This is a genomic window from Mesorhizobium sp. W016 (assembly GCF_054719485.1).
The window spans coordinates 2,026,530-2,255,568 of sequence record NZ_JBTTIF010000002.1 but is presented as its reverse complement, the minus strand read 5'-3'; the positions used below and the strand labels follow the sequence as shown (position 1 = coordinate 2,255,568).

The following is a 229,039-nucleotide window of genomic DNA, read 5'->3' as shown; positions in this document are numbered from 1 at the left end:
GGAAATTTCCTAAGTATCTGCCTGCACCGCGTCGACAGACCTCAGGATCGCCCATGCCAAGCCTCCTCGCCCCAACTACAAGTCTCCCGCCGATCGACGGCATCTTCCGCGCGCTGGCTGACCCGACGCGGCGGCGCGTGGTCGAGCGGTTGAACCGCAGTCCGGCCTCGGTCAGCGAGTTGGCGCAGCCTTTCGAGATGGCGCTGCCTTCCTTCATCGAGCATCTGAAAGTGCTGGAAGGCTGCGGTCTGGTGCGATCGGAAAAAATCGGCCGCACCAGGACCTATCAGCTGGCGCCCGAACCGCTGCAGCTCGCCGAAAACTGGCTGGCCGAACAGCGCACGCTGTGGGAGCGCCGACTCGATCAATTCGACGCCTATGTGATGAGCCTCAAGGAGCAAGAAAAGTGAGCTATCCCTTCAAGCCCGACCCCAGACTGGACCTTGTGCTGGAGCGCAAGCTCGACGCGCCGCGCGAACTCTTGTGGAGCGCGATGACGGTGCCGGAGCATGTCAAGCAATGGTTCACGCCCAAGCCCTGGCTGATCACCGATTGCGAGATCGACCTTCGTCCGGGCGGACTGTTCCGGACGCGCATGCAATCGCCCGACGGCAAGGAGGTCAACGACCGCCATTGCTGCTATCTCGAGATCGTGCCGAACGAGCGGCTGGTGTGGACCGATGCGCTGCTGCCGGGCTATCGGCCCTCGGGCGAGCCCTTCATCACCGCAGTCATTTCGCTTCAGTCGGATGACAAGGGCACGCGCTACACGGCAACGGCCATCCATCGCGACGAGGCTACCCGCAACAATCATGAAGAGATGGGGTTCTTCGACGGCTGGGGCACGGTGGCCGATCAGCTGGCGCAGTATGTGAAGACCATTTGAGCTTTTCCCACTGCGGCCAGGACTTTGTCCCGGCCGCCTGGTTTTTGGGTCGTGCAGCGAAGCGCGCGCCGGAACCCGACGGCACCCGGGCTCAGTAGTAGAAGCGCTCTTCGGTGATCTTGCCGTTCTTGACCGTGTACAGGCCAACCTCGTCCATGGTGACCCGTTCGCCGGTGGCCTGGGGCGTTATGTCGAACTTGAAGCGCACCGCGAACTGGTCGCCGTTGACATAGGGGCCTTCGACAGAGCCGCCATGGACTTCGTGGTTCGCTTGCCACCATTCGCCCTTTTGCCTGAGAGCCTCCTTGCCACGGGCGATGGCCATCGGCCCCTCCATGGCTTCGAGGCTGACGATATCATCGGCATTGTACTTTTCACCAGCACCCAGGTGATCCCCCTGCTGGAGCATTTCGGTGAAATCCTTGGCAACATCCGCGATGGTCATGTGTGTTCCTCCTGTTCAGACTGGTTTGAAGTAGGGAAGCGCTTGCCGGCCCGCCACCTTTACCCGCACGACAGCTGACACGGTGTGTCAGGACGATGGATATAGCGCGGCTGTGTGACGACGATTGCGGCGGCGTCGGACAGCGACTTCGGTTGCAGACAAAAGCCAATTCCGCAATGCTGGGTGCATGTGCAACCTCTACAACATCACGACGACGCAAGAGGCGGTCCGCCAATGGACCCGCACATTGCACGATATCAGCGGCAACCTCGAACCTTCGCTTGATGTCTATCCCAATCAACCTGGGCTTGTCGTTCGCAACAGGGCGGATGGGGAGCGTGAACTGGCGAAACTGCTTTGGGGTTTGCCAACGCCGCCCGAGCGCATGAAAGGTAAGGCCGACTACGGCACCACCAACGTTCGCAATCCGCAATATTCGCACTGGCAGCAATATGTGGGGGTCGAGCACAGATGTGTCGTGCCGGTGACCAGCTTTGCCGAGCCCAGCCCTGCGGCGAACGATAAAGACCCGGAAACAGGAATCCAGCGAAATTACTGGTTTGCCCGTGGCGAGAGCCGGCCGTTGTTCTTCTTCGCTGGTTTCTGGACGTCTTGGCAGGGCGTGCGAAAGGTCAAGGACGGTCCCGGCGACTTCGAGCTATACGCCTTCATGACCACCAAGCCTAATGCTCTCATTGCGCCGATCCATGAGAAGGCTATGCCCGTGATCCTCACCACGCCGGAGGAAACCGAGGCTTGGCTGACGGCGCCATGGTCGAAAGCACGGCATTTGCAGCGGACGGCGCCCAACGACGCGTTGGTGATCGTTGAGAAGCCAGCCACACAGATCAAGTTCCCACCACAGGCCCCGGCCCAAGGGTCTCTGTTTTAGCCCGAAATCGGCTCTCCTCAATCGTCGTCTCGCCAGATTACCCGGCGAACCATGCGGATTTCGACAAGACGTCTGACGCGAATTTTAAGGCGTTCAGCAGCGCTTGGCAGAATGATGCCTGCATCGAGCTCACGACCTTTGCAGCGCTCGCACCGCATGTGCCGCTCCACATCCCAAAAGGGGATATCACCAACCAGCTTTGCGAGATCGCCAGGCAGATAGTGTCGAGTGATGTTGCAGTTCCGACATCGAACACGAATTAGCTGCCCGACTTCATGCGCCAAGCAGAGGGTTTGCACATTTCGGCGCGGTCGGGTGCTTAGTTCGGGCATCCCGCAAAGTAGGAATATGTTCCTTTGCGAGTCAATTCACACTTAATTCCACCTTGGCGATCTTCACAGCAGGTTAAATCCAACCGTCGATGAAGGGATTGGGTTGGATCAGCTTGGCAGCATAGGGCAGTTGGCACCACGGCGCAGGCTGATATGCGCCACGTCGCCGACGCTGAATTGAAAGCCCTCGGCCTGGCGCGGCGCATCGATCACCACCGGCAATCCCTGCCCCAGCTCAGCATGCAGCCGCAGCGTGCGGCCGTGGAAGACGATGGAGTTGACGCGCGCCGGCGCGGTGCCGGCGGCGGCATCGGTGGTGGCCAGCAAGTCCTCGGGGCGAACGCCGATGGTGCGCTCAGTGCCTTCGCCGGGTGTGTCGCCGGTTTCAGATGTTGCTTCCAGCGAAAGCCCGCCAGCGGCGAAGCGCAGGCGGTCGCCGTCGCGGCCGATGAAGCGCGATTGCAAGAGGTTCATGGTGCCGATGAAGCTTGCGACGAATTTCGTCGCCGGCCGGTCGTAAAGCGTAGCCGGCGGCGCGATCTGCTCGATGCGGCCCTTGTTCATGACGACGATGCGGTCGGAGATCGACAGCGCTTCGGTCTGGTCGTGGGTGACCATGACGAAGGTGGTGCCGAGCCGCGACTGCAGCCGCTTCAGTTCGACCTGCATCTGTTCGCGCAGATGCGCATCGAGCGCCGACAGCGGTTCATCGAGCAACAGAACGCGCGGCTCGCAGACTATGGCGCGGGCGAGCGCGACGCGCTGGCGCTGGCCACCCGACAGTTCGGAAACGCGGGCGCCGAGCTTGTCGGCGAGGCCGACCATGTCGAGGGCTTCGCGGACGCGCTTTGCCTGCTCGGCGCCGGACAGTTTGCGCAGCGACAGGCCGAAGCCGACATTCTCGGCGACCTTCATATGCGGGAACAGCGCATAATCCTGGAACACGGTGTTGACGGGACGGTCGAACGGCCTGAGCGCGGTGATGTCGCGACCATCGAGCAGCACCTTGCCGCTCGACGGGCTCTCGAAACCGGCAATGACGCGCAGGCTGGTGGTCTTGCCGCAGCCCGAGGGCCCGAGCAGGGTGATGAACTCGCCGCTGATAATGTCGAGATCGACGGCGTCGAGCCCGACAATGCCGCCGGGGAAAACCTTCGAGACCGTGTCCAGGCGTACCAGCGCATCAGGCGCCATCGCGAACCTCGGACGGCTTGGTGGTGTTGACCCAGAGGATCTGGCAAGGCTCGGTGCCGGGATTGCGGAAGGCGTGCAGAAGCGTGCTCTTGAAGGCAAAGGAGTCGCCGCTCTTCAGCACGTATTTTGTCGAGTCCACCACCAGTTCGACCTCGCCCGACAGGACATAGCCGAACTCGTGACCGATATGCGCATAGGCTTCCGCCGTGCCGCCATCGGCTTCCACCGTCACCAAGAGGCCGGTCAGCGCCGCGCCCGGCGGCGACAGCAGCGCCTTGGCGATGCCTTCCGACTTGACCGGGAGCTGCCGCCTTTTGTCGGCGCGCACGCAATAGAGATCGTTGGCGGCTTCGTTGCCGTCGGTGATCAGCGCCGAAGGCTCGATGTCGAGCGCGGCCGCAAGCGGCCAGATCACCTTGACGCGCAGCGAAGACAGGCCGCGCTCGATCTGGCTCAGCGCACCGATGGAGACGCCGGCTTTTGCTGCCAGCTCGGCCAACGACAAATTGCGCTCCAGCCGCAGCGCCCGCACGCGCCGGCCGACGCGAATGTCGGCGTCGGCCTTTGGTTTCTCGGTTGCGTCGTCAAGCATGTCCATGCGTGGGTCCTTGTAACTGTCCTATTGGCGCGGCGCAGCGCCGAAGAGCTCCCCCTTCTCCCCTTGTGGGAGAAGGTGTCGCCGAAGGCGACGGATGAGGGGTTTTCCAGCGGAGTGAGACGTTGGCGTTCCCTGGACCACCCCTCATCCGTCTCGGCGCTGCGCGCCGATCCACCTTCTCCCACAAGGGGAGAAGGTGAGGTCTGCGCTGCTCACCCGCCCGCCTTCACTTTCTCGAACATCTTCGCCACATCGTCGTTCTGCTTCATCGGGCCGGTGAAGATGGTGGTCTTCAGCATCACCTCCGGGTCCGCCGGCAATTGCAGCTTGTCCAGTTCGTCCTTCGCCACGCCGGCGAAGGCGGTGCTGAGCGAGCTGCCATAGCCGTAGGCCTGGATCAGGTACTTACCCGAGTCGGCGTCGAGCCGGCTGTTGATGAAGTCATAGGCGAGGTCGACGTTTTTGGCGTCCTTGAGCATGACGAAGCCGCAGGCCCAGGTCAGCATGCCCTCCTTCGGCTTCATGAACTCGACCGGCACGCCCTGCTTCTTCAGCGAGGTTGCCGACGCGTTCCAGGTCATGGCGGCGACCAGCTGGCCGCTGGCCAGCGCCTGTTCGACCGAGGTCATGTCGGTGGTGTAGTTGGAGAGGAGGGGACGCTGCTCGCGCAACTTTTCCGCCACCTTGTCCATCTGCTCGGGCGTCATGTCGAAGGGGTTTACGCCGGCCAGAAGTGCTGCAACGATCGGCGTGTCATGCACGGCATCGATGGTCGCCATGCGGCCGGCATATTGCTTGTCCCACAGAAGGTTCCAGCTCGCTTCCGGGTTCTTCACCAGATCGGTGCGGTAGAGGATCGAGGTGTTGCCCCAATCCCACGGCACCATCCAGACCTTGCCGTCGCCGGCCTGGATGTCGGGCAGGTTCTTGAACACCGGGAAGATCGAATCCCAGTTCTTGATGCGCTTGGTATCGATCGGCTGCAGCAGGCCTTCCTTGTTCCAGCGCGCCACCTTGTCGTAGCAGGGATGGGCGATATCGGGGCGGAAGCCGGCCTTGACCTTGGTGAAGGCATCGTCGTCGTCGCCGAAGATCGAGGCCTCGACGCCATCGGGATGGGCCGTCAGGAAGCTTTTGTTGAAGTCTGGCAGTTCATAGCCGGACCAAGTGAAATATTGCAGCTTGTCGGCGGCGAAGGCGACAGTCGACGACAGGACGATTGCAAGCGCGGCAAGCCCGGTGCGGGCTGTCTTTGCAGTGATCGATTTCGGGCCAGTGATCGATTTCAGCCCAGTAATTGATTTCGGGTCGAATGCCATTTCGGTTCTCCTCTTTTGTTATGGTTCAGGCTGGACTGGTGGGCGCCGTCCGACGGGCTGTGCTCAGCCCGCGATGGCGCAGGATTTCGGCGATGCCGGCGATGATGACGGACACAGCAAGGATAGCTGTCCCCAGCGCCATCACGGTCGGCAGCGAGCGAGGAAAACGCAGTTGGCTCCAGATGTAGAGCGGCAGCGTCGGCTCGGTGCCGGCGAGGAAGAAGACGACGATGAACTCGTCGAAGGAAATCAGAAAGGCCAGCATGAAGGCCGAGACGATGGCCGGCAGCGAGAGCGGCAACATCACCCGCCGGAAGGTCGTCCAGTCGGAAGCGCCGAGATCGAGTGCGGCCTCGCGAACGGTTTTCGGAATTGCGGCAAACCGGCTGCGCATGATCACCACGGTGGTCGGCAGCGCCACCAGTATGTGGCCGAGAACGATGGCGATGCGCGACGGGCCGAGGCCGATGAGATTGACGAGGATCAGCAACGATATGCCGACGATGACGCCGGGGATCAGGATCGGCAGCCTGGAGATGGCGCTGATGGTGGCGGCGAGCGGCGAACGACCGTAGAGGTCCATATAGGAGACGGTGATGCCGCAGAGCGTGGCGCCGGCGGCGGCCACGACGCCAATGACGAGACTGTTCAAAAGCGCGCCGGACAGCGCCGGATTGCCATAGAGCGTGGCATACCATTCGAGCGTGAAGCCCTGCAGCGGAAACGCGGCCTGGATGGAGTTGTTGAAGGAAAACAGCGGGATCAACAGCACCGGCAGATAGAGGAAGACGAGATAGGCAAGCACATAGACGCCGAGCCAGCCGCGGCCATCATCTCTCCGCGCCGCGCTCATGTGCGGCTGCCGAATTTGCGGTCGGCGCCGCGTGCGACCAGCACCACGCAGAGGATGACCAGCATCACGCAGACTGAAAGTGCCGCCCCGAACGGCCAGTCATTGGCCTTGCCGAACTGCGACTGGATCAATGTGCCGATCATGGTGCTGGCGGGACCGCCGACCATGGCCGGGGTGACATAGTCGCCGACCGTCGGCACAAAGACGACGAGGGCGGCCGCCAGAACGCCCGGCATCGAATTGGGCAAGACGACGCGGCGAAACGCCGTGAACGGTCTGGCGCCGAGATCGGAGGCGGCTTCGAGCAGTGATTTCGGGATGGTGTCCAGCGCCACATAGATCGGCAGGATGGCGAAGGGCGCATAGGCATGCGCCAGCGTGACGACCACCGCCGCCGGCGTGTTGAGGAAGGCCAGCGTCGGCTCCGACCAGATGCCGCTTTCGATCAGCGCCGAGTTCAAGACGCCGTTGTAGGCGAGCACGATCTTCCAGGCGAAGACGCGCAGGAGATAGCTGGTCCAGAACGGCAGGGTCACCAGAAACAAAAGCAGGCTGCGGCGGCGGCCGGCATAGAAGGCGAGATAGTAGGCGACGGGATAGGCGGTGACGACGGTCGCCAGCGTCACCAGGCCGGCGATCACCAGCGAGCGCAGCGTCACCGTCCAGTAGAGCGGATCGGAGACCACGGTGATGAAGTTGCCTGCCGTAAAGCCGGCGCCGAGCAGCGAACCGTCATTGCCGCGCAAGGCGAGGAACAGCACGAGGCCGAGCGCAAACAGGATCAGGAAGAAGGTGACCAGCCCGCCCGGCAGCAACATGGCGAAGCGGAAGCCCCGGGCGGAGCCTGCTGGCGCTTCAGACGCAACGACGGTCGACATCAGGCTGCTCAATGGAAATATGAAATCGACTTAGCTTTTTTCATATTCATGAAACTGTCAAGCTGAATCCACGAGGCCTAAACGGCCGGCGCGCAATCAGCGCTCGAAGGCGTCGAGCATGCGGTACCAGGCGATCGTCGCGGCGACGCCGATCTGGCGAAAGGCGTGGAACGGAATCGGCCGGATCGGCGACAGCGGGAACGGCAATTGCGCTGCCTCACCGTTTGCCAAATAGCCCGCCATGCGTTTTCCCAGCGCGGTCATCAGGCCGACGCCCCTGCCCTGGCAACCGACCACGGCGAGCAGGCCCTTTTCAGGTTCGTGGATGTGCGGCAGATGATCCGGCGTCATCGCCACGCGACCGAACCAGCGTTTCTCGATGGCGACATTGGAGAGCGCGGGATAAAGCCGCACCAGCGCGCGCTGCAGATGCGCCCAGTCGGCCTCGCTCCTGGGAAGCGCCATGCGGCCACGGCCGCCAAGCACCAGATGGCCGTCGGCTGTTTTGCGGTAGTAGACGAGAATGCGCCTGGAGTCGGACACCGCCTGCCCTTCCGGCAGGATCGTCGCCGCAAGGTTGGATGACAGCGGCGCGGTCGCGACCTGGAAGGAATGCAGCGGCACGATCGTTTCCGCGAGGCCCGGAAGCAGTCCATCGGTATAGGCGTTCGTCGCCAGGACAACCGCTTTCGCCCGCACCTCGGCGCCGCTTTCGGTTGAGACACGCCAAAGGCCGGCCTCCTTGCGGAGTTTCACCACCTTCTGCCGCTCGGCAATGCTGGCGCCGGCGGCGGCGGCGATGCGCGCCAGTTCCACTGTATAGGCGAGCGGATCGATGATGCCGGCGCGGCGGTCGAGCCAGCCGCCGAGATAGCCTTGCGCGCCGGTCATAGCGGCGATCTCGCTTTCATTCAGAAGCCGGACATCGGCGCCACGCGCCCGCCATTGACGATCCCTGTTCGCCGCCGCTTTCAATGCGGTTTCGGTATGCGCGGCCTGGATCCAGCCATTGCGCGTGAACGGCACCGCCAGCTTTTCGTCTTTGATGAGATCGAACACCGTATCCGCCGTCGAGGCGGCGAAATCGACCAGCGCTTGGCCACGCTCGGGGCCGAAATGCTCGAGCAGCCATTCGGGATCATATTTCAGGCCGGGAATGACCTGGCCGCCATTGAGGCCCGAGGCGCCCTGGCCGATCTCGCCAGCCTCCAGCACCTGTACACCGAGACCGAGCCGGGCTGCGTGCAAGGCGGTCGACAGGCCCATGAAGCCGCCGCCGACGATGGCAACGTCGACCGGCGCAGTGACGAGCAACTGGAAGGCGGATGCGGTCTGCGGCTTCTGCCAGATCGGAACGGAAAACGGTGCGGGCAAGGCTTCACCTGGAGTATGCGCAAAATGAAAATTCTAGTGCCAGTTTCATTTTTTTGAAAGAGCGGGCCTCATGTCAGAACCGACAATTGCCTACGCCACAGGATAGACCTTTGACGTGAATCCGGTGAAAGTGCAGCGGCCCAGCTGCCATCTCGATCATCAAAGGACCGTAAGCCATGACGAACCCAACGCAGCTTCCCGCCGACGGGCTCTTCATCGGCCGAGCCAGGGCAAGCGATGCCTCGCATCCGCTGGTGGTCACCGTGCGCGACGGCATCGTTTTCGACGTCACCTCGACCACCGCACCCACAGTGCGCGACATTTGCGAGATGGCCGATCCGGCCGGACACGTGCGCTCTGCCAAGGGCGAACCGATCGGCTCGCTCGACGCGATCGCCGCCAACAGTTTTCAGGCCACCCGCGATCCGGCAAAACCCTATCTGCTCTCGCCTATCGACCTGCAGGCGGTGAAGGCGTCGGGCGTGACCTTCGTGGTCAGCCTGCTCGAACGCGTCATCGAGGAGCAGGCGCGCGGCTCGGCGGAAAAGGCCGACGCCATCCGCGCCGACATTGCCGGGCTGATCGGCCACGATCTGTCGAAGCTGAAGCCCGGCTCACCCGAAGCGATGGAGATCAAGGCCAAGCTCATCCAGCGCGGCGCCTGGTCGCAATATCTGGAAGTCGGCATCGGCCCCGACGCCGAGATCTTTACCAAATGCCAGCCGATGGCGTCCGTCGGCTTCGGTGCCGATGTCGGGCTGCATCCTGTCTCCACCTGGAACAACCCCGAGCCGGAGATCGCCATGATCGCCGCCAGCACCGGCAGGATCGTCGGCGCCACCATCGGCAACGACGTCAATCTGCGCGACGTCGAGGGACGCTCGGCGCTGCTGCTCGGCAAGGCCAAGGACAACAATGCCTCGGCCTCGCTTGGGCCCTTCATCCGGTTGTTCGACGCAACATTTTCGATCGACGACGTGAAGCGCGCCACGGTGCGGCTGCAGGTCGAGGGCGAGGACGGGTTTTCGCTGGAGGGCGCGAGCTCGATGGCCGAGATCAGCCGTTCGCCCGAAGAGCTGGTCGCGGCCGCCATGGGGCCGCACCACCAGTATCCCGACGGCTTGGCGCTTTATCTCGGCACCATGTTCGTGCCGTCGAAGGATCGCGGCGAGAAGGGCAAGGGATTCACCCACAAGATCGGCGACATCGTCACCATCTCGTCGGAGAAATTCGGCGCGCTGGTGAACCGCGTGCTTCTGTCGCCCGATTGCCCGCACTGGACCTACGGCGCCAGCCATCTCATGCGGGACCTCGCCAAGGCCGACCTGATCTGATTTCGGAGCAGCCAGGACGAACGGATAGCCGATAAACGTTCCTATCCGGTCCCTGTAAGCCGTTTGTTAGCGGAATCCGGGTGACTGTATCGGAAATTCGCTCCAGGATCGGGGCGCGGTCTGTGGGGGCCGAATTGCATGCTCGGTTTGCCGATGATATCGGTGCGCAATCTCGCCATGCGTTATGGCGGCGTTGTCGCGCTCAGGGATATGAACCTGTCTGTCGGACAGGGGACCATCCATGCTGTCGTCGGTGAAAGCGGCGCCGGAAAGTCGACGCTGGTGAAGGTGCTTGCCGGCGTGCTCCGGCCCAACAGCGGCACCATCCGCGTCGGCGACCAGATCGTCACCGTCGACAGCCCGATCGCTGCACGCAAGCACAGCTTCGGCGTCGTCCACCAGGGGCTCGGCCTGTTTGCCGACCGCTCGGTGCTGGCCAATCTGTTCGTCAATCGCGAGCCGTTGCGCAATGGCTTCGTCTCCAGGCGCGAGATGGAGGCACGCAGCCGCACCTTGCTTCGGCAACTCAAGCTCGACGTCGATGTCCACGCTCCTGTGGGACAACTCGGCATGGGCGAACGGCAATATGTCGAACTCGGCCGCGCAATTCTGGAAGGCCCGAGGCTGCTGATCCTCGATGAACCGAATTCTGCGCTCGACCGGCGCCAGACCGAGCACCTGTTCACCGTACTAAGTGACCTCAAGGCCAAGGGCACGAGCGTGCTCTATGTCTCGCACCGGCTGGAGGACGTGTTTGCGATCGCAGACCAGGTCACCGTGATGCGCAACGGCCGTGACGTGCTGACAAGTGAGCGCTCGGCGTTGAGCGAAGCCGATGTGATCGACGCCATGATCGGCCAGCAGCGCGGCAGCCTGTTCCCGCCTGCACTGCCGGCCAATGCCAGCACGATAAGGCCGCGGATCACGGTGGAGGGTCTGAGCGGCGGCCGGATTTCCGGCGTCAGCTTCACCGCCCGCTCCGGCGAGATCCTCGGCTTGGCCGGGCTTGAGGGGTCGGGCGTTGAAGACCTGTTCGAGATGCTGTTTGGCCTGCGCAAGGCGCAAAGCGGCAGGGTGCGGCTCCCCGACGGCTACGGCTTGCCTGGAAATCCGACCGAAGCGGCGCGGCGCGGCATCGGCCTGGTGCCGGCCAACCGCCTGTGCAACGGCCTGATGCCCGACCGGTCGCTGGCCTTCAACATAGGCAACATCGCTACCGGCGCCCGCAACTGGGGGTCGCGCCGCTACTCGCCCAAGGCCGCGATCGCCGCCGCCGCAAGGCAGATCGATGCGCTGGGCATCAAGGGCCTGCCGGACGCGCCGGTGAATTCGCTGCTGGCCGGCGATCAGCAGAAGATCGTAATCGCCAAATGGCTGGAGACGGCGCCGCAAGTGCTGCTCCTAGACAATCCGGCTGGCGGTATCGAGGCGGCTGCCAAGCGCAAGATCTATGCGCTGATCCGGCAGATGGCAGCCAATGGCTGTATCGTTTTGCTGCGTTCGGTCGAGCCGTCCGAACTGACCAACCTCAGCAACCGCGTCCTTGTCTTCCACCGCGGCCGGGTCGCCGGCGAGCTGTCCGGCGCCGAGATGAAGCGAAGGACAGTGCTGCAACTGACCACCACCGGCGAGATGCCGGAGGCGGAGCGGCCGAAAAAGAAACTCGTGGGAGCCATGGCATGACACGATTGGATCCCATGCTACAGCTTGCCGGTTCGGCTGCCCACCCGAAGCGCAGCCTTCGCCTGCCCGTCGAACTCAGGCCGCTCATCGGGCTCGTTGTCCTTGTGGCGATTACAGGCTTTGCCCGGCCGGATTTCCTCGACGAGGCCAATGTGCTGTCGTTGCTGGAAACCGCTGCGTATCCCGGCATGCTGGCGATCGGCATGGTGTTCGTGCTCGCACTCCGCGAGATCGACCTTTCCGTCGGCTGGATATTCCATCTCGCGGCCCTTCTCACCGCATTCCTTCTGGCCGCCGGCATCGACCCGTGGCTTGCCGCCCTTGCCGGCGTGCTGCTCGGCGCCGGGCTCGGCCTCGTCAACGGCCTGCTGGTGGTGGCGCTGCGACTGCCGGCCATCGTCGTTACGCTGGGCACCTTTGCAATGTTACGGGGCCTGGCGGCGGTGGCCGTCAAGATGCAAGCGACAGCTCCGGCCAGCCCAGGCGGCGACTTCTTTGAGATCGTTCACGGCAAGCTGTTCGGCCTTGTGCCGACGGCTGTCTTTGTCTTCGTCGCAATGGCGGTGGTGATGCACCTCGTGCTTCACCGCAGCCGCTTCGGCTACCGGATCCAGGCCGTCGGCAGCAATCCGCAGGCGGCGCTCTATGCCGGCATCCCGACAGGTGCTGTGCGGCTGCAGACGCTGGTGCTGATGGGCATCGTCTCGGGGCTGGCGGGCGCGCTGTGGCTTGGCTCTCCCGTTACCGACGTCGACCAAGGCGGCGGTTTCGTGCTGATGGCGATTGCCGCGGCGATCATCGGCGGCACCTCGCTTTCCGGCGGGCGCGGCACCGTCTTCGGTGCGGTGATCGGCATGCTGATCGTCCAGGTCATCTTGAGCGGCGTTACCCTGTTCGGCATCGACGCCGCATGGAGCCCGTTCGTGATCGGCGCGGTGATGGTGCTGGCGCTCGCGCTCGACCGGCTGGCCAAAGTGCTGCGCAACCGCCAGGCCGAGCGCTTTCAGGAAAATCCGCGCGCCTGAGTTTAAGCCCCGCCTGCTTGCCGGGAATATCTCTATCTCTTGGTTTGATGCAATTCCGGGCGGAAAACCGTTTCACACTTTTCCTGGAATTGCTCTCTAACTGATGCGATCTGATGGGATCGCTGATGGCGCGTTGCATCGCGCCACCATCCATTGAGCGGATGGAGGCTTGCCATCGGCCGCAAAAGAAGATGCTCTGCGCATCCGGGTCGGCGCTGGCAGGAGGAGAGGATCAAGCATCGCCCGGATCATCGCCGGACGTGGAGGTCGTTTTTCAACATGGGAGGAAAGCAAATGCTGACGAGGCTACGATTACTCGTGCTTGGCTTGATTGTGGCGCTGGCCATTCCGGCGGCGGCACAGGCCAAGACGTTCTACTGGATTTCGCATGGCGGCCCGGCCGACCCGGTCTGGACCTACTTCCTGGCCGGTGCCAAGCAATGGGCGAAGGACACCGGCAACACCGTCAACACCTCGTTCCACAATGGCGACGTTGCCTCGCAGCAAGAGGCCGTGCGTGCCGCGATCTCGGCAAAGGCCGACGGCATCGTCACCACCAGCCCCGATCCGGGCAGCCTGATCGAAATCGCCAAGGAAGCCAACACCGCCAAGATCCCGATCATCAACTTCAACACGCCCGATCCCAAGGCAAGCTTCGACGCCTATGTCGGCGGCGACAACGTCACCTTCGGCAAGCACTGGGCGCAATATCTGGTCGACAAGGGCCTGGTGAAGAAGGGCGACTTCGTCTGGATGCCGGTCGAAATCCCCGGCGCCACCTACGGCGTCCAGGAAGAGGAAGGCATCAAGAGCGTCTTCGAACCGCTGGGGATCACCTATGAGATCACCGAAGCGACCCTCGACCAGGCCGAGGCCATCAACCGCATGGTCGACTATCTCACCGCCAACAAGGCCAAGGTCAAGGCAATCATCGGCCTCGGCGATCTGGTCACCGGCTCGATCAAGCGGGTGTTCGACCAGGCCGGCATCAAGCCGGGCGAAATCCCGGTCGTCGGCTGGGGCAACTCGCTCGACACCACCCAGGAAGTGCTGACCGGCTACGTCAATGCCGGCCAGTGGCAGGACCCGCAGGCGACCAGCTATGTCGCTCTGTCGCTGGCCAACATGGCGGCGTCAGGCATTCCCCCGGGCTTCAACGTCATCACCGGCGCGCTCTATGAAAAGGACACCGCGCAGGTCTACGACGACATCCTGTCCGGTAAATAACCCAGACGTTCAACAGTCGCGGCCGCAGCCGCGGTCGCGACTGTCTTTTAGCCGAGCCCTTCGCGTTGCGCGCTGGGCTCAGCCTTCCCCTTCCTGTCGCAGGTTATCAGTGGAAAACCGTTCGCTCATCCAACGCCTGATCGCGAGGCCGGAATTCGGGCCCTTCGTTCTGCTCATCGTCGAAATCGCGGTGTTCTGGAGCATCAACCACGATTTCCTGTCGCCGCAGAACATCTCCAACACGCTGGCCTTCACCGTCGAGCTCGGGCTGATCGCGCTGGCGATGACGCTGTTGATGACGTCGGGTGAATTCGATCTGTCGGTCGGCTCGCTGTTCGGCTTTTCGCCGGTGCTGATGTGGACGCTGTTCAACAGCGGCCTGACCTCGCTGGAGGTCGGCTTCCTCGCCGCGCTGCTGATCGCGGCCTTCATCGGCCTGGTCAATGGCTGGTTCGTCACGCAGCTGAAAATCCCATCCTTCCTGGTGACGCTCGGCATGCTGCTGGTGGTGCGCGGCACCGCGCTGTTCGTCACTGACGGCTTTCCGCAGCGGACGTGGAGCGCCGAGGGCAGCTGGCTGGCCGAAGCGCTGGTCGGTGATTTCTTCATCGGCCCGTTCCGCATCTACATGTCGCTCTTCTGGTTCATCGCGGCGGCCATCGCACTGGGCTACGTGCTGACGCAAAGCCGGACCGGCAACTGGATCCAGGCAGCCGGCGGCAATCCAGGCGCCGCAAGGGCGCGCGGCGTCAACGTCAGCGGCGTCAAGATCGGCCTGTTCGTGCTGTCGTCGGTGATGGCTTCGCTTGCCGGCGTCATCTCGTCGCTGCGCACGTCGGCCGCCAACCCCAACAGCGGCACCGGCTACGAGCTCGAAGTCATCGCCATGGTGGTGATCGGCGGCACGGCGCTGACCGGTGGGCGCGGCACCATCATCGGCACCGTGCTCGGCATCCTCATCCTGCGCGTCATGCGCAACGGCATCGTTCTGATCGGCGTGCCCGGGCTGGCCTACAACATCTTCATCGGCGCCATCATCCTCGGCATGATGGCGCTGCACTCATGGCTGGAACGCCGGCATCAGGCAGGGACCTAGAACCATGGCTGAACCGCTCATCCGCATGTCCAACATCAAAAAGTCCTACGGGCGCGTGCAGGCGCTCGAAGACGCCAATTTTCATGTCAACGAAAGGGAGATCGTCGGCCTGCTCGGCGACAATGGCGCCGGCAAATCGACGCTGATCAAGGTGTTGTCGGGGGCGGTGCCGCTGACCAGCGGCGACATTTTCATCCGCGGCAAGAAGGTCAATCTGCGCAGCACCAGCGACGCCATCGCGCACGGCATCGAGACGATCTACCAGGATTCGGCACTGGTGACGCAGCTGTCGATCGCGCGCAACCTGTTCCTCGGCCGCGAGCCGATCAAGCCGCCGCGTTTTTTGAACCGCATGGACCAGGAGGCGATGAACAATGTCGCCCGCGACCTGTTGAAACAGGTCGGCATCTCCAAGAACATCCCGCCAACGACGCCGATCGGCTCCCTGTCCGGCGGCGAGCGGCAGGCCGTCGCCATCGCGCGCGCCATGCACTTCGACAGCGACCTGATCATCCTCGACGAGCCGACCAACAATCTCGGCGTCGCCGAGACGCAAGGCGTGCTGAGCTTCGTGCGCAACGCGCGCGATTCCGGGCATTCCTGCATCTTCATCGCCCACAACATCCACCATGTCTTCCAGGTGGTTGACCGCATCGTCGTCATGCGCCGGGGCAAGGTGGTGGCCGACGACATCGACCCGAAGAAGACCAGCGTGGCCGAGGTCGAACGCATCATCACCGGGATGTCGGACAAGGAGATCCGCGACGCCGTCATCGAAGGCGGGCCATCGCACGGCTGAACCGTCTTCGCGCCGTCTGGCACGGAAACGCATCCGCTCTAACTCGTTGTAGAGCATGACCTTTTGACAAAACGGTTCCCGTTTGTCCGAGAAAACCGGTTCCCACTTTTCGGGATCATGCTCTATGACTACAGCCATGAAAGCCACCGTTGCCGACATAGCCAGGAGCTGCGGCCTGTCGACCGCGACCGTCGACCGGGTTCTGAACAACCGGGCCGGCGCGAGCGCCGCCAACCGCCAACGGGTGATGGAGGCGGCCAAGCAGCTCGGCTATTTGCCGGTGGTCGATCAGGTGACGCTGCCGTCGCGGCCGGCGCATCTTGAATTCTTCCTGCCGATCGGCGCCAACGGTTTCATGATCGACCTCGCCGGGCACATCGAGGACTATGCGGGGCGCCTGCCGCTGGTCGCCTCGTGCCGGATCCACAATCTCGGCGGCATCTCGCCGGCAGCGCTGCAGGCGGCGGTTGAAAATCTGTCGCTGAAGGCCAATGGCGTCGGCGTCATTGCCGTCGATCATCCGCGAACGCGCAACATATTGCGCGATGTGGTCGAGGCAGGCATCCGCCTTGTCACGCTGGTCTCCGACGTTCCAGCCGCCCCGCGTTCGGCCTATGTCGGCATCGACAACCGGGTTGCCGGACGCACGGCGGCGCTGTTGATGGGGCGCTTCCTCAATGGCCGCCAGGGTCATCTGGCGATGGTCGTCGGCTCGCGTTCCTATCGCGGGCACGAGGAGCGAGAAATGGGCTTTCGGTCGGTGCTGACAGAGGAATTCCCCAATCTCACGGTCTCGAGTGCGGTCGAGATCAATGACGAACCGGAGGGCAGCTACACCGCAACGATGCAGGCGCTGCACAACGAGCCGGAACTGCTCGGCATCTATTGCGTCGGCGCCGGGCGCTCAGGTGTGGCGAGAGCGCTGCTCGAGGCCAAGCCAAAGAAGAAGCCGGTCTTCATCTGCCACGACCTGACCAAGGAAACGCGCGGCTATCTCGTCGACGACCTCGCCGATGTCGTCATCGACCAGAATGCGCGGCTGATCGCGGAGCAATCTGTGATCCGCCTGCTTGGCTCGATCGCATCCGCCGCGCCATACCTGACGAAGAAGTTCATCGAGCCACGGCTGATCTTCAAGGAAAACGTGCCGGTGCAGTGAAGTCGCGCCGTGGCGGTTTCTCCGATTTGTACGACAAGTCGGGGTAGATGCCGCAAATCTGCACAGCAGCCATGCAACTTTCATTGTTGCCGAATCATTGGGCAACCCGTACTCATCTGGGTGTCGGCCATCTACTCCTCCCAGATGCGATGCCGACGCTGAGCGCGGTGCACCTCCTCCCGCATCTCGTTCGAAATCGAGCCCGCTGCCACCTCCTCCCGGCAGCGGGCTTTTTTCATTCTCAAATGAATCTAAATTAGAGTTGACGGGCAAGTTCGGAGAATAGCCAAAAGCCCCGCCGGATGATGGGGACTCCTCAACTCCGAAAGCTGGAATTCAGCGCGCCCTGAAAGAGCTGATCAGGCCTTCAGCCATGCGCACGAACTGCGTGCTGGGGCCCTGGCAGCCCATGGTCTGCACGCTGACGCGCGCCCCTTCGAACAGCAGCGACAGCGTATCGGCCAGAAGCTCGGCCTGACCGATGCCCGCATCCCGGCACAGCGCAACGAGGCGATCGCGCTGAGCGCTCTTGAGCTCCTTGATCACGCTCCTGGCGGGATGGTCCGGCTCGGTCAATTCGGCGGCGGCATTGGCCATGTCGCAGCCGCGACCGTCAGCCGCCAGGCAAGCAGCGGCCATGCGAATCCAGGCATGCAACTGGGCGAGCTTGTCGCCGGGATGCTCAGCCTCGAATTGGTCCCACATCGCGGCGCCTTTAGCCGCCGACGCGCGCAGGCACTGGACGATCAGTTCGTCCTTCGACTCAAAATGACGGTAGAGCGTCATCTTGTTGGTGCCGGCGGCTTCCGTGATGGCGTCTACGCCGACGCCCTTGATGCCATGTTTGTGAAACATGTCCTGCGCCGTCTCCAGGATTCGATCCCGGGGACGCACGCGATCCGTAATGCCGTCTGCCATCGCAGTCTCCTTGTCTCCCTAAAAATTCGGTTCACCTCTTGACTAGGGTGTTACCGGTCTGTAACTATCCGAATGTTACTTACTGGTAACACCTATGTAGCCTTCCGTCAATAACAAGGCCGTGAACTGGTCCTGCCAGATCACAAAGGGTGAAAATTGCAGGTCATGCGGCTCCGGCCGGTGAAGAGATGAAAACCGGTTCGCGATCATCCGATGCGGGCCGCTGGAATGGAGACGCTCCAATGTCGCAGCGCAAGGATTTGACCATCGATGAAGCCATCCGGGATCCGATGATCCGGCTGGTGATGAAAGCGGACCGCGTCAACCCGCGCGCCTTCGAAGCGATGCTGAGGACCGTGGCCGATGAGCAGGGCCTCAGCGGCGCGGCGCCGTCTTCGTATTTTTTGCAGGACCCGGGTTCGGTGCGCGGCAGGCGGCTGTCCCGGTCTGTCCGTTCTTTTTAAAGAGGCCGGTTCTTCTAAAGAGGTTTGCGTGTCGTGGTAAATTTTTTCATTCATCGTCCGATCTTCGCCTCGGCGATCGCCATCATCATGGTGCTCGCCGGGACGATTTGTTATTTCCTTTTGCCGGTTTCGCAGTTTCCCGACATCACGCCGCCGCAGGTCGTGGTCAGCGCGCATTATCCGGGCGCCAGCGCGCAAGTGGTCGCCGATACGGTGACGACGCCGCTGGAGCAGCAGATCAACGGCGTCGAAGGCATGACCTACATGTCGTCGTCGAGCTCCAATGACGGCTCCTCGACCATCACCATCACCTTCGATGTCGGCTATTCCTTGAGCACCGCGGCCGTCGACGTCCAGAACCGCGTCTCGCAAGCGGCCTCCTCGCTGCCGGCGATCGTCAACCAGGGCGGCGTGACGATCAAGAAGCAGAACCCAAATTTCGTCCTCATCGTCAACCTGACCTCGCCCGACAGTTCGGTCGATCCGGTGGCGCTAAGTAACCTCGCCTATCTGCAGGTCGTCGATCCGCTGAAGCGGCTGCCTGGCGTCGGCGACGTCCAGATATTCGGCGAGCGCCGCTACTCGATGCGCGTCTGGCTCGACCCGGACAAGCTCGCCAATCTTGGCATCACCGCCGTCGACGTCCAGAATGCCATCTCGGAACAGAACGTCCAGGTGGCCGCCGGCAAGATCGGCCAGTCGCCGGCGCCCGCCGGCACCGCCTTCGAGATGCAGGTCAACGCCGTCGGCCGCCTGAGCGACCCCAAGGAGTTCGGCGACATCGTCGTGCGCGCCAACACCGGCACCGGCTCGCTGGTGCGGCTCCGCGACGTCGCCCGCATCGAGCTCGGCGCGCTGCAATATTCGTCGTCGGCCTTCTTCGGCAAGGACCCGACGGTGGTGCTCGCCGTCTACCAGATGCCGGGTTCCAACGCGCTCGATCTGCAGCAGCACGTCAAGGACAAGATGCAGGAACTGTCGGCCCGTTTTCCCAAGGGCGTCAGCTACGCCATGCACTACGACACCACGCGCTTCGTGTCGGCATCGATGCATGACGTGCTGATCACGCTTGGCGAAGCGCTGGTGCTGGTCGTGGCCGTGGTGTTCATCTTCCTGCAGAGCTGGCGCACGACGATCATCCCGACCATCGCCATTCCGGTGTCGCTGGTGGCGACGATGGTGGTCATGGAAATGATGGGCTTCTCGCTCAACATGCTCTCCCTGCTCGGCATGGTGCTGGCCATCGGCCTCGTCGTCGACGACGCCATCGTGGTGGTCGAGAATGTCGAGCGACAATTGGAGGCGGGCCTCAAACCGCTGGCGGCGACCAAGGCCGCGATGGCCGAGGTCACCGGACCGATCATCGCCACCACCGCGGTGCTGATGGCCGTCTTCGTGCCCGTCGCCTTCATTCCTGGCGTCTCCGGCAAGCTCTACAATCAGTTCGCGCTGACGGTGGCGATTTCGGTCGGCATATCCGCCTTCAACTCGCTGACGCTCAGCCCGGCGCTGAGTGCCGCCTTCCTGCGCCATCGCGGGGAGACGCAGTTCGCCCCGTTCCGCTGGTTCAACACGGGTTTCGATAGGCTGTCGCATGCCTATGCCCATGGCGTACGCATCCTCATCCGGCTGCGCTGGATCATGCTCGGTCTGTTCGCGGCCGGCCTGGTCGCCACCTACTTCGTCTGGCAGAAGCTGCCCTCGACCTTCCTTCCGGTCGAGGACCAGGGTTACTTCTTCGTCGTCATCCAGCTGCCTGACGGCGCCTCGCTGGAACGCACTGACGCGGTGGCCCAGAAGGCGCGCGACATCCTCCAAGCTACGCCCGGCGTCGAGATTGTCGGCTCGATCAGCGGCCTGAACTTCCTGACCAGTGCCGCGCAGTCGAACTCGGCTGTCGAGTTCGCCATCCTGAAGCCGTGGGAAGAGCGCGGCCCCGACCAGAGCGCGTCGAAGCTCGTCGCCGACGTGCGCGGCAAGCTGATGCAGATTCCGGAAGCCTTCGCGCTGTCCTTCGATCCGCCTTCGATCCCGGGTATCGGCACCACGGGCGGCTTCGAATTCGTCGTCGAGGATCTCACCGGGCGCGGCAGTTCAGCCCTCAACGACGCGACGCAAGCCGTGATCGCCGAGGCGCGCAAGCAGCCGGAAATCAATCCGCAGCAGCTGTTCTCGCCGTTCTCGACCTCGACGCCGCAGTTCAACTACGACCTCGACCGCAGCAAGGCCAAACTGCTCGGCCTCAACCTGCCCGACGTCTTCAACACGCTGCAGATCTATCTCGGCTCGCTCTACGTCAACGACTTCAACCTGTTCGGCCGCACCTTCCGGGTGACCATCCAGGCCGACAAGGATGCACGTGCCGACGCAGGCGACCTTTCGCGGCTCTATGTGCGCAACGCCTCCGGCGGCATGGTGCCGCTGAGCACACTGGGCAAACTGGTGCCGTTCGTCGGCCCGGAAACCGTGCCGCACTACAACAACAACGCCTCGGCCACGATCAATGGCGGCGCAGCCCCCGGCTTCTCGTCGGGCCAGGCGGTTGCCGCGATGGAACGGGCCGCCGCCACCGCTTTGCCCAGGGATTTCGGTTTCGAATGGACCGGCATCACCTTCCAGGAGCTCAAGGCAGGATCGATAGCGTCGGTCGTCTTCGGCCTCGCCATCGTCTTCGTCTTCCTGATCCTGGCGATGCAGTATGAGAGCTGGGCGATGCCGTTCATGGTGCTGCTGGCGGTGCCACTGGCCCTGTTCGGCGCCTTCGCAGCCCTGTTCTTGCGCGGCATGCAGATCGACGTCTACTCGCAGATCGGCTTCGTCATGCTGATCGGCCTCGCCGCCAAGAACGCGATCCTGATCGTCGAGTTTGCAAGGCGGCGGCGCGAGGAGGGACTGAGCATTGTCGACGCGGCAATGGAAGCCGCGCGGCTGAGGCTGCGGCCGATCCTGATGACGGCCTTCGCCTTCATCCTCGGCGTGCTGCCGCTGATGTTTGCGACGGGTGCGGGTGCGGCAAGCCGGCAGTCGATCGGCACCACCGTGTTTGGCGGCATGGTCGCGGCGACCATCCTGTCGCTGGTGTTCGTGCCAGTCTTCTACGCGGTCATCGAACAGCTGCGCGAAGGCCGCGTGCGCAGCGAACCGAACGCTGCTCATGACCAGGACAATAATGAACCGACTGCCGAACCAGCGCCGATGCGCCTGGCCGAAGCAGCCGAATAGAATTGGAGACCAAAATGCGTAAATGGAAAATAGCTTTGGGAACGGCCGTCGCCCTGGGAGCGATCTCGGTGGCAAGCGTCCACTTCCTCGACATGGGCAATCTCAGCCTCAATGCCGGCACGGCGGCAGCGACGGCAGCACCTGCGGCATTCGTTATGCCGGTGCCGGTGACGAGCGTGGTCAAGAAGACGATCCCGATCTATCTCGACTACGCCGCCCGAATCGAGGCGATCCGCAGCGTCACCTTGCAGGCCCGCGTGCCCGGTTATCTGCAGGAGCAGACGGCTGAGGACGGCGCGGATGTGCGCCAGGGTGATCTGCTCTACAAGATCTCGCCCGACGACTTCAAGGCGGCTCTCGACCAGGCCAAGGCCGAAGTGCAGCGCGACCAGGCGAGCCTCGACTATGCACGCTCCAATCTCGGCCGCGGCTCCGAACTCGCCAAGAGCGGTTATCTGGCCAAGGATGGGTTCGACCAGCGCACGAGCACCTTGCGTCAGGCCGAAGCGTCGCTTGCCGTCAACCAGGCGGCGGTGCGGACGGCCGAGCTCAATTTGAGCTACGCCGAAATCCACGCTCCGTTTGCCGGCCGCGTCGGCCGCAACCAGGCTTCGGTCGGCACGCTGGTCAGCGTCGCCGGGACGGTGCTGAACACGCTGGTGCAGCTCGACCCGATCTACGTCACCTTCAATCCGAGCGAGACGGACCTGGCCGAAATCGAACGGGCCCGGGCCGCCGGCCCGATCGAGGTCGAGGTGCTGCTGCCCGGCGAGACCGAAGCCAGCCAGAAGGGCGAACTCACCTTCATCGACAACACGGTCGACCACTCGACCGGCACGATTACGGCGCGCGCCACCATCGGCAATGCGAAGTTCTCGCTGCTGCCGGGCCAGTATGTCCGCGTGCGGCTGCACATCAAGCAGCTGCCCGACGCGCTGATGGTGCCGCAGGTGGCGCTGGGTTCGAGCCAGCTCGGCAAATATGTCTATGTCGTCGGCAAGGGCAACACGGTCGACCAGCGCATCGTCTCGCTTGGCGCGACCAGCGGCGACCTTGTGGCGGTCCTCAGCGGCGTTGCCGAAGGCGACCAGGTGATAACGGGCAATCTGCAGAAGATCGGACCAGGAATGCCGATCTCGCCGTTGCCCCAGGAGAAACCGGCCAGCTGATAACCCCCATCAGCCCCGGTCCTGCGGCGCCTTCGGCTTCCACGCCGAGGGCGCCGTTTTTTTATGGAGCGCCGCACGCCGTTTTTGGAGTAACCGCAAGGCACAAGAATCCGGAACAGACATATTGTAGGATTGTCGACAATCTGCTTGTCTGTTTCCGGCTCTCACTGGAGTGACGGAATGGCCAAGCTGGACTTCAATCCGATCGCGGATACGACACGCCGAGCCGAGATCGTTGCGCTGTTGCGGCGGGCGATCCTGATCGGCCAGCTGGAACCCGGCCAAAAGCTGAGCGAGCTGAGGATCGCCGAGCAGATGCGGGTCAGCCGCGCGCCTTTGCGCGAAGCTATGCGCGAGCTGGTGCAGGAAGGCATCCTGACCAGCATTCCCTATGCCGGCACCTTCGTCATCGATGTCACCGCCAAGGACATTGACGACGCCTACTCGCTGAACAAGGTGCTCGATGAATTCGCCATCGAGCGGACATGGAAGCTGCGCGACCAGCGCTTCTTCGATGAACTCGACCGCCGCCACGAAGCGGTGAAGCAGGCAACGCGCGCGCGCGACACCACCCGCCAGATCGAGACCGCACTGCAATTGCACGGGCTGATCTATGAATGGGCCGACAATTCGGTGCTGCTGGAAACCTGGCAGCGGCTGACCAGCCGGCTGCAGATGTACTTTGCCCTGCACCAGCAGGCCCGCAACGAGCCGGTGCCGGCCGAAGATCTCCACGAAACCTATGTGCGGCTCTTGAAGGGCGCCGACATGCGCGCTGCCCAGCGCCATGCGCGCGAGCATATCGACCTCGATTTCGAAGAGCTGCTTGCCTATGCGCGTGGCCTCGATCAGCGGAACATCGAAGGACTGACCCTCCTCAACGCCTAGAGACAACGGACAGACAAGTGCAGATCAAAACCATCAAGGCCTATCGCGTCGTGCAGCCCTTCGTGGACGGGCCCTACCGCATGTCCAAGGGGCGGGTTGCAGACTGCTTCGATGCGGTGATCGTCGCAATCACCTCCGACAGCGGCGTAACCGGCTGGGGCGAGATGGCGCCGCTCGGCAATTTCTATTCGGCCGCCTTTCCGGCGGGAACGCGCGCGGGCGTGGTCGAGATCGCGCCGCACCTGATCGGCCAGGACCCGCGTGGCCTCGCCGGCATCGGCCGATTGATGGATACGGTGTTCAAGGGCCATCCCTACATCAAGTCGGCGCTCGACATGGCCTGCTGGGATCTGGCGGCCCGGGCCGCCGACGTGCCGCTGGTGACCATGCTTGGCGGCCGCGAGAGCGACATGGCGGAGACCTACCGCGTCGTCACCCACGGCACGCTCGACCAGATGGCGGCACTGGCCAAAAGGATCATCGCGGAAGGCTGCCGGCGGCTGCAGGTCAAGGTGGGCGGCAATGTGCATGACGACATCGACCGGGTGAGCGCAGTCGCTTCGGCCGTGCCGAAAGGCACGGTGATTTTCTGCGACGCCAATGCCGGCTGGACACCCTACCAGGCGCGGCAGTTCGCCGATGCCACGCGCGGCATCGACTACACGTTCGAGCAGCCCTGCACGACGATCGAGGAGAACATGTCGGTGCGCCGCATGCTCGACAAGCCGATGGTGCTGGACGAGAGCGTCATCTCGCTCGAGGCGATGCTGGAAATCCATCGCCTGGGCGCCGCCGACGGGCTGACGCTGAAGATTTCGCGGCTTGGCGGCGTAACCAGGACAAGGCAAATCCGCGACGTCGCCGTCGATCTCGGTTTCATGATCACCGTCGAGGATACGGGCGGCGCCGAGATCGACACGGCGGCGATGGCGCATCTGTCGCTGTCGACGCCGGAAGAACGCCGGCTGCACGCCATCGCCTTCCATGAGTGGGTGACGGTGCGCACGGCCTCCAACGCCCCACCGGTCACCGGCAGCCACATGGGCATTCCCGACGGGCCCGGCCTCGGCATCGATGTCGTGCCCGACCTGCTCGGCAAGCCTTTCCTAGAGATCGGCTGAGATCAAGCGCAGCATGAAGCTGTCACCCCACGAATCCTCCGTGGGAGATTTGGTCCTGCAGCCATTCTCCGATTTGCGGGTTGAAATATTTTTCAAATGGAAATAGGAATGTTCAAAATGATGATTTGACGCTGCGGCGCGTCGTGACTGGAGGAAGCGATATGGCCCATCCGCAATTTGCAGCGGAACTTCTGCAGCGCGCTGAAGCCCAAGGGCCTATCACCATCGGTCTCGCCGGCGCCGGGCAGATGGGCACCGACATCGTCGTCCAGGTGGCGCTGATGCCGGGCATGCGGATCGGTGCCATTTCCGAGGTGCGGCCGCAAGCGGCGATCGATGCCGCACTGCTCGCCGGCCATGACCGCTCCGACATCGTCCAGGCTGCGAACGCCTCTGCCATCGACCGCGCCATCGAGGCCGGCAAGATCGCTGTCACCGAAGATCTGCATGCGCTGGCCGCGGCCGGCCGCATTGATGTCATCATCGACGCGACAGGCAATCCCAACATCGGCACGCTGTTTGCGCTCGAAGTGATGAAGAACGGCAAGCACATCGTCATGCTCAATGTCGAGGCGGACATTACGATCGGCCGCTTCCTCAAGGAGGAAGCGCGCAAGGCCGGCGTGGTCTACACCGGTGCGGCCGGCGACGAACCCGCCTGCACGCTGGAGATCATCGGCTTCGCCAAGAGCCTCGGCTTCAACATCATCGCCGCCGGCAAGGGCAAAAACAACCCGCTCAAGATCGACGCCATGCCCGCCGACTACGAGAAGGAAGCGGCCGAGCGCAACATGAATGCGCGCATGCTGGTCGAGTTCGTCGACGGTTCCAAGACGGCGATCGAGATGGTGGCTATCGCCAACGCCACCGGGCTGGTGCCCGACGTGCCGGGCATGCACGGCCCGACGGCGACGCTGGAGGAACTGGCCAGCGTGCTTTGCCCGCGCGAGGATGGCGGCGTGCTGCACCGCAAGGGCGTGGTCGACTATTCCATCGGCAAGGGCGTGGCGCCCGGCGTGTTCTGCATCATCGAAACGAGGCATCCGCGCGTGCTGGAGCGCATGGTCGACCTCAAGGTCGGCAAGGGCCCCTATTTCACGATCTACCGTCCCTATCACCTGACAAGCCTTGAAGTGCCACTGTCGGCGGCGCGCGCCGTTGTCTACAAACGTGCCGACATGGAGCCGCTCGACCATCCGGTCGCCGAAGCGGTGGCGGTGGCCAAAAGCGATCTCGGCGCAGGGCAGTCGCTGGGCATGATCGGCGAGAACGACTATCGCGGCTTCGCCATGACCTGGGAGGACGCCCGCGCCAAGGGCGCGCTGCCGCTCGGGATTGCCGAACGCGCCAAGGTGGTCAAGCCGGTCAAGACCGGCGACTTCCTCACCTATGAAAATTGTGTACCCGACGATTCGATGGTGATAACGCAGATCCGCCGCCGTCTCGACCAGTCGGATGGACAGTTTGTGACCAACGCCGCCTGAACCTTCGGGATCTCCCTGTGATGGACGATGTCGTTATCGGGATCGATGCCTCGACGACGGCGGTGAAGGCAATCGCCTTCACCCGCGACGGCGCGGACCTGTTCCAGGCGCGCGAGGCCTATCCACTGGCCAATCCTAAGCCCGGCCATTTCGAGCAGGATGCCGAACATTGGTGGGCAGCCCTTATCAGTGCGCTGAAGCAGGTTGCCGACAAGGTCGGCGCCGCGCGCGTGGCGGCAATTGCCATAGCCCATCAGCGCGAGACCTTCACCCTGATCGATCAGGCCGGCACGCCGCTCATCCCGGCGATCCTGTGGCTTGACGAGCGCGCCCGGCCTCAAGTCGCCAGGCTGTCGGCCGAGCTTGGCCGCGAGACGATCCGCGACTGGAGCGGCAAGCCGCCGGATCCGACGCCGGCGCTCTATGCCATCGCCTGGCTGGCCGAACACCAGCCGCAGGTGCTGGCCAACGCCGCCGCCCTGGTCGATGTTCATGGCTTCTTCGTTCACCGGCTGACCGCACGGCTGGTTACCAGCACGGCAAGTGCCGACCCGCTCGGCTTGCTCGATGTCGCGACAGGCGAATGGCACCCTGAGCTTGTCGCGGCTGCAGGGCTGCAGCCACGGCAGTTGCCGGCGCTGATCGGCCCAGGCGAAATCTGCGGCGGCCTTGCCGAAAGCATTGCCCAGCTGACTGGCCTCAAAGCGGGCACGCCAATTGTCGCCGGCGCCGGCGATGGCCAGGCTATGGGTCTCGGCATGGGCGTCTATGGTGCCGGCAGGAGCTATCTCTCGCTCGGCTCCGGCGTCGTCAGCGGCTGCTATTCCGGCACGGTCACCACATCGGACGCGTTTCGCACGCTGGTCTCGCCGACCGGCTCCGGCTTCATGCTGGAAACCGTGCTGCGCTCGGGCATGCAACTGGTCGACTGGATCGTGCGCACCACCGGCGCGTCTTCCGCGGCAGAACTGGAGAAGGGTGCGGTCGATGTTGCGGCCGGCGGCGACGGTCTTTTGGTCATGCCCTATTGGGCCGGCGTCATGAGCCCCTATTGGGATGGCGCGGCGCGCGGCGCCGTTGTTGGCCTGTCGCTCGACCATGAGCCCAGGCATCTCTTCCGCGCCACGCTGGAAGGCATCGCTTTGGAGCAGGCCATCGCCAGCGAGGCGATGGAGGCCGAAAGCGGCGGCAAGCCGGGAGAGATGATTGCCGCCGGCGGCGGCACCAATTCGGCGCTGCTGATGAAGATCATGGCCAGCGTGCTGGAGCGGCCGCTGTTCGTGTCGCCGGTCAACGAGGCGGCGGCCCTTGGCGCGGCCATGCTGGCGGCTTCGGCGATCGGCTGGTTCGCCTCGGCGGAAGACGCCGCCAAGGCAATGGCGGCGGCGCCGGCCAGGCGTGTCGATCCGGATATGACGCTGGTGCCGGCTTACCGGGCGCGCAAGGCGATCTACCGCGACCTCTATCACGCGACACGCGACATCCACGCGCGGCTCGGTGCGATCTGAGTTCAAGCGCAGCTTGCCTGCGTGAGGCTCCCATGCCCAACCTGCCCAGCTTGCCGATTTTGCGTCCTGCCCGGCCAATGCTAGACTCATCGGGCTCATGAAAGCAGTATTTCACCTTGCCGCCCTGCCCTGGATTGTCGCGCTTGCGGCAGCTCCGATGACGGCGCGTGCGCAGGACGAGCCGCCCTTCGAGGTCACGCTCGACATGGACAATGACGGCAGGATGGATCGGGCCGCGATCGCGGCGGATTCCGACAGCGGGCTGGCGGATCTCTCGATCTATCTGGCTGCCGGCGAAGGAAAGCTCGATCCTTCGCGCAAGCCTGACTTTGTCAAAAAGGCGCTGACGCAGGACCGTATTCTCGGGCTCGAAAGCAAGGGCAAGGGATCGCTTGTCGTCACCTCGTGCTTCGGCTGCGGCGCCAACAAATCATGGGATACAACGCTGACCATCGTCTGGCGCGGCGGTAAATTCCTTGTCGCCGGCTACAGTCGCGACTGGGACTGGAATGTGCAGAAAGCCGACGGCTCGGTCGAGACGACGCTGGGCGATTGCGACATCAATTTTCTCACCGGCAGAGGCGTTGCCTCAAAGGACCTGGACGACGGCAAACCGGTCGCGGGAAAATTCGTGCCGATCGCACTGGCCGACTGGTCGGACGACAGTCGTCCGGAGCCCTGCGAATTCTGACCGACGCCGGACAGCGCTCAACGGTTGAGCAGGCCTTTGGCCGCATCTTCATCGGTAATGAGCACCGTAATCCTGGTGTTGGCGAGCGCCGCGCGCATGACGGCGACCTTCTCCTGACCGCCTGACACCAGGATGATGCTCGGAATATCGGACAGATCCTGCAGCGGATAGGCGCAGACGCGGCGGTTGACCTCATGGTCGACAGGGTGGCCCTCGGCGTCGATGAAATGGCACAAGAGGTCGCCGACCGCGCCGGCCGCCTGCAATTCCTCGAGTTCGCTCGGTTTGATGAAGCCGTAATTGGCGATCGGGCTGTCCTTGGAAAACGAGCCGACGCTGAGCACGGCGATGTTGGCGCGGCGCGCGCGGAAGACCACATCCTGAACGCTGCGCTGGCTCATGAAGGCATCGCGCTGTTCCGGCTTGTCGGCATAGACCGGCACCGGCAGCAAGAAACATTCAGCGCCGATCTTTTCGGCGAACTCCCAGGCGCTTTCGGTCGGGTTGAGCGGCTGCGCGTGGGTGAGGCCGCCGAGCATCGAGACGACCGTCGTCCTGGCAATCGGCCGCCTCGGCAATTCGTTGATGGCGAATTTCAGCGTCCGGCCCCAGCCCAGCGCAATGACGTCGCCGGCATTGACGTTGTCGGCGAGATAGGCGGCAGCCGCGTGGCCGATCATCAGCGGCGCGTTGCTGCGATCAGCGGCTGATGGCACCACGACCGCCTGGCTGAGCCCGAAACGCTGCTTCAGGCTCTCCTCGAGCTGCACGCATTCGACGACACTGTCGCGAATGCGGAACTGGACAATGCCTTCCTCGCGGGCAGCCGACAGAATCCGGTGCACCTTGATGCGGCCGACGCCAAGAATCTCGGAGATGCGCTCCTGCGTCAGCCCTTCGACATAGTAATGCCAGGCGGCGCGGGCCTTCAGCTCGGCATCGGGGAAGCGCGAGGCCTTCTCATTTTCGACGGTCGCCATGCTCGTGCTCTCCCGCGGCAGATTTCGGAAATCTTTTCCGCAAAGCGCCGCCCCCTGGCCTTCCCTAGGACAAACCGCCCGGTGGCGCAAACCTTCGCCGAATGGCGCAACGGCTCTTGACAATTTTCTAATGAACAGTTTAGCTGAACAAAATTGCATATCAAAGATAAATTGTTCACAGGGAGGTGCCTGGTGAACAAGAGCGGACGGCAGGCCATCGTCGTTTCGCTGACGGAGGAGACGAAGTGGCCGTGAGTAATGATGCAAGCGAGTCGAAGGCTGGCGAGTTGAAAGCCGCGCCCGGCGCTCAAGGTGCGACGGCCGCGAAGCTTTCGGCGCTGTTTGCCGGAACCATGGGGCCGCTGATCGGGCTGCTGCTGCTTTGCCTGGCGCTGACGCTGACCACCGACACGTTCCTCACCGTGCGCAACATCCTCAACGTACTTGACCAGATCACGGTGCTCGGCATCATGGCAATCGGGATGACGCTGGTGATCCTGATCGGCGGCATCGATCTCTCGGTCGGCTCGGTGCTGGCGCTGGCCGCCATGGTGATGGGCTTTGTCTCCCACCCCGACTATCTCAATCTCGGCCTTGCGGCCGGCGTCGTCGCAGCACTGGTCGTCGCCGGCCTTTGCGGACTGGTGTCCGGCCTGCTGGTGACCGTCACCCGGCTGCCGCCGTTCATTGCGACGCTGGCGATGATGTCGGTGGCGCGCGGTCTTGCCAACATGATCACCGACGGTTCGCAGATCGTCGGCTTTCCCGACTGGTTCACCAGCCTGTCGATCATCCGCCATTTCGGCTTCCTGTCGGTCACAGTCGGGGTGATGATGGTGCTGGCGATCGTCTTTGCCATCTTCCTCAACTACCGCGCCACCGGCCGCAGCCTTTACGCCATCGGCGGCAGCGCCGAGGTGGCGCGGCTCTCCGGCATTCCGGTGAAGTCGCTGACCAACTGGGTCTATGCCATCTGCGCCGTGCTTGCGGGTCTTGCCGGCATCGTGCTCGCCGCGCGGCTGGATTCGGTGCAGCCGAGTTCCGGCCTGGGCTATGAGCTCGACACCATCGCGGCGGTGGTGATCGGCGGCGCCAGCCTGTCGGGCGGCATCGGCTCGATCGGCGGCACCGCGGTCGGCGTGCTCATCATCGGCGTGCTGCGCAACGGGCTCAATCTGCTCGGCGTCTCGCCCTTCATCCAGCAGGTGGTGATCGGCGTGGTGATCGCGCTGGCGGTCGCCAGCGATACCTGGCGGCGCAGGGCGCGATAGAGAACGGGGCACAATTGAGAATTCGCCCGGAGCGTCCGGGCGATAGACGGATCGGTCGATCCGAAACTGGGATGTTCCAAGGGGCGCGATGCGCTGGCGGGACAGTTTGACTATCAACGGAGGAAACACATGCTGACCAAACGTTCATTGCTGCTTGCCGCTGCCGCCATCATTCCTATGCTCGGGCTGACCGACATGGCCTCGGCCAAGGAGGCCAAGAAACTCGGCCTCGCGGTGGCCAATTTGCAGGCCGACTTCTTCAACCAGATCAAGCAGTCGGTCGAAGCCTACGGCAAGGAGAAGGGCATCGAGATCGTCACCGTCGACGCCAAGGGCGATTCAGCGACCCAGGTCAGCCAGGTCCAGGATCTGATCACGCAGAACATCGACGCGCTGATCTACATTCCGGCCGGCGCCACAGCCGCCACCGTGCCGACCAAGACCGCCAAGGCTGCCGGCATTCCGGTCGTCAATGTCGACCGCAACGCCGACGGCGCGCCCGGCGACACCTTCATCGCCACCAACAGCGTCGCCTCGGCGCAGGCGGTGTGCGACTACATCGCCAAGCAGGCCGGCGGCAAAGGCGAACTGATCATCATCCACGGCCAGAAGGGCACGACGCCGGAAGTGGATCGCTCGAAGGGCTGCGGCGAAGCGCTCAAGGCCTATCCCGATATCAAGGTGGTCGGCGAATTGTGGAGCGAAGGCTGGCACCAGGACGAAGGCTTCAAGCTGACGCAGGACCTGCTGCAGTCGCATCCCGATGTCTCCATCGTCATCGGCCAGGCCGATGCGCTGGCGCTGGGTGCGGCACAGGCGGTCAAGGTCGCCAATCCCGGCCACAAGGTCTGGGTTGCCGGCTTCGATGGCGACGTGGCCGCACTCAAGGCGCTGAAGGACGGCGTGTTCGACGTCACCGCGACGCAGCAGACGCAAGGCATGGGCCGGCTCGCCGTCGATGCGGCGATCAAGCTGGTGGCCGGCGAAAGCGTTCCGGCCGAGCAGCTGCAGGATGCGACGCTGACCACCAAGGACAATGTCGAGCAGTTCATCGCCAAGCATCCGTAACGAACGGCACCGCTTAAGAGAGCACCACGATGTCTCCTGATCCTCGCCACAGCGAAAGCCCGCACAACGGGCTCTTCGTCAACGGCCTCTGCAAGAGCTACGGACCGGTCCAGGTCCTGGCCGATGCGAGCTTCGAGGTGCGGCCGGGCGAGGTCGTGGCGCTGCTCGGCGAAAACGGCGCCGGCAAGTCGACGGTGTCCAACATCATCGCCGGCTCGACCCGGCCCGACGCGGGCACCATCATCTGGCGGGGGAAGCCCTATTCCCCCGCCTCGCCCGCCGCCGCCATCGATGCCGGCGTCGGCATGATCCATCAGGAACTGAAGCTGCTGCCGGACCTGTCGGTGGCGGAAAATGTCTATGTCGGGCGCCTGCCGATGCGCGGCGGCCGCATCGACCGCGCGGAGATGAACGCCAAGGCCTCGGCGCAGTTGAAGCGGCTTGGCCTCGACGTCTCGCCCGAGCGCAAGGTGGGCACGCTGCGCATCGCGGCGCAGCAGCAGGTCGAGATCGCCAAGGCGCTGACGCTGAACGCCGAATTGCTGATCTTCGATGAGCCGACCGCAGCGCTCGGCGGCGAGGAAACGGAGCTTTTGTTCCAGCAGATCCGCAAGCTCAAGGCGGAGGGCATGTCCTTCATCTACATCAGCCATCGTCTCGACGAGATCGCGCAGATTGCCGACCGCGTGGTTGTGATGCGCGACGGACGCATCGTCGCCCGCCACGAGCGCGCCGATATTCCCGTGCGCACAGTGGTGGAGCAGATGGTCGGCCGCTCGGTCGAGCGGATGTTCCCGCATCTGTCGCCGCCGCGCGAGGAGACGCTGCTTAAGGTCGACAACCTGTCCTCGCCGGAGAAGAGCTTCAACAACGTTTCCTTCTCGGTCAAAGCAGGCGAGATCCTCGGCATTGCCGGGTTGATCGGCGCCGGCCGCACCGAACTGGTGCGGGCGATCGCCGGCGCCGATCCGATCTCGTCGGGCTCGGTGCGAGTCGCCGGCAAACCGGTGCATCTCAGCGGGCCGGCGGCGGCGATCAAGGCCGGCGTCGTGCTGGTGCCGGAAGACCGCAAGGCGCAAGGCGTCGTGCTGGACCAGACCATCGGCGAGAATCTGGCGTTCGGCAATTTCGACCATGTCGCGCCGAAGGGCTGGGTGTTTCCGAAAGCGGTGCAGAAATTCGCCGAAGCCGGCATCGCAAGGCTCGGGGTCAAGGGCAAACCTGGCCAGGCGGTCAGCAAGCTTTCCGGCGGCAACCAGCAGAAGGTGATCATTGCCAAATGGGTGTCGCGACCGCCAAAAGTGTTCATTCTCGATGAACCGACGCGCGGCATCGATGTCGGCGCGCGTGCGGCTATCTACGACGTGATCGCCGACCTCGCCCGCTCCGGCATGGCGGTGGTGGTGGTCAGCTCCGACCTCGAGGAGGTGCTGGGGCTGTCGCACCGGGTGCTGGTGCTGAGCCGCGGCCGCCAGCGCGGCATTCTCGACCGCAGCGAGGCGAGCAATGTCGCGGTGATGGAACTCGCCACGAGCTGAGGACAGGAGTCGGAACAAAGCACAGCAGGTGGTATCCTCCCAAGGACCGGACCGCGCGGGGCGCCAGCAAAGACTGGCGCCCCTTCATTTCAGGAGGGGGAACAACGTGAAACTATTCGATCTCAGCGGCGACGTAGCGCTGGTAACAGGCGCCGGCAGCGGCATTGGCCAGGCCATTGCCATCGGGCTCGCCGAAGCCGGCGCCGACATAGCCTGTTTCGGCCACTCCTCCAAGGGCGGGCTGGACGAGACGGCGCACAAGATTTCGGCACTTGGCCGCAAGGCGCTGGTGCTGACCGGAACGGTGACGTCGGAGGCCGATCTCGCGTCAGCGATCGAGCGCGCCGAGAACGAACTCGGCGCGTTGACCATCGCCGTCAACAATGCCGGCATCGCCGGGGCCGAGCCGGCCGAGACGCTGCCGCTGGAAAAATGGCAGAATATCTACGACGTGAATGTCAGCGGCGTGTTCCTGTCCTGCCAGGCCGAGGCGCGCGCCATGCTGACGCGGCGCAAGGGCTCGATCATCAACATCGCCTCGATGTCGGGCTCGATCGTCAATCGCGGCCTGACCCAGGCGCATTACAATTCGTCGAAGGCGGCCGTCATCCACATGTCGAAGAGCCTCGCCATGGAATGGGCCGATCGCGGCCTGCGCGTCAATGTGGTGAGCCCCGGCTACACGCTGACGCCGATGAACAAACGGCCTGAGGTCGCGGAACAGATCAAGATATTCGAGCGCGACACACCAATGGGCCGCATGGCGACGCCGGAAGAGATGGTCGGCCCGACCGTGTTCCTGGCCAGCCGCGCCGCGAGTTACGTCACCGGCATCGACCTGATCGTCGATGGCGGCTTTGTCTGCTGGTAGGAGAAGAAAAGTGCAGAAGCGTTTTGAAGGCAAGACTGCGGTCATCACCGGCGCGAGCGGCGGCATCGGCGCGGCGATGGCGAAGCGCTTTGCCGAAGAAGGTGCCGCGGTCGTGGTCAGCGCCATCGATACCCGCGTCGAGGACGTCGCCGCCAGCCTGAAAGCCGCGGGCGCCAAGGTCGCGTCGATGCGCATGGACGTTACCAGGAAGGATGAGGTCACCGCGCTTTACGACCTCGCCGAGAAGGAATTCGGCCGTGTCGACATTTCGGTGCAGAATGCCGGCGTCATCACCATCGCCCGGATCGAGGCGATGACCGAGGCCGAGTGGGACAAGGTGATGGCCGTCAACACCAAGGGCGTGTTTCTGTGCTGCCAGGAAGCGATCGCGCGCATTCGCAAGCATGGCGACGGCGGCCGGCTGATCAACACGGCATCGGGCCAGGCGCGGCAGGGTTTCATCTACACGCCGCACTATGCGGCGTCGAAGTTCGGCGTCGTCGGCATTACCCAGAGCCTGGCCAAGGAAGTGGCCAAGGAAAAGATCACCGTCAACGCCATCTGCCCCGGCATCATCGACACCGACATGTGGGCCTATAATGACGCAGCGTGGGGCAAGCTGATGGGTGACTACAAGCCCGGCGAGCTGATGGCCGAATGGGTGAAGAACATCCCGATGGGCCGCGCCGGCAGCGGCGAGGACGTGTCCGGCCTGGTCAGCTTTCTCGCCAGCGACGACGCCACCTACATCACCGGCCAAACCATCAATGTCGATGGCGGCCTGATCATGTCGTGAACGTCAGCTCTGGCGGTTGGCAATCGACCAGTCTGAAATTCCGCAGTGCACAGGGCATCAGCCGTTGCGCCGCATGAACGTTGGTATATATAATTTCATCTCATGAAACGGCCTTGGCGGGGATGGGGCTCGCCGGCCGAGACCATGGGACCTTGATGGCTCGCACGTCTGAGAGCGCCGCTGGAGCGGCGATCGATCTGTTGACGATTGCTCACGCAGCAATCCATCCGATGCCATGACGCGGGCCCGCCCGGCATCACATAAACACCAAGTCGAGCAACCATTTCGCCTGCGCAAGTTGCGGCTGCGGCACTGGCTTGGTGCGAACGAGCTTGCGTAACGACCCGCCTTTCCAACACAATCAAGAAAAGACGCAAGAAGGGAACGATCAAGAAATTTCCACATGGTTTGACAGGAGAACAAGCATGTCATTTCGCAGTGTGATTTCGAACCTATCAACGGGAGCCTTGGCGCTTGCCACCGCAAGTGCGCTTACATCACCGGTCCACGCAGCAGCACCTGAATCCAACGACCCGATCAAGATCGCGCTGTTCGACTGGACCAGCGTCAATCTCAACGCCAAGATCCTTGGCGGTATCCTCGAAAAGCTCGGCTATACCGTCGAATATCCGACAGCCGACTACCTCTCCAGCCTGACCACCGGTCTCACCAATGGCGACCTCGATGTCGGCCTGGAGTTCTGGGACACGACGGCCGGCGAGGCGATGAAGGCCTCCGACGCCACCGGCCAGACCGAGCGGCTGGGCAAGCTCGGGCCGAAGGCCAAGGAAGAGTGGTGGTTTCCCGAATATATGAAGGAGAAATGCCCGGGCCTGCCCAATTGGGAGGCGCTGAAGGACCCGAAATGCGCCGAGGCGTTCTCGACGGCGGAGACGGCGCCGAAGGGCCGCTATCTCGGCGGCCCGGTAACCTGGGAAGGCTTTGACGACGAGCGCGTCGAGGCGCTGAAGCTGCCCTTCACCGTCATCCATGCCGGCACCGACGCGGCGATGTTCGCCGAGTTGGACTCGGCCTATCAGCGCAAGGCGCCGATCATGCTGTGGATCTATTCGCCGCATTGGGCGCCGGCCAAGTACAAGGGCGAGTGGGTCGAATTCCCGGAGTATACGCCCGAGTGCTACACCGACCCGAAATGGGGCACCAACCCGGATGCCAAATATGATTGCGGCAAACCGCATGGCGAAATCTGGAAATACTCCTGGTCCGGCATGAAGGACAAATGGCCGGTCGCCTACAAGGTGGCCAAGGCGTACACGATCGATACCGATGAGCTCAACAAGATGAGCGGCGAGATCGACCTCGGCGGCAAGACGCCCGAAGATGTCGCCGCCGCCTGGATCGCCGCCCACGAAGCCGACTGGAAAGCCTGGGCGCAGTGATCGCCTGACTGGAAGCCAGACCCGGCCCTAGCGGCCGGGTCTTATCTCCATTTTCCAGAAGGACCATTGGATGACGGAAGCGACTGAACCGCAGGCAACTGGCACGCCCAAGGATGTGCGGCCGATAAAGCTTGCCTGCCGCAATGTCTGGAAATTGTTCGGGTCGAACGCGGCCAGCTTCATCCGCGAGCGTGACGGCAAGGCCAGCATGGCCGACATCGCCGCGGCCGGACTGGTCGGCGCGGTGCGCGCCGTCGATCTCGAAATCCGCCAGGGCGAGATTTTCATCATTATGGGGCTGTCCGGCTCCGGCAAGTCGACGCTGGTGCGCTGCATGTCGCGGCTGGTCGAGCCGACCCACGGCAAGGTCGAATTCGAAGGCAACGATCTGCTCAAGATTTCCGATTCGGCGCTGATCGAACTGCGGCGCCATCGCATGGGCATGGTGTTCCAGAATTTCGCGCTGCTGCCGCATCTGAACGTGCTGGAGAACATTGCCTTCCCGCTGAGTATCCAGGGCCAGGACCGGCCGACGCGCGAAGCGAGAGCGCGGGAGGTGATCGATCTCGTGGGCTTACGCGGCCGCGAGCATTTCTATCCGCGCGAACTCTCCGGCGGCCAGCAGCAGCGCGTCGGCATCGCCCGCAGCCTCGCGACCAAGCCGGAGATCTGGTTCCTCGACGAGCCGTTCTCGGCGCTTGACCCATTGATCCGCCGCGAGATGCAGGACGAGCTGATGCGGCTGCAGACCATGCTGCACAAGACCATCGTTTTCATCACCCATGATTTCGACGAGGCGATCAGGCTGGCCGACCGCATCGCCATCATGAAGGACGGCGAGGTCATCCAGATCGGCACACCGGAGCAACTGGTGGTCAATCCGGCGACCGACTATGTCGCCGAATTCACCCGGGATGTCGACCGCGCCAAGGTGATTTCGGCGCGCAGCCTGATGCGTGCCCTGGATGGCTCCGAGCATGGCGGCACGGTTTCGCCCGACGCCAGGATCGCCAGCTTCTCGGCCAGCATCGTCGCTTCGGGAAAACCGTTCGCGGTGGTCAACGGCAGCGGCAAGTCGATCGGCGAGGTGACGCCGCAAGCCGTGATCGGACTGCTGGCCGGCATCGACAAGCAAAGAGCCGGCGCATGACGGTGACTGCAAGCGCCAGCCAAACGAGGCCACCGGTTCAGCGCTGGCTGCTGATCTGGGCGCTGGCGCTGGCCGCCCTGCTGGTGGTGTTTCTGCTGCAGGACAGACTGCCCTGGGCCGTCAACTATCCGGCCGAGGCGGTTATCCCGGTCGCCGACTGGGTCAGTGCGCTGATGCGCTGGATCAAGTCGAACTTGTCCTGGCTGACCCGCTCGATCACCGCGGTGCTCGGCGTTCCCCTCGATTTCGCGCTCGACCTGCTGGCCAAGAATTTCAAGATTGGTCATGGTGCCGATGCCTATGTCCTGCCGCGCCTGTCCTGGATCGGCGTCTGCGCCGCCGCCTTCATCGCCGGGCATGCCGTGGGCGGTAGAAAACTCGGCATGCTCGTCGGCGGCTGCTTCCTCTACACCGCGCTGTTCGGCCAATGGACCAGCGCCATGCTGACACTGGCACTGATTTCCATCGCGGTGCCGTTCTGCATCGTCACCGGCCTGTTCGCCGGCATCTGGGCGTGGCGCAAGCCATGGGCCGAGCGGCTGATCATCTCACCTGCCCTCGATTTGATGCAGACCATCCCGACCTTCGCCTATCTCATCCCGATGCTGCTCCTGTTCGGCAACAGCCCGGTCTCGGCGATGATCGCCACCGCCATCTTCGCCACGCCGCCGATGGTGCGGGCGACGATGCTCGGCCTGTCGCGGGTGCCGTCAGAGATCGACGATTTCTCAGAGATGGCCGGCTGCACGGCGCGGCAGAAATTGTGGCGCGTGCTGCTGCCGTCGGCGCGGCCGACACTGATGATCGGCGTCAACCAGGTGATCATGCTGGCGCTGAACATGGTGATCATCGCCTCGATGATCGGCGCCGGCGGCCTCGGCTATGATGTGCTGCTGGCGTTGCGTGCGCTGAAGGTCGGCGAAGCGATGGAAGCCGGGCTCGCCATTGTGGCACTCGCAATCGGGCTCGACCGGTTGAGCCAAGCCATCGCCCACAAACAGGCGAAGGGCCATGTTCAACAGCAGGCGAACCAGAGCTTTTGGCGGCGCTATCCCAATCTGTCGCTGGCCATCGCCATCCTGGTCGTGACGACGCTGCTCGGCCCGTTCGTACCGGCGTTCGCAGCGGTGCCCAAGGAGATCACCTTCACCACCGCGCCACTGTGGAAGGCGGCGGTGAGCTGGGTGACGATCAACTTCTTCGACGTGATCGAAGCGTTTCGCGTGGCGCTCATCCTCAATGTACTGAACCCGCTGCGCGCCTTCTGCGAAGGCTTTCCGTGGCTCGGCGCGGTGGCCCTGCTCGGCCTCGCCGGCTACCAGTTCGGTGGCCTGCGTCTCGCCGCCCTCGTCGCCGCGCTGACCGCCTTCTGCGCCGTCACCGGCCTGTGGGAAAAGACCATGGCGACGGTTTATCTCTGCGGCATCTCGGCCTTCATCGCTTGCCTGATCGGCATCCCGATTGGCCTGATGGCCGCGCGCAGCGACCGCTTCGAAAAGATCGTCACGCCCATCATCGACACGCTGCAGGTGCTGCCGTCCTTCTGCTTCATCATTCCCGTGGTGATGCTGTTCCGGGTCGGCGACGTCACCGCCATGATCGCCACGGTCGCCTTCGCCGTGGTGCCGGCGATCCGCTACACCAATCACGGCATCCGGCAAGTGCCGCCGGCATTGATCGAGGCGGCGAAGGTTTCCGGCTGCACGCCGCGCCAGACCTTCTTTCGGGTACAATTGCCACTGGCGCTTCCCGAAATCATGCTGGGCGTCAACCAGACGATCCTGATGGCGCTGGCGATGATCATAATCTGCGCCATGGTCGGCACACGCGACCTCGGCCAGGAAGTCTTCATCGCGCTGTCCAAGGCCGATTCCGGACGCGGCATTGTCGCGGGTCTCGCCATCGCTTTCATCGGCATCGTCGCAGACCGGCTGTTCAATGCCTGGACGGCGAAGGCGCGGGCAAGACTAGGATAATTGTTGAATGTCCAATCCCGGCGAACCGCCTTTTGCCGTACTCGTCTTCGACATGGCCAAGACCGGCGAGCCGGACGGGGAGCACGTAGTTTCGGGGTTTGAGACGCTGGAGGCGGCGACGTCCTACGCCATTGCGCGGGTTCGCGCCTCGGTGGAGGACTTGCGCAAGCCCGGCATCGCCACTGCTGAGCTTCGCCAGCTCTGGCACCTCTATGGCGAAGACTGTTCGGTGCTGAACGCCGGAGTGCGCGGCAGCGATCTACTCGACGATTTCATTGCGACGCCGTCGATGCCGGCCGAATGCAACTGGCAAGTTCTCGCGCCAAGGCTGCGCCGCTTCCGCGCCTCGCTGCTGATCTCCAACGGCAACAACGAATCCGTCTGGGCGGGCGGCTTCTTTCGCTCGACCTACAGGCTGACGCGAGACGGCCTCCTCGAGCGCTTTGGCGACGACGCCATTGCCGCCTTCAAGGCCAAGGGGATCGAGCCGGCGGAGCCGACGAAGCTCATGGTCGCCAATTACTTCGAGCTGCCCGACCCGCCCTACCCGCCGCCAGGCGTGACGCTGCGATCCTGGAAGGTCGAGGTCGGTTTCGTCTGCCATGACGTGAAGTTCGGCGGCGGCGCCGCCGGCATCTTCGCCTGGCCGCAAGAGCCCACCGACTGGGCGCTCAGAACCATGCAGCTCCTGCTGATGGCCGACATGATGGCCATGCGCGGCGATGGCCCCGACTGGGCCAACGACTGCGAGATACTAACCGCCAAAGTGACCGAGACGGAGGCGCCTCCCGACTATCCGCTGGATTGAAGTGATGATCATCACCTGCCCCGTGGCCGGCACACGCGATCTCGGCCAGGAAGTGTTCATCGCACGGTCCAGGGTCGCGGCATTGTCGCGGGCTGGCAACAACCTGCCATCGACATCATCGCGGTCGGTCGTCGACCCCTGAGCCGCGAAAGCTCAAGCACGGCTCGGATAGAACGGTTTCGCCTCTTCTGGAGTTCGCCTCTTCTGGAAATGGCAGGCCGCGCTCCAGCTCTTGACTTTGACGCATTTTCGCGCGGAAAGCTGCTTCATCCTCGACCAGCCTGAGCTTGCTGCCGAATGCCCGATCAGCGCGAACCGCCTTTTACTGTCGTCGTCTTCGACATGGCCAAGACCGGCGAGCATGTGGTTTCGGGGTTTGAGACGTTGGATGCGGCTACGTCCTACGCGATTGCTCGGGTTCGCGCCTCGGTGGAAGAGCTGCGCAAGCCTGGCATCGCAGCAGCCGAGCTCCGGCGGCACTGGCATATCCATGGTGAGGATTGCACGGTGCTGAACGCCAATGTGCGCGGCAGCGATCTGCTTGACGATTTCATCGCGACGCCGGGGACACCGGCCGAATGCGACTGGCGGGCGCTGGCGCCACGACTGCGCCGTTTCTACGCCGCTGTGAACGTCTTCAACAACGATGGCAAATCTATCCGGGTCAGCGGCTTTTTCCGCGCGACCTACCGGTTATGGCACGCTGGCCTGCTCGCACGATTTGGCGACGACGCCATCGCCTCCTTCAAAGCCAAAGGCATCACGCCGGCAGTGCCGACGAGAGTCTCGGTCGACCATCACTTCGAGCAGCCCGATCCGCCGCGCCCGCCGCTCAGCGATATCAGGCCGTTGCTGTCGTGGAAGGTCGAGATCGATTTCGGATGCACCGATGTGAGGTTCGGCGCCAAAACCGACGGCGTCTTCGCCTGGCCCGAGGAGCCGACCGGCCGGGCACTCAACGACATGACACATCTGCTGATGGCTGACAGACTGTCCATGTACGGCACCGGCCCGGAGGGCGCCTATTATAGCGAATTGGTGTGGGTCAAGGTGACGGAGACCGATGCGGCTCCCGACTACCCTCTGAATTGAAACTGGGCCGGTGCCGGCGCATTGTTTTGCATCACGCCGACCTATTCCGCCGCCACGCCCTTCACCTGGAGATAGCTTTCCATCGAGTCGTCCAGCGCCTGCAGCCAGGGCGTATGGTGCAATGGCGCCATGGTGCCGGTCATCAGCGAGCGGTAGGCGTGGTCGCGGAAGCTCATAATGTCTTCCGCCTTGTGGTGCTCCCACTCCATGAAGGTCTGGTTGACCGCCTCGACGTCGAAGCCGGGATAGTCGGTCTGGTCCATCAATTCCTTGGTGTAGTCGCCCTGGAACCAGATCATCTGCTCGGCGTCTTCCAGCGTCTCTTCGCGTGCCCGCCACTTGGCGCCGTGCTCGGCCATCGCCTGTACCGACGGCAGCTTGATACGGCCCATGATGACGTCGCGGGCGAACCAGGCCTGGGCGTCGAACATGTTGAAAGTGTAGAACTGGTCCTGCATGCCGATATAGGACAGTTTCGGGTTCTTCTCCCACACGACGCCCTCATAGAGCCCGTCCGGCCACATGCGATTGGCGGTCTTCAGTTTCAGCTCTTCCGTGAGGAACGGGAAGGAATGCAGGTAGCCGGTGCACAGGATGATGGCGTCGACGTCCTTGGTGGTGCCATCCTTGAAGTGCGCCGTCTTGCCGACGACCTTCTGCAGCAGCGGTACTTCCTTCCAGTTCTCCGGCCATTTGAACCCCATCGGTTTGGAGCGGTAGCTGGAAGTGATCGATCTGGCGCCGTATTTGTAGCACTGCGAGCCGATGTCCTCGGCAGAATAGGAGCGGCCGATGATCAGTATGTCCTTGCCCTTGAACTCCATGGCATCGCGGAAATCATGGCTGTGCAGGATACGGCCGTTGAACGTCGAAAAGCCTTCGAAATAGGGAACGTTGGGAACCGAGAAATGCCCTGAGGCAACGACGACATTGTCGAACTCCTCGGAGTAGGTGACGTCGTTCGTGCGGTCATGCGCGGTGACGGTGAATTTTCTCGTCTCGTCCGAGAAGGTGACCATGCGCACCGGGCTGTTGAAGCGCACCCATTTGCGCAGGCCTGATTTCTCGACGCGACCCTTGATGTAATCCCACAAAACGGCGCGCGGCGGGTAGGATCCGATCGGGCGGCCGAAATGCTCCTCGAACGTATAGTCGGCGAATTCCAGGCATTCCTTCGGTCCGTTCGACCAGAGGTAGCGGTACATCGAGCCGTGGACGGGGTCGCCATGCTCGTCGAGGCCGGTGCGCCAGGTGTAGTTCCACAGGCCGCCCCAGTCCGACTGCTTTTCGAAGCAGACGATTTCGGGGATCTCGGCGCCCTTGTCGGCAGCCGACTTGAAGGCCCTGAGCTGGGCCAGACCGGATGGCCCCGCTCCAATGACGGCAACGCGCGTTTTCATGGCAGGCCTCCCGGTGTCATTCGATTTTTGGAATTGCTCTTACGAAACAAATTTCACTCACAGGACAGTAATTGCCTCTTGGATGCTGTCAACAGGCCTTGTGGAGAAACCGCGTTTCGCCCCAGCGGATTTCCGGAAAAACGGATGACGGCGTAAATCCTGTTCGGACACCATTCGACTTAAGGGGCTTGCTGCGCGGTTGCGTTTCTGTATCGGCACCGAATATGTTCACCTGGAGTGAAATAATCATGGGGATTCGGAGGCGAGATGGCGAAGACAAGTTCCGATTCCAAGACTGCTTCGACAAGGGCAAAGCCACCGGCAAAGGCCTCCGTGGACGGAAAAACCATCCGCGCGCCGCTGACGCAGAATCCGCACGCCATTCGCGACACGCGCGAAAAAGTGCTGGAGGTGGCGATCGGGCGCGAGGTGCGCGCCTTCCGCAAGAAGCTCGGCATCACCGTCGCCGATCTCGCCGTCGCCACCGATATTTCGCTGGGCATGCTGTCGAAGATCGAGAACGGCATCACCTCGCCGTCGCTGACCACACTGCAGGCGCTGTCGAGGGCGCTCGGCGTTCCCGTCACCGCCTTCTTCCGCCGATTCGAGGAAGAGCGCAGCGCCGTCTTCGTCAAGGCCGGCGAAGGGCTAGATGTCGAACGCCGCGGCACCCGCGCCGGCCATCAATACAATCTGCTCGGCCATATCGGCTCCAACACCAGCGGCGTCGTCGTCGAGCCCTATCTGATTACGCTGACCGAGGATTCGGATGTGTTCCCGACCTTCCAGCATGAGGGCATGGAATTCCTCTATATGCTGGAGGGCGAGGTGGTGTACCGGCACGGCAGCAACCTCTATCCGATGAAGCCGGGCGACAGCCTGTTCTTCGACGCCGACGCGCCGCACGGGCCGGAGCAACTGACGAAACTTCCGATGCGGTATCTGTCGATTATTTGCTATCCGCAGAGCGCGGGGTAGTCGGACCGCCGCAGCCCGCTCACCCGGATTGCCCCGAGGGGAGAGGAGTCTGGCGTCAGCGCTGGCGATCTCTTCTCCGCTCGGGGAGAAGGTGGCCGCGCAGCGGCCGGATGAGGGGGCCTTTAGTCCGGCCCGAACCCCGGTGACGTCGCACTGCCATCATCCAGCTTCGACAGCCATTCCACCAATGTCGGCCGATACCGCGTCAGGCCCTTGTAGGTGGCCAGCTCTTCCGGCAAATCCCGGATCACCCGGTGCAGTCGCCTTGCCCATTTCGGCTGTGTCACCAGTTCGTCCATCTTGATCAGATAGCAGCGGATCGGGAAGACGATGCCGTTCGAGCGCGGCAGGCGCCAGAAGCTTTGCAGTTCGACGCGCAGATGCACCTTGTCGCCGACATTTTCGGGCGTCACCGTCGCGCGGTCCGGGCCCCATTTGTGGTAATTCTCCGGACTGGTGTCGAGGCGCGGGTTGATGGTCATCGTCCAGTTGAGACGCCGCGCCGGCTTGCCCTGCTGGATGTTGGTGAGGAACTTCAGCGCCCTGACGAAAATCCCCTTCTCATGCGCCAGCGGCACCGGCGCGTGCCATTCGAAGAAATTCATGCCGATGTCGAAATCGAGCGACCAGTCGGCCTGAGTGGTGACCATGCCGGCGTCCATCCAAAGATTGCCGTCGCGCTGATCGAGAATGCAGAAATCACCCTGGCTCTGGCGGGTGATGTACTCCATCGGCCCGTAAGGCAGTGTCGAGGTGTCGCCGAAGGTGAAGGTGTCGTCGATGCCGAGCGGCCGGTTGATCCAGCGCCAGCGGTCGCCGTCGCGGGTCAGGGTGAAATGCTCGGGATAGCCAAGTGCCTGTTGCTCCATCAAAAGTTCGAGCAGGTCCCAGCCGGCCAGCGTCATATGCGGCAGCGACTGGCAGCGCAGCGGATCGTCGGCCAGCACCAGTGCACGGTCCTGCATCTCGGCGACATAGTGCTCGTCGACGTCGATCAGGTTTTCCAGAACGCTGCCCTTGGGGCCAACCACATGCGGCTCGATGTTGACCGCATACATGTAGGCGTCTTCGTGGAACGGGAACGGAAACCGCCTGATGTGTTCCGGGCTGTTCCTGAAGGTGAAATCGTCGCGAAACGTTTCCTTGCGAAAGGTGATGCCCAAGCTGGCCTCCTATCTTTCCAGGACCAGCGACTTGCCTTCGAAGCGCGACACGCACGGCATGATCTTGCAGCCGGAACGATGGTCTTCCTCGCTGAGCCAGTGGTCGTTGTGGATGAACTTGCCGTCATACGAGACGACGTTGGTCTCGCACTGGCCGCAGACACCGCCGCGGCAGAGATAGGGCGGATCGACGCCGGCGGCCTCGATCGCTTCGAGCAGGCTCTGCTGCTCGCCGACGCGGATGGTCTTGCCGCTAACGGCAAGTGTGACGTCGAACGGCAGGCCGGGCTGGGGTGCCGCGAAATGCTCGTAGTGCACGGTCTCCGCCGGCCAGCCGAGAGCCGCAGCGCGCTCGCGCACCCAGTTGATCATGCCGGCCGGGCCGCAGACATAGAGATGGGTGCCGAGCGGCTGCGAGGACAAGAGACGGTCGAGTTCGATGCGCTCGTCGCGGTCGTCGTGATAGAGCCGGACGCGACGGCCATAGCGCTCCTGCAGCACATCGGCATAGGTGCCGAGCGAGGCGGTGCGGCAGGTGTAGTGCAGCTCGAAATTGCCGCCGGACCCGGCGAGCTGCGCGGTCTGCGCCATGAACGGCGTGATCCCGATGCCGCCGGCAAGCATCAGATGCTTCTTTGCCCTGAGGTCGAGCGAGAACAGATTGACGGGGTAGCTGACCACCATCTCCAGGCCAGGCTTGACGCTCCGGTGCATGAACAACGAGCCGCCGCGGCCGACATCGTCGCGGCGCACCGAGATGGTGTATTCGCGGGTGTCGAGCGGCGATCCCATCAGCGAATAGGGATTGAGCCTTGTGCGGTCGCCATCGCGCATCTCGACCACGACATGGGCGCCGCCGGAAAAGGTCGGCAAAAGCTCACCGTCACGGCGGCGGAAATGGAAGCGCGTCACCAGTTCGTTGACCGGGACGACGTCGCTGACGACGACATCGAGCTTGGTGGTGCCGGTGCTCATGGGAAGACCTCCTCTATGGGAGGGATCTCCGAGCGATCCTCGGCATTTATGCAGACGCCCTGGAATGCTGCCAGCCGTCGCGAATAATGATCGCGCACCAGAAGCAGCAGGCTGCAATGCGCGCAGGTGGCCGGCTGCGTCGTCACATTTTCGGTGATGCCTTTGCAATGCACGCACTGCATGCGCCGCGCCAATGAGCCGCGATGCTCGGTCTGCATGGAGGTATGATCGATGCCGGCTTCGAGCGCCACCTGCATGGCCTGGCCGATCAGCCCTTCGGTGCCGGCGAGATAGAGGCGCAGGCCCATATGCGCGTTGGCAAGCGTCTGCTTCAGCCGGGGCAGCAGGCTGGCGAAGGTTGGCGCGACATGAAATTGCGCGGACTTCAGTGCCTCAAGAGCGGCAACGTGCTTGCCGTCGGCCCCGGGAATGAAGACGATTTCGGCGCCGTCGAAGAAGCCGGGGGGCGCCGTCCTTGCCATATCGACGATCGCCAGCGCGCCTTCCGCATCCGCCACGAAAAGATGATGCTTGCCGGGCTGCGGGGACAGGGTTCCGTAAATGGGCCGGCTGATGATCGTTTTGGCTGCCATTCTCTACTTCGTACCTCGAAACCCCTCGCTGTCGATTGTGCCTCAGCCTTTCGCCGTGCGCTTGGTCTTTTTGGGATCGTCGAAGGGCAGAGGCTGCGCCGTCGCCCTGATCGAACCGCTCTTGTTGCGGATCTCGAGCTTGGTGTCCTTGACCGCGCAGTCGACGTCGAGGCGGGCGATGCCCATCGATTTCTCGACCAGCGGCGAATACATGGCGCAGGTGACCACGCCCACCTTTTTGCCGTCGCGATAGACCGGCGCGCCCTCATCCGCGGGTTGCTTGCCGTCGAGCAGCACGCCGTAGATCTTGAAGCGCTCCTTGCCCTTGAGGCGGTAATGCTCTTCGGCGCCGCGAAAGCCGGTCTTGCCGGGGCTGACGGTGAAGTCGAGGCCGAGCTCCCACAGCGTGTCGCCGGGGCCTTCGTTCTCGAACGGATATTTCTGCGAGTTGTCATAGGGATAAAACAGCAAATAACTTTCGACGCGCAGCATATCGAGCGTGGTGAAGCGGCACGGAATGATGCCGGCGCTCTTGCCCTCGTCGAGGATCCTGTCCCAGATCGTGCCGGCGTCCTGGCCGCGGCAGAATATCTCGTAGCCGCGCTCGCCGGTATAGCCGGTGCGCGAGATCATGACGGGAAAGCCGAACAGCTGCGTCTGCATATGATGGAAATAGTTGAGGTCGCGAATGCCCGGCACATGCTTTGAGAGATAGTCGACCGCGGTCGGTCCCTGCAGCGACAGGTCGTGCAGATTGTCGTCGAAGCGCAGCGATACGTCGCGGCCGACGGAAGCGCGCTGCAATTCCTCATGGCCGGTGCCGGAGCCGTGCACCACCATCCAGGCGTTCGGCCCGGTGCGGTAGAGGATGCAGTCGTCGGTGAATTTTCCGGCCTCGTTCAGCATGCAGGCATAGGCCGACTTGCCGGGATAGATCTTCTCCACGTCGCGCGTCGTTGCCAGGTCGATGAGGTGTGAGGCGTGCGGCCCGGTGATGTGAACCTTCTTCAGGCCCGACACATCCATCAGCCCGGCCCTTGTGCGGATGGCGGTGTATTCCTCGTCGGCGTCCTTGTCGTAGGTCCAGGCGGTGCCCATGCCGCTCCAGTCTTCGAGCTTCGAGCCTAACGCGCGATGGCGATCCGCCAGGGTCGAAAATCTCCAGGATGCCGTCATCCGCAAATCCTCCGTTCGAAAATTCTATTGTGTTCCCGGCTCCCTGCGCGAGGCGGGAGCATTTGGTCGAATATTGATCGCAAACGTCCTGATGCCGCAATACCCGGAAGCAAATAATTTCATTGTCAGGCAAAATTCGCGGCTGGGGACAAACGGTTAACCCAACGTAAAATCGGCTTGACAATTGCTGGATTCGGCCCGAATTTATGAAAAAAATTTCACTCTGTTGAAAGAGGGCAGCGGGCGGCCAATTCGGGGTCGGGCGCTGGAAAAGGGGAAACCGATGTCAGACCTGCAGCAGCGCATCGAAGCGCTGTACCGTTCCGACCTGCGCGGATCCGCGCTCCTGATCATCTGCCTTTGGGCGACGATCCTCTTCGTGCTTGTCATGACATGGCCCTACATCCCGGACACCGGGATCAAGATCGTCGTCGCTATCGCTGCCGCCGCCGTGCTGATCTTCAATACGGCCGCCATCCTGGCGATGGTCAATCACTACAAGGAAGACAAGGACTTCATCTACGGTCTCGACATCAAGAACGCCGACGCGGCCCGCAACCGCAAGTCCTGAAAACAGAACGTCCTGAGGGGTAGAAGTCATGTCGCGCTACACGCCGCCGGAACAAGGCAAGGCCGGGCAGATTTTCGATATCGTGGTCGTCGTGGTCGCCATTTTCGTGGCGCTGTGGCTGCCATTGAAACTCGGCCTGGCGGGTGCGGCGAAATCCATCGACGCGCTCGATGCCAAAACCTGGGAAGCGTTGGGACAGAACCCGACCATGGCCTCGATCTGGGAAAAGCTCGGCTATACGCCGGAGACCGCGCACGACATCATCCAGAACCGCTTCCACTACATCATCGACTGGCCGACGCTGATCATCATGGCGGCGGTGCTGATCGGCTATTTCGTCTTCCTGTTCCGCGCCTCCGACCGCGAATATCGCGACGTCATCAACGAAAAGTTCGACGACAAGTAACGCCAGAGATTTTGGGGAAGCACGCTCATGTGGGTCGCACTCTCTTACGCATCGTGGGGCATCTCGGTCGTGCTTGCGCTGTGGATGCTCTACGACTGGTTCAAGATCGACACGACCTATTCCGAGGAGGTGCTGACTTCCTCGCGCGAAGGCGAGCTTGAAGCCGCTTCCGAAAAACACCGGATCTGAGTGGGGATTGAACAATGACGATCACGCTTGAACCGGCAATACACGGCGACAGGGTTTCACTGCTACGCGTGCTCGGCCCGGCCCATGTCTGGGCGCTTGGCGTCGGCATCGTGCTGGTCGGCGAATTCACCGGCTGGAATTTCTCGGCCGACAAGGGCGGCGCACTGGCGGCGCTGATCGTCTGCTGGGTGGTCGGGCTCTTGTACACTTCGGTCGCCATGATCGACTCCGAGGTGACATCGACGGTTGCCGCCGCCGGCGGCCAATACGCGCAGGCCAAGCACATTGTCGGGCCGCTGATGGCCTTCAACGTCGCGCTGTTCCTGGTCTTTGCCTACACCATGCTGGAGGTTTCGGACGCCATCCTGCTCGGCGACACCATCGTCGCCAAGGCCGGCGTCGAAGGGCTCACCCACAACTCCTTCATTGCCGCCACCATCGTCGTGCTGGCATGGCTGAACTATCGCGGCGTGCTGATGACGCTCAACGTCAACTTCGTCATCACGGCGATAGCCTATGTCTCGATCGTTATCCTGTTCTTCTCGGTCAGCCCCTGGACGCAGGGTGCTGTGCTGAAGCTCAACGAACTGGTCACCCCCGGCAATGCGCTGCCCTATGGCTGGATCGGCGTCATCGCGGCCTTCCAGTTCGGCATCTGGTACTATCTCGGCATCGAAGGCACCACGCAGGCCGCCGAGGAAGTGCGCTCGCCGGCGCGTTCGCTGCCTTACGGCACCATGGCCGGCATGATCACGCTTTTGATCGCCGCCGCCATGACCTGGTATGTCTGCGCCTCGCTGATGCCCTGGGAGTACCTCGGTATCACCTATTATCCCTTGTGGGACGCCGGCAAGCTGACCGGCAGCCCGCTGCTGGAAAACCTGTTGTTCGTCGCCACGCTGCTCGCGGCACTGGCGTCGGCCAATGGCTGTATCAACGATGCGGCCCGCGCGTGGTTCTCGCTTGGACGCGACCGCTATCTGCCGACATGGTTCTCGGCCGTGCACCCGAAATACCGCACGCCCTATCGCTCGATCCTGTTCCTGTTGCCGATCGCGCTCGCCTTCGCCTTCATCGCCGACCTCAACCAGGCGATCACCTTCTCAATCCTGTCGGGCGTGCTGCAATACACCTTCATGAGCATAAACATCATGATGTTCCGCAAAAAGTGGCCGCTGGGCACGATCCGCCGCGGCTATACGCACCCGTTCCACCCGATCCCGGCGATCGTGCTGTTTTGCCTCTGCGTGGTGACCTTCTTTGCGATCTTCCTCGGCTACGGCACGCAGCTGATCGCCATGGTCGCCTTCTACTTCCTGATCTCGCTGTGGTTCCACTTCTACCGTTACCGCTATGTGCGCCGCGGCGACCAGTTCACCATGCCGTGGCCGAAGCCGCAGGGCTATTGACAGGAGAGGGCCTGCCGGTCTGGGCGGGCATGGCGTGACGAGGTGTCTGACGTGACGACAGCATTGCTGGCCGGGGCGGTCGCCGTGGCTCTCGTCCTGCACCTCGCCTGGCATACGCGCGCCAGCCGCAAAAAGGCCAAGGCTGATCTTGCAGCCGAGGCAGCCAGCATCCGGACCGTCATCACAGATGCCGTTGATGTCTCCGATGGCACAGCCGGCGTTGTCACCTGGGCCGGCACATGGAACGGACAGCGCGTGCAGCTGCGCACCATCGTCGACACGCTGGCAACGCGAAAGCTGCCGGCGCGATGGTTGAGTGTCACGATCACAGAGCCGGTTGCGGTGCCGGCGACCTTCGACATGATGATGCGGCCGGGCTCGCCGACGACCTTCTCCAATTTCGATCATCTTCAGCATACGCTGCCGAAGGCTCCGGGATTTCCGGCTGAAGCCGTGCTGCGAACCGACCTCAGGGCGGCGCGCTTTCCGCAGAACCTGATCGCCAGCCATCTCGACATCTTTGCCGAAGGCCGCGCCAAGGAACTCTTGATCACCCCGAACGGCGTGCGCATCGTCTGGCTGCTGGCCGAGGCCGAGCGGGCGCGCTACGGCGTGTTCCGGCAGGCCGCATTCGGCGGCGCAAGGCTGGATCCAACGCTGGTCGAGAGACTGCTGACCTCGGCCTCAGTGCTGCGCGATGCCATCAACCGACAGGAAAGGCAGGTCGCATGAGCGCACCCGCACCGACAAACCCGTATCTGGTGCTCGGCGCTGCCATCGTCTTACCGGCCAGCGGCCACGTCATTCTGGGCGTGCCCGTGCGCGGCCTGCAGTTCCTGTTCTTCATGGTGATCCTCGCCTGGGTGACGGCCAAGATCGCGCCGGCCGATGCCAGCTTCGTCGGCCGCCACGCCGGCGGCTTCCTGATCTATGCGCTGTCGATCCTCGATGCCTACAGAATAGCCCGCATCCGCACCGCCACATGGATTCACAGCGCCCGCGACGGCGGCGATAGTTCACAAGGCCGCATCGAGCCGGATACGTAACTACAGGAATATTTTTTTCATACGATTGAATTCGCACGACGCATTCGATACATCATCGTCTAGTGGTAACGTCGGGAGGCTGACATGTGTGGAATCGTCGGACTTTTTCTGAAAGACAAGTCGCTTGAGCCGCAGCTCGGCTCGATGCTGTCGCAGATGCTGATATCGCTCAGCGATCGCGGCCCCGACAGCGCCGGCATCGCCATCTATGGCGCGCCTTCCAGGAATGAAGCCAAGATCACCATCCAGTCCGCGAAGCCCGAGCGCGATTTCCGCGGCCTCGACGCCGAACTCGCGAAGGCCATCGGCGCGCCGGTGAGCATAGCGGTGAAGTCCACCCATGCAGTGTTGAGAACCGCGCCCGACAAGGTCGATGCCGCGCGCGAAGCGCTGCAGTCAATCCGCCCCGACGTGCGCATCATGGGCGCCGGCGAAGCGGTGGAAATCTACAAGGAAGTCGGTCTGCCGGAAGCGGTCGTCGACCGCTTCGACGTCCGCTCGATGACCGGCACGCATGGCATCGGCCATACCCGCATGGCGACGGAATCGGCCGTCACCACTATGGGCGCGCATCCGTTCTCGACCGGCGCCGACCAGTGCCTGGTGCACAATGGCTCGCTGTCCAACCACAACAATGTGCGGCGTGAGCTGGTGCGGGAGGGCATGAAATTCGAGACCGAGAACGACACCGAGGTCGCCGCCGCCTATCTCTCCTCGCAGATGGCGCATGGCAAGAACCTCGGCGAGGCGCTGGAAGGCACGCTGTCCGACCTCGACGGCTTCTTCACCTTCGTCGTCGGCACCAAGAACGGTTTCGGCGTGGTGCGCGATCCGATCGCCTGCAAACCCGCCGTCATGGCCGAGACCGACCAGTATGTCGCCTTCGGCTCGGAATATCGGGCGCTGACCAAGCTGCCCGGCATAGACAATGCGAGGGTCTGGGAGCCGGAACCCGCAACCGTCTATTTCTGGGAGCATTGAGCCCATGCCGGCAACCAAACTTTCGAAGGCGGCGCAAGACCAGGCGTCCCGGGTCTTCGATCTTGATGTGTCGTCGCTGCGCGAGCTCAACCAGGCGCTTCACAATCTGACGCCCGGCTCCAACGAAACGGCGTGGGAAGTGCTGCACCCGAAGGGCAGCCATTCGGTTGCGGTCGGCGTCGACCAGCCTGTCAGCATCGATGTGCGCGGCAGCGTCGGCTACTACTGCGCCGGGATGAATGACGGCGCTGCCATCACCGTGCACGGCTCGGCCGGACCTGGCGTCGGCGAAAACATGATGTCGGGCTCGATCGTCATCAAGGGCGACGCCAGCCAGTATGCCGGCGCCACCGGCAAGGGCGGGCTGCTCGTCATCGAGGGCAACGCCTCGTCGCGCTGCGGCATCTCGATGAAGGGCATCGACATCGTCGTGCACGGCAATATCGGCCACATGTCGGCCTTCATGGCGCAGTCCGGCAATCTGGTGGTGCTGGGCGATGCCGGCGACGCACTTGGCGATTCCATCTACGAAGCGCGGCTGTTCGTGCGCGGCAAGGTCGAAAGCCTGGGCGCCGACTGCATCGCCAAGGAGATGCGGCCCGAGCATATCGAACTGCTGCAGGGACTGCTCGACCGCGCCGGCGTCACCGGCGTCAAGCCGTCGGAATTCAAGCGCTACGGCTCGGCGCGCACGCTCTACAATTTCAATATCGACAACGCCGACGCGTATTGAGGCAGCATGACCTACAAGAACCCGCCGACGACGCCGCGCAAATCCGCGACCTTCGACGACTACACGCTTTCCGAAATCCGCCGCGCCGCGGCGACCGGCATCTATGACATCAGGGGCGCCGGGGCCAAGCGCAAGCTGCCGCATTTCGACGACCTTTTGTTCCTCGGCGCCTCGATCTCGCGCTATCCGCTGGAAGGCTATCGCGAGCGGTGCGACACGTCGGTCGTGCTGGGCTCGCGCTATGCCAAGAAGCCGATCGAGCTGAAAATCCCGATCACCGTTGCCGGCATGAGCTTCGGGTCGCTGTCCGGCCCGGCCAAGGAAGCGCTCGGCCGTGGCGCTACGCTCTCAGGCACGTCGACCACCACGGGCGACGGCGGCATGACCGAGGAAGAGCGCGGCCATTCCAAGCAACTGGTCTACCAGTACCTGCCGTCACGCTACGGCATGAACCCCAGGGATTTGCGCCGTGCCGACGCCATCGAAGTCGTTGTCGGCCAGGGCGCCAAGCCCGGCGGCGGCGGCATGCTGTTGGGACAAAAGATTTCCGACCGCGTCGCCGAAATGCGCACGCTGCCGAAGGGCATCGACCAGCGCTCGGCCTCACGCCATCCCGACTGGACCGGGCCGGACGATCTCGAGATCAAGATCCTCGAGCTGCGCGAGATCACCGACTGGGAAAAGCCGATCTACGTCAAGGTCGGCGGCGCCCGCCCCTATTACGACACAGCACTTGCGGTGAAGGCCGGCGCCGATGTCGTCGTCGTCGACGGCATGCAGGGCGGCACGGCGGCCACCCAGGAAGTATTCATCGAAAATGTCGGCCAGCCGACGCTTGCCTGCATCAGGCCGGCGGTGCAGGCGCTGCAGGATCTCGGCATGCACCGCAAGGTGCAGCTGATCGTGTCGGGCGGCATCCGCAATGGCGCCGACGTCGCCAAGGCGCTGGCGCTCGGCGTCGACGCGGTGTCGATCGGCACGGCAGCGCTCGTCGCGCTCGGCGACAACGACCCGCGCTGGGAGGCCGAATACAATGCGCTCGGCACCACCGCCGGCGCCTATGACGACTGGCACGAGGGTCGCGACCCCGCGGGCATCACCACGCAGGACCCCGAACTGATGAAGCGGGTCGATCCGATCGCCGCCGGACGGCGGCTGGCGAACTACCTCAAGGTGATAACGCTGGAGGCGCAGACCATTGCGCGTGCCTGCGGCAAGAACAGCCTGCACAATCTCGAGCCCGAGGATCTCGTAGCCCTCACCATCGAAGCCGCCGCCATGGCTGGCGTGCCGCTGGCCGGCACCAACTGGATACCGGGGAAAAACGGCTTCTAAAAAACACATCAAAATAAGCGAGGAACTATAATGGGGAACGATCTCGCCGCATTCGCCAAAGAGAACGGCGTCAAATATTTCATGATTTCCTACACCGACCTGTTCGGCGGCCAGCGCGCCAAGCTGGTGCCGGCGCAGGCGATCGCCGACATGCAGAAGGACGGCGCCGGCTTCGCCGGTTTCGCCACCTGGCTCGACCTCACGCCGGCGCATCCTGATATGCTGGCGGTGCCGGATCCGGATTCGGTGATCCAGCTGCCGTGGAAGCCCGATGTCGCCTGGGTCGCCGCCAACTGCATCATGGACGACAAGGAAGTCGAGCAGGCGCCGCGCAACACGCTGCGCCGGCTGATCGCGGAAGCCGCCACTGACGGCATGCATGTCAAGACTGGCGTCGAGGCAGAGTTCTTCCTGATCTCGCCGGACGGCAGCGTCATCTCCGACAAATACGACACGGCTTCAAAACCCTGCTACGACCAGCAAGCGGTGATGCGCCGCTACGATGTCATCGCCGAGATTTGCGACCACATGTTGGCGCTGGGCTGGAGCCCCTACCAGAACGACCATGAGGACGCCAACGGCCAGTTCGAGATGAACTGGGCTTTCGACGATGTGCTCGCCACCGCCGACAAGCACTCCTTCTTCAAGTTCATGGTCAAGTCGGTGGCCGAGAAACACGGCCTGCGCGCGACCTTCATGCCAAAGCCTTTCCAGGGCCTGACCGGCAATGGCTGCCACGCCCATATTTCGGTCTGGGACAAGGCCGGCAAGGTCAACGTCTTTGCCGATAACGCGATGGAACTCGGCCTGTCGGCCAAGGGCAAGAATTTCCTCGGCGGCATCATGAAACATGCCTCGGCGCTGGCCGCCATCACCAACCCGACGGTGAACTCCTACAAACGCATCAACGCGCCGCGCACCATTTCGGGCGCCACCTGGGCGCCGAACACGGTGACCTGGACCGGAAACAACCGCACTCACATGGTGCGCGTGCCCGGCCCCGGCCGCTTCGAGCTGCGGTTGCCGGACGGCGCCGCAAACCCTTATCTGCTGCAGGCCGTCATCATTGCCGCCGGTCTCGACGGCATCCGCTCCAAGGCCGATCCCGGCAAGCGCTACGACATCGACATGTACCAGAACGGTCACACTGTGAAGGGCGCGCCGAAGCTGCCGCTCAACCTGCTCGACGCGCTTCGCGAATACGACAAGGACAAATCGCTCAAGGCGGCGCTGGGTGAGGAATTCTCGTCGGCTTACCTAAAGCTGAAGCACCAGGAATGGAATTCCTATGCTTCGCACTTCACGCAATGGGAGCGCGACCACACGTTGGACATATAATCGTCCCAGCTGTGCGAGCGACCTCGGAATGACCTGATGAAATATTCGATCTTCTCGCTCGCCCGTGCTGCCCTTTCCGGCCACAAGAACTGGCAGCGCACCTGGCGCGATGCGGCGCCCAAGGACCACTACGATGTTGTGATCATCGGCGGCGGCGGCCATGGGCTCGCCACCGCCTGGTTCCTCGCCAGCGAGTTCGGCATCAGAAACGTCGCCGTGCTGGAAAAGGGCTGGATCGGCTCCGGCAATGCCGGCCGCAACACCACCATCATCCGTTCCAATTACGGCCTGCCCGGCAATACCGGCTTCTACGAGCTTTCGATGAAGCTTTGGGAGCGGATGGAGCAGGACCTCAACTATAACGCCATGGTCAGCCAGCGCGGCGTCCTCAACCTCTATCATTCCGATGCGCAGCGCGACGCTTATGCGCGGCGCGGCAACACCATGCGCATCAATGGCATCGATGCCGAACTGCTCGACCAGGCGGCGCTGAAGAAGATGCTGCCGTTCCTGAATTTCGACCATGCGCGCTTTCCCGTGCAGGGCGGCCTCCTGCAGCGCCGCGGCGGCACCGCGCGGCATGACGCGGTGGTCTGGGGCTATGCCCATGCGGCGAGCGAACTCGGCGTCGACATCATCCAGAACTGCGAGGTCACCGGCTTTGTCCGGGACGGCAACGGCAAGGTGACTGGCGTCGAGACGTCGCGCGGCAAGATCGGCGCCGGCAAGGTCGGCATGGCAGTCGCCGGGTCATCGTCGCGTGTCGCAGCGATGGCGGGCATGCGCCTGCCGATCGAAAGCCATGTGCTGCAAGCTTTCGTCTCGGAGGCGATCAAGCCGCTCATCCCCGGCGTCATGACCTTCGGCGCCGGGCATTTCTATGTCAGCCAGTCGGACAAGGGCGGGCTGGTCTTCGGCGGCGACATCGATGGCTACAATTCCTACGCCCAGCGCGGCAATTTGCCTGTCATGGAAGATGTCTGCGAAGGCGGCATGGCGCTGATCCCGATGATCGGCCGCGTGCGGCTTCTGCGCCAGTGGGGCGGTATCATGGACATGTCGATGGATGGCTCGCCGATCATCGACAAGACACCGGTCGACGGGCTCTACCTCAACGCCGGCTGGTGTTATGGCGGCTTCAAGGCGACGCCCGGTTCCGGCTTCGTCTTTGCCCATCTTCTGGCGCGTGACGAAACGCACAAGGAGGCGGCGCTGTTTCGGCTCGACCGCTTCCAGCGCGGCGCCATGATCGACGAAAAGGGCCAAGGCGCCCAACCGAACCTGCATTGAGGCGGCCGGAACAAGATGCGTATCACCTGTCCTTTCTGCGGCGAACGCGAACTCGGCGAGTTCAGCTATCTCGGCGATGCCAAGCCTGTACGGCCGGCGGCGGATGCCGGCGAAGATGCCGTCTACGACTATGTCTATCTGCGCGACAACATCGCCGGCGTGATGGCAGAGAACTGGTATCACGGCGGTGGCTGCCGGGCCTGGCTGAAGGTCACCCGCAACACGCTGACGCACGAGATCTCGGCGGTGGAACCGGCGGCGGGGGCTGGTGCGAGCCAGGTGGAGACATGAGCTATTCTGTCGAGACCACAGCCGTCGCGAAAAGCGCCAGCCCCCTACCTCCCCCTTGTGGGGAGGTCGGACCGCAGGTCCGGGTGGGGGTCGGTGCCGCACCCCCACCCCGCTGCTGCGCAGCGACCCCCCCCCACAAGGGGGAGGGTGAAGAGCGCGACGGTCCCGCCTGGCATTGGATCGATGAGAGGCCGGCCATCGTGAGTTCCAGCCAATCCCATCGTCTCACATCCGGCGGTCTCATCGACCGCTCGGCGCCGCTCAACTTCCGCTTCGATGGCAAGAGCCTCTCCGGCTTCCAGGGCGACACGCTGGCGTCGGCGCTGGTCGCCAATGGCGTCAAGCTGGTCGGCCGCTCGTTCAAATACCATCGTCCGCGCGGCATTCTGACTGCGGGCTCGGAAGAACCCAACGCGCTGGTCGAACTGCGCACCGGCGCACGGCGCGAGGCCAACACCAAGGCCACGACGGCCGAACTCTATGAAGGCCTCGAAGCGGCCAGCCAGAACCGCTGGCCGTCGCTGCGCCACGATGTGATGTCGGTGAACCAGCTGTTCGCACCGATCTTCGTCGCCGGCTTCTACTACAAAACCTTCATGTGGCCGGCAAAATTCTGGGAAATGGTCTACGAGCCGGCGATCCGACGCGCCGCGGGTCTGGGTCGCGCGGCGGTCACCCCCGATCCGGATCACTACGACAAGGCCTGGGCGCATTGCGATGTGGTGATCGCCGGCTCTGGTCCGGCCGGTCTCGCCGCCGCACTCGCTGCAGGCCGCAGCGGTGCGCGCGTCATCCTGTGCGAAGAAGATTTTGCGCCCGGCGGCCGTCTGTTGTCGGATGGCGGCACGATCGACGGTCTGCCGGCCGCGGAGTGGCTGTCGCGCACACTGGCCGAGCTCAGCTCGATGCCGGATGTCCGCATCATGACCCGCACGACCCTGTTCGGCGTCTATGACGGCGGTACCTATGGCGCGATCGAGCGGGTCAACGATCATCTGCCGGTGCCGCCCGAGCATCAGGTGCGCCAGCGCCTGTGGCGCATCGTGGCCAAGCGCTGCGTCGTCGCCGCCGGCGCGATTGAGCGTCCCATCGTCTTTGCCGGCAATGACACGCCCGGCGTGATGATGGCGTCCGCCATCCGCACCTACGTCACACGTTATGCGGCGACGCCGGCAAAGCGGATCGCGCTGTTCACCAACAATGAGGATGGCTGGCGCACGGTCGAGACGGCACTCGGCGCCGGGCTGCAGATCGCGGCGGTGATCGACGCGCGGCCTGACGTCTCGCCTGCCCATCGTTCTCTCGCTTCCATGAACGGCTTCACCGTGCTGCATGGTTCGGTCAGCGGCGTCGACGGCGGCAAGGACGGCGTAAGAAAAATAGCGGTGTCGCTGACCGGCGGCGCGCGCGCCGAGGTCGAGGCCGACGGGCTTGCCGTTTCCGGCGGCTGGAATCCGGCGGTCGGGCTCACCTCTTACCATCGCGGCCGGCCGAAATGGCGAGACGACATCGCCGCCTTCGTGCCGGACGGCGCGCCGCCCGGTATGGTCGCCGCAGGTGCGGCTAACGGCGACTTCGGGCTAGGCGCCTGCCTGCGCGCAGGTTTCGAGGCCGGCGCCGCAGCGGCGCGGGACGCGGGACGCAATGGCAATCCGGGCTCTGCAGCTGTTGCCGGCGACGAGTCCTTCTCACTGACCCCGCTCTGGCACGTCGCCGGCAAAGGCAAGGCCTTTGTAGACCAGCAGCATGACGTCACCGCGTCCGACATCGAGCTGGCGCAGCGCGAGGGTTTTGAATCGGTCGAGCATCTGAAGCGCTACACCACGCTCGGCATGGCGACCGACCAGGGCAAGACGTCCAATGTCGCCGGCCTCGCCATCATGGCGGCGGTGTCGGGCAAATCCATTCCCGAGACCGGCACGACCATCTATCGCCCGCCGTACGTGCCGGTCGCCATCGGCGCCTTTGCCGGCCACCATCGCGACGAAAATTTCCATGCGACGCGGCTGACGCCGTCGCATCACTGGGCGGCCGAACAAGGCGCGATCTTTGTCGACACCGGCCTGTGGAAGCGCGCGCAATGGTATCCGCGCGCGGGCGAGAAGGACTGGCTGGAATCGGTCACCCGCGAGGTCAAGGCGGTGCGCTCGGGCGTCGGCTTCTGCGATGTCTCGACGCTGGGCAAGATCGATGTGCACGGCCCCGATGCCGGCGCCTTCCTCGACCGCGTCTACATCAACACCTTCTCAAACCTTGCCGTGGGAAAAGCCCGCTACGGGCTGATGCTGCGCGAGGACGGCCTCGTCTATGATGACGGCACGACCTCGCGGCTGGCCGAGGACCATTATTTCCTCACCACGACCACGGCGAAGGCCGGGCTGGTGATGCAGCATCTCGAATTCTGCCGGCAGGTGCTATTCCCCGAACTCGACGTGCAACTGACCTCGGTCTCCGACCAGTGGGCGCAGTTCTCGATTGCCGGGCCAAGGACGCGAGACCTGTTGAAGGAAATCGTCGACCCTGCCGAGGACCTTTCGAACGAAGGTTTTCCCTTCATGGGCGTGCGCGAAGTCGCTTTGCGCGGCGGCATCAAGGCGCGGCTGTTCCGCATCTCCTTCTCCGGCGAGATGGCGTTCGAGATTTCGGTGCCGGCGCGTTACGGTGAAGCGATGGCACGCAATTTGATGCTGGCGGGAAAACCGTTCGGCGTGACGCCGTATGGCACAGAAGCCCTCGGCGTCATGCGCGTTGAAAAGGGCCATGTCGCCGGACCGGAACTGAGCGGCATGACGACCGCCGCCGATCTCGGCCTCGGCAAGATGATGTCGACCAAGAAGGATTTCATCGGTCGCGTCATGGCCGGCCGCGAGGCGCTGGTGGCGCCGGACCGGCAGGTCGTGGTCGGCATCAAGCCGATCGACAAGGCGCGCCGCCTGCGCTCCGGCGCGCACATCATCCCGAAGGGCCAGACGCCCGGGCCTGATAACGACCAAGGCTACGTCACCTCGGTCTGCTTCTCGCCGACGCTCGACCAGTGGATCGGTCTCGGCCTTGTCGAGCGCGGCCGCGAACGCATCGGCGAGATCGTCCACGCGCATGATCCGCTGCGCGGTGAAGACTATGATGTCGAGCTCTGCAATCCCGTCTTCTACGATCCCGATGGAGGGCGCCAGCGTGGCTGATTTTTCCTGGGATGTTCGTAGCCCGCTCGAGCGGGCACTTGTTGTCGGGCCTTACGGCGCGAACGGCAATGTCGGCGTGTTGCTGACCGAAATCCGCAATTTCGACCTGATCCAGGTGATGGCGCGGCGCGGCAAGGCGGGAGATTTGGCCAACGCTGCGAAGGCAAGCTTCGGTGTTGCGGCTCCTGAGACACCCAAGGCGGTGCAGACTTCGGATGCGACGCTGATCTGGTCGGGACCGGACCAGTTCTTCGTGCTGTTGAAGGGCGGCAAGCATGGGACTGAAGCACTCGCCCAGACGTTCGCGTCTTCCGCTTCGCTATCGGACCAGTCGCATGCGCGAGTGCTGATCAGTATCTCCGGTACCAAGGCGCGGGCGATGCTGGGCAAGCTGTCGTCGATCGATCTGCATCCCGATGCATTTCTGGTTGGGGCGGCTGCCGCGACCTCGATGGATCACACCAGCGTCACGCTCTGGCGCGGGAATGACCGGCCGGATGGGCAGGCGGTGTTCAACGTGCTGATGTTTGCGACATTTGCTGAAAGTCCGTGGCACACGATGCTGGATTCGGCGGCGGAGTATGGTGTCGAGATCGGGCATTCCGAGGATTTGGCGTAGCGCTTGTGCGCTTCTTCCTTCTCCCCTTGTGGGAGAAGGAAGATCGGCGCGTTAGTGCCGAGACGGATGAGGGGTGTTCCAGGGTACGCCAACGTCTCACCGCTGGAACACCCCTCATCCGTCGCCTGCGGCGACACCTTCTCCCACAGAGGGAGAAGGGGGAGCCAGCCTTGCCAAACGCAACTGCGCTGCTATTCTTGCAGCTAAAGTAATTTTACACACAGGCAAACTTGTTTCTCGAACCGCAAGGCTGAGATGAGCCAGTCGCCCTACCCTTCAGTGACAGCCGGGCCGCCCCGGCCAAGCCTCATCCTGAGGCCCGGCCAGATCGCGCTGCCGCCGGGCATGGAGCGCCATACTATCCTGGGGAATGGCGCGGTGCTGATCGAGGTCGAGGCCGGCGATACGTTCACCGTGCGCAATGTCGAGGGCGGGCAGGCTTGCGAGTTGCTGGCCTGGGACAGGACCGGCGCCACCGATCCTTCCATCCTCGGCGAAAAGTCCAACAGCAATGCCGCCGGGATCAAGGCGCTTCTGGCCGGAGGCGATGACAGCCTGGCTTCCGTCCGTCGTGGCCTTGAGCGCCGCCAGGTGCAGCTCGACGAGCCCAAGGCGGTGCGTGTGTTCGGCGGCGCAACGCCTGCCGGCACCGAGCAGGCATTCACGGTCACGCGCGACGGCGCGATGCTGATTGCCGCACCCGGCGGGCCGATGCTCGTCGACGGCCATGATACGGCAACGCCGCTCACCGTTCTCGTGCGGCGCAACACCATCCGGCTGAAAACGAAGTCGCAGCTTGCCGATCCGCTCGCCGATCCGGTGCTAGACCTGCGCGTCCATTCGGCGACGGCCGAATCCTATTTCGTCAAGGCGGGCGACTACCTGCAGATCATCGATGTCGACGGCCGCCAGTGCACCGATTTCCAGTGCTTCTCGGCGCGCAAGCTGGACAAGGGGCTGGACCATCCGCTCGACGTAACGACGACGCGCACGCTGATGGGGTCGAGCTACCCGATGCCCGGCCTTCACTCGAAATATTACGACCAGGACATGGAGCCGTTGGTCGAGGTTATCCAGGACACATGCGGCCGGCATGACGCGTTCGCGCTGGCGTGTGCCGCCAAATATTACGACGACATCGGCTATCCCGGCCACACCAACTGCTCGGAGAATTTCAACCGCGCGCTGGCCGACAAGGGTGTCACCCCACGTGCCGGCTGGATGGCGATCAACTTCTTCTTCAACACGGCGATCGACGCCCATGGCGTCATGGTGTCGGATGAGCCGTGGTCGCGCGCCGGCGACTATGTCCTGCTCAGGGCGCTCACCGACATCGTCTGCGTCTCCTCCGCCTGTCCCGACGACACGACACCGGCCAATGGCTGGAACCCGACCGACATCCATGTGCGAACCTATTCCGGCCAACACAAATTCTCGCGAGCGATCGCCAGACGCATGACGCCCGATTCGGAACCGAAAATGACCCGCGAGACCGCCTTCCATTCAAGCTTCGCCAAGCACACCCGCAACTTCGTGGAATACCGGGGTTATTGGCTGGCCAATTCTTTCGCCAAAGAGGGGCCGATCGCCGAGTACTGGGCCTGCCGGCAGGACGCGGTGATCATGGACCTGTCGCCGCTGCGCAAGTTCGAGGTCACCGGTCCCGATTCCGAAGCGCTGCTGCAATACACGCTGACCCGCGACGTCAAGAAGCTCGGCGTCGGCCAGGTCGTCTATTCCGCCATGTGCTACGAGCATGGCGGCATGATCGACGACGGCACGCTGCTGCGGCTCGGCAAGGACAATTTCCGCTGGGTCGGCGGCGATGACCTGTCCGGCGAATGGCTGCGCGAGACGGCAAAGAAGCTTGGCCTCAACGTGCTGGTGCGCTCGTCCACCGACCAGATGCACAATGTCGCTGTCCAAGGGCCGAAGAGCCGTGACATTTTGCGAGAGGTGGTCTGGACCTCGCCGCTGCAACCGTCGATCGACGAACTCGAATGGTTCCGCTTCGCTGTCGCGCGCATCGGCGGCGGCAATGGCATTCCGGTCGTGGTGTCGCGCACCGGTTATACCGGCGAGCTCGGCTACGAAATCTGGTGCCACCCACGCGACGCCGAAAAAGTGTTCGATGCCATCTGGGAGGCCGGCCAGCCGCACGGGCTGAAGCCGATGGGCCTGCAGGCACTCGACATGGTGCGCATCGAAGCCGGGCTGATCTTCGCCGGTTACGAATTCTCCGACCAGACCGACCCGTTCGAGGCGGGCATTGGCTTCACCGTACCGTTGAAGGCCAAGACCGACGATTTCATCGGCCGCGAGGCTCTGATAAGGCGCAAGGAACATCCGCAGCACAAGCTCGTTGGCCTCGACATCGACAGCAATGTCGCCGTCGGCCATGGGGATTGCGTCCATATCGGCCGCGCCCAGATCGGTGTCGTCACCTCGGGCATGCGCTCGCCGGTGCTGAACAAAAACATCGCTCTGGCGAGGCTTGACGTCACCCACGCGGCAATCGGCACAGAGGTGGAGATCGGCAAGCTCGACGGTCATGCCAAGCGGCTGCCGGCGCGGGTGGTGGCCTTCGCTCACTACGATCCGCAAAAGACCAGGCCGCGATCCTGAGGGTTGCACCCCCGGCCCTTCGCAGGCTCAGGGCGTTCGAAGCTCGAAAGCAATTGGCTTTCCGTCCGCTACCGCGGACCGCTTCTCACCCCACAAGGGGAGAAGGACAAAGCGAGCGTTTCGCAACCGTGATGTGCACGACGCCACAAATCACTTGACGTGAAAGCGCGCCGGATCAATCTTCACTGTTAAGAAAAAAATACGACTGAGTGGAAACACTGGAGTCGTGCGGTCATGTACCGGGGAACAAGCTTCGCGAAGCCGAGGCATCACCGGCCGGGAACACAAAATGGGGAATTCAGACAGATGAGCACGATTACCACTGCCCTGGAGCAGCCCGCTGAAGGCAAGCTGCTCCGCAACATCGACTGGCGCGGCGCCTTCTGGGTGGCGAGCGGCGTTCCTGCCCTTGTCCTGTTTTCGATCGGCGGCATTGCCGGAACGACGGGAACGCTGGCCTTCGGGATCTGGATCGCTTCCATGATCATGGGCTTCCTGCAATCCTTCACCTATGCCGAGATCGCCGGCCTGTTCCCGAACAAGTCGGGCGGCGCCTCGATCTACGGCGCCACCGCCTGGCTGCGTTATTCCAAGTTCATCGCGCCGCTGTCGGTATGGTGCAACTGGTTCGCCTGGTCGCCGGTGCTGTCGCTGGGCTGCTCGATCGCCGCCGCCTATATTCTCAACGCGCTGGCGCCGGTGCCGCTGTTCACCGAGGCGTCGCCGGACGTCGTCGCCTATATCGCGGCGCATGCCGGAACGGTGCCTGCCGACGCCATCGCCGCGGTGACCGCGGCGGCCACGCCGGCGATCCGCAACTGGACGCTGTTCAGCCACACGCTAGGTCCTGTCTCCTTCACCCTCAATGCCACTTTCTTCATCGGCGCGGTGCTGATGCTGATCATCTTCTCGATCCAGCATCGCGGCATTCTCGGCACCGCCAATGTGCAGAAGTATATCGGCCTCCTGGTCATCATCCCGATGCTGATCGTCGGTGTCGTGCCGATCGTCACCGGCCAGATCAACTGGGCGAACTTTTCGCCGCTGGTGCCGCTGGCGGCGGCTTACGCGCCGGAGCCCGGCTCGTGGAACATTGCCGGCTGGACGCTGGTGCTGGGCGGCATGTTCATCGCCGCATGGTCGACCTATGGTTTTGAGACCGCCGTCTGCTACACATCGGAGTTCAAGAACCCGGGCACCGACACGTTCAAGGCGATTTTCTATTCCGGCCTGCTCTGCATGCTTCTGTTCATCCTGGTGCCCTTCACCTTCCAGGGCGTGCTGGGCCTCAACGGCATGCTGGCGACGCCGATCGTCGACGGCTCGGGTGTCGCCGATGCACTGGCCGGCATGGTCGGGGGTGGCGCATTGATCCACAGCCTCTTGGTGATGCTGATGATCCTGGCGCTGGTGCTGTGCATCATGACGGCAATGGCCGGCTCGTCGCGCACGCTCTACCAGGGCTCGGTCGATGGCTGGCTGCCGCGCTATCTCAGCCACGTCAACGAGCATGGCGCGCCGACGCGCGCCATGTGGACCGATCTCGTCTTCAACCTGATCGTGCTGGCCATCGCCTCGGCCGACGCGACGAGCTTCTTCTTCATCCTCGCCGTGTCGAACTGCGGCTACATCATCTTCAACTTCCTCAACCTCAATGCCGGCTGGATCCACCGCATCGACAACGGCCACATCAACCGGCCTTGGAAGGCGCCGAGCTGGCTGCTCGGCCTCGGCGCCATCTTCGCCTATGTAAACGCCATCTTCATGGGCGCCGGCGCCAAGGTGTGGAACCCGATGGCGCTCTGGGCCGGCCTGATCACAGCCGCCTTGATCATCCCGGTGTTCTGCTACCGGCACTACGTCCAGGACAAGGGCAAGTTCCCCGACCACATGCTGGCCGACCTCGGCATGGCGGGCGCAGACCTCTCGGTCAAAAAGGCAGGCATGCTGCCCTACCTGACGCTGGTCGCCGGCGTGGTGGTGATGCTGCTCGCCAACTGGTACTTCGTCATCTGAAAGTGATGGCTTGAAAAGAATGGGCGCGCTTCGGCGCGCCTGTTTCTTTTTATGGCAGGACGTCAGCCGGCCTTGCGAATGGCCCCTTCGGAGCCTTTGAAGAACCGGTTCGGCGGACGCTTCAGGCCGAGATTCTCGCGCAAGGTGGTGCCCTCATACTCGCGCCGGAAGAGCTTTCGCCGCTGCAGCTCGGGCACCACCTTCTCGGCGAAGTCGTCGAGCCCGGCTGGCAGATAGGGGAACATGACGTTGAAGCCGTCTGACCCTTCGGCATACAGCCATTCCTCCATCGAATCGGCGATGGTTTTCGGCGTGCCGACGAAAGCAAGGCCGGAATAGCCGCCGAGTCGCTGCGCCAGCTGGCGGACGGTCAAAGTCTCCCGGCGCGCCAGCTCGATGACGCGCTCACGGCCGCTCTTCGAGGCATTGGTCTCGGGGATTTCGGGCAGGGGCGCGTCGGGATCGAAGCCGGATGCGTCGTGCCCCAGCGCGATCGACAGCGAGGCAATGCCGCTCTCGTAATAGACCAGGCTGTCGAGCTTGGCGCGTTTGGCCTGTGCTTCCTCGACACTGTCGCCGACGATGACGAAGGTGCCGGGCAGGATCTTGATGTCGTCGCGCGAACGGCCGAGCTTCTCGGCCCGCCTTTTGACATCGGCAAAGAAGCGCTGCCCAGCCGCCAGATCGGAATGGGCGGCGAAGATCACCTCCGCCGTTTCGGCTGCCAGCTGCCGCCCGGCCTCAGATGCGCCGGCCTGGACGATGACCGGCCAGCCCTGCACCGGCCGCGCAATGTTGAGCGGGCCGCGCACCGAGAGATGCTCACCCTTATGGTCGAGCACATGCAGCTTCGCGGGATCGAAATAGAGCCCGCTCTCGGCGTCGCGGATGAAGGCGTCGTCGGCAAAGCTGTCCCAGAGGCCGGTCACCACATCGTAGAATTCCCGCGCATTGTGATAGCGCTCGTCGTGCTCGACATGCTCGTCGAGGCCGAAGTTCAACGCGGCATCGGGATTGGATGTGGTGACGATGTTCCAGCCGGCGCGGCCGCCGCTGATATGGTCGAGCGAGGCGAAGCGGCGGGCAATGTGATAGGGCGCGTCGAAGGTCGTCGATGCGGTGGCGACAAGGCCGATATGGTCGGTGACGGCGGCAAGCGCCGACAGCAGCGTGAACGGCTCGAACGAGGTCACCGTGTGGCTGCGCCGTAGCGCCTCGATCGGCATGTTGAGAACGGCCAGATGGTCGGCCATGAAGAAGGCGTCGAACTTCGCCGCCTCAAGCGTCTGCGCGAAGCGCTTCAGATGGGCGAAGTTGAAGTTGGCATCGGGATATGAGCCGGGATAGCGCCAGGCCCCGGTGTGAAGACTGACCGGACGCATGAAGGCGCCGAGCCGCAATTGCTTATTGTCTACCATGGGATGATCACCTGATGCGAATGAGCGTTGCCGCTCCGATATGTAAGCAGGATCGGACGGCTTTGTTGTCCTGGAAAGGAATTCTGTTTTGCAAAACCGGCGCCGCGAAGCATTTTCATACAGGTGGCCGTTCAACCTATTTTGATGAACCCGCCCGGTGTTGAGATACTTGCCTGGGTGCTCGGTGCCACCGGCAAGGAGAAAGCCAGAACCGCACGTCAAGCGTACGGCGTTCCAGCATTTTCCAAGGAAGATCCTGTGCCCCAGCAGCGCCTACTCGGCGGCCAGCGCCAGTGGCGGCCTGTCATTGTCCTGCACCGCCTCATCAGCCGGCTTCCTGCCTTTCTTCAGCTCGCGGCCGAAGAACAGCGCGTAGCCTGCCGGCAGCACCAGGATGGTGAGTACGGTGGCGACGAGGATGCCGCCCATCATGGCGTAGGCGAGCGGTCCCCAGAACACCGCACGCGAGATCGGGATCAACGCCAGCACCGCCGTCATCGCCGTCAGCACGATTGGCCGGAAACGGCGCACGGCCGAGCCGATGATGGCCTCCGATCGGTCCATCCCCCTGGCGATGTCCTGATCGATCTGGTCGACCAGGATGATCGAGTTGCGCATGATGATTCCGAGCAGCGCGATGACACCGAGGATGGCGACGAAGCCGAACGGCGCGCCGCTGATCAACAGAGCCGCCGCCGCACCGATGATGCCGAGCGGACCGGTGGCCAGCACGAGCATCGCCTTGCCGAAATGCTGCAGCTGGATCATCAGGAGCACGACGATGACGGCCAGCATGATCGGCGCCTTGGCGGCAATCGAGGCCTGGCTTTCGGCGGAATCTTCCGCACCGCCCTGGATCTCGATCTTGTAGCCGGGCGCCAGGCCGGCGCGCATGCCCTGCATGTCATTGTAGAGCTTGGTGACGACGTCGTTCGACTGCACGCCATCCGGCAGCGTGGCGCGCACCGAGATGGTCGGCAGGCGGTCGCGCCGCCATTCGACGCCCTGCTCGAGCACCGGCACCACCTTGGCCACCTGCGACAGCGGCACGAAGCCGCCGAAATCGGTCGGGATATAGACCGAGTCGACCGAGGACAGCAGGCTGCGGCTGGCGTCCGGTTCGCGGGCGACGATGGAAACCGTCTCCTCGCCATCACGGAAGTCATCGAGCGGCGCGCCGGACATCGCTGCCTGCAGCATCTGGCGGATGCGTTGCGAGGTGACGCCAAGAGCACGGGCGCGGTCCTGGTCGATGATCAGCTTCATCGCCGGTACCGGCTCCAGCCAGTCGTCATGGACGGCGCCGAGCAGCGGATTTTCGGCGAATTTCGCCTTCACCTGGTCGGCGATGCGGCGCACCTCCTGGCGGTCCGGACCCATGATGCGCATCTGCACCGGCCAGCCGGTCGGCGGGCCGAGGAACAGACGGTCGACCTTGGAACGGATCGAGGGGAAATCCTGCGCCAGGATTGAGCGCAGCTTGAGGATCAGCCGCTCGCGTGCCGGCTCGTCATTGGCCATCACCAGAAGCTGCGCATAGTTCGGATTGCGCAATTGCTGGTCGAGCGGCAGGAAGAAGCGCGGCGCGCCTTCGCCGATATAGGTGGCGATGAAGCGCTTGTCCTTGTCGTCCATCATCCGGGCTTCCAGCGCCTTGGCCTGCGTCTCGACTTCCTTGATCGAGGTTCCCTCAGGCAACCAGAGATCGACGAGGATTTCCGGCCGCGAGGATTGCGGGAAGAAGTTTTGTGGGATGAACTGGAACGCCCACAGGCTGGTGGCGAAGGTGACCAGCGTCATCACCAGAACGATGATGCGGTGGCGCACCGCCCAGCCGACCGTGGCGCGCAGCCGCCGGTAGAAGCCGGTGTCGAAGGCGTCATGATGGTTGCCGGCATGCTTGCGCTGCTTGAGGATCATGTAGCCCAGCCACGGCGTGAAATAGACGGCGACGAACCACGACACGACGAGCGCGATGCCGACGACATAGAACAGCGTGCGCACATATTCGCCTGCGGTCGAGGCGGCGAAGCCAACCGGGATGAAGCCGGCGATAGTGATCAGCGTGCCGCTCAGCATCGGGAAGGCGGTCGAGGAATAGGCGAAGCTCGCCGCCTCGATCTTGACCAGCCCCTCCTCCAGCTTGCGCTCCATCATCTCGACGACGATCATGGCGTCGTCGACCAACAGCCCGAGCGCGATGATCAGGGCGCCGAGCGAAATGCGCTGCAGATCGATGCCGAGCTCGTACATGATGGCGAAGGTGGCGGCCAGCACCAGCGGAATGGCAATGGCGATGACCAGGCCGGAACGCCAGCCGATCGACAGCAGCGAGACAGCAAGCACGATCAGCAGCGCCTCGCCGAGCGCCTCCATGAACTCGTTGACGGCGTCCTTGACAACCTCGGGCTGGTTGGAGATCTGGTCAACCGCAACGCCGTAGGGCAGCGCTTCCTCAAAGCGCTTGTAGGTCGCCTCGACATCCGTGCCGACGTCCCTGACGTTAAAACCCTTGGCCATGACGACGCCGACCTGGACGCTTTCGTGGCCGTTGAAGCGGTACTTGCGCTGATAGGGATCTTCGAGACCGGAACTCACGGTGGCGATGTCGCCAAGACGTGTCACCTGACCACCGGCGCGCAGGCGCAATTCCCTGATGTCGGCAGCCCTGGTGACATCGCCCTCGACCGAGATGCGCACCGAGCGCAGGCCGGTGTCGACGGAGCCCGCCGGATCGACATTGTTCTGGCCCTTGATGGCGTTCTGCAGGTCGGTCAGCGTCAGGCCGCGTTCGGCCAGGGCCTTGGACGAGACGTCGATATAAAGCTTCTCCGGCTGGTCGCCGATGATGACGGCCTTCTCGACTCCCGGCGTCGTCAGCAGCATGTCGCGAGCCTGGGTGGCGAATTTCTTCAGCTCCGGATAGCTGTAGCCGTCGCCGCCGATCGAGTGCAGGGTGATGAAGGTGTCGCCGAACTCGTCGTTGAAATAGGGCCCGAGCAGGCCTTGCGGCAGGTCGCCGGAGATGTCGCCAACCTTCTTGCGCACCTGGTAGAAGGCGTCCTTCACCTCCTCTGCATTGGTGTCGCCCTTGATCTGGACGGTGATGATGGCGCTGCCGGCGCGGGTGTAGGAACGGACGAAGTCGAGGTGCGGCGTTTCTTGCAGCTTGCGCTCGATCTTGTTGACGACCTGGTCTTCCATCTCCTGGATCGAGGAGCCCGGCCAGATCGCCTGGACGACCATGACGCGGAAGGTGAAATCGGGGTCTTCCTTCTGGCCCATGCGCATCAGGCCGAGCGCGCCGGCAATGATGATCAGACCGAACAGGAAGCGCGCGATCGAGGGATGGCCGATGGCCCAGCGCGAAAGATTGAAAGGCTGCTTTTCAGTGCTGTCGGTGGCGGTCATCGGCGTCAGTCCAATTCGTTGATCGTGCGCGCATACGCTTTGCATGCAGCTAGGATATTCCGATGCTGGCTTCCGGGCGGCGAGGCTTTCCGAGCGGAGAGACACTCATCGCGGTGGGACGCGCGGATCGATGCGGGGGAACTCGATCTTGGCGTCTCGACCATCGGGCGCTCGCCGCCCGGAAACCTGAATTCGCTTGCCCAGCCCTTTCGCCGAAGCGACGATCAAGCCGGCTTCATGCCTGCGGTCAGCGCAGGGCCTTTGCGGCATCGCCTTCCGCAGAGGCGGCCTGGACCGCATCGCCGGTCAGCTTGACCTTGAGATTCTCGGTCATGAACTGGGTGCCGGCGGCAACGACGACATCCCCCGGCTTGAGCCCGTCGGCGACGCTGACGCCGTCGGCGGTGAACTCCGCAACCTTGACCAGGCGCTCGTGCACCGTCTCGCCGGCGCGGTCGACGGTCCAGACAATCTTGCGACCATCCTTTTCCGCAAGCGCGCTGAGCGGGATCGACACCATCTCCTGCTTCTTGGCCACCGAGGCCTCGATGTTGGCGGTCATGCCGAGCAGCACGCGCGGGTCGTCGGGCAGCGAGACGCGGACGGCAAAGGTGCGCGACTGCTGGTCGGCGCTGCCGGCGACTTCACGCACTTTGCCGGAGAGCGCCAGCGCGTCATCGGACCAGAAGCTGGCCTTGACGTCCTTTCCCGGCTTGAAGGCGGCGATGTCCATTTCGGGAACCGCGATCAGCACTTCCTTTTCGCCGTCGACGGCAACGGTCATCACAGGCGTTCCGGCGCCGACCACCTGGCCGACATCGGCCGAGACCGCCGTGACGATGCCGTTCTCGCTCGCCTTGAGATCGGTGTAGACGACCTGGTTCTGCGCCTGGGCAAGGGTAGAGCGGGCGGCATCGCGCGTCGCTACCGCCTGGTTGTAGCTCAGCGTCGCCTGTTCGAGCTGCGACTTGGAGGTGAAGTTCTTGGCAAAAAGCTGTTCGGCGCGCTTGCGGGACAGATCGACCGTCTCGACCTGCCGCTCGGCGGCGTCGAGGCTGGCCTTGGCGCTCTTGACCGACAACTCATAGTCCGTGGGATCGATACGGGCTAGCACATCGCCTGTCGTCACATGCTGGCCGATGTCGACCAGACGCTCAGTGACCTTGCCCGAGATGCGAAAGCCGAGGTTCATTTCGGTACGGGCTCGCACCGAGCCGGAATAGGTGAGTTCGCGACTCTTTTCGGCCTGGCCGATCTCGACCACCTTGACCGGACGGATGATGTCCTGGACCTCGGTCTTCTCCTGGCTGCAGGCGGCGAGCCCGAGCGTGGCGACGATCAGGCCGGTGACCGGCAGCTTGCGGATGATGGAACTGGACAAAGACACTTTCGTACTCCCGACTGGAGATGAACGGTCGACACCGGCGCCCGGCGGGCGGCGGCTATTACTTCAGAGCCTTGATCGCGTAATCGATGAGATCGTCGGGCATCGCCCGATTGGTCTTGGCAAGGCACTGCGCCACCATTTGCGGGTGGCACAGAATGACGGTGGCGGCGCCGAAGCAGCGCGATGCGATGACCGGATCCTGGTCGGCAAACTCGCCGGCCTCGATGCCCTCGCGGATGACCTCGGCAAACAGGTCGTGAATGCTGTCGATATGCTTGTCGATGACGCCCCAGTCGCGCTCGAGCGCGACGATGACCATTTCGTGGACCTTCTGGTCGTCGAGCATGACTTCCAGCGTCATCTTGTACTGCGCATGCACGTAGCGGCGCAGCCGCTCCTCGGCGCTGATCGGCAACCGGGAAATCTCGTAGGCCATGTTGTAGCTGGCGAGGAGCATGCGGCCGCAGACGGCCTGGTGGATTTCGACCTTGGAGGCGAAGAAACGGTAGATATTGGCCGGCGACATGCCGAGTTCGCGGGCGATGTCGGCGACATTGGTCTTGCCGTAACCATAGTGCCGGAACAGGCGTTCGGCACAGTCGAGAATGCGGGTGACATTCTCCTGGCGGGTGGAGTCGGCCATTATGCTGGCGGCTTCGGACATGGCTCTCTGTCGATTTATGAGTGACGAATTTCAACTTTCGTCACTCGTAAATCGAAAAGAGGGAAGTGTCAATGCGAATTCGACGTACGCGTATAATTTGGTGACAGAGGGTGTGCGCGAACTCGACCTTGCGCGTGCCGTTGCGCTCTGGAACTAAGATCCCTTCGCCATTTCCCGCAGCTGAAACTTCTGGATCTTCCCCGTCGATGTCTTCGGGATCTCGGCAAAAATCACCGCCTTCGGCACCTTGAAGCGGGCGAGCAGCGCGCGGCAGTGTTCGATGATCTCGGCCTCGCTTGCCACCTTGCCGGGCTTCAGCTCGACATAGGCGACCGGCACCTCGCCCCATTTGTCGTCTGCCTTGGCGACGACGCCGCAGGACGCCACGGACGGGTGTTTGTAGAGGGCTTCCTCGACCTCGATCGATGAAATGTTCTCGCCGCCGGAGATGATGATGTCCTTGGAGCGGTCCTTGAGCTGGATGTAGCCGTCGGGATGCATGACGCCGAGGTCGCCGGAGTGGAACCAGCCGCCGGCGAAAGCCTCGTCGGTCGCCTTCCTGTTCTTCAGATAGCCCTTCATGACGATGTTGCCGCGGAACATGACCTCGCCGATGGTCTCGCCGTCGGCCGGCGTCTTCTGCATCGTCTCCGCGTCCATCACCGTCAGGCCTTCGAGTGCGGCATAGCGCACGCCCTGCCTGGCCTTTCTGGCGCTGCGTTCGCCCTTGTCGAGACCGTCCCAGGCGGTGTGCCATTCGTTGACGACCGCCGGGCCATAGGTCTCGGTCAGGCCGTAGAGATGGGTGACGGCAAAGCCGGCATCGGCCATGCCTGACAGCACGGCTTCCGGCGGCGGCGCGGCAGCGGTGTTGAAGGTAACGGTCTGCGGGAAGTGGCGCTTGTCCTCATCGCTGGCGTTGATGAGCACCGACATGACGACCGGCGCACCGCAAAGATGTGTGACGCCGTGGTCGGCGATGGCATCGTAGATCGGCTTCGGCCGCACCCAGCGCAGGCAGACATGGGTGCCGGCCTGGACGGCCATTGTCCATGGGAAGCACCAACCATTGCAGTGGAACATCGGCAGCGTCCACAGATAGACGGCGTGCTTGGCCATGCCGGCATGGATGGTGTTGGTGTAAGCCATCAGGGCAGCGCCGCGATGGTGGTAGACGACGCCCTTCGGATTGCCTGTCGTGCCGGAGGTGTAGTTGAGCGAGATGGCGTCCCATTCGTCGTCGGGCATCGACCAGGCGTAGCCCTGGTCACCGCCGGCGACGAACGCCTCATAGTCGATCGCGCCGATGCGCTCGCCCTTGGGATAGGGTGCATCGGCGGCATAGTCGGGATCGTCATAGTCGATGACCAGCGGCTTCACCTTGGCCAGTGCCAGTGCCTGTTTGACGACAGCAGCGAATTCGCGGTCGACGATGAGCACCTTGGTCTCGGCATGGTCGAGCTGGAACGCGATGACGGCGGCATCGAGCCTTGTGTTGAGCGAATGCAGCACCGCTTTGGCCATCGGCACGCCGAAATGCGCCTCCAGCATGGGGGGCGTGTTGGACAGCATGACGGTCACCGTATCACCCTTGCCGATGCCGCGCTTCGACAGCGCCGAGGCGAGCTTCAGCGAGCGCTGCCAGAAGGTGCGATAGGTGATGCGCTGGCTGCCATGGATGATGGCGACATGATCGGGATAGGTGCTTGCCGCCCGCTCCAGATAGGTGAGCGGCGTCAGCGGCTGATGGTTGGCGGCGTTCTTGCCGAGATCCTGCTCGTAGGGACTGCCCATCCCGTGCTCCCCGAATTTTCATTGTTGAGAACTTCTAACCACAGCTTCCCGCCACGTCACCATCGGCGATTCCCGACCGGGCACATTTGGCGCAATGATCGTCCAGATTCGATGGGCAAAGAGGTATCGTGTACCCACGCCAGTTTGACTTTTGTCGAGAGCCGTGAATAATGTCAGCCGAGGAGACGGCATGGCGATCCGACCGGCAGAACAGCTTATCCACAAGGCCGCATGGCTCTATTATGCCCATGGCCTGCGCCAGGACCAGGTCGCCAGCCAGCTTAACATCTCCCGCGCCTCGGTCGCCATGTATTTGCGCAAGGCGCGCGAGACCGGCATCGTCAACATCTCGACCTCGACGCAGCTGTTCACCGACGACGTGCTTGCGCGCCAGCTCGAGGACGCGCTCAAGCTTGATGCGGTGTGGATCGCGCCGGAGAATGCCTATGTCGTCGACCCTTCGACGGACGTTGCGGTGCTGGCGGCGGGCGTCTTTCTCGAACTGGTCAAGAAGGGCGACCGGATCGGCGTCGCCTGGGGCCGCACCGTCTACACCATCGCCGACGTCATGTCCTATGCCGACCTGCAGGACGTCACCGTTGTGCAGCTCTGCGGCAATCTCGGCGCGCCCTACTCCTACCGTCCCGACCAGTGCACGATGGAGATCGCCCGGCGGCTCAACGCCAAGGGCCTCAATTTCTACGCGCCGCTGGTGCTGACGACGGAATTGCTGGCGCATGGGCTGCGCGCCGAACCGGTGATCCGCGAACAACTGGCCGATATTGCCAACTGCGATCTGGCGCTCTATTCGGTCGGCACCGTCGATGGCGACAGCCATGTCGTCAAATGCGGCGCGCTCAGCCCCGGCGAGATGGGGCTGTTGCGCGAAGCGGGCGCCGCCGGCGTCGTTGCCGGCCAGATCATCGATGCCACCGGCAAGGCGCTCGACTGCAGCTACAACCGCCGCGTCATCTCGGCCTCGCTGTCGTCACTGCGCCAGATCGAAAAGCGGCTGATGGTGGTGCAGGAAGACAGCAAGTTCGAACCGCTGCTCGCCGCGCTCGCCGGCGGACTCTGCACGCATCTCGTCGTCGGCGCCAGCATGGCGCGGCGGCTGCTCGACCATGCCGGAGCCAGTGCGGGGGCAAAAAAGGCTTCCTGACCAACGAAATCCCAGCAGCAGGCGCATTGTCATCAAGGCGTCGCGGCACTCCTGTTCACAGCAACATCAAAGACAGCAAAGCGGACATAGCGACATGAAGAACCTTTGGAATGACGGCGACGCGGAAAGACTGGTTGCCGACTATGCGAAAAAGGGCGTTGCCCGCGACCTCGCGCTGCGCGTCTACACGACCCGGCTGCTCGGCGGCGAGCCGCGGCTGGTGCTGCATGGCGGCGGCAACACCTCCTGCAAGACCAAGGCCACCGATCTCGTCGGCGACGAATGGGATGTGCTGTGCGTCAAGGGCAGCGGCTGGGACATGGGTGTGATCGAGCCGCAAGGCCTGCCGGCGGTCAAGCTCGGCGCGCTGCTGAAGGCGCGTGCGCTGGCCAGCCTCGCCGACGAGGACATGGTGGCGCTGCAGCGGGCGAACCTCATCGACCCCGCCTCCCCCAATCCATCGGTCGAGACGCTGCTGCACGCCTTCCTGCCGCATAAATTCGTCGACCACACGCATTCGACCGCGATCCTCGCCATCGTCGACCAGGCGGACAGCAAGCCGCTGATCAAGACCGTGTTCGGCGACAAGATGGGGTACGTGCCCTACATCAAGCCGGGCTTCGACCTCGCCAAGGTGGCCGCCGATGTCTACGACGCCGACCCCAGCGTCGAAGGCCTGATCCTCGACAAGCATGGCATCTTCACCTTCGGCGACGCTGCGAAGCAGGCCTATGACCGCATGATCCATTATGTGAACGTGGCCGAAGACTATGTGGCGAAGAACGGCAAGCCGAAGGCAGCGAAAGCCGCACTGCCGGCCAAGCTCGCAACGCCGGCAGCGATCGCGCCGATGCTGCGTGGCGCGGTGGCGGTGGCGCGTGGCGAAGGCCGCTTCGACCGCATGATCAGCGATTTCCGCACTTCGGACGCCATCGTCGATTTCATTAACTCAGCCGGCATTGCAGCCTATGCCGGACGCGGCGTGTCGACGCCCGACCTGTCGATCCGCATCAAGACCGGACCGATGGCGGTTCCGGCGCCAGACGCCGACAAGATTGGCGACTACAAGGCCGTCATCAAGAGCCATGTCGACGCCTTCGCCAACGACTATCGCGCCTATTTCGAAACCAACGATGCGCTGGACGACGTCCAGCGCACCATGCTCGACCCGATGCCGCGGCTGACGCTGGTGCCGGGCCTCGGCATGTTCGGCCATGGCCGCACGCTGAAGGATGCGAAGATCGCATCTGATGTCGGCGAGATGTGGATCGAGGCGGTGCGCGGCGCCGAGGCCGTCGGCAGCTTCCATCCTCTATCGAAGGCCGACCTCTTCCCGCTGGAGTACTGGTCGCTTGAGCAGGCCAAGCTCGCCTCCAACAAGCCGAAGCCGCTGACCGGCCAGGTGGTGCTGATCACTGGCGGCGCCGGCGCGATCGGTGCTGCGACGGCAAAACTGTTCGCCGCCAATGGCGCGCATGCCGTCGTCGTCGATCTCGATGCGGCCAGGGCGGCCGAGGCGGCAAAGGCAGCCGGCAACAATTCGATCGGCGTCGGCGCCGACATCACCAACCCGGCCGAGCTGCGCGCCGCCTTCGACAAAGCTGTCGCTGTCTATGGCGGCGTCGACATTCTGGTCTCCAACGCCGGTGCCGCCTGGGAAGGCCGCATCGGCGAGCTCGACGATGCCCTGCTGCGCAAGAGTTTCGAGCTCAACTTCTTCGCCCACCAGTCGGCGGCGCAGAACGCGGTGCGCATCATGCTGGAACAGGGCACCGGCGGTGTGTTGTTGTTCAACACCTCCAAGCAGGCGGTCAACCCGGGTCCGAAATTCGGCGCCTATGGTGTGCCGAAGGCGGCGACGCTATTCCTGTCCCGGCAATATGCGCTCGACTACGGCGCGCACGGCATCCGCTCCAATGCGGTCAACGCCGACCGCATCCGCTCCGGCCTGTTGACCGACGCCATGATCGCCAGCCGTTCCGGCGCGCGCGGCGTGTCGGAGAAGGAATACATGTCGGGCAATCTGCTCGGACAGGAGGTGACGGCAGAAGACGTGGCGCAGGCCTTCCTGCACCAAGCATTGGCCGAACGCACCACCGCCGATGTGACGACGGTCGACGGTGGCAACATCGCCGCAGCGCTGCGCTAGACATAGACCTGGAGCGGTTCATCGTTCACCAAAACGACGAACCGCTCTCCCACCTGAAGGACTCCAGGCGGAGAACTGCTTTTGCAGGTCGTGCTGAAAAACTGCTCGAACTGGTCAAAATCCACTCCAATCCTTGGCCTATTGCTCGACCACTTTAGGGCGCGCCTTGTGTTTCGCATGCGAGCTCCGACCCTGATCCTTGGTGGAGTTGTCGATGGCTGCGAAGAGACTTCGTGTCGGCGTGCTGTTCGGCGGGCGCTCCGCCGAGCATGAGGTTTCGCTGCTTTCGGCAACCATGTCATGCGTACTCTGGATCGGCGAAATACGACTCCGTTCCCACCTTCGTCACCCGCGAAGGCCAATGGCTGCTGAGCGATTTCAAGGACGGCGCGCTGGCGACACCGTCTGATGGGACGCAGCTTTGCCTGCCGCCGGGCGGGCATGGCGGATGCTGGCGATCCCGCCAAGGGCGCCGCATGACCTGCCTGCCATCGAATATGGTGTTCCGGTGCTGCACGCCTGCATGGCGAGGACGGCGCGGTGGCTGGTGCGCGTCGGGCGGTCATGATGCAGGGGCAGATTCCTAACAGATATTGTTAGATCTTGTTGGCTGCATTATAATGTGGGTATGAAAAACGAACCTATGCGCACCCTCACCATATCCCTTACCGCGCAGCAGATAGCTCGCCTGCAAAGCGCTATCGAAGGTGGCGGTTATGCTTCCAACAGCGAGATTGTCCGCGACGCCCTGCGCTTATGGGAGCAGCGCGAGGAATTGCGCACGCTCGAACTCCAGCACTTGAAGCGGGCCTATGCCGACGGGATGGGCAGCGGCAAGCCAGTGGCTGTCGACCCCACCGAGTTCATCGGCAGCCTGAAGGCAGAACGCCGCGCCCGTGGCTAGCTATAGGCTCACACCGCGCGCTTCGCAGGATTTGCGAGACATCTGGCACACCATCGCCGCCGACAATGAAAAGGCAGCAGACAGACTGTTGATGCGCATTTTCGAAAGACTGGAGCTGGCGGCGCAGCACCCCAAGATGGGCAGCGCACGGCCCGAGTTAAGCGCAACGGCCCGCGTGCTCGTCGAAGGCCGCTATATCATCATCTACGAGCCGCAGCCCGATGGTGTTATCGCTGTGGCGATTGTCCACGGGATGCGCGATCCAGACCATTGGTTGTAGGCCGGCAGGCTTACGATCAATATGAAAAGAGCGGCCCATGCCGCCCTTCGCATCTATCAGATGTCCGATCCTACTTCGCGTTCGGGTTCGGCATCCAGGCCGGCATGGCGACATCGGCATGGGCGAATTGCGGCAGCTTGGCCGACAGGTCCTCCATGTTCTTGATGTCCTTGTCGATCAGGTCCTTCTGGGTGATCAGCGTCGGCGGCACGATGACGTTGTGGCCGGGATCTTCACCGGCGAGCAGCTGCGCCAGCGCGCGCACCGAGACCTGGCCGACGACGGCAGGGTTGGTGGCGGCGGTGGCGGCCCAGGCGCTGTCGGTCTCGCGCATGGCCGCGATGTCCGAGGTAGAGATGTCGGCGGAGTAGATCTTGATCTTCTTGTTCAGCCCCGCCTCGTCGACGGCGATCTTCACACCCTTGGCGAACTCGTCATAGGGCGCGAACATCACATTGATGTCGGGATGCGCCTGCAGCACCGAGCGCGCCTGGTTGGCGACCGAGTTGGCGATCGGGTTGTCGAGCGTGCCGAACATCGCGACTTCCTTGATGCCGGCATGTTTCTTCTTCACGTCGACCCAGGTCTCGTTGCGGCGGTCGAGCGGCGCGATGCCGGCGACATAGACATAGCCGGCGTTCCAGCTCTCGCCATTGTCCTTGACGGCCTGTTCGAGCGCCAGGCGCGCCAGGTCCTTGTCGGACTGTTCGATCTGCGGGATCTTGGGGTTTTCGACATTGACGTCGAAGGCGACAACCTTGATGCCGGCATCAACCGCGCGCTGGGCGGCGTCCTTCATCGATTCCGTCAGGCCGTGCTGGATGATGATGCCCTGCACGCCGAGTGCGATGGCCTGGTCGACCATGTCGGATTGCAGTGCGGCATCCTGGCGGCTGTCCAGCACGCGCAAGTCGATGCCGAGCGCCTTGGACTGGGACTCGACGCCTGAGAGATAGGCCTGGAAGAAATCGCCGGTCGAGAGATAGCGCACCAGCGCGATCTTGACGCCGGGCTTGTCGAACGGCGCCGGCTTGTCGGCGGCAAAGGCCGGGACCTGCATCAGCATTGTTGCGCCGGCCAATCCGAGCGCGACCTTCCCCAAAAGTCGTCTTGTGATGTTCACGTTCTTTCCTCCGTTTGTTGAACCCAAAACTGTTCCGGCAGCCATTCTATCTCCTGCCCCGGCCGGAAAGGGCGAAGGTAAAGACAAGGGCGACGACGAGAACCACGCCCTTGACGAAATCCTGCGTGTAGTAAGGCGCGTTCATCATCGTCAGGCCTTGCAGCAGGATGCCGACGAACAGCGCGCCGATGGCGGTGCCGAAGGCGTTCGGCTTGGCGGCGCCGAGCACCGCGTAGCCGATCAGCGCCGCGGCAACCGCATCGAGCAGCAGATTATTACCCGACGCGATGTCACCGCGTCCAAGCCGTGCGGCCAGCAAAATCCCGCCGATCGAGGCAAAAACTCCTGAAATGACGTAGGCCCAGATCTTGTATGCCTTGACAGGCGCGCCGGCGAGTTCGGCGGCCCGTTCATTGCTGCCCACGGCATACATCATGCGGCCGAAGCGTGTGTATTCGAGGAAGAACCAGATCAGCACGGCGAGCACGATCAGCACGACCACCGAGACCGGAATGAGGTTCGGGATGAAGAAGTCGAAGCGGTGGCGGCCGAGCGCCAGGAAGGCGTCGGAGAATTTGCCGTTGGCGACCGAGCCGTCCGGCATTGTCATACCGGTGGCGATGGAGCGTCCTTCAGTCGGGATGCGCTGCAGGCCGACGAGCAGGAACATCATGCCGAGCGTCGCCAGCAGATCGGGCACGCGCATATAGACGATCAGCCAGCCATTGATGAGGCCGACAAGGGCGCCGATGAGCAGGCAGATGAGGACAGCGACGACAACGTTCTGCTCCAGCACCACCATGACATAGGCAGCCGCCATCATGGCCGATGTGGCGACCGAGCCGATCGAGAGATCGAAGCCGCCGACAACCAGTGTGGCGGTGACGCCCAGCGCCAGCACGCCGGTGATGGCGACCGACTGGAAAATGAAGACGGCACTTTGCGGCGAGACGAACCCGTCGGCGGCGATGGCGAAATACGCGATCAGCCCGAACAGAAGCACGATGAACCCGTAGCGGATAGCGTAATCGCGCAGCGTCATTCAGCGCCCGCCGTCAATACCCAACTCAAACCCGTGCACTCCATTCCAACCCTCAGTTCTTCAATCATCGTGGCTCAGGCCGCACTGTGCAACGGCCCGCCCGCGACTTCGGCCAGCAGACGGTCGAGATCGACATCGGCGTTGCGGTGTTCGCCGACGATGGTCTGCTCGGACATCACCAATATGCGATCGGCCGTCTCCAGTGCCTCGTCGAGTTCGGTGACGAACAGCAGCGTGGCGCGGCCATTGGCGCTGGCCCTCAGCTTGGCGGCGATGTCGCGCCTGGCGGAGATATCGACGCCTTGGAACGGTTCGTCGAGAATGAACAATCGGGCGTCCTGCGCCATCCAGCGGGCCACCATCACCTTCTGCTGGTTGCCGCCCGACAGAGTGGTCATCTCGTCCTTCTCCGAGCGGCAGACGATGCCGAGATCCTCGATCTGCCGGCGGGCAATAGTGCGTTCAAGGCCGCGTTTGAGAACTGAAAAGCGCGACATGCGCTTGTGGAAGGGCAGGCTGATGTTTTCCTGGATGTTGAAGCCGCCGACGATGCCGTTTTCGCCACGGTCCTTGGCGACCAGAAACACGCCGGCGGCGATGGCTTCGCCGGTCGACGCGGGCGCATAGGGCTTGCCATATAAAGTCATCGTGCCGGACAGCGGTTTGCGCAAGCCGAACAGCGTCTCGGCGAGCGCGGTCTTGCCGACGCCGACGAGGCCGGTAATGGCAACGACCTCGCCGTCGCCGAGAGTCAGCGAGAATGGCCGGGCACCAGGGGCGATGCGGAAGGCATCGACGGTCAGGATCGGCTCGGCAGAACTCCTGGCTTCGATGCGGTCAAGATGGATCTTGCGGCCGAGCATGGCGTTAACGGCGCCCTCATAGTCGAGAGGCTTGCTGTCGAAGACGCCTGAGATGACGCCATCGCGCATCGAGACGATGCGGTCGGCCAGCCGCCTGATATCCGACATGCGATGCGAGATGTAGAGGATGGCGACGCCCTGCTCGCGCAAGCGGTCGAGCAGCGCAAACAGCCGGTCGGCCTCGGCGCTGGACAGCGACGAGGTCGGCTCGTCGAGGATCAGCACTTTCGGCTGGTGCGCCATGGCGCGCGCGATGGCCACCATCTGGCGATCGGCCAGCGACAGGTCGCTGATGCGGGCCTTGAGGTCAATGGCGAGCCCCATGCGGTCGGCCACCGCTTTGGCTTCGCGGCGCACCCGGCCGGGGTTGAACAGCAGCGGCGCGCCCTTGCCGCTCAGCCGGTCGAGCGTCAGATTGGTGGCGACATCGAGATCGGCGACGACGCCGTCATTGATGTTTTGGTGCACGGTAACGACACCGGCGCGGATCGCCTCTGCCGGCGTGTTCGGCACAAAGTTGCCGCCAGCGAGGTGCATGATGCCGCCGTCATGGTCGTAGACGCCGCTGATGATCTTGACGAGGGTGGACTTGCCGGCGCCGTTGGCGCCCATCAGCACGGTGATCTCACCGGCATGCAGTTCGAGCGAGACGCCGCCAAGCACCTCGATATGGCCGAAGGATTTCCTCAGCCCGTCCACGCGGAACACGGCATCATTGCCCATTCGTTCCTCCCTGAAGATGACGCTATGGGCTACGTCATCAATTGTCAACTCGATTGACAATTGCCAGTCAGCTTCCTAGCTTGGCCTCACCGCCATCGCTCTACTATGATTGGAGCGAGCAAGCGGGAGGGTGAGGAATGACTGCGAAATTGCCGTTTGAAGCACTGTCGGTGGAGACGCTTGCAACGCGCCTCGGTACGAACGAAGCGCTGTGCGCCAAAATCGGCAAGGGCCCTTGGAAGGTGCGCGAGGTCGGCGACGGCAATCTGAACCTCGTCTTCATCGTCGAAGGCGGCTCGGGTGCGGCCGTGGTCAAGCAGGCCCTGCCCTATGTTCGCCTCGTCGGCGACAGCTGGCCGTTGCCGCTCAAACGCTCCTTCTTCGAGTATCACGCGCTGACGCGGCAAGAGGCGCGCGCGCCGGGCTCGGTGCCGGCGATCCTCCATTTTGACGAAGCCCAGGCGCTGATCATCATGGAATATCTGGCGCCGCCGCACATCATCCTGCGCCGTGCCCTGATCGACGGCCGCGAGTTGCCAAATATCGCCCGCGACATCGGCCTGTTCATGGCCCGCACTTTGTTCCGCGGCTCTGATCTCTCCATGCCCACCAAGGACCGCAAGGCCGACCTGGCGCTGTTTGCCGACAATGTCGAGCTCTGCGGCATCACCGAAGACCTGGTGTTTTCCGACCCATATTTCGATGCCAAGCTGAACCGGCACACCTCGCCGCAGCTCGACGGCCTGGTTGCCGAACTGCGCGCCGACCGCGACCTCAAGGTCGAAGCGCAGCGGCTGAAGCATATCTTCGCCGCCAACGCCGAGACGCTGCTGCATGGCGACCTGCATTCGGGCTCGATCATGGTCACCGACACCGAGACGCGGATGATCGATCCGGAGTTCGCCTTCTACGGTCCGATGGCCTTCGATGTAGGCATGCTGCTCGCCAATTTCTGGATGTCCTACTTCTCGCAGCGCGGCCATGAACAGAAGGGCAAGCGTGACGCCATGCGTGCCTATCTGCTCGGGGTGACCAACGACACCTGGACGGTGTTCCGCGCCGAGTTCTCGCATCTATGGCGCACCGAGCGCACCGGCATGCTTTACCAGAAGAGCCTGTTCGAGGATCAGGGCGACATTCTCGCCTCGGAGCAGGCGCTCGACCATGTGCTGCACCAGATCTGGACCGACCTCTTGGGCTTTGCCGGCATCGAGGTGCACCGGCGCATCCTCGGCCTCGCCCACAATGCCGATTTCGAGACCATCGAGGACGAGGATCTGCGAGCCTCCTGCGAGGCCAAGGCGCTGAAATTCGGCCGTCACATCGCCGTCAACCGGCGCCAGATTCACGGCATGGACGAGGTCAATAATCTGGCCGCTTTGATCGAACGGGAGAGCAGGATTTGAACGTCGGCGAGCGCCACTACCGCACCATCTGGCTGAGCGACGACCAGCGTTCGGTCGAGATCATCGACCAGCGCTGGCTGCCGCACGAGTTCCGGGTCGAGACGATCGGGAGCGTTGCCGGCATCGCCACCGCGATCCGTGACATGTGGGTTCGTGGCGCGCCGCTGATCGGCGTCACCGCGGCCTACGGCGTCGCCATCCAGATGGCGGACGATCCGTCTGACGAAGCGCTCGACGCGGTCTGGGAGACGCTGCACAAGACGCGGCCGACTGCGATCAATCTACGCTGGGCACTGGACGAGATGCGGCGGTTCCTCAGGCCGATCGTATTGGGACAGCGCGCGGAGGCGGCCTATAAGCGCGCCGCGGAAATCGCCGACGAGGATGTCGATCTCAATCGCGCCATCGGCGAGAACGGGCTTGCCATCATCAAGGAGATCGCGGCACGCAAGAAGCCGGGCGAGCCGGTCAACATCCTCACCCATTGCAACGCCGGTTGGCTGGCGACGGTCGATTACGGCACCGCCACGTCGCCGATCTATCTCGCCGTCGAGGCCGGCATTCCGGTCCATGTCTATGTCGACGAGACGCGCCCGCGCAACCAGGGCGCCCAGCTGACCGCTTGGGAGATGGCCGGCCACGGCGTGCCGCACACGCTGATCGTCGACAATGCCGGCGGCCATCTGATGCAGCGTGGCGCGGTCGATATGGTGATCGTGGGCACCGACCGCACCACGGCCAATGGCGACGTCTGCAACAAGATCGGCACCTATCTCAAGGCGCTCGCCGCCTCCGATAATGAGGTGCCCTTCTACGTCGCTCTGCCCTCGCCGACCATCGACTGGACGGTGGGTGATGGGCTGACCGAAATCCCGATCGAGGAACGCTCCGGCGACGAGGTGTCGCTGGTCTGGGGCAAGACGGCGGACGGCAAGATCGCGCAGGTGCGGGTTTCGCCCGAAGCGACGCCGGCGGCAAATCCGGCATTTGACGTGACGCCGGCACGGTTGGTGACAGGGCTGATCACCGAGCGCGGTGTGGCCAAGGCTTCGCGCGAAGGGTTGAAGGCGATGTTCCCCGAACGCGGATAATCTCCCCCCTTGAGGGGGAGATGTCGCCAAAGGCGACAGAGGGGGTCGGCGCGTCCTGACGCGACCTCCCAGCACCGACAGATGATGCTAGCGCTCCAGTCGAACCGACCCCCTCTGGCCTGCCGGCCATCTCCCCCTCAATGGGGGAGATTAGCGCCTCACCGGCTGGCTGCCGGATTTCAGCCCTGCAACAAGAATTGCGGCCTCGATGGCCGCTGACGGTTGCGGTTCTGGCGAAATCCGGCCAGAAGCATCTAGGCCGGCAATCGGCCGGCCCGCGACGTTGCGCTTGAAACCAGATACGGGAGACTATTGGGTGGCTCGCATAACACTGAGACAATTGCTCGATCACGCCGCCGAGTACGGCTACGGCGTACCCGCTTTCAACATGAACAATATGGAACAGGGCCTCGCCATCATGGAGGCTGCCGAGGAGACCAAGTCGCCGGTCATCCTGCAGGCAAGCCGCGGCGCCCGCGCCTACGCCAATGATGTGGTGCTGGCCAAACTGATCGACGCGCTGGTCGAAATCCACCCCGACATCCCGGTCTGCATGCATCTCGACCATGGCAACAACGAAGCCACCTGCGTCACCGCCATCCAGTACGGCTTCACCTCGGTGATGATGGACGGCTCGCTGAAAGAAGACGGCAAGACGCCGGCCGACTATGCCTACAATTCCGGAATCACCCGGCGCGTCGTCGACGTGGCGCATTGGGGCGGCGTGTCGGTGGAAGGCGAGATCGGTGTGCTCGGTTCGCTTGAGAGCGGCGGCGGCGAGCAGGAAGACGGCCACGGCGTCGAAGGCGCCATCAGCCACGACCAGCTCTTGACCGACCCAGTGCAGGCGGTCGAATTCGTCAAGGACACCCATGTCGATGCGCTGGCTGTCGCCATGGGCACCAGCCACGGCGCCTACAAATTCTCGCGCAAGCCGGACGGCGCGGTGCTGGCGATGAATGTCATCGAGGAAATCCACCGCCGCCTGCCCAACATGCATCTGGTCATGCACGGCTCGTCCTCGGTGCCCGAGGACCTGCAGGAGATCATCAACAAATATGGCGGCCAGATGAAGCCGACCTGGGGCGTGCCGGTGGAAGAGATCCAGCGCGGCATCAAGCACGGCGTGCGCAAGATCAACATCGACACCGACAACCGCATGGCGCTGACCGGCGCCATCCGCAAGGTGCTGACCGAAAACCCGAGCGAGTTCGATCCGCGCAAATATCTGACGCCGGCGATGGCGGCGATGCGCAAGCTGTGCAAGGAGCGCTTCGAGCAGTTCGGCACCGCCGGCAATGCCCAGAAGATCAAGCCGCTGCCGGTAGCTGAGATGGCCAAGCGGTACAAGTCGGGCAGCCTTGATCCGAAGTTTGGGTGAAGTACCTGGCGCCTCTTCCTTCTCCCCTTGTGGGGAAGAAAGAAGAGCTATTGACATAAAAAAGGCCGGGCGCGAAAGCGGCCCGGCCAAAAGAAGGTCAAGAACCTTCAGAGGGGAACACCGCTCGGTGGAATGGGAGGAAACCGCCGAACGATAATTCCTATATGCGCGTATTCGCGGCAGATGGCGACGAACGGCTTTCTAAAACAACGCGAGATTCGGAAATTTCGTTCTCGTTTTGAAAGATTTCAGCCGGTGAGGCGTCGGTTTCCAGAAGATCGGCATAGTGCCGGCGCGCCACGTCGGGATGCGAGCGCAGGCGGCTCTTCAGCACATTGGTACCGACATTGCGAAACAGCGGATTGTCGGGATCGCTGGCCGGACCCCGCGCCTCGGCCGCCAGTTCCTCGGGCAGGTTGAGCAGCGGGATCGTGGCGTCGAGCCGGGCGCTGAAGAAGAAGGGCACCGAAATCCGCTCGACACCGGCCGGTGGCGTTACCACGCGGTGGACCGTTGCTCTCAGATACCCGTTGGAGGCCAGCTCGAGCAGTTCGCCGATGTTGACCACCAGCGTGTCGGGCAGCGGATCGACGTCGACCCAGGCACCGTCATATTCGACCTGCAGGCCCTTGCTCTCGTCCTGCAGCAGAAGCGTCAGGAAACCGCCATCCTTGTGCGCGCCGACGCCCTGGTCATTGCCGGTGGCGTCGCGACCGGGGTAGCGCACGATCTTCATGCGGTGGTTGGGCTCGGCCCGGTAGATCGGATCGAAGGCATCCTCGGTCTGGTCGAGCGACAAAGCGAAGGCCCTGAGCAGCCGGATCGCTACCGCTGTCGCCTTGGTCTGCCATGCCAGCAGAGCCGGCTTCAGCTCGGGCAGTGCCCCCGGCCACTGGTTCGGCCCTTGCAGCCGCGTCCAGGCGGGCACGCCGGGGCCTTGTTCGATGGCCGGGCGTTCGACGCCGATGTCGAGCTGTTCGCGCCAGTCGGCCTTGCCTTTGGTCAGCTCGCCGCCGGCGCGCGTGTAGCCGCGGAACTGCGAGGACTTCACCATTTCGATCGCCAGTTTGTCGGCTTCCGGCAAGGCAAAGAACCGGCGCGAGGCGTCGAGCACTTCTGCGGTATCCGCAGCCGATATGCCGTGGCCGGTCAAATAGAAGAAGCCGACATCGCGCGCGGCCGTGCGCAGGTCGAAGAGAAACGTTCGCCGCTCGGAAGCGCCCTGTTCGAGACGGCCGAGATCAAGCACGGGTACGATCCTGGGCATGGTCAAGCTCCTTGTTCCGCTGTCACGGTGGCACGCAGGCCGGTCCGATCAAAGCAACGCGCAATCCAATCTCGGCGCCGATAGAGAAAGCCGGCGCTGCGTTTGGCAGCCTGCCGGCAAATAACGTTCGTGGCGCTCATCCGCGCCGGTCCAGCCTGGCGACCAGCCGGTCACCGACCCACTGGATGCCGCAAACGAGGATGATCAGCACAATGACCACGGCGACCATGACGCTGGTCTCAAAACGCTGGTAGCCGTAGCGGATGGCGAGGTCGCCAAGCCCGCCGGCACCGATGGCGCCGGCCATGGCCGAGGCGCCGATCAGCGTTACCAGCGTCACCGTGAAACCGGCGACGATGCCGGGCAATGCTTCGGGCACCAGCACCTCGCGGATGATCGTCCAGCGGTTGCCGCCCATGGCGCGCGCCGCCTCGATCAGGCCGCGATCGACCTCGCGCAGCGACACTTCGGCGATGCGGGCATAGTAGGGCGTCGCCGCAATCGACAACGGCACGATCGCCGCCCAGGTGCCGATCGAGGTGCCGACGATCAGCCGCGTCACCGGGATCAGCGCCACCAGAAGGATGATGAAAGGCACCGAGCGGAAGCCGTTGATGACGGCGCCGAGCGCGCGGTTCACCCACAGGCTTTCGGCAATGCCGCCGCGCTCGGTGGCAATCAATGCCAGGCCGAGCGGCAGCCCGAAGACGAGCGAGATGAGACCGGACGCGGCTGTCATCAGGACCGTCTCCCAGATCGAACGCAGCAGAAGTTCAAACAGAACCGGCGACATGGCCAAGCACCTCCACCCGCGCGTCGCGGGCCTTCAGGAATGCGATTACTTTCGACAGATGTTTCGGATCGTTGCCCGCGACCGCAAGGAACAGCGTGCCGACCGGCTGCTGCTGGACATGGTCGATGCCACCATGGACGAGGCGGAAAGGCCCCGGCACGGCCACCGCAAGATCGGACAGCAGCGGACCGCGCGCGGCCTCACCTGCGACGTCGACCCTGAGGATGAGCTCGGCGCCGCCTCCGGGAGCAAGCCGGCCGGCAATCTCGGCCGGCAGTTGCGGGCGGATGCCGCCGAGCAGGCTCCTGGTGATTTCGGAACGCGGCTCGGCAAAGACCGACCACACCGGGCCTTGCTCGACGATGCGCCCGGCATCGATCACCGCGACGCGGTCGGCGATCGAGCGGATCACCTCCATCTCGTGGGTGATGAGCAGGATGGTCAGGCCGAGCTGCCGGTTGATGTCTTTCAGCAAGGCCAGGATGGAGCGCGTCGTCTCCGGATCGAGCGCTGAGGTCGCCTCGTCGGACAGCAGCAGCGCTGGCCGCGCGGCCAGCGCCCTGGCGATGCCGACGCGCTGCTTCTGGCCGCCCGACAGCGAGGACGGATAGGCCTTCGCCTTCTCCGACAGGCCGACGAGGTCGAGCAATTCGGCGGCGCGCGCCAGCCGTTCGGCCTTTGGGCGGCCCTCGATCTTCAGCGGCAGCGCGACATTGTCCTCCACGGTCTTGGCCGACAGCAGATTGAAGTGCTGGAAGATCATGCCGATGCGACGCCGCAGCGGCTGCAATTCACGCTCGCCGAGCCGGCCGATCTCGCGGCCCTCGATGAAGACGTCGCCGGAGTCCGGCCGCTCCAGCCCGTTGAGGCAGCGGATCAGCGTCGACTTGCCGGCGCCGCTGCGGCCGATGATGCCGAGGATCTCGCCCTTGCGCACCGTCAGCGAGACGCCGTCGAGCGCAGGCGTCGCGCCAAAGCGGCGCTTGAGGTCGACGAGGCGTACGACATCTTCTTGCCCGGCCGATATATTGACCGGACCGGATGCCTCGGCCGTGACGTGCTGGTTCATCTCACTGTCCGTTTCAACGCTCGACAAATGCGACAGCGGCCCGCTCAACAGCGGGCCGCCTGCTCCTGACAACCAGGCGCCAATCAATAGGCGCTGATCCCGGTGCCCTTGTAGACCTTGTCGAACTCGGCCTTGACCGCCTCGTTCTGGTAGGACGCGACCAGCGCCTTTACCCAGCCCTCGTTCTCGTTGCCGGATTTGACGGCGATGAAGTTGCGGTAGGGGTTGTCGGCCACTGGCTCCTGGGCGATGCGGTTGTCCGGGCCGAGACCGCTCTTCAGCGCCCAGTCGGTGTTGACGACAGCCGCGTCGAGATCCTCGACCGAGCGGCCGACAATGCCGGCGTCCAGTTCCTTGATGACGACCTTCTTCGGGTTCTCGGCAATGTCGGCGGTGGTCGCCAGAATGCCGGTGCCGTCCTTCAGCTTGATCACGCCTTCGTTCTGCAGAACGCGCAACGCGCGGCCCTCATTGGAGGGGTCGTTGGGCAAGCCGATGACGGCGCCTTCGGGCAGGTCGGCAACCTTGGTGTATTTCTTGGAGTAGAGGCCGATCGGCCAGACGCCGGTGTAGCCGACGCGGACGATGTGGTACCCTTGGGTCTTGATCTGGTTGTCGAGATAGGGCTGGTGCTGGAAGGCGTTGGCGTCGATCTCGCCGCGCTCGAGCGCCTCGTTGGGCTGGGTGTAGTCGTTGAACACCACGGTCTCGACGGTCAGGCCTTTTTCGGCGGCCTGGGCGACGACGACGCGCCAGACATCCTCATCCTCGCCGCTGATGATGCCGACCTTGATAGACTTCTTGTCCTCGGCGAAGGACGGCGTCGGCTGAGCCAGACCGACAAGCGTGACGGCCGAGGCAAAAAGTGCCGCAAGGGCAGCTCGCCGGCTGATGGCTGAAAAAAGAAGAGAGCTGGAAGCGTTTCCACGTTCGGACATTGTCGATCCCTCGTAATCCTGAAGTCATTGCGGCGAGGTGGAATACCAAGCCTTGACGACATCATCGGCAATGCTGCTTGCCGGATCAAAGAACCGCATTTCTTCTCGAACACGAAGCCGGGAATATTCTCTCAAAGATTTCGCAATTGCGAGAACGGCCACACCGGACCGGTCAGAATGTCTCGACAAAGGGCCGCAGCTCGACCTCGAAGCTCCAGGCGCTGCGATGCTGGCGATGGGTCGCGAGATAGGTCTGCGCGATCGCATCGGGCGACAGCTGGCTGTCCGGTCGCTCGGGCTTCGTCCCGACCGGCTCGATCTGGCCGTCGATAATGAAATGGGCGACATGGATGTTCTTCGGGAAGAGTTCGCGCGCCATCGACTGAGCCAGACCGCGCAGGCCGAATTTCGGCATGGCAAAGCCGGCGGAGTTGGGAAAGCCCTTGATGCTGGCGGAAGCGCCGGTGAAAAGAATCGAACCGGAGCCGCGCGCAAGCAGCCGCCGCGCCGCTTGCTGGCCGACCAGGAAGCCGCCATAGGCGCCGACAAGCAAGGCTTGTTTGACCGCATCGGGATCGACCTCGGCGATCGGGCCGCGCGTGCGGCCGCTGGCATTGAAGACGGCAAGGGCCAGCGGGCCTTGCTTGTCGGCGGCGTCAAACAGGCCGGCGACGGAGGCCGGATCGGCGACGTCGGTTTCGACGGCCAGCGCGCCGGTTACCCCGACCAGCGCCGCGAGTTTGGCCGTGTTGCGGGCGGCCAGCACCACACGATAGCCTTCCGTGGTGAGAAGGCGTGCCAAAGAGGCGCTCAGGCCCGCACCCGCGCCGGCGATCACTGCGACTTCGGATGCCATGTCGTTTCTCCTTGGCGATGACCTGTTCGTCTCATAGCTGGCGTCTTGAGCGGCGAGACGCAAGAACGGCGTTGCTCGATTTTCGCTGTTCGGTGAAAAACTCTGCCGGCAGGTTCGGAGCAATCGACCGCGGCCAGGGTCTTGCCTGGCGAGACAATCCGTCCGACAGGTGATTGCGTTGGAATCGCAAACGGTGTCGCAAGGGAGTCGACCGTGGAACCAATCTGGGCGGTCGGCCTGATGACCGGCACCGTGCTTGACGGCAATATCGACGTCGCGCTGATCAAGACCGATGGCGAGCGGATCGCCGATTTCGGCACCTATACGCTGGCCCCCTACCCCGCAGCGATCCGTGCCTTGCTGGAGGAGACGCTGCGTCAGGCCCGGGTGTGGAATTTCGACGGGCCGGAGCCGGCGATCTTTGCCGAAGCCGAGGAGGCGCTGACGCGGGCGCAGTCGGCGGCGGTGAAGGACCTTGTCGAAAGCTACGGCCTGACCATGGGCGATATCGGCGTGGTCGGTTTTCACGGCCAAACCGTGCTGCATCGTGCCCCGCAACCCGGGCGGCGCGGCGATACGCGCCAGTTGGGCGATGGCGCGCTGATGCATTCCATTTTGGGCGCCAAGGTCGCCTATGATTTCCGCTCGGATGATGTGCGCGCTGGCGGCCAGGGCGCACCACTGGCGGCTGCCTACCACGCGGCGCTTTTGAGGGAAGCCGACGCCAGCGGCGACACGGCGGTGCTCAATCTCGGCGGTGTCGGCAACGTCACCTGGTGGGACGGCAAGGACAACATCGTCGCCTTCGACACTGGCCCGGCCAACGCACCGCTCAACGATTTCATCAAGGCAAACGGCCTCGGCGAGATGGACCGCGACGGCGCACTGGGCGCGGCCGGCACCGTCGATGAAGTGCGGCTGGCCAAATTGCTCCAGCATCCGTATCTGACCAAGCCCTATCCGAAATCGCTCGACCGTTTCGACTTCGGCGCCGCCATGGCCGACGGCCTCAGCGCAGAGGATGGGGCGGCGACGCTGACGGCCTTCACCGTCTCGGCCGTCGGCAAGGCGCTCGATTTGTTGCCGCGCCGGCCGAAGCGGCTGGCGGTCAGTGGCGGCGGCCGCCGCAACCCGACGATGATGGCGATGCTGGCGAGGCGCGCCAACGTCGAGGTGGTGCAGGCCGAGACACTGGGCTGGAAAGGCGATGCGGTGGAGGCCGAATGCTTTGCCTTCCTTGCCGTGCGCGTGCTGCGCGGCCTGCCGATCAGCTTTCCCAGCACCACCGGCGTGCCGCGGCCGATGCAAGGCGGGCGGCTGGCAGGTTAGAGCTTCTTCTGCAGGAAGATGCGGCTGCGGCCGATGGGGAAGTCAGGCAGTTCGCCGAAGCGCCGGTAGCCTTGCCGCTCATAGACTTTGGCCGCTGTCGGATTGAACGTGTCGATCCAGGCGTTCTGGCAACCCCGGGCGACTGCTTCGCGCTCGGCAGCGTCCAGCATGTCGCCGGCCATATGCCGGCCGCGCAGGCGTTCGTCGACCCACAGCCATTGCACATAGAGCCAGCCCCAGGCGGTGTATCCCGAAATGCCGGCGACAACAGCGCCGTGCTCGTCACGAACGAAGACTGCGATCGGCTTGCGGCCGGAGGGGCCGACAGCGCCGTCATTGAACGCCGTCAGCCGCTCGGCCAGGAAGGCGAGGTCGTCTGACGAGGGGTCGGCAGTGGTTTCAAGCGTCGTCTTCATCCGGGCGGGGCTCGCATGGCAAGCCAAGCTCTAGCGAAGGACGGGATGAGGACGCAAGCTTTACGGCTTGATGGGCGGAGGCGACCGCCATGACCCCGCTGCTGCCGCAACCAGCATCAGCACGGCGGCGACGATCGCGCAGATGGCAAAGCCGAACGATGAATAAAGCGGCCCGAAGCTGGTGGTGCCGATGAAGACGGCGAGGTAGGTGACCGAACTGTTCAGGCCCATGATGGTGCCACGGCGCGACGGATCGAGCGCGGTAAGGCGCATCACCAGCACGTTCAGGCCGAAATGATTGGCAAGGCCCCATATGGCGATCATAGCTAGGATCAGCACGAAATTGCTGCTTGCGAGCGCGATGGCGACATAGACGACGGCGACCAGCAGATAGGCGAAGGGCATGACGCGCCGCGCGCCGATGCGGTCGATGACGCCGTCGAGGAAGGCCGCGGCGCCGAAGCCGGCGCCATAGGCGAGCGCGGCCAGCGCATTGGCGCTGACGGGCTCGCCCAGATCCTGGTGCAGATGATCGCCGAGATAGCCGTAGACGCCGTAAAAAGCGGTCATGAAGGCGGTGCAGGCGATGAGCAGCGGCACGATCCCCGGAATGGCCAGCGCAACGAACGGCGACGGCGCCGGGCCGCTCTTCCTGACGTCGCTGAGCGAGGTCATCGACAAGGCAGCAAGCGCAATGGCGGAAAGCACCGCGACGGCGGCGAAGACGGCGCGCCAGTGCACGAGATCGGCAAGCACGGCCGACAGCGACACGCCGGCCACCATGGAGACCGTCCAGCCGGTCAGCACGACGCCGATCGTGCCGCTTTCGCGGCCGGGCGGCGCAATTGCCGCTGCACTGGCATAGATGGCCGGCATGGCGACGCCGGCGGCGATGCCGGCGACGGCCTGGGCCGCGACCAGCATGATCACCGTCGGCGCCAGCGCGCTGGCGAGAAGCCCGACCGCCAGCAACAGCAGAGCGCCCTGCAGCATGCGGCGGGCGCCGACGCCGTCGATATAGCAGGCGAGGAACAAAGCGCTGGCCGAAGTGCCGAGGCCGAAGGCAGCCGACGCGGCCATCACCGCCGGCACGCTGGTGCCGAAGGATGCGGCGACTGCCGGAGCAATTGGACCCAGGACCAGCGAGTTCGAGCCGATGACGGCGATGCAGCCGGTCAGGAGATAGGCCAGCGCCGGGATCGGCTGATGGAGCGTTGCAGCTTGATGCGCGTTCGTCATCGGGTCATAATGGCCGAACTGAATTCCGCGACAACAAGGAATTTCGATATGAACGAAGAAACAGATGGGGTTCTGCAGAACAAGGTAGCTCCCCGCGAGCTCGACGCAATCGACCGAAAAATATTAGGCGTGCTGGTCGAGGATGCGACGATCAGCTACGCCGAACTTGGCGAACGCGTCTGCCTTTCGCCGCCGGCGGCGCATGAGCGGGTCAAGCGCCTGCGGCGCAGCGGCGCCATCCGCGGCACGGCTGTGATCATCGACCCGAAGGCGGTGAAGAAGCCGCTGCTCACCTTCGTGCATATCGATACCAAGGGCTGGGGCAAGACACCGGAGCTGATGGCCGTCTCCCGATATCCTGAGGTCGAGGAAATCCATTCGGTGGCCGGCGACACCTGCATGCTTCTCAAGGTCCGCACCGAGGACACCAGGGCGCTCGAAGGCCTGCTGGCGCGTCTCTACGAAACGCCCGGCGTCACCTCGACGCGAAGCTATGTCGTGCTGTCGACCTATCTCGAGCGCCCGGTGCAGCCCGAGATCACGGCGCAATGGCCGACGCCCCGGCATATGGCCACGCCGCTGTACTGATCTGCGCTATCTTCGTCTTGCCGGGGCCACAACAATCCTTCACAAACGGCACCCTATATTGATGCCAGGCATTGATTTGGGGTGACGAGAGGCGCGGCTTGGAATTCGAACTGAAAACCATCGAGGCGCTGGCCCCCGATCAGGCGTCGCTAAGCGCCGCCTCGAAGCTCACCAAGCGCTCGAACTGGCCGCGGCTGGAGAAGAACGAGCAGCAGGCGCTGATCTGGGGCGAATGCCAGGGCTCGGGATCCAACCCCTATCGCACCGTCGTCGACACCGGCGACCACGGCTACAAATGCACCTGCCCGTCGCGAAAATTTCCCTGCAAGCACACGCTGGCGCTGATGTGGATCGCCGCCACGGCGCCGGCCAGCTTCACATCAGCCGAAACAACGCCGGAATGGGTCAATGACTGGCTTGGCCGGCGCAGGAAGACTGCGCCCCCGCCGGTCGACGCAAAGCCTGGCAGGGGCGCGTCTGGCAAGAGCATTGGCGAGGCCTCGCAGGCGGAGGAAAGCACCGTCGATGACGCCGCCGCGACGGAGCGCCGCGAGACGGCGCAGCGCAAGCGGGCGGAAGATCCGCGCACCGCGGTGGCAGGCGCGCTGGACGAACTCGACCAGTGGATTGCCGACCAGCTGCGGCTCGGCCTTTCCGCCTTTGCCGACGCCAGCAGCGAGCGCTGCCGCCGCATTGCCGCGCGGCTTGTCGACATGAAGGCGACGGCGCTTGCCGGACGCATCGACGAAATCCCGGCCCGGCTAATGGCGCTGCGCAGCGAGGAACGGCCGGACGCGGCGATCCGCGAACTCGGCAAGCTGGTGCTGCTGGCCAAAGCCTGGCGCTCGGCGCCCGACGATCCCGAGCTGAAGCGACTGGTGTCGGCGTCCGAAACCCGCGACCAGGTTCTGTCTAGTCCCGACGCGAAGCAGGTCGACAGCCATTGGGAGGTCGTCGGCGAAAAGATCGAGACCCGCCGCGACGGTCTCGTCAGCCATTCGACCTGGCTGCTCGATCTGAAAAGCCCGACGCCGCAGTTTGGGCTGCTGCTCGATTTCTTTCCGGCTTCGGCCGGCCGCCGCTCGGCGGCGTTCACGCCCGGCGACCGGTTCCACGCCCGCCTGGTATTCTACCCGTCGCGCCAGCCACTGCGGGCCTTGGTGGCGGAGCGCAAGGGCGACGTCGTGTCGGGCGCCTGGCCGGATTTCGGCCTCGACGCTGTCAAGGACCCGCTCGCGGCGCATGCGGCGCACCAGGACGCAGCGCCCTGGTCGACCGATAGCCCGCTGATGCTGCCTGCCGGCGCGATCCTGCTCGATGAGCGCGGCACCGCCTGGTGGCAAGCGGCGCACGACCCGCAAGGGATCGCCCTGCCTGTTAGCGGGACCGTCGATCAGACCGTGCTTGGCCTCGACCTCGCGGCCACGGCAGCGCTTTGGAACGGCGCGCGGCTCGATCTGCTGGCCGCGCAAAGCGGCTTCGGGAGGCTCGATCTGTCATGAACGAGCTCGAACTAACCGGCCTGGCGACGATGCGCGACTGCTGGATCCCCGGCGGAACCGCGTTCGATCTGGCGCCAACCGCATGGAAGGAGATCGCGGGTGGCGCAAGCCCAGACGAACGGGAGCGACGTCTGCTGGCGATCGCGGCGCAGGCGCTCGATGTCGGCCTGCGGCCGTCGGCGCCGAAGACGCTGAAGCGGCGCCCGCCGCTGCCGAGGCTTGGCCTGCCGCTGCTGCCGGAGCGGTTGCGGCCGCTGTTGCGGGCGACCCTGAAGAACGCCGCCGATGCGCGGCGCAAGTCGCGTGTCGCGACGCTCGTCGCCAGCCGCGGCTACGTGCTGCATCCGATGGACTGGATGCCGTCGGCATCAGACCAGAACAGCCCTGACATCTATGCGCCGTGGATCGACTGGCAGGCCAGCGTCGAGGGGCTGAAAATTGCCCCGCAGGAGCAGCTGACGGCGCAGAACTGGGATGACTTTTACCCCGCCGCGCGCCGTATCGCGTTGGCCGAGATGCGCCGTCGCGATCCGGCCACGGCCCGCAGCCTGATGGAAGCCAAGGCGACGGGCGAGCCGGCTGAAGTCCGGCTGGCGCTCATCGAACTCATGCATTTCAACCTGACGCCCACGGACGCGCCATTCCTGAAAAGCCTGGCCACCGACCGCTCCGGCAAGGTGCGGGAGCTGGCGGGCCGGCTGCTGGCGAGGCTGGGCGAGCATGGCCGGCCGGGCAACGACGGAGCCGACGACCCCGTTGCCGAACTCGCCGCCTTCATCACAGAAGGCAAATCCGGCTTCATCCGCCGCCGCACCACCTACACGCCGGCAAAGCTCAAATCGCCGGCGCAGGAAAAGCGCCGCGCCGAATTGTTCGAGACCTGCAACCTGGTCGACCTCGCTTCCCGATTTGGGGTCAGCGAACCCGATTTCATTGCAGCCTGGCAATTCGGTGCCGACAAAAATGCGGACATCCAGATCTCACGAATGGTCGCAGCGTCGGGCAGCGACGCTGCCGTAACGCAGATGGCCGACACACTAGTCGCCGGGGGAGGCAAGCCGGCACTATTCGTGCTGCACCTGACACCGCGCCTGGATAGCCGCAGGAAGCGTGTCCTGGTCAGATTGATCCTGAAAGATACGCCGCAGTATGTTAGCACGCTCACCCTTGCCGAGGGCTTCGAAGCCAACTGGCTGGATTGGCCCGACCTGACGAACGGCCAGAGCTTGGCGGTATTGCGTTCGGCTGTCGCCGGCAATGATGACGCGATGAAGCGAACCGTCGACGACCTGTTGGAAACTTTGGGCTTTCTGGCCACTGCGGCGACAGCGGAAAAATTGATCGAGCATGTCGTTGCGGCCGGCATGCCGCCGGCGGCAGCCTCGCTCGCTTTCCTGCGCCTCAACGCGGCCCTGACGGGAACCAACCCATGACAATCCGGAGAACAGCACAATGAACGCAGCCATCCGCCTCCCCGTCGAGCAGGCCTATGCCGCTGAACTGCAGGCGCTGGCGCGCAATGACGACAAGCAAAAACCTGCGGGATGGAGCCTCTCGCCAAAGGCCGTTCTGACCTACCTGCTCGGCGGCAAGGCAAGCGACGGCACCGTGATATCGCCAAAATATGTCGGCCGCCGCCGACTGATGGAAACGGCGGTGGCGACACTCGCCACGGACCGCGCGCTGCTGCTGCTCGGTGTTCCCGGCACCGCAAAATCCTGGGTGTCGGAACATCTCGCCGCCGCCATCATGGGCAATTCCACGCTGATCGTGCAGTGCACGGCCGGTACCGACGAGAACCAGATCCGCTATGGCTGGAACTATGCGCAGCTTTTGGCCAAAGGGCCGAGCCAGGAGGCGCTGGTGCCGACGCCGCTCTACCGCGCCATGGAGGGCGGCAAGCTCTGCCGGCTGGAGGAACTGACGCGCATGGGCTCCGATGTGCAGGACACGCTGATCACCGTGCTGTCGGAAAAGATGATGCCGATCCCGGAGCTCAACACGTCGCTCTACGCCCAGCGCGGCTTCAACATCATCGCCACCGCCAACAATCGCGACAAGGGCGTCAACGAACTATCCTCGGCGCTGAAACGCCGCTTCAATGTGGTGGTGCTGCCGCTGCCCGAAGACATGGCCGAAGAGGTGGCGATCGTTTCCAAGCGGGTCGATGAGATGGCCGGCGGGCTCGACCTGCCGGTGCCGAAAAATGTCGGCGAGGAGATCGCTCGCGTGTTGACCATTTTCCGCGAGCTGCGCTCGGGCGCAACCGCCGACGGCAAGGTGACGCTGAAGACGCCTTCGGGTTCGCTCTCGACCGCCGAGGCGATCGCCACCATGGTCGGCGGCCTCAGCCAGGCGGCGTGGTTCGACAGCGGCAAGCTCGGCGCCGAAGGCCTCGCCGCCAGCCTTATCGGCGCCATCGTCAAGGACCCGGTGCAGGACAAGGTGGTGCTGGAGGAATATCTCGAAACGGTGCTCAAGAAGCGGCCGGACTATGCCGGCTATTACGCGGCGCTGAACGCAGCGATCTGAGGTCATGAGCGACGTCGCCTATTTCGGCATCCGCCATCACGGGCCGGGCTCCGCCGACAGCCTGGTGCAGGCGCTGCGGGACTTGCAGCCGGTCGCGGTGCTGATCGAAGGGCCGAGCGACGCGTCCGCCCTGCTGCCATTGCTGGCGCGCCCGCAGATGCAGCCGCCGGTGGCGCTGCTCTGCTACCCCGAGGACGATCCGGCCGCGACAAGTTTCTGGCCGTTCGCCGAGTTCTCGCCGGAATACCAGGCGGCGGTGTGGGCGGTGGAGAACAAGGCGGCATTGCGGTTCATCGACCTGCCGTCATCGGCACGGTTCGCGGCACCGGCAACCGACGACACCGACAAAACGGCTGACGCCGACAAGCCCGAACCCAAGGACGAAACCGGTGAGGATGGCGAGCCCGCATCGCATCGCGACCCGATCGGCACGCTGGCTGCGGCCGCCGGCTATGAAGATGGCGAAAGCTGGTGGGCCGACATTATCGAGCAGAATCCGCAGCCGGGTCCAATCTTCGCTGCCATCACCGATGCGATGACGACGCTGCGAGACGGCGAAGGTGCGATCGCGCCGTTCGAGGCCAAGCGTGAAGCGCATATGCGATTGGAAATCGCTGCCGCGCGCAAGGAATTCGCCGGACCGATCGCCGTCGTCTGCGGCGCATGGCATGTGCCGGCCCTGCAGGCCGCGCACACGCAGAAGAACGACCAGGCGCTGATAAAGGCAATTGCCCGGCGCAAAAGCATCATGACATGGGCGCCATGGACCGGGCCGCGTCTTGCGCTGGGCTATGGTTATGGCGCTGGCGTCGTCGCGCCCGGCTGGTGCAAGCATCTGTGGCGCACACGAGGGCGGCGCGACGCCGCGACGCTGTGGCTGGCGACGATCGCGGCGGTGCTGCGGGCGAAGGGCCATCTGGTGTCGACCGCGTCGCTGATCGAGGCCGAGCGGCTTGCGCGCACACTGGCTGCCATTCGCGAGCGGCCGAAGCCCGGCTTCGAGGAATTGCGCGATGCCGCGATCGCGGCGCTGTTCAACGGCGAAGCGGTGCTGTGGGCGCTGGTCGAGGCCGAGCTGCTTTTGGGCGCGGATGTCGGCGAGATTCCGCCCGACACGCCGCTGGCGCCGCTGATCGAGGACCTGCAGCGCAACCAGAAGGCGGCGCGGCTGAAGCCGGAGGCGCTGGAACGCGAGCTGTCGGTCGATCTGCGCAGCGAAAGCGGACTGTTTCGTTCGACATTGCTGCACCGGCTGAACGTGCTTGGCGTGCAATGGGGCAGGCTGGCCGACGCCGGCCGCAGCCGCGGCACCTTTCGCGAAAAATGGACGCTGGCCTGGGAGCCGGAATATGCCGTGCGCCTGGTCGAGAACCTGATCTACGGCCCGACTATCGAAAAGGCCGCCAATGGCCGCCTGATCCAGATGCTCGGTGCGGCCGCGAGCCTCGACACGCTTGCCGCCCTTGTCCAGAGCGCCATTACGGCGGATCTGTCGGAGGCCGCGAGCGCCGGCCTTGTAGCGTTGGAGGCGCGCGCAGCGCACAGCAGCGAATGCCTGGAGATGCTGGCCTCGGTGCCGCCGCTTGCCGACATCATCCGTTACGGCGAGGCGCGCAAGACCGAAACCAACCGGCTGTCCGGTTTGTTGGAACGGTTGATCGTCGAAGGCGCGATCGCGCTGCCCTATGCGGTGCGCGACCTGGACGAGCAGGCCGCCACCACGCTGGTCGGTGCTGTGCGCAAGGCCGACACGGCGATCCGGCTGGTCGAGCCCGGCGAAGGCGTGCTCGATGCATGGCGCAACGGCCTGACCGGCGTGCTGGAAGGTCCGGGCTCGACGGCGCTGCTCGCCGGCTGCGCCGCGCATCTGCTCTATGAAGCCGGCCAACTGTCGGCAGAGGACGCCGCCGGGCTGCTCGGACGCAGGCTGTCGCCGGGGACGCCGGTCGCCCAGGCAGCGGGGTTCTTCGAAGGTTTCTTCAGCACTGCCGGCCAGCGGCTGATCTACGACGAGGGCCTGCGCGGCGCCGTCGATGGGTGGCTGAAATCGCTCGACGAGGAAGCTTTCATCGCGCATCTGCCATTGCTGCGCCGCGTCTTCTCCAATCTGGACTCGATGGAGCGGCAGCGGTTGATCGAGGCCGTGCTCGGCCGCACCGCAAGGTTGCCGGCCGGCCTGACGCCGGCGCCGGATGGCGGCGAGGGCTGGCGCCGTCACCTGGAGCGGCTTGGGCCATTGCTGGCGGGCGGAGTGTGACAATGGATGACGAAGCCGAAGTGCCCGACCCCGGCCCAGCATCCTCCGATAGCGGGCGCGAGCGCCGCTGGCGGCTGGCGATCGGCGCCGATGACGAGGCTTCCTCCGCCCTTTCCAGTGATGACAAAAAACTGTCTTCGGCGCTCGATGCGCTTTACGGCGACGGCGCCAATGCCGATGCCGACCCGCGCAAGCGGCGCGGCGGGCTCGGCCGCTCGGCGCCACGCGTGGCGCAATGGATGGGCGATATCCGCTCCTTCTTTCCCGCCCAGGTGGTCCAGATCGTCCAGAAGGATGCCTTTGAGCGGCTGAACCTGAAGCAGATGCTGATGGAGCCGGAATTCCTCAAGGCGATCGAGGCCGACGTCAACCTCGTCGCCGACCTGATCTCGCTGCGTTCGGTGATGCCGGCCAAGACCAAGGACATCGCCCGCACCATCATCGCCGACATCGTTGCCAAGCTGATGCAGCGGCTTGAGCAGAAGACCGCCGAGGCGATCCGTGGCGCGCTCGACAAGTCGCGACGCACCAACCGGCCGCGCCAACGCGACATCGACTGGCCGCGCACCATCTCGGCCAATCTTCGGCACTACCAGCCTGAGCACAAAACCGTCGTGCCGGAAAAACTGGTCGGCTTCATGCGCAAGCAACGCCGGCTGGTCGATCTCGACGAAGTGGTGCTGTGCGTCGACCAGTCCGGCTCGATGGCGAGCTCGGTGATCTACGCCTCGATTTTCGCCGCGGTGATGGCGTCGCTGCCGGTCGTGCGCACCAAGCTGGTCTGTTTCGACACGGCCATCGTCGACCTGACCGAAGAGCTCAGCGACCCGGTCGAGGTGCTGTTTGGCGTGCAGCTCGGCGGCGGCACCGACATCAACCAGGCGGTCGCCTATTGCGCCGACCGCATCGAGCGGCCGACCAAATCCCACTTCGTGCTGATCACCGACCTCTATGAGGGCGGCAACGGCCAGGACTTGCTGCGGCGGCTTGCGGCGCTGGTCCGGTCCGGCGTCAATGTCATCGTGCTGCTGGCGCTGACCGATCAGGGCCGGCCGGGCTATGATCCGGCGATGTCGGCTTCGGTCGCGGCACTTGGCATACCGGTCTTCGCCTGCACGCCGGACCTGTTTCCCGACATGATGGCGGCGGCGTTGCGGCGCGAGGATATCGGCGCCTGGGCAGCCGGCGCCGACATCAAGCTGATCCGCGCCGAGACGGAGACGCCGCAATAGAGGGGGCTCGCAGTCAGGCCTGACTATTCGAACGAATAGGCAAACCCGTCAGTGGAAGCGCTGACGGTCACCTTGGTCATCTTCTCGCCGTCGAGCGACCGGTTCAGCACGCCGCGGCTGAGTTCCGGCAACAGCGTGTTGGTGAGGATGGCGTCGATCATGCGGCCACCGGACTCGATTTCGGTGCAGCGCGCCTTGACCAGCGCCATGACGCCGTCGCCGATCACCAGTTCGGCGTCGTGGCTGGCGCGCAGCCGCCGCGCGATCTTGCCGAACTGATGGCGGGTGATGGCCTCGATCATCGAATCCGAGAGCGGATAGTAAGGGATGGTCACGACGCGGCCGAGGAAGGCCGCTGGAAACACCTTCAGCAGTGGGGCGCGCAGGGCAGCATCGAGGCCGTCGAGCCCTGCCCTCACCGTGCCGTTTTGCGTCCGCTCCATGATGACTTCGGAGCCGACATTGGACGTCAGCAGGATCAGCGTGTTCTTGAAGTCGATGCGCCTTCCCTCGCTGTCATCCATCATGCCCTTGTCGAAGACCTGGAAAAAGATCTCGTGGACATCGGGATGCGCCTTCTCGACCTCGTCGAGCAGGATCACCGAATAGGGTTTTCTGCGCACGGCCTCGGTGAGAATGCCACCCTTGCCGTAGCCGACATAGCCGGGCGGTGCGCCCTTGAGCGTCGAGACGGTGTGCGCCTCCTGGAATTCGGACATGTTGATCGAGATCAGGTTCTGCTCGCCGCCATAGAGCGTCTCGGCCAGCGCCAGGGCCGTCTCGGTCTTGCCCACACCGGAGGGGCCGCAGAGCAGGAACACGCCGACCGGCTTTTCCGGCGCTCCGAGCCCGGCGCGGCTGGTCTGCACGCGCTTGGCAATCATCTCCATGGCGTGATCCTGGCCGACGACACGTTCGGACAGCGTGGTGGCCAGCTTGAGCGCCTTTTCGGTCTGGCTGGACAGCATCCGTCCCGTCGGGATGCCGGTCCAGTCCTGGACCACGGCAGCGACCGCATTGCGGTCGACCGACGGCAGGATCAGCGGCGTCTCGCCTTGCGCGGTGGCAAGCTCGGCCATGAGTTCACGCAGCCGCGCCAGATCGGCGACAGGATCTGACGGCGCAGCTTCGGCAGCCGGCGCTTCGGTCTCGAACGCTTTGGCCTTCGGCGTTTCAGGCTCGGACGTTTCGGCCTTGGGCGGTTCAGCCTTGGGCACCTTGGTCTTTTCTTCGTCCGGCGCTGCTGGTTCGGCATCGGTCTCGGCTGTCGCCACCGCATCGAGCGGCACGCCGTCGCCGCGCAGCCGCGCGCGCAGTTCGAGGATCTCGGCAACCAGCGCCTTTTCGCGCTCCCAGCGCTCCTCGGCGGCGGCGAGCATGGTCCCGGCCTCAGTGAGCCCGGCCTCGACCCGCGCCTGCCGGTCAGTTACTTCGATGCCGATCGCGGCCTCGCGGCCGATGATGCCGCTTTCGACTTCCAACGCCTGGCGGCGCCGCAAAATGTCCTCGACCTCGGCCGGCGTCGCATGCTGCGAGATCGCGACCCTGGCGCAAGCGGTGTCGAGCAGGCTGACCGCCTTGTCGGGCAATTGCCGCGCCGGGATGTAGCGATGCGACAGGCCGACCGCCGCCTCGATCGCCTCGTCCAGAATCTGCACCTCGTGATGCTGTTCGAGCACGCCGGCGACACCGCGCAGCATGAGCACGGCGACCGCTTCCGACGGCTCGTCGATCTTGACCACCTGGAAACGGCGGGTCAGCGCCGGGTCCTTTTCGATGTGCTGCTTGTACTCGGCCCAGGTCGTTGCCGCGATGGTGCGCAGTTCGCCGCGCGCCAGCGCCGGCTTCAAGAGATTGGCGGCATCGCCGGTTCCGGCGGCACCACCGGCGCCGATCAGCGTGTGCGCCTCGTCGATGAACAGGATGACCGGCGTCTCGGATGACTGAACTTCGTCGATCACCGCCTTCAGGCGCTTCTCGAACTCGCCCTTGACGCTGGCGCCGGCCTGCATCAGGCCGACGTCGAGCATACGCACGCTGATGCCCTGCAGGGGCGGCGGCACGTCGCCCTGGGCGATGCGCAGGGCAAAGCCCTCGACCACCGCGGTCTTGCCGACACCGGCCTCGCCGGTCAGGATCGGGTTGTTCTGCCGGCGCCGCATCAGGATATCGATGATCTGCCGGATCTCCGGGTCTCGGCCGACGACCGGGTCGATCTTGCCGTCATGGGCGCGCTGGGTGAGGTCTGTGGCGTATTTGGCCAGCGCGGAGTCCCCGCCCGGAGCTCGCCGCGGCGCCTCCGCGGTGGGAGCCACTGCTGCCGTGGCGCCGGCTTCGAGCGAACCGTCCACCACCTCGGCAAAGCGGGCGATGACCCCGTCGGCGTCGATCTTGTCGAATTCGCCGCTGATCTTCGCCACCAGGCCTTCCAGCACCGGCGTCTTCAGGCAGGCGAGCACGATATGGGCGCTGCGGACCTCCTCCATGCCGAATTCCAGCGTCGCCAGGTTCCAGGCCTCCTGGATGGCGTGAAAGATGTGGTCGGAAAATTCCTCGATCGAGGTGGCGCCGTAGGGCAGCTTGTCGACGGCGCGGGTCATTTCGCTGGTAAGCCGGCTGGCATCGACGCCGGCATCGGCAATGATCATCTGCACATCCGAACGCTCGGACAGCACCAGTTGTTCTATGAAATGGACGAGTTCGACGTAAGGATTGCCGCGCAGCTTGGCGCTGTCGGCGGCGGCCTTGAAGGCGCGCAGGCAGACCGGATTGAGCTTGCCAACCAGTTCCTTGCGTTTGAACCCCTGCGACGACCGGCGCTGTTCCATCGAACGTGCTCCTGCAATCTGCCCGTCGACAGCCTGCCACATAAGCAGCCGCTTGACAAAGCGCTTGATGCAGCCGGCCTTTCTCTTTGTGGAGAGTTCCGCGCCGCCAAATGCAGACAACCACGATTTTTTCTAATCCTATGCGATGCGCTTCACATACGAGGTTGGCCAGGCACGCCATGAATTGCGCCATCCGAGACGCAGTTGCACCGACATTCATTAGCGCTCGTTAACTTTTGAGCGGATGGCGAATTGTGGGAATATGCAACCGTGTGCTAACGTTGGGTCACGTACGGTTTTAGAGCCGGTCGCCGGGGGTATCTGTGATCGATCTCGCACTCTGGCTTGCTCCGCTGGACGGTGAAAATCCGTCAGGCGAAGACTTGCGCAACGATCCGGCTTTTCATGAGCTGGAGCGGCTCACGGAGCCGCAGGTCAAGGTCGTCCATGACGGGCGCAACAAGCCAGCCGCGCAATCGACCATTCCGGTCGACTGGCCTGCCGTGCTCGGCAAGGCCGAGGAGTTGCGTTCGCATGGCCGCGACCTGCGCCTGCTTGTCATTGTCGCCCGGGCGCTGGCCAATGAAGAGGGATTGGCCGGACTGGCACAGGGCCTGACCCTGATTGCAAGGACCTTCGAGACGCATTGGGAGACGATGCACCCGGCGCTGCGCGCCAGCCCCCAACCACGCGAGGCCGCCCTGCGCCGCCTCAACGCGCTGGCCGACCTGCAGAACGGCCAGGAAGGCCTGCTGGCGAACCTCAGGCAGATGGTCTTCTTCGCGCCGCGTCCCATCGGGCCGATCAGCGGACGCGATCTCGAACAGGGTGCGCTCGACGATCGCGTCATGCTTCAGGAAGCGGCGTCGGGATTGAATGCCACGGAGAAGGCAGCGCTGGTCAGCGCGCACGGACAGCTCCTGAACCGGGTGGGCAGCGGTTGTGCCGCCCATCAGGACCAGGCCGGTGAACAGATGACGGCGCTCATCGCCGGGGCGCACGCTGCGATCGAGGCGCTCGACGCGGTCGATACGGCGCTGAATGCCCGCTTTGACAGCAACGGGGCCGCCGTCCCGGACCTGAAGCGGTTTTTGCAGCGCGTGCTGACGACGCTGGAACGCAACACGGCGGTCGAGACCACGGAAGAGGCAGCGACGAAGGGGGCTGCCAGCCCGGCTGCTCCCCCGGCAAGCCCGGCCGCGCCGGTCAGAAACGGTCATGGAGCCGAGACGATGGCAAGCTACGCGGAGACCGGTGCGGGGCTCCCGGACAGGATTTCCTCGCGCGACGATGTGGTGAAGTGCCTCGACCTTGTGGTCGCGTTCTACGACCGCACCGAGCCGTCGAGTCCGATCCCGCATCTCGCCCGCCGGGTGCGCAGGATGGTGCACATGGATTTCGTTGAACTGATGGAAGACCTCGCCCCGTCGGGGCTCAAGGAATTCCGGCTGCTCGCCGGCGTTCCCGACGCCAAGAAGACTGCCCAGAAGGATGAAAGGTAGCAACACATGCCAGCCGAAAGCAAAGCGAAGGTCATCGAGCGAAATCGCGCCCCGCGCGTGCAGATCGCCTACGATGTCGAAACCTACGGCAGCCCGACGACGATCGAACTGCCGTTCGTCATGGGCGTGATGGCCGACCTGTCGGGCGCATCGCAGACCAGGGAAGCGTCCAAGACGGTGCTCGACCGTTCCTTTGTCGAGACCGATGCCAACCGCTTCCCCAAATTCATGGAAGCGCTGGGACCCAGGGTCAAGGCGCGGGTGAAGAACACGCTGCCGCAGGCCGAGGGACAGGAGCGCGACGAAGAACTGGCGCTCGACCTGACCTTCACCAAGATGGGCGATTTCGCCCCCGACAAGATCGCCGAACAGGTCCCGCAACTGGCCGAAATCCTCAAGATGCGGCGCCAGCTCGAGGAGCTGCTCGGCTTCATGGACGGCCGCGTCGATGCCGAAAAGCGCATCGCCCAATTGCTGAACAACCAGCCGCTGCTTGGCCAGATCGCCGCCCAGGCGCTGTCCGACGACAAGGGTGAGGAATAGATCATGGCCGAACAGCAAAAGACCGCAGCATCCGTCGCCGAGGCCGAGGCCGTCGATCTCGGCGAATTCAGCCAGCTCTTGGAGAAGGACTTCAAGGTCAAGAAGGACGACAGCGAGAAGCTGCAGCAGCTGGTTCGCAACCTGGCGCTGGCGGCGCAGTCGCGCTCCGAGACGACGACGATTTCGTCCAACTCGATCAAGTCGATCAAGTCGTTGATCGCCGGCATCGACAAGATGCTGACGGCCCAGGTCAACGAAATCCTGCACGCGCCGGAAGTGCGGCAGATGGAAGGCACCTGGCGCGGCCTCTGGTATCTCATCAATAACACCGAGACGGATCAGAAGCTGAAGATCCGGGTGATGAACATTTCCAAGGAGCAGCTGGCCGATACGCTCGAAGACTATGAAGGGCAGATGTGGGACCAGAGCCCGATCTTCAAGAAGGTCTACACCGACGAGTATTCGATGCTCGGCGGCGAACCGATCGGCTGCGTCATCGGCGCCTACGAGTTCTCCAACCACCCGCGCGACGTCGGCCTGTTGCGCAACATCTCCGGCATCTGCGCCTCGGCGCACACGCCGTTCATCGCCGCCGCCTCGCCACGGCTGTTCCGCATGGACAGCTGGCAGGAACTGCCCAACCCGCAGGACCTGCAGCAGATCGTCTCCAACCCGGCCTACGCCTCGTGGCAATCGCTGCGCGAGAGCGAGGATGCGCGCTATATCGGGCTGACCATGCCGCGCGTGCTGGCGCGGCTGCCCTACGGCTCGGAGACAGTCCCGGTCAAGGGCTTCTCCTTCGAGGAGGAAGTGCAGGGCGATCACAACAAATATGTCTGGATGAACGCTGCCTTCCCGATGGGCGTCAACATCAACCGCAGCCACAAGCTCTATGGCTGGGGCACCCAGATCCGCGGCGTCGAAAATGGCGGCACTGTGCTTAACCTGCCGGTGCACTCCTTCCCGACCGATGACGGCTCGATCGCGATGAAATGCCCGACGGAAGTCGCCATCGACGACCGGCGCGAGGCGGAACTGGCCAAGCTCGGGCTGATGCCGATCCTGCACCGCAAGAACACCGATCTCGCGGCCTTTATCGGCGCCCATTCGCTGCAGGATGACGAGACGCGGGCGGGCCGCCTGGTCGACCCCGACGCCCAATCCAACGAGCGGCTCTCAGCCAACCTGCCCTATCTGTTCCCGGTCTCGCGCTTCGCCCACTACCTCAAGGCGATTGCGCGCGACAAGGTCGGCTCGTTCAAGGAACGCACCGACATGCAGATCTGGTTGACCGAATGGATCAACCGGTACGTGCTGGCCAACCCGGCCTTCGCCGACGACAAGGCACGCGCCAAGCGTCCGCTTGCCGCCGCCGAGGTGCAGGTCGACAGCGTGGAGGGCCGGCCGGGCTACTACAATGCCCGCTTCTATCTGCGCCCGCACTACCAGCTGGAGGGCATCAACGCCTCGCTCAGGCTGGTGTCGGAATTGCCGTCCGTGAAGACCTGATTGCAGCAACCAAACCTTTGTTTGAAAGCGGTGGAGAACGAAAATGCCCACAATGAAGATCGACGGTTTTCTGAAAGTTCCGGATATCAAGGGGCCCAGCACACGCGACGGCCATGACGACGAGATCGAAATCCATGGCGTCGATTACAAGATGGTCGCGCCCTACGACCCCAATTCCCTCTCGCGCCGAGGCCGCGTGTCGATGGGCATGATCAAGTTCACCAAGCACTATGACAAGGCCTCACCCTATCTGGCCAAGGCCCTGTTCGAAAACAAGGCGCTGGACGAGGTCAAATTCTCCGCGCGGCGGACCATCGACGGCGAGAGCAAGGACTATCTGGTCGTTACCCTGACCGACGCCTCGATCATGGAATACGACATGTCGCAGGCCGATGATGAAGCCGACCTGATCCAGGAGGAAGTCTCCTTCGCCTACAAGAAGATCAAGTTCGTCTATGACGACAATGACGAAGCCGAAATGGATGTCTATGTCGGCAAGTGAGGGGCGAGCAAAGCGCCCTGCCGCCGACAAGGTACAGGCGGGCGGTTCACGGGCCAAGCGCGAGGCGGTACAGCCTTCGCTGTGGGACCGCCTCGTCAACGATCTGCCGGGCCTGAGCTCGGAGATAGACGGGCTCAGGCAGGCTCTGCAGGAGGAGCTTGGCGCAGAGCGCCTGGACGAGCTGCTGGCAGACGGACCGAGGCGCATCGACGCCGATGACGCATTGAACCCCGATCAGAAGCGCCGGCTGCACCGGCTGGCGTTTCAGAACCGGCACCGTGGCGAGCTTGAAAGCCGAGGCATCGTGGTGTCGCCCGATGTGCTGCGCGAGGCCGTGCGGCGCGACATCGAGGCGCTGTTCAACACCGAGCGTTTCGAATCCGCGCCGCTGCTATCCGATCTCGAGGCCGAGCAGATGACCGACAGTCCGACATCGCTGGCCGACTTTCCGGAGGTGCGCCGCAGCGTTGTCAATTATGGCGTGCCGTCCTTCTCCGGCCGGTCGTCGCGCGACTTCGATCGCGATGTTCTGGCACGCGAGATCCGCGCCGTGCTCGCCGCATTCGAGCCGCGGCTGAAGGAGAGCGCGACGAAAGTCACGGTCAACCTCGGCGACAAGACCGGCCTGAAGATCGAGATCGACGCCGTGCTGATCATGACGCCGACGCCCGAGCGCATGCGCCTGCGCACGACGATCAATCTCGACAACGGACTGGCGCGCACCGAGTTCAGGGAAGCCTGAGAGATGGACCGGGTCTTCGTAGAATATTACGAGGAGGAACTGTCCCACATACGCGGGCTGGCGGCGGAGTTCGCCGACATGCATCCGGCGGTTGCCCGCAATTTGTCGCTGGATACGGTGCCGTGTCCCGACCCCTATGTCGAGCGGCTGCTCGACGGCGTCGCCTTCCTCGCCGCGCGCACGCGCCTGAAGGTGGATGCCGAGCGCTCGCGGTTTTCGCGCAGCATCCTCGACGTGCTTTATCCCGATCTCGTCACGCCGGCGCCGGCAACCGCCATGGTGGTGCTGAAGCCCGGCCAGCAGGTGCAGACAATGCTTGCCGGCCACGTCGTCAAGCGCGGCACGCGGCTGGTCTCCAGCCTGCAGGCCGGCCTGTCGACACGCTGCACCTTCACCACCGCGCAGGACATGACGCTGTTTCCGATCGCGATCAGTTCGGTCGGCTATTTCCAGGACCGCAGCGCGCTTGCCGCCGCCGGCATCGGCCCGATCGCCGGCAAGGCCGGCGAAGCGGCACTTCGCATCACGCTGGCGCGGACCGGCAAAGGCAAGCTCGACGAACTGGCGCTCGACCGGCTCGACTTCTATTTCGCCAACCGCACCAAGGCGCCGCTGATCTTCGACGCCATCTTCGGAGTCTGCTCTGGTGTCGGCGCTCGACCGGAAGGCAAGACCAATCCATTGTCGCCGCTACCGCCGCCGGAGATGGTCGGCATTGCCGATGCCGAGGCGCTGATGCCGCGCACGCGGCCGACCTTCGAAGGCTACCGCCTGCTGCGCGAATATTTCATGATGCCCGAGCGCTTCCATTATGGGCGCGTCACCGGCTTGCTGCCGGTCGTGCGCAAATGCCAGGCCGGGCTCGAAATCATCTTCCTGTTCCGGCGTCCGGTGCCCGAACTCGCCGATCTGACGCCGGCGGATTTCGATCTCTTCGCCACCCCGATCATCAATCTCTTCGAGCGCGAGTGCAACATCGTCGAGCTCGACCAGCGCAAGACGCGCCAGGTGCTGCATGCCGACCGCACGCGGGCGCGCGACTTTGAAATCTACCGCGTCATCCGCGTCGAAGACGCCGATGCCGAGGGACCCGACGCGGAGATACCGGAACTCTTCAGCCTTGGGCAAAATCGCGGCAGCGGCTGGGTCTATTCGACGGAGCGGCGGCCGCGCCGGCCGACCGAGGACGAGCGGCGCCAGGGCGTGACGCGGACCTCCTATGCCGGCGACGACGTCTTCCTGGCGGTTTCGCGCCCAGTCAACAGTCAGGCCAACCGGCCGCTCAAGCGCGTCGATATCATGGCGCTTTGCACCAATCGCGACCTGGCCATCCTCGACGACACGCCGACCCTGACGCTGGAAGCCGGCGACCCTGTGGAGACGGTCCGGCTGCTCGGCGCATTGCGTTCGCCGCAGCCGGCGATCCCGGCAGCGCTGCCGACCGGCGCCGACGGCGAGTCGCGCGCCGACGACCTGGCCTGGCGGCTGGTGTCACAGCTGGCGCTCAACTTCCTCAGCCTGGCCAAGGAAGGCCGCGGCGTCGATCCGCTGCACGCGCTGCTCGATCTCTATGCCGAGCGCGGCGACCCCGGGCTCGCCCGCAATGTGCGCTCGATCGTGCGCATCGACTCGCGCGCGGTGATCGAAAGGCTGGCGATCGAAGGGCCGATGTGCTTCGGCCGCGGCACGGAAGTGACGCTGCATGTCGACCAGTCGGTGCTGGCGGGACAGAGCACTCTGCTGCTGTCGGGCCTGCTGTCGCGGCTGTTTGCCCGCCATGCCGGCATTAACGGGTTCGTGCGCACGCGCACGCGGTTGCTCCAGAAACAGGAGGATGTGCCATGGCCGATGACGCCCGGCAATCGCTACCTGATCTAGAGCGAGCCGCAACCCTGTCCGAGAGTTTCGACTTTTTCGAACTGCTGCGCCGGCTCGAACGGCAAGGCGGCCTGTTCGGCCATTCCGGCCGGCCGGACCGCGAGCCGGCAAGGCTCGGCCAGAATGTGCGGCTGTCCTTCGCAGTGCAGGACGTGGTGGATTTCCGCGAGCCGACGGACAAGTCGCCGGCACGCGTCACGGTCAACAATCTCGGCCTGCTCGGACCCGAAGGGCCGATGCCACTGCATCTGACGCGCTGGGTGCTCGATCGCCTGTCGCAACGCTGGTATGCCGGCGCCGAGGCGCGGCAGACGAGCGACACGACCTTCGTCGATTTTGTCAATATCCTGCAGCACAGGATGATCGCGCTCTACTATCGGGCCTGGGCGGATGCGCATCCGGCCGTGCAGGTCGAACGCGGTGTCGGCGGCCGCGTCCGTTCCATGCTGGAAGCGATGGCCGGCATCGGGCTGCCGGGCACGCAGGATGCCGAACTAGATACAGTAAAACTTCGCCAGGCCGCCTCGCTCGCTGCCCAAGTCGACGGCCCCGAGCGACTGACGCTGTTCCTGGCCGAAGCCTTCAAAGTGCCGGTGGTGCTGAAGGAGTTCGTCGCGGCCTGGATGACCATCCCCAAGGCGCTGCAGACGCGGCTTGCCGGCAGCTATGCCACGCTCGGCCGCAGCGCCACCATCGGCCCGCGCAGCTTCAGCCGGCAGAGCCGCATCGAGCTGCGCATCGGCGCGCTCAGCTATATCGATTACAAGGCCTTCCTGCCGGGCGGTGAGCGGCTGAAGCTGTTGAAGCAGGCGGTGCGCGACCTGATCGGCGAGACCATCGATGTCGATCTCAGGATCGTGCTTGCGGCAAAGGCAGTGCCGCCGGCGAAGCTCGGCACCGTCCAGCTTGCCCGCACCACCTGGCTGGCGCGACCGGTCGAAAAGGGGGACGCCGACGACATGCGGTTGCGGACCATCGTCGGCTGGCGGGAAGAGGTGGCGGCATGAGCCTGCTTCTGATTCTCGAACAGGGACCACGCGCGCAAGTCACGCGGCAGGCGCGGCTGGACGAGGGCGAGCTGGTAATCGGCCGCAGCGCCGACGCCGACTGGCAGATCAACGATCCCGACATGTTCGTCTCGCGCGCCCACTGCAAGATCACCAGCAAGCAGGGCGGCTATTTCGTCACCGATACCTCCAGCAGCGGGTTGTTCATCGACGATGCCGCCAGCCCGCTCGGCGCGGGAAATACCGCGCGCCTGCAAAGCGGCATGCGACTGCGACTGGGCGACTATGTGGTGTGGGTCGATTTGCAGACGGCGAAGACCGAGGCGCCGGCCTCCAGGCCTTCAGCGCCTGCCAGTAAGCCGGCGGCGTCGCGGGCGCCGGTCAGCCTCGGCGGCGACGATTTCTTTTCGTCCACCACGGAAGAAGAGCCGGGACGGCCACGCCCTGCCAACCTGCCCGATCCATTCGAAAAGCCGGTGCCCGGCGCATTCGCGCGTGCGCGGTCCGATGAACGCAGCTCGCAGGCGTTCGACGATCCGTTCAGCCTCGACCCTGTGGCAACGCCGGTGGCCGAGCCCACTGACAGAAACGGCGCCAAGCCATCGTTCGACGATCCCTTCGGCCTCGACTCCGCGCCGCGGTCGAGAGAGCCGAGCAGATCCAATCCTGAGAAGCTGCCGGCCTACGATGACGGGTTTGGTTTCGGCCCTGCCGGGTCCACCAGCCTCGACGCCGGCGTGACGGATGGCGGTGCAACCGATGCGCCCTCGCCTGCCCCCTCTGCAGCGCCCTGGGATCTGCCAGTCCGCGCGGTCGAGCCATCGCCACCGCAGCCACCGCCTCCCCCGTCTCCACCGCCACCACGCGCTCCTGTCCGCCAATCCGCGGCGCGGCCGTCAGCCGGACCGTCGGACGCGGAATTGCGCGCCGCTTTCCTGCGCGGCATGGGCATGGACGAGGCCGATTTTCCCGGCGGCGATCCGGTGGCCGACATGGAAAAATTCGGCCGCGAGTACCGGCTGATGATGGAAGGGCTGATGCAGCTTTTGCGCAAGCGCGCCGAAGAGAAGGGCAACGCTCGCGTCGCTCAAACGGTGGTTGGCGCATCCGAAGTCAACCCGCTCAAATTCCTGCCCTCGGTCGACGATGCGCTGGTAACCATCCTGGCCGAGCGCAGCCCCGGTTTCCTCGGCGCCGAGGCGGCGATCAAGGACGCGGTGCGCGATCTGGCGCAGCATCACGTTCGCGCCTGGCGCGGCGTGCAAGGCGCGCTCAAGCGCATGATCGACCGCTTCGATCCGGCGGCGATCGAGCAGGAACTGAAGTCGAGTTCGGCGATCGGCAATCTGCTGACCGGCGGGCGCGGAGCCAAGCTCTGGGAGTTGTACCAGAAACGCCACCGTGAAATCGCTCACAGCGCCGAGACGCGTTTTCTGGGCGAGATCGGCGCTGATTTTCGTGATGCATATGAGGAGGACTGAGACATGATCGACAGACGCGAATTTATCCTTGCCATCGGGGCGACGGGACTGCTGACGGCTTGCCAGAGCGGCCCGCCGAAACCATCCGTCATCACAGTGAATCTTGCCGGCGGCGCCGGCATGAACCCGGGACCGGGCGGCGGCGACAGGCCGGTGACGGTGATGATCTTGCGCCTGAAGAGCACCGGCGCCTTCAACTCGGCCGACTATTTCGCCCTGCAGGGCGGTGCCGGCGCGGCACTTGGCGGCGATCTCATCGGCTCCGACACGGTTTCCGTCGGACCCGGCAAGACCGCATCGAAGACCATCACGGTCGAGCCAGAAGTGGCAGCACTCGGCTTCGTCGCGCTGATCAGGGAACCCGGCGGACGCAACTGGCGCACGACCAAATCGGTTTCGCCGGGATCGAAGTTCACGGTCAATGTGAAGCTCGGCAGCGGCGGGATTTCCGCCTAAAGCGCGTCGCGTTTGAACGGATTCAGGCGACGCGCTTTAGATCTTTATTTTTATGCATGTCGTTCTCTCAAAACCGTGACCACTTTTGAGCGACATGCATGGGCGGCAAAAGTCCGCAAGCCGCGCAACATGATGAGCAGGAAGCAGAGAGTGCCGGCATGAGCGATGCAAACAGGGTGCTGTGGTCGGAGGGACTGTTCCTCCGCACCCAGCATTTCCAGCAACAGGACCGCTTCTTCGAAGCGACGGTGCGCGGCGCCTTGCAGGCCGGGCATCTGCATACGTTCGGTTTTCGAACGCTGACGCTCGATCAGGCACAGCTCGATGCCGGCCAGATCTCGGTGCTCTCGGCACGCGGCATCTTTCCAGACGGGACGCCGTTCGCGATCCCCGAGACGATGGATGCGCCGCGGCCGCTGGCGGTGACGCCGGAGATGGGCGCTGGACCGGTGCTGATAGCGCTGCCGCTCGAACCGCCAGGCGGCGTCGGCTTCGACCCCGCTCACGCCGAGCCGTCCGGCGCGCGCTATCGCGGCCGGATCGTCTCGGTGCGCGACGCCGTGCATGGCGGCTCCGACCCCGAGGAAATCGAGATTGCGCGGCCGCAGGCGCTGTTGCTGACGCCGGGCACGGCCGTCGGCGGTTACACCGCGCTGCCGGTGGCCGAACTCAAGGGCGTGCGCGCCGATGGCGGCGTGGCCTTGGACGACACCTTCCTGCCGCCGACCTTGGTCATCGGCGCGGCGTCCTGGTACAGCCGCCTGCTGCAGGAAGTGGTCACCGGCCTCGACCAGATCGCCGAGGCGCATGGCAAGATGGTGCTGGGCGGCCCCGGCCGCAGTGTCGAGGATCTTCTGATCCTCAATTTGGTCAACGCCGCGCGGCCGCGGCTGGCGCACATGCTGGCGCAGGACGTTTTCCATCCGGCTGAGGTCTACATGGAACTTGCCGGCCTTGCCGGCTCGATGGCGACCTACGGTTCGAGCGCAAGGCGGCTCGGCGAACTGCCTGTCTACGACCACATGGCGCCCGGACCCGCCTATTCGGCGCTGGCCGATGCGCTGCGTTCGCTGATCCTCAGCCTGCGCTACATCGAGCCGAAATCGCGCGCCCTGCCGGTCATGCGCCATGCCACCAATGTGTGGAAGATCCGCATCGACAACCCGAAACTTCTGGTGGCGAGCCGCATCGTGGTGCGGATCGGCTCCGAACTGTCGGAGGATGCCTTGCGCAAGATTTTCGTCAACCAGGCGACGGTCGGCTCGGCCAGCGAATTCGAAGGGCTGTGGAAATCACGCCTGCCCGGCATTCCGCTGAAGCCCCTTCATTCGCAGCCGCGCGAAATTCCCTATGACGGCGACCGGCTGTGTCTCGAACTGGACCAGAAAAGCGAGCACTGGGCCTCGCTGCTCGAAGCGCCGGGTTTTGTGATCGGCGTTTCGGGCGTGCTGCCCAGCGAACCGCAGGTCGACTGCTACTCGGTCAACAGGTGAGATGATGAGCAGGGACGATCCGTTCGGACTGTCCGAGGATCGGGAGCGGACGCGCATCCGCCTGAGCGGAGCGCCGACGCCGCGCGCCATGCCGCTGCCGGCGTCGGGCGTCACCGCGAAGCGCTCCGCGCGCGCGCATCCGAACGTGCTCGTCAACGCGTTCTCGCCGCTGCTGGAATTTGCACCCGAACTCGAAAACGCGCAGCCGCCGGAGAACCCGGAAGCCCTGCGCACCAGGCTGCTCGACGAACTTGTGCGCTGCCGCGACACCACCATGGCGCAGGGCTCCTCGCTCGAGCGAGCCGACCAGGCGGCATGGCTGGTGGCTGCGTTGCTCGACGATCTGGCGCTGAATACGCCGTGGGGCGGAGCCAGCGCATGGCCACGCCAGCCGCTGGTGGTGATGCTGCGCGGCGACGTCGATGCCGGCGCGCAGTTCTTCGCCCGGCTCGAAGAGCTTGAACGCCATCCCAATCGCGACCGCGAAATGCTGGAGTTGCAATATCATTGCATGGCGCTCGGCTTCCGCGGCAAATATCGCGTGCCTGGCCGCTCCGGCGACCGTTCGCTCAATGCGGTGCGGGTGGCCGCGGCGCGTTTCCTGCGCGACAGCGACGCCGAAGGCGCACCGCTTTCGCCCAACTGGAAAGGCGTGATCGCCTCCGACGAACCGCAGCGCTTCATCGTGCCGATCTGGGTGATGGTTGCGGCGGCGGCGGTGATCGCGACAGCCATCCATATCGGCCTGTCGATGAGCCTGAGCAGCCAGGCGGTCGAGCTTTCGGCGCTGGTGCGCGCACTGCCGCCGCCGACGCGTACGGATGTCACCCGCGCTTCGCCGAAGGTCGACGCGCCGCCGCCGGTGGCGGTGGATTTCGCGCTGCTGCCGGAATTCCAGGCCGCGGCGCCGGACGAGCTCAAGAGAGCGCTGAGCGGCACGGAGAGCGTGTCGCTGGCGCGGCTGGTCATCCAGGCCTCCAATCCCGAACTCTTCCAGTCGTCGCGCGCGCAGCTGACAGACGGCTTCGATCCGCTCATCGCCTCGGTCGCCAAGGTGATCCTCGAGAACCAGGAGCTGATCGGCGATATTACCGTGGTCGGCCACACCGACGGCGTTCCCTTGCAAAAGACCAACCCACTGTCCACCAACCAGCGGCTGTCGGAAGCCCGCGCCGCGGAAATTGCCGATATCCTGATTCAGAACGGCGTGCCGAAGGAGCGCGTGCGCTCCGAAGGCCGGGCCGCCACCGATCCGGTGGCCGACGACGGCACACGCGAAGGCCGGGCCTTGAACCGCCGCGTCGAAGTGCTGGTCGAAAAGAGGCTGTGACATGTTCATCCTGCGCTTCCTCTGGGCGGTCCTGACTTCGCGTTTCCTGTGGACGCTGATCGGCCTGGCCCTGCTGTCGCTGATCATCTGGGTATTCGGCCCGATCGTACGGGTCGGCGACTATGTGCCGATGGCGTCGGAGACGGTGCGCATCGTCATCATCGCTCTTCTGGTGATCTTCTGGCTGATCTGGCTGATCGTCGCGCAGCGCCGCGCGATCCGCGCCAACCGCATGTTCGTCGCCGAGATCTCCGCCCCGGTCGAGGAAAAGCGGCTCAGCCCGGGCGAGGAAAACGTCGCCGCGGTCGGCGCCAAGTTCCAGGACGTCATGGTCGAGTTGAAGCGCCGCAAGCTCGGCGGCCGCAAGTTCCTGCGCGAGATGCCGTGGTATGTGATCGTCGGCCCCCCGGCGACCGGCAAGACGACGGCCTTGCGCCAATCCGGCCTCAACTTTCCGATCGACCTCACCGACGATCTGCAGGGCATCGGCGGTACCCGCAACTGCGACTGGTTCTTCTCCGAAAACGCAGTGATGATCGACACCGCCGGCCGCTATGTCCAGCAGGAAAGCCAGCCTGATGTCGACGCCGTGGAATGGCTGGGTTTCCTCGACCTGTTGAAGAAGCACCGCGGCCGTCGTGCACTCAACGGCGTCATCGTTGCGCTTGGGATCGACGCGCTGTCCGAGGGCGACGAAGCCGTCAAGGCGCATGGCCGCAAGATCCGCAGGCGCCTAGCCGAGCTCGAGGAGCGGCTGGAGATCCGCCTGCCGGTCTACCTCATGCTGACCAAGGCCGATCTGATCAGAGGCTTCGAGGCTTTCTTCGGCGGCCTGTCGACGGCGGCGCGCGAACAGGTATGGGGGACGACCTTCCCGCTCGATGCACGCGTCGACGCCAAGACGATCGCGGGCGAAATCACGACGCTGTCGAGGGAGCTGGAAAAGCGGCTGGTGCCGCGGCTGGAGGATGAGGACAAGCTGGCCGAACGGGCCGAGATCTTCCGCTTTCCCGCACAGCTGCAAAGCCTGTCCGAGCCGATCCAGGTGCTGGTCGAGGCGATGTTCGGCGAGAGCCGCTACGAGGAGGCAGCCTGGCTGCGCGGCCTCTATCTGACCTCGGCCACCCAGGAAGGCGCGCCAATCGACCGGCTGACTGCGGCGCTCGCCTCCTCCTTCGGGCTGCCGGCACGACGCACGATGCCGGCGCAGCGCTTCGAGAAGCGCAGCTTCTTCCTCAAGAACCTTCTGACCGAGGTGATCTTCAAGGAGGCCGGGCTCGGCACCTTCGATCCGCTGGCGCAGCGCCGCCGCAGCTGGATCTGGCGCGGTGCCGCCGCTGCCTGCGCGGCTGCGGCCATACTCGCCGGCGGCCTGTTCACCTGGTCCTACTACGACAACCGCAACGCCATCGCCGCGCAAGCCGGCCAGTTCGAAGCACTGCAGGCGCCGCTGACGTCGACCGCCGCGACGCCCGCCTCGGTGCTGCAGCCGGCTATGGACGTTGCGCTGACCGCCATGGACGAAGTCGTCAATGCCAGGACTGCGCCTCCGAACAAGGCGCAGGACCTGCTCGGGCCATCGGCTTCGGCCGAGATGATGCGGGCGCAGACCGACACCTATGACAACGCTCTGCGCAACGTGCTGGAGCCGCGGATGGTGGCGTTGCTCGAAGCGACCATGTGGCGGCAGATCCGCGATCCGGACTTCATGCTGGGGGCGCTCAAGACCTACCGCATGATGACCGGCCTGTCTCAGATGGACTCCGACTTCGTCGAGAATTGGTGGGTGAACGACCTGCCCGAATTCGCGCCGGCCGCGCCCTTCCCGACAGCCGATGCGGAAGAACACCAGCTGGCAGCGATCCGCCGCATGGCGGTCGACGACAGCTACATCGCGCCCGACCAGGCGCTGGTCGCCGAAGCGCTGAAAACGGTCTGCACGATCTCGCTGCCGGCGCGGGCCTACAAGCAATTGCTGGCCGATCCGGCGGTGGCCGGATTGAAGGAATGGATCCCCGCCAATTTCGCCGGGCCGAACGGCGCCAAGGTGTTTTCGCGACGCTCCGACAAGACGCTGCGCGTCGGCATATCAGGCGCCTTCACCTATGACGGCTTCCACGATGCGATCCTCGACCGGGTCGAGGATGTCGCCGCCCAGGCGGCACTCGACCGCGCCGTGTTTGCCGGCGGCTGCTCGGAAAATTCCGAGACCTCGGTGTCGGCGCTGTCGGAAGATATCCTGAAGCTCTACTATGACGACTATATTGCGCAGTGGGACAGTTTTTTGCGCGACATGCGGCTGGCGCCGCTCAGCGACCTCAACATTGCCAGCGAGAATCTGAAAGACCTTTCCAGTGCCGATTCCGCGTTGAAGCGGCTGTTGACGGCGGTGGTCCAGGAGGTCGACCTCACCCGCTCGGACGACGCGCCGGCCGGTGACGACAAGGCGGCGGCGAAGGGCGGCTCGAAACTGCTGGGCAAGCTCGGCAAACTGGGCAAGATCGTCAAGACCGGCGCCAAGCTGTTGCCGCGCGCAGGATCGGCCAGCGAAGTCGACCTGACCGGCACGTTGGTGGCCGAACACTTCAAGCCGCTCAAGAGCACGATTGCCGATGTCGACGGCCAGCCGCCGGCGCTCGATGCCGCGGTCGTCGCGCTGACGGCGCTGTCCAACGTGCTGCAGACGGTGACCGCCAATCCCGACCCGCAGGACGCGATCAAGAAACAGGGCGGGCTTGCCGAACTGACCGGCGCCGTCGCCCGCCAGGCGCAAATCCTGCCCGACCCGGTCAACACATGGCTGAGCGGCATTGCCGGCGACACCAGCGGGTTGACGCAGAAGGCCGTGGCCTCCGAGCTCAACGCCATCTGGCGCGCCGACATCCTGCCCTTCTGCCAGGCCGCGCTCAACGACCGCTATCCGTTCAGCCCCGACAGTGCCGTCGACGTCAACGTGCGCGACTTCGCCCGCCTGTTCGGACCGGCAGGGATGATCGACGGCTTCATCAACGACCATCTGATCGGCTATGTCGACACCTCGGCGCAGCCTTGGAAATGGCGTGCCGATTTCGGCCTCGACCCATCGGCGCTCGCCGCCTTCGAGCAGGCGCGGCGCATCCGCGACGATCTCTTTCCTGGCGGTCAGGGCCCGGTGATGGCCTTCACGATCGAGCCGACCGACCTGTCGCCCAACGTAACCCGCGTCACGCTCAACCTCGATGGCCAGAACCTGGTCTATTTCAACAATGCGACGCGACCGCAACCGATGACCTGGCCCGGCAAGGACGGCACCGGCGTCATCTCGCTCGCTTTCCAGCCGATCGACGGCTCGCCCGAAATCATGCTCAACGAGACCGGCAGCTGGGCGTGGCTGAGGATGCTGCGCGCAGGCCGCTTCACCGGCACGTCGCTGTCCGACGTCTACAGCCTGCGGCTCGGAACGAAAGGCATGTACGCCGATTTCAAGCTCAAGGCGGCGAGTGTCGAAAATCCCTACAACCTCCAGATGTTCAAGAAATTCTCATGTCCGCCGCAGATCTGATCCTGCCTGGCTTCTACGGCAAAATGCCCGCCACCGGCGACTTCGTCAGCCGGCGGCTGACGGGCGAGTTCGTGCGGCTTTGGGACCGCTGGCTGGCGCAGCATCTGGTGCCGCTGTTTGGCCAGGACATCTGGCCGCCGGCCACGGCGCTGCGGTTTCTGGCCGGCCCGAACTCCTTCGGCGCGTCGGCGGGCATCATCCTGCAGAGCGCCGACAAGGTGGGCCGGAAATTCCCCTTGAGCGTCGTTGCCCTGCTACCCGAAGCGCCTGTCGCGCTGACGCATGCCGAGGCATGGTTTGCCGGAATCGAGGAGGCCGCCACCGCCGCCCAGCAGGGCGAGCTGACGCCCGAAGAACTGGATGCAGCTTTGACGGCACTGCCGATGCCACAGGCCGAGCCGGGCGAAGAGCTGATCGCCGACATGGTGATGTGGACGGCGCACTCCGACATTTTCGACATCGGTCCGCACGCGCCGCAACCGACGCTGGAGACAATCCTCGCCGGCAGCTGGGAGACCAGCTGATGGGAGCGCAACTCTGATGTTCGTCAGCCAGAACACCACCCCGTTTCTCGCCGAGACTTTTCCCTATCAGGACAAGCATTGCGTGAAGTTCTGCGTCGCGGTCGTTCGCGCGACATACGATGTCGATGAGCAAGGCAACTGCACGCCCAGCACGACGCAGTCACCCTTCGTCTACGCCGATACCCACTACGGCGATCCCGAGACAACGTCGGTACGCGTCGAAAGTGATTTCGTTCCGGTCAAGCCAAAATGCGAAGTGCTGCTCGACGCCCAGGCGGTCGCACCAATCGGCCGTCCAATGGAATCGATGGAAGTTGCGCTGATCGGGCCCGGCATCGACAAACGCGCCATCCTCACCGGGCAAAGACGCTGGTTCAAGACAGGTCTGGGTGTGCAGGCCTCACGGACTACGCCCTTTGTCAGCATGCCTCTCGCGTGGCATCTCACTTTCGGGGGAACTGACAGGACAGATCCCGAGAAGCCGCACGGCGATGGCGTGAACCCTATCGGCACCGGCTTCCTGGTGAGCCAAGCCAATCCCGACGGTGTCCTTTTGCCGTGCGTGGAGCACCCGCAATCACGTGTCCGCATCTGGAACGACCGCGTGAAGCCGATCGGCTTCGGCCCGGTGCCGCGCTTCGCCAAACAGCGCGCGCAATATGCGGGCACCTATGACAAGAACTGGCTCGACAATATTTTTCCCTACTTGCCGACGGATTTTGATGATCGCTATTTCCAGGCGGCGCCACAAGATCAGTGGCTTGATCTGCTCAGTGAAGGGATGGTTTTCGGCTGCCTGGGGATGACTGAAAGAGGGCGCTTCGCGGCTAGGTTGCCAAGGCTCTCCGTGCCCGTCCGGTTTGTCTACGAAGACCGCATTGAGCGCAAGACCCTCGTTCCCGACACGTTGAACATCGTGCCGCACGAAGGCAAAATCGTGTTAGTGGGCCGGGTGAGCACGAAGGTTCCGCGCAAATTCGTGAAACTGCAGCAGGTGGAGATTGGCGTTAATCTCATCCCGGATGATGATGACAAGCCACACTACGCTGGACTGGGCGTGGCAATTGAAGCCCTGAAAAACCAACGGCGCCTGTCATGAGTTGGGTCTCCTGCATCAGCCTAGTGACACCGGTTGGCTACAGCGCCGCCAGTTCGATCGCGGCCATGCGGGGAAAAATAGCCGCATTCAACGAGCTGAGCTATCATGATGCGGAAGGCGAGCCGATCATCGCCGCAACAGTCGACGCCTTGCCGCTCAAGCTGCGAGGTCGCGAGCGCATCTCGGCGCTGGTCAAACTCGCATTCGAGCAACTCGATGCCGACACCGTGACCGGTCTGCCTTGGGGGCAGATGCCCCTTCTGTTGTGCACGCGTGAGAACGAAATGCCTGGTGGCAGGCTCAAAGGAATTCTGGCGGGAATAACACTACCGGACGGACGCGGGCTGACGGGACCGAAGCTGCTGCATATCGCGGGCGGCCCTGTCGCGGTTTTCACCGCATTGTCCCATGCCGAGACGCTTTTGAAGAGCGAAGGATATCCCGCATGCATCATCGTCGCCGTCGATAGCCTGGTGGATGCGCGCACATTGTCGTGGCTTGATCTACATCAGCGATTGAAAACCAGTGCAGTCACCGACGGACTGGTTCCTGGTGAAGCTGCCGGGATCCTGGTGGTGACGCGCGATGCCGCTTCTTTGACCGCGATCAGCATTCTCGGCATCGGTTTTGGCGTCGAGGGGTCGACCTTGTTCAACGAGACGCCCTTCCGAGCCGACGGCTTGAGCGCCGCCCTGAAGGCCGCGCTTGCCGATGCCGGCGTGCCTATGCACAAAGTCTCGTTTCGCCTGTCCGACGTTGCGGGTGAAAGCTACGCTTTCGAAGAGTTGGTGCTGGCACAGATGCGCAATATGCGTGAAGTTCGGCCCTGCCAAGACGTTTGGCACGCAGCGGATTGCATTGGCGACAGCGGCGCCGCCGCCGGCATCATCCAGTTCGCCTGGGCCGAGCAAGCCTATGCGCGCAACTATGCGCCGGGAAAGCTCGCCGCGCTTCACGCAAGCTCTTGCTTCGGCCCAAAGGCCGCAGCAATTGTGGCACCCAGAAGGCCTAGTTGACCGATGACAAAGGACGTCTTCGCCGAGAAGTGGGAAATCGCCGGCAAGAACGGCATGAACAAGTCATTGGCGCGCTTTCCCGACGTGTGTCTGTCACCGCCTTCGCCGCCAGCCGGGCCTATCCCGGTTCCTTATCCTGACACGTCGTTTTCGAAAGACCTCCAAGAAGGGTCCGAGACGGTCAATATCGGCGGCAAACCCGCCGCGCTCGCCCAAAAGTCCTATTACAAATCGTCGCCTTTGGGCAACGAGGCGGCCACCCGGAGCTTTGGCGCGTCTGTCGTCACCCACCAAATCACCGGCAAGACCTACTTCCAAGCCTGGGCGATGACGGTGAAGTTCGAGGGCAAGAACGTTTGCCGGCATATCGACATAACAACAAGCAATCACGCCTCGCAGATCGGCGCAACGCCACCGGCGCCTACGAATGAAACCCAGGACATGAAACAGGCCAAGGCGGCCATCCAAGCCGGCAAATGTCCCTGTTGCGGCAACCCTTTGCATAAGTGGCAGAAGGACCCCAAGACCAAGAGACCGTATCGGGTGATGACGGCGGGCGCCTTCTGGCGAAAGCAGATCAGCTTGATCAAAGTGCCGGACAAGCAGGCCGAGAAAGATACACTAACTGAGACCCTCGAGCGGATGAACAGAAGAAAGACCAGGCAGCGCAAGAAAAGAAAGGACGGCCAGCCGAGTTGCCCAAATGTCCAGACGAAGGAGAACCAGGGCTGCGCACTCCATTTCGACATACCTCAGCATCGCGATAAGATTACGCGACATCGTCCGACCGTGAAGCGACCACTTGGTCCAACAGCGGCCCAGGCAGCGGGCGACGCCTTCAGCTCGAAGAAGAAGAGCGCGGTTCTGAGTATCTGGAGCAAGATGAACCCGACGAATCCGATTCCCGCTGCTTATCCCCCTCCAAACAAGCCACCACCTAGCAAACTAAACCACAAGACGCCGCGCATGGCAGGTGGTTGCAACGATCAAGGAAACGTCGTTCCCCAGCACTACATGAACACCAAGGCGTGCAACGATATCGAAGATGACCAGAGCGAACTGGAAAAGGTCGCGAGCCTAATTTATTGAGTAGACATGGAACACTATCCAAAGATCGCCAACACCGCATTCGAGGAACTCAGCTATGGGTTTCATCCCAAGTCGTTCGACCTCTATGCGTTGGACCTAGCCCGCCTCGAAACGAGCACACGCGCATGGGAGCGGATAGCAGCGGTTCTGCTAGGATGCACGCGCGGAAACTTTTCAAGGCTTCCGGAACTCGGCCCGTTGATGCGAGACAATCCGCTTTACCTACTTTGGCATGCGATCGCCAACATTTCCGGTTATGCCGGCACACTTCAGTCGGTGCGGCAGACTTTCGATCATATCGAGGACAAAAGCGGAGACAATTTCCTCTATTTCCTGGCAATTGCACTGGGAGCTACATCCAACCTCTCTGCGGTCGACTACCTTATGGAAGCGCACAAACGAGCTGGGGACATCGAGCCGCTAAGACAGATCGAGCAGGAAATATCCTTCCTTCTTGAAGCCGAGGATGGCCCATTGATGGCGGGTTCCATGGAGGAAGTCTTGACGGACGAGGGCTGGGTCGAGAGAGCTAACCGCGAGAGATATTTCGACCAAGTGAAGCAGGCGCGCGATGCGGTGCTAGAGCGCGTAGGCTCCAAGGATATTCCGATCTATGGAGGCGAGGCGATCGACATCGCCAAGATTGCGAAGCGCATGTATCGCAACTTGAAACAGGACGAGGAGCGGGAGCAAAGGCTGGCACGGGAAGCGACGCTGTTCGAGGCTACCACAGGCATCAATTGCTCGAAAATGTTCGATAGAAACGGCAACTTGAAATCGTTGCAGGCTGCCGGAATCCTCGAGACATTTTTCGACAGCGATGAGATCGGGGGCTTCAAGGCGGGGCAGAGATATTTTTTCGGTCACCCGATAGGGATCTGAGCAGTTCCACGCGTGTGCGGAGAGATCGCTGCTGCAAGGTTGGCCCTATCCGAAAAATCCACTCGCCTTGGCCCACTCCATGACTTTGTCAGCCAGCGGGATTTTTTGCTCGCCATATTCGAAGCGGTGGACAAATTCCAAACCGGCTTCGGCTGGGTCAATGGTGAACAAATCATCTTCTTGCGCAGCGTCGGGGAAGAGCTCCAGAAAAGCCGCACCCGCTGCGGCGGCCATCGCGGGTTCGCGCATGCGATCGACGAGCCAGTTGAGTTGGGTCTTGTCGTTGAGCATCCCAACTGCGCGGACAGCCGCCGGGTTCGCGGCGCGCATCAGACCTCCCAGCCAGGACCGGACTTCCCTCGACTGCGTTGTATTGATCAAAGTACGCAGCGCGGTGAGTGCGTTAGCGTCGTCTGATGCGGCTACGGCCTCAAGATCGGGCCTAACCCGCTCCCCAAATCCAAGCTCTGCGAGTGCGACACCGGCCCAGAAGCGTACCTGGGCATCGCGATCATCGAGCAGCGCCGCGACAACCTGGACAAGCTCGATATGTCGAAGTCTCGCCGTGAGCCTAAGACCGATACACCGCGTCTCTGCGCCAGAGTCCTTTAGCAAACGCAAAAGCGTTCTGCCGGGGTCCATCTTGTGCACGTCGATCGCGTGAGCGGCAAGTTGCCGCTTAACGGGATCCTCGTGCGACACCCACTGTCTGACCCACCTCGCGATCTTGTCCGCTCGATGGATTTCCAACGCGCCAACAAAGCCGTAGGCTGCGTTCCTTTCAGCGCGGAAGAATTCAATCGACTCGTTCAGGCTTTTTTCGTCTTCCAGCTCAATTGCCAGCCATGCACACGTGAAAAGTTCGCCTTTGTCGGGAAAATCGGCCCATTGTTCGATGGCAAATGGCCAAGCCGCCGCGCCGGCGATCCGCAGCGCGTCTAGATGCACCTCAAGCCGGTCGCCAAAGCTCTTTGCCACCTGAACGTCCGGCGGGTCTGCATTCAGCAGCGTATCTCTTTGCGCCCAAAGGAATGCCACCAATTCGACATGCTGACGGAGCACGTCATCAGCCACCCTGTTGGGCCGCGCCTGCGTTGTGACCTGTGGCCCAGTCATCAGTTCAGATTCACGGAGCCACCGCGGATATTGTTCGCACCGCTAGCATGGCTCACGATGTATTTTCCGCGAAGCGAGATATGTCCATCACTGTCAAGTATGAGACTGGACTTTCCGCAGCGAAGTTCGATCCTCTTCGAGGCCTTCAGTCGGACATATTCACCATCGCTGATAACGCGCTGGGCCGCGCGCTTGCGGGCTGGTTCGATGATCGGTCCCATGATGAGCGGACGTCTCGGGTCGCCGTCCTGAAACAGCAACGCCACTTCTGATCCTATCATAGCCTGATTGAGCTCAACCAGGCTTCTGGCCCTCAGCGCCACATCCTCGGGATTGCCGGGAAATACAACCAGCGGACCCTGATCGTCGAAACCAAGGAACAGCCCGATGACCACCCCATAGATACGCTCGACAACTTTGCTCATCGCGACCTCAATTCTCGTTGATCTTCGAGCCCTTCAGGATGATGTCACCCGAGGCCTTGGCGTTGATCTTACCAGATGCCTTCAAGAAAATGTCCTTTCCCTCCACAACGATCGTGCCATCCTTTTTCATGACAACCTTCGAACTTCCGCATGTTAGGGTGATGTCGTCCGCCGCTTCGATCGACAGGCTTTTGCCAGACTTTGTAACCGAGTCTTCCTTGATGTCGGTAAGGCTACCCTTTGCAATCTTGAGCATGAACCCGCCACCAACTTCAGTGGAGTCATTCGACGTGATTTTGGCTGTGCGCGAAGCGCCTACATCGGTGGCCTGTGACGCGGCGATCGCGACGGTCTGGCCAGCACCGATGCTGATGCTCTGATCGGCGCCGATGGTCCAGGTATCGCTCGTGCCTATGTTGTGCGTCTGGCTGATGCCCACGGTCATTGAGCGTGTCGCGCCGATGGTATTGGTCTGCACCGCACCCACGGTTCGGGTCTCGGAGGCCCCAACGGTATCGACCCGCGCCGCGCCAACAGTCACCGTCTGCACGATCGCCACGGTCTGCGTGTGATTAGCGCCGATCGTCTCGGTCGAGTTGGAGCCGATGCTTATCGTCTCGTTCGAACCCACCGTCAGCGAGCGGTTGACGCCGACGGTCTCGGTGTCGTTGTTGCCGATATTGGTGGTCTGGTCGACGCCGACCTTGACCGTCTTGTTGTTGCCGACGTCCTCGTCGAGGTTGTGACCGACGGAGTGCTTGGCGTCGTGGTCTATGCGGTCGGACTGGTCGTGCTGGACCAGCTTCTGGCGATCATTCTTGATCAGAAGGTGATGGTCCTTCTGCGCCTGGAAATTGACCAGTTCGGAGCCGGCCTTGTCCTCGAACATCAGCTCGTTGTAGCCGCCACCGCCCTTCGACGAGTTGGATTTCCAGCCCGACTGCGTGGCGTTGCCGGGCAGCCCGTAGGGCGGCATCTGCGAGGCGTTGTAGACCCGGCCGGTGATGATCGGCAGATCCGGATTGCCTTCGATGAAATCGACGATCACTTCCTGGCCGATGCGGGGAATCTGGATGAAGCCCCAGCCGCTGCCGGCCCAGGTCTGCGACACGCGCACGAAGCAGGAGCTCTTCTGGTCCTTCTTGCCCAGGCGGTCCCAGTGGAACTGCACCTTCACCCTGGCATATTTGTCGGTGAAGATTTCCTCGCCGGACGGACCGACGACCGTCGCCGTCTGTGGCCCGCGCATGATCGGCCGCGTCGTGATGCGCGGTGGCCGATAGGCGACTGAAGTCGGCGCCACGCCGAGCACGACCTTGAAATTCTCGCCATCGGTGTCGACGCCGGCGCGGTAGCCCGGATCGAACAGCCGGTATTCGGCGCTGACGACCAGATACTCCTTGTTCTGGTCTTTGCGCGGAAAGCCGTCGAGCTTGAAGGTGCAGCCGGAGAACAGGCCGCGCACGGTGCCGACGGCGGCAATGCGCATATGCGCCGCCTGGATTTCTTCGCGCCTGATCGCCGCCAGGCTGTCGCCGCGGCCGACTTCCAGATGCGCGCCGGGGTGGCGATAGTTCTCGCCGGCAGCCTGCTTGTGGCCGAAGGGCTGTGCCGACTTCGCCATCAAATCGGCGGCGGGCTTCTCGAAATCATAGTCGGTGTGGGCATAGGCGCCGGGGCGCACCGCGCTGCCTGGAATCCAGTCGGTGATGTACTCGACGTCGCGGCGCGAGCCCTGCCCTTCGAACTGATAGAGCACCGTCTCATAGCCCGGCGCTGGCTTCAGCTTGCTCATGGCGTCGGCCAGGATCAGTGTGTGCTCACCCTCGGCATGCTCGAAGAAGTACATTATGCCTTCATGCTCGAGCAGCCGCTGCACGAAATCGAGGTCGCTCTCGTCGTACTGCACGCAATATTCGCGCGGCGGATAGGAGCCCTGCAAGCGCTTCTCGAACTTGGCGATGCCGCCATATTTGGAGAAAATCTCCTCCACGATCTCGACGGCAGTCTTGTCCTGGAAGATGCGGCAGTCGGTGGTATTGCCGAGGAACCACAGCCACGGCCTGACGACCGCCTCATAGTGAGCCAGCCGATCTTCGATGCGGGTAAGGCGAAACTCGGCGATGAGGCCGCTGAACCAGCGCTTGGGGTCGGCCTCCCCTTCGATCGAAACGGTGCCGCCCAGCATCTTCAGCGGGTCGACATCGGCATTGGTCGAGACAAATCCAACGGTGTAGGCAAGGCAGCGGCTGATCTCGTCGCGGCCGACGAGATGCGTAAAGGTCAACAGCTCGGCGCCGACCGGCGTCTGCACAAGCGCGGCGCGTTGTTCACTCGGCATGGGTCGTGCCCCTCCTGAGCGCTAGTGTGGCAGGTTCGAAGCCCTTCTTGTGTTAACGACCTCACGTTCAGGGATATTTCGCAACTTGCCACCCAAGCCATGTTGAGCCTACCACATGTTCTATGGCAGACCAAAGAGGACAAGCGGCAGGCCGTTGCTGTTTGCGCCGCTTTCGCCAGTGTGAAACGCCGCTCTCCCGCTGTGCCCGCAAGCTGCTAGACTGTGGCACATCGGATCAATGGAAACGGCAGCGGTCGACGGTCCATAGCGCATGTTCATCAGTCTGCAGATCAGCAATGTCGATGTCCTGCCTGCCGGGCTGCCGCCCGGATACGCATCGCGCGACCGCGGCTTCGAGATTGGGCGGGAGAACTGTGCCTGGACCTTGCCCGATCCGGACAAGTTCATCTCCGGCCGGCATTGCGAAATCCGCTACGAAGGCGGCGCTTTTTTTCTCCACGACGTCTCGCGCAACGGCACATTCGTCAACGGGTCGAGCCAGCGCCTGACCGACCCGCACCGGTTGGCGCAAGGTGACCGGCTCCGGATCGGCCGCTATATCGTCTCGGTATCGATCGATGACGGGAACCCAGCCTTCGGTGGCCATGGTTCGACGCAACGGCAGATGCCCGTTGGATCCTTTCCAGACCATGCCGCATCGCCACGGTCACCGACCGCGCCGCCCGCTTCGCTCTCCAGCCGGCCGCAGCAAGCCGACGAGATCCTGCGCGCGATTGCCGCCGGCGCCGGCATTCCGCCAGAGGTGCTTTTGCTGCGCCAGCCGCAGGAGGTGGCCGGCGAGATCGGCGCGGTGCTGCGCATCGTCGTCGACGAACTGGTGCTGCTGTTGAAGGCGCGCGCCGCCGCGAAAGTCCTGGCCAAGACCAGCGACCGCACCATGATCAATTCCGCCGACAACAATCCGCTGAAGTTCGTGCCCGGGACAGACGAAATCCTCGACATCATGTTCGCGCGGCGCAGGGCCGGCTATCTCGATGCCCGGCATAGCATCGAAGACGCTTTCCACGACCTCAAAACGCATGAATTCGCCACCTTCGCCGCCATGCAGGCAGCGCTGTCGCGGTTGCTTGACGATCTGTCGCCCGAGGCGATTGCGAAAAAACTGCCGCCATCCTCCTTTGCCTCGAAGAAGACGCGCGCCTGGGACGCACTGGTCGCGACCTGGCGGGCCAAGGAGGAAGCGCACGAGAACGGCATGCTGGACATATTCCTCACCTATTTCAGCGAAGCCTATGCCAAGGCCGCCAAGCAGAAGACTGGCAAGGGCTAAGCCCGCGCACCGCTGAAGACACCGTGAAGGCGACCCGAGCACGGGCCGGCCACCAAAATTGCGCCGGGTTTCCATCGCAACCTTCTGAGACTACGATCACATACGACGATTGAGCACGCGGGTACGGTTGGTCGACCTCGGGGGTCTGCGGCACATGTCATGTCACGGCGAGATAGCGTCCTGCGGTCCGCGTTCGCGCGGACATGGCGCTGTGCGTCGCGGCGCGCGGGCGTAGAGGCAGGGATCGGCGATGAGCTCGAAGGATGATCCTTTCGATCCGACCGGCAAAACCGTCATCCGCCCCAGCCGCCCCAATCCCGGCCGCAAGCAAAAGACGGTTCTCGCCCGCGATGCGCCGGCCCCCGGCAGTACGGTGATCGCCCCTGCCAGCGTCCCGGAACCCACGGTTTTCGATCCCAACGCCGGCCGCCAGCCGCCGTCCGACGTCACGGGGACGGTGATCTATCAGGGAACGCCCTTCGCCAACGCGCCGGCCGATCCGCCCGTTCACGGCTCAGCCGGGACGGCGGGGAAAACGCCATGGGATGCGCTGCTCGGCGCCAGCGATGCCGTCGATTATGGCGCGGCCAACCCGATCGTCGCTGCCGCGGCGCCCTTGCTGATACTGCTTGGGCATCTGCGGCTGATGGCTGTCGAAAGACCGGCCGAGCCGCTGGCGCAGCATGTCGCCGGCCTGATCGAGGATTTCGACCGCAAGATCGCCAGGACCGATACCTCGGAAGAGGATGCGCGCATCGCCAGCTATGTGCTTTGCGAAACCGCCGACGATATCGTCGCCAATCTGCCCGGTTCCAGCCGGGATGCGTGGGCGCAGCACGCCATGCTGCAGCGCTTCTTCCAGGTCAAACCCACCGGCGCCGGTTTTTTCCAGGCGCTGAACACGGTGCTGGCGACGCCGGAACCTCATCGCAATCTCATCGAGCTGATGCATGTCTGCCTGTCGCTTGGCTTCGAAGGCCAGTATCGCGGCCAGCCGCGCGAGAGCCTCGAACGGGTCCGCCGCGACGTCTACGAGACATCAGCCTATTTCCGCGTCCTCGGTGACGACGACATCTCGCCGCGCTGGCAAGGCTTGTCGGTCACATCGGCGCAAGGCTCCAGGCGGGTTCCGCTCTGGGCCATAGCCGCTGCAACCGCGGCAGTTTTGACCGCAGCCTTTTTCACGCTGCGCGTGCTCATCACCCATGATGGCGAGGCTGTTGCCGGCGAGTTGCTGGCGCTCAATCCGGCGACGCCGGTCACCATCGAGCGCACCGGTTTCGTGCCGCTGACCGAGGAGGTGAAAGTCGTCGCAGCGCCAACGACGATTGCGCAGGTCGATCGCATCCGCACTGCCTTGGCCAAGGAGATCGAAGGCGGCGGCGTCAGCGTCGGCACTAAGGGTGATTTCATCATCGTGGAAATCAGCAACGCCCTGCTGTTCCAGTCGGGACGAGCCGAGGTCAAGCCGGAGTTCGAGCCGGTGGCCGCCAGCATCGCGGCGGCTCTCGACGCGGAGCGCGGGCCGATCCGGATCGTCGGCCACACCGACAACGTCAAACCGAAGAAGACCAGCGCCTTCAAATCGAATTTCGACCTCTCCGTCGCACGTGCCCAGTCGGTGGAAAAGATGATCGCAGCGCATTTCAGCGATCCGTCGCGGACAAAGGTCGAGGGCAAGGGCGAGGACGAGCCCATCGCCGACAATGCAACGCCGGAGGGCCGCGCCAAAAACCGCCGTGTCGATGTAATGATCCCGCGGGAGGAGATGCTGTGACCGGCTGGCTGCTGCGCATCTTCAGCGCGCTCGCGCTCGCCGGCTTTGCCGCCGCGGTCTGGTACGCCGGCCCGTTAATCCGCTTTGCCGGCGCCCGGCCGTTGGATCCCATCTGGCTGCGGGCAGCGATCATCGGCATCGTCGTCGGAACGGTGGCGATCATCTATGCAATCCGGTTCTGGCGCAGGCGCAAGGCGCAGAAGGCGCTGGAGGCTGCCATGGCCAGCGCCGAGGATGACGGCAGCGATGCAAAGGTGCTGGAAGCTCGCATGAATGAAGCGGTCGCGACGCTCAGGCAATCGAGCGGCAAGCGCAACTTCCTCTACGACGTGCCCTGGTACATCGTCATCGGCCCGCCGGGCGCCGGCAAGACCACCGCGCTGGTCAATTCCGGCCTGAACTTTCCGCTTGCCGGGTCGGGCCAGGCGCAGCCGGTGGCGGGTGTTGGCGGTACGCGCAATTGCGACTGGTGGTTCACCGACGAGGCGGTGCTGATCGACACGGCCGGGCGCTACACGACGCAGGATTCCCATGCACGGACCGACAGCAAAAGCTGGCTGGCGTTCCTGTCGCTGCTCAAGCGGCACCGGACGCGTCAGCCGATCAATGGCGTCATCCTGGCGATCAGCCTTGCCGATCTGATGGCGGACGGCGAGCAGGCGGCCCGTGTCGCCGAGATCCGCAGCCGCCTGCAGGAAATCCACGAGGTCCTGAAGGTCCGCTTTCCCGTCTATGTGCTGTTCACCAAGGCCGACCTGGTCTCCGGATTCATGGAATATTTCGGCGGTTTCGACGAAGCACGCCGGCGCAAGGTGTGGGGCGCGACCTTCCAGACCGCCGAGCGCGGCCTGAACATGGTCGCGGAAGCGCCAGCCGAATTCGACGCGCTGGTGAAGCGCCTGACCGAAGAGATGAGCGAGCGGCTGCAGGCGGAGACCGATCCGGTCGCGCGCATCGCCATTTTCGGCTTCGCCGCGCAGCTCGGCGCGCTGAAAGGCCGGATCGTGCATTTCCTCGAGGGCGTTTTCGAGCCGACGCGCAAGCAGCTGAACGCCCCCCTGCGCGGCCTGTATTTTTCTTCCGGCACGCAGGAAGGCACGCCGATCGACCAGTTGCTGGGCAGCATAGGCCGCAGTTTCGGCAGGAGTGCCCAGGCGCATCTTTCCGGCACCGGCAAAAGCTTCTTCCTGCACGATCTGTTGAGCCGCGTCATTTTCGCCGAGTCCGGCTGGGTGTCCTATGACAGGGCGGCCGACAGGCGCGTTGCGATCGCCCGCTACGCCGGCCTGACAGCGATCGCGGCCATAGCGATCGCCGCGCTTGGCGTTCTCGGCCTGAGCTTTACGACCAACAAATCGCTGGTCGCCGCGACCGGCCAGGCGGCAGGCCAATACCGCGCGACAGCCGCGCCGCTGCTGGCCAGCACGACGGTGTCGGATGCCGACCTCGAAACCGTCATCGGTGCGCTAGATGCGCTGCGCGGCCTACCAGCCGGCTATGACACCAAGGATCAGCCGACGCCGGCCACGGCGACGTTCGGCCTCAGCCAGCGTGAGCGTATCCTTTCGGCCTCCGAGACCGCCTACCGGCAGGGGCTGGAGCGGATGTTCCGCTCGCGCCTGCTGTTCCAGCTCGAACGCACGATCGAGGCCAGGATGGCCGATCCGATGGCGCTGTACGAGCCGTTGAAGATTTACCTGATGCTGGGCGGCAAGGCGCCGAAAGTGGATGACGAGCTGGTCGTCACCTGGCTGAAGCGGGACTGGGAACAGAACCGCTATCCCGGCGCCCACAATCGCGACGGCCGGGCGCAACTGGAGAAGCATTTGCGCGCCATGCTGGCGCTCGACGATGACCAGGATCCCTCGTTCGAACTCAACCGCGCGCTGGTCGAATCCGCCCAGCGCTCGCTCGGCCGCATGAGCCTTGCCGATCGCGCCACCGCGCTCATCCAGTCGGCCACCTATGCGGCGGCGCTGGACGATTTTTCGGTGTCATCGCAAGCCGGCGCGGAGGCGCCGATGCTGTTCGAGCGCAATGACGGAAACGATCTCGCCGGCCTTCGCGTCCCCGGTCTCTACACCCATGCCGGCTTCGACTTCTATCTGGCGCAACTTGCCAGGAGCGCGCAGGCGCTGGTCGACGATCAATGGGTGATCGGCTCGAGCGGCGAGCAAGGCGGTTTCGACCAGGAATTGCTCAAGCTCGGCCCGGAGCTGCTCGATCGCTATGGCAAGGGCTTTGCGGCGGCGTGGAACGAGGTGCTCGACAGGTTGAAGTTCAAGGCAATGGCCGCCGACAAACCGCAATATCTGGCGCTGTCCGCAGCGGGATCACCGAGTTCGCCGCTGATGCAGCTGTTCGAGGCGATCGCGCGCGAAACAGCTTTGACGCAAGAGCGCAATCCGGCTGCGCCGTCTCAAGACAGCGGCCAGGAAATCGCGGCACGCGCCAAGGGCCTCGCCCGCATCGGCATCGAGCTTGCAGCGCGCAAATCGCAGAGCAGGGCCGGGACCGCCTTTGTCAGTACGCAGAACCAGGATCCCGGCGCCAACATCGAAGCCCAGTTCCGGTCTTTCCAGGCTTTGGTGGCCGGGGCGCCGGGGCAGCGGCCGCTCGACGCCCTCACCCAGAATTTCCGCGAAATCTATCAGAGCGTGCGGCTGGCCGCCGATGTCCCCGCCCAGACGGACCAGGCCAACGCCAATCTGCAGCTGCAGATCTCGACGTTGCGCGCCAATGCTTCGCGGCTGCCGAAGGCGCTGGCCAGGATGGTGAGCGCGGCGGCGGACGATTTCGAGGGCACCGTCGCCGAAACATCGACCACGCGTCTCAACGAGATGCTGGAGGAGACCGTCGGCCGTCCGTGCGAAGAGGTGATTGCCGGGCGCTTTCCATTCGCCCCCGCCGGCACCGACGATGTCGCCATGGCGGATTTTGCCAGATTGTTTTCTCCGGGCGGGGTTCTCGACCGGTTTTTCGCGCAGAACCTGGCGTCGCTGGTCGACATGAGCGGCCAGGACTGGGACTGGAAACAGGACACCAGGTTCGGCCGCAATCTGGCGAAATCGACGCTGAAGAACTTTCAGCTCGCGGCACAAATCCGCGCGGCTTTCTTTCCGCTCGGCGGGCCGGTGCCGTCGATCAACATCACCCTCACGCCGCTGTCGCTGCATGGCGATGCCGACATGGCGCTGCTCAATATCGACGGCCAGGTGCTGCAGGCCACCCAGGCCGGCAACACGCCGGGCCTGATTCCGTGGCCGGGCAAGACCGGTTCGGCCAGTCTCAGCCTGACGCCGGAGCTGCCCGGCCGCGAGTCCGCAATCAAGTTCGACGGTCCCTGGGCGTTGAAACGATTGCTGGACAAGGGGCAGGTCACCGCCAATGGCGACAGTCTCGAAGCGCATTTCCTCATCGGCGGGCGCGATGTCGCCTACACGATCAAGACCGGGAAGGACGGTAATCCGTTCACGCTGCCGGCGCTCTCCGCGTTCAGCTGTCCGAAGGCTTTCTGATGGGGAATTGCATGGCAGGACCAAAGATTGCAGGACGCAGAGACAGCGGCGGCACCACACCGTCCGTCATCAGCGGCTTAGATTTCGATACTCTAATGAATGGGGCTGTGGCAGACTGGCCAGGCACGTCAGCCAAGGCGTTGCGGAGCGTAGGCAAGTGAACGATGCCGCCTTTGAGAGCTACGGCGTGAGCCACAAGGGCTGCGTGCGCGACCACAATGAGGACAGCTTTCTGGTCGAGCCGCAGATCGGCCTCTGGGTGGTGGCCGACGGCATGGGCGGGCACGAGGCCGGAGAAGTCGCTTCGGCAAGCATTGTCGAGCATCTGGCGACGATCGGCATCGCCAGTTCGGCGCCGGATCTGCGCGCCCGCTTTGAGGATCGGCTGAACCGGGCGCATGCCGAGATTCGCCGGATTTCGCGCTCACGCGGCGTGACCATCGGCTCCACCGTTGCCGCACTGCTGGCCATGGACGGCAGGTTCGCCTGCCTGTGGTCGGGCGACAGCCGCGTCTATCTCGTGCGCAACGCCGCGATCTCGCAGATTTCGCGCGACCACACCGAGGTGCAGGAACTGCTCGACAGCGGCGCGATCAGCGCAGCCGAAGCGGAGAACTGGCCGCGCCGCAACGTCATCACCCGCGCCATCGGCGTCAACGACGAAATCGCCATAGACTTCCAGCAGGGAGAGACCCTTGCCGGCGACATCTTCATCCTCAGCACGGACGGGCTGACGGCGCATGTCAGCGACGCGGAAATTGCGGCAGCAGTGCTCTCGGCAGCGCCGCAGGCTGCCTGCGAAAAGCTGCTTTCCATGGTGCTTGAGCGCGGCGGCACCGACAACGTCACCATCGTTCTGGTCAAGATCAGAGACAAAGGCAATGGCCTGTCCCGAGCAGGAGGCCACGACCGATGAGCTCCGACGACAAGACCCGGCTATTGCCCAACATGGCGGATACCAGCGTCGGCACGCAGCTCAGCGGCATCTACGAGCTCGACGAACGCATCGCGTCGGGCGGCATGGGCGAAGTCTATCGCGGCCACAACATCCAGACCGGCGATCATGTCGCGATCAAGATCGTGCTGCCGGAATTCGCCCGCGATCAGACGATCCTGTCGCTGTTTCGCAAGGAAGCCTCGATCCTCAACCATCTGTCGCATGACGCGGTCGTGCGCTACCACGTCTTCACCATAGATCCCGGCATCGGGCGGCCCTATCTGGCGATGGAATTCGTCGACGGCCAGTCGCTCTACGACATCATGCGCGGCGGGGCGATGGCGACTCCGGATGTGCGCAAACTGTGCCACCGGCTGGCCTCGGGCCTGAGCGCCGTGCACCAGGCCGGCGCCATCCACCGCGATCTTTCGCCCGACAACATCATCCTGCCGGGAGGCCGGGTCGAGCGGGCAAAAATCATCGATTTCGGCATTGCGCGATCGGCCGCGGTCGGTGGCGAGACGCTGATCGGCGGCAAGTTTGCCGGAAAATACAATTACGTCTCCCCCGAGCAGCTCGGGCTCTATGGCGGCGAGGTCAGCGAACAGTCCGACATCTACAGCCTGGGGCTGGTGCTGGCGGCGGCGCTGCGCGGCAAGCCGATCGATATGGGCGGCTCGCAATACGAGATCGTCGAAAAACGGCGGACCGTCCCTGATCTCTCCGGCATCGATGCCGATTTCAGGGACATCGTCGAAGCGATGCTGCAGCCTGACCCGGATGATCGACCGGCCAGCATGGCCGAAATCGCCCGGTTGACGCGCGACGACAGCGACGCGACCTTGCCGCCGGCATCGCTCGCGCCCCGGCCCGGTCTGCCGCGAACCGGGCAGACCGCAGGGCCTGTCTCGAAGATCGGGGACTCGCCGGCCCAAGGCTTCGGTTCGGCCCCGCCAAGCGGCACGGCGGAGCCGTCTTTCGTGCCGCACGTGCGCCCGGCGCACCTGTCGCAGCCGAAACCGGCTGCTGAAACTCCCAAGCGAGCAAGCACACCGCCGAAGCGTGCTACTACAGGCAGAAATCTGACGATCGCGGTGCTGGCGGCGGTGGTCATGGTATCGCTTGGAGGGCTCTATGCATCGGGTATCGTGGGATTCGGAGACCGGCCTCGCCTCACCGACACCGGCAAGCCGCTCCAACCCGGACTGACAAAGCCGATCGTCGCTGACAAGCCCGTTTCGGACACTGCGCCGGTCGAGAAGACGGTGCCAAAGCCGCAACCAGCGGAGACTCCGGCTGAAGATCAGGCCAAAGCGCCGGTCGAGCCGCAGCCGACGCCGCCAGTCGCGTCGAGCGCCACGGCCCCGCTGCCGGCCGCACCAACCGACAAGACCGTCGCGCTGCAACCGCCATCCGGCCCGTCACAGTCCGATGCCGCGAAGAACCCCGAGCCTGTCAGTCCGCCGGTAGAGCCCAAGGCGACAGCGCCAGCCACGCAAACACCTGAACCGACGGCCGAGGCCCCCAAACCCACAGCACCGACGCCGGAACCCACCGCTCAAGCGCCCGAGCCCAAGGCGCAGGCGCCTGAACCGACCGCGCAGGCGCCCAAGCCGGACACGCAGGCGCCTGAACCGACCGCGGAGCCTAAGCCGAGCCAGCCCGATATCGCCAGCGGTGAGCAGGCCGACAAGCCGGCAGAGCCCGACATTGCCATGAACGTGCCCAAGCCGGAGGTGCCGCCACCGGCCGATGCGGCCGCGGAGCGGGTCACCTGGGTACGCGCCTTCAATGGTGGTGATTGTTTTTTTGCGACGGTGACGTCGGTCGCCGACAAGGGTGTCGCGATCGAGGGCTTCGGCACGTCGGTGCCACCCTTCGAACAGTTGCTTGGGGAATTCCAGGCGAAGTTCCATGTCGAGCCGGATATCAGCGTCCGCCTTATCCAGCCCCCGCAATGCGGGATCACCGGCTTCCTGCGTTTCATGGGCGCGAGCACGGCCGACAGGCCGCAGCTTGTCCTCGACCAGACATCGGTGCCGGACGGCTCGCCGATCGACGGCACGCTGATGACGCATGGCGGGCTGGTGTCGAGCGTGTTCCTGATCGACCACAGGGGCATCGCGTTCAACCTCGACGATCATGTTGTCGTACAAGCCGACAAGGCGACCTTCTCGATCCCGATCGGGCTCGGCGCCGCCGACAAGGCGGCAGGCAAGGCGTTGCCGCAGATCATCATGGTGATCACCGGGCCGCAGGACATAAAGGCGGCGGACTTCACAACGCCGACGCCGGCCTCGGTGCTGTTGCCCAGGATCCTCGACGAGATCGGCGCCAGGAGTTCGGCATTTTCGGCGACCGCCAAATACTTCCGCCTCGGCGGCTAGCACCGACGCCGATGCAACGCCGTCGCCGAGATCCCGTCCTGCTTGCCCGGAACGTGCGCGTGAAGCTCGCCGCGAGCGCGGTCGCGACGCTGTTGCTGGCGCTTCTTTCCACCGGGCATGCGCGCGCCGAATTCACCGTCTGCAACCAGACGCTCGACGTCGTCAATCTTGCCGTCGGTCAGAAGGTCGACGATGCCGACCAGACCGATGGCTGGTGGACCATCGGCGCCAATCAATGCGTCAACGTCATTCGCGAGGAGCTGACCAACCGCTACATCTACATCTACGCGACGGATGTCTTCGGCCACGCCATTCTGGCAGGCTCCACCGACATGTGCATCGAGCGGCGGCGGTTCTCGATCCGCGGCATCGATGAATGCTGGCAGCGCGGCCATATCGCGGCGAAGTTTCTCGAAGTCGACACGCAGGAACAGGTGCGCTGGACCTTCTTCCTGACCGGAAGCGCACCGTGACGCACAGCATCGACACCAGCTTCAAGGCAAAGAAGCAGGCGCGCGCCGCGCTACGCAGGCGCAGGATCTGGCTCGGGCTGGCGGCTGGCCTGGCGACAATCGTCCTCGCCGCGATTGCCACCGGCTTCTATCTTACCGCCGACTACTGGTCGTTCCGCGACGAGGACGAGGAACTGCATGCCGTCGAAGACTCGGACGACGTGCCGGCCGACGCATCGGTCTACGTGCCGGCCATCATCGACCTTGCCGGCGACCCGATGTGGATCACACTGGCGCCGGAGGCGGGCGCCGCCAAGAGCCGCGGGATGCCGCGCCCGACGGAGCTCGACCAGGCCGGCATCTCCCCTCAGATCATGGTTCTCTCCGACGTGATGCTGAGCGCCAGCGAAAAATTCATGACGACGATCCCCTCGACGCAGGAGGATTTCGCCTTCTTCCAGGCGCAGCGGAAGACCGCGGTCGCGCCACCCGCCGAACCCAACGATCCGCAGAATGACCTGCAGAACGATCTTCAACCATCGCCCGGCGCGGACGGGGCTCCGGCGGCCTCCGGCCCAGCTCCTGACCCGCAGGCTGCTCCGGGTGCATCGGCGGCGGCCGATGACCCCGAGGCCGGCTGGGGCGAGACCATCGATGAGGGCGAAGCAGCACTCCCCGCCTTTCAGAAGACAGCGGTCGAAAACAACACCAGCGTTGCCAACGTCAGCTCGGAATATCAGCGCTTCGAGGCGACCGAGGACATTTTCGTGAAAATCCTCAACGACCGCAGCCTGGACAGCGTGGCGCTCGATGCGCATTTTTCCGCCGACGACGCAAAGCTTGCCGGCGAGGCGCTGAAGGCGCTGTTCGACAAGGACGGCCTGCAGCCTGGTTATGTCGTGGCGATGCGCGGCTTTAGGCCGACGCGCGAGACCACGACGATGTCGCTGATGCAGGTCTCGATCTACGCCAGGAACGTCTTTGTCGGCACGCTGACACGCAACGCGGCCGGTGCCTTCGTGTCGGGCGTCGACCCGTGGGTGCGCGAGGACCTGTTCAATTATTCGGGCGCCGAGACCGAAGGCACGCAGAAACGGCAATACCGCCTGCTCGACGCGATCTATTCGACGGCGGCCCGCAACAATGTGCCGAGCGGCATCATTGGCGAAGCCATCATGTATCTGTCGCGGGGACAGGATCTGGATGCTTTCGCCAGCGAGGACCAGCGTCTTGTGCTGATCTATTCGCAGACGCCGCGCGGCAAGAACGAGACCGACGGACGGGTGCTCTATGTCGGTATCCAAGGCACGCAAAAGAGCTTGGATTGTTTCGTTTTCCAGCAGAGCGACGGCCAGTTTTCCTGCGTCTCGGGCGATGACCAGGTGCGCTCGCTGACGGTGGCCAACGGCATGGTGACGCCGGTCAACGGTGTCATGACGTCGACCTTCGGGCCGCGCAAGCATCCGATCCTGGGCGTTGTTCGCATCCACAAGGGCGTCGACTGGGCAGCACCCGTGGGGACGCCGATCGCCGCAGCCTTCGACGGCGAGATCATCTTCCAGGGCGACGGCGGCGGCTACGGCAATGTGGTCAAGATCGCCCATGGCGGCGGCCGCGAGACGCGCTACGCGCATATGTCGAAATTCGCCATTGCCAGCGGTGTCGGCACCAAGGTGAAGGCCGGCGACATCATCGGCTATATCGGCACCACCGGCCTGTCGACCGGGCCACATTTGCATTTCGAACTCTACCAGAGCGGTCAGGCGATCGATCCGCTCGGAACAGTGACCGCTGCAATCGCCGTCACTTCCAGCGATCCCGCCGTCGAAACGCTGACCGACCGTATCGTCCACGTCGAATCGGGCGGTAGCGCGCGGGCCAAGAACCCGCTGTCTTCGGCGACAGGCGCCGGCCAGTTCATATCCAAGACCTGGATCCGGATGATGAACACCTATCGTCCCGAACTGGCGCGCTCGCTGTCGACCGCAGACCTGCTCGCTTTGCGCTACGACGCCACCATCTCGCGTGAGATGGTGCGCAATCTGGCGCGCGAGGGCGAAGCCTATCTCAAGGCGCGTGGCCACCAGATCACCGCCGGCCGGCTCTATCTCTGCCATTTCCTCGGTATGGAAGGCGCCCATCAGGTGCTGGCGTCGCCGGGATCGGCGCAGTTGAGCGCCGTGCTCGGCTCGTCCGTTATCCAGGCCAACCCGTTTCTTGCCGGCAAGACCGCCAGCTACGTCGTCGACTGGGCGGAACGGAAGATGGGCCGCAAATTGCCGACGCCCGCCACCACCGATGCGGGCCAGCAGACGACGACGGAAGTCCGCCAGACATCGCCGGAGTTCGAAAAATACAAGCAGGCGATAACAGCACTGGTCGGCTCGATCCAAAATACTCTTGAGCCGGGCTAGAGCTGGCAGTTCGCCCCGGCTTTCGCCAAGCCGATTGTTCTGAGGCCGGCGAATGGTATGTTTGCGGATATTTGGGAAGGTTTTTGGGTCCTTGTGAACCAAAACTGTGGCTGGGATCACATACCCCCAACAGCCATTTTGGCAGAAGCGATACAGTCGCTGGTGAAATTTAGCATGCGCAGCCATCAATAACGCGCCCCATTGGGGCGGAGGGCCGATCCCATGAAAGCGTTTGCCGTCCTTTTGAGCGGATTTTTTCTGTTAATGCTGACCGCGCTTGGCACCGTCCAGGCGGCGGCGCCGGATGCCGGTGGCGTCAAACGCGTCGCGCTGGTCATCGGCAACAGCAAATACGTCCATGCCGTCGAATTGCCCAATCCGGCCAATGACGCGCATCTCATCGCATCGACGCTGCGCAATGCCGGCTTCGAGGTGATCGAGGGCGTCGACCAGGACAATGCCGGCATGCACAGCCTGATCAGCAAATTCACCGAGCAGTCCTACGATGCCGACCTCGCCGTCATTTTCTATGCCGGCCACGGCATGCAGGTCGACGGCAAGAACTTTTTGATCCCGGTCGACGCCGAACTGACGTCACCTGCCTATCTCAAGACCCGCACCGTCCAGATCGACGACTTCATGGCCGCATTGCCACCCGACCCGGCGGTCGGCGTCATCATCCTCGATGCCTGCCGCGACAATCCGCTGGCACGCACACTGGCGGCCGCGATGCCGAAGACCCGCTCCACCGCGCTGGGCACCGGCCTGGCGCCGATCGACCCTAAATCAGAGGGCGTCGGCACCGGCGGCATCCTGATTGCCTATGCCACCGACCCGGGCGCCATCGCCTTTGACGGCAACGGCGTCGACAGCCCCTACTCGACCGCGCTCGCCAGGCACCTGACCGAACCCGGCGTCGAGATCCAGAGTGCGCTGACGCGGGTGCGCGGCGAAGTGGCCGAGACCACGCAAGGCCGCCAGCGGCCATGGCACAACGCATCGCTGGGCCGCGAGGTCTTCCTTGGCAAACCGGCCGCCCAAGCCGCGCCGATGGTAAAACCGGCCGCCGATGACGCGAACGCCGCGGCAGCGCCCGCCCCTGCTCTCGTCACCAGCGAACCGCCTCCGTGGGAAGTCGAGCAGCGGCTTTGGGACGAGGCCTCGAAGCGCAACACCGCGCCATTCTACGAAGCCTATCTCGAACAGTTCCCGAATGGCCGCTTCGCCACGGTGGCGCGGCTCAACATCGATGCGCTGAACGATCCGAAAGCCCAGGAACGGCAGGTGGCAGCGCTCGATGCCGACGAAGCGAACTCGGGTTCTGCCGTGCGCACCTCGGTCGGCATTTCGGACGACATGAAGAAGGTGCTGGGCACCGAGGCGACGGAGAACGCGATCGGTCTCGATCGCCAGGGCCGCATCGACCTGCAATTGCGCGTCGAGGCGCTGGGCAACGAGCTTGGCCGCGTTGACGGCAATATTGGCGCCAAGACCCGGCAAGCGATCGGCGACTGGCAAGAGGGGAACGGGCTGCCTCCGACCACCTTCCTGACGCGCGAGCAACTGGCGTTCCTGGTTATCCAGACGGACCCGATGATGGAGGCCGTTCGTGCCAGGCACGAGGCCGACCAGGCCGGAGTGGACAAGCAGAAGAAACAGGTGGTGCAGAAGGCCCGCACGCTGAAGCCGGTGGCGGAAAAGCCACGCAAGAAGCAGTACGCCCAGAAGCCGCGCCGGCAACAGCAGTTCGTGCAGAAAAGGCGCAACCGCGAGGTCGTGCGCGAGGATGAACCGCCGCCGCGGGACAACAATGATTTCCTGACCAAGGCGCTGATCTTCGGCACCGGCGTAGCGGTCGGCGGCGTGCTCAAGAACTGATCGATCATGTCAAACAATAAAAGCGCCGCGTGTCCGTTGGACGCGCGGCGTTGTGTTTGACGACGGCCGGAAGACGCAGCCGGCGAAGCTACTGCGCCTTGATCCGCATCTCGACCCGCCGGTTGACGGGATCGTAGGGATCGGGATTGCGTGGATTGGCCTCGCCGAGACCGACCGCCTTGATGCGGGTGGATTCGATGCCGTTGGATTCGAGGAAGGCGGTGACCGATTGCGCCCTGCGCTGCGACAGGCCTTCATTGTAGGTCGCCGAGCCGGATGCGTCGGTATAGCCTTCGACGACGAAGGACAGCTTGCTCAGCCGATCGTCCTTCAGCGCCTTGGCGAATTCGTCGAGTTCGCTGCGCGCCTTGGCGTCGAGCTCGGACGAATCCAGGCTGAAATTGATCAGCATATCGAGGCCGGTCTTCTCCGGAGGCTTTTCTTTCTGGTTGGTCTTGCTCTTGCACTCGTCCTCGGTGCCGACACAAATCCCGCGTGCCGCGCCGTGATCGATAGCGCCGGCAAAGAACTTCACAATGTCTTCCGATTTCTGAAGTGGGTCGGCATAGACGTGCGTCGAGAAAAGCACGGTCGCCAATGCCAAGACTGAAATGTGCCGCTGCATAACGGTTACTCCCGTTTCGAGCATCCGATTTTCACTCAGGCCCGATCCATGGATCCGGGCCAACTCTTCCTGTTCGACAATGATCTGTCGAGATCACGGTCGGCTGTGGAATATACCAAACCGTGAGGCGTTTGTCTGTGAACAACGTCATGGACATGTGGTGGTCGACAGACTTGACCCGCGCCTCGCAGGCGGGTTGAGTGAGGGCTGGGGGAGGATAACAGCAGCGATGGTCAACGGGCTTCGATTCCAGACCGCACGCGATCTCTTCGCCGCGAACACGGCTGTCGCCCGGGACATGACGGCTGTTCCGACCGACCAACCCTCGCTCGAGTTCTGCCGCCGGCTGATGGCCGGGCGCATCCCGGAGGAAGCGATTACCTTTTGCGCCTATCTCCTGCCTGACCGGGCCGCAATCTGGTGGGGCCATGAGTGCCTGGGGCATCTGACCGAGCTGCTCGAAGAGCAGGACCTCGCAACGCTGGCACTGATCCAGGAGTGGGTCGGCGACCCCAACAATGCAACCCGCCGGGAGGCTGTCGCCGGGGCGGCGATGACGCAGCAGCACACGCCTGCCGGCTGGATCGCGCTAGCGGCGCAACGGCACATCAATGGCCTGACGCCGCAGACCAACGGGTCGAGGCTGCGGCCGCTGCCGGCTGCGCATGCCGTCAATGCCGGCATACTGGCCGGACTGGCGCGGGTTGCGGTGGCGGACCGTTTCTCCGTGCTCACCGCCTTTGTCGAGATGGGCATCCATCTGGCCGAAACCGAGGCGCTGCGCCGAGCCTGATTGCTCCTAGATCATGACGAGATTTAGTTGAAATCTGATCTTTGATCTAAAATCGGTACCCGTTTTTTGGGTCATGCTCTAAATTAACTTGCGGCGGTTTCATTTGCAGCCGTTTTGCGCCCATTTGCCGAGCGCCACCTTGAAGCGCGTGCCCAGCGGGTGTTGCAGGCGCAACACCGAGACGTCATTGGTGACGTAGGTCTTGGCCTGGTCGCACAGCCGCTCCTCGGTCCATTGATGACAGTTGCTGCACTGGTTGTCCCAGACGGACTTTTCCAGGCCCTCGACCGGACTGAAGTGCGGCTTGCCCTGGATGAGTTGGGCGATGCTCTTGCCGTCGATCGCCGGGTCGCCGAAATTGACCGGAACATCGAAAAGGATTGGCGCGTCCGAGCCCAGCTTCGGAATTTCCTCACGCAGCTGTTCCAGCGCCTGCTCGCCGGCGTCCGTACCCGGCGGATTGGCGGCCGCGCCGGTGCGCGCCTGCGTATCGCCTTCGGGCGCAGCCGCGCCGGAATCGCCGACGATCAGCGGCGCCTTGAGATCGACCTTGTGAAGCACGACATCGGTGGTCAGCGAAACGTTGATCCAGGGCCGCTGGCGTCCGGCTGTGGCCTTGAACACATCCGACGTAACCCGGTTCATCGCTTCGGTGATCGAGACGTTGACCTCGCCGATATGGGCAAGCAGCGCCGCCGAAAATGGCGAGTGCTCGCCCGGTCCGTCATAGGCGAGCTGGTTGGGACTGGCAGCGAAGGCGACCAGCGTGCCGGCGCCGCCATTCTCGATCGGTATTTCGGCAAGGCCGCTGCTTGCCGTGCTGTCGCCGCCAGTCTCCTTGGCAAGCACATCGGCGAGCGGGTTGTCGCGGCAGGCGTCGAGGAACACCAGCCTGATGCTGGTCTCGCGCGACATCTGCCGCAGGATGAAGTCCACCTGCACGGCTTCGAAGTCGAGCGAGGTCTCGTCCTCCAGCGCCGCATCGACAGGCAGCAGGTAATTCCTGCCCGAGACCTGCAGGCCATGACCGGCATAGAAGAACAGCGCCATATCGGCGCCACGCACCTGCCGCGCGAATTGTGCGATCTTTTCCTGCGTCTGCGCCTTGGTGAGATCGAGGCCGGAGACGATTTCGAAGCCCAGCCCCTTCAGGCGATCGGACATTGCCTGCGCATCGTTCACCGGATTGGGCAGCACCGGCGCGTTCCGGTAATGGGAATTGCCGAGCACCAGGGCGATGCGGCGTTCGGCACTGGCCGCGGTCATGGTCATGGTCATGGTCAACGCAAGCGCCAGCACGGCGAGGCCGATGCCGCGCATGAAGTTGCCGCAACTTGCAATCATGTCCAAACGCACCGGATTCCTTTTCGGTGACGGGCCTTCTCAGTTAAGGACCGGCTCAGTTGGAGAGCGGCGTGGCGGAGAACTCGATCCGCCGGTTCAGCGCTTTGTTCTTCGGCGTATCGTTCGGCGCCACCGGCTTTTCCTCGCCATAGCCGGAAGCCGTGATCTGCGCCGATGGAATGCCCGCAGCGATGATCGCGTCGGCGACCGCCTTGGCGCGCCGTTCCGACAGGTTCTTGTTGGCCGTCGGCGAGCCGTCGGAATCGGTATGGCCCGAAACCTCGACCTTCAGTTTCGGACATTTGCCGACGACGCCGACCACCTCGGCCAGCAGCGGGCGGCTCTTTTCATCGAGCCGAGCGCTGGCTGGGCGAAAATAGACGGCGCCGGTGCGCGACAGCACCTCGAACCTGTTCAGGCATTCATCGTCGCTGAAGGACGTCTTGCCTGCATCTGTGGCGACCGGCCCGGCATCGGCTGGGGCTGCGGCCGCGACGGCAGGCGCCGCCGCCGGCTTGGCCCCATCAGCGGTGAAGACGAAGTCGAACGACACCGAAGCCGTCGGGACGATGCTGCTGACATTGGCCGCCTGCTGGAGTTTTTCGATGTTGGGCAACAGGCCGAAATCCTCGACATGCACGGCGACCGGCGCCTCCGAGGCGATCGACACCATGCTGTCGGTGATCATGGTGACCACGACATTGGCCTCAAGGTCCTTGTCGACGCCGTGCAGGCTCAGGCGAAACGGGATATGCGCGCTCATGCGCCGTTTGGTGGCGAGATCGGCAAAAGCGGCGGGATCGACTTTCGCCGTCACTTCCGCCGTCGGGAATTTGAAGGTTTCGAAGAACAGGAAGCGCATGCGGACATTGCGAAGGTCGATACCGGTGTCGACCGAGTTGAGGTCGAACGTGACCTTGGCGGCGCCATCCGATGTCAGCGTGCCCGAGAGGTTCCTGATCTTGTTGGTTTCGACAATGGTGTTCTTCTTCACCGATTGATAGGTGAGTGTCGAATTCGCCGGATCGAGCGTCCAGTGTGGCTGCGCGTTGGCCACCTGCGGCGCAAGCAGCAACAGACCGAACACCACGACCACCAGAGCCGGCGGACGCCAGCGCTGCGACGGCTTTCCATGCCTTACTAATCCGACGACCCCGAACATGCATGCCCCCCGTGACAACACATTTCAGTTGCGATGACGGCGGTCGAATGCCGTGACCTCAGCCAGCATAGTGCGTTAGCCGCGGCTTAGCGAGTAGCGGAGGCGTAATATCGCCGTTGCTTGCTTGGACAGGCCCCGGTTACCGGCTGGCCCACAGCACCCCACGCTCGAAGATGGTGCGCATTTGCGGCACGGAAAACTCATCCGCGGTGTGGCCGAGCGCGCTGAAGAAGACGCGGCCCTTGCCGTAGCGGCGCTTCCAGACCACGGGCATGACGACGCCGTCGATGAAATCGAGATGCTCACCGCTGAACGTCGTCGTCGCCAGCACCTCGTTGCTCGGGTCGACATGCATGTAATACTGCTCGGAATGGTAGGCGAAACCCTCGATACCCCTGACGATCGGATCGTCGCTGATGATGTCGACACGGTAGTCGATGATGTCGCCGGGGTGCGCGACCCATTGGCCGCCCGTCATGAACTGATAGTTCGGCTCGTTGCGAAAACTGTCGCCCATTGTGCCGTGGAAGCCGGCAAGGCCGGTTCCGCCGCTGACGGCGGCGGTGAGGTTTTGCAGCTCCGGTTTCTCGATCGTCGACATGGTGATCACCGGCACGATCAGATCGATGGCCGGGAGCTGCGGATCGGCGAGCGCCGATGTGCCCTCTTCTATCCGCACTTCGAAGCCATGCCCCGTCAATATCTCGCTGACGACAGCGGCGCTGCGAGCCGGCGTGTGGCCTTCCCATCCGCCCCAGAAAATCAGTGCCGTCTTGCTCATGCTCGTCTCTCCTTTGGTCGGCAATATTGATAGGCAAGCGGAACGCTTTTGTCTTCCTTCCATGATGGGCATTCTGGGACGGGCATTTCTGGTCGGAAATCACGAACCGGCGATGAATTCCGTGGATGAGGACCGATTGGCCGCGCTGGCGTCTTGTTTCAATGCCGGGCTGCACTCAAATCAGCTGTCTTCGCGTTTGCGCAGACATCGGTCCGATCCGCCGCAACCAGCCGGAGCCTTCCGGGGAGACCGCTCTATGAGTTTCGACCAGACGACTGTCGCCGCTTATCTGGAAGTCATCACCATCAACCTTGTGCTGTCTGGCGACAATGTCGTGGTGATCGGCATGGCGGCCGCAGGCCTCGCCAAGGCGTTGCGGCAGAAGGCGATCATCGCCGGCATTGCCGCGGCGGCGGTGATCCGCGTCGTCTTTGCGGTGATCGCGGTGCAACTGCTGGAAATTCCGGGGATCATGCTGGTCGGCGGCATGCTTTTGTTCTGGGTGTGCTGGAACATGTTCCAGGAGTTGCGCTCGGCCGGCGACGGCGAGGACGTCGACACTGAAGCCGTAGCACTTGCGACGGCGCGGCCGGCCAAGGCGCTGCGCACCGCGATCCTGCAGATCGTCGTCGCCGATGTCTCGATGTCGCTGGACAATGTGCTGGCCGTGGCGGGCGCCGCCGCCCACGACATGAATGCGCTGGTGTTCGGTCTCATCCTGTCGGTGGTTCTGATGGCGGTCGCCTCGACGCTGGTGGCGGCGCTGCTTGCCAGGTATCGCTGGATCGGCTGGCTCGGTCTGGCAATCATCGTCTATGTCGCGGGAAATATGACTCTGGACGGCGTCGAGCAGATGAGAACGGTCGACTTACACGCGCTGCTCTCGCCAGTTGCAAGCTAGATTCTCCTGGCGATCAAATGATATCGAAAATCCGCCCTGGGTTGAGAATGTTGTGCGGATCGAACGCCACCTTCAGCCGGCGCATGGCTGATATTTCGGCGTCGCTGCGCACGAGGTTCAGCCATTTCTTCTTGTCGAGGCCGATGCCGTGCTCGGCCGAGACGGCGCCACCGCATGCCGCCACGCCGCGATAGATGATCTCATAGGCGGCCGCCGGTTCCGTGGTGTCGACCTGATAGTGCAGATTGCCGTCGCCGAGATGGCCGAAGACGTAGATCTCGGCGCGGCTGTCGACGGCGTGGATCGCGGCTTCGGCGTTGCGCAGGAAACCCGCCATGGTCGCCAACGGGATGCTGATGTCGACGCCGATCATGCCCTCGATCGCAAACAGGAAGCGGTTGGCCTCTTCGCGCACATCCCATAGCGCACGGAATTCGCGCGGCGACTGCGAGACGACCACGTCGGCGACGATGCCGTCCTCGACCGCCTGCATCAGCACCGAAGCGAAACGCTCGCCGTCCAGCTCGGCCTGGTTGCCCTGGATCTCGGCCAGCACATAGACGGGCGCGCCGGCAGGCAGCGGCGCCGGCGCGGCCATGCCGGCAATCATGGCGCCGTAGAGCGGCGAGAAGTTTACCTCATAGGCCGAAAGCAAGGGCCCGAGCCGCTGCTTGAGCAACCCCAGCAACGCAATCGCCGCCTCCAGCGAGCCAAGTGCGCAAAAGGCGGCAACCTCGGTGGCGGGCTTGGGATGCAGCCGCAGGCAGGCGCGAGTAACCACGCCCAGCGTGCCTTCGCTGCCAATGAAAAGCTGGTTGAGATCGTATCCCGAATTGTCCTTGGCCAGGCCACGCAACGAAGTCAGGATCGAGCCGTCGGCAAGCACGGCCTCCAGCCCCAGCACCTGGGCGCGGTACATGCCGTAGCGCAGCACGCGAATGCCGCCAGCATTGGTGGCGATGTTGCCGCCGACCGTCGCCGTGCCGCGCGCGCCGATATCGACGCCGAACATCAGGCCGGACGCATCGGCCGCTTCCTGCACCATTTGCAGCGGCGCGCCGGCTTCCGCGATGATGGTTGCCGCGGCGCCGTCGGGCGCTTCGACCGCGGTCATGCGCTCCAGCGACAGCACCGCTTCGCCCGGCTGCACGCGCGCGCCGCCGGCCAGCCCGGTGCGGCCGCCATGGACGACCAGCTTCTGGCCGATACCACTGCATAGGCGCAGGATTTCGGCGACGTCGGCGGCGTTGCGCGGACGCAAGACCAGTTCGGGCTGGCCGCCGCCCTTGCCGGAGAGGTCGTCGCCATAGCGCGGATCGATAGCATCGCAGATCACAATCGCGGCGGCATCGAGCCGACGATATAGCTGGGAAAGAAGCCGATCGATCTGTTGTGTCATGGTGCCTGGACTTTTCAGCGCTCTTTGTGACCGAGACTTTGATGCGCGACAATTTTCGCGTCAATTGAACAAATTTACGCACGGTATAATCTGTCATTGCGCGTTGAACCCACTGACGTTTCCTGTAAATTTCGTCTGCCGTTGCGTGGCGGACGCGCCGGCTGCAGGACCGTGGGCAGCGTCAAGGGATGACCGAGGTTCTGGCGCGCCAGACGAGGATTGAATGCCAATGACGCACAAGACGATGGAGGATTTCGCCCGCTCCTGCGGCGTCTCCAGGCCGACGCTGTCGAAATATTTCGACGATCCGACCAGCGTCAAGCCGGCAACGCGCAAGCGCATCGAAGAGGCGTTGCGGTCGTCCGACTACCAGCCCAATCTGTTTGCCCGCAACCTCAACCGCAAGCGCACCCGCGCCATCGGCATTGTCGTACCGACGGTCACCGATCCCTTCTATTCCGAAATGGTCAGCCGCATCGAGCTCAGGCTGCGCGACGAGGGCTACTGGCCGATCGTCATCTCCTCGCATGGCTCAACCGAGCTCGAAATGGAGGCGACACGTACCATCCTGTCGCTGAAAGTTTCGGGCGCGCTGATCGCGCCGCTCGGCTTGCGCTCGGACCGGCGCACGCTGGAGAAGCTGACCCAGACAATGCCGGTCGTCTATTTCGACACCTATCTTGAAGGCGGCACGCCCTTTGTCGGCAACAACAATGCCCAGAGCGTCTCGACCATCGTCGACTATCTCTGCCGCTCCGGCGACGCCCCGGTCTATTTCGACATCCCGCATGTCAATCACAATTCGCCGGAGCGCCTGAACAGTTACGTCGCCGCGATGCGTCAACTTGGCCAGGAGCCGGTGGTTATCGGCAACACCCGAGACTACACATGGGATTTCGAGCGCATCGGCTACAAGCAGATGGAACAGATGCTCGGGGCCAGCGGCCTGCCGGGCAAGACCGGGGGTCTGCCCGGCAAGACCGGAGGTCTGCCCGGCAAGACCAGAGGTCTGCCCGGCAAGACCATACTGTGTGCGAATGACCGCCTGGCTTTCGGCGTGATGGCGGCAGCCTTCGCGAAAGGGCTGAAGATCGGCCGCAAGGCCGATTGCGACCTGCGTATCGCCGCCCATGACGACCATCCGCTGAGCCGCTACACCTGCCCCGCACTGACCACCATCGCGCAGGATTTTGCCGCCATGGCGGGGCGCAGCGTCGAGACACTGCTCGCTTTGCTCAACGAGGATACGGCAAACGTCGCGCCGAAGGTCAGCCTCGACGCCGCCCTGGTGATGCGTCAGTCCGCTTGAGCCTTTCCAAAGGCAGGATCGAAGCTTCGCCACGCGGCAATGGCGGCGGCAACCGCCTGTCTCGCTGCCGGGCCGTGACGGCCCATCGAGACGAAGCCGTGGATCTGACCGGGCCAGTGTTCCAGCACGACCGGCACGCCAGCCTGCTGCAGACGCCTGGCATAGGCCTCGCCTTCGTCGGCGAGGATGTCGTGACCGGCGATGGCGATGAAGGTGGGCGGCGCACCGGCGAGGCTTTCCGCCTTCAGCGGTGAGGTACGCCAGTCGCCGATGTCGGCGGCATTGCGGACATAATGGTCGCGGAACCAGGCCATGGTCGAGGCGGTCAGGCCAAAGCCTATGGCGAAGCGGCGATAGCTGTCCGTCGTCTGCCCGGCATCGGTGTTGGGATAAAACAGCAGCTGCGCTGCCGGCGGATTTTTGTCCCCCCGCGTGAGCAGGCCGAGCACCGTAGCGAGATTGCCGCCGGCGCTGTCGCCGGCAACCGCAATGCTGGCAGCCTCGATGCCGAGTTCGTCCGCCGCGCTTTGCATGAAGTTGAGCGTTGCGCGGCAATCCTCTATTGCCGCCGGGAATTTGTGTTCCGGCGCCAGCCGGTAGTCGACGGAAACGACGACAGCGACTGCCTCGTTGGCGAACCAGCGGCAGATCTCGTCATGCGAGTCGAGATTGCCGATTACCCAGCCGCCGCCATGGAGATAGAGCAGCGCCGGAGCGCCTGCCGAAGGCGCGCCCTGCCCGCGATAGATCCTGAGCCTCAGCGGACCGCCGGGTCCTGCAATGATGCGCTCGCTGATCGACGCGACCAGCTCGCGCTCGCCTTGCAGGGTCGGGAAGCCTTCATTGTAGGCGCGGCGCGCCTGCTCAGGCGTTCCCGTTTCGAACGGCGGCGCGCCGGCCTGGCTGCCGAGCTCGAGCACATGCCGGGCCTCCGGATCTAGGGGCGACGGGGACGGTGGCGTCACGGGCGAACCTCCGTCAGGCAAGCAGGGTTGCGGCTTCGTCTTCGCCAAGCAGCGGCGGCTGGTCGACCGTGCCGTTGACGGCAACCGAGCCACGGCTTTCGCCCGAACCCAGGATCGCCTCCATGATCTCAAGCACATGCAGCGCCAGCTCACCGGAGGCGCGCGGCTTTCTGCCCGCGGCCAGCGCGCGCGCCAGATCGGCGACGCCGAGCATGCGGTAATTGGCGCGGTCGGGCGCGGAATAGGGCCAGTTGCGGTCGCCATAGAGTTCGCTCTCGCTGGCGAAATCGGCCCAGTCGGCGCCACGCTCCGACAGCGAAACGGTGCCGCCGAACGTGTCGGGGTCGGGCAGCCTGAGCGAGCCTTCGGTGCCGTGCAGTTCGATCGGATGGTTGGAGTGTTTGAACACGTCCCAGGAGGCGCCGAAGGTGACGGTGGCGCCGGAACGGAATTCGAGCAGCGACACTATGTTGGTCGGCGTGCCGACCTTGAATGTCGTGTTCTTGAACGGCCCGTCGGCCGTGATCAGCCTCTCCTCCTGGCCGTGCGTCGCCATCGCCATGACGCGCTCGACCGGTCCGAGCAGGTTGACCAGCATGGTCAGGTAGTAGGGACCCATGTCGAACACCGGACCGCCGCCGGGCTGATAGTAGAATTGCGGATTGGGATGCCAGTGCTCCATGCCCCGTCCCATCATGAAAGCGGTGCCGGTCACCGGCTTGCCGATCGCGCCGTCATCCATCAGCCGGCGCGCGCGGCGGCCGGCTGCACCCAGGAATGTGTCCGGCGCCGAGCCGATCAGCAGGCCGCGCTTCGCGGCCTCGGCGACAAGCCGGCGGCCGTCGGCGGCGGAGGTTGCCAACGGCTTTTCGGTGAAGACGTGCTTGCCCGCCGAAAGCGCCGAGAACGAAATATCGAAATGCGCCGCGGGGATTGTCAGGTTCAGCACGAGGTCGATATTGGGGTCGGCCAGCAGCGCGTCAACGCCGAGGGCGCGGATGCCGTATTCCCTGGCGCGCAGCTCGGCCATGTCAGCGGAAATGTCGGCGCAGGCGCGTAGCTCGACACCACCAAAGAGCGCTGCATTGCGCAGATAGGTCATCGAGATGTTGCCGCAGCCGATGACACCGATGCCGAGCTTTGTCTCTGATTTTCCGTGCATTTCCAGCTTTCCTCCGAAGCCAAGGGCATGCTGCGCAACCGTTGCAGTTCCCACGACCCCCCGCAATCCGCTATACAGGACTTTAAATGTTGACGCGCGTAAAATTTTTATAGAGCTTATGAGAATTCTGGCGTGCACTGGGAGGCCGCCAGCGTGAGGAGGAGAACATGACCGGCATGAAAAACGGCCGACGGCCGCTGCGAAGCCCGTGGCTCATGCGCGCTTTCCGTCGCGCATCAGAGACCGGGATGGGTTCAGGCATAGATCACCTTGGCCCCGATCCTATCAAGCTCGCTGCGTATTGGACCGGGCAGGCCATCGTCGGTGATCACCACATCGACGGCCGACAGCGAAAATGCCTTGGACGTCCCGCTGACGCCCCATTTGCTCGAATCGGCGAGCAGGACAACGCGCCGGGCCATGCGAACGAGGTTTCGCTTCGTTCGCGCCATGTCTTCGTTCACGTCGACCACATCCAGTGACGAGTCTATCGCATGCGCTCCAACAAAGACCTGATGCGCTACCAGGCCGCCGAGAGCCGTATCGGCATCGGTGATCAGCGTGCTCACCGTGTCGGGATAGACCCGGCCGCCGATCATATGAACGTCGAGCCCGGGACGATGCATAAGATGCTGCACGATATTCATGGCCGTGGCCGCGACCACGACATTGCTGAGCGGCGGTAACTGCATGGCAAGCTGCATCAAGGTCGAGCCACCGTCGAAGATGATCGACTGGTTGTCCTCGAAAAGGTCGAGCGCCGCCCGGGCGATGCGCTTCTTTGCGTCGAGGTTCGTTTGCATCCGCCGCGCGAACGCGGCCGTCGTCGAATCGGTGGTCCGGGTCACCGCTCCTCCACGGGTCTTGGTCAGCAGTCCCTTGCGGTCCAGTATTTCGAGGTCGGAGCGCACCGTGACCTCCGACACGCCAAACCCGTCCGACAGGTCCTTGATGCGAACCTGTCCGCTGCGTTGCACCTCGCCCAGGATCGATTGGCGTCTCTGCTCCGACAACATTGCCCTGCCCTTGCCTGCCTGCGCCGAGCAATCGCGCCGGCCTCGGCTCACCTTACCGGAAATATGCAGATTCGAAAGCTTTCGAAAGATTGTTTTTCTTTTTTCTTTCGGAAACACTGGATTGAGCATTTTTAAATCAACCGATCAGGGAATTTTGAACTCATGAGCCTAGGAACCAAGGTGCGTCTCGCGCGCCTCTTCTCGCATCCATCGGGGAACCTTTTTGGCGGCGCGGTCGACCACTTCGTCGGCTATGGCGACGTGCGCAAAGGCGGCCTTGCCGACCTGCCGGGTGCGCTCGCACGCGTCATGGCGGGCAAACCCGACTATGTCAGCATCCAGCCTGGCACTGCGCGCCATCTGTGGCCGCAATATGCGGGCAAAGCTTCCCTGGTAATTCAGGCGGGCTGTTTCACCGCGGACGATCGCATCAGCGAGCTGATCGCAACGCCCGAGGATGCGGTGCGCGCGGGCGCCGATGCGTTGGCCGTGGCCATTCCGGTGCGCGGCGCGACGGAGGGCAAATACATACGCTGGCTGACCGATTCGGTGAATGCGGCGGCCCGCTACGGCATGCCTGTGGTGGCGCATATCTACCCTCGCGATTTCACCGACGGAGCAAAGATCGTCTTCACCCCCGACGAGATCGCCTATGCGGCGCGCATCGGTTACGAGTCCGGCGTCGACGTGATCAAGATCGGCTACACCGGCGATTTCGAGTCGTTCCGGGAGACCGTCCGGACCTGCCCGGTGCCGGTTGTCATCGCGGGCGGTCCAAAGACCGATACGCTGCTCGGCGCGCTTCAGCAGACGGCGGACGCCATCCGTGCCGGCGCGCGCGGCGCCGTGGTCGGCCGCAATCTCTGGGGGCACGGCGATCCGGAGAAGGCAGCGCTTGCCTTTCGCGGCGTCATCCATGACGGCCTTTCGGCGCAAGACGCCCTGGCGAAGGCGGGTGCCTGAACGATGCCCACCATCCCCTCGATCCTCGGCTTCGGCGCTATTGCGATCGACGACATCGTCTACGTCGATCAGCCATTGTCGGCGGGCAAGGGTAAGGTTCTGCAAAGTACCCGCGCCTTCGGGGGAAATGTCGCGACGGCGCTGGCCGCCGTCGCGCGGCTCGGCGGAACCGCCGGGTTCGTCGGATGGCTGGCCAGTGCCTCGGACAACGCGGTGCAGCTCGATCTCGTGGCGAGCGGTATTGAAACCGCATTCGCGCCGCGCCATCCCGACGCGCGCCCGGTGCACTCGCGGATCACCGTCGGCTCGGACGGGGAAAGGTTCATCGCGTATGACGACGATGCGATGCTGGGCACCGCTCCGGACTTTCCGGACGATATCCTCAGCCGCGCAACCGTCCTGATCGTAGATAGCTATGCGACCGGGTCGCTGGATGTCGTGGCTCGGGCTCGCGATCTCGGCCTTGCGATCCTCGGCGATATCGAATGGAGCAGCGGCCCCGCCACGGAGCGGCTGATCGCGCTCTGCGACCATCTCATTGTTCCACTTAGCTTTGCACGGACTGCCACGGGGCGCCGATCGCCTGCCGAGATGCTCGATGCCTTGTGGTTGCCATCGCGATCCGCCGTGGTTCTGACCGATGGAGGCAGGGGTGTGTACTATCGCGGCCGTGAAGAGACAGGTCTCTGGCACCTGCCCCCGCACCGGGTTGCGGTCGTCGACTCCACAGGCGCGGGTGACTGCTTTCATGGCGCCTATGCCCATGCGTTGACGCGCGGAGCCGACACCGCGGGCCGGGTGGCATTCGCGGCCGCGGCGGCGGCCGTTTCGATAACGGGGCGTGGCGGGCGCGAGGCGCTTCCGACCGAGGACCAGGTCACGCAACTCCTGGCATCGGCGAACGCGCCGTCAGCAGTCAACCTGAAAAATGCGCATGTGGATGCTGGAGCATGACCTGAAACGATCCGACGAAACATTTCGCAGGCGAACACAAGCCCAGGAGAATCATAAAAAATCAGGGCTTATACTTGTGGAGGGAGGAATATGGCAGAAGTCATTCTTGAGAAGATCTGCAAAACCTACGGGAACAGTTTTCGCGCAATCGACCAGTTGAACCTGTCGGTCAAGGACGGCGAGTTCTTGATCCTCGTCGGGCCTTCCGGCTGCGGCAAATCCACGGCGTTGCGAATGATCGCGGGGTTGGAAGACATCACCAGCGGCAGCCTTCGGATCGGCGGGGTCGACGTCGTCGACATGCCGCCCAAGGACCGCGACATCGCGATGGTGTTTCAGAGCTACGCGCTCTACCCGCATATGACGGTATCCGAAAACATCGCCTTTTCGATGCGGCTGGCAGGCAAGCCGAAGGCCGAGCGCAAGAAGCGCGTGGACGAGATCGCCAAAACTCTTCAGCTGACGTCTTTGCTGGACAGCAAACCCGCGAACCTGTCAGGCGGGCAGCGTCAACGGGTTGCCATGGGCCGCGCCATGGTGCGCGAGCCGGCCGCCTTTCTCATGGACGAGCCGCTTTCCAATCTGGATGCGAAACTGCGTGTGCAAATGCGCGCCGAAATCACCAGCCTGCAAAAGCAGCTCGGCGTCACGACCATTTACGTGACCCACGATCAGATCGAAGCGATGACGATGGGCGACAGGGTCGCGGTGCTGAAAGGCGGTGTGCTGCAGCAGGTCGACACCCCCAAGAGGCTCTATGAATCGCCGGTTAACGCCTTCGTTGCCGGCTTCATCGGCTCTCCTTCGATGAACCTTTTCGAGGCGACCCTGAAGGGCGGCGAGCTCGCTTTTCGCGACTTCGCCGTCCGGCTGCAGGATGCAGCCCTCGTGCGCAGGCCGGCCTTGAGGTCGTATGCGGGGCGCAAGGTCGTGTTCGGGATCAGACCGGAGGATCTTTATGACAGCAGCCTTGAATCCGGTCGCAAGTATCAGACGATACCGGCCAGGGTGACCTCGATCGAGGAACTCGGCTCCGAACAGATCGTCCACATGAACATCGACGCGGTCCGGGTGGACTCCGGCGATCCGGATGCGGTGGATGATTTCGGCCTGGCGTCGAACGCGGTGGCGAGGTTCGAGCCGATCAGCGCCGTCCGCTCCGGCTCGGAAATCCGGTTGGCCGTGGATGATGCCAAGTTCCATTTCTTCGATCCCGAAACGCATCTGGCGATCTGAAGATCTGCGGAAGACCGCGGGCGGGAGCGAGGTGCCTGCGGAAGATACAAGAAGGCTTCTGAATGAACAGACGATCGTCCGCATTGTGCGGCCGATCTTGAAGAAGGAGGAGAAAATGATGTTTCGGATACGACCCGAGATGCTGAAAATAGCCGCGGCCGCATGGTTGCTTGGTGCAACCGGCGCCATGGCGGACACGACGCTGGAATTCACCCAATGGTGGGAGCCCGAATTGCCGGCGGGATCGCTCAGGGCAATCATGAACGACTTCGAGGCTGCAAACCCCGGCATCAAGGTGACGCTGGTCAGCGGTCCCTATGCGACCACGCGAGACCAGATCTCGGTCGGCGCCGCAACCGGAACGCTCAGCGACGTCGTCGGTCTCGACGGCGCCTGGGTGAACAATCTAAACGCGCAGGGTGCGCTAGCCGACATGAACCCGATGATGGATGCGAGCGGGTTCGACAAGACCCAGGTCGCGGATATCATCAAGGTGGACGGCAAGGCGGTGATGTTTCCCGTGGCTTCGTTCGTCTATCCGGTCTTCGTCAATCTGGACCTCGCCGCCCAGGCAGGCGTCACCAAGCTGCCGTCGACCCGCGCGGAGTTTCTCGAAGCCGCCAAGAAGATGACCCATGCCGACAAGAACCAGTATGGCTGGGTGCTGCCGCTGTCGCTGCAAACGCCGTCCGGTGTCCAGAACGACCTGATGTCGTGGGTCTGGGCCTCGGGTCAATCGATGATGGTTGAAGGCAAGCCGGCTCTCGAGGGCAAGCCGGTCGTCGATATGCTCACCTTCGTCAAATCGCTGAACGACGCCGGCGTCATCTCGCCCGGCATTGCCACCAAGACCGAGCAGGAAAAGGTCGAGGAATTCGTCAACGATCGGGTCGGAATGATGATCGACTCGCTCGCGCATGTGAATCTCATCCGCAAACGCAATCCCAAGCTGAACTTCGACCTCATCCCGGTCCCAGTCGTGGCGGACTACAACGGCAAGCGCGGCCTTCCCTATGCCTCCTGGGGCATCGGCATCTCTGCCGCCTCGAAACATCAGGATGAAGCCTGGAAGCTCGTCCAATATCTGATGAGTGAAAAGGTGAATGCCAAGCTCGTGTCGCTTGCAAACGCCTTCCCGGGGAACGTCAACGCCAAGCCCGATTTCGTGACCTCGGACAAGGCTTTCGCCAAGGCTTTCGAAATCTTCAAGACCGGCTATCTCGCCAACGAGTTCACGGGCCTGCCGGTGGCTGAAGACCTGATGACCCAGTTCGACGTGGAGGCTCAGAAGATGCTTGCCGGCGAGCAGTCTCCGGAACAAGCCGCAACCAACGCTCAAAAGGGCTGGATGGCGAAATTCTGAGCGGCCCATTGCCCGTTTGCTATCTTCCACCGGGTGTCCCGGCCTCGGCCAGGCCACCCGTCAACAACGGATCGGCAATTTGAGATGGACCTGTTTTTGAAGCGCACCTTCCTCCTGAAGGCACATCCCAGGGGTCGCACATGACCGGGCAGCAGCGCTCCCACCATCGACTGAAACGAGCGGTCGCACCCTATCTCTATCTGTCACCATCGCTCCTCATAATCGGCCTTCTGATGCTGCTGCCGATGGTGACGGTGATTGGCTATTCGTTCCAGAACAGCGCGGTGCTGCGTCGCGATCCGTCCTTTGCCGGACTGAAACACTACCAGGCGATCTTTGCCGATCCGGTGTTCTGGGCCTCGCTGTGGCACACGCTCTACTTCACCTGCATGAGTGTCGTCTTCCATATGACCATCGGCATGGTCTTCGCACTCATGCTGAACAGCGACCGCATCAATCCGACGCTGCGCAACATCCTGCGCGTGCTGTACATACTGCCCTGGCTGTTCACCGCGGTGATTATCGCGGTGATCTGGCGCCTGCTGCTTGAGCCGAATGGTGTCGTGAACAGTGTTCTCATGCAGATCGGCATCATCGGTTCCAAGGTCGAGTGGTTTTCCTCGCCCGCGACCGCGCTGCACGCCGTCACCTTCGCCAATATCTGGGCGGGCTACCCGCTTTTCATGGTCAGCCTGCTCGCAGGCTTGCAGGGCATTCCCAAGGATTTCTACGAGGCCGCCGATATCGACGGCGCGAAGGCCTACCAGAAGCTGATCTTCATCACCATTCCGCAGCTGATGCCGATCATCATCAGCATCTCGCTGCTCGACTTCATCTGGACCATGCAGGTCTTTCCATTGATCTGGATAACGACGGGTGGCGGTCCGATCTACTCGACCGAGGTCCTCAGCACCTACACGTACAAGCTGGCGTTTTCGAGCTACAACCTGTCGCAGGCCTCGGCGAGCGCCGTGGTCATCCTGCTGATCTCTCTCGGCCTGACGCTATTCTACATCCGCTATCAAAAGGCTCGGTAGTCACATGAGGAAAAGACACACACCGAAAGACAGGCTGATCACCGCCGCGCTCCATGTCGCGCTTGCCGCAGGCCTCTTGTTCGCGGCCTTCCCGATCTACTGGATGCTGAGCAGCTCGTTCAAGTCGAATACCGAAATCTTCGCCCTGCCGCCAACCGTCCTGCCGAAGGCCTTCACGCTGGAAGCGTATGCGGCCATCCTTGGTGATCCGGTAAAGCTGCGCTTCTTCTTCAACAGCTACTTCGTCGCCGGAGCGGTGACCGTGCTGACGGTGCTGATCGCCTTGCTGGCAGCCTATGGGTTCAGCCGTTTCAATTTCCGCGGCAAGGGCAGCCTCAACACTCTCATCATCAGCACGCAGACGATCCCGCCGATCACGCTTTTGATCCCCTTTTTCGGGCTTGTCGTCTCGTATGGCATCTTCGACACCTATGTCGCGCTGATCCTGACCTATCTGGTGTTTACGCTGCCCTATGCGATCCTGCTGATGACGGGATATCTGAACACCTTGCCCCGCGACCTCGATGAAGCGGTGGCTGTCGACGGCGGCACCAGTTGGACCGCGCTGTGGCGGGTGATCGTGCCGATTTCACTGCCCGGTATCGTGGCGACGTCGGTCTACACCTTCCTGTTGTGCTGGAACGAATTTCTCTTTGCGCTGACGCTGACGAAGTCAACGTCCATGCGCACCGTCCCGATCGGCATCCAGCTGTTGATGGGACAACACGCCTTCGAATGGAACCAGATGATGGCGATGAGCGTGCTCGGCTCGCTGCCGCTCCTGGTCATCTACCTGGTTGCCCAGAGGTTCTTCCTCGCCGGCATGACCGCAGGGTCGGTCAAATAGGATGTCCCTCCAACGGAGAGTGGAATCAAGAAACGAAAGGATGACCGTGAAAGACCTGAAAGTCGGTTGCCAGACCTTTACCTGGGAAATGCTCGGCGACCGTTTTGCCGGCAGCCCGGACGATCTGCTCAAGGCGATCGCCCATGGCGGCTATGCCGGCATCGAGATCACCGACACGATGATCGGCCGCTATGCCGGCAAGCCAACGGAGTTCGCCGCCGCGCTGAAGTCATCCGGGCTGACGCTCGTCTCCTTCGCCTTCGGCTCCAAGAGCGGTTTCACGCTTAGGGATGAGATCGGCGCCGACCTGGAGACCGCCAAACGCTGGATCGACTTCGCCGCCGCCTTTCCCGGCGCGCTGGTGTCGATGGGCTCGGCCACGATCGTTTCCGACGGGCCGCGCGACGACAAGTTTGCCATCGCCGCCGAGGTCTACAACAAAGCCGGCGAGCTCGGGCGCGAGGCCGGCGTCCAGGTCGCGGTGCATCCAAGCTCGCATCACAACACGCTGCTGTTCGACCGCGCCGACTATGATCGCATCTTCGGGCTGGTCGACGCCTCGCTGGTCGGCTGGGTGCCGGACACCGGCCACATCTTGCGCGGCGGCCAGGACATGGCGGATACGCTCACCACTTATCGCGACCGCATCCGCTATGTGCATCTGAAGGATGTCGACGCGAATGGAACCTGGGCGATGCTCGGCAAGGGCGTCTGTGACACGGCGAAGGTGATCGAGATCGCTGGTGCTGCACCCAATTTCAACGGCTGGCTGGTGCTGGAGGAAGAGTCCGAAACGGCCGCCGCCGACCCTGCCGGCGCCGTCAAAACCAACCGCCAGACAATGCGCGGCTACGGAGCCTGAGACGATGACGACGAACAAGCCCCTGTCCGGCCCCGCCGCAATTGCCGCCCTGCCGCGCAACCGGCTTATCGGCGAGTTTTCGCTGTGGTCGGCCGACCTCGCCAATATGGAGCGCGATTTGAAGCGCATCGAGACCCATGCCGATGTCCATCATATCGACGTCGCCGATGCCCGCTTCACCCCTGGCTTCCTGTTCTTCCCGGACCTGGTGGCGCACATCGCCAAGCTCACCGCAAAGCCTATCCATGTCCATTTGATGGTCGAAGCCGAGATCGTCGAGGAACAGACGCGCCAGTTCATCGAGGCCGGCGCCGACCTGATCAGTGTGCACGCCGAAAACGGCGAGACCGGTCTGCGCGCCGTGAAACTGGCGCGTGAACTCGGGGCCGAGGCCGGCGTGGTGCTGCGGCTGGAAACACCGGTCGCGGCCGTCACGCCCTTCCTGCCGGAAGTGGCGTTCGTGACGCTGCTCGGCACTTCCATCGGCGTCAAGGGCCAGAGCCTGTCCGATCAAGCGTGTCCGCGCCTGATCGAGGCGCGCGCGCTGATGCGCAAAGCCGGCCGCGAGGCCGACATCGTGCTCGCCGCCGATGGCGGCATCCGCCATGAGACAGTGCCTTTGCTGCGCGCCGCAGGTGCGCAGACCGTGGTGCTGGGCTCGCTGGCCTTCGGCGATCCCGACCTTGCCCGGCGCATGGCCTGGCTGCACGGGCTGGAGGTCGCCGCCTGATGAACAAGATTGCGCTCGCCTTCGATCTCGGCGGCACGGCGCTGCGCGGTGCGCTGGTCGAAAGCGATGGCAATATCGTCGCCCATGCTTCAGCGCCGACGCTTGCCGGTGCGGGATCGGAGGCGGTGATCGGCCAGATCGTCGCTCTGGCAGGCACGCTGCTTAGGGAACACCCGCAGGCAAAGGTCGCCGGCATCGGCGTCGGAGCACCGGGACCGCTCGACCCCAAGGCGGGGATCGTGATTGCGCCGCCGACGCTGGCCGGCTGGCACGACGTGCCGCTGATCGACATTCTGGGGCAGCATTTCGGCTTGCCGGTGCGGCTGGAGAATGACGCCAATGCGGCGGCGCTCGGCGAATGGCGTTTTGGCGCCGGACGTGGCAGCGGATCGCTGGTGTTCGTGACTGTGTCCACCGGCATTGGCGGCGGCGTCGTCGCCGATGGCCACATCTATCACGGCAGGCGCGGACTGGCGGCCGAGATCGGCCACATGACCATCACCGGTGAAGGCGACCGCTGCTTTTGCGGCGCCATCGGCTGCTTCGAGGCCGTTGCCTCCGGAACCGCGCTCGGCCGCCGCGCCACGCGACTGACCGCGCCGGGCGACGGCTCGCTCTTACGACGGCTGTCAAATGACGGCGACGTCTCGGCCAGGCATGTCGTAGAGGCTGCCAAGGCCGGCGACGCCAACGCTCTCGACCTGATCGAGGCGGAAGCACAATGGCTGGGCATCGGCTTCACCAATGTCTTGCATCTCTATTCGCCCGATCTGATTGTCATGGGTGGCGGCCTTTCCAACGGGTTCGACCTTCTGGCACCGTCGATCAGAGCGGTCATCCAGCAGCGGGCGATGCCGGCCTATCGCGACGTGCCGATCGTGCAGGCTGAACTCGGCGACCGCGCCGGGCTGATCGGCGCCGCCAGCCTGATCCTGTGGGAAGGCGAACCGGGTGCGCCGCTGGCGATGGCGCAGGACGACAAGGACAGAGGCGCGACCGCCGATGCCAGAGAGGCAAGCCACGGCTGAGCTCAAACTGCGCGGCGCGCAGCGCCAGGGTCCCCGAAGAGGACCCCTACCCTTCGCGATTCCAGCTGGCGTATTTTCGGATCGTTTGCCGCTTGTCTTCCGACAAGCCAACAAAGAGATTCTCCTCGAGATAGCCTTGCCGGATGAGATTGGCGAAGACCTGTATTAGCTATGAATAGCGATAGTCGAACATCTGGTCGATCTTCCGTCGCTGCTGCCGCAGAAAGTCTTCGACGTCCCACATTTCGGAAGGCGTTGCCGCAACGTGGGCCCTGCTCTTGAGTTCAGCCAGCGTCTTGTCGAGCGCCACCTTCAGCGCTGCGTCATAGGCTCTGCGAGCGGCCTTCCTTTCGGACGGAGACCATTTTTCGACGGTCATCGGCTATCTCTATCGAGTTCGCGGTGGCCGGCATCCGGTAGAACCCTCGACAGGCGCAGGACAGCCCCGCTTTTGGGGCCGTTCTACTTCCCGCAATGGTGATCGTTGACCTTGTTCAGCGCATTCGCGTCCGGCCCGACCCTGTCGTAGGAGCAGGGGCCGGCAGCCGTGGTGACCAGCATCTTATCATAGTAGCGCGGGCCGCCGAACAGGGCATAGAAGAGGTCGCGATGGGCGGGAACGTAGCGTTGCTCCGGTTCCGGCTGGCGATGGCGGTGCTTCTTCTCCTTGGCGAGCGCTGCGGTAGACAGGCTGCAGCCAAGCGCGAGAACAAGGGCGGAGGTCGCGAGGATCTTGATGGTCATCGGCAATACCCTTCTGACGGTTCGGAATCGCAGCATATCCAAAAGCGTGGGCCGAACAAAGGTTCCCTGATTACCATAGCCAGCGCCGAAATCAGCCTGTAACGGCACTGCGCGCCCGCCGCCTTTCCGCCGCAACCAGCAAGTCGACGAAGGCGCGCACCTTGGCCGGCCTGAAGCGCGCCGGCGGGAAGACGGCGTGGATGCCCCCGGACGGCAAGGTCCAATCCGCGAACACCCGCACCAGCCGTCCCCGCGCAATGTCGTCGGCGACACTGTAGTCCGGAAAGATGCCGAGGCCGATGCCGGCCAGCACGCAGGACAGAACGCCCGGTGTCTTGTCGCAACTGACGACAGGGTTGAGTTCGGCCAGCACCGTTTCCGTGCCCCTCGAGAACAGCCATTGGCCCACCCCGCGCAACTGGGCGTTGCCGACCCAGGGCAGCGACTTCGCCCGCCTGGGGCTGGCTTCCCCAGGCAGCCTGGCGGCCAGTTCCGGGCTGGCGACGACGAATTGCTGCAGGCTGCCCAGCCGCCGCGCCAGATTGCTGGAATCGGCAAGCCAGCCGACGCGGATGCCAAGATCGATCTGCTCGTCGACCAGGTTGCTGACCGCATCGTCGAAGATCGTCTCGACCCGCATTTTCGGGTATTTTCTGAGATAGGCGGCGATGGTCGGCGCCACGACCTTCTCGCCATAGTCGAGCGGCGCCGTCAGCCGCAGCGTCCCCGTCGGTTGCGCCGCGCGCTGCGAAATGTCGCCATAGGCTGCCTCCGCCTCGCGCAGGATGATCGCGGTCCGGTCATAGAACAGACGACCCTCTTCGGTCGCCGTCACGCGCCGCGTCGTGCGCCGCAGCAGCGTTGCACCGAGCTCTTCTTCGAGCTTGGCGACCTGATGGCTGACCACAGCCTTGGCAACATCGAGACGGTCGGCAGCGGCCGTGAACGAGCCGGTCTCCACCACGGTGGCGAAGTAGACGAGCCGGTTGAGATTGAGGAGTTCGGTCACAGGCAGCTCATTGTATGATTTGATCAGACAGATTGTATGATTGATCGCTATTTTTCGCAACCGGTCCAGCTGTCATCTATCGGGCAACAGAATGAGGCCGCCATGACCAATGCAACCCTAACCTATCTTTTCGACCCGCTCTGCGGTTGGTGCTATGGCGCCACGCCGATGCTGGATCGACTGGCCGCCGGCGGGACCGCGCTCCAACTGCTGCCGGTGGGGCTTTTCTCCGGTGCCGGCGCGCGGCCGCTGGATGCTGGTTTTGCCGCCCACGCCTGGGACAATGACCAGCGCATCGCGCGGCTGAGCGGACAGCGCTTCAGCCAGGCCTATCTCGACAATGTGCTCAATGTCAGCGGCACCTTGCTCGATTCTTCCGCTGCCACCATGGGCATCAACGCCGCCGGGCTGGACGACTGGCGCCAGGAACTTGCGGCACTGAAGGCGATCCAGCATGCCCGCTATGTCGACGGCCGCGATATTGTGACGGTTGACGGCGTCGCCGCGGTACTGACCGACGCCGGCATGAGCGACGCGGCAAAGCTTTTGAAAGCGCCGACGCAGCCGTTTCTGGCGAAGCATGACGACCTGGTCAGCCGCGGGCGGATGTTGTTCCAGCGGCTGCATGTCAATGGCGTTCCCGCGCTCGCGGTGATCGGCCAAACGGCGCCGCGCCTGATCGGCGCCAACGCGCTGTTCGGCAGCTACGACAATCTCGTCGCTCACATCGAGGCGGCGTAGGCCCAGAAATTCTCCCCAGACGAAATTCTCCCCAGACGAAAGGAAAATCCCCATGAAAATCGCACTTATCGGCGCGTCCGGCCAGGTCGGCTCGCGCCTGCTTAAGGAACTCTCCGATCGCGGTCACAGCGTCACCGCCATTGCCCGGCATCCAGACAAGATCGCGGCACTTCCGGGCGTGACTGCCAAGAAGGGCGACGTCTTCGACAAGGATGGCCTTGCCGCCCTGATCAAGGGGCATGACGCGGTGATCTCCTCGGTTCATTTCCTCGACAGCGATCCCGATACGCTTATCGCAGCCGTGCGTGCTTCCGGCGTCAAACGCTACCTCGTCGTCGGCGGCGCCGGCAGCCTTGAGGTTGCGCCCGGCAAGCGCCTGGTCGACACGCCGACCTTCCCTGATATCTACAAGGCCGAGGCGCAGAAGGGCGCCGACTTCCTCGACACGCTACGGACGGTCGACGATCTCGACTGGACCTTGCTGTCGCCTTCGGCGCTGTTCGTCGCCGGCGAGCGGACCGGCAAATACCGCATCGGCAAGGACACGCTGCTGACGTCCGACAAGGGCAGCAGCATTTCCTTCGAGGACTACGCCATCGTCATGGCCGACGAGATCGAAAAGCCGGCGCATATCAAGCAGCGCTTTACGGTCGGCTATTGAGCGCACTTCTATTGACAGGTGGGCCACTCGACGGAGTGGCCCGCGTCGGTTCCTATCGACGATAGTGCCATCGGAGTCTCCGATGGCACTATCGCTTTCTTCCGTTTCCACTCCTGCCGCCGGTCTGCGACTCTCGCCGGAGCGGTTCAGGACAGGAACGGAAACATGGCAGACATCGCAAAATCGAAAATCGCTATCATTGGCGGCAGCTCCGGAATGGGGCTGGCGTTGGCAAGGCGGTGCCTGGACTCAGGCGCCGAAGTCATCATAGTCAGCCGCAGTGAAGCCAGGCTCAAGCGTGCCGGCGAGGCGCTGCAGAACCCTTCCGCTTTGAGCGCCGTCGCGGCCGATATCGCCAGGGAGGATCAGGTCGCTGACCTGTTCAAGCGAATTGGCCGGCTCGACCATATCGTCAGCACCGCCGCCGATATCGAAGGCGCCTATGAGCTATTGCCTTCAGTCGACCTGAAGGCGGCGCAGCGGGTCGTCGAAAGCAAATTCTACGGGCCGCTGCTGCTCGCCAAGCATGGCGCGCCGCAGCTTTCGGCCAACGGCTCCATCACCTTCACCTCAGGCATCGCCGCCTACCGGCCGGCGGCGCGCGGCTCGGTCGTTGCCGCTGTCAACGCTGCGCTGGAAGGGTTGGTGCGGGCGCTGGCGGTCGAGCTGGCGCCGGTCCGTGTCAACGCCGTCTCGCCGGGCTGGGTCGACACGCCGATCTGGAGTTTTGTGGCCGGCGACAAGAAGGACGAGACGCTCGATGCAATGGCCAGGCGCCTGCCGGTCGGCCGCGTCGGACAGCCGGACGACATTGCCGATGCCATCGCCTTTCTGATGGGCAACGGTTTTACGACAGGGACGGTTCTGCATGTCGAGGGCGGTCATCGGCTGATCTGAGCGCAGCGAAATTCCTGGCCGCGGCCGCCAGCAGCAGTTTCAGCGCCGGCGGCTGAACCCGCCGGCGGCGCCAGACCATGACCAGCGACGCCGTGCGGGCCGGACCCGGCCACGGCAATTCGACGATCTCGCCGCGATCGAGCGCGTCGGCAACGGCCAGCCGCGGCACCAGGCCCATGCCGACACCAGTCGCCACCAGGCCCGCAATGGCGCCGATGCTGCCGACTTCGGCGGCAAGTTCTGGCGCTGCCATCTCGGCAAAGGCAGTGTCGAACAGATGCCGGTAGACGCATCCGGTTTCCGTCACCACGAAACGCATCGCGGCGAGCGCGGCCAGGTCGCTCTGCCCCGATGCGGGCGCATGTTCGGGTGAGGCGACAAGGACCAGCGGCTCGGCCGATATCGTGCGCCGGGCCAGGCGTTCATCCAGACCGCCTTTGTCGAAACAGAAGACGACGTCGATCTCGCCTTCTTCGAGCTGCCGCAGCAGGGCATCGCTGCCGGCGATTTTGAGCCGCAGACCGATCTCCGGGTGGTCGCCTCGAAAGGCCGCCAGCCATTGCGGAAGTTTGACAGTGGCAATCGTCTCCAGCGCGCCGACCGTAACCGTTCCGGCGGTCATTCCCGTCGTTGCCTCGACGGCAATACGCGCCTCCTCCGCCAGTTGCAGAATCTCTTCCGCATAAGGTTTCAGCGCGTCGCCGGCCGCCGTCAGGTCGAGGCCGTGGCGCGAGCGGATGAAGAGGACGATACCAAGTTCGCTTTCCAGCGACTGGATCTGGTCGCTGACGCTCGACTGCGCCAGATGAACCTCCCGCGCTGCGCGGGTGATGTTGCGGTGCCGCGCCACGGCGAGGAAGGTCTTGAGCAATCGTGGGTGCATGCCGTTTCCGAATCTGTCTCTGTTCGACATTTCGGGCTTGGCTGGTCCATTTGCAACCCTGGTCCATTTGCAACCCCGGTCCATTTGCAACCCCGGTCCATTTGCAACCCATTGACGCCGGCTTCATCTGGTTGCGGCAGACCAGGGGCCAGAATTTCGCGGCAATGACCCGCAAGTTTTCTCACGGCCGGCGCGGTGGCCCAAGAGATCGCCTCTGGCAGATCGCATCGCACGTATGCTCTATGCCAAGCTGATTTCCAGCACCGATGGAAGGACCGACATGCCCCGCCCGCAAGGAACCATCGCCCCGATCCTGACGCCGTTCGAGAACGATGGCCGCATTGCCCGTGACCTGTGGATCTCACATGCCAAATGGGTGCTGGGCCAGGGCGCGCATTTCCTGTCGCCGTTCGGCACCACGGGCGAGGCACTGTCGCTCTCGCTCAACGAGCGCATGCAGGCGCTGGAATGGCTGGTTGCATCAGGCATTTCGCCGGGGCGCATGATGCCCGGCACCGGCGTCACCGCACTGCCCGAAACCGTCGAACTGTCGAAGCACGCGGTCGGCCTCGGCTGCGCCGCCGTGATGGTGCTGCCATCGTTCTTCTACACGGCCGCCGGGGACGATGGCCAGGCGCGCTACTACAGCGAGCTGATCGAAAGGGTGGCCAACCCGGCGCTGAAGATGATCCTCTACCACATCCCGCAGAACTCCGGCGCGCCGGTAAGCCCTGCCCTGACCGCCCGGTTGAGCGCGGCGTTTCCAGAGACGGTCGTCGCCTACAAGGATAGCGCCGGCGACTGGAACAACACGGCGGCGGTGATTGCCGCCGCACCCGACGTCGCGGTGTTCCCCAGCTCGGAGGCGCAACTGACCAAGGGGCTCGCCAGTGGTGCTGCGGGCTGTATCTCCGCGACCGTCAATCTCAACGCTGCGGCCATCCGCGCCCTCTACGACGCGACGATCGCTGGCCAAGACGTCAGGGAAGCGGACGCCGCGATCAGGGCGTTCCGCAAGGTGATCCAGGATGCAGGCCTGATCCCGGCAATGAAGGCCGTGCTGGCGGTGCGCTCCGGCGACAAACGCTGGCTCAACCTGCGCGCGCCGCATGAGAATGCGACGCTGGAAAGCGGCAAGGCGCTGCTCACTGCGCTCGGTCCCGCAGCCGATCACATTGGCCGAGGTCACGCATGATGGCGGTTGGCGCAACCCACATGCTCGCATCTTTTCAATCGGCCTAAAGTGACGAGCCTGCCGCCTCTAACGCCGACACGGGCTTAAGCGGTCGCGGACGATCAGCCCCTTTCAGGCACAGTGCGATACCGCCATTGGCCCTTGAACGGTCAAAATCGAGGCGTACGATCGCGGTATCTGAAACTGAGTCTGTTTTCATTCGTCTGGGCTAATGTCCGGACCGGATTGGATATTTCCTTGGCAAGGGACGCAACCAGCGGCGCGGCGAAGCGCGGCAAATCGTTTGCCCATGTGGCGGAGGCGTCCTGGGGCAAGGGCCTCAGCACGCTGCTGCGCATCGTGCGCATGACGCTGCGCCATCCTTGGCAAGTTGCGATCACCATCGCCTCGACTTTCATCGCCGCGACGCTGCAGCTGTTCATCCCGCGCCTGCTGGGCCACGCCATCGACCAGGCGCAAGGCGTGATGGCTGGAGGCGGCGGCGCGGCGGCTGAGCAGGCGCTGTGGACGACGGCGATCACCTTGCTCGTCGTCAGCATCCTGCGCGGCCTCTTCACGATGGCGCAGAATTATTACGGCGAGGCCGTCGGCCACCGCACCGGCTATGAGCTGCGCCTGGCTTTCTACGAAAAGATCCAGCGGCTGAGCTTTTCCTTCCATGACCGGGTGCATACCGGCGACCTGATCACGCTTGGCCTGCTCGACCTCGACGGCGTGCGCATGTTCTTTTCCACCGGCATATTGCGCGTGGTGCTGCTCGGCGTGCTGATCGGCGTCGGCTCCTATCTCCTGATCAGCACCGATCTCGAGCTCGGGCTGCTCAGTCTGAGTTTCGTGCCGTTCGTCGCCTGGCGCTCCTCGGTCACACAGCTCAGGCTGCGCAGCACCTGGCTGACGCTGCAGGAGCGGCTGTCGGTGCTGAGCCGGGTGATGGACGAGAACCTCGGCGGAATCCGCGTCGTGCGCGCCTTTGCGGCGCAGCGGCATGAGCTGGAAAAATTCGACCGCGCCAAGAAGTCGGCGCTGGAGCTTGCCGACCAGCGCGTCGACATCCGCGTCTCCAACACCAGCGCCATGAATTTTTCCTTCCTGGCGGCCATGGGCCTGGTGCTGTGGTTCGGTGGCCAGAAGGTGATCGCGGGCCAGATCAGCGTCGGCACGCTGGCGCAGTTCCTCACCTTCATGACCATCCTGCAGATGCCGGTGCGCCAGCTCGGGCTGATGGTCAACTCGTTCGCCCGCGCCTCGACCTGCGGCACAAGGCTGTTCGAGCTGCTCGACGCCGAACTTGACATCGAGGATGCGCCCGATGCCAAGGATCTCGTGGTCAGCGAAGGCGTGCTGCGCTTCGACAATGTCGGCTTCCGCTACGCGGGCGCCGGCGGCCGGCCGGCGCTGTCGGGCATTTCCTTCGAGGCCAGGTCCGGCGAGACCGTCGGCATTGTCGGCCCGCCGGGCAGCGGCAAGTCGACCATCGCGCATCTGATCCCGCGCTTCTACGATGTGAGGTCAGGCGCGATCACCATCGACGGGCAGGATATACGCGAGGTCACGCTGCAATCGCTGCGCAAGGCGGTCGGCGTCGTGCAGCAGGACGCTTTCCTGTTCACCACCTCGATCGAAAACAACATCGCCTATGGCAATCCGTGGGCGCGCGAGACCCGCATCGGGCAGGCGGCTGAATACGCCCAGCTGCACAATTACATCATCGGGCTTCCGGCCGGCTACACCACGGTCGTGGGCGAGCGCGGGTCATCGCTTTCCGGGGGCCAGCGGCAGCGCCTGACCATCGCCCGCACCCTGATGCTGCGGCCTTCGGTGCTGGTCTTCGACGATTCCACCGCGGCTGTCGACGCCGGCACCGAGCAGCGAATCCGCACCGCGATGAAGCGCTTCGCCAAGGACCGCGTGACGCTGATCATCTCGCACCGGCTGAGTTCGCTGATGCATGCCGACCAGATCCTGTTCATCGAGAATGGCCGCATCGCCGAGCGCGGCACGCACCAGGAATTGCTGGCGCTGGGTGGTCGCTACCGCGCGCTTTACGACCTGCAGCTGCGGCCGGACGACGATTTGCCGGTGGCGGTGGGAGCCGCATAATGTCGACACCGGGTCACGACGAAAAAGAAGACACCAGCCGGCGGCCCACCAGGGCCGTCGTCGGTTCGCACCGCGACGAGGAAGAGGTCTTCGGCAAGGTCTACGATCCGCGCATCGTGCGCCGCATCTGGAGCTTCGTGAGACCGTATCAGGGCCGGATCTTCATCTCGGTGGCCGCCGTTTTGGTGTTCACTCTGACGCAATTGGCGATCCCGCTGGTCATCCGTTACGCCATCGACCACGGCATGGCGGCGGGCAAGGCCGACAGCTCCGTCATGAACTGGGCGATCGGTGCCTTCGCCCTGATCATCCTGATCAACTATGCCGCCAGCTATGTCCAGGAAAGCGTCGTCGGCAAGGTGGCCGAGAATGTGCTGTCGGATTTGCGCCGCGCCATGTTCAGCCATCTGCAGCGCGTCTCGCTGGGCTTCATGGACAAGACCGAGGTGGGCCGGCTGATGTCGCGCCTGCAGGGCGACGTCAATTCCATGCAGGAATTCCTCGAGACCTCGGTGATGTCGGTGGGCGACATCGTGCTGCTGTTCGGCATCGTCAGCGTTCTGTTGTGGCTCGATTTCCGGCTCGGTCTGCTGACGCTGTCGACCATGCCGGCGTTGTTCATCGTGCGCCTGTTCTGGCTGCCGCGCGCCAAGATCGCCTTCATGGCCGCGCATGAGACCAACTCGATCGCCAATGGCGCGCTGGCCGAAGGCATCCATGGCGTTCGCACGGTGCAGAGCCTGGAGCGCCAGCACGTCAATTTCGACCTTTATGACGAGAAGGTGCTGGCCAATCTCAGGGCTCACCTGACCTCGGCCAAATATGCGCAGGTGATGGTGCCGATCGTCGACACGCTGACCGGCATTGCGATGGCAACCGTGATCGTCGTCGGCGGCTCGATGGTGCTGTCGCACAGCCTCGACATCGGCGTCATGGTGGCGTTCCTGTTCTATATCCAGCGCTTCTTCGACCCGATCCGCTCGCTCACCATGCAGTACTCGGTCATGCAGCGCGCCATGGCGTCGGGCCAACGCATCTCCGAAGTGCTCGACGTACCGGTCGACGTCAGCGACAGACAGGGCGCGGTGACGCTGACGCGCGACATGGACGGTTCGGTCGAGTTCAGGAACGTCACCTTCGGCTACCGGCAGAACCAGCCGGTGCTGAAAAACATCTCCTTCCGCGTCAATCCGGGCGAGACGGTTGCGCTTGTCGGCCCCACCGGTTCGGGCAAGTCGAGCTGCATGGCGCTGGTGCACCGCTTCTACGACGTCTGGTCGGGCGAGGTGCGGGTCGGCGGCCACGATGTGCGCGACGTGACGCAGGATTCGCTCGGCGATCAGGTGGCGATGGTGCTGCAGGAGCCGTTCCTGTTTTCCGGCACGGTGCTGGAGAACATCCGCTACCACAAGACATCGGCTACCAGCGAAGAGGTTGTGCGCGCCGCGCAAGCCGTTGGCGCGCACGACTTCATCGAGCATTTGCCTGACGGCTACGACACCGAGCTCGAACAGCGCGGCGGCAATCTGTCCCTCGGCCAGCGCCAGCTGATCAGCTTTGCACGCGCACTGGTGGCGGATGCGAAAATCCTGGTGCTGGACGAGGCGACGGCGAGCATCGATTCCTACACCGAGATGCTGATCCAGAAGGCACTGGTCACGCTGCTGGAAGGCCGCACCGGGCTGGTCATCGCGCACCGGCTGGCGACCATACGCGGCGCCGACCGCATCATCGTCTTACAGAACGGCGAGATCGTCGAGAGCGGAAATCACGAGCAGCTGATGGCGGCCAAGGGCCTCTATGCCAGGCTCTACAACATGAACTACGCATCGTTCGACGATATTGCCGAGGAAGACATAGGCGCGCCGGCCGGCAAGGCGACGTGAGCTGCTGCCGGTTCAGCTCGACTGGGAATGGTGCGGGGCCAAAACTCGTCGTCGACCAATTCGGCTTCAGATGACGACACGTTTCAGCCCGCCTTCCAGCGTAAGCCCGGCGTCACGCCTGCCGCGCGTTCAGGTGGAGGAGCGGCCGGCCGCCTAAAGGGCAATCCCGCGTAAATTCTGAATTCTACGCGCCGCCTGGCGCGCGATGCACGCGCAGCTTGCGCCTGAACCTCAGCAAACGCCGTCATGATGGCTTTCGTTCCTTAGCCGTCGGATGAAAATCGCCGGGGAACAGGAAGGCTTGCTGGGAGTTTAGTTCTTCGAGCCGCGCCGTGAACGGCGCGGCAGCGAAGGAGACGGCATATGGGCCTGGGTACCATTCTTATTATCATCCTGATCATCGCGTTGCTCGGCGGCTTCAGCGGCCTCGGCGGCGGCCCGTTCTACGGCACTGGTTACTATGGCGGCGGTGGCCTCGGGCTGGTGCTGATCATCGTGATCATTCTGGTTGTTCTCGGGCGAATATAGCGTCGCCATTGGCGGCCGCCGAGTTTCTACGGCGGCCGCGTTTTCGCCTGACATCGAGGTTTGAAGACATGGCAGCTGAAGACATTGCTGGTCCGGACTGGGCCGGCGTCGGCGCGAGCGAGAGCGAACGCGACGAGCTGGGATATCCTAATGGTGGCACTATCCGAAGGCGGCGGGCGTAAGCTGCAGACCCCGACACCCGCCTGGCGGCCGTGGCGTTCATCGAGGCGGATCGGACGCTTCGAGAAACCCAGGACGGCGACGAGGCGGGTCCGGCCTTTCTCGCTATTGTCGACAAGGGCAGCATCGGCCTGAAGGCCGCAATGGTAGGCACGCCTTACGCCTGAACGCGGTCAACCCGCCGTAACTCCGCCAGCAGAAACACCACCAGCACGCAGCACAGCAGGCCAAGCGACAATGGCAGTCCCTGATGTCCGGTCAGTTGCATCGCCAGCCCGGCCACGGGTGAGCCGACGATGCCGCCTACCCCCCATACGAACGCGAAGGCGGCATTGCCGGCGATCAAGGCTTGACCGGTGAAACGCTCGCCGAGCTGGATCAGCGACAGCGTGTAGATCCCGAACGAGACCCCGCCCCAGACGAAGAAGAGCGGCCAGACAAGCCATGTAGCGAAGAGCAACGGCAACAGCAAACAACCGGCCAGGCAAGCCAGGACACAGAACAGCATCATCGGCTTCGAGCCAAACCGTTCGGCGGCGCGCCCAAGCACGACCTGCAGCACGGCATTGCCGGCGATGAAACAGGTGATGAGCGAAGCGATGCGCTGCTCAGTGCTGCCGAGCGCGGCACCATAGACCGCGAACAGCGAAAGCAGGACTTGCTCGAAGGCGGCAGCCGTGAAGACTGCGAACAAGAGCAGCGGCGCCAGCGCGAAGAAGCCGCCGACCGACACCGCTTCGCCCTCACGCGGCATGTCGGGCAGGCGTGGCGCGACGGCAAGCACGATCAGGCCGCAGACAAGGAAGGCCGCGCTGCCGATGATGAATGGTGGCCATCCTTGCGTGCCGACCAAGCCTAGCGACAGCGGGCCGAGGCCAAAGCCGGCGGAAACGATGGAGGAGTATAGGCCCATGATGCGGCCTCGGCGTGCGGCGGGTGTGATCGAGACCAGCCAGGTTTCACTGATCACGTAAAGCGGATTGGCAAAGAAGCCGAGCAGGAAGCGCAACGGCATCCAGGCCCATACATCCTGCGTCCAGGCAATCGCGATCAGGACGGTTGCTGCCAGGATCGAACACACAACCGCAAAGCGCGCCGCGCCCACCCGCCGGACCAGCGCCGGCGTGAAGAGCGACGATATAATGAAACCCAGAGGCGTCATCGCGGCCGAGAGGCCGATAAGGCCCGGTGTCGTCCCTTGCCGTTCCAGGATGAAGCTGAGCAGCGGATAGGTCAGCCCCTGTGCTATGGCGAACACCGTAACTGTCGCGATGATGCCGGCCATCGCGGCCCATGCGATGTGGTTCTCCGGCGGTGACGTCGCGTCTTCGGCGCTCATGCCGACTTCGAAGCAGGATCGGCACGTTCCGGCAAGTGCAAATGCCGGCAAAACGCCGCGGTACGCCCAAACAGGCGGGCGGGTCTTATCCGCGACATCAGCTCACACTTGCCAGAAGCGTTTGACGATTTCGGCCTCGACCTGGCGTCTGGTCAGACCGATATCGTCGATCAGGTGCGGATTGGCCTCCGCCATCTGCTTGAGGTCCCAGCGAAAGCGTATCCGCTCGCGCCAGGCCGCGATCATGCCCCGCGGGCCCGTCGGACGCCGGCCCGATGACACCGCCTTTTCCGGCAAGGCTGCACGAGCAGAAGCAAGGGTATCGTTCATGGCAACCTCCATTCGGTTTGAGGGGCGACAGCCCTCGGCTTGAAAGAGGTTGAATTCTGCCGCATGCGGACGGCGCCGTAATTAAGCGCGGCCAAATAGTTCTCAAAAGTTCCAAAGCAGTTAGAGCACCTCGCCGATTTATCGAAACGACGAGGTGCTCAACTCTTTGTTTTGACGCCATACGTCCGTGAAGCGCTCTGCGCTTTCCCGTGGGAAAACCGCCTTCACACCTTTCCTGGAATTGCTCTATAGATGCGCGTTATGCAGGGATCGCGCTTTGCCTTTGGTCCGTTCGTGCTCGATCCGGGTGCGGGAACGCTCCTTCGGGACCAAGTTCCCGTCGCCGCCGGCCACCGCGGACTGCAGCTGCTGGCGGCGCTCGTCGCCCGGCCCGGCGAGATCGTGGCCAAGGCCGAGTTGATGGATGCGGCATGGCCAGGCACCGCCGTTGAGGAAGGCAACCTCACCGTCCAAATTGCGCAATTGCGCAAGCTGCTGGGTCCGGCCACGAACGGCGGAGAATGGATATCGACCGTTCCGCGCGTCGGCTATCGCTTCGCCGGCGCCATCGAACAGCTCGGCGACGAGAAGCGACAGGCTTTGCCGCTGCCCGCCAAACCGTCGATAGCCGTGCTGCCCTTTGCCAATTTCAGCAACGACCCCGAGCAGGAAGCCTTTGCCGACGGGTTGAGCGAAGACCTGATCACCGACCTGTCGAGGATCGGCGGCCTGTTCGTCATCGCGCGCAACTCGACCTTTGCCTACAAGGGCAAGGCGGTGGATGTGCGCGAGGTCGCCAGAGAACTTGGCGTGCGCTATCTCTTGGAGGGCAGCGCCAGACGCGCCGCCGGGCGCGTGCGCATCAACGCCCAGCTGGTCGACGCGCTGAGCGGCGAGCATTTGTGGGCAGACCGCTTCGATCGCGGCCTGGAGGATATTTTTGCCGTTCAGGACGAGGTGACGGCCAAGATCGTCGAGGCGCTGCTTGGCCGGCTGCGCGCGCCGCTGCCGCGCAACCGGCCCCGAAATCTCGAGGCCTACGATCTGTGCGTGCGAGCCCGCAACTTGATCGACGTCTCGCCGGAGACGGCGCGCGAAGCGCATCTGTTGCTGACGCGCGCGCTTGCGCTCGATCCGGACTATGCCGAAGCCTATCGCTGGCTTGCCATGAACCACTGGATGGGATGGGTGCATTGGGGAGAGCCCATTGAGCCTGCCCGCGGCCTTGCCCTGGAACTGGCGCGCAAGGCTGTGGCGATCGATCCCAACGATGCCGGCTGCCACTGGGTGCTTGCCAACCTGCTTGCCTATGAGCGCAGATTCGACGAGGCGGATGTGGGATTTGCCAAGGCGTTCGAACTCGACCCGAACGAGGCCGATGCCTGGGCGACATTGTCCGACATCGCGATCCTGGCCGGGCGCGTCGAGGACGGCCTCGACTATATCAGCAAGGCGTTCCGGCTGAACCCGTTTCCGGCAAGCTGGTACTACCTGACGCTCGGCCAGGCGCAATATGCGGCGCGCGACTATGAAGCCGCGGTCGAGACGACGCGCCGGGACGAGACGTATCGGACAAGCTCGCGCCGTTTCCTTGCGGCAAGCCTTGCGCAACTCGGCCGGATCGACGAGGCGCGCGCCGAGGTCGACTTGTTCCTTGTCGCGAACCCACATTTCACCACCCGCCACTGGGTCGAGACGGAGCCGTTCCGCGACACTGCCACGCTCGACCATTTCGTCGATGGCTTCCGAAAGGCCGGCCTTCCGGAGTGACGGACCGGCGTGCTCGATCGATGCCAGGCACCGTCGGTTGCGGATCAATCCTGCCAATGTTTGCACGTCGCGAGGCCGCTCGACCGATCTTGCTTCCGCGAGCAGTCATCCAACAGCGATTGCAGCGAAGCGGCGCGCGAAACCTCTGTCACGGTGAAGCCGGCTGGAACGGCCACGATCGATCCGGCCACGGGTGAGCGCTGGGTGGCGGCTGGCGACTGCCTGTTGCGCTCTCGTCTGCAATGCCGGCATCACGGTCGCCGTGGGCAATGATCGGCTTGCCTCATTGAGCTTTTAGCGACGCGCTCCGACAACTCGCGATGATTTTTCTAGATGCCATTTGTCGAAGCACGATCTTTTCCGAAAGCCGGTTTCCACTTTTCGGGACCATGCTCTAGCGGCTGTCTGTTTCTTGTTGCTGGCGCGATCGGAAGTCACCCGCACAACCTGGTTATCTGAGCGCCCTTTAGCTTTCCTTGTTTGAGGTCGGCGGCGGGAGTAATAGTCGCCAAGGAATTGCGAGGAGGAAGAGATGACGCTGAACTTCGACCCGAAGGCGAAGGCCACGGCGTTGTACCATGGCGAATTCCGACCGATGTTCATTGGCGGCAAGTGGGTCGCCGCGCAGTCCGGCCAGGGCATGCAGGCACTCAATCCGGCAACAGGCGAGGTGCTGGCGACAGTGCCGCGCGGCGGGGCTGCCGATATCGACTCGGCGGTGGCCGCCGCGCGCGCGGCCTTCGAAGGCCCATGGTCCAAATTCTCGCCCTACGAGCGGCAGTGCGTGCTGCTCGGGATCGCCGTTCTCTTCGAGACGCATTGGGAAGAGCTCAGCGTTTCCGACACGCTGGATATGGGGCTGCCGATCACGCGCACGCTCGCTAACCGGCGCCGCGTCATCGGCATGCTGCGCTTCTATGCCGGCATGGCGACGGCGCTGCATGGCGAGACGATCGACAATTCGATTCCCGGCGAGATCGTCACCTTCACCCGGCGCGAGCCGGTGGGCGTCGTTGGTGCGATCATTCCCTGGAACGCGCCGACCGCCGCCTCGATCTGGAAGATCGCGCCGGCGCTGGCGACGGGCTGCACCATCGTGCTGAAACCGTCCGAGGATGCGTCGCTGACGCCGCTGCTGATCGCGCAACTGATGCAGGAAGCCGGCGTGCCCGACGGCGTCGTCAACGTCGTCACCGGCACCGGGGCCGAAGCCGGTGCGCGGCTCGCCGAACATCCAGACGTCAACAAGATCGTTTTCACCGGATCGACGCTGACCGGCCAGGCCATTGCGCGGGCAGCCGTGGCCAACCTCAAGCGCGTTTCGCTGGAACTCGGCGGCAAGTCGCCGATCATCGTCTGCCGCGACGCCGACATCGACAAGGCTGTTCCGATCGCGGCGATGGCGGTGTTCGTGCATTCGGGCCAGATCTGCATTGCAGGCTCGCGGCTGTTCGTGGCGCGCGAAATCCATGACGAGTTCGTCCGACGGCTCGCCGATTTCGCCGGCAGACTGCGAATCGGCCATGGCATCGAGGCCGAGACGGAAATCGGACCGCTCATCAATGCCAGGCAGGCAGCCAAGGTGGAGGGCTATATCAGGGCCGGCAGCGACGAAGGCGCCGAACTGGTCGCCGGCGGCTCGCGGCTGACCGGCGAGCTCTACGATGGCGGCAACTTCATTGCGCCGACGGTCTTCGGCGCCGTGTCGGACCAGATGACCATCGCGCGCGAGGAGATTTTCGGCCCGGTGATTTCGGCGATGCCCTTCGACACGCTCGACGAAGCGGTGGCGCGTGCCAATGCGACGCCCTATGGCCTGGCCGCCGGCATCTTCACGACACATCTGGGCACCGCGCACAAGCTTGCCCGCCGCGTCAAGGCCGGCTCGGTCTGGGTCAACATGTACCATGCCATCGACCCGGCGGTGCCGTTCGGCGGCATGAAGATGTCCGGCTATGGCCGTGAGGGCGGCATCGAGCATCTGCACGAGTATCTGGAGACCAAGTCGGTCTGGATCCAGACCGACTGATATTCGCGCGGCGTACTCTGCGAAATCACGATGAAACCAAAACGGCCAGGACGGCGGCGCAGTCACCGGCTTTGACCAGGCCGGGGAAATGCCGCGCCGCCAGAATGCCGGACATTTTTGCCCGGATTTCCTGCGGAGCGATGCCGGTGCGGCCGGTGGAATGGATGCGCGCCAGCACCGAGCCTTCTTTCACAGGCTCGCCGAGATCGACCATGGTTTCGATCATGCCGTCGTCCTCGGCGAAGGAGAAGCAATCGCCCGACGGCATGTCGAGCCACTGCGTCGGGCTCTTCTCTACTGCACCGGCGACAATGCCGGCATGACGCAGCACATTGCTGATGCCGCGCCGCGCAATCCGCACCGTCTGTGCGCGCGAGGTGCCGCCGCCGCCAAGCTCGGTGCTGACGAAGACCTTGCCCATTTCCTCCGCCGCCGTGTCGTACATGCCGACGGAGTCGATCTCGATCATGCGCATCGAGAACGGAGCCGCGAATGCGGCGACCGCGTCGAAGGCTTTCTGCTCCAGTGCCTTGTCGGGCACCGTGTGCGCGGCACAGAAGGGCACGAAATCCAGCGTCCTGCCGCCGGAGTGGAAATCGAAGACGAGGTCGGCGCGCGGCAGCAGTTCGCGTTGAAAGTAGTCGGCGATCTTCTCGGTCACCGTGCCGTCGGGGCGGCCGGGAAAGCTGCGGTTCATATTGCCCTTGTCGATCGGCGACGTCCGCGTGCCGGCGCGGAAGGCCGGATAGTTCATCGCCGGCACAATGATCACCGTGCCGCTGACCTGTTTGGGATCGAGCGTGCGGGCAAGATCGTAGAGCGCCAGCGGCCCCTCATACTCGTCGCCATGGTTGCCGCCGGTGAGCAGCGCGGCCGGCCCCTTGCCGTTGCGGATGACGCAGATCGGGATCATCACCGAGCCCCAGGCCGAGTCGTCGCGGCTGTAGGGCAGGCGCAGGAAACCATGTTGCACGCCGTCCTTGTCGAAATCGACGGTCGGCGCGATCGGAGATGGGCGGAGGCTAGGCATCGGGCTCAATTCTTCACCACCAGTTTGCGCGGTACATTGGCGAGGCACTCTACACCGGTTTCGGTGATCAGGATGGATTCGGTGATTTCCAGTCCCATCGTCTCCAGCCACAGGCCGGTCATGAAATGGAAGGTCATGCCGGGCTTGAGTTCGGTGCGGTCGCCGGGGCGCAGGCTCATGGTGCGTTCGCCCCAATCCGGCGGATAGGATAGGCCGATGGAGTAGCCGGTGCGGTTGTCCTTGACGATGCCATATTTCTTCAACACGGCGAAAAAGGCGTTGGCGATGTCCTCACAGGCATTGCCGGGCTTTGCCGCCGCCAGCCCCGCCTCCATGCCTTCCAGTGTCGCCTTCTCGGCATCGAGGAATTCCTGTGTCGGCTTGCCGAGAAAGACGGTGCGCGACAGCGGGCAATGGTAGCGGTTGTAGCAGCCGGCGATCTCGAAGAAGGTGCCCTCGCCCGACTTCATCGGCTGGTCGTCCCAGGTGAGATGCGGCGCCGAGGCGTCGGCGCCCGACGGCAGCAGCGGCACGATCGCCGGATAGTCGCCGCCGACGCCATCGACACCGCGCGTGCCGGCATCGTAGATCTCGGCGACCAGATCGCATTTGCGCATGCCGACCTGGATCTTGTCGACGATGCGCTGGTGCATGGCTTCGACGATGCGGGCCGCCTTGCGCATATAGTCGATTTCAGTCGGGCTCTTCACCGCGCGCTGCCAATTGACCAGCGCTGTCGCGTCGACGAAGCGGGCGTTGGGCAGGTGCTTCTGCAACGCGGCGAAGGCGGCAGCCGAGAACCAGTAATTGTCCATCTCGACGCCGATGGTCAGCTTGCCCCAGCCGCGATCACTGAGCACTCTGGCCAAAAAATCCATCGGGTGGCGCTCGGTCGACTGCACGTAGTGGTCGGCATAGCCGACGATGTTGTCATGCGCGAGATAGGCGGTGCGCTTGGCGCCATTGGCATCCTGGCCGCGACCGTACCAGACCGGCTCGCCCGATGATGGCACGATCACCGCCTGATGCACATAGAACGACCAGCCATCATACCCGGTCAGCCAGGCCATGTTGGATGGGTCGCTGATAACAAGCAGATCGACGCCTTTCCCCTCCATGGCTTTTCGCGTCTTGGCGAGGCGATCCGCAAATTCGCCACGCGAGAATTTTAGGTTCGGCTGCATTGTTCTTGGTCCTCGTTTGTTGGGCCTGGAGCCTGTTTCAACTTTGTTGGAAACAGGCTCGTCGTTCTTGTTTGAACGTGATCTCTGGGAAAAACCGGGTTCCACTTCCGGATCACGCTTTGGCCAGCATCAGCTTTCAAAAATGGTTCCGGCATTGGCCGCCCGCGCCCGGTTGCGAGCGAGCGTGGCGATCGCCGTATCCTGCACGCCGGTGCCGGTGAGGTCGGCGATGGTGATGTCGCTGGGTGAGCGCCTTCCGTGCCGTTCGCCGGCGATGATCTGGCCGAGTTCGGTGACCGCGGCATCGGCTCCCATCACGCCCGATGCGATGGCGTGATGCAGTTCTCCCAGACGCCGTGTCTGCTTGGCGCTGTCGGCGACATAGAGATCGGCCATGCGCAGGATCGCCGGCGCGATCTCGTTCTTGTGTTCGGCATCCGAGCCCATGGCGGTGATGTGCTGCCCGGCAACGACAAAGCCGGCCTTGATCAGCGGCTCGGTCGACGGCGTGGTGGTGACGATGATGTCGGCGCCGATGGTTGCTTTGGCTGCATCCGGCTCGGCGCGCACGAGAATGCCGAGCTTTTCGCGCAGCGCGCCTGCGGCCGTCTGCGCCTTGACCGCATCGCGCGCCCAGATACGTGCCTCGGCGATCGGCCGCACCAACATGAGTGCTTCGAGTTGCAGCCCGGCTTGCACGCCGGCGCCGAAGATTGCGGCGACGGACGAATCCGGCCGCGACAGATGCTTCGCCGCGACGGCGCCGGCAGCAGCGGTGCGGACATCTGTGAGATAGCCATTGTCCAGCAGCAGCGCCTCGACCACACCGGTTCTTGCCGAGAGCAACACCATCATGCCGCCCCCGCTGGGCAGACCGAGCTTCGGATTATCGAAGAAGCCGGAGCTTATCTTGACGGCGAAACCGTCTATTCCAGGCACATAGGCGGACTTCACATCCACCTCGCCGCGCTGCTCGTGAATGTCCAACCGCAGAATCGGCGGCATCGCCACCGGCAATGTGGCGAGCGCGCGGAAAGCGTTTTCGACGCAGGCGACCGCGTCGAGATCGAGCGTCACGATTGTGCGCAGTTCCTTCTCGGTGAGGATCGTCATCCGGCTCATGCGACGCGCTCCGCGAAGGCGCGCACTGCGAAGGATAGTGTTCCGTCACCCCCCCCTCTGGCCTGCCGGCCATCTCCCCCGCAAGGGGGGAGATTGGACTGCACTCCTGCCTTCGCCAATCTCCAGCGCAGCAAGAACAGCGACCGCATCGAAGCTGCCGATCTCCCCCCTTGCGGGGGAGATGTCCGGCAGGACAGAGGGGGGTGGGCGGGAATTCGGCGTGGGAGAGTTTTCATGCCGCGCGCTCCGCGATTGCGTCACCGCAGACGATCTTGCGATGCGTGTTCATGTCGATATTGCGGCCCGAGAGAAGAACGACCACCGGCCCGGTCGCCTTGACCTTCCCGGCAAGCAGCGCGGCGATGCCGACCGCGCCGGCGCCTTCGACGATCTCGCGCTCCTGTTCATAGGCATGGCGGATGCCGGCGGCGATCTCGTCCTCGCTGAGCAGGATGACGTCGTCGAGCAGATCGCGGCACATGGCGAAGGTCAGCCGGTTGCCGAGACCGATGCCGCCGCCGAGCGAATCCGCCAGCGTCGGCAGTTCTTCCACCTCGACCGGGCGACCGGCATCCAGGCTCGCCTTCATCGCAGCACCACGCGCCATCGAAACGCCGATGATTTTTGTCCCGGGGCTGACGCCCTTGACGGCGGCGGCGATGCCCGAGGCGAGTCCACCACCGGAGAGTTGCACCAGGACGAGAGCGGCATCCGGGACCTGCTCGATCATCTCCAGTCCGAGCGTGCCTTGCCCTGCGATGATGGCCGGGTGGTCGAAGGGCGGCAGCATCACCAGTCCCTCCTGCGCCACCAGCCGTTCGACCTCCTGCTGCGCCTCGTCCTGACTGTTGCCGATGATGCGGACATCCGCGCCAAGCCGACGGATTTCGTCGAGCTTGTTGCCCGGCACCAGTCGCGACATGCAGATCACCGCACGCATGCCTTCGAGCTTCGCGGCATGGGCCAGCGCACGGCCATGATTGCCGGTCGACGCCGCGACCACGCCGCGCGCCTTCTCCTCGGCGCTCAGCGAAGCAATGGCATTCGAGGCGCCGCGCAGCTTGAAGCTGCCGGTGGTCTGGCGGTGTTCAAGCTTGAGGTGGACGGGGATGCCCAGTCGTTCGGAAAGGCTGTGAGATAACCCTGTCGGCGTGCGTTCGATTTTGCCGGCAATTCGCTCCCGGGCGGCACGAATATCGTTAAGGGTGACTGTCGTCATGATCGTCAATCGCGCGGCAAAGGCAGCGTCATCAGACGGCCAAATTCGGGATGCGACGTCCCGTCGCCACACAACCGCAAACAATTCCAGGCGCTGGCCTGATTGCTGGTGACGACCGGGCGGTCGATCGCCTGTTCCATCCCGGGAACCGCGAGCGCTCCGCGCAATGCGGTGCAGGACACGAACAGTGCATCGGCCTGCGCATTCGTCGCCTCACGAGCCAGGTCGGCGATCGCTGCCGGCGCAATGCGCGCCATCTCGCGATCGTCCTCGAAGCCGAGGCAGGTGAAGCTGACGATCTCAAAGCCGCGCTCGGCGAAATACGTCGCCATCGGTCTGGAGGTTTCTACGGTGTAAGGGGTGAGGATGCTGATCTTCTTGGCACCCAGCGCCTTCAGCCCGCGCACGCCTGCCATGGGCGGCGTGACCACAGGAACACCCGGCTTGGCAGACTGGATCGCCGCCTCGATCTCGGCGTCGCCAATCACCACCGAGGCCGAGGTGCAGGAGTAGCAGATCGCGTCGAGCGGCTCATCGGGCAGGATGAGGGCAGCACCCGCCGCCAGCTCGGGCTGCATCTTGCGGAGATTCTCGGGTGTGGTCGGATTCTTGTAGGGAATGCGCGCGACATAGACGCCGACCCGCTCGCTCGCCACCATGCGGCGGAAATCCGGTTCGCTGGTGTGGTCGGTGGCAAGGATGATCAGGCCGACGCGCTTTTCCAGCGGACGCGCGTCGAGCGCCGGCCTTGTCGGCGTCAGCCTGATTTTGGGCAGCGGTTTCATCTTGGGAATTACCTTTCGATCTTGCCGTAGCGATGTTCCAGCCAGCGCAGCAGCACGACCGAGAAGAGGCTGATGACGAGGAAGAAGGCGCCGACCAGCGTGATCGGCTCGATGTAGCGATAATAGGTGTTGGCGACGCTCTTGGCCTGGTTCATCAGCTCCAGCACGGTGATCGCCGACAGCAGCGGCGTCTCCTTGAACATGGCGATGAAATAGTTGGCCAAAGCCGGGATCATCGGTGGGATCGCTTGCGGAATGATGATGTTGGTCCAGGTCTGCGTGGCGCTCAGATTGCAGGCCTTGGCCGCCTCCCACTGGCCGCGCGGCACGTTGTCGATGCCGGCGCGATAAACTTCCGCCGTGTAGGTGCCGTAGTGCAGGCCGAGCCCGATGACGCCGGCGACCAGCGGCGGCAACAGGATGCCGAAATCCGGCAGGACATAGAAGATGAAATAAAGTTGCACCAGAAGTGGCGTGCCGCGGATGAATTCGGCCGCCCAGCCGATGCTGCGTGACAGGACCTTGTTGGGCGAGCGTCGCGCCAGCGCGATGCCCAGACCCACAATCGCGGCCAGCACCGAGCCGAGCAGCGTCGCCAGGATGGTGATCTTCACGCCCTGGATCAGCGTTGGCAGGATTTCCCAAACGAAGTTCCAATCCCAATCCATCAGGAAGCCCAATTTATCAGAAGGGCATTGGCCATCAGACGCGCACCCCGTCCAGGCCGCGCGCCATGCGGCGTTCCAGAGAACGCACGCCCCAGGAGATGATCAGCGCCAGGGCGAAATAGATGATCAGGATGGTGGTGAACGGCGCCAGCGTGTTACCGGTCTGCGAGCGCACGACCTGCGCCTGAAAGGTGAGATCGGCGAGCGAGATCAGCGACACCACGGAGGTCGCCTTGAGCAGTTCGATGGCATTGTTGCCGAAGGTCGGCAGCATGACCAGCAGCGCCTGCGGCAGGATGACATGGCGCATGCCTTGCCAGCGGCCGAGGTTGAGCGCGATGCAGGCCTCATATTGTTCGCGGCCGACCGACTGGATGGCGCCGCGTACCACCTCGGCCGCATAGGCGCCGACATTGAGGCCCAGCGCCAGCACACCCGCCTGCAGGGGGGCCAGTTCGAGGCCGATCAACGGCAACACGAAATAGGCAAAGAACAGCTGCACGAAGATCGAGGTGCCGCGGAAGAATTCTATATAGGCGGTGGCCAGCCAGCGCAGCGCAAAGAAGCGCGACACGCGGCCCATGCCGGCGAGGAAGGCCATGATCAGGGCGAGCACCGACCCCATCAGCGTCAGCTCGATGGTGACAAGCGCTCCCTGCAATATCAGGCCGAGGTAGCCGGACCACTGGGTCATTCGGGTTCCAACGTTGGCGGTTAGCTTCCTTCTCCCCGTTCACGGAGAGAAGATGCCAGTCCACCCTCCGAAGCTGCAGCGCAGCTGCTGCGGAGGACGGGCAGGCAGATGAGGGGCAGCGCTAAATTCTCAGAACCTGGCGCCGCCCCTCATCCGGCCCTTCGGGCCACCTTCTCCCCGTGAACAGGGAGAAGGCAAAAACGGCGCTATTTCGCCGCGCAGAGCTTGTCCCGCGTGGTCGACATCGCGGCTGCGGCCGAGAAGCCGTAGGGCTCGATGATCTTGGCGAACTCGCCGGATTTCTTCAGCTTGGCGAGCTCGACATCGAAGGCATCGCGCAGGGCCTCATCGCCTTTCTTGAAGGCGGCGCCGTCGCAATAGACCGGCGCGCCGACCACCGGGGCGATGACTTCGAGGTTCGGATCGTTGGCTTTCTTGACGAGGTCGTTGATCGACAGGACGGGAAGCGAATAGGCATCGATGCGACCGTCCTGCAGCATCTTCAGGCCGCTCTGGCCGTCCGGCACGACGATGACGCGCTCGCGCGGCACGCCGGCGTTGAGCGCCAGCTTCTCCTCGGTGCCGCCACCGGGCGCGCCAATGGTGGCTGACGTGTCCTTGGCGACGTCCTCGTAGCTCTTGAAGCCCTTCGGATTGCCCTTCTTCACCAGCATCGCCTCGGCGTCGCACAGCACCGGCTCGGAATAGACGACCGCCGCGCAACGCTCCGGCTTCATGAACAGGCCGGCGGTGACGACGTCGAAGCGGCCGGCCTGCAGGCCGGGGATCATCGCGCCATATTCGGAGATCGAAGCGACGATGTCGGCAACACCGAGACGCTTGAAGACCTCGCGCGCCACGTCGGGCGCCGCACCCGAAACTTTGCCGTCGGCGGCGACCGCCGTATAGGGCGGCTCGTTGGCGATCGCGACGCGGGCAAAGCCCTGCGCCTTCAATTGCTCGAGCTTGCTGTCATCGGCCGAACCGGTGCTCGACGCGGCGAGCACCGCCGTCAGTGCGAGACCGGCGACGCCGGCCAGAATGCCAAGTTTCTTCATTGTTCCCAACTCCTTTGTTGTCTTCTTGGTTTTGTCTGGGGCGGTCTTCTGCCCCGCAAAGCGGTCAGACACGATGTCCGGCCGCGATGATCTTCTTCAGGAAGCCTTGCGTGCGCTCCTGCTTTGGATGGCGGAAAATCTCGTCTGGTTTGCCCTCTTCGACGATCTTGCCGCGGTCGAAGAACAGCACGCGGTCGGCGAAGTCGTGGGCAAAGCCCATCTCGTGGGTGACCAGCAGCATGGTCATGTCGGTCTCTGCGGCGAGCTTGCGCATGACATTCATCACCTCCTCGACCAGCTCCGGATCGAGGGCCGACGTCACCTCGTCGAACAGCATGATCTTCGGCGACAATGCCAGCGCACGGGCAATCGCCACGCGCTGCTTCTGGCCGCCGGACAGCTGCGCCGGCATCGACTTCGCCTTGTCAGCCATGCCGACCATGTCGAGCAGTTCCATGGCCCGCTTTTCAGCGGCGGCGCGAGGCGTGCCCTTGGTCAGCATCGGCGCCAGCGTGACGTTATCCATGACGCATTTGTGCGGAAACAGATTGAACAGCTGGAAGACCATGCCGATCTTCTGCCGCATCTTGGTCAGGTGCCGCTCGTCGGCGGGCAGCAGCTGGCCGTTGCGCTCCATGTGGTAGAGCTGCTCGCCATCGATCTGGATATGGCCGCCGTCGATCTTCTCCAGCGTCATCAGGATGCGCAGGATCGTCGTCTTGCCCGAGCCGGACGGGCCGATCAGCGCCAGCTTCTCGCCGGGCATGACCTGCATCGACAGGCCGTCCAGTACCTTGAACGAGCCGAAGCTCTTCGAAATGGCGTCGACCTTGATGATGGGTGAGGACAAATGAATTTCCCCTGCTGGAGAAGCCTGTGCCCTTAACGATGCGGAACGCGCCAAATCATGTCAATTGGGAAAATAAAATCATGACAATATTTCCGGCACTGCATGATTCCAGAGCAATTCCCGCTTAGATTGCGAGCAGCAGATGCTCCGGATCGCCAAGCAGCAACTTGGTGACAACGCCGAGGCCGGCGCGCAGTTCCCCCTCGGTGGTCGAGCCGAGCGAGATGCGCACCGCCGGATGCCAGGGCGCATCCGAGATGCGGAAGGAGGTGCCGGGCGCGATCGCCACGCCTTGCAGGCGGGCCTGGGCGACGAAGCTTTCCTCGGCACGGTCCGCGGGCAGTTGCAACCAGACATGCAGCCCGTCGCGCCTGGCGCGATAACCAACCCCGCCCAGCACCTCGGCTGCGATGTCCTGGCGGCGGCGCAATGCCGCGCGCTGCCAGCGAACGAGTTCCATCGCCGTGCCGTCGGTCACCCATTTGGTGGCGATCTCGGCCACCAGCGGCGTCGCCATCCAGTTCGACACCAGATGCCGGTTGGCAACGGCGGCGACATAGCGGTCGGGCGCCGCGAGATAGCCGATGCGCAGGCCAGGTACGGTGATCTTGGTGAAGGACGTGACGTAGAGCGTGCGCTCCGGTGCAAAGGCCGCGACAGGCGGCGGCCGGTCCTCCACCAAGGGACCCAGCACATCGTTCTCGATGATGGCGATGTCGTGCTTGCGCGCGACCGCGGCGATCTCTTCGCGCCGTCTGGCGTCCATCAGCGTCGCCGTCGGGTTGATCACCGAGGGCTGCACGAATACCGCGCGAATGTCGGTGAGCCGGCAGGCCTCGTCCAGCGCCTCGGGGATCAAGCCATTGCCGTCGATCGGCAGCCCTTCGAGGTTGAAGCCGAGATAGCGCGCCAGCGGCACCAGCGTGTGGTGGCCGATGGCCTCGGTGGCGACGGTCGAGCCCGGCGGCGCCACGCTCATCAGCGCTACGGTCATCCCAGCAGTGGCGCCGTTGGTCAGGCTGATGTTCTGCGCGGAGACGTCAAGCCCGCACAGTTTCAGCCATTCGACCGCCACCGCGCGGTGGCGCGGAAACACCATGTTGGGCCGAAACGACAGCGCCGAACTCGATGGCAGGTTTTCGGCCAGCCAGCCCAGCGCCTGCTTCAGCCGCTCCAGATGCATCGGCTCGCAGACCGGCTTCAGGATCGATAGGTCGATGACCTCGCCGAGGCGCTCCGGCAGATAGGGCGGCTCCGGTTCGCGGCGCTGCGTCTGGACAAAGCTGCCACGGCCGATCTCGCCCGAAATCAGGCCGCGCCGGATCAGTTCTTCGTAAGCGCGGCTGACCGTCTGCACCGACAGTTTTAAATCGTCTGCCAGCCGGCGATGCGTTGGCAGCCGCGCGCCATTGGCCAGCCGCCCGTCATGAATGGCGCGGGCGAACTGGTCGGCCAGCGATTGATAGGCTGGCCGGCGGATGAGCGCAGGGTCGGGTTGCCATAATGTCATGACTTAATAGAGATCGAAATCAGTGCAATTGACAATCGAAATAATGCGCCGTCATGGTGATGCCGATAAAAAAGCGGACGCCGATGACATCAAAACTCGACGCGGTCGACCTCAGGATACTCGACGCCATCCAGCGCGACGGGCGCATCACCAAGCTGGCGCTGGCCGAACAGGTCGGGCTGTCGCCGACGCCGTGCTGGATGCGGTTGCGCAAGCTGGAGAAGGCCGGCATCGTCTCGGGCTATCACGCCAGGATCGCCATGCGCGTGGTGGCGCCGGTCGCCACCGTGTTGATGGAGGTGACGCTGGCCAGCCATCGCCAGGCCGATTTCGACCGCTTCGAACGCGTCATCCGCGACATCCCCGAAATCGTCGCCTGCTGGTCGGTGGGCGGCGGCGTCGACTATGTGGTCAAGGTGATGACGCGCGACATCGACGCCTATCAGCGGCTGGTCGACGACCTGCTGGAGCGCGAGATCGGCATCGACCGCTACTTCACCTACATCGTCACCAAGACGGTGAAGGACGAAATCGTGCTGCCGATAGCCGATCTGCTGCCGGCGTCGGCATAAGCCCGGAGAGAATGTCTGTCGGGACGGCACAATAGAGAGAGTCTCTCTCCTTCAGGGCGTCGAAACAGTCTCTCTGTCTGCATGTGACGGATAGTCTTCCCGCATCGTCCGAACCGGGAGGCCTCGACCATGTCCGCGCATTTTGCCCGCTCGCATCGCCATGAGGCGCTCGACCGCCTCTCCGACCGGCGGCTGCTGCGCGAGCTTGCCTATGTCGATGGGCATTGGACCGCGAGCGAAGCGGCCGAAAGCTTTGAAGTCACCGATCCGGCCACAGGCGCGACGGTCGCGTTTGTCGCCGCGCTCGATGCGCAGCAAACGACAAGGGCAATCGGTGCCGCCGCGCGTGCCTTCCCGGCTTGGCGGTCACTGCTGCCGCAGGAGCGGTCGAGAATTCTGCGAAAATGGTTCGAACTGATCATCGCGGCGAAAGACGACCTTGCCCTGCTGATGACTTTGGAACAAGGCAAGCCGCTGCAGGAATCGCTCGGCGAAATCGACTATGCCGCCTCTTTCGTCGAATGGTATGCCGAAGAGGCAAAGCGCCTCAACGCCGAGAGCGTCACCAGCCATCTGCCGAATGCCGAGATGATGGTGAGGCGCGAGCCGCTCGGCGTTGTCGGCGTCGTCACGCCCTGGAATTTTCCGGCGGCGATGCTGACCCGCAAGGCGGCCGCCGCACTCGCCGCCGGCTGCACCATCGTCGCACACCCATCCTCGGAGACGCCGCTGTCGGCGCTGGCGCTGGCTGAACTCGGCGAGCGCGCCGGCCTGCCCGCCGGTGTCTTCAACGTCATCACCGGCAAGGCAGCGACGATCGTCGGGCGCATGTGCGAAGACCCGCGCGTCCGCGCCATGAGTTTTACCGGCTCGACGGAGATCGGCCGGTTGATCGCCGCACAGTGTGCTCCGACGATGAAGCGGCTGGTGATGGAGCTTGGCGGCCATGCGCCGCTGATCGTCTTTGCCGACGCCGATCTCGACAAGGCCGTGAACATCGCCATCGATGCCAAGTTTGCCACATCGGGCCAGGACTGCCTTGCCGCCAACCGCATCTATGTCCAGCGCCCGATCTACGATCGCTTCTGCGCCGCCTTTGCCGAGCGCATCGAGGCGCTGCGGACCGGCAATGGGCTTGGCGACAGGATCGATATCGGACCGCTGATGCATGAGCGCGCCGTGACCAAGGTCGAGGAACAGGTCGCCGATGCCGTCGCCCATGGCGCGCGCTGTCTCACCGGCGGCAAGCGGCATCAGGCCGGGCCGCTGTTCTACCAGCCGACGTTGCTGGCCGATGTCAGCGACGAAGCGCTGATCATGCGCGAGGAGACCTTTGGGCCGGTCGCCGCAGTCACGCCGTTCGACAGTGAGGACGAGGTGATCGCCCGTGCCAACGCCACAGAATATGGCCTCGTCGCCTATGTCATTACCGAGAATGGCGCCCGCCAGCAACGTATGGGCCGCGCGCTCGACTACGGCATGGTCGCCATCAACCGCGTCAAGATCACCGGAGCGCCGATCCCCTTCGGCGGCGTCAAGCAATCCGGCATCGGCCGCGAAGGCTCGCGCCACGGGCTCGAAGCTTTCACCGATCTGAAGTACCTCTGTCTGGACGTCACATAGTCCGTCCGGCCATCTCTCAAGGAGTCAAAAAATGCTCGACCAATCCAACGAACTCAATGCCTGGGATCGCGACCACTTCTTCCATCCCTCGACCCATATGGGCACTCATGCGCGGGGTGAATCGCCGACCCGCATCATGGCCGGCGGCGAGGGCGTCACGGTATGGGACAACAATGGCAGGAAGAGCATCGATGCCTTTGCCGGCCTCTATTGCGTCAATGTCGGCTATGGCCGCCAGAAGATCGCGGACGCGATCGCCACCCAGGCGAAAAACCTCGCCTATTACCACGCCTATGTCGGCCACGGCACCGAGGCTTCGATCACACTGGCCAAGATGATCATCGACCGCGCGCCGAAGGGCATGTCGAGGGTCTATTTCGGCCTCTCGGGTTCGGATGCCAACGAGACCAACATCAAGCTGATCTGGTACTACAACAATGTGCTGGGACGGCCGGAGAAGAAGAAGATCATCTCGCGCTGGCGCGGCTATCACGGCTCGGGCGTGATGACGGGATCACTGACCGGGCTCGACCTGTTCCACAACGCCTTCGACCTGCCGCGCGCGCCGGTCCTGCACACCGAAGCGCCCTACTATTTCCGCCGCGCCGACCGCTCGATGAGCGAGGAGCAGTTCTCGCAGCATTGCGCCGACAAGCTTGAAGAGATGATCCTGGCCGAAGGTCCCGAAACCGTCGCCGCCTTCATCGGCGAGCCGATCCTCGGTACTGGCGGCATCGTGCCGCCGCCGGCCGGCTACTGGGAGAAGATCCAGGCGGTGCTGAAGAAGTATGACGTGCTGCTGGTCGCCGACGAGGTGGTGACGGGCTTTGGCCGTCTTGGCACCATGTTCGGCTCCGACCACTATGGCATCAAGCCGGACCTGATCACCATCGCCAAAGGTTTGACCTCGGCCTATGCGCCGCTGTCGGGCGTTATCGTCGCCGACAAGATGTGGCAGGTGCTGGTGCAGGGCTCCGACAAGCTCGGTTCGCTCGGCCATGGCTGGACCTATGCGGCGCATCCGATCTGCGTCGCCGCCGGCGTCGCCAATCTCGAACTGGTCGACGAGATGGACCTGGTGACAAACGCCGGTGAGACCGGCGCTTATTTCCGCGCCGAACTGACCAAGGCTGTTGGCGGCCACAGACACGTCGGCGACGTGCGCGGCGACGGCATGCTGGCGGCGGTCGAGTTCGTCGCCGACAAGGACGACCGGGTGTTCTTCGATGCTTCGCTCAAGATCGGGCCGCAGGTGGCGACAGCACTTGCCGCCAGCGGCGTCATCGGCCGCGCCATGCCGCAGGGCGACATCCTTGGCTTCGCGCCGCCGCTCTGCCTGACGCGTGAGGAAGCCGACATCGTCGTTTCGAAAACCGCCGATGCCGTCAACAGCGTGTTTGCCAACCTCTGAGATCGACGATGAATGCCATGACCAAGACCCTCCCCGCCACCATGGCCGCCGTGCTGCTCACCGGGCATGGCGGACCGGAAAAGCTCGTCTATCGCACCGATGTGAAAGTGCCTGTGCCTGCCGCCGGCGAGGTGCTGGTCAGGGTCAGCGCTTGCGGTATGAACAACACCGATGTCTGGGTACGCCAGGGCGCCTATGGCACGGAGGAGGACGCTGCCGCCGTGTCGACGTGGCGGCGGCAAGGCAACACGCTTACCTTCCCGCGCATCCAGGGCACCGACACGGTCGGCACCATCGCTGCCGTCGGCGAAGGCGTTTCCCCGGGCCGTGTCGGCGAACGGGTAATGGTCGATTTTTCGATCTACAACCGCGACGACGATTCCCTCGCCGACATTGACTATATGGGCCACGGTCGCGACGGCGGGTACGCCGAGTACCAGACGGTGCCGGGCGAGAATGCGCATTTCGTCGATACTGACATGAGCGACGTCGAACTCGCCACCTTCTGCTGCGCCTACCTCACCGGCGAACAGATGCTGGAGCGCGCCGGGCTGAAAGCCGGCGAACGCGTGCTGGTCACCGGCGCCTCGGGCGGCGTCGGTTCCGGCATCGTGCAGCTGGCGCGGGCGCGCGGCGCCATTCCCTACGCCGTCGTCGGCAAGGGCAAGGAGCAGGCGGTGCGCGACATCGGCGCCGAAGCGGTTATTACCCGTGGGGTTGCCGATCTTCCCGCCGCCGTGAATGAAGCCACTGGCGGCCAGCCGATCGATGTGGTCGCCGATCTCGTCGGCGGCGCGATCTTCAACGACCTCTTGCGCATCCTGAGGCCCGAAGGCCGCTACACCACCGCCGGCGCGATTGCCGGTCCGGTCGTGCAGCTCGATCTCAGGACCATGTATCTCAAGCAGCTGCAACTGCACGGATCGAGCCAGGGGACGCGCGCCGACTTCCGCCGCATCGTTGGATACATCGAAGCGAAGAAAATCCGGCCGCTGGTCGGCGGCGTCTACAGGCTCTCCGATTTTCACAAGGCGCAGGCAGACTTTGTTGCCAAGGACTTCGTCGGCAAGCTGGTGGTTGTGCCGGACGCCATGTGGAACATCCGCGCATAACGGCTCCCAACGTCAGAGCGCGTCGTAAACGGCATCAATCAACACCTTGCGGCGTGGATCGACGTCGTCGAAACCCAGCATGCGGTTGGTGACGTAGCCGAATCCGACACCGGCGCCGGGATCGGCAAAATCGAGGGCGCCGCCCCCAGCCGCCATGGCCGAGGGATTGCGGCGACGCGCGGCTGGCATAGGCGGCGTCCTCGAGCTGAAAGCCGGCGGCGAATTGCCGGCGCTTGAGACATAGCGCGCATGAGGCGAACCGGAATCATCGCAACGAATGCAAGCCACAGGCCAGCAACCAGACCCTGCATCTTGACAGACGAGGCGAAAGCCAAAAGAGTGAAACCGGTTTCACTGGGGACCGCCGGTGCATTTCGATCTGTCCATTCTGCTCCCGCATCTGGGTTTTCTGGCGCGCGGCGCCGAACTTACGGCGGCGGCTTGCGCGCTGTCGCTGGTGGGAAGCGTCGTCATGGGCGCGTTGGTGGCGATCGCACGCACCTCCGCCTCGGCACTGCTTCGACGGATCGCCTTCGTCTACGTCGATCTCTTCCGCAATGTGCCGTTCATCGTCCAGCTGTTCTTCTTCTATTACGGCCTGCCCGAGCTCGGCATTTACATCGACGCCTTCACCACCGGCGTCGTGGCGCTTTCCATTGCCGGCGGCGCCTATGCCTCCGACATCATTCGAGCCGGCATCCTCGCCATCGACCAGGGCATCATCGACGCCGCTGAAGTGAGCGGCCTGTCCAGGCGCAAGATCTTTACCCGCATCGTGCTGCCGATTGCGCTGCGCACCTCCGTGCGACCGCTCGGATCCGTGCTCATCAACATGATCCTTACGTCCTCGATCCTCTCGACCATCACGCTCAACGAGCTCACCGGCTCAGCCCAGATCGTGGTCTCGCAGACCTATCGGCCCTTCGAGGTCTATGTGGTGCTGCTCTGTGCCTATGCGGCCCTGACTTATCTGGTTTCGCTGGGCGTCACCCTGCTCCACCGCCATCTCAATCGGGACATGATGGAGGCGGTCGGCTGATGCGGTTCAGCGACTTCACCTCCTACGACCTGATCCTGCTGGCGCAAGGTCTCGGCACCAATATCGCGCTGTTTCTCGTCACCTCTCTGATCGGACTGCTGATTGGCCTGAGCTGGGCGCTGGTGCGGTTCTACCGTGTGCCGGTTCTGGCCCAGATCGTCACCTTCCTGTCGGAGCTGTTGAAGAACTCGCCGGTGTTGGTGCAGCTGTTCCTGGTGTTCTTCGGCCTGCCGGCGCTGTTGCATATAAGGGTGACGCCGGTCACCGCAGCGACCATCACTCTGTCGGCGAACACCGCGGCATTCGTCTATGTCATCGCGGTCTCGGCGATCGAGTCGATCGAACGCGAGCAGGTCGAGGCCGCGCGTGTCTTCGGCCTGACCCGGTGGCAGGTCCTGCGCCATATCGTTTCACCCCAGGCTGCCGCCTTCGCGGTCGGCCCGCTCGTCGCGCTGCTGGTCAACCAGCTTCAGGTGACGTCGCTGATTTCTGTCATCGGCGTCGTCGACCTGACCAAGATTGGCCACATCCTCAACATGCGAACCTTGAAGCCGTTCGTGGTCTGGACCGTCGTCGGGCTGCTCTACTATGGCGCGGCAAAGCTGGTCGCCCTGCTTGGCGAGCGTCTTGAAAACCGCCTGCGGGCGCACAGCGCCTGGCGGGGGCTTTAACATGCTCAAGATCGAAAACGTGCACAAAGCGTTCGGCGAGGTCACTGTGCTGGACGGCGTCGACCTGACGATCGCGCCCGGCGAAGTGGTCTCGATCCTCGGGTCGTCGGGGTCCGGCAAGTCGACACTGATCCGTTGCATCAACGGCCTCGAAAAGCTGAAGTCGGGCCGCATCACGGTCGACGATTTCGATGTCAGCAAGCCGAAGGAGCTGGCCGAGGCGCGCAAGCGCTCAGGCACCGTCTTCCAGCTGTTCAACCTCTATCCGCATATGAGCGCGCTTCAGAACATTACGCTCGCCCCGATCGAGGTGCTGAAGATGCCGCGCCCTGAGGCCGAGGCGCTGGCGCGCAAGCTGCTCGAGTCCGTCGGCCTCGCCGATCGGGCCAACGCCTACCCCGCGCAGTTGTCGGGCGGGCAGCGCCAGCGTGTCGGCATCTGCCGGGCGCTCGCCATGCAGCCGCGCTATCTGCTGCTCGATGAAGTGACCAGCGCGCTCGACCCGGAAATGACTTCCGAGGTGCTGGCCATCCTGGCAAAGCTCGCCGCGCAAGGCACGACGATGCTGTTCGTCACCCACGAGATCGAATTCGCGCGCGAGATTTCCAACCGCATCGTCTTCCTCGACAAGGGCAGGCTGGTGGTCGATCTGCCAACGGATCGTTTCTTCGCCGCGGACGGCGGCCGGGCGCAGCCGCGGGTTGCGCAGTTTCTCTCCAAGATGCGCAAGGACTAGGAATGCTGCTGTTAGCCAACAACGAAGCATGGCCGGGATTCGAAACCTCGGTGCAAATGCTGCGCGATGGCGCCGTCAGCCTGGACGCGATGGTTGCCGGCATCGGCATGGTGGAGAAAGAGGTCAAGGTTCGAAGCGTCGGCTATGGCGGCTGGCCGAACATGCTGGGCGAGATGGAGTTCGACGCCGGCGTCATGGATGGCAATACAAGAGAGGTCGGTTCAGTCGGCGCTGTGCCAAGGACCTTGGCGGTCGCTGCCCTGGCGCACCAGGTGATGAAGCGCCTGCCGCATGTGATACTGACCGGCGAAGGGGCGCAGCGCTTTGCCAGCGAAATCGGCTTTGCCGAAGACAAAGTCTTGTTCGAGGACTCCAGGCGCGTCTGGTGGGAGCGGCTGCAACAGGAACTCACACCGCAACAGCTGGCGAAATTCCCCAATATCGATCTGGCGCCGCTCAGCCGTACTATAACCGATCCCGAGCGCGTCCGCGACACCACCGTCTTCCTGTCGGCGGATGCGCGGCGCGGCATCCATGCCGCGACTTCGACCTCGGGCTGGGCGTGGAAATATCCGGGCCGGCTCGGCGATTCTCCCATTCCCGGCGCAGGCTTTTACGCCGACAGCCGCTATGGCGCGGCGGCGTGCACCCATACCGGCGAGATGACGATGCGCTGCGCCACCGCACGGACCGTCGTGCTGGCCATGAAGCTTGGCCGATCCTTGTCGGATGCGGTCGCGCTGGCGGTCGAGGAACTGGCTGAACTCGACACCGGCTTCCTGGCCGGAGTGGTCATCCACGCCGTCGACGCCGAGCAGAACCACGAGGTGGTGAATTTCAGATGCGAGGGCGAGGTCCGCTACTGGCTCTGGAAGGATTCCATGTCCGCACCCGAATTGCGGGCGGCAAGACGCGTCACTTGAAAATAAGGAGAGGAACCATGAAAACCGTACTGCGTGCCTTCGCCGCGCTGGCCATCGTGGCCGGTTCGGCATTTCCAGCCCTTGCCGGCATGATTGACGACATCCGCTCACGCGGCACCATTCGCATCGGCGTATCGCTCGGCGGCGAGCCGATCGGCTTTCGCGATGCACAAAACAACCCTGTCGGCTACGATGTCGATGTCGCGACGCTGCTGGCGCAAAAGCTCGGCGTGCCGGTCGAGTTCGTCGACGTCTCGGGCGATGCGCGTATTTCCATGCTGGTGTCGGGACAGATCGATGTCGCGGTCGCAAACACCTCGGCAACGCTCGAGCGGGCCAAGACCGTCAACTTCACCATCCCCTACAACCGGGCCGGGCTGCGCGTCATCGTCCAGAAGGATGCCGGGATAACCGACCTCAAGGGGCTCGCCGGCAAGAAGGTTGTCGTCGGCCGCGGCACCACGGGCGAAACCTTCCTCAAGGCGGCCGTGCCGGAAGCAGAGCTCGTCTATGTCGACCAGTTCGCGCCCGACGGGGTTCTGCAGCTGCAACAGAAGCGCGTCGACGCGGCGATCGAGGATTCCTCGCTGCTCGATTACCTCGCGACCAAGACACCGAGCCTGGTGACGCTGCCTGGCCTCTATTCCAACGATCCGATCGGCATCGCGGTCGCCAAGGGCGATCCCGAATTCGTCCGCTGGCTCGACATGTTCGTGTCCGACTTCATCCAGTCGGGCACCTATGAGACGACCTACAAGAAGTGGTGGGGGCCGGACTCCAACCCGCCGGCGCTCAACCCGCTGTGGTGACACCCACTACCGGTAACCGATCGGCGCACACTCGAGGCGCCGTCGCAACGATCGCCGATGTCGCGCGGCTGGCAGGCGTGTCGCGTGCCGCGGCCAGCCGTGCGCTGTCGAGCGGACCGCGACCGGTCTCGGCGGACAAACGCGAACGTGTCGTGCAGGCCGCCGCGCAGCTCGGCTACAAACCCAATCTCCTGGCGCAAAGCCTGACCACCAAGACCGTCAATCTGGTTGCCGTCGTGGTCAACCACATTCACGACCTTTCAGATCTCGACCTGTTCGACCGGCTGCTCGACGCGATCCAGTCGATCGGCAAGCAGGTCATCCTCATCCGCATCGGCTCGGCGGAAGGGGTCGAGGATTTTCTGCGCAACGGCGTTGCCTATCATGTCGATGCCGCCGTGGTGTTCTCCGACTTTGCCGATGCAGCGACGGTGCGGCGCATGTTTCGCTCGGACCTGGTCATCATGCTGAACGGACTGCATGACGATCAGTCACCCACCGTCATTCCCGATGAAGGCGTCGGCATCGCCGAGGCCGTGGCGGATGCGGCGGCCAAGCGCGCGCGCACGGCCAGCCTGCTGACCGGCCGTTCGTCCTCGCGAGTCGAACAGCTGCGCATCGGCCACTACCTCGGAGCGTTCCGGCATCATGGAATTGAACTGCTGCAGACGGTCCAGGGAGACTATTCCTACGAGTCGGGCTATGCGGCAGCCGCCGGCCTGACGGGACGCGGCTGTCCAGATGCGGTCTTTTGTACGTCCGACGCGATGGCCATGGGTGTTCTGGATGTCTGCCGGGCGGATTTCCCCGACAACCGGCCCAGCCGCTTCCGCCTCTATGGCTTCGACAATGTGTCCCTGACCAATTTCGACGCCTACCCGATATCGTCAATCGGCTACGACAAATCAGACTATGTGGGTCATATCGTTGGCGCCCTCTCCAATCCGCAGGTCTTCATGCCCGGCCAGCCGCCTGTCGTTATATTGACCCGGCTGATTTCGCGCTTGACCGCGTAACTAGCGCCGATGTTGGACTGCTTGTCCGGCGTCGATCTCCCAGAGATCGAACGGAGATCGCGCCGGACAATGTACCGGCGCCTACTGCAATTTCGCCTGCAGCGCGTTGACGTCGTCGGTTGTCATTTCACCGTCGGTCGTCACCTTGCCGTCGACGATCTTCCACAGCCGGAACGGACCGGTGATGTCGCCATATTTGTCGAAGCTGACCGGACCGATGACGCCTTCATAGCGGATCGGCTTGCCGTCCTTGATCAGGCCGAGCGCCTTGGCGAACTCGTCCTTGCCGGCATAGATCGGTGTGCCGGCAGGATCGACCGCCTTGTACATGGCATCCTTGATCTTGGCTGGATCCTCGGAGCCGGCAATGGCAATGGCGAGACCGACAATGGCGCCGGCATCATAGGAACGGTCGGCTGCCGGGTTCGACGGTTCGATGCCCGAAAACTCCTTGTAGTTTTTCAGGAAATAGTCGGTGGATGCCGTCGGGCTGGTGCCGGAAGAGGTACCATAGGCATCCTTCAGATAATCGGCGCCGACGGATTCGATGAAGTCCGGGCTGTTCATGCCGTCATTGAGCAGGAATTTCTGCACGCCGCCCTGCGATATCCAGGTGCGGGCGACCGTTGCGCCGTCGACCGGCGTGCTGACGAGGTAGAGTCCGTCCGGCTCGCCTCCCATCGCCGCCGTCACTTCCGAGGCATAGCTCGACTGCTTTTCATTATAGGGCGTGTCGGAGACGATGGTGCCGCCGAGCGCTTTGTAGGCACGCGAGAATTCGGCCACCATGTTGACGCCGAAGTCGTTGTTGACATGGATGATCGACAGTTTCTTGAAGCCCTTGTCGATGGCGTATTTGGCGGCGGCCACGCCTTGCAGCGCATCCGACGTGATGGTGCGGAAGAAGATGCCGTTGGTCTTGCCGTCGCGGCCAAGGGCGGTCAGCGTCGGCGAGGACGAAGCCGGCGACACCTGCACGATCTTGGCCGGCCCGGTGACCGAGGTCAGGATCGGGATCGACACCGAGGAGATGATGCCGCCGATGATCACCGGCACCTTCTTGACCTGTACCAGCTGGGTCGCGGCATCGACCGCGATATTGCCCTGGCTCTGGCTGTCGCGCGTGTCGGTTGCGAGATCGCAGCCGCGTACGCCACCGGCTTCATTGATGTCGCGGAAGGCCATTTCGACGGACTTCGCGCCGGCCTGGCCGTATTCGCCGGCCGGACCGGTGAGCTCCATGACCAGGCCGACGGTGATCTTGCAGTCCGCTGCGTGTGCGGCGCCGGCCATCGTCACGAGAGCCAGTGCTGTGGTGATTTGAAATATCGTCTTCTTCATTGCCGTTCCCCTTTTCTTGTTTGAACTTTTGCCTGTTCAGCCTTCCGGCGCCTGCAGCCAGGTCTCATGCAGATGCCGCCATTCGACGCCGTTTGGTGCCGATGAACTGGTGGTGAAGACCGCACTGGACTGCCGGCGACTGTGTTTGCCGGCGCGCAGTTGCGCCTCGATGTAGAAGATGACGATCGTGTCCGCGTCCTGCCAACCCGGCCTGATGTCCTCGATCGATATGGCAAAACCGTCGTCGCAAGTGGCGCGGCTTGTCCGGACATGATCTACGACCGCGTCGCGATCGAGGATCTGGCCATTCGGCGCCACCATGGTGAGGCTTTCGCCCATGACAGCCTCGAAGCGGCCGAACTCCACAGCGTCGGCTCGCGCGGCGACAAACCAGTCGACGAAGAAGCGATGCAGGTCGATGATTTCAGCGCTGGCACGCGAAAAAAGGGAAGGCTCTCCGCTCATTTCTTCCCCGCATTGAGGTTGTAATGCATGATCGAGCCGTGGCGGCCATGACGGTCGCGCTCCAGCGCGTAGACATCGCCCGCGAGGCCGGTGCCTTGTGCGATGGCGGCAGCAATCCGCGCGCGATCGTCGGCGTCGAGCGCGACGTCCATGATTTTCGTATTGGCCAGCGCATGTGCCTGGTTGCGCGCACCCACAATGACGGCCGCGACCTGCGGCTGCTCGAGCACCCATGCCGAGGCGATGGTGGCGATGTCGACGCCGTGGCGATCGCCGACCGCTTTCAGCGCCTTGAGCAGGGACTGGAACAGCTCCCAGCCGCCGAAGTCGTCGATGATCAGCTTGTATTTGACCAGCGAGCGGTTTTCGAGCGGCGTGGAGGGTTCGGCCACGCCAAGCCATTTGTCGCTGAGGAAGCCGCCCGCCACCGAGCCGTAGCAGAGGAAGCGGACACCGTTCTTAGCGGCAAGGTCCGCAAGGCTGTTTGCCGGCCGCTGGTCGAGCACTGAATATTGCAGTTGCTGGCTGACCAGCGGGATGCCCGCGGAGAGGATTTCGGCTAGCCTCGGCGTATCGAAATTGGTGGTGCCGAGATTGCGCACCTTGCCTTCCAGCCGAAGCTCGTCGAGCCAACCCATCGCCTCGACGTAACGAGGCTGGTCATAATCCCACCAGTGAAACTGCACAAGATCGATCCGCTCCGTCTTCAGCCTGCGAAGCGACTGATTGACGATGCCCCTGATGTAGTCGCGGCTGATGCTTGCCAGTCGTTCGAGGTCCGGCACCAGCTTGGTGTGCACCTTCATCCTGGCCGCAACATCGAGACCGCGCTCGCCGGCCAGCCGCAGGCGCGCGGCGCCGATCAGTTCCTCGACGCCGGTGTAGATGTCGGCGCAATCATAGGTCCAGATGCCGGCATCGAAGGTGGCGATGAGGTCGGTCACGGCCTGCCTGCGGTCGATAGCGCCATGGCCGCCGGCCAGCTGCCAGCCGCCGCGGATGACGCGCGAGATCGTATAGCCGGGGCTGAGTTCGACGGTCCTGGCGCTCATCTTTTGTCGGTCTCCTTCGGCAGCGGCACAGCCGTGGTTTGGGCATGGCTGAACCGCCGCTTGGCCAGCCTGACGATCCGCAGCCGGCTGGCGCAATTGGGATCGGGACAGGCGATCTCGGCATCCGAGGTCATCCAGTCATTTGCATGCGTCGGGCGCTGCTTTGCCGCCAGGAGCGGCAACACGGCGGAGATCGAGTAAATCGAAAAACCCTGCCCCGCCGGCAGCGACAGCATTTCGCCCTTGAGTTCGAAATAGTCGCCGGCCCTGGCGCCGCAATAGACCGGCTTGCCCTCGGGGATGACCGCTTCGACGCGCAGATCGAAGAGTTCGAAACTGTCGTCGGCCATTCAGGCCTCCACCAGGCTGAAGGTGATGTCACAGGCGCCGTTGCGGCGGATGACGCCGCAGGCGGCGGCAAACTGATCGCGCTCTCCGGCAAGCACTTGCGCGACCACGCTGCCGGCCAGCCAGCCGATCGGGAACAGCAGCCGCGCCCCCTGCCCGTAGTACAGGCCGATATCGAAGATGGCATTGGGATTGCCGCCCCACACGCGTGGCGGCACATAGGACAGCACGATATCGCCGGGCTGCGGCGTCAGCGTTGCATTCTCCGGTGGCAAAGACTGGGCATAGGCCTGGCCGTGGAGATCGGCTGACGGAACCGGGCACGAGATTTCCGGTCCTGTCCACATCGCATGGATGCCTGGGATGATGCGTGGCTGCGCCAGATAAGCCAGCAGGAAGGCGGCATTCTCCGGCGCCTTTTCGGGCAATAGCAGCGCCGTCACGGAAAGCTTCGAGCGTGGTTCTGTGATGCCGATGGCGGGCTTGGGCATGTCAGTCCTTCGCCGATTGAAGTTTGTCGCGCAGGAAGGCGAAGGGGCGGCTGATGTCGGCTACCAGCGCCTCGCGCGCCGCTAGCGCATCCTGTTTGGCAAGTGCCGCGACAATGCCGCGGTGATAGTGCGCGGTATCGACCTCCCCGGCCTCGGAGAAGGCATAGATGGCGACGCGGATGCAGGGTCCCGATTGAAGCCAGAGGCTTTCGATCATCGGGATCAGCACAGCCGAGCCGCAGCAGCGGTAGATCTCAAAATGGAAGCTCTGGTTGAGCGTCGCTTCGCGGTCGATATCCTTCTTGTGCTTCAGGGCCCGCATCTCGTCCCACTCGCCCAGCATGGCTTCGATCGAAGCGATCTGGCGCGGGCTCATACGCGTGGCGGCAAGCGCGATCGCTTCGCCTTCGATGAGTGAGCGGGCGCGCAGGAGGTCGTCGATGCGCTCCAGCGTGATCGGCGGCACGCGCACCGAGCGGTTGGGCAGCGCCTCCAGCGCCTTTTCCGTGATCAGCCGTCCAAGCGCTTCGCGTACCGGCATGGTCGAGGTGACCAGCGCATCGGCGAGACCGCGGATAGTCAGCACCTGGTTTGGCTCGAAAAGGCCACCGATCAGAGCACGGCGCAACTCGGAATAGACGCGATCCTGCACCGTCTCGCGGCCGACCGGCGTAAGCTGGGCTGCGATCGTCTCGTTGTTCTTTTCGATGGCAGCCTTCTGCATTACCGGCATTTGCCCCGTTTTCGGCTTGCGAATGAAATTAAAGCCGAATAGCGTGATCAAAGCAAGTGTGATCACAAATCAAAAATCAGGAGGCGACAACGATCGTCTTCGGCCAGAGGGTTTGATGAGCGATGCAGCGGAGCGCCAACGGCAGGAGACCCGTGCGCCAGTTCTGACGGCACGAAACGTCGTCAGGCGTTTTGGCGGCCTTGTCGCCGTCAACGATGTCTCGTTTGATGTCAAAGCGGGCGAAATCCTCGGCCTGATCGGGCCGAATGGCGCCGGCAAGACGACGATGTTCGATCTGTTGGCGGGCAGCATATTGCCAACCAGCGGCGATATCCTGCTCAATGGCACGCGCGTCTCCGGCGAAGCCGCTCATCTGCGTATCGGCCGTGGTCTTGGCCGCACCTTCCAGATCCCGCGCCCCCTGCCCAATCTGACGCTGATCGAAAACATCATGCTGGCGGCGCAGGGCCAAGCCGGCGAAAAATTGCTCGCCAACTTCGTCACGCCGTGGCGAGTGGCGGCACAGGAAAGAGCAGCCAGGGCAAAGGCACTCGAGCTGCTCGAGCTCGTCTCGCTCGCTCGGCTGGCGCACGAACCGGCGCGCGTGCTTTCCGGCGGTCAACGCAAGCTGCTCGAACTCGCCCGCGTCATGATGGCCGATCCGGCGATCATCCTGCTCGACGAACCGGCCGCCGGCGTCAACGCGACGCTGCTCGAGATCATCATCGACCGCATCCGCGACATCAACGCGCACGGCATCACCTTTCTGCTGATCGAGCACAATATCGACATGGTGACGCGGCTCTGCCATCGCGTCCTCGTCATGGCGAGCGGCCAGTTGCTCAGCGAAGGCACGGCGGAAGAGGTCGCCCGCGACCCGCGCGTCATCGAGGCCTATCTCGGAGGTGCGGCATGAGCGAAACTGTCCTCAACGTCCGCAATCTCGAGGCCGGCTATGAGCCCGGCGTGCCGATTGTGCGCGGCGCCTCGATCACCGTCGGCAAGGGGGAGATCGTCGTCGTGCTCGGCCCCAACGGCGCCGGCAAGTCGAGCTTCATCAAGGCGATCGCCGGCCTTGTCCCGATCACCGGCGGCACCGTATTTCTGGACGGCAAGGACATCACCGCCGCTCCCGCGCACACCATGGTTCGGCTCGGCCTGGCCTTCGTACCGCAGACGGAGAACATCTTCCCGCTGATGTCGGTCGAGGACAATCTGAAGGTCGCCTGCGGCATCCTCGAGCGACGCGAAATCCCTGCCCGCATCGAGGAAATGTATGCGGCCTTCCCCGACCTCGTCCGCCAGCGCCGCACCGCCGCCGGCAATCTGTCGGGCGGACAGCGGCAGATGCTCGCCGTCGCACGTGCGCTGATCGTCCATCCCAAGGTGCTGCTGCTCGACGAGCCATCGGCCGGCCTCTCGCCGAAATTCGTATCGATGGTGTTCGAGATGCTGGCCGGCATCCGCAGGTCCGGCGTCACCATCCTGCTGGTCGAACAGAACGCCAAGGCAGCGCTGGCCATCGGCGACCGCGCCTATGTGCTGGTCGAAGGCAAGGACCGGCACGAGGGTGTGGCGTCCGAATTGTGGAACGATCCTGTCGTCGCCGAACTCTATCTCGGCCAACGCCCTCACGCCGGCAAGGGAGGCGCGGCATGAGCCTGCAATTTGTCGTCGATGGGTTGCTGACCGGTTCGATGATCGGCCTCGGCGCCATTGGCGTGACGCTCACCTATTCGATCCTGCGCTTCTCGAACTTCTCCCATGGCGACTTCATGGCCTGGGGCACCTATGCGACGCTCGCCGTCGTCAGCACCATCGGCGCGATGTTCGGCAAGGTGGAGCCCATTGGACCGCTGTCCTTCGGCTGGTCGCTGCTGGTTGCGCTGGTTGTCGGCATGACTTTCACCGCCCTGCTGGCGCTGTTGCTCGATAAGGTGCTGTTTTCGCGGCTGCGCTCGCAGGGGCAAGCCATCATCGTGGTGATGGCGAGCTTCGGCGCCTCGATGGCGCTGCGCAGCCTGCTCGAATTCACCTTCAGCTCACGCCCGACCTATTTCAGCCGGGCGATCCAGATCGCCATGCCGGTCGGCTTCGGCATCCGCATCACGCCCGATCAGATCGCGCTGCTGCTGCTGACCGCAGTGCTGGTGCTCGGCGTGCATCTGTTGATGACACGCACGCAGACCGGCCGCTCCATGCAGGCGCTGAGCCAGAATGCGGCCCTGGCCCGCATCGTCGGCATCGATGTTGCCTCCGTGGTGCGCGTCACCTGGATCATCGGCGGGGCGCTGGCCTGTGTGGCCGGCGTGATGATCGGCATTCTGGTGCAGATCCGCCCGTTCATGGGCTTCGACATGCTGCTACCGATGTTCGCCGCCGCCATCCTGGGCGGCATCGGCAGCATACCGGGCGCCGTGCTCGGCGGCCTGATCATTGGCCTTGCCGAAGCCGGTGCGGTGCAGCTGATCGGCGCCGAATGGCGCGCCGCAATCTCCTTCATCATCCTGATGGCGGTGCTGTTCGTGCGGCCGATCGGCCTGTTTGGTGTGAGGGAACGCTGATGGACCTGCTCGGCTACGGCGCCTTCTTCCTGACCACCGCACTGATCTTTTCGCTGGTCACACTGGGGCTCAATCTGCAGTGGGGGCTGACTGGCCTTTTCAATGTCGGTCTTGCCGGTTTCGTCGCCATCGGCGCCTATACATCGGCGCTGCTCACGACCCCGGACGATGCCGCGCGCTTCGGCGGCTTCGGTCTGCCGATCCTGGCCGGCTGGGCGGGCGCCATGATCGTCGGCGGTATCGCCGCAGCAATTACCGGCATGGCCACGCTGCGTCTGCGATCAGACTACCTGGCGATCACCACCTTCGGCGTCGCCGTCGTCGTGCAGCTGGTCGCGCTCAACGCGCAAAAACTCACGGGCGGCCCGTTCGGCATCGGTTTCATCCCGCGCCCGTTCGGCGGCCTTGCCGAAACGCCGCTGTTGTTCAACGTGTCGAACCTCGCCGTCGTTTCGGCTGTGACGCTGATCGCCTATCTCGCTCTGGAGCACCTGTCGCGCAGCCCCTGGGGCCGCGTGCTCAAGGCGCTGCGCGAGGACGAGCGAGCGGCGATTTCGCTGGGCAAGAGCGCGCGCTTCTACCGCGTCCAGGCCTTTGCCGTCGGCGGCGCCATCATGGCGCTGGCCGGCGCTTTGCAGGCGCATTTCACCGGCTTCATCGCGCCCGATAACTATCTGCCGATCCTGACCTTCCAGGTCTGGGTGATGCTGATCGTCGGCGGCTCGGGCAGCAATGCCGGCGCCATTGCCGGCAGCATCCTGGTCTGGGCGATATGGGCGGGGTCGGGCACGCTGACCAGCGTGCTGTTTGCGCCCGAGCAGCAAGCACGCGCGGCCTCGCTGCAGATCGTCGCCATCGGCGTCATGCTCTGCGTCATCCTGCTGATCCGGCCGAACGGATTGTTCGGCGACCGGCCGCGCCGGCCGAAGCCCGGCAAACAGACAAAGGCGGCGGCCAGCGAGAACGAGGCCGGACCATGAATGCCATGATCCGGCAAGACGTGCATGGCGTTTCACTCTGGCATGCCGTCAGCCGCAACCGCCGCGACCGGGGCACGCTGCAAGGCGGGCTCGACGTCGATCTCGCAATCGTTGGCGGCGGCTTTTCCGGCCTGTCGACGGCATTGCATGCCGCCGAGAAGGGGCTTTCGGTCGCGGTCCTCGAAGCCGAATTCATTGCCTGTGGTGCGACCGGCCGGAATGCCGGCTTCGTCGTTCCGAACTTTGCCAAGCGGGATCCAGACGACATCATCACCGAACTCGGACCCGAGCGCGGCGGGAGGCTGATCGATTTCGCCGCGGGAAGCGCTGACCTGGTCTTCGGCCTGATCAAGCGGCATGGCATCGAATGCGACGCTGTGCAGAATGGTTGGATCCAGCCGGCGCATTCGTCCGCCGCGCTGGAAAAGACGCGATCGCGCGCCGAGCAATGGGCGGCGCGGGGCAGGCCGACCGTTGCGCTCGATGCCATGGCGGTCACGGAGCTCACCGGCATCGACGGCTATGCCGGCGGCTGGATGGACAGATCTGGCGGCGTCCTCAATCCGGTCGAGTATGCGCGCAGCCTGGCCGATGCCGCCGAAAAAGCCGGCGCGCGGATCTTCGAGCAGACGCGCGTCGCTTCCATTGACCGCGCTGCGGATGGCTGGACCTTGACGACCGCATCCGGCGCCGTGCGTGCGGGCAAGGTGGTGATCGCCACCAACGCCTATGGCGGGGCACTGAACCGGACACTGGCGCGGACCTATATCCCGCTGAAAGTCTTCCAGATCGCCACTGCGCCGCTGTCGCGGGCCATACGCGCGCGCCTGCTGCCCGGCGGCCAGGGCGTTGGCGACACCAGGCGCAACCTGTTCACGTGCCGCTTCGATGGCCAGAACCGGCTGATCAGCGGCGGCATGCATGTCGTCGGAGCCGGCGCTGAGACGCGCATGCCGCAAACGATTTGGCGACGGCTCGCCAGGCATCTCGATTTGCCTGACCTGCCGCCGCTTGCCTACAGCTGGACAGGCGTGGCGGCGGTGGTGCCGGATTTCCTGCCGCGTCTCATCGACCTCGGCCCGGGCCTGATCGCCGGCTTCGCCTGCAACGGTCGCGGCATCGCCATGACCACGGCAATGGGCAAAGTGCTGGCGGACTGGGCGAGCGGAACGGACGCCCGATTTCTGCCGCTCCCCTTCGCACCGCCAGCGCCGATCCCGCTGCACAACCTCGTGCGCTATGCACCGAATATGCTGCTCCCCTGGAGCATCCTGCGCGACCGGCTGGATTAGACAGCCAAGCCAGGTGATCCCCCTTGCCGGCGCGCTCATGGCGGCCCGAAAAGGACCGCCACCGCAATCGATGACCATGGTGGCCCAAGAGGATATCGTCAGATCCCCTCCCCAGCCAGCCGCATCTACTCCGCAGCCTGAACCCGATTGGCCCGGATGACCGCCCGGATCTCGGACCGGCAGGAGCCGCAATTGGTGCCGGCCTTCAGGGCGCCGCCTATGGCTTCGACTGTCGTGCACCCGGCCGCCACTGCCGCCACGATCTGGTTGACCCCGACGTTGAAACAGGAGCAGACGGTCGCGCCCGCATCGGGCCGATCGGCGCCGGCGCGACCGGCCACGATCCTGAAGCGTTCGCGCTGGCTGGTGTGAACCTCCTGGAGTTGCTGTGCCGCCCAACCCCGCGAAACCGCCACCGGTCCCGACGCGATAAACAAAGCCCCGGCGAGGTGCTGGTCGTCAAAGGCAGCAACACGATGCTGGCCGGTATCGCGGTCGTGATAGGCGAGCATGTCGGCTACGCGAACATCGAAAAGCGAACCAGCAAAACCAGCCCAGTCGATGTCGTCGTCGGCAAAGGCAAGCTCCACTCGCCAGCCGCCCTTGCATTTGGCCACGGCCCAGTAATCTGCTGCGACCGGCACCGGCTTGTGGCGCACCACAGCGAAGCCGAAGGCTCTCGCGGCGAATTTCTCGATACGGGCGCCGACATGTTTCAGCGCAGGCTGACCGGAAACCGGATCGGTCAGAGGCGCGGTCAGCGCATCGAGCCGGCCCTTTGCCGAAAACTGGTCAGTCCAGTGCATCGGCGCAAACACGCTCCCCTGGCGCTGGCGTGCCGTCACCAGCGCGCGCACCAGCACATCGCCGCGCGGGCTGGAGACGCGCACGATGTCGGCGTCGCCAATGCCGTGATGCGTGGCGTCCGCCGGGTGGATCTCGACGAAGGGCTCGGCCATGTGCTGGGAGAGACGTGGGCTTTTCCCAGTGCGGGTCATTGTGTGCCAATGGTCGCGAACGCGGCCGGTGTTGAGGATCAGCGGATAGTCCGGGCTGGTGCGTGTCTCGACGATGGGACGAATGGCGATGAAGCGGGCCTTGCGGTCGGGATTGTAGAAATTGCCGTTGGCGAAGAAGCGGGTGTTGGAAGGGTCAAGTCCCGCTTGAACACCCCCCTCTGTCCTGCCGGACATCTCCCCCGCAAGGGGGGAGATTGGCAGCTTTGACGCCGGCATATCTTCTGCATCGTTGGTAATTGGCGAAGGCCGAGGCGACGGCTGATCTCCCCCCTTGCGGGGGAGATGGCCGGCAGGCCAGAGGGGGGTGGCTGGGCTCGGCGCCGGCCATTGGAAAGGCTCAAGCGCTGCATAGGCCTCCTTATCAACACCAGCATAACCACCAATATCGAAATCCCGTGCGCCGTCATTCTCGAACCCGGACAGCGCGGCGTGTTCGGCGAAGATTTCCGCTGTCGACGAGTAGAAAAACGCCTCGTCAAACCCCATCCGCTTGCCCACCTCGGCGACGATCAACCAATCCGGCCGCGCCTCACCGGGCACCGCAAGAAAGCTGCGCTGGCGCGAGATGCGGCGCTCTGAATTGGTGACGGTGCCGTCCTTCTCGCCCCATGCGGCGGCGGGCAGCCGCACATGGGCGTGGCGCATGGTGTCCGTGCTCGCCAGCACATCCGAAACCACGACGAACGGGCAAGCCTTGATCGCCGCCTCGACGGCATCGGCATCCGGCATCGAGTCGACCGGGTTGGTGGCCATGATCCACAATGCCTTGATGCGGCCGGCGGCGATCGCCTGAAACATCTCGACCGCCTTCAGACCGGGCTTTGGGGCGACGGCCGGCGCATTCCAGAAACGCTGAACGCGGTCGCGGTGCTCGGGGTTTTCGATCTCCATATGGGCGGCCAGCATATTGGCCATGCCGCCGACCTCGCGGCCGCCCATGGCGTTGGGCTGGCCGGTCACTGAAAACGGTCCTGCCCCAGGTTTGCCGATGCGGCCGGTGGCGAGATGGCAGTTGATGATGGCGTTGACCTTGTCAGTGCCCGAAGACGACTGGTTCACGCCTTGGCTGTAGACCGTCACTGTCTTTGCGGTGGTGGCAAACAGGCTATAGAAGCGGGCAAGCTCCTCTTCGCTCAAGCCGGTGGCGGCGGCAACGCCGGCAAGATCGAGTTTCGAGGCAGCGAAGAGCGCTTGCCCGAAGCCGGTCGTGTGGGCGGTGATGTAAGCGCGGTCGAGTGCGTTGTGCTGGCCGAGCCAGGCGAGCAGACCAGTGAACAAAGCAACGTCGCCATCCGGCGCGATCGCCAGGTGAATGTCGGCGATATCAGCGGTCATGGTGCGGCGCGGGTCGACCAGCACGACCTTCATCTCCGGTCGTTTTTCCCGGGCCGCCGCGATGCGCTGGAAGAGCACGGGATGGCACCAGGCGAGATTGGAGCCGACCAGCACGATCAGGTCGGCGAGCTCGAGATCCTCGTAGGTGCCGGGCACGGTGTCGGAGCCGAAGGCGCGGCGGTGGCCGGCAACCGAGGAGGCCATGCATAGCCGCGAATTGGTGTCGATGTTGGCCGAGCCGATGAAGCCCTTCATCAGCTTGTTGGCGACATAGTAGTCTTCGGTCAGCAACTGGCCGGAGACATAGAAGGCGACGGAGTCAGGACCGTGCTCGGCGATGGTTTGCGAAAAGGTCGAAGCGACGCGGTCGAGCGCCTCGTCCCAGCCGGCACGGCGACCGTGGATTTCGGGGTAGAGCAGCCTGCCGTCGAGGTCGATGGTTTCGGCCAGGGCCGAGCCCTTGGAGCAGAGCCGGCCGAAGTTCGCTGGATGGTCGGGGTCGCCGCGAACGCTGACTTCACCGTCCGCGGCGACTTTCGCCAGCACGCCGCAACCCACCCCGCAATAGGGGCAGGTGGTCCTCACCTCGCGCGCTTCGCCAAGTTCCATGCTTCAGGCCGCGCGGCTGGCCAGCGCTTTCAGCGCAATGAACAGGTGCTCGCCCTCGATGCGCACAGGAATGGTGCGCACCGCGCCCTCGTCGGCGCCGAGCGCCTTGCCCGTCTCCAGCGAAATGACCCAATTGTGCAAGGGGCAGGTGACGGCGGTGCCGTGGACGATGCCTTGGCTCAGCGGCCCACCCTTGTGCGGGCAATGGTCGTCGATGGCATAGACCTGATCGTCCTGCGTGCGGAAGACGGCGATCTTACCCTCGGGTGTGTCGACGCAGCGCGCGCCGCGGCGGGGGATGTCGGAGAGTGAGCCGATCGATATCCAGTCCATTTTGATCACTCCGCCGCCTGCGCAAACCCGACAGAAGCCATTGGCCGGAACTCGTGCTTGTCCTTGCCGGAGACGCGTTCCGACCACGGGTCGACCTGGGCGAATTTCTGGCTGAAGACGAAGCGTTCGTAATAGGCCTTGCGCTTGGCGCCGTCGTCCATGATCTGGCGCTTGATCTCGGGGATGCCGATGCGCTTGGCCCATTTATAGATGCGCTCGAGATAGCGGCCCTGCTCGCGATACATCTGCGTCAGCGCGACGATATGCTCCAGCGCCTCGTCCTCGGTCTTGACCAGGCCAAGCACTTCGGTGCCCTTAATGTCGAGGCCGGCGGCGCCGGCGAAATGGATCTCGTAGCCACTGTCGACACAGATCACGCCGACATCCTTGCAGGTCGCCTCGGCGCAGTTGCGCGGACAGCCCGACACCGCCATCTTAACCTTGGCCGGGGTCCACGAGCCCCACATGAATTTCTCGATGCGAATGCCGAGGCCGGTCGAATCCTGCGTGCCGAAGCGGCACCAGTCGGAGCCGACACAGGTCTTCACCGTGCGCAGGCCCTTGGCGTAAGCATGGCCTGAGACGAAGCCGGCCTGGCCGAGATCGGCCCACACCGCCGGCAGATCCTCCTTGCGGATGCCCAGCATGTCGATGCGCTGGCCGCCGGTGACCTTGACCATCGGTATCTCGAACTTATCGACGACGTCGGCGATGGCGCGCAGTTCGGCGGCGTTGGTGACGCCGCCCCACATGCGCGGCACCACCGAATAGGTGCCGTCCTTCTGGATGTTGGCGTGGACGCGTTCGTTGATGAAGCGCGACTGATAGTCGTCGGCGTAATCGTTCGGCCAGTCGCAGACGAGGTAGTAGTTGAGCGCCGGCCGACATTTTGCGCAGCCGCAGGAGGTCGTCCATTCCAGCTCCTGCATGACGGCGGGAATGGTCTTCAGGCTCTTGGCGATGATCAGCCGGCGCACCTCGTCATGGCCGAGCGTGGTGCAGCCGCACATCGGTTGCACGGCGGCCGGGTTGTATTTGTCGCCGATGGTCAGCACCATCAGCTTCTCGACCAGCCCGGTGCACGAACCGCAGGAAGCCGATGCCTTGGTGTGGGCGCGCACGTCGTCGAGCGAAGCCAGGCCCTTGGCCGTGATCGCGCCGGTGATCTTGCCCTTGCAAACGCCGTTGCAGCCGCAGATTTCCGCATCATCCGGCAAGGCTGCAACGGCCGCCATAGGGTCCAGCGGGGCACCCCCCTGGTAGGACTGGCCGAAGATGAGCGTGTCGCGCATCTCCGATATGTCGGTCTGCTTCTTCTTGAGATCGTTGAACCAGGCCCCATCCGCCGTCTCGCCATAAAGCACGGTGCCGATGATGCGGTCGTCCTTGAGCACAAGGCGCTTGTAGACGCCGGCGGCGGCATCGCGCAGCACGATCTCCTGGCGGTCCTCGCCTTCGGCGAAGTCGCCAAGCGAGAACAGGTCGATGCCGGTGACCTTGAGCTTGGTCGGCGTGTCCATGTGGACGAAGGCCGCTGCCTCGTTGCCGGCCAACTGGCTCGCGGCAACACGCGCCATCTCGTAGAGCGGCGCGACCAGCCCGTAGACCTGGCCGTTGACCTCGGCGCATTCGCCGAGCGCGTAGATGTCGGGGTCGTTGCTGCGCATGCCGGCATCGACGACGATACCACGATTAACGGCTATGCCGGCCTCTCTGGCCAGCGCCGCATTCGGCCGGATGCCGACCGCCATCACCACCAGCGTTGCCGGGATAATAGTGCCGTCGGCAAGCTCCACCTGCCCGACCTTGCCGTTGCCGGTGATCGCCTGGGTGTTGGCCTTGGTGATGACCTTGATGCCGCGCTGTTCCACCGCGCGCTGCAGGAGATAGCCGGCGGCGGGGTCGAGCTGACGCTCCATCAATGTCGGCATGACATGCAGCACGGTGACGTCCATGCCTTGGGCGTTCAAACCTGCTGCCGCCTCCAGCCCGAGCAGGCCGCCGCCGATGACCACGGCCTTGGCGCGCGACTGGGCGGCAAGCATCATGGCCTGAACATCGTCGAGGTCGCGATAGGTCAGCACGCCCGGCAGATCGTGACCGGGCACCGGAATGATGAAAGGCACCGATCCGGTGGCGATGACGAGCTTGTCGTAAGGCTCGGTGACGCCGTGGTCGGAGGTGACGGTCTTGGCCGCCCGGTCGATGGCGACGATCTTGTGACCCTTGTAGAGGGTGATGTTGTTGGCGATGTACCAGCCGTCGCCGTGGATGATGATTTCCTCATAGGCCTTTTCGCCGGAGAGAACCGGCGACAGCATGATGCGGTCGTAGTTCACCCGCGGCTCGGCGTTGAAGATGGTCACGGTGTAGCGGCCCGGCGCCTGTTCGAGCAGATGCTCCAGCATGCGCCCGGGGGCCATGCCGTTGCCGATGATGACGAGTTTTTCGGTCATGGCGTTACTCCGCGGCTTCGACGAAGCGGTGACGTTCATAGAGGAACTTCAGCACCGCTTCGCGGCAGCGCAAAAAGGTGCGGTCGGAAGAGAGTTCGACGCGGCGACGCGGCCGCGCCAGCGGCACCGCAAGCACCTCACCGATGGTCGCCGCTGGACCGTTGGTCATCATGACGATGCGGTCGGACAACAGCACCGCCTCGTCGACATCGTGGGTGATCATGATCGTCGTCGAGCCGAGCCGGGAATGGATGTCCATAACCGCATCCTGCAGATGGGCGCGCGTCAGCGCGTCGAGTGCCCCGAACGGCTCGTCGAGCAACAGGATCTTCGGCTCCATGGCAAGCGCCCGGGCAATGCCGACGCGCTGCTTCATGCCGCCCGATATTTCGGCCGGCCGCTTGTCCTTGGCATGGGCCATCTGCACGAGATCAAGATTGCGCATGATCCAGTCATGCCGTTCGGTCCTGCTCTTGGAACGACCAAAGACTTTCGACACCGCCAGGCTGATGTTTTCGTAGACGGTGAGCCATGGCAGCAGGCTGTGGTTCTGGAACACCACGGCGCGCTCGGGTCCGGGGCTGTCGACCTCCTTGTTTTCAAGCAGCACGGCGCCGGCGGAAACCTTGGTCAGCCCGGCGATCAGATTGAGCAAGGTCGACTTGCCACAGCCGGAATGGCCGATGATGGAGACGAATTCGCCCTTGTCGATGGTCAGCCTGATGTCCTTGAGCACCTCGCTGACCTGACCGCCGCGGGCAAAGGATTTGTCGATATGGTCGAGCTTCAGATAGGCCGTCATCGCCCTCTCCTCACTTTGCCGTTGTGCCGCGGGTGACGAAAGCGCCGACCGCAGCGACCAGGCGGTCGAGGCAGAAGCCGGTGACGCCGATATAGGCGAGCGCGACGATGATGTCGGGCAGCCGCGACGAGTTCCAGGCGTCCCAGATGAAGAAGCCGATGCCGACGCCGCCGGTCAGCATTTCGGCGGCGACGATGGCGAGCCAGGACAGGCCGATGCCGATTCTGAGGCCGGTGAAGATGTAGGGTGCGGCGGCCGGAACCATGATCTTGACGAAGAATTCGAACTGGTTGAGCCGCAAGATGCGTGAGACGTTGCGGTAGTCTTCCGGAATGTTTCGCACGCCGACGGCGGTGTTGATGATGATCGGCCAGATCGAGGTGATGAAGATAACGAACAGCGCCGACGGGCTGGAATCGCGGAAAGCAGCCAGCGACAGCGGCAACCAGGCCAGCGGCGGCACGGTGCGCAGTATCTGGAACACCGGATCGAGGCCACGCATGGCCCAGATCGACTGGCCGACCAGGGCGCCGAGCGCGACGCCGACGATCGCCGCCAGGCCGAAGCCGATGGCGACGCGCTGCAGAGAGATCAGCACCCGCCACGCAAGGCCGATATCCTGCGGGCCGTTGTTGAAGAACGGATGCGCGATCAGGTCATAGGCCTCGTTCCACACCTGGCTGGGCGGCGGCAGGCTGGCGGTCGGCGACGAGCAGGCGATCTGCCACACGACCAGCATGAAGGCGATAACGATGACCGGCGGCACCAGGGCGGTGGCCAGCCTGCCGGCGATCGCGATCGGGTCGAAGCGGCGCCGCGCTTTGGCGGTGAAAGCGATGACCGCGGCAGGCTTCGCGGGGAACGCCTTCACCGTGGTTTCCTCAATGGCTTGGATGGACATGTCTGAGTATAACTCCGGGGTCGATGCGGGCGACAAGCGGCGAAGCGCCGTTGCGCTGGGGGCGACAAACGGCGCAACGCGCCGTTTGCGCCGGTCAAGCCGATGCCTTGATCTTCAGGCTGTCGAGATAGGCCGACGGGTTGGCCGGGTCGAAAATCTTGCCGTCGAAGAATGTCTCGACGCCACGCGACGACGAGGCCGGAATATCGGCTGCGGCAACGCCGAGATCCTTCGCCGCCTCGCGCCAGATATCCTCGCGATTGACCTGATCGACCAGCGTCTTGATGTCGGTGGTCGGCGCGAATTTTCCCCAACGGATGTTTTCGGCGAGGAACCAGCTGTCGTGGCTCTTGTAGGGATAGGAGACGCCACCCTTCCAGAATTTCATGTAGAGGTCAGTGCCGGTGGCCACGCGGCCATTGCCGTAGTTGATGTCGCCCTTGAGGCGGCCGATAATGTCGGCGACAGGCACGTTCATCCATTGCCGCTTGCCGATGATGGCGGCCATCTCGTCCTTGTTCTCCGTGGCCTCACACCATTGCTGGGCCTCCATGACGGCCATCACGATCGCCTTGGTGGCGTTCGGGTATTTGTCGATGAATTCGGCGCGGAGGCCGAGCGCCTTTTCGGGATGACCCTTCCACAGTTCGCCGGTGGTGGCGGCGGTGAAACCAACGCCCTGGTGGACGAGCTGTTCGTTCCACGGTTCGCCAACGCAGAACACGTCCATGTTGCCGACTTTCATGTTGGCGACCATCTGCGGCGGCGGCACGACGATGGTCGAGACGTCCTTGTCGGGATCGATGCCGCCGGCGGCCAGCCAATAGCGCAGCCACAAATCATGCGTGCCGCCCGGGAACGTCATGGCGGCCTTGATTTCCTTGCCGGCCGCCTTCTTGGCGGCGAAGGCGTCCTTCAGCTTGGAGGCGTCGAGGCCGACACCGGTGCCGGCGTATTCCTGCGCAACCGAAATGCCCTGGCAGTCGTAGTTGAGCCGCGCCACGATAGCCATCGGCATCGGCTGGTTGTTCTGCGTCACCTTGCCGGTGTGCATGAGATAGGGCAGCGGCGTCAGGATGTGAGCGCCGTCGATGCCGTTGGCTTCGCCGCCGAGCATCAGATTGTCGCGCGTCGCGCCCCAGGAGGCCTGCTTGATCACCTCGACGTCGGGCATGCCGAACTTGGCGAACAGCCCCTTCTCCTTGGCGATCATCAGCGGCGCCGCGTCGGTCAGCGCGATGAAGCCGAGCTTGGCGCCGGTGACCTCCGGAGCGGTCGTGGCGGCATAGGCGCCCGAGGGGAAGAGCTTGCGGGCCGCCACGAACAGGCCGGCCGTCATGGCGCTGCTGACAAGAAAATCGCGGCGCGTCACATCCTTGAGCGATGTTCCCGTCCCGATCCATTTCCCTATTTTTTCTTTCATCGTGATCTCCGGTTGAACGCTTCGTCGAGTGGCCCAAAACAAAAAAGCCGCCGTCCAGGTCTCGCGCGTCCGTACATCCGGGATCGCGTCGTTGACCTGAGCGGCAGCTTTGCCTGTGGCGCCCGCCATTGGACGCCTGTTCCGTGACCCGCGAAGGGTCTGGCTAATTCAAAGCAGGAACCGTGCCAGTTCTGAGTGAAACGAAAAACCTAAATGAAATCAACATTACGCGCCAGACGCCGGCACGCGAGGCGACATCGCAAGCAGGTCAAAGATTGTTCATTACAGCAATCGCACGCACATTTTTTGTGCAATGCACAAGAATGGCGCGAGAATGATCAGGCTTCCGCGCGAGCGACTTTCTGGCGCGCTATATAGCCGTCGATCTCGTCGGGGTCGAAGGTCTGACCGTCGAAGAAGCCGTCCGGCCCAAGCACCAAGCCTGCCCCAGTCGCACCGACAGCCGTGGCGACCTTAAGCGCGCCCTCGACCTTCGCATTGGCGCCGGGAAGTGCAACGCCAAGCGGCTTTAGCGCCGAGCGGTAGAGGTCCGGACGGTAGCAGTCACGGGCGATAGCAAGGTTTTCCGGCGTGTGCTCGACATGCCCCCAGCGCACCATCTGCGTATAGAACCACAGCGCATGGCTCTTCCACGGAAAGTTCGCCGCCTTGTCGAAGGGCAGGAAGAAGTCGTCGACATCCAGTTCGGCGCCGCCGCCCAGTTCAAGATGGCCGGTCAGGATCGGCATCTGGACAGCTGGTGGCAGGCCGAGGAAGCCAGCTTGAGCCATCACACCAGCCAGTTCGGCGTGGTTGCCCGGATCCTGGCACCAGCGCGCCGAATGATGCAGCGCGCGCAGCAATGCTGCCAGCGCGACCGGGTTCTCCTGCGACCAGGCCTTGCGCACGCCGATCACCTTCTCCGGACTGTTGCGCCACAGCAGCGCCTTGATGGTGACGATATGGCCGGTGCCGGCGGCGACCGAGGCGCTGTTCCAGGGCTCGCCGACGCAGTAGCCGTCGATCCGCCCGGCGACCAGCGCATCGGCCATGAAGGGCGGTGGCACGATGACGATCTCGATCTCGCGCTCCGGATCGATGCCGCACCCGGCAAGCCAGTAGCGCAGTTCGTAATTATGCCCCGAATGCGGGTGCACCACGGCAAAGCGCAGCGGATCGCCGCCAGCCCCGGCGCGGTCGCGAATGAAGGCACCGAGGGCTGCGCCCGCGCGCGCGGGCTCGAGATCGGGTATGGCGCCGTGTGCCGCCATGCCTTCCCAGACAGCGTTGGAGATGGTGACGCAATTGCCGCCAAGCCCGAGCGAAAACGGCACGATGGTCTCGGAAGCAAGCGGCGTCAGCCCGAGATTGCAGGCGAGCGGCATCGGCCCCAGCATGTGCGCCAGGTGGAAATGGCCGATGGCGATGCGGTCGCGGATGTTGGCCCAGGAGGTCTCGCGGTGCAGTGTGAGATCGATGCCCTCGCGTGCGGCAAATCCAAGCTCACCCGCCGCAACCAGCACGGCACTGTCGAAGAGCGGCATGAAGCCGGCGGTGATCTGGTGCTCGGCGCTCATGCTCATTCGTCCTCCGACGGCCCGAGCAGCCCGGCGGCAGTCACCAGGCTCTGGGCAATGTCGCCGATCTTGCGGTTCTGGTTCATCGCCGTCTTGCGCAGCAGCGTGTAGGCGGCCTCTTCGGTCAGGCCGCGCGACTTCATCAGGATGCCCTTGGCACGGTCGATCACCTTGCGGCTCTCAAGCTCCCCTCGAACCTCTTCCAGCTCGCGCGCCATGCGCGAGAAAGCGTTGAAGCGGCTGACCGCCATGTCCAGGATCGGCTTGACGCGCTCTTGCCTGAGGCCGTCGACCACATAGGCCGAAACGCCGGCATCGACCGCCGCTTCGATCGATGCCTGGTCCGATCGGTCGACGAACATGGCGATCGGCCGCTTCACCGCACGCGACAGCTGGAACATGTTTTCCAGCATGTCGCGGTTCGGGTTTTCCAGATCGATGACGATGACGTCCGGCTCGATCTCGGCGATGCGCCGCGCAATGCCGGTCACGTCGTGGATGACGGTGACCCGCTCATGGCCGGCCTCGCGCAAACCTGCCTCGATGATCGCGGCGCGGATACGGTTTTCGTCGATGACCAGGACGGCGAGTGAGCTGCGGACCATGCGTGCATTGTGGGCAAGGTCGCAAAATTGTGCAATGCGGCATGGTCACAGGCTCCCGCCGCGGAGCAACCCCCGACCGACAACGACTCGGTCTAGGTGGTCGGGACAAGGAATGCAGCGCAACGCTGGCACTGGTGATGACAGCCTTGCCGGTCGCCTGGTGCCCTACCCAACGGTCTAGGTGCGATGAGACTTGCACCGCAACATCGGCTTGTTAAAGGTGGGGGCAACGACGGACATAGCTGTCCTTGCTCGCCGATCTGACCGGAAGGTTACCGCACGATGCTGCTCATGAAACGACGATTGGGGGCCAGGGAGCCGGCGCGCCCGGCACGGCGTCCCGGGAACCTGACGGCGATGTTCGTCCTGATAGCCGGGCCGCTCGTCCTTGGCATCGCCCTCCTGTTGGCTGGTCCGGCACAGGCCCAGGCACCGGCCGCCGTCACGCCCGACAAGGTCAAACAGCTGTTCGAGCTTCTCGACGATCCGTCGGTGAAGGCCTGGGTGGCCGAGCAACGAAATCAGGGCGCAGGATCGACGGAAGCGCCTGCCGAGACTAGCGCTCCGCCGGCCGACGCCGTGGCCGCACCGGGCCAGATGAATACTATGGCATCCTCGACGCTCGATCGGATCAAGCATCACATCGAAAAGATCGTGCGAACCTTGCCTTCGCTGCCGGACCAGTTCGCGCGCGTCCGGGCCAATACCATGGACGATATGTCCAGCAAGGGCCCCGTCAGCATATTGGTGCTGATTGCGATCTTTATCGCTGCCGGCCTGGCGCTCACCTGGGCAATATACAAGCTCACCCGTCCATTTCGTCTTTGGATCATCGCGCAACCCAGAGATACGCCCATCGGGCGGGCCAAGAAGATCGGCGGCCGCACGCTTTATTCCAGCATGATGATCGGCTCGTTCGCGCTGGGCAGCGCCGGTGCGTTCATGCTGTTCGACTGGCCAGCGCTCATCCGCGAGATTGTGCTGACATTTCTGATGGCTGCGGTCTTTACGTGGGCTGTGCGCCTATACGTGATGGCCACACTCGTCCCTTCTTTCATGGAGGTCGAGCACGCCATCGAGGTTCGTGCCCTGCCGATCACCGACGGAGCTGCTGACCATTGGGCTTATTGGCTGCCCCGGATCGTCGGCGTTTTCGCCTTCTTCGCCGCCGCGTTTGTCCTCTTGCCGGGTCTCGGCATAGACCAGGACGGAATGATGGTCCTGTCCGTCGGCGCCGATTTCATATTGCTGTTGCTCTTCCTGCTGGCCATTTGGCGTCGGCCAAGAACGCAGCGAGACGGCGCGCGCCACAGCGGTCACACGGCAGTGACATGGTTGTTGACGGCTTATTTCGTCGTTCTGTTCCTCGAACGCATTGCCGGCCTCTACACATTCTTCTGGTTTACCTTCACCGCATTCTTCCTGCCTTTGGCAATTGTGCTGACAGAGCGCGGGGTTAATTTCGTCCTGCGGCCCGGTTCGGAAGATGCGGGCCGGCCGACGATCCCGGCGGTGACGATCGCTGTCATCGATCGCGGTATCCGGATGATTTTCATCCTCGCGGCGGCTTACCTTCTCGCACGCGTACTGGGCCTGGACATGCAATCCATGCGCGGCAGCGATACGACCACCATGCTCATATTGCGCGGCTTGATCAACGTCGTGGTCATTGCCCTTGCTGCCGATTTCGGCTGGTCGATCATCAAAGCCTTGATCGAACGAAAGCTGGGCGTCGCGATACCGCAAGCCGTGATGGGCGAGGAGGACATCCTCACCCTCGATCCGCATCAGGCGCGGCTGCACACGCTGTTGCCGATCATTCAGAACATTCTGCTCGCGGTGATCATCGTGATGGCGGTGCTGATGATGCTCGCTTCGATCGGAATCCAGATCGGCCCGCTGATCGCCGGCGCCGGCGTCGTCGGCGTCGCCGTGGGTTTTGGCGCGCAAACCATCGTCAAGGACGTGATCTCTGGCGTGTTTTATCTGCTCGACGATGCTTTCCGTGTCGGCGAATACATTTCATCGGGCAGCTACAGGGGTACGGTGGAGAGCTTTTCGCTGCGCTCGGTGAAGCTGCGCCACCATCGTGGTCCGCTGTTCACGATACCTTTCGGTGAACTCGGCGCCGTGCAGAACCAGAGCCGTGACTGGGTCACCGACAAATTCAACATCACCGTTGGCTATGACACCGATATCGACTTTGCTCGCAAACTGATCAAGCGAATTGGCCTGGAACTGGCCGAAGATCCGGAGTTCAAACACTGGGTGATCGAACCGATCAAGATGCAGGGCGTGCAGGAGTTCGGCGAGTACGGCATCGTCTTGAGGGTCAAGGTTACGACCAGACCTGGAGGCGCCTTCAGCATGAAAGGCAGGTTCTTTTTGCGCCTCCGCCAGGCCTTCAAGGAGCAGGGCATCGAGCTCCCATTCCCGACCGTCCACGTCCAGGGGCTGCAAGACCCGCATGGGACAGAGAATGCGCCTTTGGAGATCACACCCGAATTACGAATGGCCGTCGCCCAGTCGCACACCAATCGGCGCAGAAAAAAAGCGAGCACAACGGAGTAGGACGCCGTGATACCGGCCGGCCGCAACACGGCTTTCCGCGCAAAACCAGGACCCACGACACCACGCTAGTCGGAACTGCCGATAGCGGTGACGCGATCGCCGCCAACCAGCACCAGCGTGGCGTTTCTGAGGCCAAGCTTGACGAAAAGAGCAGATACGCTGGCCTTTCCGCAAGGCTCAGAGCGCAATCCAGGCGGTCTTGAGGTCGACAAATTTCTCCAGCGCATGCAGCGACTTGTCACGGCCGAAACCGGACTGTTTGACGCCGCCAAGCGGGACGGTGATATCGGCTCCGCCATAGGTGTTGACGTGGACGACACCGGCGTTGATGGCGCGCACCATGCGATGGGCCGTGGAAAGATTGGCGGTCCACACCGCCGAGGCAAGTCCGTAGACAGTGGAGTTGGCGAGATGCACCGCCTCCTCCTCGGTCCCGAAGCGCATCACGCCGAGCACCGGTCCGAACACCTCCTCGCGCGCCAACTGCATCTGTTGCGTCACGTTCTCGAAGATCGTCGGCGCCATGTAGCTGCCGCCAGTCTCGGTCAGTATCCGTTCGCCACCGGCGACGAGACGGGCGCCTTCGGCTTGCGCCATGGCGACGAAGCCGAGATTCTTGTCCAGCTGTTCGGCGCTCGATACCGCACCGATATCGCTGGCGAGATCGAGCGGGTCGCCGACCTTGAGCCGCGTGGTTGCCGAGACAAGTTCGTCCATGAAAAGATCATAGACCGACGACTGGACGAGCAGACGCGAGCCCGCCACGCAGACCTGGCCTGAATTGCGAAAGATGCCGTTGGCCGAGACGACCGCCGCCTGCTTCAGGTCCGGAGCGTCGGCAAAGACGATGTTGGGCGACTTGCCGCCAAGCTCGAGGAAGACCCGCTTCAAATTGGAACGGGCGGAGTATTCGAGCAGCCGCCGGCCGACCGGCCCCGATCCGGTAAAGGCGATGGCGTCGACATCCATGTGGAGGCCAAGCGCTTCGCCGGCGACAGCACCATGCCCGGTAACGACGTTGAACACGCCTTCGGGAAGTCCAGCCTCGCTTGCGAGTTCGGCCAGCCGCAGCAAGGTCAGCGAGGCGATCTCCGGCGGCTTGACGACGACGCTGTTGCCGGTGGCCAGTGCGGGCGCAATCTTCCAGGCGCCGATCATCAGCGGGAAGTTCCACGGCACGATGACGCCGACGACACCGAGTGGCTCCCTGTGGATCAGCCCGAGCACATTGTCGGCCGTCGGCGCGATCTCGCCATAGACCTTGTCGATCGCCTCGGCGTAGTAGCGGATGGTGCCGGCCGCCGACAGCGGCTCGGCCTTGTAGGCCATGCCGATCTCGGTGCCGTTGTCGCGCACGCCAAGCACGGCCAGCTCATCGACATGTTTTTCGATCAGCTCGGCAAATTTCGTCAGCACCTTCTTGCGAAAGGCAGGGGCGGCGCGTGACCATAAACCCTTCTCGAATGCGTTTCGCGCCGATCGGACCGCGCGATCGATGTCGGCGGCATTGCCGTCGGCGATGCTGGCAAAAGCGCGGCCGTCGATCGGCGAAATCACCGCCAGCGTCGCGCCGCTCGTCGCTGCGGCCTGTACGCCATCGATAAACAAGCCCCGCTCGCCGATCTCCGTCTTGCGCAGCGCGTCGATGGCATTCTGGCTGATCATTGGTGGCGGACTCCCAGGGAAACATACAACGTGGTTGGCGCGCGGAATTCCCAGCCGCGAAACACCGGCACCTTGCCCGGCACCAGACTGAGATCGGGGAAGCGCAGGAGCAGCAGCCTTAATGCAAGGCACATCTGCTCGCGCGCGAAAAACCGGCCCGAACAGAAATGATGACCAAAGCCGAAGGCGGCATGATTGCCTTCCCTGCGGTTGATGTCGAAGCGGTCTGGATCGGCAAAGCGGCTCTCGTCGCGGCTTGCCGAGGAGACAAGTGCAGCGACCGCGGCGCCGGCAGGGATCGTTACGCCGCCAAGCTCGACCGCCCGCGTCGTCTGCCGCGTCTGGGTGCCGATCGGCGCCACCCAGCGCAAGCCTTCATCGACAGCCCTGGGCACAAACGTCTCGGGATCGGCGAGCACCTGCCGCAATTGTTCGGGATGCGCAAGCAGGCCGGCGAGGATCGAACCGGCACCATGTCCGGGCTCCTGCATGCCGCCAAGCAGGATGACCTTGATGCTTGGCATCAAGAAATCGATCGGCCGCGTCGTGCCTTCCGGCATGCCGTCATGCAGCATATGCGACAGCGCCGAGCCGTCGGGGGCGCGCGCCAGTCTATCCAGAGTCGGCCGGATGGCTGCGCCGACCTCGGCGCTGATCGCGTCGGCGATCTCTTGCCGCTTCGGGTCGTTCTCGAAATTGATGGCGCCCTGCGCAAGGCCATAGAACCAGCGGCGCAGCGTCGGCATGTCGATGTCGGCAAGGCCAAGCGAGCGCGCCAGGCTGAGCGTCGACACCGGCTCGAAATAATCCGCCATCAGCTCGGCGGAGCCTTGTTCGGCGATCCGGTCTAGAAAAGGTTCGGCAATCGACCGTACGAGATCGCCGGCATAGGCGGCGACGGTGCGCGGCCGGTATTTCGGATCGACGCCTTGGCGCAGCTGTCTATGCGTTTCGCCGTCGGTGGTCAGGATGGTCGGCTTGCCGAACGAGCGTTCGACCGGAGACGTACCGACGACGGCGGAGAAGATGTCGGGTGACTTTGCGACGGTCTCGACGTCCTTCCAGCGGGTGACGAACCAGAGATTGACCGCCGGCACGAAAGCGACAGGCGCACTGCGCCGCAGTTCCGCATAGATCGGATACGGATCGGCTTCCAGCGCCTCAACGGTGATGCTCTCGGCAAAGCTCAACGCCGTTACTCCCTTGCGATGGAAAGGGGCGGCGCCGAACGCGCTACCCCCTTGTCCTTTGTCCTAGTCCTTCAGCGGCACGCCGAGATTTTCGAAGGCAACCGGATCCCGGCTCTTCAACGCACCGGCAAGCAGCAGGCCGACCACCGCGGCAATCAGCACCAGCCCCGGCAGCAACACGCCAAGGAAGCCACCGGCCCCGGACAGGCCACCGAAATTAATGACGATCAGGTAGATGATGACGACGAAAGCGATGAAGGCCAGCCCAGGCAGGATGGTGGTCTTCAGCGCATTCTCCTGCGTCGACGGGTTGGCGCGGAAGTACATCACCACGGCGAGCGAGGCCACCGCCATCATGACGATGACTCCCAGCGTCGCGACATTGGTCAGCCAGGAAAACAGCGCCAGAACCGGATCGAGGCCGAGTATCGCGAACAGTCCGATGACGATCGCTGCCAACACGCTCTGGATGACGGAAGCGACATGCGGGCTCTGGTGCACTGAATGCGTCACGCCGATCGCTTCAGGCAACAGCTTCTCGCGGCCCGAGACGTAGATGTAGCGGGCAACCGCGTTGTGGAACGCCAGCACGCCGGCAAACAGGCTCGACACGAACAGGATGCCCATGGCGTGCGACAGCATGGTTCCGGCGTAGCGGTCGGACAGGCCGAACAGGAAAGTCGTCGGATCCTGAAGCGCCTGCAGTGCCGGCAACAATTTGTCGACGCCGGCGCCGACCGCCATCAGCCAGGCCGTGACCATGTAGAAGACGCCGATCAGCAGCACGGAGAAATAGGTGGCGCGCGGAATGGTCACCTTGGGGTCGCGGGCTTCCTCGGCGTAGATCGTCGTCGCCTCGAAACCGATGAAGGCGGCGAAACAGAACAGGATGGCGATGGCGGGCGAGCCGCTGACGATCTGGCTCCAGCTGAACGGCGCCGCCGAGAGGCCGCTGTCGCCACCGGTCTTGAGGATGGCGAGGTCTAACACCAGCACCACGATGTATTCGCACAGCACCAGCACCGTCAGGATCTTGGCCGAGAGGTCGACCTGGCGGTAGCCCAACACCGCGACGATGGCGACGGCGATGAAGCTCCACACCCACCAGGGCAGGTCGATGCCCCAGCCGGCGAACAGGCCGGCGGTCGCGGCCCCCAGCAGGCCCATGACCCCGATCTGCATGGCGTTGTAGGACAGGATCGCGATGATTGCGGTTGCGCCGCCGGCAAAACCGCCCAGCCCGCGCGCGGCATAGGCATAGAAGGCGCCGGCATTGCCGACATGGCGCGACATGGCGACGTAGCCGACCGCAAACAGCAGCAGCAACACGGTCACGATAAGATAGGTGCCGGCAAAGCCCGCCCCATTGCCCATAAGCATGCCGAGCGGCGTGCCGCCGGCGACCGCGGTGAGCGGCGCCGCCGCCGAAATCACCATGAAGGTGATAGCGCCGACGCCAAGACTGTTCTTGCGCAGCCTGTTGGCGGGCACCTGTTCCGAAACTGCTGACATTTGTCCCTCCAGTCTTACGAACCCCTGGGTTCGCGGCCGCTCGGCCTGTTCCCTGAATGCCATTGGTTCATTATTTGAACCCTTATTTTGAATATAGACTTGCAAAGAATGCGGATGCCTGTCAAGTTAATTCACACATTAAGTTTCTATCCGAGCGGGAGGCTGGATGGGTACGGTCGGCAAGGCGATTTCACTTCTGGAGCTGTTCACGGCGGACGAGCCCGAGCTCGGACTTTCCGATCTCGCGCGGCGGTGCGCCTTGGACAAGGCGACGACGCGGCGGCTGCTGATGGCGCTTGGCGGCCATGGCTTCGTCGAGCAGGATGCCGGCACGCGGCACTATCGCCTCGGCGCCGGCCTGTCGCGGCTGGCGCG

General features: G+C 63.8%; 199 protein-coding genes and 1 pseudogene (1 of these 200 running past the window's edge). 125 read left to right on the top strand and 75 right to left on the bottom strand.

The window, feature by feature from the left end:
• The first annotated feature begins 53 nt into the window (after positions 1-53).
• Positions 54-410 carry an ArsR/SmtB family transcription factor gene (locus ACYG9V_RS11170; RefSeq protein WP_023668500.1) on the top strand — a complete coding sequence of 119 codons (357 nt, stop codon included), beginning with the start codon at positions 54-56 and terminating at the stop codon, positions 408-410.
• On the top strand, positions 407-886 hold the full coding sequence (locus ACYG9V_RS11165; protein ID WP_023668501.1) for an SRPBCC family protein: 480 nt from the start codon (positions 407-409) through the stop codon (positions 884-886). The genes ACYG9V_RS11170 and ACYG9V_RS11165 overlap by 4 nt, the downstream gene beginning before the upstream one ends.
• A 91-nt stretch (positions 887-977) precedes the next feature.
• On the opposite strand, the gene ACYG9V_RS11160 is transcribed toward ACYG9V_RS11165, so the two are convergent.
• A complete protein-coding gene (locus tag ACYG9V_RS11160) occupies positions 978-1,331 on the bottom strand; it encodes a nuclear transport factor 2 family protein (RefSeq protein WP_023754069.1) in 354 nt (117 codons plus the stop codon).
• 187 nt (positions 1,332-1,518) lie between these two features.
• Between ACYG9V_RS11160 and ACYG9V_RS11155 the strand changes: the two genes are divergently transcribed.
• Positions 1,519-2,223 carry an SOS response-associated peptidase gene (locus tag ACYG9V_RS11155; protein WP_023668503.1) on the top strand — a complete coding sequence of 235 codons (705 nt, stop codon included), beginning with the start codon at positions 1,519-1,521 and terminating at the stop codon, positions 2,221-2,223.
• 440 nt (positions 2,224-2,663) lie between these two features.
• Here ACYG9V_RS11155 and ACYG9V_RS11150 read toward each other — a convergent pair whose 3' ends face one another.
• The 6 genes from ACYG9V_RS11150 to ACYG9V_RS11125 form a co-directional block, all read right to left on the bottom strand.
• Positions 2,664-3,749, bottom strand: coding sequence for an ABC transporter ATP-binding protein (locus ACYG9V_RS11150; RefSeq protein ID WP_023668504.1), 1,086 nt, complete (start codon positions 3,747-3,749; stop codon positions 2,664-2,666).
• Positions 3,739-4,347: a helix-turn-helix domain-containing protein gene (locus ACYG9V_RS11145; protein WP_023687089.1), complete on the bottom strand. Its 609-nt coding sequence runs from the start codon at positions 4,345-4,347 to the stop codon at positions 3,739-3,741. The genes ACYG9V_RS11150 and ACYG9V_RS11145 overlap by 11 nt, the downstream gene beginning before the upstream one ends.
• Positions 4,348-4,559: 212 nt before the next feature.
• A complete protein-coding gene (locus ACYG9V_RS11140) occupies positions 4,560-5,666 on the bottom strand; it encodes an ABC transporter substrate-binding protein (protein WP_023668506.1) in 1,107 nt (368 codons plus the stop codon).
• Between the two features lie 25 nt (positions 5,667-5,691).
• Positions 5,692-6,519 (bottom strand): ABC transporter permease, encoded by an 828-nt coding sequence (locus tag ACYG9V_RS11135; protein ID WP_460221946.1) that lies wholly within the window; start codon positions 6,517-6,519, stop codon positions 5,692-5,694.
• The gene (locus ACYG9V_RS11130) at positions 6,516-7,397 is read right to left on the bottom strand and encodes an ABC transporter permease (protein WP_352762769.1); all 882 of its coding nucleotides are present in this window, start codon (positions 7,395-7,397) and stop codon (positions 6,516-6,518) included. The genes ACYG9V_RS11135 and ACYG9V_RS11130 overlap by 4 nt, the downstream gene beginning before the upstream one ends.
• 96 nt (positions 7,398-7,493) lie before the next feature.
• The gene (locus ACYG9V_RS11125) at positions 7,494-8,771 is read right to left on the bottom strand and encodes an NAD(P)/FAD-dependent oxidoreductase (protein WP_352762770.1); all 1,278 of its coding nucleotides are present in this window, start codon (positions 8,769-8,771) and stop codon (positions 7,494-7,496) included.
• Positions 8,772-8,947: 176 nt separating this feature from the next.
• Between ACYG9V_RS11125 and ACYG9V_RS11120 the strand changes: the two genes are divergently transcribed.
• The 7 genes from ACYG9V_RS11120 to ACYG9V_RS11090 all read left to right on the top strand — a co-directional run bounded on the left by ACYG9V_RS11120 (position 8,948) and on the right by ACYG9V_RS11090 (position 17,094).
• Positions 8,948-10,105 carry a fumarylacetoacetate hydrolase family protein gene (locus ACYG9V_RS11120; protein ID WP_352762771.1) on the top strand — a complete coding sequence of 386 codons (1,158 nt, stop codon included), beginning with the start codon at positions 8,948-8,950 and terminating at the stop codon, positions 10,103-10,105.
• Between the two features lie 138 nt (positions 10,106-10,243).
• Positions 10,244-11,788 (top strand): sugar ABC transporter ATP-binding protein, encoded by a 1,545-nt coding sequence (locus tag ACYG9V_RS11115; protein WP_352762773.1) that lies wholly within the window; start codon positions 10,244-10,246, stop codon positions 11,786-11,788.
• The gene (locus ACYG9V_RS11110; protein ID WP_198020833.1) at positions 11,785-12,813 is read left to right on the top strand and encodes an ABC transporter permease; all 1,029 of its coding nucleotides are present in this window, start codon (positions 11,785-11,787) and stop codon (positions 12,811-12,813) included. Before ACYG9V_RS11115 ends, ACYG9V_RS11110 begins: the two co-directional genes overlap by 4 nt.
• A gap of 294 nt (positions 12,814-13,107) precedes the next feature.
• Positions 13,108-14,040 (top strand): substrate-binding domain-containing protein, encoded by a 933-nt coding sequence (locus tag ACYG9V_RS11105; protein ID WP_023692133.1) that lies wholly within the window; start codon positions 13,108-13,110, stop codon positions 14,038-14,040.
• A 109-nt stretch (positions 14,041-14,149) separates the two neighbouring features.
• A complete protein-coding gene (locus ACYG9V_RS11100) occupies positions 14,150-15,136 on the top strand; it encodes an ABC transporter permease (protein WP_023668514.1) in 987 nt (328 codons plus the stop codon).
• Between the two features lie 4 nt (positions 15,137-15,140).
• Positions 15,141-15,935: an ATP-binding cassette domain-containing protein gene (locus ACYG9V_RS11095; protein WP_352762774.1), complete on the top strand. Its 795-nt coding sequence runs from the start codon at positions 15,141-15,143 to the stop codon at positions 15,933-15,935.
• 136 nt (positions 15,936-16,071) lie between these two features.
• Complete coding sequence (locus ACYG9V_RS11090; protein ID WP_023668516.1) at positions 16,072-17,094, top strand: LacI family DNA-binding transcriptional regulator; 1,023 nt, start codon at positions 16,072-16,074, stop codon at positions 17,092-17,094.
• Positions 17,095-17,430: 336 nt separating this feature from the next.
• Here ACYG9V_RS11090 and ACYG9V_RS11085 read toward each other — a convergent pair whose 3' ends face one another.
• Positions 17,431-18,012, bottom strand: a complete 582-nt coding sequence (locus ACYG9V_RS11085; RefSeq protein ID WP_023668517.1) for a TetR/AcrR family transcriptional regulator — start codon at positions 18,010-18,012, stop codon at positions 17,431-17,433.
• A 242-nt stretch (positions 18,013-18,254) separates the two neighbouring features.
• On the opposite strand from ACYG9V_RS11085, the gene ACYG9V_RS11080 reads away from it, so the two are divergent.
• The 8 genes from ACYG9V_RS11080 (at position 18,255) to ACYG9V_RS11045 (ending at position 28,559) form a co-directional block, all read left to right on the top strand.
• Positions 18,255-18,476 carry a hypothetical protein gene (locus tag ACYG9V_RS11080; protein WP_352762775.1) on the top strand — a complete coding sequence of 74 codons (222 nt, stop codon included), beginning with the start codon at positions 18,255-18,257 and terminating at the stop codon, positions 18,474-18,476.
• A gap of 33 nt (positions 18,477-18,509) precedes the next feature.
• The gene (locus tag ACYG9V_RS11075) at positions 18,510-21,698 is read left to right on the top strand and encodes an efflux RND transporter permease subunit (RefSeq protein ID WP_023687080.1); all 3,189 of its coding nucleotides are present in this window, start codon (positions 18,510-18,512) and stop codon (positions 21,696-21,698) included.
• 14 nt (positions 21,699-21,712) lie between these two features.
• Entirely contained in the window at positions 21,713-22,867 is a 1,155-nt protein-coding gene (locus ACYG9V_RS11070) for an efflux RND transporter periplasmic adaptor subunit (protein ID WP_023804343.1), read from the top strand.
• Positions 22,868-23,047: 180 nt separating this feature from the next.
• Positions 23,048-23,755, top strand: a complete 708-nt coding sequence (locus ACYG9V_RS11065) for a GntR family transcriptional regulator (RefSeq protein ID WP_023726374.1) — start codon at positions 23,048-23,050, stop codon at positions 23,753-23,755.
• Between the two features lie 17 nt (positions 23,756-23,772).
• Positions 23,773-24,876 (top strand): mandelate racemase/muconate lactonizing enzyme family protein, encoded by a 1,104-nt coding sequence (locus tag ACYG9V_RS11060; protein WP_023726373.1) that lies wholly within the window; start codon positions 23,773-23,775, stop codon positions 24,874-24,876.
• A gap of 161 nt (positions 24,877-25,037) precedes the next feature.
• A complete protein-coding gene (locus tag ACYG9V_RS11055; protein ID WP_023668524.1) occupies positions 25,038-26,360 on the top strand; it encodes an NAD(P)H-dependent oxidoreductase in 1,323 nt (440 codons plus the stop codon).
• A gap of 20 nt (positions 26,361-26,380) precedes the next feature.
• The gene (locus ACYG9V_RS11050; RefSeq protein ID WP_023729285.1) at positions 26,381-27,868 is read left to right on the top strand and encodes a xylulokinase; all 1,488 of its coding nucleotides are present in this window, start codon (positions 26,381-26,383) and stop codon (positions 27,866-27,868) included.
• Positions 27,869-27,965: 97 nt separating this feature from the next.
• Positions 27,966-28,559: a hypothetical protein gene (locus ACYG9V_RS11045; protein ID WP_352762776.1), complete on the top strand. Its 594-nt coding sequence runs from the start codon at positions 27,966-27,968 to the stop codon at positions 28,557-28,559.
• A 17-nt stretch (positions 28,560-28,576) separates the two neighbouring features.
• Here the strand turns inward: ACYG9V_RS11045 and ACYG9V_RS11040 are convergent, their stop codons facing one another.
• Positions 28,577-29,539 carry a sugar-binding transcriptional regulator gene (locus ACYG9V_RS11040; RefSeq protein WP_023745534.1) on the bottom strand — a complete coding sequence of 321 codons (963 nt, stop codon included), beginning with the start codon at positions 29,537-29,539 and terminating at the stop codon, positions 28,577-28,579.
• A gap of 287 nt (positions 29,540-29,826) precedes the next feature.
• On the opposite strand from ACYG9V_RS11040, the gene ACYG9V_RS11035 reads away from it, so the two are divergent.
• The 11 genes from ACYG9V_RS11035 to ACYG9V_RS10985 all read left to right on the top strand — a co-directional run bounded on the left by ACYG9V_RS11035 (position 29,827) and on the right by ACYG9V_RS10985 (position 41,509).
• Positions 29,827-30,810: an ABC transporter permease gene (locus ACYG9V_RS11035; RefSeq protein ID WP_050589004.1), complete on the top strand. Its 984-nt coding sequence runs from the start codon at positions 29,827-29,829 to the stop codon at positions 30,808-30,810.
• A 129-nt stretch (positions 30,811-30,939) separates the two neighbouring features.
• Entirely contained in the window at positions 30,940-31,878 is a 939-nt protein-coding gene (locus ACYG9V_RS11030) for a sugar ABC transporter substrate-binding protein (RefSeq protein WP_023668529.1), read from the top strand.
• Between the two features lie 29 nt (positions 31,879-31,907).
• Positions 31,908-33,416, top strand: coding sequence for a sugar ABC transporter ATP-binding protein (locus tag ACYG9V_RS11025; RefSeq protein ID WP_352762779.1), 1,509 nt, complete (start codon positions 31,908-31,910; stop codon positions 33,414-33,416).
• A 106-nt stretch (positions 33,417-33,522) separates the two neighbouring features.
• On the top strand, positions 33,523-34,287 hold the full coding sequence (locus ACYG9V_RS11020; protein ID WP_352762781.1) for an SDR family oxidoreductase: 765 nt from the start codon (positions 33,523-33,525) through the stop codon (positions 34,285-34,287).
• On the top strand, positions 34,265-35,083 hold the full coding sequence (locus ACYG9V_RS11015; RefSeq protein WP_050586867.1) for a glucose 1-dehydrogenase: 819 nt from the start codon (positions 34,265-34,267) through the stop codon (positions 35,081-35,083). The genes ACYG9V_RS11020 and ACYG9V_RS11015 overlap by 23 nt, the downstream gene beginning before the upstream one ends.
• Positions 35,084-35,508: 425 nt before the next feature.
• A complete protein-coding gene (locus ACYG9V_RS11010) occupies positions 35,509-36,483 on the top strand; it encodes an ABC transporter substrate-binding protein (RefSeq protein WP_352762784.1) in 975 nt (324 codons plus the stop codon).
• Between the two features lie 70 nt (positions 36,484-36,553).
• Complete coding sequence (locus ACYG9V_RS11005) at positions 36,554-37,633, top strand: quaternary amine ABC transporter ATP-binding protein (protein ID WP_023709925.1); 1,080 nt, start codon at positions 36,554-36,556, stop codon at positions 37,631-37,633.
• The gene (locus tag ACYG9V_RS11000; RefSeq protein WP_352762786.1) at positions 37,630-39,609 is read left to right on the top strand and encodes an ABC transporter permease; all 1,980 of its coding nucleotides are present in this window, start codon (positions 37,630-37,632) and stop codon (positions 39,607-39,609) included. The genes ACYG9V_RS11005 and ACYG9V_RS11000 overlap by 4 nt, the downstream gene beginning before the upstream one ends.
• Before the next feature lie 7 nt (positions 39,610-39,616).
• Positions 39,617-40,417 (top strand): hypothetical protein, encoded by an 801-nt coding sequence (locus tag ACYG9V_RS10995; RefSeq protein WP_352762788.1) that lies wholly within the window; start codon positions 39,617-39,619, stop codon positions 40,415-40,417.
• A gap of 4 nt (positions 40,418-40,421) precedes the next feature.
• On the top strand, positions 40,422-40,559 hold the full coding sequence (locus ACYG9V_RS10990; RefSeq protein ID WP_023687068.1) for a hypothetical protein: 138 nt from the start codon (positions 40,422-40,424) through the stop codon (positions 40,557-40,559).
• Between the two features lie 155 nt (positions 40,560-40,714).
• Positions 40,715-41,509 (top strand): hypothetical protein, encoded by a 795-nt coding sequence (locus ACYG9V_RS10985; RefSeq protein WP_023687067.1) that lies wholly within the window; start codon positions 40,715-40,717, stop codon positions 41,507-41,509.
• A 41-nt stretch (positions 41,510-41,550) separates the two neighbouring features.
• On the opposite strand, the gene ACYG9V_RS10980 is transcribed toward ACYG9V_RS10985, so the two are convergent.
• Positions 41,551-42,909 (bottom strand): NAD(P)-binding domain-containing protein, encoded by a 1,359-nt coding sequence (locus ACYG9V_RS10980; protein WP_023668538.1) that lies wholly within the window; start codon positions 42,907-42,909, stop codon positions 41,551-41,553.
• 267 nt (positions 42,910-43,176) lie between these two features.
• On the opposite strand from ACYG9V_RS10980, the gene ACYG9V_RS10975 reads away from it, so the two are divergent.
• Complete coding sequence (locus tag ACYG9V_RS10975; protein WP_023687066.1) at positions 43,177-43,887, top strand: helix-turn-helix domain-containing protein; 711 nt, start codon at positions 43,177-43,179, stop codon at positions 43,885-43,887.
• Positions 43,888-44,009: 122 nt separating this feature from the next.
• Here the strand turns inward: ACYG9V_RS10975 and ACYG9V_RS10970 are convergent, their stop codons facing one another.
• Genes ACYG9V_RS10970 through ACYG9V_RS10955 form a run of 4 tightly spaced genes read right to left on the bottom strand, consistent with a single transcriptional unit; the run spans position 44,010 to position 47,794 of the window.
• On the bottom strand, positions 44,010-45,050 hold the full coding sequence (locus tag ACYG9V_RS10970) for a heme-dependent oxidative N-demethylase family protein (RefSeq protein WP_023687065.1): 1,041 nt from the start codon (positions 45,048-45,050) through the stop codon (positions 44,010-44,012).
• Positions 45,051-45,059: 9 nt separating this feature from the next.
• The gene (locus ACYG9V_RS10965) at positions 45,060-46,025 is read right to left on the bottom strand and encodes a PDR/VanB family oxidoreductase (protein WP_023687064.1); all 966 of its coding nucleotides are present in this window, start codon (positions 46,023-46,025) and stop codon (positions 45,060-45,062) included.
• On the bottom strand, positions 46,022-46,618 hold the full coding sequence (locus ACYG9V_RS10960; protein ID WP_352655972.1) for a dimethylamine monooxygenase subunit DmmA family protein: 597 nt from the start codon (positions 46,616-46,618) through the stop codon (positions 46,022-46,024). The genes ACYG9V_RS10965 and ACYG9V_RS10960 overlap by 4 nt, the downstream gene beginning before the upstream one ends.
• 42 nt (positions 46,619-46,660) lie before the next feature.
• On the bottom strand, positions 46,661-47,794 hold the full coding sequence (locus ACYG9V_RS10955; protein ID WP_023668543.1) for an aminomethyltransferase family protein: 1,134 nt from the start codon (positions 47,792-47,794) through the stop codon (positions 46,661-46,663).
• Between the two features lie 283 nt (positions 47,795-48,077).
• On the opposite strand from ACYG9V_RS10955, the gene ACYG9V_RS10950 reads away from it, so the two are divergent.
• From ACYG9V_RS10950 to ACYG9V_RS10875, 16 genes are all read left to right on the top strand, one after another.
• On the top strand, positions 48,078-48,365 hold the full coding sequence (locus ACYG9V_RS10950; RefSeq protein ID WP_023668544.1) for a hypothetical protein: 288 nt from the start codon (positions 48,078-48,080) through the stop codon (positions 48,363-48,365).
• Positions 48,366-48,393: 28 nt separating this feature from the next.
• Positions 48,394-48,771 carry a hypothetical protein gene (locus ACYG9V_RS10945; protein ID WP_023668545.1) on the top strand — a complete coding sequence of 126 codons (378 nt, stop codon included), beginning with the start codon at positions 48,394-48,396 and terminating at the stop codon, positions 48,769-48,771.
• A 27-nt stretch (positions 48,772-48,798) separates the two neighbouring features.
• Positions 48,799-48,960 carry a hypothetical protein gene (locus tag ACYG9V_RS10940; protein ID WP_023668546.1) on the top strand — a complete coding sequence of 54 codons (162 nt, stop codon included), beginning with the start codon at positions 48,799-48,801 and terminating at the stop codon, positions 48,958-48,960.
• Positions 48,961-48,974: 14 nt separating this feature from the next.
• Positions 48,975-50,369, top strand: coding sequence for an APC family permease (locus ACYG9V_RS10935; protein WP_023668547.1), 1,395 nt, complete (start codon positions 48,975-48,977; stop codon positions 50,367-50,369).
• A gap of 42 nt (positions 50,370-50,411) precedes the next feature.
• Entirely contained in the window at positions 50,412-51,101 is a 690-nt protein-coding gene (locus tag ACYG9V_RS10930; RefSeq protein WP_023704841.1) for a hypothetical protein, read from the top strand.
• Positions 51,098-51,415: a hypothetical protein gene (locus ACYG9V_RS10925; protein WP_023668549.1), complete on the top strand. Its 318-nt coding sequence runs from the start codon at positions 51,098-51,100 to the stop codon at positions 51,413-51,415. Before ACYG9V_RS10930 ends, ACYG9V_RS10925 begins: the two co-directional genes overlap by 4 nt.
• An 84-nt stretch (positions 51,416-51,499) precedes the next feature.
• The gene (locus ACYG9V_RS10920) at positions 51,500-52,396 is read left to right on the top strand and encodes a class II glutamine amidotransferase (protein ID WP_023668550.1); all 897 of its coding nucleotides are present in this window, start codon (positions 51,500-51,502) and stop codon (positions 52,394-52,396) included.
• A 4-nt stretch (positions 52,397-52,400) separates the two neighbouring features.
• Positions 52,401-53,129, top strand: a complete 729-nt coding sequence (locus ACYG9V_RS10915; RefSeq protein WP_023668551.1) for a GltB/FmdC/FwdC-like GXGXG domain-containing protein — start codon at positions 52,401-52,403, stop codon at positions 53,127-53,129.
• Positions 53,130-53,135: 6 nt separating this feature from the next.
• Complete coding sequence (locus ACYG9V_RS10910; RefSeq protein WP_023687061.1) at positions 53,136-54,464, top strand: FMN-binding glutamate synthase family protein; 1,329 nt, start codon at positions 53,136-53,138, stop codon at positions 54,462-54,464.
• Positions 54,465-54,494: 30 nt separating this feature from the next.
• Positions 54,495-55,802 (top strand): type III glutamate--ammonia ligase, encoded by a 1,308-nt coding sequence (glnT, locus tag ACYG9V_RS10905; protein ID WP_023668553.1) that lies wholly within the window; start codon positions 54,495-54,497, stop codon positions 55,800-55,802.
• Between the two features lie 36 nt (positions 55,803-55,838).
• On the top strand, positions 55,839-57,092 hold the full coding sequence (locus ACYG9V_RS10900) for a sarcosine oxidase subunit beta family protein (RefSeq protein WP_023668554.1): 1,254 nt from the start codon (positions 55,839-55,841) through the stop codon (positions 57,090-57,092).
• 15 nt (positions 57,093-57,107) lie between these two features.
• A complete protein-coding gene (locus ACYG9V_RS10895) occupies positions 57,108-57,383 on the top strand; it encodes a sarcosine oxidase subunit delta (RefSeq protein ID WP_023684437.1) in 276 nt (91 codons plus the stop codon).
• 200 nt (positions 57,384-57,583) lie between these two features.
• Positions 57,584-60,565, top strand: coding sequence for a sarcosine oxidase subunit alpha (locus ACYG9V_RS10890; protein ID WP_352762791.1), 2,982 nt, complete (start codon positions 57,584-57,586; stop codon positions 60,563-60,565).
• Positions 60,558-61,184 (top strand): sarcosine oxidase subunit gamma, encoded by a 627-nt coding sequence (locus tag ACYG9V_RS10885; RefSeq protein ID WP_352762792.1) that lies wholly within the window; start codon positions 60,558-60,560, stop codon positions 61,182-61,184. Before ACYG9V_RS10890 ends, ACYG9V_RS10885 begins: the two co-directional genes overlap by 8 nt.
• A gap of 255 nt (positions 61,185-61,439) precedes the next feature.
• Positions 61,440-63,809 (top strand): DUF1989 domain-containing protein, encoded by a 2,370-nt coding sequence (locus tag ACYG9V_RS10880; protein WP_352762492.1) that lies wholly within the window; start codon positions 61,440-61,442, stop codon positions 63,807-63,809.
• Between the two features lie 306 nt (positions 63,810-64,115).
• On the top strand, positions 64,116-65,825 hold the full coding sequence (locus tag ACYG9V_RS10875; protein WP_023684441.1) for an APC family permease: 1,710 nt from the start codon (positions 64,116-64,118) through the stop codon (positions 65,823-65,825).
• A gap of 62 nt (positions 65,826-65,887) precedes the next feature.
• On the opposite strand, the gene ACYG9V_RS10870 is transcribed toward ACYG9V_RS10875, so the two are convergent.
• The 5 genes from ACYG9V_RS10870 to ACYG9V_RS10850 all read right to left on the bottom strand — a co-directional run bounded on the left by ACYG9V_RS10870 (position 65,888) and on the right by ACYG9V_RS10850 (position 74,499).
• Complete coding sequence (locus ACYG9V_RS10870) at positions 65,888-67,243, bottom strand: LLM class flavin-dependent oxidoreductase (protein ID WP_023684442.1); 1,356 nt, start codon at positions 67,241-67,243, stop codon at positions 65,888-65,890.
• Positions 67,244-67,516: 273 nt separating this feature from the next.
• Positions 67,517-70,654 carry an efflux RND transporter permease subunit gene (locus tag ACYG9V_RS10865; protein WP_352762794.1) on the bottom strand — a complete coding sequence of 1,046 codons (3,138 nt, stop codon included), beginning with the start codon at positions 70,652-70,654 and terminating at the stop codon, positions 67,517-67,519.
• 247 nt (positions 70,655-70,901) lie between these two features.
• The gene (locus ACYG9V_RS10860) at positions 70,902-72,041 is read right to left on the bottom strand and encodes an efflux RND transporter periplasmic adaptor subunit (RefSeq protein WP_352762797.1); all 1,140 of its coding nucleotides are present in this window, start codon (positions 72,039-72,041) and stop codon (positions 70,902-70,904) included.
• A gap of 58 nt (positions 72,042-72,099) precedes the next feature.
• A complete protein-coding gene (locus ACYG9V_RS10855) occupies positions 72,100-72,705 on the bottom strand; it encodes a TetR family transcriptional regulator (RefSeq protein WP_023668564.1) in 606 nt (201 codons plus the stop codon).
• A gap of 153 nt (positions 72,706-72,858) precedes the next feature.
• Positions 72,859-74,499 carry an acyl-CoA synthetase gene (locus ACYG9V_RS10850; RefSeq protein WP_023684444.1) on the bottom strand — a complete coding sequence of 547 codons (1,641 nt, stop codon included), beginning with the start codon at positions 74,497-74,499 and terminating at the stop codon, positions 72,859-72,861.
• Positions 74,500-74,689: 190 nt separating this feature from the next.
• Between ACYG9V_RS10850 and ACYG9V_RS10845 the strand changes: the two genes are divergently transcribed.
• The 5 genes and pseudogenes from ACYG9V_RS10845 to ACYG9V_RS10825 all read left to right on the top strand — a co-directional run bounded on the left by ACYG9V_RS10845 (position 74,690) and on the right by ACYG9V_RS10825 (position 78,994).
• Entirely contained in the window at positions 74,690-75,661 is a 972-nt protein-coding gene (locus ACYG9V_RS10845) for a sugar-binding transcriptional regulator (protein WP_023684445.1), read from the top strand.
• 94 nt (positions 75,662-75,755) lie between these two features.
• On the top strand, positions 75,756-77,810 hold the full coding sequence (locus ACYG9V_RS10840; RefSeq protein WP_023684446.1) for a bifunctional aldolase/short-chain dehydrogenase: 2,055 nt from the start codon (positions 75,756-75,758) through the stop codon (positions 77,808-77,810).
• Positions 77,811-78,024: 214 nt separating this feature from the next.
• Positions 78,025-78,359, top strand: a pseudogene (locus ACYG9V_RS10835) (D-alanine--D-alanine ligase A); the annotation flags it as partial.
• Between the two features lie 94 nt (positions 78,360-78,453).
• A complete protein-coding gene (locus ACYG9V_RS10830; RefSeq protein WP_023692171.1) occupies positions 78,454-78,714 on the top strand; it encodes a ribbon-helix-helix domain-containing protein in 261 nt (86 codons plus the stop codon).
• Positions 78,707-78,994 carry a type II toxin-antitoxin system RelE/ParE family toxin gene (locus tag ACYG9V_RS10825; protein ID WP_023696644.1) on the top strand — a complete coding sequence of 96 codons (288 nt, stop codon included), beginning with the start codon at positions 78,707-78,709 and terminating at the stop codon, positions 78,992-78,994. The genes ACYG9V_RS10830 and ACYG9V_RS10825 overlap by 8 nt, the downstream gene beginning before the upstream one ends.
• Positions 78,995-79,064: 70 nt before the next feature.
• Here ACYG9V_RS10825 and ACYG9V_RS10820 read toward each other — a convergent pair whose 3' ends face one another.
• The 3 genes from ACYG9V_RS10820 to ACYG9V_RS10810 all read right to left on the bottom strand — a co-directional run bounded on the left by ACYG9V_RS10820 (position 79,065) and on the right by ACYG9V_RS10810 (position 82,745).
• Positions 79,065-80,117, bottom strand: coding sequence for a substrate-binding domain-containing protein (locus tag ACYG9V_RS10820; RefSeq protein WP_023692173.1), 1,053 nt, complete (start codon positions 80,115-80,117; stop codon positions 79,065-79,067).
• A gap of 46 nt (positions 80,118-80,163) precedes the next feature.
• Entirely contained in the window at positions 80,164-81,159 is a 996-nt protein-coding gene (locus ACYG9V_RS10815) for an ABC transporter permease (RefSeq protein WP_023668572.1), read from the bottom strand.
• Positions 81,160-81,233: 74 nt separating this feature from the next.
• Entirely contained in the window at positions 81,234-82,745 is a 1,512-nt protein-coding gene (locus ACYG9V_RS10810; protein ID WP_023701522.1) for a sugar ABC transporter ATP-binding protein, read from the bottom strand.
• A 137-nt stretch (positions 82,746-82,882) separates the two neighbouring features.
• On the opposite strand from ACYG9V_RS10810, the gene mtnK reads away from it, so the two are divergent.
• The 3 genes from mtnK to fba all read left to right on the top strand — a co-directional run bounded on the left by mtnK (position 82,883) and on the right by fba (position 86,623).
• Positions 82,883-84,151: an S-methyl-5-thioribose kinase gene (gene mtnK, locus ACYG9V_RS10805; protein ID WP_023668574.1), complete on the top strand. Its 1,269-nt coding sequence runs from the start codon at positions 82,883-82,885 to the stop codon at positions 84,149-84,151.
• Complete coding sequence (mtnA, locus tag ACYG9V_RS10800) at positions 84,148-85,242, top strand: S-methyl-5-thioribose-1-phosphate isomerase (protein ID WP_023668575.1); 1,095 nt, start codon at positions 84,148-84,150, stop codon at positions 85,240-85,242. Before mtnK ends, mtnA begins: the two co-directional genes overlap by 4 nt.
• Positions 85,243-85,558: 316 nt before the next feature.
• Positions 85,559-86,623 carry a class II fructose-bisphosphate aldolase gene (fba, locus tag ACYG9V_RS10795; RefSeq protein ID WP_352762798.1) on the top strand — a complete coding sequence of 355 codons (1,065 nt, stop codon included), beginning with the start codon at positions 85,559-85,561 and terminating at the stop codon, positions 86,621-86,623.
• 160 nt (positions 86,624-86,783) lie between these two features.
• Here fba and ACYG9V_RS10790 read toward each other — a convergent pair whose 3' ends face one another.
• The 5 genes from ACYG9V_RS10790 to ACYG9V_RS10770 form a co-directional block, all read right to left on the bottom strand.
• A complete protein-coding gene (locus tag ACYG9V_RS10790; protein WP_023815197.1) occupies positions 86,784-87,890 on the bottom strand; it encodes an isopenicillin N synthase family dioxygenase in 1,107 nt (368 codons plus the stop codon).
• A 136-nt stretch (positions 87,891-88,026) separates the two neighbouring features.
• Entirely contained in the window at positions 88,027-88,683 is a 657-nt protein-coding gene (locus ACYG9V_RS10785) for a methionine ABC transporter permease (RefSeq protein ID WP_023668578.1), read from the bottom strand.
• On the bottom strand, positions 88,664-89,752 hold the full coding sequence (locus ACYG9V_RS10780) for a methionine ABC transporter ATP-binding protein (RefSeq protein WP_352544864.1): 1,089 nt from the start codon (positions 89,750-89,752) through the stop codon (positions 88,664-88,666). The genes ACYG9V_RS10785 and ACYG9V_RS10780 overlap by 20 nt, the downstream gene beginning before the upstream one ends.
• Positions 89,753-89,835: 83 nt before the next feature.
• Positions 89,836-90,690, bottom strand: coding sequence for a MetQ/NlpA family lipoprotein (locus ACYG9V_RS10775; RefSeq protein WP_352762801.1), 855 nt, complete (start codon positions 90,688-90,690; stop codon positions 89,836-89,838).
• A gap of 172 nt (positions 90,691-90,862) precedes the next feature.
• Positions 90,863-91,546, bottom strand: a complete 684-nt coding sequence (locus ACYG9V_RS10770; protein ID WP_352762803.1) for an SDR family NAD(P)-dependent oxidoreductase — start codon at positions 91,544-91,546, stop codon at positions 90,863-90,865.
• A 213-nt stretch (positions 91,547-91,759) separates the two neighbouring features.
• Here ACYG9V_RS10770 and ACYG9V_RS10765 point away from each other — a divergent pair, with 213 nt between their 5' ends.
• On the top strand, positions 91,760-92,875 hold the full coding sequence (locus tag ACYG9V_RS10765; RefSeq protein WP_023701528.1) for an anhydro-N-acetylmuramic acid kinase: 1,116 nt from the start codon (positions 91,760-91,762) through the stop codon (positions 92,873-92,875).
• On the opposite strand, the gene ACYG9V_RS10760 is transcribed toward ACYG9V_RS10765, so the two are convergent.
• Both ACYG9V_RS10760 and ACYG9V_RS10755 read right to left on the bottom strand, forming a co-directional pair.
• Positions 92,872-93,291, bottom strand: a complete 420-nt coding sequence (locus ACYG9V_RS10760) for a GNAT family N-acetyltransferase (protein ID WP_352747132.1) — start codon at positions 93,289-93,291, stop codon at positions 92,872-92,874. The genes ACYG9V_RS10765 and ACYG9V_RS10760 overlap by 4 nt on opposite strands.
• Positions 93,292-93,351: 60 nt before the next feature.
• Entirely contained in the window at positions 93,352-94,530 is a 1,179-nt protein-coding gene (locus tag ACYG9V_RS10755) for an MFS transporter (RefSeq protein ID WP_023825978.1), read from the bottom strand.
• A 48-nt stretch (positions 94,531-94,578) separates the two neighbouring features.
• Between ACYG9V_RS10755 and ACYG9V_RS10750 the strand changes: the two genes are divergently transcribed.
• The 6 genes from ACYG9V_RS10750 (at position 94,579) to ACYG9V_RS10725 (ending at position 102,641) form a co-directional block, all read left to right on the top strand.
• Positions 94,579-95,118: an Lrp/AsnC family transcriptional regulator gene (locus ACYG9V_RS10750; protein ID WP_352762805.1), complete on the top strand. Its 540-nt coding sequence runs from the start codon at positions 94,579-94,581 to the stop codon at positions 95,116-95,118.
• Between the two features lie 98 nt (positions 95,119-95,216).
• Positions 95,217-96,620: an SWIM zinc finger family protein gene (locus ACYG9V_RS10745; RefSeq protein ID WP_352762807.1), complete on the top strand. Its 1,404-nt coding sequence runs from the start codon at positions 95,217-95,219 to the stop codon at positions 96,618-96,620.
• A complete protein-coding gene (locus ACYG9V_RS10740; RefSeq protein ID WP_352762810.1) occupies positions 96,617-98,053 on the top strand; it encodes a DUF5691 domain-containing protein in 1,437 nt (478 codons plus the stop codon). The genes ACYG9V_RS10745 and ACYG9V_RS10740 overlap by 4 nt, the downstream gene beginning before the upstream one ends.
• A 19-nt stretch (positions 98,054-98,072) precedes the next feature.
• A complete protein-coding gene (locus ACYG9V_RS10735) occupies positions 98,073-99,152 on the top strand; it encodes an ATP-binding protein (protein ID WP_352762812.1) in 1,080 nt (359 codons plus the stop codon).
• A gap of 4 nt (positions 99,153-99,156) precedes the next feature.
• On the top strand, positions 99,157-101,409 hold the full coding sequence (locus ACYG9V_RS10730) for a DUF5682 family protein (protein WP_352762815.1): 2,253 nt from the start codon (positions 99,157-99,159) through the stop codon (positions 101,407-101,409).
• A gap of 2 nt (positions 101,410-101,411) precedes the next feature.
• Complete coding sequence (locus ACYG9V_RS10725) at positions 101,412-102,641, top strand: VWA domain-containing protein (protein ID WP_352521223.1); 1,230 nt, start codon at positions 101,412-101,414, stop codon at positions 102,639-102,641.
• 23 nt (positions 102,642-102,664) lie between these two features.
• Here the strand turns inward: ACYG9V_RS10725 and tssH are convergent, their stop codons facing one another.
• Complete coding sequence (gene tssH / locus ACYG9V_RS10720) at positions 102,665-105,469, bottom strand: type VI secretion system ATPase TssH (RefSeq protein ID WP_352762817.1); 2,805 nt, start codon at positions 105,467-105,469, stop codon at positions 102,665-102,667.
• A 323-nt stretch (positions 105,470-105,792) separates the two neighbouring features.
• Here tssH and tssA point away from each other — a divergent pair, with 323 nt between their 5' ends.
• The 17 genes from tssA to ACYG9V_RS10635 all read left to right on the top strand — a co-directional run bounded on the left by tssA (position 105,793) and on the right by ACYG9V_RS10635 (position 126,063).
• On the top strand, positions 105,793-106,971 hold the full coding sequence (tssA, locus tag ACYG9V_RS10715; protein WP_023696656.1) for a type VI secretion system protein TssA: 1,179 nt from the start codon (positions 105,793-105,795) through the stop codon (positions 106,969-106,971).
• A gap of 6 nt (positions 106,972-106,977) precedes the next feature.
• On the top strand, positions 106,978-107,514 hold the full coding sequence (tssB, locus tag ACYG9V_RS10710) for a type VI secretion system contractile sheath small subunit (RefSeq protein WP_023673718.1): 537 nt from the start codon (positions 106,978-106,980) through the stop codon (positions 107,512-107,514).
• A gap of 3 nt (positions 107,515-107,517) precedes the next feature.
• On the top strand, positions 107,518-109,023 hold the full coding sequence (tssC, locus tag ACYG9V_RS10705) for a type VI secretion system contractile sheath large subunit (protein WP_023673717.1): 1,506 nt from the start codon (positions 107,518-107,520) through the stop codon (positions 109,021-109,023).
• A 52-nt stretch (positions 109,024-109,075) separates the two neighbouring features.
• On the top strand, positions 109,076-109,525 hold the full coding sequence (locus ACYG9V_RS10700; protein WP_023673716.1) for an Hcp family type VI secretion system effector: 450 nt from the start codon (positions 109,076-109,078) through the stop codon (positions 109,523-109,525).
• Positions 109,512-110,267, top strand: a complete 756-nt coding sequence (tssE, locus tag ACYG9V_RS10695; protein WP_023673715.1) for a type VI secretion system baseplate subunit TssE — start codon at positions 109,512-109,514, stop codon at positions 110,265-110,267. The genes ACYG9V_RS10700 and tssE overlap by 14 nt, the downstream gene beginning before the upstream one ends.
• 3 nt (positions 110,268-110,270) lie before the next feature.
• On the top strand, positions 110,271-112,145 hold the full coding sequence (tssF, locus tag ACYG9V_RS10690) for a type VI secretion system baseplate subunit TssF (RefSeq protein ID WP_023732193.1): 1,875 nt from the start codon (positions 110,271-110,273) through the stop codon (positions 112,143-112,145).
• Positions 112,109-113,152: a type VI secretion system baseplate subunit TssG gene (tssG, locus tag ACYG9V_RS10685; RefSeq protein WP_023673712.1), complete on the top strand. Its 1,044-nt coding sequence runs from the start codon at positions 112,109-112,111 to the stop codon at positions 113,150-113,152. Before tssF ends, tssG begins: the two co-directional genes overlap by 37 nt.
• On the top strand, positions 113,149-114,633 hold the full coding sequence (gene tagH / locus ACYG9V_RS10680; protein ID WP_023673711.1) for a type VI secretion system-associated FHA domain protein TagH: 1,485 nt from the start codon (positions 113,149-113,151) through the stop codon (positions 114,631-114,633). The genes tssG and tagH (ACYG9V_RS10680) overlap by 4 nt, the downstream gene beginning before the upstream one ends.
• Positions 114,634-114,636: 3 nt before the next feature.
• A complete protein-coding gene (gene tssJ / locus ACYG9V_RS10675) occupies positions 114,637-115,089 on the top strand; it encodes a type VI secretion system lipoprotein TssJ (protein ID WP_023673710.1) in 453 nt (150 codons plus the stop codon).
• 158 nt (positions 115,090-115,247) lie between these two features.
• Positions 115,248-116,582, top strand: a complete 1,335-nt coding sequence (tssK, locus tag ACYG9V_RS10670) for a type VI secretion system baseplate subunit TssK (RefSeq protein WP_023692181.1) — start codon at positions 115,248-115,250, stop codon at positions 116,580-116,582.
• A gap of 4 nt (positions 116,583-116,586) precedes the next feature.
• On the top strand, positions 116,587-117,912 hold the full coding sequence (gene icmH / locus ACYG9V_RS10665) for a type IVB secretion system protein IcmH/DotU (RefSeq protein WP_023815185.1): 1,326 nt from the start codon (positions 116,587-116,589) through the stop codon (positions 117,910-117,912).
• A 1-nt stretch (position 117,913) separates the two neighbouring features.
• The gene (gene tssM, locus ACYG9V_RS10660) at positions 117,914-121,453 is read left to right on the top strand and encodes a type VI secretion system membrane subunit TssM (RefSeq protein WP_352762822.1); all 3,540 of its coding nucleotides are present in this window, start codon (positions 117,914-117,916) and stop codon (positions 121,451-121,453) included.
• Entirely contained in the window at positions 121,435-121,977 is a 543-nt protein-coding gene (tagF, locus tag ACYG9V_RS10655; RefSeq protein WP_023726336.1) for a type VI secretion system-associated protein TagF, read from the top strand. The genes tssM (ACYG9V_RS10660) and tagF overlap by 19 nt, the downstream gene beginning before the upstream one ends.
• Positions 121,978-121,993: 16 nt before the next feature.
• Positions 121,994-123,076: a DUF2169 family type VI secretion system accessory protein gene (locus ACYG9V_RS10650; RefSeq protein WP_352444489.1), complete on the top strand. Its 1,083-nt coding sequence runs from the start codon at positions 121,994-121,996 to the stop codon at positions 123,074-123,076.
• A gap of 149 nt (positions 123,077-123,225) precedes the next feature.
• Complete coding sequence (locus ACYG9V_RS10645) at positions 123,226-124,092, top strand: hypothetical protein (RefSeq protein ID WP_155923223.1); 867 nt, start codon at positions 123,226-123,228, stop codon at positions 124,090-124,092.
• A 3-nt stretch (positions 124,093-124,095) separates the two neighbouring features.
• A complete protein-coding gene (locus ACYG9V_RS10640; RefSeq protein WP_023823519.1) occupies positions 124,096-125,181 on the top strand; it encodes a DUF4150 domain-containing protein in 1,086 nt (361 codons plus the stop codon).
• A 6-nt stretch (positions 125,182-125,187) separates the two neighbouring features.
• Positions 125,188-126,063 (top strand): hypothetical protein, encoded by an 876-nt coding sequence (locus ACYG9V_RS10635; RefSeq protein ID WP_023823520.1) that lies wholly within the window; start codon positions 125,188-125,190, stop codon positions 126,061-126,063.
• 45 nt (positions 126,064-126,108) lie between these two features.
• On the opposite strand, the gene ACYG9V_RS10630 is transcribed toward ACYG9V_RS10635, so the two are convergent.
• From ACYG9V_RS10630 to ACYG9V_RS10620, 3 genes are read right to left on the bottom strand one after another with little or no spacing between them, the layout of a single operon-like run.
• Positions 126,109-127,137: a hypothetical protein gene (locus ACYG9V_RS10630; RefSeq protein WP_155923225.1), complete on the bottom strand. Its 1,029-nt coding sequence runs from the start codon at positions 127,135-127,137 to the stop codon at positions 126,109-126,111.
• Positions 127,138-127,178: 41 nt separating this feature from the next.
• Positions 127,179-127,604 (bottom strand): DUF6484 domain-containing protein, encoded by a 426-nt coding sequence (locus ACYG9V_RS10625; protein ID WP_023823522.1) that lies wholly within the window; start codon positions 127,602-127,604, stop codon positions 127,179-127,181.
• 7 nt (positions 127,605-127,611) lie between these two features.
• Entirely contained in the window at positions 127,612-129,945 is a 2,334-nt protein-coding gene (locus ACYG9V_RS10620) for a type VI secretion system Vgr family protein (RefSeq protein WP_023823523.1), read from the bottom strand.
• 271 nt (positions 129,946-130,216) lie between these two features.
• On the opposite strand from ACYG9V_RS10620, the gene tagH (ACYG9V_RS10615) reads away from it, so the two are divergent.
• The 8 genes from tagH (ACYG9V_RS10615) to ACYG9V_RS10580 all read left to right on the top strand — a co-directional run bounded on the left by tagH (ACYG9V_RS10615) (position 130,217) and on the right by ACYG9V_RS10580 (position 144,599).
• On the top strand, positions 130,217-131,236 hold the full coding sequence (tagH, locus tag ACYG9V_RS10615; RefSeq protein WP_023687017.1) for a type VI secretion system-associated FHA domain protein TagH: 1,020 nt from the start codon (positions 130,217-130,219) through the stop codon (positions 131,234-131,236).
• Positions 131,237-131,486: 250 nt separating this feature from the next.
• Entirely contained in the window at positions 131,487-133,013 is a 1,527-nt protein-coding gene (gene tssL, locus ACYG9V_RS10610; protein ID WP_023726330.1) for a type VI secretion system protein TssL, long form, read from the top strand.
• The gene (gene tssM / locus ACYG9V_RS10605) at positions 133,010-136,531 is read left to right on the top strand and encodes a type VI secretion system membrane subunit TssM (RefSeq protein WP_352762825.1); all 3,522 of its coding nucleotides are present in this window, start codon (positions 133,010-133,012) and stop codon (positions 136,529-136,531) included. Before tssL ends, tssM (ACYG9V_RS10605) begins: the two co-directional genes overlap by 4 nt.
• A gap of 157 nt (positions 136,532-136,688) precedes the next feature.
• Positions 136,689-137,447 carry a PP2C family protein-serine/threonine phosphatase gene (locus tag ACYG9V_RS10600; RefSeq protein ID WP_023687014.1) on the top strand — a complete coding sequence of 253 codons (759 nt, stop codon included), beginning with the start codon at positions 136,689-136,691 and terminating at the stop codon, positions 137,445-137,447.
• Complete coding sequence (locus ACYG9V_RS10595; protein WP_023682631.1) at positions 137,444-139,855, top strand: serine/threonine-protein kinase; 2,412 nt, start codon at positions 137,444-137,446, stop codon at positions 139,853-139,855. The genes ACYG9V_RS10600 and ACYG9V_RS10595 overlap by 4 nt, the downstream gene beginning before the upstream one ends.
• Positions 139,856-139,866: 11 nt before the next feature.
• Positions 139,867-140,328, top strand: coding sequence for a DUF1036 domain-containing protein (locus ACYG9V_RS10590; RefSeq protein WP_050485828.1), 462 nt, complete (start codon positions 139,867-139,869; stop codon positions 140,326-140,328).
• Positions 140,325-142,721, top strand: a complete 2,397-nt coding sequence (locus ACYG9V_RS10585) for a M23 family metallopeptidase (RefSeq protein ID WP_023818541.1) — start codon at positions 140,325-140,327, stop codon at positions 142,719-142,721. Before ACYG9V_RS10590 ends, ACYG9V_RS10585 begins: the two co-directional genes overlap by 4 nt.
• A gap of 264 nt (positions 142,722-142,985) precedes the next feature.
• Positions 142,986-144,599, top strand: coding sequence for a caspase family protein (locus ACYG9V_RS10580; protein ID WP_352762827.1), 1,614 nt, complete (start codon positions 142,986-142,988; stop codon positions 144,597-144,599).
• Positions 144,600-144,687: 88 nt separating this feature from the next.
• Here ACYG9V_RS10580 and ACYG9V_RS10575 read toward each other — a convergent pair whose 3' ends face one another.
• A complete protein-coding gene (locus ACYG9V_RS10575) occupies positions 144,688-145,224 on the bottom strand; it encodes an OmpA family protein (RefSeq protein ID WP_023815176.1) in 537 nt (178 codons plus the stop codon).
• 229 nt (positions 145,225-145,453) lie between these two features.
• On the opposite strand from ACYG9V_RS10575, the gene ACYG9V_RS10570 reads away from it, so the two are divergent.
• A complete protein-coding gene (locus ACYG9V_RS10570) occupies positions 145,454-146,017 on the top strand; it encodes a DUF6931 family protein (RefSeq protein WP_023735648.1) in 564 nt (187 codons plus the stop codon).
• A gap of 99 nt (positions 146,018-146,116) precedes the next feature.
• On the opposite strand, the gene ACYG9V_RS10565 is transcribed toward ACYG9V_RS10570, so the two are convergent.
• From ACYG9V_RS10565 to ACYG9V_RS10555, 3 genes are all read right to left on the bottom strand, one after another.
• On the bottom strand, positions 146,117-147,361 hold the full coding sequence (locus ACYG9V_RS10565; RefSeq protein ID WP_352762941.1) for a caspase family protein: 1,245 nt from the start codon (positions 147,359-147,361) through the stop codon (positions 146,117-146,119).
• A gap of 55 nt (positions 147,362-147,416) precedes the next feature.
• On the bottom strand, positions 147,417-148,523 hold the full coding sequence (locus tag ACYG9V_RS10560; protein ID WP_352762830.1) for an OmpA family protein: 1,107 nt from the start codon (positions 148,521-148,523) through the stop codon (positions 147,417-147,419).
• A 139-nt stretch (positions 148,524-148,662) separates the two neighbouring features.
• Positions 148,663-149,304, bottom strand: a complete 642-nt coding sequence (locus ACYG9V_RS10555; protein ID WP_352762832.1) for a ThuA domain-containing protein — start codon at positions 149,302-149,304, stop codon at positions 148,663-148,665.
• Between the two features lie 256 nt (positions 149,305-149,560).
• Here ACYG9V_RS10555 and ACYG9V_RS10550 point away from each other — a divergent pair, with 256 nt between their 5' ends.
• Positions 149,561-150,205: a YjbE family putative metal transport protein gene (locus ACYG9V_RS10550; protein WP_023667912.1), complete on the top strand. Its 645-nt coding sequence runs from the start codon at positions 149,561-149,563 to the stop codon at positions 150,203-150,205.
• A gap of 13 nt (positions 150,206-150,218) precedes the next feature.
• Here the strand turns inward: ACYG9V_RS10550 and ACYG9V_RS10545 are convergent, their stop codons facing one another.
• Positions 150,219-151,604 carry an FAD-binding oxidoreductase gene (locus tag ACYG9V_RS10545; RefSeq protein ID WP_023667911.1) on the bottom strand — a complete coding sequence of 462 codons (1,386 nt, stop codon included), beginning with the start codon at positions 151,602-151,604 and terminating at the stop codon, positions 150,219-150,221.
• A gap of 223 nt (positions 151,605-151,827) precedes the next feature.
• Between ACYG9V_RS10545 and ACYG9V_RS10540 the strand changes: the two genes are divergently transcribed.
• A complete protein-coding gene (locus tag ACYG9V_RS10540; protein ID WP_352762834.1) occupies positions 151,828-152,913 on the top strand; it encodes a LacI family DNA-binding transcriptional regulator in 1,086 nt (361 codons plus the stop codon).
• On the opposite strand, the gene ACYG9V_RS10535 is transcribed toward ACYG9V_RS10540, so the two are convergent.
• The 3 genes from ACYG9V_RS10535 to ACYG9V_RS10525 form a co-directional block, all read right to left on the bottom strand.
• Positions 152,901-153,878, bottom strand: a complete 978-nt coding sequence (locus tag ACYG9V_RS10535; RefSeq protein ID WP_031197971.1) for an alpha/beta hydrolase — start codon at positions 153,876-153,878, stop codon at positions 152,901-152,903. The genes ACYG9V_RS10540 and ACYG9V_RS10535 overlap by 13 nt on opposite strands.
• 13 nt (positions 153,879-153,891) lie before the next feature.
• Positions 153,892-155,040, bottom strand: a complete 1,149-nt coding sequence (locus ACYG9V_RS10530; protein ID WP_023714869.1) for a Gfo/Idh/MocA family protein — start codon at positions 155,038-155,040, stop codon at positions 153,892-153,894.
• A 254-nt stretch (positions 155,041-155,294) separates the two neighbouring features.
• Positions 155,295-156,056, bottom strand: coding sequence for a DeoR/GlpR family DNA-binding transcription regulator (locus ACYG9V_RS10525; RefSeq protein ID WP_023686999.1), 762 nt, complete (start codon positions 156,054-156,056; stop codon positions 155,295-155,297).
• A gap of 162 nt (positions 156,057-156,218) precedes the next feature.
• Between ACYG9V_RS10525 and ACYG9V_RS10520 the strand changes: the two genes are divergently transcribed.
• The 9 genes from ACYG9V_RS10520 (at position 156,219) to ACYG9V_RS10480 (ending at position 165,076) form a co-directional block, all read left to right on the top strand.
• Entirely contained in the window at positions 156,219-157,019 is an 801-nt protein-coding gene (locus tag ACYG9V_RS10520) for a beta/alpha barrel domain-containing protein (RefSeq protein WP_023692211.1), read from the top strand.
• A gap of 3 nt (positions 157,020-157,022) precedes the next feature.
• Positions 157,023-157,973 carry a PfkB family carbohydrate kinase gene (locus tag ACYG9V_RS10515; RefSeq protein ID WP_352514642.1) on the top strand — a complete coding sequence of 317 codons (951 nt, stop codon included), beginning with the start codon at positions 157,023-157,025 and terminating at the stop codon, positions 157,971-157,973.
• A gap of 90 nt (positions 157,974-158,063) precedes the next feature.
• Positions 158,064-159,209 carry an ABC transporter ATP-binding protein gene (locus tag ACYG9V_RS10510; RefSeq protein WP_023682644.1) on the top strand — a complete coding sequence of 382 codons (1,146 nt, stop codon included), beginning with the start codon at positions 158,064-158,066 and terminating at the stop codon, positions 159,207-159,209.
• 115 nt (positions 159,210-159,324) lie between these two features.
• The gene (locus ACYG9V_RS10505; RefSeq protein WP_023709986.1) at positions 159,325-160,572 is read left to right on the top strand and encodes an ABC transporter substrate-binding protein; all 1,248 of its coding nucleotides are present in this window, start codon (positions 159,325-159,327) and stop codon (positions 160,570-160,572) included.
• A gap of 140 nt (positions 160,573-160,712) precedes the next feature.
• Positions 160,713-161,609: a carbohydrate ABC transporter permease gene (locus ACYG9V_RS10500; protein ID WP_023823537.1), complete on the top strand. Its 897-nt coding sequence runs from the start codon at positions 160,713-160,715 to the stop codon at positions 161,607-161,609.
• Positions 161,610-161,613: 4 nt separating this feature from the next.
• Positions 161,614-162,456: a carbohydrate ABC transporter permease gene (locus ACYG9V_RS10495; protein ID WP_023745614.1), complete on the top strand. Its 843-nt coding sequence runs from the start codon at positions 161,614-161,616 to the stop codon at positions 162,454-162,456.
• A gap of 40 nt (positions 162,457-162,496) precedes the next feature.
• The gene (locus tag ACYG9V_RS10490) at positions 162,497-163,318 is read left to right on the top strand and encodes a sugar phosphate isomerase/epimerase family protein (RefSeq protein WP_023823538.1); all 822 of its coding nucleotides are present in this window, start codon (positions 162,497-162,499) and stop codon (positions 163,316-163,318) included.
• Between the two features lie 4 nt (positions 163,319-163,322).
• Positions 163,323-164,048, top strand: a complete 726-nt coding sequence (locus ACYG9V_RS10485; RefSeq protein WP_027050141.1) for a ribulose-phosphate 3-epimerase — start codon at positions 163,323-163,325, stop codon at positions 164,046-164,048.
• Positions 164,048-165,076, top strand: coding sequence for an ROK family protein (locus ACYG9V_RS10480; protein WP_352762838.1), 1,029 nt, complete (start codon positions 164,048-164,050; stop codon positions 165,074-165,076). Before ACYG9V_RS10485 ends, ACYG9V_RS10480 begins: the two co-directional genes overlap by 1 nt.
• 169 nt (positions 165,077-165,245) lie before the next feature.
• On the opposite strand, the gene ACYG9V_RS10475 is transcribed toward ACYG9V_RS10480, so the two are convergent.
• The 3 genes from ACYG9V_RS10475 to ACYG9V_RS10465 all read right to left on the bottom strand — a co-directional run bounded on the left by ACYG9V_RS10475 (position 165,246) and on the right by ACYG9V_RS10465 (position 166,829).
• Positions 165,246-165,455 carry a hypothetical protein gene (locus ACYG9V_RS10475; RefSeq protein ID WP_352762840.1) on the bottom strand — a complete coding sequence of 70 codons (210 nt, stop codon included), beginning with the start codon at positions 165,453-165,455 and terminating at the stop codon, positions 165,246-165,248.
• Between the two features lie 83 nt (positions 165,456-165,538).
• Entirely contained in the window at positions 165,539-165,820 is a 282-nt protein-coding gene (locus ACYG9V_RS10470; protein WP_023686988.1) for a hypothetical protein, read from the bottom strand.
• Between the two features lie 91 nt (positions 165,821-165,911).
• Complete coding sequence (locus ACYG9V_RS10465) at positions 165,912-166,829, bottom strand: LysR family transcriptional regulator (protein WP_352762843.1); 918 nt, start codon at positions 166,827-166,829, stop codon at positions 165,912-165,914.
• 102 nt (positions 166,830-166,931) lie between these two features.
• Here ACYG9V_RS10465 and ACYG9V_RS10460 point away from each other — a divergent pair, with 102 nt between their 5' ends.
• From ACYG9V_RS10460 to ACYG9V_RS10450, 3 genes are all read left to right on the top strand, one after another.
• Positions 166,932-167,570 (top strand): DsbA family protein, encoded by a 639-nt coding sequence (locus tag ACYG9V_RS10460; protein ID WP_023686986.1) that lies wholly within the window; start codon positions 166,932-166,934, stop codon positions 167,568-167,570.
• 52 nt (positions 167,571-167,622) lie between these two features.
• Positions 167,623-168,231 (top strand): NAD(P)-dependent oxidoreductase, encoded by a 609-nt coding sequence (locus ACYG9V_RS10455; RefSeq protein ID WP_023692222.1) that lies wholly within the window; start codon positions 167,623-167,625, stop codon positions 168,229-168,231.
• Positions 168,232-168,396: 165 nt separating this feature from the next.
• The gene (locus ACYG9V_RS10450) at positions 168,397-169,128 is read left to right on the top strand and encodes an SDR family oxidoreductase (RefSeq protein WP_023753996.1); all 732 of its coding nucleotides are present in this window, start codon (positions 168,397-168,399) and stop codon (positions 169,126-169,128) included.
• Here the strand turns inward: ACYG9V_RS10450 and ACYG9V_RS10445 are convergent.
• The gene (locus ACYG9V_RS10445) at positions 169,079-170,011 is read right to left on the bottom strand and encodes a LysR family transcriptional regulator (protein WP_352762845.1); all 933 of its coding nucleotides are present in this window, start codon (positions 170,009-170,011) and stop codon (positions 169,079-169,081) included. The two genes, ACYG9V_RS10450 and ACYG9V_RS10445, sit on opposite strands and share 50 nt — an antisense overlap.
• 280 nt (positions 170,012-170,291) lie before the next feature.
• Here ACYG9V_RS10445 and ACYG9V_RS10440 point away from each other — a divergent pair, with 280 nt between their 5' ends.
• From ACYG9V_RS10440 to ACYG9V_RS10420, 5 genes are all read left to right on the top strand, one after another.
• Positions 170,292-171,206, top strand: coding sequence for a dihydrodipicolinate synthase family protein (locus tag ACYG9V_RS10440; RefSeq protein ID WP_352762847.1), 915 nt, complete (start codon positions 170,292-170,294; stop codon positions 171,204-171,206).
• A gap of 237 nt (positions 171,207-171,443) precedes the next feature.
• Positions 171,444-173,306 carry an ABC transporter ATP-binding protein gene (locus tag ACYG9V_RS10435; protein ID WP_027050144.1) on the top strand — a complete coding sequence of 621 codons (1,863 nt, stop codon included), beginning with the start codon at positions 171,444-171,446 and terminating at the stop codon, positions 173,304-173,306.
• The gene (locus tag ACYG9V_RS10430) at positions 173,306-175,192 is read left to right on the top strand and encodes an ABC transporter ATP-binding protein (protein WP_023667888.1); all 1,887 of its coding nucleotides are present in this window, start codon (positions 173,306-173,308) and stop codon (positions 175,190-175,192) included. Before ACYG9V_RS10435 ends, ACYG9V_RS10430 begins: the two co-directional genes overlap by 1 nt.
• Positions 175,193-175,555: 363 nt before the next feature.
• A complete protein-coding gene (locus tag ACYG9V_RS10425) occupies positions 175,556-175,720 on the top strand; it encodes a DUF3309 family protein (RefSeq protein ID WP_023667887.1) in 165 nt (54 codons plus the stop codon).
• A gap of 212 nt (positions 175,721-175,932) precedes the next feature.
• Positions 175,933-176,067, top strand: a complete 135-nt coding sequence (locus ACYG9V_RS10420) for a hypothetical protein (protein ID WP_352762602.1) — start codon at positions 175,933-175,935, stop codon at positions 176,065-176,067.
• Here ACYG9V_RS10420 and ACYG9V_RS10415 read toward each other — a convergent pair.
• The gene (locus tag ACYG9V_RS10415) at positions 176,058-177,239 is read right to left on the bottom strand and encodes an MFS transporter (RefSeq protein ID WP_023704772.1); all 1,182 of its coding nucleotides are present in this window, start codon (positions 177,237-177,239) and stop codon (positions 176,058-176,060) included. The genes ACYG9V_RS10420 and ACYG9V_RS10415 overlap by 10 nt on opposite strands.
• A gap of 102 nt (positions 177,240-177,341) precedes the next feature.
• Positions 177,342-177,569 (bottom strand): DUF1127 domain-containing protein, encoded by a 228-nt coding sequence (locus ACYG9V_RS10410; protein ID WP_023692229.1) that lies wholly within the window; start codon positions 177,567-177,569, stop codon positions 177,342-177,344.
• 252 nt (positions 177,570-177,821) lie between these two features.
• Between ACYG9V_RS10410 and ACYG9V_RS10405 the strand changes: the two genes are divergently transcribed.
• Positions 177,822-179,339 (top strand): winged helix-turn-helix domain-containing tetratricopeptide repeat protein, encoded by a 1,518-nt coding sequence (locus ACYG9V_RS10405; protein ID WP_352762849.1) that lies wholly within the window; start codon positions 177,822-177,824, stop codon positions 179,337-179,339.
• Positions 179,340-179,871: 532 nt separating this feature from the next.
• The gene (locus ACYG9V_RS10400) at positions 179,872-181,368 is read left to right on the top strand and encodes an aldehyde dehydrogenase family protein (protein ID WP_352762852.1); all 1,497 of its coding nucleotides are present in this window, start codon (positions 179,872-179,874) and stop codon (positions 181,366-181,368) included.
• 25 nt (positions 181,369-181,393) lie between these two features.
• Here the strand turns inward: ACYG9V_RS10400 and doeB are convergent, their stop codons facing one another.
• From doeB to ehuR, 10 genes are all read right to left on the bottom strand, one after another.
• Positions 181,394-182,398 carry a N(2)-acetyl-L-2,4-diaminobutanoate deacetylase DoeB gene (doeB, locus tag ACYG9V_RS10395; RefSeq protein WP_352762854.1) on the bottom strand — a complete coding sequence of 335 codons (1,005 nt, stop codon included), beginning with the start codon at positions 182,396-182,398 and terminating at the stop codon, positions 181,394-181,396.
• A 5-nt stretch (positions 182,399-182,403) separates the two neighbouring features.
• A complete protein-coding gene (doeA, locus tag ACYG9V_RS10390) occupies positions 182,404-183,582 on the bottom strand; it encodes an ectoine hydrolase DoeA (RefSeq protein ID WP_352762856.1) in 1,179 nt (392 codons plus the stop codon).
• A 129-nt stretch (positions 183,583-183,711) separates the two neighbouring features.
• On the bottom strand, positions 183,712-184,704 hold the full coding sequence (locus tag ACYG9V_RS10385) for a cyclodeaminase (protein WP_352762858.1): 993 nt from the start codon (positions 184,702-184,704) through the stop codon (positions 183,712-183,714).
• Between the two features lie 232 nt (positions 184,705-184,936).
• Positions 184,937-185,923, bottom strand: coding sequence for a hydroxyectoine utilization dehydratase EutB (gene eutB / locus ACYG9V_RS10380; RefSeq protein WP_023753988.1), 987 nt, complete (start codon positions 185,921-185,923; stop codon positions 184,937-184,939).
• 5 nt (positions 185,924-185,928) lie between these two features.
• Positions 185,929-186,708 (bottom strand): ectoine utilization protein EutA, encoded by a 780-nt coding sequence (gene eutA / locus ACYG9V_RS10375; protein ID WP_352762860.1) that lies wholly within the window; start codon positions 186,706-186,708, stop codon positions 185,929-185,931.
• 8 nt (positions 186,709-186,716) lie between these two features.
• Positions 186,717-187,376, bottom strand: a complete 660-nt coding sequence (gene ehuD / locus ACYG9V_RS10370; RefSeq protein ID WP_023729203.1) for an ectoine/hydroxyectoine ABC transporter permease subunit EhuD — start codon at positions 187,374-187,376, stop codon at positions 186,717-186,719.
• A gap of 34 nt (positions 187,377-187,410) precedes the next feature.
• On the bottom strand, positions 187,411-188,070 hold the full coding sequence (gene ehuC, locus ACYG9V_RS10365) for an ectoine/hydroxyectoine ABC transporter permease subunit EhuC (protein WP_023732235.1): 660 nt from the start codon (positions 188,068-188,070) through the stop codon (positions 187,411-187,413).
• Between the two features lie 206 nt (positions 188,071-188,276).
• A complete protein-coding gene (ehuB, locus tag ACYG9V_RS10360) occupies positions 188,277-189,128 on the bottom strand; it encodes an ectoine/hydroxyectoine ABC transporter substrate-binding protein EhuB (RefSeq protein ID WP_023682674.1) in 852 nt (283 codons plus the stop codon).
• Between the two features lie 64 nt (positions 189,129-189,192).
• Positions 189,193-189,978: an ectoine/hydroxyectoine ABC transporter ATP-binding protein EhuA gene (gene ehuA / locus ACYG9V_RS10355; protein ID WP_023682675.1), complete on the bottom strand. Its 786-nt coding sequence runs from the start codon at positions 189,976-189,978 to the stop codon at positions 189,193-189,195.
• Between the two features lie 124 nt (positions 189,979-190,102).
• The gene (ehuR, locus tag ACYG9V_RS10350) at positions 190,103-191,488 is read right to left on the bottom strand and encodes a MocR-like ectoine utilization transcription factor EhuR (protein WP_352762862.1); all 1,386 of its coding nucleotides are present in this window, start codon (positions 191,486-191,488) and stop codon (positions 190,103-190,105) included.
• Positions 191,489-191,571: 83 nt separating this feature from the next.
• Between ehuR and ACYG9V_RS10345 the strand changes: the two genes are divergently transcribed.
• From ACYG9V_RS10345 to ACYG9V_RS10330, 4 genes are all read left to right on the top strand, one after another.
• A complete protein-coding gene (locus ACYG9V_RS10345) occupies positions 191,572-192,060 on the top strand; it encodes an Lrp/AsnC family transcriptional regulator (protein WP_023686966.1) in 489 nt (162 codons plus the stop codon).
• Positions 192,061-192,189: 129 nt separating this feature from the next.
• Positions 192,190-193,683 (top strand): NAD-dependent succinate-semialdehyde dehydrogenase, encoded by a 1,494-nt coding sequence (locus ACYG9V_RS10340; RefSeq protein WP_352762863.1) that lies wholly within the window; start codon positions 192,190-192,192, stop codon positions 193,681-193,683.
• A 31-nt stretch (positions 193,684-193,714) separates the two neighbouring features.
• A complete protein-coding gene (locus ACYG9V_RS10335; protein ID WP_023695233.1) occupies positions 193,715-195,094 on the top strand; it encodes an aspartate aminotransferase family protein in 1,380 nt (459 codons plus the stop codon).
• An 8-nt stretch (positions 195,095-195,102) separates the two neighbouring features.
• A complete protein-coding gene (locus ACYG9V_RS10330) occupies positions 195,103-196,206 on the top strand; it encodes an alcohol dehydrogenase family protein (RefSeq protein ID WP_352762865.1) in 1,104 nt (367 codons plus the stop codon).
• A gap of 12 nt (positions 196,207-196,218) precedes the next feature.
• Here the strand turns inward: ACYG9V_RS10330 and ACYG9V_RS10325 are convergent, their stop codons facing one another.
• Positions 196,219-196,395, bottom strand: a complete 177-nt coding sequence (locus ACYG9V_RS10325) for a hypothetical protein (protein ID WP_023692240.1) — start codon at positions 196,393-196,395, stop codon at positions 196,219-196,221.
• Between the two features lie 178 nt (positions 196,396-196,573).
• Between ACYG9V_RS10325 and ACYG9V_RS10320 the strand changes: the two genes are divergently transcribed.
• The 6 genes from ACYG9V_RS10320 to ACYG9V_RS10295 are packed head-to-tail and all read left to right on the top strand — an operon-like array spanning position 196,574 to position 201,400.
• Positions 196,574-197,245: an amino acid ABC transporter permease gene (locus ACYG9V_RS10320; protein ID WP_023695231.1), complete on the top strand. Its 672-nt coding sequence runs from the start codon at positions 196,574-196,576 to the stop codon at positions 197,243-197,245.
• Entirely contained in the window at positions 197,245-197,916 is a 672-nt protein-coding gene (locus ACYG9V_RS10315; protein WP_023818577.1) for an amino acid ABC transporter permease, read from the top strand. Before ACYG9V_RS10320 ends, ACYG9V_RS10315 begins: the two co-directional genes overlap by 1 nt.
• A gap of 1 nt (position 197,917) precedes the next feature.
• On the top strand, positions 197,918-198,652 hold the full coding sequence (locus tag ACYG9V_RS10310; protein WP_023699816.1) for an amino acid ABC transporter ATP-binding protein: 735 nt from the start codon (positions 197,918-197,920) through the stop codon (positions 198,650-198,652).
• 2 nt (positions 198,653-198,654) lie between these two features.
• Entirely contained in the window at positions 198,655-199,575 is a 921-nt protein-coding gene (locus ACYG9V_RS10305; RefSeq protein WP_023807550.1) for an isoaspartyl peptidase/L-asparaginase, read from the top strand.
• 17 nt (positions 199,576-199,592) lie between these two features.
• Positions 199,593-200,384, top strand: a complete 792-nt coding sequence (locus tag ACYG9V_RS10300; protein ID WP_023695228.1) for a transporter substrate-binding domain-containing protein — start codon at positions 199,593-199,595, stop codon at positions 200,382-200,384.
• On the top strand, positions 200,378-201,400 hold the full coding sequence (locus ACYG9V_RS10295) for a LacI family DNA-binding transcriptional regulator (RefSeq protein WP_023804426.1): 1,023 nt from the start codon (positions 200,378-200,380) through the stop codon (positions 201,398-201,400). The genes ACYG9V_RS10300 and ACYG9V_RS10295 overlap by 7 nt, the downstream gene beginning before the upstream one ends.
• Before the next feature lie 81 nt (positions 201,401-201,481).
• On the opposite strand, the gene ACYG9V_RS10290 is transcribed toward ACYG9V_RS10295, so the two are convergent.
• The 6 genes from ACYG9V_RS10290 to ACYG9V_RS10265 are packed head-to-tail and all read right to left on the bottom strand — an operon-like array spanning position 201,482 to position 205,821.
• Positions 201,482-202,741: an ABC transporter substrate-binding protein gene (locus ACYG9V_RS10290; protein WP_352762867.1), complete on the bottom strand. Its 1,260-nt coding sequence runs from the start codon at positions 202,739-202,741 to the stop codon at positions 201,482-201,484.
• 36 nt (positions 202,742-202,777) lie between these two features.
• Positions 202,778-203,206, bottom strand: a complete 429-nt coding sequence (locus ACYG9V_RS10285) for a DUF4440 domain-containing protein (RefSeq protein ID WP_023818578.1) — start codon at positions 203,204-203,206, stop codon at positions 202,778-202,780.
• Entirely contained in the window at positions 203,203-204,258 is a 1,056-nt protein-coding gene (locus tag ACYG9V_RS10280) for an aldo/keto reductase (RefSeq protein ID WP_023682685.1), read from the bottom strand. Before ACYG9V_RS10280 ends, ACYG9V_RS10285 begins: the two co-directional genes overlap by 4 nt.
• Positions 204,255-204,608 (bottom strand): TIGR04076 family protein, encoded by a 354-nt coding sequence (locus tag ACYG9V_RS10275; protein ID WP_023682686.1) that lies wholly within the window; start codon positions 204,606-204,608, stop codon positions 204,255-204,257. The genes ACYG9V_RS10280 and ACYG9V_RS10275 overlap by 4 nt, the downstream gene beginning before the upstream one ends.
• Entirely contained in the window at positions 204,609-205,097 is a 489-nt protein-coding gene (locus ACYG9V_RS10270) for a DUF3830 family protein (protein ID WP_023667857.1), read from the bottom strand.
• Position 205,098: 1 nt separating this feature from the next.
• A complete protein-coding gene (locus ACYG9V_RS10265) occupies positions 205,099-205,821 on the bottom strand; it encodes a GntR family transcriptional regulator (RefSeq protein WP_352762942.1) in 723 nt (240 codons plus the stop codon).
• Between the two features lie 124 nt (positions 205,822-205,945).
• On the opposite strand from ACYG9V_RS10265, the gene ACYG9V_RS10260 reads away from it, so the two are divergent.
• The 5 genes from ACYG9V_RS10260 to ACYG9V_RS10240 are packed head-to-tail and all read left to right on the top strand — an operon-like array spanning position 205,946 to position 210,666.
• Positions 205,946-206,746: an ABC transporter ATP-binding protein gene (locus ACYG9V_RS10260; RefSeq protein ID WP_023686959.1), complete on the top strand. Its 801-nt coding sequence runs from the start codon at positions 205,946-205,948 to the stop codon at positions 206,744-206,746.
• On the top strand, positions 206,743-207,489 hold the full coding sequence (locus ACYG9V_RS10255; protein ID WP_023686958.1) for an ABC transporter ATP-binding protein: 747 nt from the start codon (positions 206,743-206,745) through the stop codon (positions 207,487-207,489). Before ACYG9V_RS10260 ends, ACYG9V_RS10255 begins: the two co-directional genes overlap by 4 nt.
• Positions 207,486-208,394, top strand: coding sequence for a branched-chain amino acid ABC transporter permease (locus ACYG9V_RS10250; RefSeq protein WP_023682690.1), 909 nt, complete (start codon positions 207,486-207,488; stop codon positions 208,392-208,394). Before ACYG9V_RS10255 ends, ACYG9V_RS10250 begins: the two co-directional genes overlap by 4 nt.
• Positions 208,391-209,374: a branched-chain amino acid ABC transporter permease gene (locus ACYG9V_RS10245; protein ID WP_023686957.1), complete on the top strand. Its 984-nt coding sequence runs from the start codon at positions 208,391-208,393 to the stop codon at positions 209,372-209,374. Before ACYG9V_RS10250 ends, ACYG9V_RS10245 begins: the two co-directional genes overlap by 4 nt.
• Positions 209,371-210,666: an NAD(P)/FAD-dependent oxidoreductase gene (locus tag ACYG9V_RS10240; RefSeq protein ID WP_352762869.1), complete on the top strand. Its 1,296-nt coding sequence runs from the start codon at positions 209,371-209,373 to the stop codon at positions 210,664-210,666. The genes ACYG9V_RS10245 and ACYG9V_RS10240 overlap by 4 nt, the downstream gene beginning before the upstream one ends.
• 125 nt (positions 210,667-210,791) lie before the next feature.
• Here ACYG9V_RS10240 and ACYG9V_RS10235 read toward each other — a convergent pair whose 3' ends face one another.
• From ACYG9V_RS10235 to ACYG9V_RS10200, 8 genes are all read right to left on the bottom strand, one after another.
• Positions 210,792-213,629: a nitrate reductase gene (locus ACYG9V_RS10235; RefSeq protein ID WP_352762871.1), complete on the bottom strand. Its 2,838-nt coding sequence runs from the start codon at positions 213,627-213,629 to the stop codon at positions 210,792-210,794.
• A 3-nt stretch (positions 213,630-213,632) separates the two neighbouring features.
• Positions 213,633-213,962: a nitrite reductase small subunit NirD gene (gene nirD, locus ACYG9V_RS10230; protein ID WP_023825946.1), complete on the bottom strand. Its 330-nt coding sequence runs from the start codon at positions 213,960-213,962 to the stop codon at positions 213,633-213,635.
• Positions 213,963-213,967: 5 nt separating this feature from the next.
• Positions 213,968-216,418, bottom strand: a complete 2,451-nt coding sequence (gene nirB / locus ACYG9V_RS10225) for a nitrite reductase large subunit NirB (protein WP_023692254.1) — start codon at positions 216,416-216,418, stop codon at positions 213,968-213,970.
• 4 nt (positions 216,419-216,422) lie between these two features.
• Positions 216,423-217,220 (bottom strand): ABC transporter ATP-binding protein, encoded by a 798-nt coding sequence (locus ACYG9V_RS10220; protein WP_023682696.1) that lies wholly within the window; start codon positions 217,218-217,220, stop codon positions 216,423-216,425.
• Positions 217,221-217,230: 10 nt separating this feature from the next.
• Positions 217,231-218,121 carry a nitrate ABC transporter permease gene (gene ntrB / locus ACYG9V_RS10215; RefSeq protein WP_023682697.1) on the bottom strand — a complete coding sequence of 297 codons (891 nt, stop codon included), beginning with the start codon at positions 218,119-218,121 and terminating at the stop codon, positions 217,231-217,233.
• A 94-nt stretch (positions 218,122-218,215) separates the two neighbouring features.
• Entirely contained in the window at positions 218,216-219,544 is a 1,329-nt protein-coding gene (locus tag ACYG9V_RS10210) for a CmpA/NrtA family ABC transporter substrate-binding protein (RefSeq protein ID WP_023667844.1), read from the bottom strand.
• A 338-nt stretch (positions 219,545-219,882) separates the two neighbouring features.
• Positions 219,883-221,121, bottom strand: a complete 1,239-nt coding sequence (locus tag ACYG9V_RS10205) for a CmpA/NrtA family ABC transporter substrate-binding protein (protein WP_027050164.1) — start codon at positions 221,119-221,121, stop codon at positions 219,883-219,885.
• 2 nt (positions 221,122-221,123) lie between these two features.
• Positions 221,124-221,726: an ANTAR domain-containing response regulator gene (locus ACYG9V_RS10200; protein WP_023667842.1), complete on the bottom strand. Its 603-nt coding sequence runs from the start codon at positions 221,724-221,726 to the stop codon at positions 221,124-221,126.
• A gap of 282 nt (positions 221,727-222,008) precedes the next feature.
• Between ACYG9V_RS10200 and ACYG9V_RS10195 the strand changes: the two genes are divergently transcribed.
• Entirely contained in the window at positions 222,009-224,297 is a 2,289-nt protein-coding gene (locus ACYG9V_RS10195) for a mechanosensitive ion channel family protein (protein WP_352625477.1), read from the top strand.
• A gap of 177 nt (positions 224,298-224,474) precedes the next feature.
• Here ACYG9V_RS10195 and ACYG9V_RS10190 read toward each other — a convergent pair whose 3' ends face one another.
• From ACYG9V_RS10190 to ACYG9V_RS10180, 3 genes are all read right to left on the bottom strand, one after another.
• The gene (locus tag ACYG9V_RS10190; RefSeq protein ID WP_352762875.1) at positions 224,475-225,962 is read right to left on the bottom strand and encodes an aldehyde dehydrogenase; all 1,488 of its coding nucleotides are present in this window, start codon (positions 225,960-225,962) and stop codon (positions 224,475-224,477) included.
• Positions 225,959-227,152, bottom strand: a complete 1,194-nt coding sequence (locus tag ACYG9V_RS10185; RefSeq protein ID WP_023738356.1) for a cytochrome P450 — start codon at positions 227,150-227,152, stop codon at positions 225,959-225,961. The genes ACYG9V_RS10190 and ACYG9V_RS10185 overlap by 4 nt, the downstream gene beginning before the upstream one ends.
• A 63-nt stretch (positions 227,153-227,215) precedes the next feature.
• Positions 227,216-228,664: an APC family permease gene (locus ACYG9V_RS10180; RefSeq protein ID WP_352762877.1), complete on the bottom strand. Its 1,449-nt coding sequence runs from the start codon at positions 228,662-228,664 to the stop codon at positions 227,216-227,218.
• A 166-nt stretch (positions 228,665-228,830) separates the two neighbouring features.
• Between ACYG9V_RS10180 and ACYG9V_RS10175 the strand changes: the two genes are divergently transcribed.
• Positions 228,831-229,039, top strand: the beginning of a protein-coding gene (locus ACYG9V_RS10175) for an IclR family transcriptional regulator (protein WP_352762880.1). Its footprint extends 562 nt past the window's final position; the window shows 209 of its 771 coding nt (coding positions 1-209); the start codon lies at positions 228,831-228,833; its stop codon lies off the right edge, out of view.

What these genes read in the sequence shown, in the direction of transcription:
- ACYG9V_RS10960 (WP_352655972.1), bottom strand. Translation starts at nt 46,618, where the DNA reads ATGGCAGCCAAAACGATCATCAGCCGGCCCATTTACGGAACCCTGTCC.
- ACYG9V_RS11000 (WP_352762786.1), top strand. Translation starts at nt 37,630, where the DNA reads ATGACGGTGACTGCAAGCGCCAGCCAAACGAGGCCACCGGTTCAGCGC.
- ACYG9V_RS10540 (WP_352762834.1), top strand. Translation starts at nt 151,828, where the DNA reads ATGCCAATGACGCACAAGACGATGGAGGATTTCGCCCGCTCCTGCGGC.
- ehuR (WP_352762862.1), bottom strand. Translation starts at nt 191,488, where the DNA reads ATGACATTATGGCAACCCGACCCTGCGCTCATCCGCCGGCCAGCCTAT.
- ACYG9V_RS10530 (WP_023714869.1), bottom strand. Translation starts at nt 155,040, where the DNA reads ATGCACGGAAAATCAGAGACAAAGCTCGGCATCGGTGTCATCGGCTGC.
- ACYG9V_RS10780 (WP_352544864.1), bottom strand. Translation starts at nt 89,752, where the DNA reads ATGAACCAGCACGTCACGGCCGAGGCATCCGGTCCGGTCAATATATCG.
- ACYG9V_RS10950 (WP_023668544.1), top strand. Translation starts at nt 48,078, where the DNA reads ATGTCAGACCTGCAGCAGCGCATCGAAGCGCTGTACCGTTCCGACCTG.
- ACYG9V_RS11090 (WP_023668516.1), top strand. Translation starts at nt 16,072, where the DNA reads ATGAAAGCCACCGTTGCCGACATAGCCAGGAGCTGCGGCCTGTCGACC.
- ACYG9V_RS11140 (WP_023668506.1), bottom strand. Translation starts at nt 5,666, where the DNA reads ATGGCATTCGACCCGAAATCAATTACTGGGCTGAAATCGATCACTGGC.
- ACYG9V_RS10275 (WP_023682686.1), bottom strand. Translation starts at nt 204,608, where the DNA reads ATGGCCGACGACAGTTTCGAACTCTTCGATCTGCGCGTCGAAGCGGTC.
- tssG (WP_023673712.1), top strand. Translation starts at nt 112,109, where the DNA reads ATGGCCGATGACGCCCGGCAATCGCTACCTGATCTAGAGCGAGCCGCA.
- ACYG9V_RS10450 (WP_023753996.1), top strand. Translation starts at nt 168,397, where the DNA reads ATGGCAGACATCGCAAAATCGAAAATCGCTATCATTGGCGGCAGCTCC.
- ACYG9V_RS10400 (WP_352762852.1), top strand. Translation starts at nt 179,872, where the DNA reads ATGACGCTGAACTTCGACCCGAAGGCGAAGGCCACGGCGTTGTACCAT.
- ACYG9V_RS10410 (WP_023692229.1), bottom strand. Translation starts at nt 177,569, where the DNA reads ATGAACGATACCCTTGCTTCTGCTCGTGCAGCCTTGCCGGAAAAGGCG.
- ACYG9V_RS10560 (WP_352762830.1), bottom strand. Translation starts at nt 148,523, where the DNA reads ATGTTCGGGGTCGTCGGATTAGTAAGGCATGGAAAGCCGTCGCAGCGC.
- ACYG9V_RS10520 (WP_023692211.1), top strand. Translation starts at nt 156,219, where the DNA reads ATGAGCCTAGGAACCAAGGTGCGTCTCGCGCGCCTCTTCTCGCATCCA.
- ACYG9V_RS11135 (WP_460221946.1), bottom strand. Translation starts at nt 6,519, where the DNA reads ATGAGCGCGGCGCGGAGAGATGATGGCCGCGGCTGGCTCGGCGTCTAT.
- ACYG9V_RS10935 (WP_023668547.1), top strand. Translation starts at nt 48,975, where the DNA reads ATGACGATCACGCTTGAACCGGCAATACACGGCGACAGGGTTTCACTG.
- tssK (WP_023692181.1), top strand. Translation starts at nt 115,248, where the DNA reads ATGAGCGATGCAAACAGGGTGCTGTGGTCGGAGGGACTGTTCCTCCGC.
- ACYG9V_RS10730 (WP_352762815.1), top strand. Translation starts at nt 99,157, where the DNA reads ATGAGCGACGTCGCCTATTTCGGCATCCGCCATCACGGGCCGGGCTCC.
- ACYG9V_RS10985 (WP_023687067.1), top strand. Translation starts at nt 40,715, where the DNA reads ATGCCCGATCAGCGCGAACCGCCTTTTACTGTCGTCGTCTTCGACATG.
- tssC (WP_023673717.1), top strand. Translation starts at nt 107,518, where the DNA reads ATGGCCGAACAGCAAAAGACCGCAGCATCCGTCGCCGAGGCCGAGGCC.
- tssL (WP_023726330.1), top strand. Translation starts at nt 131,487, where the DNA reads ATGAGCTCGAAGGATGATCCTTTCGATCCGACCGGCAAAACCGTCATC.
- ACYG9V_RS10995 (WP_352762788.1), top strand. Translation starts at nt 39,617, where the DNA reads ATGTCCAATCCCGGCGAACCGCCTTTTGCCGTACTCGTCTTCGACATG.
- ACYG9V_RS10880 (WP_352762492.1), top strand. Translation starts at nt 61,440, where the DNA reads ATGAGCCAGTCGCCCTACCCTTCAGTGACAGCCGGGCCGCCCCGGCCA.
- ACYG9V_RS10265 (WP_352762942.1), bottom strand. Translation starts at nt 205,821, where the DNA reads ATGCAGAAGGCTGCCATCGAAAAGAACAACGAGACGATCGCAGCCCAG.
- ACYG9V_RS10815 (WP_023668572.1), bottom strand. Translation starts at nt 81,159, where the DNA reads ATGACGCTGCGCGATTACGCTATCCGCTACGGGTTCATCGTGCTTCTG.
- ACYG9V_RS10755 (WP_023825978.1), bottom strand. Translation starts at nt 94,530, where the DNA reads ATGACGAACGCGCATCAAGCTGCAACGCTCCATCAGCCGATCCCGGCG.
- ACYG9V_RS10525 (WP_023686999.1), bottom strand. Translation starts at nt 156,056, where the DNA reads ATGTTGTCGGAGCAGAGACGCCAATCGATCCTGGGCGAGGTGCAACGC.
- ACYG9V_RS10470 (WP_023686988.1), bottom strand. Translation starts at nt 165,820, where the DNA reads ATGACCATCAAGATCCTCGCGACCTCCGCCCTTGTTCTCGCGCTTGGC.
- ACYG9V_RS10700 (WP_023673716.1), top strand. Translation starts at nt 109,076, where the DNA reads ATGAAGATCGACGGTTTTCTGAAAGTTCCGGATATCAAGGGGCCCAGC.
- ACYG9V_RS11015 (WP_050586867.1), top strand. Translation starts at nt 34,265, where the DNA reads ATGGCGGCTTTGTCTGCTGGTAGGAGAAGAAAAGTGCAGAAGCGTTTT.
- ACYG9V_RS10595 (WP_023682631.1), top strand. Translation starts at nt 137,444, where the DNA reads ATGAGCTCCGACGACAAGACCCGGCTATTGCCCAACATGGCGGATACC.
- ACYG9V_RS10775 (WP_352762801.1), bottom strand. Translation starts at nt 90,690, where the DNA reads ATGTCCGAACGTGGAAACGCTTCCAGCTCTCTTCTTTTTTCAGCCATC.
- ACYG9V_RS10495 (WP_023745614.1), top strand. Translation starts at nt 161,614, where the DNA reads ATGAGGAAAAGACACACACCGAAAGACAGGCTGATCACCGCCGCGCTC.
- ACYG9V_RS10635 (WP_023823520.1), top strand. Translation starts at nt 125,188, where the DNA reads ATGGAACACTATCCAAAGATCGCCAACACCGCATTCGAGGAACTCAGC.
- ACYG9V_RS11030 (WP_023668529.1), top strand. Translation starts at nt 30,940, where the DNA reads ATGCTGACCAAACGTTCATTGCTGCTTGCCGCTGCCGCCATCATTCCT.
- ACYG9V_RS10455 (WP_023692222.1), top strand. Translation starts at nt 167,623, where the DNA reads ATGAAAATCGCACTTATCGGCGCGTCCGGCCAGGTCGGCTCGCGCCTG.
- tssB (WP_023673718.1), top strand. Translation starts at nt 106,978, where the DNA reads ATGCCAGCCGAAAGCAAAGCGAAGGTCATCGAGCGAAATCGCGCCCCG.
- ACYG9V_RS10430 (WP_023667888.1), top strand. Translation starts at nt 173,306, where the DNA reads ATGTCGACACCGGGTCACGACGAAAAAGAAGACACCAGCCGGCGGCCC.
- ACYG9V_RS10735 (WP_352762812.1), top strand. Translation starts at nt 98,073, where the DNA reads ATGAACGCAGCCATCCGCCTCCCCGTCGAGCAGGCCTATGCCGCTGAA.
- ACYG9V_RS10770 (WP_352762803.1), bottom strand. Translation starts at nt 91,546, where the DNA reads ATGGCATCCGAAGTCGCAGTGATCGCCGGCGCGGGTGCGGGCCTGAGC.
- ACYG9V_RS10570 (WP_023735648.1), top strand. Translation starts at nt 145,454, where the DNA reads ATGGTCAACGGGCTTCGATTCCAGACCGCACGCGATCTCTTCGCCGCG.
- ACYG9V_RS10310 (WP_023699816.1), top strand. Translation starts at nt 197,918, where the DNA reads ATGCTCAAGATCGAAAACGTGCACAAAGCGTTCGGCGAGGTCACTGTG.
- ACYG9V_RS10190 (WP_352762875.1), bottom strand. Translation starts at nt 225,962, where the DNA reads ATGATCAGCCAGAATGCCATCGACGCGCTGCGCAAGACGGAGATCGGC.
- tssF (WP_023732193.1), top strand. Translation starts at nt 110,271, where the DNA reads ATGGACCGGGTCTTCGTAGAATATTACGAGGAGGAACTGTCCCACATA.
- tagH (WP_023673711.1), top strand. Translation starts at nt 113,149, where the DNA reads ATGAGCCTGCTTCTGATTCTCGAACAGGGACCACGCGCGCAAGTCACG.
- ACYG9V_RS11040 (WP_023745534.1), bottom strand. Translation starts at nt 29,539, where the DNA reads ATGGCGACCGTCGAAAATGAGAAGGCCTCGCGCTTCCCCGATGCCGAG.
- ACYG9V_RS10485 (WP_027050141.1), top strand. Translation starts at nt 163,323, where the DNA reads ATGACGACGAACAAGCCCCTGTCCGGCCCCGCCGCAATTGCCGCCCTG.
- ACYG9V_RS10545 (WP_023667911.1), bottom strand. Translation starts at nt 151,604, where the DNA reads ATGACACAACAGATCGATCGGCTTCTTTCCCAGCTATATCGTCGGCTC.
- ACYG9V_RS10220 (WP_023682696.1), bottom strand. Translation starts at nt 217,220, where the DNA reads ATGACGGCCTATCTGAAGCTCGACCATATCGACAAATCCTTTGCCCGC.
- ACYG9V_RS10590 (WP_050485828.1), top strand. Translation starts at nt 139,867, where the DNA reads ATGCAACGCCGTCGCCGAGATCCCGTCCTGCTTGCCCGGAACGTGCGC.
- ACYG9V_RS10565 (WP_352762941.1), bottom strand. Translation starts at nt 147,361, where the DNA reads ATGATTGCAAGTTGCGGCAACTTCATGCGCGGCATCGGCCTCGCCGTG.
- ACYG9V_RS11085 (WP_023668517.1), bottom strand. Translation starts at nt 18,012, where the DNA reads ATGGCAGACGGCATTACGGATCGCGTGCGTCCCCGGGATCGAATCCTG.
- ACYG9V_RS10975 (WP_023687066.1), top strand. Translation starts at nt 43,177, where the DNA reads ATGGCGAAGACAAGTTCCGATTCCAAGACTGCTTCGACAAGGGCAAAG.
- ehuC (WP_023732235.1), bottom strand. Translation starts at nt 188,070, where the DNA reads ATGACCCAGTGGTCCGGCTACCTCGGCCTGATATTGCAGGGAGCGCTT.
- ACYG9V_RS10480 (WP_352762838.1), top strand. Translation starts at nt 164,048, where the DNA reads ATGAACAAGATTGCGCTCGCCTTCGATCTCGGCGGCACGGCGCTGCGC.
- ACYG9V_RS10920 (WP_023668550.1), top strand. Translation starts at nt 51,500, where the DNA reads ATGTGTGGAATCGTCGGACTTTTTCTGAAAGACAAGTCGCTTGAGCCG.
- ACYG9V_RS10980 (WP_023668538.1), bottom strand. Translation starts at nt 42,909, where the DNA reads ATGAAAACGCGCGTTGCCGTCATTGGAGCGGGGCCATCCGGTCTGGCC.
- ACYG9V_RS10620 (WP_023823523.1), bottom strand. Translation starts at nt 129,945, where the DNA reads ATGCCGAGTGAACAACGCGCCGCGCTTGTGCAGACGCCGGTCGGCGCC.
- ACYG9V_RS11170 (WP_023668500.1), top strand. Translation starts at nt 54, where the DNA reads ATGCCAAGCCTCCTCGCCCCAACTACAAGTCTCCCGCCGATCGACGGC.
- nirB (WP_023692254.1), bottom strand. Translation starts at nt 216,418, where the DNA reads ATGACCGAAAAACTCGTCATCATCGGCAACGGCATGGCCCCCGGGCGC.
- eutA (WP_352762860.1), bottom strand. Translation starts at nt 186,708, where the DNA reads ATGAAACCGCTGCCCAAAATCAGGCTGACGCCGACAAGGCCGGCGCTC.
- ACYG9V_RS10625 (WP_023823522.1), bottom strand. Translation starts at nt 127,604, where the DNA reads ATGAGCAAAGTTGTCGAGCGTATCTATGGGGTGGTCATCGGGCTGTTC.
- tssM (WP_352762822.1), top strand. Translation starts at nt 117,914, where the DNA reads ATGTTCATCCTGCGCTTCCTCTGGGCGGTCCTGACTTCGCGTTTCCTG.
- ACYG9V_RS11160 (WP_023754069.1), bottom strand. Translation starts at nt 1,331, where the DNA reads ATGACCATCGCGGATGTTGCCAAGGATTTCACCGAAATGCTCCAGCAG.
- ACYG9V_RS11095 (WP_352762774.1), top strand. Translation starts at nt 15,141, where the DNA reads ATGGCTGAACCGCTCATCCGCATGTCCAACATCAAAAAGTCCTACGGG.
- ACYG9V_RS11005 (WP_023709925.1), top strand. Translation starts at nt 36,554, where the DNA reads ATGACGGAAGCGACTGAACCGCAGGCAACTGGCACGCCCAAGGATGTG.
- ACYG9V_RS10965 (WP_023687064.1), bottom strand. Translation starts at nt 46,025, where the DNA reads ATGAGCACCGGCACCACCAAGCTCGATGTCGTCGTCAGCGACGTCGTC.
- ACYG9V_RS10760 (WP_352747132.1), bottom strand. Translation starts at nt 93,291, where the DNA reads ATGAAGACGACGCTTGAAACCACTGCCGACCCCTCGTCAGACGACCTC.
- ACYG9V_RS10280 (WP_023682685.1), bottom strand. Translation starts at nt 204,258, where the DNA reads ATGAGCGCCAGGACCGTCGAACTCAGCCCCGGCTATACGATCTCGCGC.
- ACYG9V_RS10505 (WP_023709986.1), top strand. Translation starts at nt 159,325, where the DNA reads ATGATGTTTCGGATACGACCCGAGATGCTGAAAATAGCCGCGGCCGCA.
- ACYG9V_RS11065 (WP_023726374.1), top strand. Translation starts at nt 23,048, where the DNA reads ATGGCCAAGCTGGACTTCAATCCGATCGCGGATACGACACGCCGAGCC.
- ACYG9V_RS10415 (WP_023704772.1), bottom strand. Translation starts at nt 177,239, where the DNA reads ATGAGCGCCGAAGACGCGACGTCACCGCCGGAGAACCACATCGCATGG.
- ACYG9V_RS10875 (WP_023684441.1), top strand. Translation starts at nt 64,116, where the DNA reads ATGAGCACGATTACCACTGCCCTGGAGCAGCCCGCTGAAGGCAAGCTG.
- doeA (WP_352762856.1), bottom strand. Translation starts at nt 183,582, where the DNA reads ATGCAGCCGAACCTAAAATTCTCGCGTGGCGAATTTGCGGATCGCCTC.
- ACYG9V_RS11120 (WP_352762771.1), top strand. Translation starts at nt 8,948, where the DNA reads ATGACGAACCCAACGCAGCTTCCCGCCGACGGGCTCTTCATCGGCCGA.
- ACYG9V_RS10330 (WP_352762865.1), top strand. Translation starts at nt 195,103, where the DNA reads ATGAATGCCATGACCAAGACCCTCCCCGCCACCATGGCCGCCGTGCTG.
- tssJ (WP_023673710.1), top strand. Translation starts at nt 114,637, where the DNA reads ATGATCGACAGACGCGAATTTATCCTTGCCATCGGGGCGACGGGACTG.
- ACYG9V_RS10445 (WP_352762845.1), bottom strand. Translation starts at nt 170,011, where the DNA reads ATGCACCCACGATTGCTCAAGACCTTCCTCGCCGTGGCGCGGCACCGC.
- ACYG9V_RS10550 (WP_023667912.1), top strand. Translation starts at nt 149,561, where the DNA reads ATGAGTTTCGACCAGACGACTGTCGCCGCTTATCTGGAAGTCATCACC.
- ACYG9V_RS10650 (WP_352444489.1), top strand. Translation starts at nt 121,994, where the DNA reads ATGTTCGTCAGCCAGAACACCACCCCGTTTCTCGCCGAGACTTTTCCC.
- ACYG9V_RS10925 (WP_023668549.1), top strand. Translation starts at nt 51,098, where the DNA reads ATGAGCGCACCCGCACCGACAAACCCGTATCTGGTGCTCGGCGCTGCC.
- ACYG9V_RS10385 (WP_352762858.1), bottom strand. Translation starts at nt 184,704, where the DNA reads ATGAGCCGGATGACGATCCTCACCGAGAAGGAACTGCGCACAATCGTG.
- ACYG9V_RS10915 (WP_023668551.1), top strand. Translation starts at nt 52,401, where the DNA reads ATGCCGGCAACCAAACTTTCGAAGGCGGCGCAAGACCAGGCGTCCCGG.
- ACYG9V_RS10810 (WP_023701522.1), bottom strand. Translation starts at nt 82,745, where the DNA reads ATGGGCAATGATGCCGTGTTCCGCGTGGACGGGCTGAGGAAATCCTTC.
- mtnK (WP_023668574.1), top strand. Translation starts at nt 82,883, where the DNA reads ATGACTGCGAAATTGCCGTTTGAAGCACTGTCGGTGGAGACGCTTGCA.
- ACYG9V_RS10490 (WP_023823538.1), top strand. Translation starts at nt 162,497, where the DNA reads ATGACCGTGAAAGACCTGAAAGTCGGTTGCCAGACCTTTACCTGGGAA.
- ACYG9V_RS10955 (WP_023668543.1), bottom strand. Translation starts at nt 47,794, where the DNA reads ATGACGGCATCCTGGAGATTTTCGACCCTGGCGGATCGCCATCGCGCG.
- ACYG9V_RS10725 (WP_352521223.1), top strand. Translation starts at nt 101,412, where the DNA reads ATGGATGACGAAGCCGAAGTGCCCGACCCCGGCCCAGCATCCTCCGAT.
- ACYG9V_RS10990 (WP_023687068.1), top strand. Translation starts at nt 40,422, where the DNA reads ATGATCATCACCTGCCCCGTGGCCGGCACACGCGATCTCGGCCAGGAA.
- ACYG9V_RS10345 (WP_023686966.1), top strand. Translation starts at nt 191,572, where the DNA reads ATGACATCAAAACTCGACGCGGTCGACCTCAGGATACTCGACGCCATC.
- ACYG9V_RS11150 (WP_023668504.1), bottom strand. Translation starts at nt 3,749, where the DNA reads ATGGCGCCTGATGCGCTGGTACGCCTGGACACGGTCTCGAAGGTTTTC.
- ACYG9V_RS10235 (WP_352762871.1), bottom strand. Translation starts at nt 213,629, where the DNA reads ATGGAACTTGGCGAAGCGCGCGAGGTGAGGACCACCTGCCCCTATTGC.
- ACYG9V_RS11105 (WP_023692133.1), top strand. Translation starts at nt 13,108, where the DNA reads ATGCTGACGAGGCTACGATTACTCGTGCTTGGCTTGATTGTGGCGCTG.
- ACYG9V_RS10255 (WP_023686958.1), top strand. Translation starts at nt 206,743, where the DNA reads ATGAGCGAAACTGTCCTCAACGTCCGCAATCTCGAGGCCGGCTATGAG.
- ACYG9V_RS11115 (WP_352762773.1), top strand. Translation starts at nt 10,244, where the DNA reads ATGCTCGGTTTGCCGATGATATCGGTGCGCAATCTCGCCATGCGTTAT.
- ACYG9V_RS11070 (WP_023804343.1), top strand. Translation starts at nt 21,713, where the DNA reads ATGCGTAAATGGAAAATAGCTTTGGGAACGGCCGTCGCCCTGGGAGCG.
- ACYG9V_RS10580 (WP_352762827.1), top strand. Translation starts at nt 142,986, where the DNA reads ATGCTGACCGCGCTTGGCACCGTCCAGGCGGCGGCGCCGGATGCCGGT.
- ACYG9V_RS10510 (WP_023682644.1), top strand. Translation starts at nt 158,064, where the DNA reads ATGGCAGAAGTCATTCTTGAGAAGATCTGCAAAACCTACGGGAACAGT.
- ACYG9V_RS10870 (WP_023684442.1), bottom strand. Translation starts at nt 67,243, where the DNA reads ATGGTAGACAATAAGCAATTGCGGCTCGGCGCCTTCATGCGTCCGGTC.
- ACYG9V_RS10270 (WP_023667857.1), bottom strand. Translation starts at nt 205,097, where the DNA reads ATGCCCAAGCCCGCCATCGGCATCACAGAACCACGCTCGAAGCTTTCC.
- ACYG9V_RS10195 (WP_352625477.1), top strand. Translation starts at nt 222,009, where the DNA reads ATGCTGCTCATGAAACGACGATTGGGGGCCAGGGAGCCGGCGCGCCCG.
- ACYG9V_RS10575 (WP_023815176.1), bottom strand. Translation starts at nt 145,224, where the DNA reads ATGCAGCGGCACATTTCAGTCTTGGCATTGGCGACCGTGCTTTTCTCG.
- ACYG9V_RS10405 (WP_352762849.1), top strand. Translation starts at nt 177,822, where the DNA reads ATGCGCGTTATGCAGGGATCGCGCTTTGCCTTTGGTCCGTTCGTGCTC.
- ACYG9V_RS11110 (WP_198020833.1), top strand. Translation starts at nt 11,785, where the DNA reads ATGACACGATTGGATCCCATGCTACAGCTTGCCGGTTCGGCTGCCCAC.
- ACYG9V_RS10895 (WP_023684437.1), top strand. Translation starts at nt 57,108, where the DNA reads ATGCGTATCACCTGTCCTTTCTGCGGCGAACGCGAACTCGGCGAGTTC.
- tagH (WP_023687017.1), top strand. Translation starts at nt 130,217, where the DNA reads ATGTTCATCAGTCTGCAGATCAGCAATGTCGATGTCCTGCCTGCCGGG.
- ACYG9V_RS10515 (WP_352514642.1), top strand. Translation starts at nt 157,023, where the DNA reads ATGCCCACCATCCCCTCGATCCTCGGCTTCGGCGCTATTGCGATCGAC.
- ACYG9V_RS10555 (WP_352762832.1), bottom strand. Translation starts at nt 149,304, where the DNA reads ATGAGCAAGACGGCACTGATTTTCTGGGGCGGATGGGAAGGCCACACG.
- ACYG9V_RS10285 (WP_023818578.1), bottom strand. Translation starts at nt 203,206, where the DNA reads ATGAGCGGAGAGCCTTCCCTTTTTTCGCGTGCCAGCGCTGAAATCATC.
- ACYG9V_RS10640 (WP_023823519.1), top strand. Translation starts at nt 124,096, where the DNA reads ATGACAAAGGACGTCTTCGCCGAGAAGTGGGAAATCGCCGGCAAGAAC.
- ACYG9V_RS10945 (WP_023668545.1), top strand. Translation starts at nt 48,394, where the DNA reads ATGTCGCGCTACACGCCGCCGGAACAAGGCAAGGCCGGGCAGATTTTC.
- ACYG9V_RS10180 (WP_352762877.1), bottom strand. Translation starts at nt 228,664, where the DNA reads ATGTCAGCAGTTTCGGAACAGGTGCCCGCCAACAGGCTGCGCAAGAAC.
- ACYG9V_RS11050 (WP_023729285.1), top strand. Translation starts at nt 26,381, where the DNA reads ATGGACGATGTCGTTATCGGGATCGATGCCTCGACGACGGCGGTGAAG.
- ACYG9V_RS10740 (WP_352762810.1), top strand. Translation starts at nt 96,617, where the DNA reads ATGAACGAGCTCGAACTAACCGGCCTGGCGACGATGCGCGACTGCTGG.
- ACYG9V_RS10440 (WP_352762847.1), top strand. Translation starts at nt 170,292, where the DNA reads ATGCCCCGCCCGCAAGGAACCATCGCCCCGATCCTGACGCCGTTCGAG.
- ehuD (WP_023729203.1), bottom strand. Translation starts at nt 187,376, where the DNA reads ATGGATTGGGATTGGAACTTCGTTTGGGAAATCCTGCCAACGCTGATC.
- tssH (WP_352762817.1), bottom strand. Translation starts at nt 105,469, where the DNA reads ATGGAACAGCGCCGGTCGTCGCAGGGGTTCAAACGCAAGGAACTGGTT.
- ACYG9V_RS10855 (WP_023668564.1), bottom strand. Translation starts at nt 72,705, where the DNA reads ATGTCCGAAGCCGCCAGCATAATGGCCGACTCCACCCGCCAGGAGAAT.
- ACYG9V_RS10845 (WP_023684445.1), top strand. Translation starts at nt 74,690, where the DNA reads ATGGCGATCCGACCGGCAGAACAGCTTATCCACAAGGCCGCATGGCTC.
- tagF (WP_023726336.1), top strand. Translation starts at nt 121,435, where the DNA reads ATGTCCGCCGCAGATCTGATCCTGCCTGGCTTCTACGGCAAAATGCCC.
- ACYG9V_RS10290 (WP_352762867.1), bottom strand. Translation starts at nt 202,741, where the DNA reads ATGAAGAAGACGATATTTCAAATCACCACAGCACTGGCTCTCGTGACG.
- ACYG9V_RS11155 (WP_023668503.1), top strand. Translation starts at nt 1,519, where the DNA reads ATGTGCAACCTCTACAACATCACGACGACGCAAGAGGCGGTCCGCCAA.
- ntrB (WP_023682697.1), bottom strand. Translation starts at nt 218,121, where the DNA reads ATGTCCATCCAAGCCATTGAGGAAACCACGGTGAAGGCGTTCCCCGCG.
- ACYG9V_RS11055 (WP_023668524.1), top strand. Translation starts at nt 25,038, where the DNA reads ATGGCCCATCCGCAATTTGCAGCGGAACTTCTGCAGCGCGCTGAAGCC.
- ACYG9V_RS10850 (WP_023684444.1), bottom strand. Translation starts at nt 74,499, where the DNA reads ATGGGCAGTCCCTACGAGCAGGATCTCGGCAAGAACGCCGCCAACCAT.
- ACYG9V_RS11145 (WP_023687089.1), bottom strand. Translation starts at nt 4,347, where the DNA reads ATGGACATGCTTGACGACGCAACCGAGAAACCAAAGGCCGACGCCGAC.
- ACYG9V_RS10940 (WP_023668546.1), top strand. Translation starts at nt 48,799, where the DNA reads ATGTGGGTCGCACTCTCTTACGCATCGTGGGGCATCTCGGTCGTGCTT.
- ACYG9V_RS11045 (WP_352762776.1), top strand. Translation starts at nt 27,966, where the DNA reads ATGAAAGCAGTATTTCACCTTGCCGCCCTGCCCTGGATTGTCGCGCTT.
- ACYG9V_RS10300 (WP_023695228.1), top strand. Translation starts at nt 199,593, where the DNA reads ATGAAAACCGTACTGCGTGCCTTCGCCGCGCTGGCCATCGTGGCCGGT.
- ACYG9V_RS10785 (WP_023668578.1), bottom strand. Translation starts at nt 88,683, where the DNA reads ATGTCGCCGGTTCTGTTTGAACTTCTGCTGCGTTCGATCTGGGAGACG.
- ACYG9V_RS10840 (WP_023684446.1), top strand. Translation starts at nt 75,756, where the DNA reads ATGAAGAACCTTTGGAATGACGGCGACGCGGAAAGACTGGTTGCCGAC.
- ACYG9V_RS10460 (WP_023686986.1), top strand. Translation starts at nt 166,932, where the DNA reads ATGACCAATGCAACCCTAACCTATCTTTTCGACCCGCTCTGCGGTTGG.
- ACYG9V_RS10205 (WP_027050164.1), bottom strand. Translation starts at nt 221,121, where the DNA reads ATGAGCGCCGAGCACCAGATCACCGCCGGCTTCATGCCGCTCTTCGAC.
- icmH (WP_023815185.1), top strand. Translation starts at nt 116,587, where the DNA reads ATGAGCAGGGACGATCCGTTCGGACTGTCCGAGGATCGGGAGCGGACG.
- ACYG9V_RS10500 (WP_023823537.1), top strand. Translation starts at nt 160,713, where the DNA reads ATGACCGGGCAGCAGCGCTCCCACCATCGACTGAAACGAGCGGTCGCA.
- ACYG9V_RS10260 (WP_023686959.1), top strand. Translation starts at nt 205,946, where the DNA reads ATGAGCGATGCAGCGGAGCGCCAACGGCAGGAGACCCGTGCGCCAGTT.
- ACYG9V_RS10475 (WP_352762840.1), bottom strand. Translation starts at nt 165,455, where the DNA reads ATGACCGTCGAAAAATGGTCTCCGTCCGAAAGGAAGGCCGCTCGCAGA.
- ACYG9V_RS10250 (WP_023682690.1), top strand. Translation starts at nt 207,486, where the DNA reads ATGAGCCTGCAATTTGTCGTCGATGGGTTGCTGACCGGTTCGATGATC.
- nirD (WP_023825946.1), bottom strand. Translation starts at nt 213,962, where the DNA reads ATGGACTGGATATCGATCGGCTCACTCTCCGACATCCCCCGCCGCGGC.
- ACYG9V_RS11130 (WP_352762769.1), bottom strand. Translation starts at nt 7,397, where the DNA reads ATGTCGACCGTCGTTGCGTCTGAAGCGCCAGCAGGCTCCGCCCGGGGC.
- ACYG9V_RS10790 (WP_023815197.1), bottom strand. Translation starts at nt 87,890, where the DNA reads ATGCCCAGGATCGTACCCGTGCTTGATCTCGGCCGTCTCGAACAGGGC.
- ACYG9V_RS10315 (WP_023818577.1), top strand. Translation starts at nt 197,245, where the DNA reads ATGCGGTTCAGCGACTTCACCTCCTACGACCTGATCCTGCTGGCGCAA.
- ACYG9V_RS10425 (WP_023667887.1), top strand. Translation starts at nt 175,556, where the DNA reads ATGGGCCTGGGTACCATTCTTATTATCATCCTGATCATCGCGTTGCTC.
- ACYG9V_RS10210 (WP_023667844.1), bottom strand. Translation starts at nt 219,544, where the DNA reads ATGAAAGAAAAAATAGGGAAATGGATCGGGACGGGAACATCGCTCAAG.
- ACYG9V_RS10865 (WP_352762794.1), bottom strand. Translation starts at nt 70,654, where the DNA reads ATGACCGCCACCGACAGCACTGAAAAGCAGCCTTTCAATCTTTCGCGC.
- ACYG9V_RS11080 (WP_352762775.1), top strand. Translation starts at nt 18,255, where the DNA reads ATGTCGCAGCGCAAGGATTTGACCATCGATGAAGCCATCCGGGATCCG.
- ACYG9V_RS10200 (WP_023667842.1), bottom strand. Translation starts at nt 221,726, where the DNA reads ATGGTCCGCAGCTCACTCGCCGTCCTGGTCATCGACGAAAACCGTATC.
- ACYG9V_RS10335 (WP_023695233.1), top strand. Translation starts at nt 193,715, where the DNA reads ATGCTCGACCAATCCAACGAACTCAATGCCTGGGATCGCGACCACTTC.
- ACYG9V_RS10340 (WP_352762863.1), top strand. Translation starts at nt 192,190, where the DNA reads ATGTCCGCGCATTTTGCCCGCTCGCATCGCCATGAGGCGCTCGACCGC.
- tssE (WP_023673715.1), top strand. Translation starts at nt 109,512, where the DNA reads ATGTCGGCAAGTGAGGGGCGAGCAAAGCGCCCTGCCGCCGACAAGGTA.
- ACYG9V_RS10900 (WP_023668554.1), top strand. Translation starts at nt 55,839, where the DNA reads ATGAAATATTCGATCTTCTCGCTCGCCCGTGCTGCCCTTTCCGGCCAC.
- ACYG9V_RS10750 (WP_352762805.1), top strand. Translation starts at nt 94,579, where the DNA reads ATGAACGAAGAAACAGATGGGGTTCTGCAGAACAAGGTAGCTCCCCGC.
- ACYG9V_RS10325 (WP_023692240.1), bottom strand. Translation starts at nt 196,395, where the DNA reads ATGCCAGCCGCGCGTCGCCGCAATCCCTCGGCCATGGCGGCTGGGGGC.
- ACYG9V_RS10305 (WP_023807550.1), top strand. Translation starts at nt 198,655, where the DNA reads ATGCTGCTGTTAGCCAACAACGAAGCATGGCCGGGATTCGAAACCTCG.
- ACYG9V_RS10830 (WP_023692171.1), top strand. Translation starts at nt 78,454, where the DNA reads ATGCGCACCCTCACCATATCCCTTACCGCGCAGCAGATAGCTCGCCTG.
- eutB (WP_023753988.1), bottom strand. Translation starts at nt 185,923, where the DNA reads ATGACGACAGTCACCCTTAACGATATTCGTGCCGCCCGGGAGCGAATT.
- ACYG9V_RS10910 (WP_023687061.1), top strand. Translation starts at nt 53,136, where the DNA reads ATGACCTACAAGAACCCGCCGACGACGCCGCGCAAATCCGCGACCTTC.
- glnT (WP_023668553.1), top strand. Translation starts at nt 54,495, where the DNA reads ATGGGGAACGATCTCGCCGCATTCGCCAAAGAGAACGGCGTCAAATAT.
- doeB (WP_352762854.1), bottom strand. Translation starts at nt 182,398, where the DNA reads ATGCCTAGCCTCCGCCCATCTCCGATCGCGCCGACCGTCGATTTCGAC.
- ehuB (WP_023682674.1), bottom strand. Translation starts at nt 189,128, where the DNA reads ATGAAGAAACTTGGCATTCTGGCCGGCGTCGCCGGTCTCGCACTGACG.
- ACYG9V_RS11010 (WP_352762784.1), top strand. Translation starts at nt 35,509, where the DNA reads ATGTCATTTCGCAGTGTGATTTCGAACCTATCAACGGGAGCCTTGGCG.
- ACYG9V_RS10240 (WP_352762869.1), top strand. Translation starts at nt 209,371, where the DNA reads ATGAATGCCATGATCCGGCAAGACGTGCATGGCGTTTCACTCTGGCAT.
- ACYG9V_RS11025 (WP_352762779.1), top strand. Translation starts at nt 31,908, where the DNA reads ATGTCTCCTGATCCTCGCCACAGCGAAAGCCCGCACAACGGGCTCTTC.